The organism is Symploca atlantica LB2515 (genome assembly GCF_052546295.1).
In genome coordinates this window covers 4,644,597-4,875,282 of sequence record NZ_JBQWMT010000001.1, presented here as the reverse complement: position 1 = coordinate 4,875,282, position 230,686 = coordinate 4,644,597, and the positions used below count along the sequence as shown (strand labels likewise).

Sequence of the window (230,686 nt, the reverse complement as noted above, 5' to 3'; positions counted from 1 at the left end):
AGTTAGATGGTACTCTACTCAATACTTTGTCAGGCCATGGTTCTATGGTTTACGGATTGTCTTTGAGCCCTGTTAATCAGACGATTGCCACGGCTAGTGGGGACAACACCGTCAAACTCTGGAAACCTAATACTCCCTTACGCAAAAAAATCCTCTCAGGTCATAGCGATCGTATCGCCAGCTTAGATTTTAGTCCTGATGGTGAGACAATTGCCACGGCCAGTTTCGATGGCACAGTTAAACTTTGGAGTAAAGATGGTAGGCTCAAAGGCACCCTTGAGGGTCATGAATCTATAGTTAGTCAAGCGGAGTTTAGCCCGAATGGTCAAATGATTGCTTCAGCAAGTTTCGACAAAACGGTCAAACTCTGGAGCACAGATGGTCAGTTACTCCATACCCTTGAAGGACACAAAAATGAGGTTTACGCCGTTGCTTTTAGCCCAGATAGTGAGATGATTGCCTCGGCTTCTTGGGACAAGACGGTTAAACTCTGGAGGCGTGACGGTAGTCTCTTTAAAACTCTATCAAAGCATCGTGACCGAGTTTATGGAGTTGCTTTTAGCCCAGATGGTGAAATGATTGCCTCGGCTTCTTGGGACAAAACAGTCATTCTCTGGAATCGTGATGGCACCTTTCTCAAAGAACTGGGAGAGGGTACTAATCACAAGCATCGTGATTATGTAATCGGGGTGTCTTTCAGTCCTGATGGAGAGATCATTGCCACTATGAGTAAAGATAAGACCGTCAAACTCTGGAATAGGGAAGGTGATCTACTCAACACCCTAGAAGGACATCGAGAGGAAGTTTACCAAGTATCTTTCAGTCCCGACAGCAGAATACTTGCCACCATGAGTAAAGACAAGACGGTCAAACTTTGGAACCGAGAAGGGAACCTCTTAAGAAGTTTATCAAGGTATGGTGATTCTGATTGGAGTGTCAGTTTTAATTCTAATGAACAAATGACGGCCTGGGCAATTGATGAAAAAACAGTGCTTTTATGGAATTTGGATCTCTATGTAGACCTCAATGAGTTATCAAAACTTAGCTGCGACTGGCTGCATGATTATCTCAAGAATAAAAAGGATAACCCTTGCCAGACGCTTCGCTAACATCGTCAAGGGAAAATTGAGAATTAAAAATTGAGCTTTTAACACCAGAATCTGGCTTACAGACACAATTAACAATTAACAATTAACGATCAAAGCAACTTGTGATCAGCCTTGAAACACCAAAATGCTGCCAGAATAACAAGCAACCCAAACTTCTTTAGTTTCTGGATCGTAAGTAATGCCAATTGGGTTAGCATTAACATTGACACTTTGCAGCACTTTCATATCACTAGTGCGAACTTTACTAACTGTATTGGAGTGATAATTCACCACATAGAGAAATTGACCGTCGTCCGAGATGGTCATGCTGCGAGGAGCATTACCTGTAGTAACCTTTTTGAGTACCTTACCCGTAGACAAATCAATCTTTGCGACTTTCCCTTCGCCATTTAAAGTAGTGTAAAGATAGCGATCGGCAGGGTCAATATTCAAATGGCGGGGTGAACTACCAATATTTTTTAGCCATTCTACTGAAAAGTCTTTGAGATTTACTGCCGCAACATCAGAAGAACCCATCACAGCAATATAAGCTTTTTCAGAAGCCGAATTTATGACAATGCCACGGGGATAACGACCCAGTTTAATCTTTTTGACTTGCAGATTTTTTTCTGTATCAACTACACTCAAGTCCCAACTGCACCAGTTGGTAACTAATATAAGGCGGTCATCAGGTGAAGCCGCTACAAATTTAGGAACTGACCCAACTTGGATAACTTTTTCAATATTTAAATTGTCGGTATTGATGCGGTACAAAAAGCTATTATCAGTATTTTGAGCAGGGCTGCATTCGTCATCACCAGGATTATTAAAGCCTGACCCATACATTTTATAGTTAGAAACCCAGGCGTACTTGCCATTATGAGAAAAACTCGCCTCTACCGGAGCACCGTTGTAAGTACTATCAAACTTAGAATATCCGTACTTCGCCAAATTTACAGAATCGGGAATTGTTTTTACTAAGTTATAATCCCGGTCATAAACCGTTATGGTGTGGCTATACATCATGTTTTGGGCAAAAAATAGACCATTACCCGAATGGACTACAGATTTAGGTGAAATTTTGCCAGCAATTGTTTTTTTGAGCGTCATCTGAGTGGGAGAGTTGGCGGACGCTTGTTGATTATCTTGGGGTTTACTCTGTTCTTCTAATAATGTGTTGTTTGGCTTCTCTGGTGATGTGTTATTTGGCTTTTTCGGTAAATTGCTTTGTTCTTGGCGTGAATTATTGGGTTTTTCGATGAAAGGTTCTTGATTAAATTCAGAAACTGGGGCTTCTACTTTCGAGGAGGCTGTTTTTGCAGAACCAGATTCTAAAGCTGAGAGGGTCACAGGGCCAGCAATGCCATCAGGAGTTAGACCCATTTGTGTTTGAAATTTGGTAACAGCCTCTTGAGTCAGAGAGCCATAATATCCTGTAACTGGCCCGTTATAGTAACCAATTATTTGTAAATTTTTCTGTAGGGAAGTAACTAAAGAACTGCGATATCCTCTCCTGAGAATCACATTAGGACGACCGAATGCGGAAGTCTTATCAGTGACAATAGGGGATGATACTACAGGGGGAGGGGTTGCTGGTTGGGAAGGTGTCGGTTTCGCTAACTTAGAAGAGAGTGCGGAACTTGTCTCTGGACCAACAACTCCATCAGGAGTTAGTTCATTAGCTTTCTGAAATTTAAACACAGCCTCTTGAGTCAGAGAACCGTAATATCCTGTAACTGGGCCGTCATAGTAGCCAATCGCTTGCAAATTGTTCTGGAGAGAAGTAATTTCAGAACCACTACTACCTCTTCTTAGAGCCGCCTGGGCTGAGTTAGTCCAGATTAGAGTAAACAGAGCAACACTAAACAACATCAATGACAGCGAGTTGACTTTCAGGCGTTTCACCCGGTCTAGTTCCTGCAAACATAATCTGTAGCAGAGGGTTGTTCCTAGTTCCAGGTTGGTAGGTGCCTCATAGTTGGCAGCCAGATGAAAATAGGCAAGTGTATCCATAGTTACCTTCCGTTCCAAAATTGCAGTATGACTCATTGTCGGATGATTTTGGCTGTCTAATCCGTGATCAAGGGACTACTGCATCAAAATACCCACCACTGATATCACAAGCGCTGTCGGCATCGCAAATTATTGGGGAAATCTTTGCTAAATGGTCGGATTTTAGGGGTAAGTATAGCAATGCAATCATCGACGCCTGGTGAGAACTAGCTATACTTAGCCCCTGGGCGTGCCAATATTTAATAGAACATCGAAAATTGAACTCTCACACTAGAATTTGGCTAATAGCGAATGGCACTGACTGAAGCAGAAAATACTGGTTTGTCGTGAAAAACCCTGCTTGGGGGGACTTCCCCCCAAACCCCCCATTGGGGGACGGAGTGCCTCCCCCAAACCCCCTGCACAAGGATTGGTCGGTTGAGATGAGATGATTTTTCTTAAATCAGTGCCATTCTGCTAATAGTATCTATTTTCCCTTTTCCCTTGGCGACTAATCCTGCGCTTGTCAGGGGGGGAGAAGTCACGTCAGAATTGCCCCATCCATTAACCGCTGATAGCGATACTCTAACTCGGCTTGCATTAAAGGATAACTATCCAGTTTCTCGTCCTGAAGAATCACCTTTTCTGCCGCATCCCGTGCCAAATTTAAGACATCTTGATCTTCGACTAAACTAGCTAGGGCAAAATCTGCCAATCCCGACTGGCGTTTACCCAACACTTCGCCAGGCCCCCGAAAGCGCATATCCATTTCTGAAATGAAAAAGCCATCCTGGGACTGTTCCAACACTCCCAGACGTTGACGGGCTGTATCAGTCTTAGAACCGCTCATGAGTAGGCAGTAAGATTGATGAGAGCCACGACCTACACGACCTCGCAATTGGTGTAGCTGAGATAAGCCAAATCGCTCAGCATTTTCAATCAACATCACTGTCGCATTTGGTACATCTACCCCCACTTCAATCACTGTTGTGGCAACAATAACTTGGGTCTGGTTGTCACGAAAAGCGTTAAGTGCCTCGTCCTTTTCCGTCGAGCTCATGCGACCGTGAAGTAGACCAAGCTGGAATTCTGGGAAGATACTCTCAGAAAGTCTTTGATGCTCTTCTACAGCAGAACGCACGTCTAATTTTTCTGATTCTTCAATCAGGGGCAATACTACATAACATTGACGCCCTTGCACAATTTCCCGACGAATCAGGTCATAGGCATGGTTGCGTTGCTTTCCTGCCATTACTGTAGTCTGAATCTCCTGCCGTCCTGGAGGAAGTTCATCAATCTGACTGACATCCATATCACCGTGTAAAGTCAACGCTAGGGTTCTGGGAATTGGCGTTGCTGTCATGGTTAAAACGTGAGGAGACTGACCTTTTTGCTGCAAACGAGCTCGTTGCTGTACGCCAAAGCGGTGCTGCTCATCAATTACCACTAAACCGAGTCGCTGGAAATTTACTTTGTCTTGAATGAGAGCATGAGTACCCACCAACAGAGGCAATTCCCCAGTTTCTAGCTGGGAATGGATTTCCCGGCGTTTAGCAACTTTTGTCGAACCCGTTAGTAATTCGACTGGTAAATGGAGCAGATTGAACCAACTAACTAACTTACGATAATGCTGTTCTGCTAACACCTCTGTGGGAGCCATCAGCGCTGCTTGGTAGCCGGATTGAATGGCTGCGAGGATGGCAACTACACCCACAACCGTTTTACCCGAACCAACATCTCCTTGCACTAAGCGGTTCATCGGCGTTTCTGATGCCAAGTCATTGAGGATGTCGTTAACTACTCGCTTCTGAGCATTGGTTAATTCAAAGGGTAATAACTGATGGAATTGGTCGATTAGTTGACCAGTAGCGGCGAGGACGGCACTATTCTGAGCTTTCTGTTGCTGTTTGCGGCGCTGCAGAAAACCTAATTGTAAGTAGAAAAACTCATCAAAGACCAATCGCCGTCGGGCATGGCTGAGTAGGTCACTATTTTCGGGAAAATGGATATTAGCGATCGCATCTTTGAGCTTAGCTAAACCGTACTGCTTTCTTAAGGCGGCTGGCAAGGGGTCTTTGAGTTGAGCAGCACTGGGTAAGGCAGCGATTATTGCCTGTCTCACTAAGTCAGCCGGCACACCTTCTGTTAAGGGATACACTGGTAAAACTCGACCAATTTTCATTGAGTCAATGCTGCCACCAAGGCTTTCTAAAACTTCCAGTTCCGGGTTTTCTAAAGTCACGCCGTACTTATTCTTTTTGACTAACCCAGAGGCGGCAATTACTGACCCTACAGGATACTGGCGCTTGAGCCTTTCTTGCCAGCCGCGATTCGAGTAACGAGTACCAGCAAAGAAGCGACTGAGCTTAATTTGCCCAGTGGGATCTTGCAGCATGATCTCGAAAATCGTCAATTTCTTGTTGCGGGGACTCGTAAAACAGCTACAGCGCTTTACTGTTCCCATGATGGTTACTGTCTCACCGACAACTAATTTAGAGATATGGACTTGACGGGCGTAGTCAATGTGGTCACGGGGATAATAATAGAGGAGGTCGCGTACTTTATAAACACCCAGACGTGCCAAATATCCGCTTTTTCTTAGGCCGACTGGTTCAAATTCCGCCAGTGGTAGGTCAAGATTTCTCTTGGGTGTACCTAAGTAAGAGGAAGTAGTTTCTTTGTTGGTTTCTACTAAGGGCGTCGTTCGAGGAGACTTCGATTGAGCAGGCTCTGATTTTGGCTCACCCTCAGTTAAACGGCGCTGAATTTCTTGTTGCACCTGTTGCAAAAATCGACGAGTATCTGCGATTACATGTAGCCGTTCCTCAAAAGTCATCTGAGGATAGTAGGCAAACTTGGTAGCAGCTTCTTGCCATTGACGTCGTTCTGCTAAGCTGAGGTTCTCAGGAGTTTTACCTAAGCTCAGGCAAAGAAACTCGCTAAAGCAGTATTGCTTACCTACCAAGTCAGTACAACCCCTTTCAACTTCCACTGAAAGAGCTTTTTGTAATCGCACCCAATCCGGTGATTCTTGCACCACGACTTCCACCTTCAAAAATTAAAAATTATCTAACATTTTCAATTTTTAGTTACTCCTCGAACCAACTAGAACGCCATGCAGCTTCAGCTTGGGCAACAGCAAGTTCTCGCTGTTTTTTGTGATATTTTTGCCCGAGGGTTTTTGTTTTGCCTGATAGCTGCCGAATTTTGTTACGCAAAGCAGTCAAAGTAGGATCAGCAAATTCGATCTCTGAGAGGCGCAAATTAATGGCAATGATGCGCGTGATTGTCGAGTCTTCTTCTTCCCCCTCAGTTTCTATCTCCATCAACAAGTTCATCAGATTGGGTGAACCAGCCGTCAACTCAGAAGAGGCTTCAACCTTAGCGGCGGCTTCAAAAACTGCCGTTGGCAATTTATCGGGGATTATGCCTCTTTTTTGCAAGATATTATTAATATCTGTAGATATATCTTGAAGGGTTTGTGCGATCGCTTCTTCGAGCTGGTTTTGCCACTGCCGTAACTGCTCTGGTTTGAGCGGCAAATCATCAGAACTATCAGTGGTTTCTAGAGTATCATCATCTTCTTCTTCTGGCTTCTCTAGAGTTCCAGGCAACTCTTCTGGAACGATTGGCGGCACTTGAGCGCTAGCCTCTAGTAATTCAAAGACGGTTTCCTCTTGCTCCGTCTCTTCTTCATCCGCCATCTCAGTTAGATCTTCTGAGTACTCTAGGTGTAAAAGCAACTCCTCTTTAGCCTGTTCACCTAGGTGTCTCACGTTACTCTGCAATTTTTGCCGTTGACTGAAAGGCAACTTTACAAAGGAATCAGGATAACCCTGGGTACAAACCCGATAACTCGCCATAATTAGCTGCTGCCGCACGGCTTGCCCAAGTACCGTCAGATATTTAGAGTAAACACCGTAAATTTCTGTTGCCAAGAGGGCGCTCATTTCTTCTAGATTTGCTAAATCCTGTTCAATTTGCTCAACTGCTCTGACCATAATGTCCGATAACTAACCAGGTTGAGAATACACTAATGCATCCCTCCTACAGGATAGCGACTCGTCTCCTCTTGGGTTCGTCGTCTATATTCCGCAGGTAGACATGCCTATTTGCCTAATTACCATAGCCTAGACTAGATAAGGCTTCTCAGCTTGATCTTTGAGAGACGTTTCCACGGGATTGTAGCACCTAGCGCTAGCCAAATTTCTCTTTTGTGAGCTACGAAAATGTGCTGTGCGGAACACCTCTGCTGCACCGCAAAATATTGTATCTATATAGATAGTCAGGCTAATTTAGCTAGCTTAGGAGTATAAGGGCTAATTGGTAGAGTACAAGTTTGTTTTATAACTGCTTGTATTGCAGTTATATTATTGTAGTTTTCTAGTCCTTTATGGGAGGCTTCATTTATTAGAAGCTATATTATTTCTCCCTTGGTAGACTACGTATAGCTAGATTCCTCATTTTAGGAGGTAAGCACCATGGCTGGAGTTTGCAAACTTGACATCAAAGAAACTATTACAGAACTAAAAAATCTTTTAACTGAACAAAAAACTGCCATTAGCTTTCAAAAAGTTCAAGCTCTGTACCTTTTCAAAACTGGTCAAATTAGAACAGTTAAAGATCTGGCAGTAGCTATTGGTAGGAACCGAGTTACAGTACAGCACTGGTTAAAAAAATACCGTGAGCAAGGTATTTCGGGACTGTTGAAGGTTAAGCACGGTGGTGGACGAAAACCAGTAATCCCTCCAGAAGCACTCGCAGGTTTACAGAAACGTCTTGAGGATCCTCGTCTAATCTTCAAGAGTTACGGAGACATTCACAAATGGTTACAACAGGAGTACGGTATCAATGTTGATTACAAAACAGTCTATGCAACGGTGCGATATAAACTCAAGGCTAAACTGAAATTTCGGCGACGCTCTTAGCAAAACAAAACACAGATATCAAACTTTTTTTAAAAAAGCTGTCTTTCCTCACCAAAATTTGGGTTTCAAGTCTCTATTCAATTTCTCGAATCAGTTCTACAAATAGGACAATCTAGTACTGAGGTATCAAGAAATTTGCTAACCTAGGCTGTTAAAGCAGATTAAGAATTGTTTCGATCGTGAGTTCTAAACATCTGCCGGAAACTACTGCCTACGTCCGGATTACTAAACACTCCTGGCAACAGGGATTTTTAGAAGGGGAGGTTCAAGCCGCAGAGTATGAGTGGCAATTTAAGTGGCGTTTCCATGGGGGTCAGTTATCCGTCAGACCTTCTCTGGGACGCGCCCTGATTGAGGAGCCACTCGGTCGCTTTTTAGAGCGATGTGATTACCAGTTAGAGCCGGGAGGAGATTATGTTTTTACAATAAAAGCTCAACTTTAATGGAAGATGGTTAAATTGTTAAATAGTAAATGGAAAATTGAGGCTATAAACCAAATCATGGTATTAGAAACTCAACTTTCCATTTTCCGTTTTCCATTTTCTATTGGCAACGAACCCCATCTCACCTCAAACGAGGGAGTAGTCAAACCCTGTCGTTCTCAGTCCCTAGGTAGCGTTCAATTAAGAGAATGGCGACCAAATCATCTACGGGTCGAGGGGGTTGTCGCATTCCTTTGGGGATCAAGCGTTCAATCCCTTTGGCAGGGTACATTTGCCAGTAGCGATCGCGTGCTTCTAAACTGCTGTAGCGTTCGTCTACCAAAATAATTGGCAGGGAGGCAGGTAGTTCTTGAGTAAGTTTCTGTTTCCAGTTCTTGGCAGTGGTTTGATTACCCATAACTATTATGTCAACAGCAAACTGTTGGCATAACTGTTTGATGGTCGTCATCACATTTTGTGATTCTACAACCTGATGGTAAAGGAGCTGCCGCTCCCTAGCCATAATTGCTAAGCCACACTTATCCCGTCCGGGATCAAAACCTAAAATCATCTCATGTCCTGAAAACTACCTCACCATTTTGAGTTGCTACCAACTGCATCTTTAAAGGACCAGCAGCATAGGTCTTATTTTGCACGACTGCTCTCACGTCTAACGGTTGTCCGTATTCACTTAGCTGTTCAATAAAGCGAATAATTTTGGTATTGTCGCCATCTGCTACTTCAATTTTACCTAGAACACCAGCGCGACGAGCCCGGAATTCAGATGCTGCTAGCAACTGATCTAGGCGCTGCTGTATTTCCTCGCTGCCCATGACGGAGGAATCGGTAGAAGTGGCAGCTAGGACTTCTCCAGCCTGAAAAATAACTTGATTGAGAGCCGCATCAGCAAAGACTTGTATCGTTTTTTCTCCTACTACATAGTTAGCAGCTGAGAGAATTCGCACTACGTAGTCTTGACCATCTTTAATTTGGTTGATTAGCTGTTCAGCTTGTGTTTGAGTGATTTCTACTACTCTTTGATCAGAATTACCATTACTGGAGAGGGTAATTTCCCTGGCTGTGCGATTTGCTTCCCGCAGCAACTGATTAAACGCCTCCGTGGCGGCTTCCGGCTCAGCAATACGCACTACTCCAGAAGCCAGAACTTGACCACGTAAAATAGCGACATTTCCCGCACGTAAAGTTTGATAATTTCGGTAGTATTGCTCTAGAGTTTCTACTTCTCTTTCTAGAAAAGTGAGCTGTTTTTCTCTTGCTTCTAGCTTTTGGTCTCGGTCAGCGAGCTCAGTTTCTCTTTGGAGCAGTTTTTGTTCAAGTTCTTTAAGAAGAGTTTCTCGTTGGGCAATTGCTTCTTGAAGTTTTTGTTCGAGTTCTGCGAGACGGCCTTCACGCTGCGTAATTATTTCGTCCCGCACGGCAATTTTTTTGTCAAGTTTAGAGATTGCCTCATCTTGCTCGGCAAGTTCTGCATTACGTTCTTCAATGGTTTGATCTCGCTTGATTAGTTCCTGATCTCCTTGAGCAACTCGCGTTTTTAACTGAGTAATTTGTTGATTAAGTTGAGCAATTTGACTGGTGAGTTGCTCTCGTTGCTGCAGGAGTTGCTGACGTTCAATCAGAAGCGACTGAATCTCTTTTCGCAGACCTGTAGCTTGCTGAGATACTTGTTTTAGTTGAGCTTGAGCTTGCTGGAAATTTTTATTAGTAATATCTAGACGTTTCTGAACGTCTGATTGCTTAGCTCTGGTTTTAGCCAACTCATTCTCTACTCGATTTTTTTGAGTATTAATTTCCTCAATATCACGACGAGCATGTCTGAGTTTTTGTAAGATGTTATCCAGCTCAAAAATTCCTTCCCGGAGAGATTCACTCAAGCCAAACAAAATTCCTAGGGTCGAGGCAGAAATTAGACTACCGGTGATAATTGCAACTAACGTAGCCGTCTGGCGGGGACGTAGCTTGAATAAACTCAGCCGCGCTTTTCCTACTCGCGAGCCAATGCGATCGCCTAGTGTGGCGAGCAAGCCTCCCAGCACTAGAATTGCAATAATCAGGATGTAACCGCTGGTCATCGCCTGCCTTTATTCTTTCCAGATACAGCCTATCTCATGCCTATGGTGCGTTACGCTTTTTTCTAGAGAGAATACAATTGGTCAACTTAAATTAGTAACCGAAACTAGTGAGTTAAACAAAACTTCACAAGCAACGCGCCATCCAGATATCTGGACGGCGCAAGATAAATAAATCGTTAGTTGAATTCTCTAACTAAAATTACTGACTTTTTTTTTGATATTATCCTTTGGTAAGTACTAGCTCTTACTCGCTGTTGCTGCGCCCACTATTGCTAAATTTGCGCGCGCTAGGCTAGGAAGAACTATACCGAAAGGATTCTCGGTCATCACTGACGACCTGACAGAGCTTTTGAAGATGCCATCTAGACTAACGATGTTGTGATCATCACTGCCTAAAGCACCTTCAGTACTAGCAATTTGTCCCCCCTGCTAGCACAGCTCTTACGAGCAGCTCTTTTTGTCCCTCAGCCTATGGTCGCTGTAGGTATAGTCTTGTTGCCAGATTAGGTAAATTGCTGACTTAAAACCACCGGATTATGGACGGTAATTTTCTTCTTGTGAATAGAAATCATCCCTTCGGAACGTAGATCCCCCAGCAATCGAGTGACTGTAACACGGGTTGAGCCAATCGCTTCGGCGATCGCTTGATGGGAAAGCTTTAAGTCAATTGTGATACCGTCGGTGCTAGGTATCCCAAAATCTCGACAGAGAATTAACAAAAAACTGACCAATCGAGAACCCATATCACGGTGAGCCAAAGTCTCAATCATCATTTCGGTTTGCAAGATCCGAGATGACAACCCGCGCAGCATCAACATCGATAGCTCTGGGTTGTTATGAAGGGCTTTTTCTACCTGATCAATCTGGGTTGAGAGCAGTTCTACCGGAGTAAAGGCAACTGCGTGGTAAAACCGATCAGAGCGGTGGCCCGTAATCAGTGATAGAACGCCGAAAACACTGTTTTCTCGCAATAGCGCCACAGTGATTTCTTCTCCTGCCTCATAAACCCGAGAGAGTTTAACGGCACCTTTGAGCAAAAAGTAAACCCGTTCCGCTGGATCTCCGGGGAAGAAAATTGTCTTACCCCGCTCAAAGGTTTCTACGACCGGTGGAAATGCCCCACCGCCCATCTGACGGAACACATGTGCTAACGGTCTATCTTGTGTCACGACCATATCTGTTTCTCCTGCACCAATGCCTAGTAGACTTGGTGTCAATTCGTTGCCGGCGAAGCTTTAGGCTCACAAACCGACCTGAGACACCCTGACTTGTATCCAAGCATACTCATCCGAGTCTCAGATAGTTTTTGTAAAATATACTACAAAATAGACAGGGATTTAGATTTATCTTAAATATTTGGCTTGTAATGCTAATTTTGGCAGCATAACCAAAGGCAGGGTTCTGAGGCTAAATCGGTAAGCCCCAAGCAAAAATCAGTTTTTCCCAGTTAACCAATTAACCGACCAGTCAAGTATGAGACTGACCAAAATAAATTGGTCTTATGCACCCGGTTGATGGCAGTTGACAATTTCTGTTGGAGTAATCGCCAAGTAGCCTTACTATATTTACTATTATGCTTAATTTGACTGGAAAAAACGCTCTCGTCACAGGTATTGCTAATAACCGTTCCATCGCCTGGGGCATTGCCCAGCAGCTTCACGCGGCCGGTGCTTCTTTGGGTGTGACTTATCTACCCGATGAAAAGGGTCGATTTGAGAAAAAAGTTAAAGAGGTGGTAGAACCTCTCAAACCCAGCATCTTTCTGCCCTGTAACGTTCAGGATGACGCCCAGATTGATGAAACTTTTGCGGCGATTGCTCAACAGTGGGATAAGCTCGATATTCTGATTCATTGTCTCGCCTTTGCTAATAAGGAAGATTTATCAGGGGACTTTAGTAAAACTTCCCGACAGGGTTTTGCCCAAGCCTTGGATATCAGCACTTACTCCTTGACTAGGCTGGCAGCAGCAGCCAAGCCTTTGATGAAAGAAGGTGGCAGTATTGTCACCCTGACTTACTTGGGCGGGGTTAAGGTCATACCCAATTACAATGTCATGGGGATTGCCAAGGCGGGACTGGAAATGAGCGTCCGTTACTTAGCTGCTGAACTCGGACCAAGCAACATTCGGGTAAACGCGATCTCCGCTGGTCCAATTCGGACTCTAGCATCCTCTGCGGTTGGGGGAATCCTCGATATGATTCATCACGTCGAAGAAATAGCACCTCTGCGCCGTACTGTTACTCAGTTGGAAGTAGGAAACGCGGCGACTTTCTTGGGTAGCGATTTGGCAAGTGGAATTACTGGTCAAGTCTTGTACGTGGACGCCGGATACGAGACGATGGGGATGTAGAGCTGCTCTTCGGCTTGAGGATAGCCGAGTAGACAATAGTAGCAACGGTCGTGTAGGTAAACGGAAGCTTAGATTTTATGCAGATCAGTGACCGTAGTATTCTTAATAGCCAAAGCCAAGAGCAACAGCTAGACGCGAGGAAGGCTTCTGTCAGCCGTACTACGGGAGAGACAGATGTACAAGTCTCGTTAAATTTGGATGGCACAGGGGCTTGTACAGCCGCCACTGGTGTCCCCTTTCTCGATCATATGCTGCACCAGATTGCCTCCCATGGTCTGATTGATTTGGAGGTACGGGCAACGGGTGATTGGGAAATTGATGATCACCACACGAACGAAGATGTGGGGATCACCCTGGGACAAGCTTTGGCGAAGGCGCTAGGTGATCGCAAAGGGATTGTCCGCTTCGGTCATTTTTTGGCTCCTTTAGATGAGGCGTTGGTTCAGGTAGCTCTCGACTTTTCCGGTCGTCCTCACTTAAGCTACGGTTTGGCAATTCCCACACAGCGGGTTGGTACTTATGATACTCAGTTAGTGCGGGAGTTTTTCGTAGCAGTGGTCAATCATAGCCAGATGACGCTGCATATTCGTCAATTGGATGGGATCAACTCGCATCATATTATTGAAGCAACTTTTAAAGCTTTTGCCAGGGCAGTAAGAATGGCAGTGGAAGTTGATCCCCGTCGTGCTGGCACGATCCCCAGTTCCAAGGGTGTATTGTAGGTTGAGCGATCGCTTTTAGGACTTTGAATTGCGAAAAAGCGGAGTCAAGGTATTTTACCGTCATTTATTTGAGTATTCCCCTCGCCACATCCTCGGAATTTGACCGAAAATAATGGGATTCAAGCCTCCCCCCTTCCAGGGGGACTTTGTTTATGATATGTTTTTGATGTAGGTTTTTCCACGTCAAATGATTGTCTTAGAGTTCAAGGCTAAGGGAAAAACAACTCAATACGCTGCTATAGATGAGGCGATTAGAACCGCTCAATTCGTCCGCAACAAAGTTATCCGTCACTGGATGGATAATCGAGGTGTAGGACAAAAAGAGCTGTATCGCTACAACACTAAGCTCAGAGCTGAGTTTCAATTCGTGAAAGCCTTGAACTCTCATGCTTGTCAGGTTGCAGTTGAAAGAGCCTATAGCGCTATTGCTCGGTTCTACAGCAATTGTAAGAAGGCTATTCCAGGGAAGAAAGGCTATCCAACGTTTAAGAAAAATTGTCGATCACTCGAGTACAAAACTTCAGGATGGTCGCTTTCTGCCACCCGAAAACAAATCACTTTCACGGATAAGAAAGGGATTGGCAAGCTTAAACTCAAAGGGACGTGGGATTTAAACTACTACCAGTTAGAACAGATAAAACGAGTTAGGTTAGTGCGTCGTGCCGATGGGTACTATGTTCAGTTCTTGGTAAGTGCCGAGAACAAAGTAGACATTAACCCAACAGGTAAAACTATTGGATTAGATGTTGGACTCAAAGAGTTCTACACCGATAGCAATGGACACACTGAAGCTAATCCTAGGTTTTATCGAACAGGCGAGAAGCGGCTGAGGTTTAGACAACGCCGTGTTTCTCGCAAGAAAAAAGGCTCAGCCAACCGTAAAAAAGCCATTAATCGACTAGGACGAGTACACCTCAGAATAAGTAGGCAACGTGAAGAACACGCCAAAAGACTGGCGCGTTGCGTAATCCAATCTAACGATTTGGTAGCCTATGAAGATTTGAGGATTAGAAACTTAGTTAAAAATCATTGTCTTGCCAAATCTATTAATGATGCAGGTTGGTATCAATTCAGGAAGTGGCTAGAGTATTTCGGGGTTAAGTTTGGCAAGATAACTATTGCGGTTAATCCTTCCTACACTTCGCAAAAATGCTCTAGTTGTGGCACTCTTGTCAAAAAGTCCCTATCGATGAGAACCCATATTTGTCAGTGTGGGTTCGTGTTAGATAGAGACTGGAACGCCGCTATCAACATCCTGAAATCAGCCTTGAGTACCACAGGGCATGTGGGAACTTGGGTCATCAACCCGAACGCTTTGGGAGATTCGACCTCTACTTTGATTGGAGAAATCCTGTTAAAGCAAGTTGGGTCTATGAACAAAGAATCTCCGCACTTATAGGACGGAGAGTGTCAAATAAAAAAATAGCCATATTTAATTGCGATTAAACATGGCTATCTAATACTTGCTTAGCTAATTTATTCCTGTTGAGAGTAGCTGAATAGTTAATACCAATTTCAGCTTACTACCAACCAATTGCCAATAGAATTAAACTGCTGCCAAGTGGAAGGCTGCTCCCAGCCCAGCGGCCATTTCTTCAGGAGAGATTTTGCCGTCCTTATTAATATCAAGAGCATCAAACACGGCATCGGTTCCTGCCCATTCTTCACGGGTAATGAAACCGTCATCATCTAAGTCATAAACCTGGAAAATATCCTTGGCAGCATGACTAACAGTTGTCTCTCCTTCAAGGCGTGCTAGCCTCTCTTCTAGGAGTTTTTCCAGAGCAATCAAAGCTTTCGAGAAGCCACTAATCCCTTCCTCCAGTTTTTGAGATGCCATGGGATCCTCCGCATGCATCCGCTCAAAAGTTGCTTTGTCGATTGAAATTTTTTCAATTTCAGCACTAGCTGCCTTTTTCGGATCTAGCTTACGGGGTAAATCCCCTGTAGTTGATTGCAACTCATCCAGGAGTTTAGGTGAAATAGTTAGCAAATCACAGCCCGCTAACTCGGTAATTTCCCCAATGTTACGGAAGCTAGCCCCCATTACCTCGGTGTTGTAACCAAATTTCTTGTAGTAGTTGTAAATTGTGGTCACTGACAACACACCAGGATCTTCAGCCGGGGGATAGGAATCTCGTCCGGTTTCCTTCTTATACCAGTCCAAAATCCGCCCGACGAAGGGAGAGATTAGTGTTATGCCACCTTCGGCACAAGCAATCGCCTGATGCAAACCAAAAAGTAACGTCAAGTTGCAGTGGATGCCTTCTTTTTCCAGAACTTCGGCGGCGCGAATGCCTTCCCAAGTTGAGGCAATTTTAATCAGCACTCGTTCACGGGATACCCCAACGGCTTCGTATTGGGAAATCAGATCATGAGCCATAGCAATTGTTGCTTCGGTATCGTAGGATAACCTCGCATCTACTTCTGTAGAAACCCGCCCTGGAATGATTTCCAGGATACGACGTCCGAAAGAAACTGCTAGTCGCTGGAATGCCAAGGAAGCCACCTCAGAGGCGGGCGCACTGCTACCAGCATCTTCTCTAGCTTGTTTTAAGGTTTCATCAACAATTTCTTGGTACTGCGGCATTTGAGCAGCCGCCGTAATCAGCGAGGGATTAGTCGTAGCATCTCGCGGTACAAAGGTTTTGATCGCATTGATATCACCAGTGTCGGCAACAACTGTCGTCATTTCACGCAGTTGTTCGAGTAAATTCTTAGCCATTGTCAGTTCCTGTAATTTAGGGTTTTGTTCAAGGTCAACGAAAGTCTAAACTTTCCCCACACCGTGATCTAAGCCAAGGCTAACCGATTTCAGCTTAGGCTAAATGTTGCAGGCTTTACATACACCCTATGCTTCACTTTCTCTGGAAAAGTAGAGAGTGTAAAGTGGGAAAATAATTAAGATTATTGCCTGCTAAGTTTAAGATCTATACTGATGCCAACATTGGCGAGCAATTGCCCAGTCTTCTTCAGTATGCACCACCAACACTGGCACGGTTGAGTCATGACTAGCAACATCAAGATTCACGGGGGATGAAGAGTTTTTCTCTAAATCTAGCTTCACCCCCAGAAACTCAAAAGCTTCACAGGCTTTCTGGCGTACCTCTGGATTATTTTCTCCAATGCCTGCGGTAAACACCAGCGCATCTAAGCCGCCGAGACTGGCAAGCATCGCCCCGATCAATGCTCGCAGTCGGTGGATAAAGATCTCAAGGGCTAATTGAGCGCGTTTGTTGCCTTGAGCGATCGCTTCTTGAATAGTTCGCAGATCGGCGGAAATGCCCGAAACCCCCTTAAAACCAGAAGCTTTATTGAGCATTTCATCCAACTGAGCTGCGTCTAAATCGTATTCTCGCATCCAGTAGATCAAAATTGCTGGGTCAATTGAGCCACTGCGGTTACCCATCATTAACCCTTCCAGCGGCGTGAATCCCATAGTCGTGTCAATGCTGACACCATCTTTAATAGCTGCCAAAGAACAGCCATTACCCAAATGGCAAGTAATTATTTTAAGGGAATCTAAAGGTTTGCCAAGGATTTGAGCACTACGTTCAGCGCAGTATTGATGGCTGATGCCATGAAAGCCATAGCGACGGATGCCTTTCTCAAACCACTCGTAGGGTATAGGATAAACCGCTGCTTCCAGGGGGATTTTACTGTGAAAAGCGGTGTCAAATACTACTAGTTGAGGAATATCCCCTAAAACCTGCTCAATAGCTTCAATTCCCTCTAAGTTTGCGGGGTTATGGGCGGGTGCTAGGGTAGATAAACGAGCGATCGCCTCTTTGACTTCAGGAGTAACTAAAGTCGGCTGAGTATAATCTTGCCCCCCGTGCACCACACGATGACCCACTATGTCAATTTCTGATAGCTGATCTAATACTGGTGTTTCCCCCTGAGTCAGGGTGTCTAGCATCTGCGCCATCCCTTGATGACGGTCATCGGATTCTAGTTTAGTTTCTTGTGTTGCTCCCTGAACTTTAACTTTGAGGACACCACGACCATTGGCGACACTCCAGTCAATGTTAGCTTCCCACAACGGTTTTGGGGATTGCTCCGGCAAAGTCTCGCCGCTTAACTGATATAAGCAACTTTTCTGAGAACTTGAACCCGCATTAAGCACTAAGATTTTCATGGGGTTAAATATAGTTAACTACCCAAATTTTGCCCAAAAAATCAATAGCAGTATTAGACTTCACGCTTCAAACGGCGCAGACGAGTTGAGTAACTTCTAATCACGCCAAGAGCAAACATCGGTGTTTCTTGAACTGCAAACAAAAATCGCTCTTCGTCGAGTGTAGCCAATCGGCAATCAGTTTTAGCAATAGCTGTTGAGGCTCTATCTCCTGTTTCTTGGACTAGTGCGCCTTCGCCAAAAACATCACCATGCTTAATTGTTTCTACAACCTTGCCATCAATGAACAACTCTACCTCTCCTTCGATGATGCCATACATAATATCTCCGGGTTGTCCTTCCTCAAAAATGACTTGGCCCGCCGAAAAGACTTGAGGTTCTGGCTGTTTTTGAAAGATAATTACTGTTTCTGCCGGTGTCAGCATGGCTTGATGATTCCTGTAAATAGGGATTGAGAATTCAAGATATCTCGATCTAGCGGCGCTTAAAAGGGAACAAGTAACGGGCAACACTTAGAGGTAATAAATAATAGGTTTGGGTACAAGACGTATAGACGAGAATGCCCTTGTCTTTACTCACCGGATGGATTCCCAAAAAGGTAGAGTCTATTACTTGTTACTTGTTACCCTTCGCTCCGCTCAAGGGCATGCTTATTACTTGTTACTTGTCCGTCACTAACATACCCTAAAGTTTGACTTAATTAGCGAATATTTTGGCTCAATTGGTACTAATTACCCGGTAGATGGCGTAATTGTTCACTCAGATGAGATCGATCGCCTAATACCTTAAGTAAGGGGCCGCGAGTACCATACTCGACAATGCTGACAGAAGCAACCTGCATACCAATGCGATCGCGAAATCTACCGACATCGATACCTAGTAGCAAGCAGAGCATAATACGGATTGTGGCTTTGTGAGATACCACCAGTACATTACCCGCATCGCAACTGCGTTCAATTTCGTCAATTACAGCAAAACTACGACGGGCAATATCTACACCCTTCTCTCCCCCGGTGGGAGAATTCCAGCCTGGATCATTTAACCAGCGAATATATTCATCATGGAAGTCACGATCCACTTCCTCCGGTGATTTTCCTTCCCACTTACCGTAGGCAATTTCTTTAAGTCCATCCCTGAGTTGCATTTCCATACCCGCAGCCTCACACAAAGGTTTAGCTGTGGCGATGGTGCGACGCATTGGACTAACAAAAACCGCTGTCCAAGGTATGGTTTTATAGGCAGCAGCAAAATCAGACGCCATCTGCCTACCTTCTGGAGTTAATTCCACGTCCAGCGTCCCACAATAACCTCCTTGACGACTGGCGGTTGTTTCCCCATGGCGTAGGAAATATAGCGTTAAACTCATGAATTAGTTCTGCAATAGGGTTGATATTCGGTATGGAAAGATCGGGGGAGCAGAACTTAAAAATTTAAAGCAAAATTATCTTTTTAGTTCTCAATTTCAGAAGCCTTACTCCCCCACTTCTCTTGCTTTTTCTTTATGTAATTACAGTTGGTTGTTCCCTTCCTGTAGAGTCCTTAATCTGAGCTACTTGCTCGGCAATTTCAATTAATGGTGCTAATGCTTTTTGGGTATCTTGGTCATGTTTACTAGCATCCGGTTCGTAGCTTTCTAAATAAACTCTGAGTGTGGCTCCTTTTGTTCCCGTACCAGAAAGGCGAAAAACAATACGAGAACCATCAGTAAAGACAATGCGAATACCTTGTTTATTACTGACGCTACCATCTACTGGGTCAGTGTAGCTAAAATCATCACTGTAATCGACTTCGTAGTTACCCAGTTGCTTACCTTTCATTTCTGGAGTCATCTGACGCAGACGTTCCATCAGTTCCCCAGCTTTTTGAGCGTCTACTTCTTCATAATCGTGGCGGGAATAGAAATTGCGACCATAGGTTTGCCAGTGACTACGAACAATTTGCTCTACTGATTCACCCCGTACTGCCAGGATATTCAGCCAGAATAACACTGCCCAGAGTCCATCTTTTTCCCGGACGTGGTTAGAACCAGTACCAAAGCTTTCTTCACCGCACAGGGTTGCTTTACCAGCATCGAGTAAATTGCCGAAAAACTTCCAACCTGTGGGAGTCTCGTAGCAGTCAATTCCCGCTTGGGCGGCTACTCTGTCTACAGCGCCACTGGTAGGCATTGATCTGGCAACTCCTGCTAGACCTTGACTATAGCCTGGAACCAGGTGAGCGTTGGCAGTTAACACCGCTAAACTATCACTGGGAGTAACAAAGAAATGGCGTCCTAAGATCATATTGCGATCGCCATCTCCATCGGAAGCTGCACCAAAAGCTGGGGCGTCTTCACCGAAGAGGATGTCTACTAGATCGTGAGCATACACCAAGTTAGGGTCGGGGTGACCACCACCAAAATCTTCCAAAGGTGTGCCGTTAACCACTGTCCCGGCTGGTGCTCCTAAGCGATGCTCTAAAATACTATGAGCATAGGGTCCAGTCACAGCGTGCATCGTATCCATGCACATGCGAAATTGTCTGGAAGTTAGTAACTCCTGAATGCGATCAAAATCAAACAGGGACTCCATTAATTGCGTATAGGGCTGCACGGAGTCGAGCACTTCGACTGCCATAGAACCTAATTTAAATTCACCCAGCTTGTCTAGATCAATATCCTCTGCTTCCAGGATTTTATACTGCTCAATCTCTTTAGAACAAGCATAAATTGCCTCAGTTACCTTTTCCGGTGCTGGGCCACCATTGCTGGTGTTGTACTTGATGCCAAAGTCACCCTCTGGGCCACCTGGGTTGTGACTGGCGGAGAGGATAATGCCACCGAATGCTTGGTATTTACGGATTACGCAGGAAGCAGCCGGGGTAGACATAATACCACCACGACCAACTAAAATCCGCCCAAAACCATTGGCTGCTGCCATTTTTAAGATGGTTTGGATAGCTTGGCGATTATAGTAGCGACCGTCGCCACCAAGAACCAACGTCTTACCCTGAGAGCCTTCCAGGCTATCGAAGATTGACTGGACAAAATTTTCTAAGTAATGAGGTTTCTGGAAAACCGTAACCGCCTTGCGTAGCCCTGAAGTTCCGGGCTTTTGGTCGGTAAAGGGTGTAGTTGAGATAGTGGCTATATTCATGAAAATCTCAAAAGAGCTACCTGTAAACTAATTTGACACACTCCCGACGCTGAAGATCATCTTTAGTAGGGGAAGCAAATTAAGCCATGTCTTGATTCGTCTACTGCACAGAAAGTGGGAGATTTCCTTCTCTTTTTGGGGAAGTGGTTTTGTCAAGGAAATTTACACGGGAGATTTCCCCACAGCAGAGAAAATAGAAAATTGAGCTGCATCTGCCAGAATTTGGCTGACATGTGGCCTCAATTTTCCCTTTTCAATTAACTATTTTCCCTTGAGTCAGGCCATTGCCAATCACGAATCTCAGGCATATCTTCACCGTACTTAGTAATGTAGTGCTTGTGTTCAATCAATTTATCGCGCAGATGCTGTTTGACATAAGCCGCTGCGTACCCCAACTTCGGCACTCGATCAATTACGTCTCCTACGAGGTGGAAGCGGTCTAGATCATTGCGTACCACCATGTCAAACGGTGTCGTTGTCGTTCCCTCTTCCTTATAACCCCGGACATGGAGATTTTTGTGATTTGTCCGGCGGTAAGTCAGGCGATGGATCAGCCAAGGGTAGCCGTGATAAGCAAAGATAATCGGCTTGTCTGTAGTGAAGAGAGTATCAAATTCCTTATCCGACAGACCGTGAGGGTGTTCACTTTCCGGTTGAAGCTTCATCAGGTCAACCACGTTAATTACCCGTACCTTGAGCTCATGGAAGTTTTGCCGGATTATGTCAACAGCAGCCAGGGTTTCTAAGGTGGGAACATCTCCCGCACAAGCCATCACCACATCCGGTTCACTACCTTGGTCATTGCTGGCCCACTCCCAAATGCCAATCCCTCCTGTGCAGTGCTTAATCGCTGCTTCCATATCCAGGTATTGCAACTCAGGTTGCTTACCCGCCACGATAACGTTGATATAGTTGCGGCTGTTTAGACAGTGGTCAGTTACAGACAGCAGGGTATTAGCATCAGGGGGTAGGTAAACCCGGATGACATCTCCCTTTTTATTAATCACATGATCAATAAAACCAGGGTCTTGGTGAGAAAAACCATTGTGATCCTGCCGCCAGACGTGGGAAGTTAGTAGGTAATTAAGAGAGGCAATGGGCCGACGCCAAGCAATGTCGTTGCTAGTGGTCTTCAGCCACTTGGCGTGTTGGTTGAACATCGAGTCAATGATGTGGATAAACGCCTCGTAGCAAGAGAAGAAGCCGTGGCGACCAGTAAGTAGATATCCTTCTAGCCAACCTTGGCAAGTATGCTCACTGAGGATTTCCATGACACGACCATCCGCAGCCAAATGGTCGTCTTCTGGAAGGATCTCGGCTGTCCATGTCCGATTAGTTACTTCAAGTAAGCTACCGAGGCGGTTTGATACGGTTTCGTCCGGGCCCATCACTCGGAAATTATTCATATTGAGTTTCATCACATCCCGCAAAAAGCACCCCATAATTTGAGTTGCTTGTGCAATAACAGCACCTGGTTTGGACACTTCAACCGCATAATCCCGGAAATCTGGCATTTTCAGGTTTTTTAGCAAAATGCCACCGTTAGCATGGGGGTTGGCTCCCATACGGCGATTGCCTTGAGGTGCCAACTCTGCTAGTTCGGGAATTAATTGTCCGTTTTCATCGAAGAGTTCTTCCGGCTTGTAGCTTTTCATCCAGTCTTCCAGCATAGTCACGTGTTCTGGATGGGAAGCTAACCCCGATAAAGGGACTTGGTGCGATCGCCAATAATCTTCGGTTTTTTTGCCATCGACTTCTTTCGGGCCTGTCCAACCCTTAGGCGATCGCAAAATAATCACCGGCCACTGGGGACGTTTAGTATACCCGTTAGTACGAGCCTCCTGCTGGATTGCTTTAATCTCTGCAATCACCGTGTCCAAGGTTTGGGCCATCAACTGATGCATGGTTTCTGGTTCAGAACCCTCAACAAAATAGGGTTTGTAGCCGTAACCAATAAATAAGCTTTCCAATTCCTCGTGAGAAATCCGTGCTAACAGTGTCGGATTGGCAATCTTGTAACCGTTGAGGTGTAGAATCGGCAGCACCGCACCGTCGCGCACTGGGTTGAGAAACTTGTTCGAGTGCCAACTAGTTGCCAGAGCACCTGTTTCCGCTTCTCCGTCACCAACCACGCAGGCGACAATTAAGTCGGGGTTATCGAAAGCAGCGCCGTAAGCATGAGATAGTGCATAACCCAGTTCTCCCCCTTCATGAATCGAGCCAGGGGTTTCGGGAGCAACATGGCTAGGGATGCCACCAGGGAAAGAGAATTGTTTGAAGAGCTTCTTCATCCCTTCGGCATCTGGGGAAATGTTGGGGTACACTTCACTGTAGGTGCCTTCTAGGTAAGTATTGGCAACTAGACCAGGACCACCATGACCAGGCCCTGCGATGTAAATAACGTCTAAATCTTGAGCTTTAATGACGCGGTTTAAGTGTGCATAGATGAAGTTCAGCCCCGGAGTCGTGCCCCAGTGACCTAGTAACCTAGGCTTGATGTGTTCTAAGTTTAAGGCTTCTTTGAGTAGTGGGTTGTCATGTAGATATATTTGTCCGACAGAAAGATAGTTAGCTGCACGCCAGTAAGCATGAATCTTGCGCAGTTCTTCTGCGGCAAGGGGACTTTTTTGTTGTGTAGGTCTGGTTGGTGTTACTGTCATTAATTATTCCCCTTAATTCTTATTAAATTTTTACGCTTTACTAGGTTCAGTTTTCATTTTCTTCACGATAACTGACAGAACATAGCTTTTTTATAAAATTTTTACTTTTACCACAATATGATCTGCTTAGCTCAAACTTAAGCTACTTTTATAATCTGTTTTTAACCTATTCTTAAAAATGCTTACCTCAGGCTACTGATAATAGAACTTATCTCACGATATTTGTAATAAAACTTGAAGTATCAAACATCTACCAATAGTTATATAAACATCTTGAGTAACATAGATAATTATCTGCATTAAGTTGTGACAATGCTGGCAAATACATCTCTTGTTCATCTATGATTTTTGCAATAAGTCTAATAGTAAGTCTATGTAATTAAGCACACAAAAATTACCGGGAATTTTAATACAAACCCTTAAAGGTGCCTAGATATTTCTGAAGTTTGTGGCAAGATAATCTTTATTACTCTACTAATAATGGGAAAATAATCTTTATTACTCTACTAATGAACAGTTACCGATGTTGGAACCCAGCCAATCTCAAGTAGAAAATAAAATTTATCAGCCTAATTGGTCTGCATACTATGATGCTGTTGTTGGTCGTCCCCCCCGAGAGACACTCCTGAAAGCATTAGAACTTTTTGATGGAGAAAACTCAGCTGCTGAATCGCCCTTGGCAGTGGATCTTGGTTGTGGGGAAGGACGCGATACAATAGAACTCCTGAAGCGCGGTTGGCGGGTATTGGGAATTGATGCTCAACAAGAGGCAATCTCACGTTTGCTGAGTCGTCCCGATATAACTGCTGAACGCCTAGAAACCAAAGTCAGCGGCTTTGAAGAGGTAAGCTTGCCAGAGTCAGTAGATTTGGTCAATGCTAGTTTTTCACTGCCTTTTTGTCCGCCAGAATATTTTCCCGGTTTATGGCAAAAAATTGTAGCCTCTCTGCGCTCTGGTGGTCGTTTTTGTGGTCAACTATTAGGTGAGCGTGACTCTTGGTCAGTTTATACCTCGATGAATCATCACACCCCTGAACAAGTAGAAGAGTTACTCCAGCCTTTTGAAGTTGAGGCATTTGAGGAAGAAGAGCATCCAGGAAAAACAGCTTTGGGTCAACAAAAACACTGGCATCTTTTTCAGATTGTGGCTCGCAAGCGTTAGAGTTAAGGCAAATGGAAAAAGGATTTTGGATTAAGATCACAACCAGCACCTGAGTTCATCCATAGAGATAATCCAAAATCCAAAACCTGTCCTGAGCGAAGCGGAATGATCCAAAATTGAGTTACTATCCCTGTACAGCATTCTCGCCAATATTTGCAGGATCTAAACCTTGTTTAATCCAAGTTAGACAATCTTCTTCAGATGCAAAAATTCTCGGAGCTGCCACATTTTTTAAACTATCAGGTTTATAGTGATCGTAGAAGCATTTACCTAACTCTTGGTAAACGATAATCAGATTGTGGTTATAGATGTAGCGCCGTCTAAAATAATCACCACTCTTGACCACATCTGAGTTTTCATCAAGAAATTCTTGGGCAATATTGATAATAATGTCGAGTCTATTGGAACAGATGCCAGCGGGATTTTCTACCTTGTGAAACCTACCTTTATTCCCCAATTCAGAGATTAATCTGTAGGAATAGATAGAACGACCATCAATTATGCTAAAAACAAAGGGAATAATTAAATGTCCTTTGTGGGAAACCGATTTTTCGTACAGTAAGCGACTCATCTTAAATACCCTGGTAATTTTTTAGTGTGAGTGTTTATTGCTGGCGTTTTTGCCAGACTTCAAAAAAATTAAACAGTTTCAAAATCACTTATTTTGATCAGTATCAGGAATTAAGTAGAGAGACGATTTGTATAAAACTTGTTCTTGGTGAGTTTCGAGTGTGCAGTCAGACAAGGGATAAGCAACACAGGTTACGGTGTACCCTGCTTCTATTTCCGAAGCTTGTAGAAACTTTTGCTCACTTTGATTAACTTCACCTTTCACGAGTTTGGCAATGCAGGAAGAACAGGTTCCTTCTCGACATCCAGCAGGTAAGCGTGCGCCAGCTTCCTCGGCCATATCCAGAATGTACTGATCATCAGGTACTTCGATAGTGTGGTCGAGGTTATGTGCTAGGTTTACCAGCCGGACTAAATACACTGCCATCTGTTGCTCCTTGAAAATTCGCCTTCCCCCTTATCTAAATAGTGCCAGTCTGGGATCACTCTAGTAACATCTGAGCTAACATTCTGAAATAAAAATTAAAAAATACCCTTTTGTCGCTAAGGTTACTTGACAAAAGGCGCATTTGAAAATGCTGCCCTGTTCTGGGTAGCTATTCTTCATTGATTGACCGAGTGCTGACAAAAACTACTAAGTCTAGGGTTGAAGTTAAACCCTCTGTTTATAGTTTCTCAACCTAGTACTCTACCTCTAAGCTTCGTTGCGGGACAGTTCAACCCAGCGCTGATGCAAGAGTTGCCTCATTTCCTGCATCACTTCCGGCAAATCGAGAAACTGCTGACTCTGCACTTCGATTTCTGGAGCTAAAAGATTCAGAGATGCACAATCTCTACAAAAACGCAACACTTGTCGCCAACCAAATAACCAGTCTTTGCCCTCTTGTTGATGGGTAAGAATCGGTTTAAGCCGTTCTTCTTCCCTTTGAATCGCCTGTGCTTTTTTTCCCCAGGCATCTCTCCAGTGTTCGATTACTTGATGCCACTGCTGAACTATTTCGGTTTCATCGCTATCGTCGTACCAATCTCGCTCAACTAACAAAACTTCCCCAAGTTGTTTGAGACTCACACGGTCGGTACAACTCTCAATAGTAACTAAACCCTGCTCAAACCACAGCGGCAATTGACGGTAACTGACAAATTTGCCACGACCTTCAACAAATTTTACCCAGACCTGATTTTGCCATAACTCTAGGCGCTCGATTTGCTTGAGGGGGACTTTCAACAATACGGAAACTTGAAGGCGTACTTGCTCTAATGGCAGTTGTGTTGTGTCGATTAATCCTGAGGTGATTAGGTTTTGGGACATTGATAGATCACTCTGATTTTAGGGGACGCATAAGCCCAAAATTTAAGCTGCTCCCCGCCGTTTGCCATGGGTTGTCGAGGTGGCTAGAGTGATAACATTTCACTAAGCCTCCAGACTGGGTTTGCAGTTCGGGGGTTAGCCTCTCAGAAGCTTTCCAGGCTTCTGGGCGGCGATCAGATTTTTGGCTTTTTTGTTCTTATAGCCTAGTAGCATCTTTGACTTCGGTGTGGGGGTCAAGGTTTTTGTTATAAATCTTTACACTGTTGTTTTTGCTTAATTTTTACATTATTCAGGTAATAGAGAATCGCTTAAAACTGCCTAAACTAGGATGGGTAAAGTTTCAAAGAAGTTAATTTAAATTGTGCGACAAGAGGCTCCTTTGTTTTTCAGTGTTGTCATTCCTACTTACAATCGCCTACCAATTCTCGAAAAATGTCTGAGGGCTTTGGAAAACCAGCAACTTAGGGCTACTAGCGTCGTCATTGGCTATGAAGTTGTCTTGGTAGATGACGGTTCAACTGATGATACCTTGGGGTGGCTAGCAGCACACAAAGAAGAATTTCCCCATGTGCGATCGCTCTCTCAAGATCACCAAGGACCAGCAGCGGCGAGAAATCTCGGTGTTGAGCAGGCGACTGGTGAGACAATTATTTTTATTGATAGTGATTTAGTAGTTACCGAGCATTTTCTCCAGTCCCACGCTGATGCATTGATACAAGCACAGCAACAATTAGGAAACGATCGCTTTTTTACTTATGGTTGGGTAATTAATACCTGTAACTTCGAGCAACCCACCAGCGAGCCCTACAAAATTACCGATTTCTCGGCTGCTTATTTTGCTACTGGCAATGTGGCGATCGCACGTAAATGGTTAGAAAAAGCAGGACTCTTTGATACTCGTTTTCAACTTTACGGCTGGGAAGATTTAGAGTTAGGCGTTAGGTTGAAAAAGTTGGGTTTGAAATTAATTAAATGCCCTAAAGCTGTCGGTTATCATTGGCATCCTTCCTTTAACTTAGAGCAAGTTCCTTCTATGATTGACCGAGAAATCCAACGGGGACGCATGGGTGTTCTTTTCTACCAAAAGCATCCCACCTGGGAAGTACGGATGATGATTCAGATGACTTTACTGCATCGAATGTTATGGGGTGGGCTTTCTGTTTTTGGGAGGCTTAATGAGCGAACCATGGCACCTTTTTTACAGTGGTTAATTGATCAAGGTAAATCTCAATTGGCACTGGAAATTGCCCGCATTTTTCTTAATTGGTACAACGTCCAAGGAGTTTATGCTGCGTATGCTGAAATGCAACATAAAGGGTAAAACAAAAGAAAGAATCATAATCTAAATCTTCTTCTACTCTTATCAGTTAAGCCAAGCATTTTGGTGCTAAGCTAGTAGGGTTGTCTAAAATTCACACATCCAGGGTTTCGGGTGTTTCTAGTGGCGTCATAGCCGAAGAAATGCGCCTGGGTGGAGGATAAACCCGAACCAGGAGTTAAAAAAGAATGCCAGTTGTATCTTTGGCTCAAATGCTTGAAGCAGGAGTCCATTTTGGTCATCAAACCCGTCGGTGGAACCCCAAAATGTCTCCCTACATTTACACGGCTCGTAACGGTGTCCACATCATAGACTTGGTGCAGACAGCCTATCTCATGGAAGATGCCTACAGCTATGTGCGCAATGCTTCAGAGCAGGGCAAGAAGTTTCTCTTCGTAGGCACCAAGCGACAAGCCGCTGGTATCGTAGCCCAAGAAGCTGCCCGTTGTGGCTCCTACTACGTCAACCAAAGGTGGTTAGGCGGCATGCTCACCAACTGGGAGACCATCAAGACGAGGGTAGAGCGCTTAAAGGATCTGGAGCGTCGGGAAACCAGTGGTGCACTTGACCTACTGCCGAAAAAAGAAGCTTCTGTTCTACGTCGCGAACTAGGCAAACTCCAGAAGTACCTGGGCGGCATCAAATTGATGCGCAAAGTTCCTGATATCGTAGTAATCGTAGATCAGCGACGCGAGTACAATGCGATTCTGGAGTGTGAAAAACTTAATCTGCCTATCGTATCGATGCTGGATACTAATTGCGATCCCGATAGAGTAGATATCCCAATTCCAGCTAATGATGACGCTATCCGCTCGATTAAGCTAATAGTCGGTAAGTTAGCTGATGCAATCTACGAAGGTCATCACGGTCAGCTTGAAACCGATGAGGACTACGAAGAATTTGAAGCATCATTAGATTACGAAGAAGACGAGTATATCGAAGAAGATATCGAATCGGTAGAGGCAATGCAATCGGTAGAGGTGAAGGAAGAAGAATTCTCTGAACCAAAAGCTGAACCAAAAGCTGAACCAAAGGCTGAACCTCAAGCTGAACCAGAAGCTAAATTAGAAGCTGAGCCTCAAGCTGAGCCTCAAGCTGAACCTCAAGCTGAATCAGAAGCTGAACCTCAAGCTGAATCAGAAGCTGAACCTCAAGCCGAACCTCAAGCTGAACCTCAAGCTGAGAATAACGAGGATAGCGAAGAATAATTACCGTGTAATTATGTTCATAGAGTAGGAACAAAAGCAAAATGGCGGAAATTTCTGCAAAACTCGTTAAAGAGCTCCGGGAAAAAACCGGCGCTGGCATGATGGACTGTAAAAAAGCCCTCAAAGAAAACGGAGGGGACTTAACCAAGGCCACAGAATGGCTACGGCAAAAAGGCATCACCTCCGCAGAAAAAAAAGCTGGTCGCGTAGCAGCAGAAGGGATTGTTGAGAGTTACATCCATACTGGAGGTCGCGTAGGTGTACTTGTAGAAGTAAACTGCGAGACAGACTTTGTTGCCCGACGCGAAGAGTTTAAAACTCTGGCAAGAAACATCGCGATGCAAATTGCTGCTTGCCCTAACGTCGAGTATGTCAAGGTAGAAGATATCCCCAAGGAACTTGCTAGCAAAGAAACAGAAATCGAAATGGGGAGGGATGATCTGGGTAAAAAGCCAGATAATATCAAAGAAAAGATTGTTCAGGGTCGAATTGAAAAACGCCTCAAAGAATTATCTTTGATGGATCAGCCCTATATCAAAGACCAAAGCATCTCGGTAGAAGAGTTGGTCAAGCAAACTGTCGCACAGCTTGGTGAAAACATCCAAGTGCGTCGCTTCTCTCGTTTTGTTCTCGGTGAAGGAATTGAGAAGGAAGAAAGCAACTTTGCAGAAGAAGTGGCTGCACAGATGGGCAGTAAATAATAGCTGTAACATCAAGAGCTGATTAATTAACAGGAATGGGTCATCCAACTAGGGTGACCCATCTTGGTTTCAATTGCATAAAAGTTAGAGTATGCCGATTAAGGTAGCCAAAACTCTGGCAAGAAAGCTTTCCATGAATCCCGCGCTACTTGATTAATTGTGCGAGCAAACTGAATATGTGGCTCATCAGCTTCCACTGGTATAATCTTTGCCTCCTTCCCATACCCGAAGCGTTCAATTACCAAATTTGCTGCCTCTAAACCCGTGACATATGCCTTCTCCTGTGACCAAGAACCATGGCGGTTAATTACCCAATCGCCACTCAGAAATACATTTTCTATCCTAGTGTGTGCAGGTAGCAGATACTGATAGCTACCAGGGGCAAAATGAGTCACACCTTGGGGTACTCTAATGACATTAAAGTTGATTACTTTTGCTTCTCGAAAAGCTGGCACGCAGGTAGCTAAATCACGCTGAACTTGCGCCACAATTTGCTCATCACTCATAGTCAGCAGTTGGTTGGCGTGGTAAAAGTCAGCCTCAATCACGCTACCGGGTTCATGGCGATACTCATCGTGCAGTTCATTCAGGTTAAAAAATGTCCAACCAGTGGTAGGTTCAAAGCCGAAGCAGGCATTAGAAGGATGGCGGATATTAATTTTACTCTCAAACCACAGCCGCGTTGCTAGTACGTCAATTCCCCCTAAGTTACTTAAGTCCCGAAATTCTCGGTAATCTTGTAAACAGGCACTGCCACTAACTATTTTTTTGATGCCACTGACGCTGACAGCAAAAATTACAGCATCAGTATCAAAAACTTCATCGCCGCAGACAACGCCTTTTGCCTTGCCATTACTATCAAGAATCAGATCACTTACCCGTTTATTAGTCAGAACCTTACCACCGACTTGCTCAATGCGTTCCACCCAAGGATTAAATATCCTTTCTCCCACCGTTCCACGGCACCAGACGACGTCAAAGTCGGGTTGGTGAGCCAAAATAAAGTAATAAAGCATTCCCAAAGCTGCCGCCGCAGAACACTGCTCTCCTGGTGCAAATAAGCCTACAAGCAACATTGGTTCAAAGGAATCTTTGTAGAGCCGTCCAGAGACACCAAACTGCTTAAATAGTTCACGGGCAGTTACTTTGTCGTAGCGCCACCAAGCCTCATCAGAATTATCGAAATCGACGACGGCGTAAAGCAGTGGCAGGGCAGAAAGTCTGTCAATCAGTGGTAAACGCTTAAACTGTGTATAGAGAAAGGTTCCCAGTGGTGCCGGGAGTCGCAGTTCGTTCTGAAAAATGGGTGATTCGACTTCTAGACCTGCGGGCGAGTATTGTGAGGAACGAGTAAACGGAGTAAAAGGACTGAGTCCTAATTCTCTCACTAGGCTAAAGATGTTTTGGTAAGGATACCAGAAACCGTGGATGCCACCTTCTACCGAACGTCCTGCTGGTGTCTGCCAACCAGCAACTAAACCACCAGGATAGGGACTCGCTTCTAAAAGAGTGACATCGTACCCTTGTTGAGCTAAGTGATAAGTTGCACCCAAACCTGCCCATCCTGCACCAACGACGGTTACCCGTTTTTGTTGTGCTGACATCCTTTACCTCCTAAGTCTATTTTTCAGGATGCCATGATTGACGGGTTACCAGTTATCGTCAGAATAAAGATTAATCGTCAACTGCTCGCAACCGGCTGGGATGGCTGTAATGCAAGCACAAATCGCCTCACCGTTGTCTAGCTCTACCTCGCAGGCATGACAAGAACCCATCAAACAACCAGTGGGAATCAAAACACCTGCCCGCTTAGCCACTATCAGCATTGGCTCCCCTGCCTCAGCTTCAATTGTGACATCGTCTGGTAAGAATCTAATTTTAACACTCATTGGTAGTTGTTAATTGAGACTTAGTGGGCAAAGCCGACCTTAATTACTCACCTTATTACTAATAATAATAATAAGATTAATCTCTTAAGCAATTGCTAGGAAGGTAACACAGCTTCTAAATCTAAATTAGCTTCCACCACATCGGCAAGGGAGTTAAAAAGAGCTTCTCTTTGTTCGCGATAATTGGCAACACCAGTCGGCAGAGAGGGCAGTCCTCTTTGTTGACGTAGGCGATTCAACCAGGCACGTCGCCAGGGACCATTATCGAAAATACCATGGAGATAACTGCCCCAAATTGATTGACCAACATCAACAATACCTAAACTAGAATCATCAAATAGAGGTTTGTAGGAAGAGGCTTCTTCTCCTTGGTCTGACCTGAGCAATTGCGAACGCCCCTGATGGATTTCGTAACCCGCTACCGGCAAGCCAGCTTGGGGATAGTTGGAATTTACCACTCGCTGACGTGCTATTTTGTTGCCAGTAATTAGAGTTGTTAAAGGCAATAAGTCTAAACCTTGATAATTACCCTTATGACCTTCTAAGCCATCAGGATCAGATAGCATTTTGCCTAACATTTGGAAGCCGCCACAGATGCCGAGTACTGTGCCACCTGCCGCTGCATAGTTTTTAATTTCTGCTGCCATGCCGGTTTTGTGTAGCAGCATCAAGTCATTGATAGTGGTCTTAGTGCCAGGGATAATTACAGCATCTGGATATCCCAATGGTTCAGTTGGGCTGAGGTATCTTACTGAAACACTCGGTTCCGCTTCCAGAGGGTCAAAGTCGGTAAAATTAGAGATTCTTGCCAGCCGAATTACCACAATGTTAAGTTCACTATTCGGCTTTTGGTGAAAGTTTCGCTTGAGCAAATCAAGGGAATCTTCAGCAGGGAAAACTTCATCCAGCCAGGGAATAACTCCGACAACCGGAATGCCTGTGCGTTCTTCTAGCCAAGTGATGCCCGATGTCAGAAGCGATCGCTGACCCCGAAATTTATTAATTACAACCCCCTTAATCAAGGCTCTTTCCTCCGGCTCTAGCAGTTCCAGAGTGCCGACAACATGGGCAAAAGCGCCGCCGCGATCAATATCAACTACAAGCAAGGTTGGGGCATCTAAGTGCCGTGCCACTCTCATATTAGTCAAGTCACGGTGCTTGAGGTTAATCTCTGCCGGACTGCCAGCGCCCTCACAAACAATTAAATCAAAGTCGTTTTTAAGACGCTCTAACGACTCTTCAATGGCTTGCCAACCCTGATTAAAATACTGTTCATAGTAATCGGAGGCGCTGACATTACCTACTGGTTTGCCCATGAGAATTACCTGAGAAGTCATATCCCCTTGAGGCTTCAGCAAAATTGGGTTCATTTCCACAGAGGGCGTTATACTAGCTGCCCAGGCTTGTACTGCTTGGGCATGTCCAATTTCTCCCCCCTTTGAGGTCACATAAGCATTAAGCGCCATATTCTGACCCTTGAAGGGTGACACACGCCAACCGCGTCGTGAGAGAATACGACACATCGCAGTTACGATTAAGGATTTTCCTGCATGGGATGTTGTTCCCACAACCATAATGGCTTTCATAATCAACGTTATGGGTTAGAGATTAGGTGATAGATAGAGTAGTAGAATTTACCCTCACATTGTTTTTACTCTCTAAGGCAAGCTGTTTTGCTGACTGTTACTAACACAGCAGCTAGCGCAACACCGGCCAGAGGTAGAGTAAGACAGTGTAATTGACTGTGCTAACTAGGATATTTACAGAGTATCTAAGCTAACAAAGTTAAGGGTCAGCACACCACAAATCGAGATTTTTGCTATTTGCATCTGCGAACCAATTGTTGCTGGTATGGTCATTATGACTAATTACTAGTCTCTCAGAGGTTAGTAGAAAATCGCTGCAGAGCCAATTAAACAGGTAGTCTTAGCCATCGACTCAAGGTGTTCAAGAACCAGTCGAGAAAAGATGGAGGAGGTAGTGTATTTCCTTGGTGCTCCCATTTTTCTACTAGCTGACGCCCTAAAGGTGTCAAGCGAAAGCTGTCAGTGATGCCCTGACCATCAACTTCCCGACGCAAAATACCTACTTGAATCAACCAGATTAAACCGCCTTCTACTGCCAACTCCGACATCTGGCGACTTGTGTAATTTTGCTCAAAGCCCTCTTTTCCGGCGACCAATGGTAGAGGAACACTGGCAGAGCGCATTTCGGCAAATAGGGGTAGTTGGAAAGGTAAACAACGCATTGCCCGCTCTGCACGCTTAACAGTGGGGGCAGGATATTGAATTGAGAGATCCTCCTGAGACGTCATCGAAGTCATTGCAGTGGTTGGTAACGTAACACTAGGCTTACCACTGGTCACGTCCTGCTATTTTAAACTGTTTTAGACCCATTTGACCCGAACCTCAGCCTAATTGGGCTAATGTTCAGGTAAAATTTCAATCCACTGTAGTATTTAGAAGAAAGCTAGTTTTACATAAACAGGAAACAAGATTTATGGCTCTTCAAGTTGGTACACAGGCACCAGCATTTACCGCCAAGGACAACGAAGGTAAAACTGTTTCACTTTCAGACTTTGCAGGTAAAAACGTTGTTTTGTATTTTTATCCCAAAGATGATACTCCTGGCTGCACCAAAGAAGCTCAAAGTTTCCGAGACAACTATGCTGAATATCAAGGCAAAGATATGGTAGTACTCGGAGTCAGTACAGACGACGAGGTCTCCCATAAGAAATTTCAAGAAAAGTACGGTCTGCCTTTCTCATTACTGGCAGATCCTGATGGCACTATTACCAAAGCTTACGATGTTGATGGTGGTGGTTATGCCAAGCGTGTAACCTATGTAATCGACGGCGAGGGAAAAATTGCCCACGTTGATGACAAGGTCAAGACAGATAGCCACGCCAAAGATATTCTGGCAGCAATGGGTTAGCCTCAGAGTAAAAGAGGGGCAAGGTATACCTTGCCCCTGGAACTTTCTTTAGAGTACTGTGACTCAACTAGTTCTGTGTTTCAGTCTGCATAGGAGAGATTTGTTCGGGATTGCCTAAACGCTCAGAGCGTTGACGGCGAAACTCTTCAATGGCGCTGTTATAGTTTTTCTGCTGTTGGCTATTGAATTGTTCTACATCAGGTATCCCTACTTGAGCACGGTGAATCAAGTCGTTGAAATCAAGACCACCGACATCAGTTAAGGGATCCCGGTCATTTTGATTGGTAAAAATCTCTTGGGGATTGTTGCTAGATTCCTGCGCCGTAGCCGGTTGAGTCAGCATGACCCCGAAAATGCCTAACCCCACTACACAAGCGCCGCAGCTCAAGCTGATCTGAGCTATAGGTTTTGAGGCGAATTTTGACACGAACTGGGTACTTATTTTCATAGCAATTCCCGGCATAACTTGCTGTTTGATTATATGTTAAGCAAAACGGCGACGCAGTAGTGGTGCAATGGACAGGAATATCACGGCATCAAATGCTAGCAATACTAGCAAAGCACCCCCGAAGCTGATCGATGCCCAAGGAGTTTGCATGACTACACTGCCTAAAGACCAGCTACTGTGGAGATAAAGATAACGGATTGGCTCAATCGCATAGCTAAGAGGATTGAGAGAGGCGACAACTTGCAACCAACCGGGCATAAAGGAGAGAGGTGCAAGGGCAGTGCTGGCAAACAGCAGTGGCAAGTTAGTCACAAAGATTACTGCCAACAATTCTATGTGACCAGGTAGAGCAAAAGCTAGTCCCAGACTCAAAGCAGTAACACCAGCAACCAAGAGCAAGACAATTAGGGCAATCATTCCTAAGCCCGCTAGATTAGGTAAACCAGTTCCTAAAAAGGCACTAGCTGTGACAATAACTATGGTTTGTAGTAAGCCGAGAGTTACGATGTAAATCGCTGAGGCAGTAACAATGGAAAAGCGAGAGGCTAGAGGTGCCACTAATAAGCGGTTCAAGAAACCAAATTCTCTGTCAAACATGACAGGTAACCCGGAATTCAAGGCACCAGCAAAGGCGGTGAAGACAATAATGCCAGCACCCAAAAATTGTCCATAATTCAAACCATCGCCAAACATGCCCTGAGGAGCATTTTGAAATAGTGCCCCAAACAGAATTAACCACATCAAAGGCTGAATAATCCCGGCGACTAACGAGGAGGGACGTCTTTGCAATTGAATGAATAGCCGCTTAGTGAGAGCCAGCGTTTCTTGAACAAATTCACCGAACCCAGGGGCGTCGCTAATAGGAATCCGATCAGCAGCTTTTGGCAACCAGTTGATTTCAGATTTCTTTGGAGGAGTAACAGTTGTGCTCATGTGTCTTGTTAGGTTAAGGTCGTTCTAAGGATTTCTCTTTAACAGATACAGATGCGATCGCTAAAAGTCTATGGGAAAAACTTGTTCTAGAGACAAACAGCATCTGAACTTATTAGCGTTAGTTGGTATGCATTTACAGTTGCTCAGACTAGATCTATTTGGCTAATAGGCACCTGGAATTTAAGGAAAAATTCCGAGGGGTTATCTATTTTTGATCCGACAAATTTCTGATTAACTTTTTTAACGCATAGCTTGTTTGCGCTCAGCCTTAGGATCGCGACTCCCAGCAGCAGCCAGTTCAGCATCCATCAGGGTTTTACCCGTAGCAGCCAGGTAAACATCATCCAAACTTGGTCTAGACTGAGCCAGCCCAAAAATTGGTAAACCAGCCTCTCGTAATGATTGTTGAACGCAACTTAGACCATCACTTTGGGGTTTTACCACCAAATTTAGAGAGTTACCCTGAGCCCCATTAATAATTACCTCTTGCACAAAAGGCAAAGTTTGCAGCAGTTCCTTGGCTTGCTCAGCTTCTTCAAGAGGGGAGAACTCACGGATACGTAACGTAATGCGATCGCCACCGACTTGGTCTTTTAATTGTGAGGGCGTTCCTTCAGCAATCACCACCCCTTTGTCAATAATTGCTACACGGTCAGCCAAAGCATCAATCTCTTCTAAATAGTGACTAGTAATCACAACCGTAGTTCCTGCCTCTCGTAGCTGGCGTAAGAAATCCCAAACCACAAAGCGGCTTTCAATATCGAGTCCTACAGTCGGTTCGTCGAGTACCAAGACGTCTGGTTGATGAAGTAAGCCTGCCGCTAAGTCCAGACGCTTACGTAGACCACCGGAATAAGTGCCAGTCTTTTTATCTGCATATTCCTGCAATCCGAGAACGCTGAGCATGATGTTGACCCGCTCTTTGGCAAAGGCGCTGGGGAGGTGATAAAGCGCCGCTTGGAGTTGCAACAGTTCTCGGCCAGTGAGTACTTTATCTAGAGCTACTTCCTGAGCTACATAACCCAAGCGTCGCCTCGCAGCCCGAGGATTATCAATTACCGAGATGCCAGAAACTTCGAGCTTGCCAGCATCGGGTGTACTTAAAGTACACAGACAGCGAATCGTTGTTGTTTTCCCAGCTCCATTGGGGCCTAGTAGCCCAAAAATTTCACCGGGTTCAACTTTGAAGGAGATGTCTTTGACGGCTTCGACATCACCATAGCGCTTTTGGAGATTCTGGATGAAAACGGCAGGAGCCATAATTATTTCTGTGCCAGTCCAATTGATACAAATCTAAACAGTTTTCTTTCATTCTAACGGGGTCAGCCAACAGAAGAAGTAAAATCAAGTTACAGTTACCCTCGCCAGCAAAGAAAGATCACTCTCAAACAAGAAAAGCCAAACCCGTGGAGCTTCTACAAGGCATATTCTTGTGATGATTAGCGTTTTGTTTAGGGTAACCAAACAAACTGCGATCAGTTGAGATTTAGACGATGGAATGAGAAGGCAGCTAGCTTACGCAATCTTCATTAAGAGCTTCTCACCTCCTAAGGTTAAGGTATTTTTTAGACTGTCCCACAATATTTATACAACTTGGTTTTTGCTACACTAGCATTAGTTAAGCAATCTACTGGTGCCTCATTAAGCCTGATAAATTAAATATTACCGAGATGGGAAAAGCAGTTGTTGATCTTACCGCGAGGCTCTCATCAGAGTAAGATGTTAATACTCCGTCGAGTGAAAGTAACTTAAGAGGGTTATTGACTGTAGTTTACGAGAAAAGTACTATTGCTAAACTGCACAGAAAAACAGCACGTCAAAGTCAAAAGCAAACCTCTCAGCGGATTGGCTTCCTTCTCACCTAGAAGGTCGAATTTTCTTATTTAAGACTAGCCGACCCTTAAATTTTGGGGAGTGAAAACCGCAGCTACTTATCTAATGTTGAACACTAGGGTTTTGTATTTTTTGTAGTCTGTAAATTTTTCGCAAGATGCAAATTTCTCATCGACAAAAAGGAGAAAAACCCAACAAAAAGTAACAATGTCACTACCTAATTTAGGCTAGGCTTCGAGTAGATAACTGTAGCAAGTTTGACATTAGTTAGATTGTTTGTTTATTCAATTAATTATTTAGAGAATTTGCGGTAATTAACCGCTATGAGAATTTTACTGGTTGATGATGACGAAACGGTTGTACAAGGTCTGATTCAAGTCCTCACTGACCAACACCATGTCATTGATATTGCCGCAGACGGTCAAGCAGGTTGGGAGTTAGTCGAGGCTTTTACTTACGATCTGATCCTATTAGATGTAATGCTGCCCAAGATTGATGGTATGACACTTTGTCGGCAGTTACGATCACAAGGGATACGAACGCCAATTATCCTGTTAACTTCTCAAGATGCCAGCACCAATAAAGTTAGGGGATTAGATGCGGGAGCCGATGATTATGTGACTAAGCCCTTTGATATACAAGAGTTATCGGCTCGTATCAGGGCTTTGTTGCGTCGGGGAAGTGCCGCCTCCTCTCCGATGTTGGAGTGGGGAAAGCTACGTCTTGACCCCAGTACCTGCGAAGTCACCTATGACTACGAAGCTCTACATTTGACTCCCAAGGAATACGGTTTATTAGAACTTTTCCTACGCAATCGCCAGCGAGTCTTTAGCCGTAGCGCAATTCTCGAACACCTTTGGTCGTTTGAAGAAATTCCTGGAGAAGAAACAGTTACAGCTCACATTAAAGGATTACGGCGCAAACTTAAAGAAGCAGGAGTTTCTGAAGATCCGATTAAGACAGTTTATGGCATTGGTTATTGCCTCAAATCCCTAGAAAAACAAGAGGCAAAAAACAATGGACAAGCTTTCAAGAAAGACCAGACGCTCTGGTTGAATTTAGAGCAGCAGCCACTACTGGCAGGAGTCACAGGGGTTTGGGAGCGGGTCAAGGAAAAATTCGCTAACCGTATCGTCGTAATTGAGCAAGCTACTACCGCCATACTCAATAATGCCCTGAAGGAAGAACTGCGGCAACAGGCAGAACAAGAGGCTCACAAACTAGCTGGTTCACTAGGTATGTTTGATCTTGATGAAGGCTCACGCCTAGCGCGAGAAATAGAACGCCTGTTCCAAGCAGAAAAAGCTCTCAATCATCACCAAAAGCAGTACCTCTCTGAAATAGTGGTATTGCTACGCCAAGAGCTGCAAAAAGCAATTAGTGGAAAGAGCCTTGAGTTAACCTCCAGGGATAAGAAGCACTTACTCTGGATAGTGAGCAGTGATCACTCACTTGCAGAGGAATGGCTCCTAGAAGCTCTCAGAAGCGGCATCAGAGTAAGGGTAGTAGAACCTGCTCTAGCCAAAGAGTGGCTCTGTCAAGAGCGCCCTGATGTCGTGTTACTGGATTGTCCATTAACTACTAGTACTAGCAGCGAAATTGCTGTGGCGCTCCTAGAACAGTTAAGTAGTTGTACACCTCCCATACCTGCGCTAGTTATTACTGACCAGGACAGTTTGCTTGACCGGGTAAAAGTAGTTCGCTTAGGTGGATGTGCTTTTTTACAAAAGCCATTGCCTCCAGCTCAAGTGTTAGAGAGTGTAACTCAAATATTGCAGAAGTCTTGTCTCACCCAGGCTAAGATACTGGCTGTAGACGGAGATCTCCAGGCAGGGAAAGCTTTACAAAACTTGCTAGAACCCTGGGGAATTAAGGTTTGTACTCTCAACAATCCCCTACAATTTTGGGAGACTTTAGAAGAAACCTCACCAGATTTGCTGGTGCTAGATGTGGAGATGCCTCACATCAGTGGGATTGAATTATGCAAAGTTGTACGCAATGACCCGTATTGGAACTGCCTACCAGTGGTGTTTCTCGCAGCCCACACTGACACCGAGACAATGCAGAGAGCCTTTGCCGCAGGTGCCGATGACTATGTACAAAAGCCTGCCGTTGCTTCAGAAATGGTTACCCGTATCCTCAACCGACTAGAGCGCTCGCGGTTACGACAGAATATTCCTCAAGCAAATGCCGGGACTGGAGTCGCCAATTATCGCCAGTCAACCCAACAGTTAACTCAGTTTCTCAGCTTAGGTTCTTCCCAAAATCAGACTCTCTGCTTTGCTCTTTTGAATCTGGATTACCTTAAGGAAATCAACGACCAGTATGGTCACAACTTCGCAGAGCAAGTACTGTCACGGCTGGGCAAACTGTTGCGAGAAACTTTTCCAGGAGATGAAGTAGTGGCTAGTTGGGGTGGTGCCGAGTTGGTAGTGGGAATGCCTGGGATGACCCGCAGCGATGGCACACTCAAGATATTAGAAGTCTTCAACAGCCTGCATCAAGAAGAGTTTACAGCGCCGGACGGTAGCAAGTGTCAAGTGACCTTTAGCGCTGGCATTGTCGAGTATCCCCAAGATGGTGCTGATTTACAGGCGCTGTATCGAGCGGCTGCTGCTTGGGTGCGTCAAGTAAAAGCAGTTGGTGGCGATCGCATTTTGCCCACGAACTCAGAAGCGACAATCTGTGGATACTTGAACCGGAAACAATACGAATGAATTCTATTTTTAATAAACTTTTTAATAATCACAGTATTGAATACCTAACACTAGATCAAAATTTGATCATTCTCGAAAAGTCTTCTGGTGTGCAATTGCTTGCCGATCGCCCTGAAAAAGTAATCCAAGGCAAAGATGTCAGGTTGAGCTTTCCAGAACTAATAGGAGTAGAAGATATTCTTGTAGCGGTGCTTCAAAGACGGCGAGCTAGCTTCGAGTTAAAAGGCATTAATCGCTCTTTAGATGATTGTTCTCCCCTTTATATTGACCTCTACGTCATTGAGCAACTCAGCGAAAAAAACCTAGAAAGTAGACTAGTTGTTTTCGTGAAAGATGTCACGGAATTGATGGTTTCTCAGCAACAGTTAGTACAAAGAGCCAGTGAATCTGAACTTTTATTGAATGCCTTAGCAGCATCTCAAGGTTATCTCAATAAAATTATTAGCTCAATGGCAGAGGTTCTCTTAGTAGTCACAGTATCAGGAATTATCAAAAAAGTTAATCAAGCTGCTCAAAATCTATTGGGGTATTTTGAATTTGAATTAATCAACCAACCCCTTTCTTTAATTATTACTGACAATAATTGGCGTCACTCAATAACTGAACCTGGTCTTAGGTCTCAGGGAGAATTTTTACAGCGTACAGAAGTAATTTGTAGAACTAAAACTGGAGAAGAGATTACCGTCGAATTTTCCTGCTCAGTCATCGATACGGAAATAACCAACCCGCCAGAATTTGTCTATATCGGCAGGGATATCAGCGAACGCAAACAGGTAGCTGAAGCACTACGACAAAGCGAGGAGCGCTTTCAAGAAGCTTTTGAATCAGCAGCAATTGGCATGGCTTTGGTGTCATTAGATGGTCGCTGGTTACAGGTCAATCTAGCCTTGTGTGAGATGCTGGGCTACGACGAGCCAGAATTGTTGGCCACTACCCTTGAGGCGCTAACTTATCCAGATGACCTAGAAACTAACATCACCTATAGGCAGCAAGTGCTCTCTGGTGAGATTCGCACCTACCAAATACAAAAACGATACTTTCACAAACTAGGTCATTTAGTCTGGGTAAGTTTGTCTGTCTCGCTAGTGCGCAATACCCAGGGTCAACCGTTGTATTTTATCGTGCAGATTCAAGATCTTACAGACCGCAAGCGAGCAGAAGAGGAGCTAGAGCGTTTCTTCAATCTCTCAATCGATATGCTTTGTGTGGCAGGAACAGATGGTTATTTTAAACGTTTAAATCCAGCATTTACAGAAACACTAGGTTACACAACAGAGGAATTATTAGCACAACCCTTCCTCGATTTTATTCATCCTGATGACCGAGCAAAGACTCTGGTAGAAATGAAAAAATTGGCTGTAGGCACACCTACTATCCAATTCCAAAATCGCTATCTTGGCAAAGATGGTGTCTATAGATGGCTTTCTTGGACAGTCTTCCCTGTCGTCGAACTCGGTTTTTTGTACGCAGTTGCCCGCAACATTACAGAAAACAAGCAGGTAGAAAACGAGCGCATCCAACTCCTCGAACGAGAGCAGGTAGCACTTGCAGAAAGTGAAGCAGTGCGAAACAAAATTACGAATATTTTGGAAAGTATTACGGATGGATTTTTTGCCCTAGATAGTGACTGGCGATTTACCTACCTAAACCAACAATCAGAACCACTTTTACAAAGAAAACCAGAAGGACTTTTAGGCAAAAACGTCTGGGACGAGTTTCCGGAGGCAGTAGTTTCTAAGTTTTATGATGAATATCATCGGGCGGTAACCCAGCAGATTAGTGTTGAATTTGAAGAGTTCTATCCACCCTTAAATAGTTGGTTTGAGGTACATGCTTATCCGACGGCGGATGGTCTATCGGTTTATTTTCAGGACATCACCGCTCGCAAACAGGCAGAGGACACATTACGGCGAAATGCTCAAGTGCTGGAAAATTTCAGTGCCAATCTCAAGCATCTGCATCGAATTAGTACTACTAATTACGAAGATTTTGAAGCTCTGTTTGTTGACTATCTAGAGACAGGATGCGAAATCCTCGGCATGCAAACTGGCATCATCAATCAAGTTAACGACCAATCTTGCACGATTATTGCTGTCAGGTCTAATTTTGACAAATTATCACCGGGATTAGAACTTCCCGTCGGAAACACTTACTGTGCTCAAGTTTTTCAAGAAAAAAGAACAATTACCTACGTTCATGTCGGCTCGATAACCGCAATGCAAGCTCACCCAATATATCAAGAGCTCAGGTTAGAGTCTTACATTGGCACTCCTATCTGGGTCAACAGTGAAGTCTACGGCACCCTCAATTTTTCTTCAACACAGATCAGAAACAGCGATTTCCCGCCTCAGGAACAGGAAATTGTTGAGTTGATGGCCCAGAGCATTGGTAGATTTATTGCAGCTCATCAAACGGCAATTTCGCGCCAGCAGGTGGTAGAAGAATTACGGCGTCAGAACCAGAAATCGCAGTTGTTTGCGGAATTAACTCTCAAGATTCGCCAGTCTTTGCAACTAGAGGAAATTCTCCAAACCACCGTTACAGAGGTGCAAAGTTTTCTGGAAGCTGATCGAGTTGTGATTTTCAGGCTTTGGTCAGACAAGCCAGGAAAAGTAGTAAGTGAAGCCGTGGTTGCTGGCTGGCCTGTGATACTAGGACAGAACATTGACGATCCTTGTTTTCGAGAACAGTACCAAGAAAAATACCGTCAGGGGCGAATTAGTACGATTACCGATATAGACAAGGCTCAGATCGCCGCTTGCCATGCAGAACTGCTGTCTTCATTTGGCGTCAAGGCTAACCTGGTGATACCAATTTTTCAGAGATCAGAACTTTGGGGACTGCTGATTGCTCATCAATGCGCTCAAGCTCGTCAGTGGTCTAGCTTTGAAACAGAACTCTTACAGCAAATAGCTGACCAAGTGGGCATTGCCCTAGCTCAAAGTCAGCTTTTAGAAGCTGTGCGAGAAAGTGAGCAACGGTTTCGCACAATGGCAGATAGTGCTCCTGTCTTGTTGTGGATGTCTGGCCAAGATGGGTTATGTACCTTCTTTAATCAGAACTGGTTAATCTTCACTGGGCGAGATCTCGATCAAGAAAGAGGCAACGGCTGGAGTGAAGGGGTTCATCCCGAAGATTTGCAGCAATGCATGGAAACTCATCGAACTGCCTTTAATACCAGAAAGGACTTCCAAATGGAGTATCGGCGGCGGCGTGCCGATGGAGAATATCGCTGGATTTTAGACAAAGGAACACCAAGATTTACGCCAGATGGTAGTTTTGCTGGCTACATTGGCTGCTGTATTGATATTAGCGATCGCCGGGAAATTGAACAGCTTAAGGATGAGTTTATCTCGGTGGTTAGTCATGAGTTGCGCACACCCCTGACTTCAATTCTGGGAGCCTTGGATTTGCTAGCTTCTGGTGTACTACGCAGCCAACCCGAACAAGGCCAACGGATGCTCGACATTGCTGCCAATAACGCGGATCGGTTAGTGCGTCTGATTAACGATATTTTGGATATCGAACGCATTGAGTCAGGCAAAGTCATGATGACCAAGCAAGTCTGTGATGGAGCCAACTTGATGAACATCTCGACAGAACTGATGCGGAATATGGCTCAGAAAGCTGGAGTCAATTTATCCGCTGTCCCTAAATCAGTGAGGCTTTGGGCTGATCCAGACCGAATCATTCAGGTATTTACTAACTTGTTGAGCAATGCGATCAAATTTTCACCCCCTGATTCTACGGTTTGGCTCAGAGCTCAGTTACAAGAAGAGTCAGAAGTAACAACTGATGACTCTGGGCTTTCCGTGGAGGCAAGACAGATTGTATTTCAAGTCCAGGATCAGGGGCGAGGTATCCCGGCGGATAAGCTGGAGACGATCTTTGGACGCTTTCAGCAGGTTGATGCCTCAGACTCCCGAACGAAAGGAGGTACAGGCTTGGGTTTAGCGATCTGCCGCAGCATCATACAACACCACGGTGGTCAGATTTGGGCCGAGAGTACTTTAGGAGAGGGCAGCACGTTTTACTTTACTCTGCCAGTATTACAAGAGGAGCGAGAGGCTCTTGCCCTGGATCCTACCAAGCCAACGGTGCTGGTGTGTGATGATGATGCTTCAGTACGTGCTGTAGTGCAAACCATGCTTAAACAACAGGGCTACCAGGTGATTGCAGTAACATCAGGGGAGGAAGCTGTAGAGCATGCAGAACAAGACATGCCAGATGTAATTCTTCTCAATTTGATGATGCCTAGTATGCATGGCTGGGAAACTCTAGAAGCTTTGAAGGCAAATCTGGAAACTAAAAATATTCCTGTGATTATTCTGAGCGGATTAATGCCGGATGCCAGAGAGTCGCCGCATCCGGGGGTGAGTGATTGGCTGATTAAACCACCAGATGAGAGGTTACTCTTCCAAGCTCTAGAGCGGGCTTTAACTAAGCCAAATCATCAAGTAAAAGTCCTGATCATTGAAGATGATTTAGATTTAGCACAAGTACTCGTTACTTTGTTTGAAGGTTACGGTATTGAGACTTATCACGCCCAGACAGGACCGGAAGCTATCGAGTTAAGTCAACGTGTGATCCCTGATTTACTAGTACTTGACTTGATACTGCCGGAGTGTGATGGTTTTGCCGTGGTAGGCTGGCTTCGACAGCATAATCGCCTGCGTCGGGTGCCTTTAGTGGTTTATACAGCTGAAGACTTAGATCAATCAGAGCGAGAACTGCTAAAGCTGGGACAAACTCTATTCCTGACTAAAAGCCGGATTACACCAGAGGAATTCGAGCAGCGAGTAATTAGCTTACTCAACAGCATTGTTCAAGGCAGGGAAGGAGAGAGTAATCATGAAAGCCAGACACATTCTGATTATTGATGATGAAGAGGATATCCGGGCAGTGGCTCAACTTGCTCTAGAAGCAGTAGGTGGTTGGCAAGTATCCACTGCTAGTTCAGGTAGTGAAGGACTCAACCAAGCCTACCTCAAGAATCCAGATGCCATTCTTTTGGATGTGATGATGCCTGACATGGACGGAATTGCTACCTTTAAAGCCTTGCAATTAAATGTTTTAACCCAGCAGATTCCTGTGATTTTGCTGACAGCTAAGGTGTTCTCCGCTGATCAGCGTCGGTTCGCTGAACTAGGTGTCACTGGAGTAATTGCTAAACCTTTCAAGACAATGAATCTAGCTGACCAAGTAGCAGATATCTTGGGCTGGGACAACTAATATCAAGTAGGCTTGAGTCTTATCTCCTTCTACCCAAGCTTTTCCTTAATTTGAAGAACGGTACTAAGAAGGTTCTCTTCATTCCCGTAGTTTAAAACTAAGCAGATATATTGCGTAATAAGTTTCTACGGTTTCCCTAAAAATTCTCTTACCCTTCAGAGGTTCTTCATTTTTTAACTTTAACTTAAAGGTAGAGACAGCTTAGCAATGAATTCGGCTGAAGTTACTCGGCTTCAGATGGCTCAAACGCTCTTTTCTAGAGACCTATCACTAAACAATATCTAGAAGTTAACAAATTTTAACAAGATTGCTCGGAAAAGGGTTACCACCAAATCGACGGAGATACTTATCCTTCTTCGGGAGAAACAAGCCTTAAGAAGCATTCTTTTTTAGTCCATCCTTACCATTCTTTCCCTAGTTCGGGGTGTGACAATCTTGCTCCATATCTCTGGCAATAGTAGTTTTTTGGCTGTAAGTAGTTTCTCTAGTTAAGACACCTAAATTACAATGATCATACAACAACTTCAATGGATTCCCATAATTTCCAGCCTCGGTATAGGTGTTGGTTTCATCTTTTTGGGTTACTTATTTGCTGTTTAGCTCAAATAGTGTGAGATGATTTGGCTAGAAGATGTAATACATCAAGTAACTTTCTAGACTGTAGCGAATATCTGGGCTTCTTATGAGGGAAACTAATAGAAAGACAAGGTGATAGAAGTTATACCTTAAGTATTGTCAATAATTAATCACTAACTTTTAGTTAACTATTTTCAGGGTGCTTGAGGAGAATAATTACTCAGCCAGAGGAGGATATTGATTGTGTCTCACGTCCACCATACAGAGGAATTCCAATCAAGCATCGAGTTGTTTGTTGATGCTCTACAGCTTCAGGACAAACAGATAGCGACATCTTGCGAAAAAGCTCTTGCAGTTTTGTATAGCCCTGAGTACGCAGCCGATGTGATTAAGGCAGCAGTGCTTCACCTAGCTAAAACCGATTTCGAGACTTTTCAGTGGATTTTACAAAATTCCCACACTTTAGAGTTTGGCTTGAACTGGCTAAAAGAGTTTATTCTGTCTCTCGTCCAAAAGTTAATCAGCCAAGGATTTATTCTCGGGCAAGACTTCAGTGCTACTCACACTGGTAAACTATGGATTAATAAAAAGGCTCAGGCGGCTTTAATGGAAAATGTTTCACCTGTAGAGTTCTTATTCCTTGAAGAAATCTTGCAAATTCCGAAGGAAGAGCCTTAACTAATTAATTTGTGTAATTAAGTATAGACTGATATCCTACGCCTAACAAAGTTTTTTAGCTTGGGATTAAGGAGACTGTATAGCTAATCCTCAGGAAGTAGTCAGATAGCAGAGTACTTAACTTAGCGTCAAGGTTTATCGGAAGTATTAAGATTAATCACCGCTAGGTCGTAACTATATCGCAATTGAGCAACAATTAGGTGATATCTTTTAACCGTGTTTTAGGTATAATTAGAAGCTGCTAAGTAGAATCAGAAATAAAAATGAACATGGTGAGGGTTAGAGGAGAAGAGTCATGCTTAGCTGGGGTAGTAGCCAGACAAACCTCCTCATCTAGAAAACTGATATTCATAAGGTGATAAATTAATGCATACTTCTAAACTGCCTATTAACCAACACCTAGATCTCATAGAAAAAAACAAGCAAACCACTATAGCAAGTCAGGCTCAGAAAAATATCAAATTTACAGATGTCGATAAAAATACTTCTCTTATCAATAATTTAAATCGCGGTCGAGTTGCTGTTTTCATTGATGGCTCTAATCTATTATATGCAGCTTTACAACTAGGAATTGAGATCGACTACGCTAAACTGCTTTACCGTTTAGTCGCTGGTGCTCGACTGTTTCGCCCTTTTTTCTATACAGGAGTTGATCCCAAAAACGAGAAACAACAAAGTTTCCTGCTGTGGATGCGTCATCATGGCTATCGAGTAATCACTAAAGACCTAGTGGAGTTTCCCGACGGATCTAAAAAAGCAGATCTGGATGTAGAAATTGCTGTAGATATGATGACTTTAGCCGGTTTATACAACACCGCTATTTTAGTTAGTGGTGATGGTGATTTGGCTTACGCGGCTAATGCCGTTAGTTATCAGGGAGCGCGACTTGAAATAGTTAGTTTGCGCTCGATGACCAGTGATAGCTTAATCAATATTGCTGACTGTTACCTTGACCTTGATGAGATTAAACAAGATATTCAAAAAACAACTAGAAGCGTTTAGAACAAGCCTTTAAGATTGCGCTGAGTTCAGCTATGAATCCAGGCAGTGAGCAAGCTGCTCACAACAGGATCTCGGTGCCAATCATACTTAGATTCAGCAATGCCATTATTCATTGCTATCAGCAAGTTTGCTAGTCAACTCTAAAACCTATCATCCTAGTTAAGATATCCGCTTTCTCTTTTTAGACCTTGGAAGACAGTTAATTTGTGGTAAGCTACGAGCAATTACTACCAAGAGATCTCCAGATAGCAAGGGCGTATCTTGAGAAGGGTTAACCAGTGTCTCCTTACTCCTATACTTCTGCCGTTCTATGGCAATTAAAATAGTATCAAAGCTATCCTTGAGCCGCTCAGCACTTTCCCAAAAAGAAATACCAACCCACGACTCTGGTAGAGCGATTTTGTAGAATTGGTTACCAATCTGCACGGTGAGTAATTCTGACAGTACGTCCACAGAACCAAGATTTCGAGCTGAGGTGGCAATTAAGTGACTTGCCACTTCATCGGCAACTATCACATCCTCAACTCCGGCGACTTTGAGTTGCAGATTATTTTTTCGGTCAAGGAGTTGCGCACAGGTGTAGATGCCGGGATGAAGCTTTTCAATCGTCAAGGCAGCTAAGACTGTCCGTGCATCCCTATCTTGGTCACTACGGGGTCAGGTAGCGTCGGCAAGTAGAATTGCTCTTGAGGCGTGATAAATGCCCACACTTTCTGGTACGTCAATAATCGTGTAGTCGCCAACGTAGAAATAAAGCTGGGAAGGATAAACTCCCCTAAATTCCGGCTCTGGAGTCTCGACAAACTCTGCCACAATTACAATTGAACAACGCCTCATTTCAGGATCTGCTTGAAGTTCTTCAATCAGCAAGTGCGCACTACGATTCCAACCGCAGATCACAATGTGATTTCGCAATTCGTCTAGTTCCCAGTGTTTGACCTCCATCACTGTTTTCAACCTTTGCATGATCACGGCAGAGACAACTCCGGTAAATACCGCAAACATCGTCAAGCCCCCAATAATCACCATTAATGCAACCATACGACCCGCATTAGTTTGAGGTTAGCCGCCAATTGGTTCTCCTGATACTAAGGTAAAGAAACTCCACCAGAGAGAATCACTAAGTGTTGAGAATGCCTGATTTTCCTTCCTCTCTAAAATCTTGAACAGCGATAAGATTAACCCTTGGCTTGTTACTGCAGCAGGATAAGTCCCCAAGTTTTTCCTGGCAGTCGTCGATACACGATAAGAACTATCTATTTGATCTCTGCGTATTTTTTGTACATCTGTAGTTAACTTTTCTGATCAATCCTTGAGAAGTGCTATACGATTACGCTGATAAATACTAAAATCCCCCCCCAGTTAAATACCTTGGCTCTGGCTGAGGGAGGATTTAGAAAATTGATAAAAGGTTTTAATTTGACTTAGTTTCTTGAGCCCAGTCAAAGATTTTACTGACTTGTCAACTACAACTGAAAATGGCACTAATCAGAGGCTGTAAACTTTCTGTCAAGGCAGTTGTTAGCTGATGTGTCATCGGCAAGCTGTCGATTACCATACCAGTACACAAAAGCATCATGTAGAGAATTGAGTACTTAAACATTGACTTCGCCAGGGGTTTATCGGCGGGATTTTGCAACAGTAACCAAGCTTTTTGCAGAAAAATGCCTCCTAGCAGTAAAGCAATAACTCCGTAAACGAGGCCGGATGCCCCTAGGGGATAAATTAGCAACAAGGAGACTGGTACTACTAAGAGTGTATAAATCCAAATTTGACGGGTTGTGGACTCTTCACCAGCAACTACTGGCAACATCGGAATTCCTACTTGAGCATAGTCATCGCGAATCATTAAGGCTAGTGCCCAGAAGTGGGGAGGTGTCCACAGGAAAATAATCGTAAACAGCAACCAAGGTGTCCAACCTAAGTCACCGGTGACAGCAGCCCAACCTACTAGGGGGGGAATTGCCCCAGCAGCACCACCAATCACGATATTTTGGGCAGTGTGGCGCTTTAGTAAGTGGGTATAGATGACCATATAAAAGACAACGCCAGACATAGCTAGCAGGGCGCTCAGTAGGTTAGCGAATACGGCTAATAGTGTGAAAGAAAGAAGCGCTAGCACAACGGCGAATAGCAGAGCATGACGAGGTTGGACTCGCCCCGAAGGAATTGGCCGCTTCCTTGTACGGATCATCTCGTAGTCAATATCGCGATCGTAAATGCAGTTAAGCGTCTGAGCAGAGGCTGCTGCCAAAGTGCCACCTAAGAGAGTTACTAATAGCAAGAAAGGGTCTACTTTGCCGTTCGAGGCAATCCACATCCCTGCTGCTGTCGTAATCAACAGCAAGGGAATAATCCGAGGTTTAGTTAACTGATAGTAACTTTGAATAACTTGCAGGAAGTTCTCATTTTGGCGGCAGACAGTGGTTCCGAACATTAGTAATCAACCTATTCCTTTTTTGCAACAATATGGGTAGTGCTTAGAATCATCAGTAACGTTGGTTACTTCAGGGTAAATTTAAGCAGCAAAAACATCTGTATTTGAAGTATTGCGAGCTTTAGCAGCAGCATTATCACGGAAGGCAAATACCGTAAATGCTACCAATGCCCCCAGTAAAGCAGCTCCTATTGCTTGGTGGGCAACTGTCAAAGGCTCAACTTGTAGGTGTAAGCGGAAAGTAGCAACACCCAAGAGTATTTGCAGAACCACTAATCCACCAGCAAGATTGGCCAACTGCCGTAGGGTGGTATGTAGTGCAGGTCTTCGCCATGCCATAACTACAACCACTAATGTCGCCAAGGTAGCCGGTACAACACCAGCAATATGACTATTCATCACGGTGCACAGTTGAGAGCCTCCAAAGCATTGACGTAAAGCCCACTGAGAAGCAACCAATCCACCCAACAGACTTTGTAAATAAACTAGAATGGCAGCAGTTAAACCTACCCAAGGCAGACTACCAGCAACACCTGTACCCTTATAGGGTGTCAGGGTTATACCAATGGCGAGCAGGGTAACAAAAAATAGTAGCGCTGTTCCTAGGTGGGCAGTGACAATATCAAACCTGAGCATTTCTGTGACGGTCAGTCCGCCCAGGACACCTTGGAAAACAATTAGACCTAAAGCAAAGGTACTTGCCCAAGGTAGCCAGCTAGGCAGAAGTTTCCGGTTCCACCATGCTAAACTTGTCAGCGCGATTGCACTAACGCCAATTAAGGCAGCATCCAATCGGTGAAACCACTCCAGGAAGACCTGAAGGTTCATCTGCTGAGTGGGTACTAACTGACCATAGCACAGCGGCCAATCAGGACAAGCTAGCCCAGCATTCATTACCCGTGTAGCACTACCTACTGCCATCAATAACAAAGTGGCGATCGCAATCTTCCAGACTAGGCGGCGGATGCGATCCTGGGGTTGCGAGACATCTTTTGGAGTAGAAATATTCTGAGTAAAGACCGATTCAGCCATAATAATTGCAAATCAAACTTCTAGATTTTATGATGGTCAGCTCATCAGAAATTCACTGATTCTATTGACCACTCTAACGATCCTTTACCCGCAGTTCGATAACTTTAGATATTTTTCAGATTGTGAGTAGCTTTAGAAAAATTTAATCTTCTAAGATAAAGAGAGAAATAATTACGAATAGTTTAAATTTCTTAATTTTGTAGAGGAACAGTATTTAAATGCATGTGGAGACATTTATTTCTGTTTCCCGACGACTCATTCATCGACGACTGGTTATACTCTCAAAGAGAGTTAAGCAAAATTATGATTTAAAGGTTTAGGTGTATCTAGGAAAAAAACTAAAAAAATATAAGAGGAACTAATAACTCTTTCTTAAGACCTAACTGACGAACATTTTGCTAAAAATAGAAGAAAAGCATCCAATTAGTTAACCTTAACCACTGTGAATATTCCAGCACCCATTGCAACTCTTATTGCCGGTATTGCCATTACCTTGATCAGCCTTTGGGTAGGTCAAAATCATGGCCTTATGCCGGTAGCAGCCTCTGAGGAAGCAAGTGAGGTAGATGGTCTGTTTAGTATGATGATGACCATTGCTACTGCACTATTTATCCTGATTGAAGGGGCTTTGATCATCTCAGTCTTCAAGTTTGGCAGGCGCAAAGGTGACGAAACAGACGGACCACCAACTCACGGCAATGTACCCTTGGAGATTGTCTGGACAGCGATCCCTGTTGTAATTGTTCTAGTCCTCTCCATCTACAGCTTTGAAGTCTATAACAGAATGGGCGGACTTGACCCCATGGCATCTCACGGTCATTCTCGCTCAGCAACGGCCCAATCTTACGAGATGTCCCCTTCTGGCATTGATACTGACTCAAGTCTGATTGCGATGGCTCCGAGTAGAGGGCAAGTAGCTCTAGGTCTTGGTGCTACTCCAGAAAGGCAAGGCCAAAGTCCAGGCGTTAATGTCAATGTCATGGGCTTACAATATGCCTGGATTTTTACCTATCCTGACACAGGTATTGTCTCTGGGGAATTGCACATCCCAATTGGACAAGAAGCTCAGCTGAATCTCTCTGCCTCTGACGTTATACACTCCTTCTGGCTGCCAGAGTTCCGCATCAAGCAAGATACTATTCCTGGTCAAGAAACCCAGATGCGATTCACACCAACCAGAATTGGTGAGTATCCGATTGTTTGCGCTGAGCTGTGTGGATCCTACCACGGTTCGATGAGATCTCAACTCTACGTCCAAACTCCAGAAGATTATCAGCAATGGCTTCAAGAGCAGCAGCAAGTCGCTAGTTCAGACAGTTGGAACGAAGCAGTAGCAGTCAATCCGGCCCAACTCTCAGAAAGCGAATTTCTAGCTCCCTATGCCGAAGAAATAGGTATAGAGTCCCTCAACCTAGAGTCTCTCAGTTTCTCTCACAATCCTGCTGCTCAACTGTAGTCGTTAAAAATTAGCTGGTGGCGACTTAGCTCAAGGTTGAGTAGTCTCAGAAGATTCTTCAGGCTAGAAGTTGGAAAGTTAGAGGGTTGGTTAGTGCAGCCTTCCCCAGAAAAGTAGCTCAGAAGGTTGACAGGTTATGGGCGCACCAAGCATAGGTGGCAAAGATAACCCTCTTAACCTGCAATCGGCTTTTACTTCAAGCAAAACTACGGCAAATTACATCAACGCATTTGTTAAGATAATGTCCTATGACGACGCAACTAGAAAAACCAGAATCTGTAAAAGAGAAGGGTCACGGTCATCAAGAACATGAAAGACGTTGGCCAGATTACTTCACTTTCAATACAGACCACAAAGTAATTGGTATTCAATACCTAGTAACCTCATTTCTGTTCAGCTTTGTCGGTGGCGCGATGGCTACGGCAATGCGAACCGAATTAGCAACACCCAGTTCAGATTTTGTCAGTCCCCTACTGTATAACCGACTGATGACAATGCACGGGACGATTATGATCTTCCTGTGGATTGTTCCGGCTGGCGCAGCCTTTGCCAACTACCTGATCCCTCTAATGATCGGGGCAAAAGACATGGCATTTCCTAAACTGAATGCTGTCGCCTTTTGGCTAACGCCTCCAGGCGGTCTGTTGCTTTTAGCTAGCTTTTTCGTGGGCGCACCTGAGTCCGGTTGGACTTCTTACCCTCCTTTGAGCTTAGTTAGTTCCCAGGTAGGTGAGGGAATTTGGATTCTCAGCATTCTGCTGATCGGGACATCTTCAATTCTTGGTGCGATTAACTTTGTTACCACCCTGTTGAAGATGCGCATACCCAGCATGGATCTTCATCAGATGCCACTGTTTTGCTGGGCAATGCTAGCGGTTTCGGCACTAATCCTCAGTTCCACCGCCGTTTTGGCCGGGGCTTTGGTTCTCCTTTCCTTTGATCTAATTGCAGGGACAAGCTTTTATAACCCCACAGGAGGAGGAGATCCAGTTGTCTATCAGCATTTGTTCTGGTTTTACTCCCACCCGGCAGTTTACATCATGGTACTGCCCTTCTTTGGACTAATCTCGGACGTCTTACCAGTACATGCTCGCAAACCAATTTTCGGTTATCGAGCGATCGCTTACTCCAGTTTGCTGATTAGCTTCTTGGGTCTGATTGTCTGGGCACACCACATGTTCACTAGTGGAACTCCTGGCTGGTTACGGGTGTTCTTCATGGCCGCTACAATGCTCATTGCTGTACCAACCGGAATTAAAGTCTTTGGTTGGTGTGCCACAATTTGGGGAGGCAAAATCAGCTTCAATACCGCCATGCTATTCGGGATAGGCTTTATTGCTCTATTTTTAATCGGCGGTTTAAGCGGTGTCATGCTAGCCTCGGTTACCTTTGACCTTCATGTTCACGACACCTACTTCGTAGTTGGTCACTTCCACTACGTACTGTTTGGCGGTTCAGTTTTCGGTCTATATGCTGCGTTCTACCACTGGTTCCCCAAGATGACGGGGCGCATGATCAATGAAACTCTGGGACAAATGCACTTTGCTCTAGCTTTCCTGGGCATGAACCTGACCTTTTTGCCCATGCACGAGTTAGGTTTGTTGGGGATGAATCGACGGATTGCGATGTACGATCCGCAATTTACAGGCCTCAACGTCCTTTGTACAGCAGGTGCTTATTTGACCGCTGTTTCTACCATACCCTTCGTGATTAACGTTCTCTGGAGTGTCAATCGTGGTGAGAAAGCCGGGAACAATCCCTGGAGAGCCTTAACTTTAGAATGGCAGACCACTTCTCCTCCTGCAATCGAGAACTTCGATGAGGAACCGATTTTATGGGCAGGCCCTTACGACTACGGCATAGATTCACACAACGCTGAAGCCTCTCAAACAGTTGAGGAATTATTGGCTGAAGTCGGTGCTGAATCTCGGTAATCAAGTTGTACTTTTGAAGGTTATAGGTTGCAGGTTGTCCCTGACTGGGTAGTCTTTACAATGAAACAAATAACCTGTAACCTTCCTCCACATTAAAATCAGTAATTTTTGCAGAATGTCGTGTTGAAAGTCATCTAAAGGAATTTATGCAAGGTTCAACCCTAGACCAGTCTAAAACTGTTCTTAATTATCATCAAGAAGTTGAGGCAACTGCTCACCACGAGGAACATCCCGATTATCGGATGTTTGGGATATATATGTTCCTAATTGCCGATACAATGATGTTTGCCAGTCTATTTGTGGCTTTTTCGCTTTACAAAGCAAACGCACCCTTTTGGCCACCAGAAGGCCCAGAACTAGAACTATTGCTGCCGGCAATCAACACCATCATCCTGGTTTCTAGCAGTTTCGTTATGCATAAAGGTCAAAGTGCGCTGAAAAAGAATAATCTCTCCGGTTTGCAGCTTTGGTTTGGGATTACAGCTTTAATGGGTGCTTTGTTCTTAGCAGGACAAGCTTATGAGTATAGCCATCTAGAATTTGGTTTAACAACCAATGTTTTTTCTAGTTATTTTTACGTCTTGACTGGCTTTCATGGCCTCCACGTTGCCTGTGGTTTAGGGCTAATTTTGAGCGTGCTGTGGCGGTCTCGCAAGGAAAATCACTACACCAGTGAAAAGCACTTCGGTGTGGAAGCAGCGGAGATTTATTGGCACTTCGTTGACGTTATCTGGATTGTTCTGTTTACGCTAGTGTACCTACTCTACTAGTCTATTGGCACTGCAACTTTCTACAACATAACCCCCGACTGGGGGTTTTTTCATGTCTCATGTGCAAACAGACGATTCAGTTTCGTGTACTTGTACTCTGCCAAAATTATTGCTGGGTCGGCTACCATGCAAAAAGCTAGCCTTACATCTACCGGAAAGCTCAAACTAACTGGAATATCAGTAGCTTTTTGATACTTATCGGTATTAGAGCATAGTCAAAATTAATTAACTGCATAGGCGTCCTAGCAATGACAAGCCATATTTTAGTCATAGAAGATGAAGCCAAACTGGCACAGTTCATTGAGCTAGAACTGAAATACGAAGGTTATCAAGTTAGCGTGGCTGCTGATGGACTAGCTGGATTGTCAGCAGTGCGGGAATCTCATCCAGATTTGGTAATTCTCGATTGGATGTTACCGGGAATATCAGGAATAGAAATTTGTAAGCGCCTACGCACTACTGGAGATAAAGTTCCTATAATCTTATTAACAGCTAAAGATGAAGTAAGCGATCGCGTCGCTGGTTTAGATGCTGGAGCCGATGATTATGTGGTCAAACCCTTCAGCGTTGAAGAATTATTAGCCAGAGTTCGTGCACAGTTACGGCGCAATCAAGAAGAAAACCCTGATATCTTACATTTCGAGGACTTGAGTCTCAACCGTAGCAGCCGTGAAGTCCATCGAGGCAATCGTTTAATTGAACTGACTGCCAAAGAGTTTGATTTACTAGAATACCTCCTGGCTCACCCTCGGCAAGTTTTAACCCGCGACCAAATCTTGGAACGAGTCTGGGGCTATGACTTTATGGGTGATTCCAATATCATTGAAGTTTACGTTCGCTATTTGCGACGCAAGCTGGAAGCTAATGAAGAAAAACGCTTGGTGCAAACTGTCCGAGGCGTTGGCTACGTACTGCGTGACTAATTTCAAAAACTGAACCGTATGTGGATGCGAGGGTTAAGCTTGGCTTCTACCGGTTTGCCCCCCTTGAGATGTTCTTCGACAATTACTGGGACATCACTCGGTTTGACTCGGTAATACCATGTCTCTTCTGGAACAATCCGCACCGTTGGGCCAATGCTGCACTGTCCCTGACACCCTGTACCTTTTACCTGAAAATTTTCCACCTCAGCATTATTAAAGGCTTCAAGCACCTCTGCTGAACCAGCGGCTAAACAAGACCGATACTGGCAGACTAAAATACAAGACTCCTGAGGTTGTGAAACGTTTTTTTGGCAGTTATTTTCCACTGTAATCGAGGTAAATATTACAAATTGTTGTAAATTAAATCATAACCAGAGGAACTAGAGGATGCTACTTCATGCACTTTAGTAAACCCCCTTATCTCTGGAAGCTGTTTCAATAATCTGCTGTGTTCTTGTCCCCTACCCCCGGATAGGAAATTATTTGAGAACAACGGAGCGCTTTTAATTCTTTCTCTGAGCAGTTGCATCTTGAATCTTAACTAAGTAGGCGTTTAAAATCAAAGAGAAGTATCAAATAAGTTTGATGGCAAAAGTATCCACGATGGCAACCGAGGCGAGCGCTAAAAGGGAGGAAAGCGCGTCTACCGCTTCAGACTTTCATGCCCTCTCTGACCCACTGCGCATTCAGATTTTAGAATTATTACGGGAGCAAGAATTATGTGTTTGTGAACTTTGCGAAAAACTTGAGGTTAGTCAGTCTAAGCTATCTTTTCATCTCAAAACCCTGAAACAAGCTTCCCTGATTCGTGGTCGTCAAGACGGCCGCTGGATCTACTATAGTCTTCATTTGCCGCAATTTTCAGTATTGCAGAATTACCTAGCAGGTTACACTAACTTGCATGATATTCCTTCAGCCTCTCGCTGTTGCGATTAATTCTATCTCAGGTCTTGCATTATCTTTTAAAACAAAGCCTTTTGCCCCGGAACTGATGCTATTTGAAAATTTTTTACTCAAGTTGCATTGGTTGTCGGGCTAGCACTCAATTTCTTAAAACCTGCCTTGAAAATCCGCTTGTAGGTTAGAACTCGTGAGTTGCTACTTTTAGTAGTTTCTTGGCAAATTGGATGGCTTGGAAACAAAACGACAAAGAGACAAATTAACATCCTCCGCCACTAATCCTTTGGATATGGAGGCGCATTAGCAAAATTACTCAAAGACTAAAATCTCTTTTGATTAGGCGCTTAGCCTTTCTTTCTCGAATAGGCTGAGTTTTGCTGGCAAGGCACATTGTCTAATATATTTACCGTGTTCCTTGATAGACCAATTTTTTTTGAAATATTGTAATATGCCAGTATCCCTACTTTAGATTATAAGGGTTGGACCCATGGAAGCAACAAAAAAGCGAAATCCATTTATGCTGACCAGGTTTGCTCTGATTGCAGGTGCAACTGTTTTCCCCAACTCCTACAGTAGTCAGGTGGTGGTGAATCCCCAAAATAACAGGGCTTCTGAGATCACCCTGGCGGAGTTAAAAAAGATCTGGGAGCCAGCAGCTCCAACAAAAATCACTAAATGGAATCAGATTCGCCCTTCTTGGTCAGACAAACCCCTTAATCTCTATGAACCGGGAACCGATTCAGGCACCTTTGACTACTTCACAGAAGCAGTAGACAGTGGTCAAGGTTCCGTACTATCTTCCCGTGAAACCGTTGAACGAGCTGAATATCAACCCTTTCTCGACCACTGTTTATCTACGTTAACCTGGCTGCGGCTCAGAATAACCCAGCAGTCAGAGAGTTTGTCTACTATTACCTAGAAAGAGCTCCAGAAACCGTTAGTTTTGCGGGTTATGTACCTTTACCCACAGAAGGGTAACACTTGACCAAAGTACATTACAACCGAGGCAAGGTAGGCACAGTCTTTGAAGGCAAATCCCAGTTCAACCTCACCATTGGCGAGTTGTTGCGCCAGCAAGCCAAGTACTAACTATAGGCTACCAACTTTTCCTTAACCAGAATCATCTACATGAGTACCAATAATTCTCAAGCCACGGCATCACCTCCTCAAGTCGGTGGTCAACTCAGTTTTTTTGAAAGATATCTGACTCTTTGGGTATTCTTGTGCATTCTGGCTGGCATCGCTTTGGGCAGAACATTTCCCTATATAGCGGTTGCTCTTGATAACATGAGCCTCTATGAGGTCTCAATCCCCATCGCCATTTGCCTGTTTTTCATGATGTATCCCATCATGGTGAAGATTGACTTTACCCAGGCAACAAATGCCCTTAGGGCACCTAAACCCGTGATTCTTACCCTCGTGGTGAACTGGCTAATTAAGCCCTTTACGATGGTGGCGTTTGCTCAATTTTTCTTAGGTTGGCTATTTCAACCCCTGCTAGCGAGTACAGAGTTAATTCGCGGCACCCAAGTGTCCCTAGCTTCCTCCTATATTGCTGGTGCGATTTTATTAGGAATTGCCCCTTGTACAGCAATGGTCTTGATGTGGGGATATCTCTCCTATAGCAATCAAGGACACACCCTAGTCATGGTGGCAGTAAACTCGCTGATGATGTTGCTGGTATATGCCCCACTAGGAAAATGGCTGCTGGCGGCAAATCATTTAACAGTACCCTGGCAAACAATTGTTTTGTCGGTACTAGTTTACGTAGGTTTGCCACTAGCCGCAGGGATGTACAGCCGTTACTGGATTTTTAAACACAAAGGTAAAGAATGGTTTGAGAGGAGATTTCTCCAATATCTCAGTCCAATTTCTATTGCAGCCCTCTTAATTACCTTGGTATTGCTGTTTGCTTTCAAAGGAGAGCTTATTGTTAATAACCCCCTGCACATTTTGCTGATTGCTGTACCACTGTTCATCCAAACTAACTTTATTTTTCTGATTACTTATGTAGCGGCATTGAAGCTGAATATGTCCTACGAAGATGCAGCACCAGCCGCCTTAATTGGAGCAAGTAATCATTTTGAGGTGGCGATTGCCACAGCGGTAACACTGTTTGGCTTAAATTCTGGTGCAGCCTTGGCAACAGTGGTTGGCGTCTTAATCGAAGTACCAGTAATGCTGATGCTGGTGGAAGTGTGTAAACGCACGGCAGTCTGGTTTCCTAGAGAGCCAGAAAAGGCGACGCTACGTGATCCCCGCTGCCTTACTTCTGTGGGCTAAATCAGTCTGTATTATATTGCTTACTCATACTCGTTGATGACAACCTTCACTCACAAACCACGAATTCTATTTTTATACGGTTCCCTGCGCAAGCGTTCCTATAGTCGCCTGGTAGCTGAAGAAGCCGCCCGCATTATTGAGGGATTTGGTGCAGAAACTCGATTTTTTGACCCCCGTGATTTACCGCTTAAGGGTAGTGTTGAGGAGACACACCCTAAAGTTCAAGAATTGCGGGAGTTGAGTCAATGGTCTGAAGGGCAAGTTTGGTCATCTCCAGAGATGCACGGCAATATTACGGGCGTTCTCAAAAACCAAATTGATTGGATTCCTCTCACTATCGGTTCAGTTAGACCAACTCAGGGGAAAACTTTAGCTGTGATGCAAGTTTCTGGGGGGTCGCAATCTTTCAACGCCGTTAATACACTGCGGATTTTAGGGCGCTGGATGCGCATGTTTACTATTCCTAACCAATCTTCAGTTGCTAAAGCTTATCAAGAGTTTAACGAAGACGGGACAATGAAAGATTCTGCTTACCGCGATCGCGTTATTGATGTGATGGAAGAGCTTTATAAATTCACCATACTGTTGCGCAATCAGGCTGATTATCTCACAGACCGCCATAGCGAACGCAAAGCAAAAGCTACTCAGCCGTAAAGCAGTTTGTCCAAACTGATACTTACTAACAACTACAAACTACTAAAGCCATGAAACGAGTCATGTTTGTTTGCAAGAAAAACTCCTGCCGCTCCCAGATGGCAGAAGGGTTTGCTCGCACCCTAGGAGAAGGCAAGATTGCCGTGGTCAGTTCCGGATTAGAGGCTTCTGCTGTTAATCCTACGGCAATCAAAGTGATGTCTGAAATTGGCATTGATATCAGTGACCAAACCTCTGACCCCTTAAGGGATTTTCAGCCTGAAGACTATGATGCTGTGATTTCGCTGTGCGGCTGTGGTGTCAATTTACCTGAAGCTTGGGTACTGCGGGAAGTATTTGAGGATTGGCAATTGGATGACCCGGCAGATCAACCCTTAGAAACCTTTCACCGAGTGCGAGACGAAATCAAAGAACGAGTCGAAAAATTAGTGGAATCACTTGCTCCCTCCAAAACTGCTTAAATCAAGGTAAATCGCGCTTATTTAAGGGCATAGTGGTAAAGCATTTCTATTGGGGAGGCAAATCCCAAGACAAATGCTTTGCCCCTAATTCTCTTGTTCTCAGGGAAAATTCATTTATGAATAGTTAAATGACACTTCTGAGCGAACAGAGAATTTAGATGAGCTATCTCGAAACCACAGCAGAATTTTACGCAGAAGCAGCACAAACACCGCAAGTCGGTTTGTGTTGTGTCCAAAGCAGTCCCCTACAACTACCAGGGCTAAAGATTTCTGAACAGATGCAGGAGATGAACTACGGTTGTGGCACCACTGTTCACCCCGCTGAACTATCTAACGAGCCGACGGTACTATATGTCGGTATTGGCGGTGGCTTGGAAGCCTTGCAGTTTGCCTATTTTTCCCGACGCGTCGGAGGTGTGGTTGCCGTTGATCCCGTCAGCGCGATGCGTGAAGCTGCGGCCCGTAACCTAAAACTCGCTGCTCAAGAAAATCCCTGGTTTGATCCCTCTTTCGTGGAAATTCGTCAGGGAGATGCCTTTGCTTTACCAGTAGCGGACGCTTCTGTAGATGTCGTTGCCCAAAACTGCCTATTTAATATCTTTGAACCTGCTGACTTGTCTAAAGCACTGCAAGAAGCTTTTCGTGTTCTTAAGCCAGGTGGACGTCTGATTATGAGTGATCCGATCGCTACTCGTCCTATACCACTGCATCTACAGCAAGATGAGCGGTTACGGGCGATGTGTCTATCAGGTGCTCTTACTTACGAGGAGTATATTCAGCAACTAGTGGACGCTGGTTTTGGTCAGGTGGAAATCCGGGCACGGCGTCCTTACCGACTTTTGGATTGCCAAAGTTACCATATCGATCAACCTCTGCTTTTAGAAAGTCTAGATTCCGTGTCCTTCAAAGTAGAGATTCCAGCAGATGGTCCGTGTATTTTTACTGGCAAAACGGCAATTTACATGGGTGTCGAAACCTTCTTTGATGACAATGCTGGACATATTCTCCAGCGTGGTGTCCCAGCAGCAGTATGTGATAAGACAGCGCGTAAGTTGGCAATGTCTAATCCAGGGGATATCTTAACTACCAATGCCACTTGGCACTACACAGGTGGTGGCTGTTGTTAGTACTGAAGGTCAATTCACGAACCCTAGGCTACTTCGTTGAGCCTAGGGATTGCAAGAGATAACCTTGCCTGAAATCGTGAATACGGCTGACACTTCGGCTCCGCTCAGTGTCAGCGCTGAGGGAAGTGGAAGCGCTGAGTTAGCACAAGATAAACACTACCGAATTCTTCCCTGGTTCGGGCTATTTGTAAGAGTCTGGAATCTCAGGCAATAGGGTAAATCCTAGACACAGTTGTGCTAATGCCGTAAGGGACTTTTAAACTCAACACGAGAGGATTGTCTCCATGATTCGTGTACCAGTAGTAAGTCAAGATGCTAAACCTCTTATGCCCACAAAAAGCTCAAGAGCGAGAAGATGGGTAAAAGAAGGCAAGGCAGTTGGCAAATGGTCAGATGTTGGCATTTATTATGTTCAACTTCTTGTGCCAAAGGGTGAGGAAACTCAACCTGTTGTAGTAGGACTAGACCCAGGTAAAAGTTACGCTGGAATAGGTGTGCAATCTGCCCAGTTTACCCTAGCAAGATTTCATTTAATTTTGCCCTTTGGACGAGTAAAGCAACGAATGGAACAGCGTAGAATGCTTAGGCGTTCTCGGCGTTCCAGAAGGATTAACCGGAAAGTTTCCTTCAAGTTGAGAAACCATCGCCAAGTTAGGTTCAATAATCGCAAACAGTCCAAAGTTCCTCCATCAATCAAAGCCTCTAGGCAGCTAGAGCTAAGGGTTGTTAGGGAACTATCTAAGATATTCCCCCTAACAGCCATTGTCTACGAGCGAGTTAAGGCTGACGTGGATAGAACTAAAAGAAAGTCAGCCAAATCTGGAAAGGGTTTCTCTCCTGTGATGAGCGGTCAAAATTGGGCAATTGCTCAGATGGAAACGATTGCCCCTGTCCTTGTCCGCGAGGGCTGGCAGAAAAATGGCAATGGGACTTCTCAAATCAGGAAGCATCTAGGACTTGTTAAGGACAAAGAAAACAAAGGTGAAGCCAAGCCAGAAACTCATGCCGTTGACGGTGTGGCTTTAGCTTGTGGTTTCTTTGTTCAATATAGCCGCCACATCACCTCAAATACGCAGGGATATCTCTGGAGAGGTAATGTGCAGATCACTGATTCGGTGTTCAGAATCGTCACTCGTCTAGGCGCAGTAAAACGAGGGAAAGAATACGGTTTCTTTCGTCGTCAATTACACTTTCTAGTTCCAGATAAGTCCGGAATTAGAAAACGTAAAGGCGGAACTGTTACACCGTTCGGATTCAGGGTTGGTGATTTAGTTAAAGCTACGAAAAAAGAGCAACAATTCGTTGGGTACATTGGAGGCTTCACCTGTACTGATAAGTCCAAAAATGTATCAATCTACGACTACTCATGGAAGCGAATTGGTCAATTTACGCCCAGCAAAGTGAAGTTATTAAGGAGAAGTAATAGGTTGTGTCTTGCATAGTTATTTGGATGCCTCCGTCCCTCCGGCATCCCGCTATCCCTCCCCTGGTTGCTTCGCTGAACCAAGGGACTCCCGCGAGTCTGTTGAAAATTGAAACTATCAGCCAGATTCTGGTGTGTATAGCTCAATTAACTATTTTCTATGTGCCATTTTAAACGGACTCCGTAGTTGCTCTAAACTAGGATGCTCAGCATCGTAGGCAAGAGGTTCCCAAGAGTTAAGGACAGTACGAATGGGAATTACTTCAATCACACTATTGGTGTAGGCAATTACTTCAAATTTCTCCACCAATTTAGTATCCCATGCTACTTCCTTAACTTCTAAACCCTGCTTATTGAGCCAAATAATTAGCTGGGAGCGCACTACTCCCGGCAAAATTCCTGCAATCAAAGGCGGTGTCCACCAACAATCCCCTTGCCATCCCCAGAGGTTACCAGTGCTAGTTTCTAACCAATTACCCGTAGCACCAACCAAAATTGCTTCCGCCGCTCCCATCTGCCGGGACGCTTGTAGGGCCAGCCAAGCTGATAGATAGTTACCAGTTTTATGAGCAGTAAGTGAGCGGCGATATGCAGGAGCATCTGCTAACCAAGCCGTAATACCCTGTTGTTGGCGTTGTGTTAAGTCAGTTGGCAAAAATCGCCCAGTTATCCACTCTCGCCCGTCCGGAAAAATAGTGATTCTTAGGACAGGATAGGCTTTACTTAAAGCCTGAGCGCCATGACGCACCTGCTGCCAATTAGGTAACTGCCAGCCAAAGCTTTGTAAGCTCAATTCTAGGCGCTGGCAATGAAGATGCCAATTGCTTAGCGAACTATCTAATGATTGTTGATAAACCCGCAAGGTTGTAAACACCGTTGCACCGTAAAGCAACCCTGGCTCATCAATCGCCAGTTCCAGAGTATCAGTTTGCTTGAGTTGGCCGTTGTACCAGAACAAATATTTTCCTAAATTGGCTCAAAATATCAGCAATAACTTCTTCAAATTTAATCAATTTCTCAGAATTAATCGTTAATCTAAAAATTAATATAGTGTAGACATTGGTGATTAGCCTATCCGATGAAATTTCCCAGTTGGTTGCCAACAAAACTTAGTCTACTTCAACAGAAAATCGATCCGTTTTCCCTGCAGTTTCGCTTAACGGTAGGGACTGTTGCTGTTTCCACTCTAGTACTAAGCAGTGCTGCCATCTTAACAAGTTGGAAGATGCAGCAAATTCTCGTCACCTCTCAAAAGCATCATATCAAGTACGTCGCTGAGCGTTTTCCCCAAGACTTGGCAATTTACAATGATATGGTGCCCTTAGAAAATGCTCTACAAAGGGCAGTCGATAATCTAACCACTGGCGATATTCTTCTCTGGGTGCGTAACTCTGATGGCTCTATTGTCTCCCAATCGGAAGCTTTGCAGGTTAACAGATACAGTTCCTTATTAACTACCCAGAAGCAGCTAATACCCCGCGTCTATGAAATGAAAAGACGTTATTGGGTAATCTGTGGGACTCCCTTGTTGGTGAAAGGTAAAATGCTGGGCAAGGTTTACGTCGCTAAGGATATTACTAGCGAGCAAACCATGTTGATCAGCTTAATGCGGACTCTGGGTTTCACCAGTTTCTTTTCAATCTTGGCAATTACTATAGTACTGGCAATCTATATTGAGCGATCGCTTCAGCCTTTATGCCGCATTTCTCAACTGACAAAAACAATTTCTGCCGATGATTTAGGCCAAGCGCGGATACACCTAGACCACGCTCCATCTGAAGTGAGAGAATTGGCACAAACCGTTGATAAAATGCTAGTTCGTCTTTTTGATGCTTGGGAACAACAGCGGCAATTTGTTAGTAATGTCTCCCATGAGTTAAGAACTCCTTTAACCATTGTCTCTGGTTACCTGCAAAGCACGCTGCGGCGCGGGAATAATTTGACAGGTTTGCAGCGAGAAGCCCTCTTAACTGCTAGCTCAGAAGCTGACCGTACTATCCAATTGTTACAGGATTTACTTGACCTAGCACGAGCAGATAATGGTCAGATGCATTTTAATCTGGAACCTTTGGTACTCAATGAACTCGTAGCAGAAGTAGTCTCCATGGCAGAGCAATACAGTCAGCGAGAGATTAAACTTGAAGAAGCAACCAGCTTAATTGAGATGAAAGCAGACCGTGACCGCCTGAAGCAAGTGTTGCTCAATTTGATCGACAACGCGGTAAAATACTCCCATCCTGGTACGGCAATTACTGTAAAGTTGAGCCAGTTGGATGAGCAGGTAACTATTCAAGTGTGTGACCAAGGAAGCGGCATTCCTTTGCAACAACAATCCCGGATCTTCGAGCGTTTTTACCGAGTCGATGAGGCACGCGCCCGTTCTAGTGGCGGTACTGGCTTGGGCTTATCAATTGTGAAAACGCTAGTGGAGGGCATGGGTGGTTATATTACGGTGCGCTCTAAGTTAGACGAAGGTAGTGTCTTCACGGTAGCTTTGCCTGCTCTATCATCTAATAATTTGCAATTACTGCCATTATCGACTAAATAATTCAGCGTGACTGTAGAAGATATAAAGACTTTGACAATTCAACATCGGAAACTTGTGCAGCGTCAATGTCTTGAATTGGCGTTTCAAAGTAGCTAAGCCAATTACTTCCTGCCTCTTCTTGGTCATAGATGGCATTAATTGCTGTTTGCTGCTGCGGCGTTAGCTCTTGGTAGACCTGCATAATTTCTACATATGTGTAGTCTACGATCAAAGCGTGCATTTGACCCGTCGTCCGAACAGCTAGTATTGCTTCTTTGAGTTGGGCAGTAGCTTCGCTATTTGTTGTCATACTTATCAAGGCTGAGGACTGATTATACTTTTGGCAGTATTAATTATCTACGATTTTTCTTGAAATAAATTAGGTAATATTGGCAGTGATTGAGCCAAGTTACTGATTTGAGTTGCTATAAGCTCCAGCTGTTTGACTGATAAGACTATTCAGGGGTAATTTAACTGTAAAAGTAGTTCCTACTCCCATGGCACTTTCTACGGCAATTGTGCCGTTATGAAATCCCACGCATTTTTTGACAATTGCTAGTCCTAGCCCAGTTCCAGAAATAGTACCGACATTACTGCTGCGGTGGAAAGCTGTGAACAACTGTGCTTGCTCTGGTAGGGGAATTCCGATACCCTGGTCTCGGACGCAGAAAATTACAGTGTTATCCTCACACGCAACCTGTAACTCAATATTGCCTCCCTTAGGTGAATACTTGATCGCATTCGAGAGCAAATTGCTGAGTATTTGCCGTAGTAGTTTTTCATCCATGCAAGCCTTAAGAGATAAACATTTGCTCTCAAAGCTGATTTGGTGATGAGTTTTGGCTGTCAGTCGTGATTCTTCCGCTATTTCACGGCAGAAAGCTACTAAGTCTAGTGGTGCGGGGCTAAACTCTAGTTTCTCTGCCTCAGCTTTATTGATCAACAGTACATCATTAACTAGTCCAGTCAGATGAGCAACGGTGCTGTAAATCCTTTGAAAATGACGCTGTTTTTTCTCCTCTGGCCATTGATGAGAGTAGTTTTCCAGTAATTCTGTAGAAGAGAGAATTGTAGTTAATGGGGTGCGATACTCATGAGAAATCATTGCGATAATATTCGATTTGAGTTGACTAAGTTCTTGTTCTTTAAAGAGAGTTTTACGAAGTTCCTCTTCTAAGCGCTGGCGTTCTTGAATTTCTCTTCGCAGGGACTGATTTTTTTGCCTTAACTCATCTGTTTGCTCTGCAACCCGGTGTTCTAGTTCTTCGTTGAGCCTTTGCAACTGCTCCTCACTTTGGCGCAACTTCTTTCGGGTTTGTGCTCTTTCTATAGCATGGCGAATGGCACGTGGCAGCAAATTACAATCAATCTTGTCCTTAACTAGATAGTCCTGCGCACCCCTGCGTAAAGCTTCTAGAGCAATGACTTGATCATTAAGACCAGTCAGCACTACAATCGGCAAATTTGGTGCTGCTTGGTGAATTTGGTCTACCATCGACAAACCCTGTTTATCAGGTAAAGAAAGGTCGAGGAGTACCACATCAACTGAGTTTTTACTCAGAAAAGAAAGAGCTTGCTTGAAAAATTCTACATGCACTAATGACCAGTTAGTCTCTCTAGCTTCACTAATAAGTTCACCGAAAAAATCAGCATCAGCCTGGTTATCTTCCACCAGCAATATCTTAATAGGAACACTGTACATGTTGTCACTCCAAAGGTATTTTAGCTGTGAGCAGCCAAAACTCTTCAATCACCCTCATCACAGAGAAAAACTGCTCGAGGTCAATCGGTTTGGCAATATAGCAGTTGGCATTCAATTGGTAAGTATTAAGGATATCTCGCTGTGCTGCCGAGGTAGTGAGAACAATTACAGGAATGATTTTTAGACTAGAGTCTGCTTTAATTTGAGCTAAAACTTCGCGACCATCTTTTTTGGGCAAGTTGAGGTCAAGTAAAATCAAATGAGGACGAGGTGCTTCGGTATATTTTCCCTGCTTGCGTAGAAAAGCTAGGGCTTCTACACCATCTTTAACCAAGTGTAAGTTATTGGACACCTTACCTTCACTCAAAGCTTCTGCGGCTAGATCCGCATCACTGGGAGAATCTTCTACCAGGAGAATTTCAATAGGTTTAATTCTTGCGTAAACATTCATTTTGTGTTGCTTGTTTGAGAACTGAAATCATAATTTGTGCATTATGAAAGTGGAATAGTAAAGTAAAAACTTGTGCCTACTCCTAGTTTTGACTCTACCCAGATATGTCCCCCATGACGCTCTACAATTTTTTTACAAATTGCCAAACCAATACCTGTGCCAGGATACTCTCGGCGCGAATGTAGGCGCTGAAAGATAATAAAAATACGCTCTAAGTAATCTGGCTCGATACCAATACCATGATCACGGACTTCAAAAACCCATTCCTGTTGTTTTAAGACTGCCGAAATCTGTACCAAAGGCGGCTCCTCTTCGTGAAATTTAATGGCATTACTGATCAAATTTTGAAATAATTGAATAAGTTGTGTTTGATCTCCCATTACCGTTGGCAGAGGTTCATGGGTTACTATTGCTGAACTCTGAGTAATCGCCATCTTCAAATTATGTAAAGCCTGACTCAGCACCACCTCGCTCTCGATTGGTTCCAGGTTTTTGCCATGAGTCCCCACCCGTGAAAACTCCAGCAAATCGTTAATTAACTGCTGCATGCGGGCAGCTCCTTCAACGATATAGTTAATGTACTTATCACCCCGGGCATCAAAGTTACCCTGGTATTTCTTTGCCAAAAGTTGGGCATAGCTGTTGACTGTCCTTAGTGGCTCTTGCAAATCATGAGAAGCCACGTAGGCAAACTGCTCCAACTCTTGGTTAGAGCGCACTAGATGGGCTGTCCTTTCCTCTACACGCTTTTCTAATTCTTCCTTGCTGTGGCGCAGTGCTTCTTGAGTCTCGACCAGCTCAGTAATATCGGTATCAGCACCAACCATGCGGATGACTTGGCCTTGGGCGTTTTTGATATGAGTGGCTCGTGAGAGGATATGGATAGTCGAGCCGTTTTTGTGATGGAAGCGCTGCGTTGCTGAGAAACGGGTAACTTTGCCAGAATTGTAGTCTTCAAGGAGTTTTAATGCCGCCATGCGATCCTCGGCAAAGATCACTTTTTCCCACGTAGTTAGTTCATGAGCCAGTTCGCCGTCAGAGTAGCCAATCATATTCTTCCAGCGAGGGGAGAAGTAAACCTCACCTGTTAGCAAATTCCAGTCCCAAAAGCCGTCGTTGGCAGCGTGGATCACTAATTCATAGCGTTCTCTAGCTTCTTGTCGTTGGCGATCAATCACACTGAGGAATTCGGCATTCCGCAAAATCAGGTTGGCAAAGACAAAAACACTAGAAATACTAAACAACGTGATCGCCAATTCGGATGAGTATTTTTGATTTCTATAGCCGAATAAAATAAGCCAACCCAGCAGTGGCGGGATACCAATCACCATCAAAGACAGACGCCGAGACACAATACCACCGGCATCGAGTCTAGTAATGACACTCATCGAGCCTCTCTCTAGACAACAAAATAAGCTGCCTACAGACAATAAAAGCAGACCAAGAGACGTATGCAATGCCATGCCTGTGTAGAAGCCAAAACTGTAGAGTAATTTAATTTGGTAAATATGACCTAATAGCCCCCAAAAAGCCAGAAAAAAAACGGTAAGACTAAAAAATTGAGCTGGGTGATACACCCTCTGACTCAACAGCAACAGAGTTGAGCCAAACAGAATAAAAGCCAAGGCTGTATCGGGAGCCATCCGCCCTGGCGCTACTTCTCCTGATGTCAAGTCAGGGAAGAAAAACTCATCAATACCCAGGTTCCAGCCAGCAAGATACTGACTCAGAGTGAGCCAACTCATTAGTAGCAGCAAGCTCGCCAGGATAGTAGATAAGCAATGAAGACTAGTTCTCAGCAACTTAAGTCTGGGTAATTTACTACTCCGGGCAAAGTGCCACAACCCCAGAGAACTACCTCCCAAAATTAAGCTCAAGGCAGTATTAAATTTCATGGTTACTGCTCCCGGAAAGACACTCTTGAGGATAGAGATGTCTAAAATCCAACCGAGGACAACCACAGAGCCAATGAAAATAACCACTAAGCTAGCTACTTGAGAAAGCAATTGCAGTGAACCAATTAAGTTGTGAGGTCTCGGTGTTTCTTTCTTCATCGAAAAAACTCGCGTGAGACTCCGACCTCAGCATTAGCGCAGCGAGCCGAAGGCTAGCGGGTCGGAGAGGGATAGCGGTCAAAGTTAATTACGTTGAGTAGTTAGCTTTGACAATCCAGTTGAAGGTAGGACAATTAAACCCGTACTTTGCTGCAACAACTGGACTTTCTTGGCAGTGAACTGCCCCATGCGTTTCCAATGGCCATCGGAAACTGAAACTTGAGTCTTGGTGTCTCCTGAAACCCAACCTTTGTAGGTAATGCCTGACTTTTCGGCAAGCACAAGGTCACCTTTCCTAAAACCATGACGGGTAACAGTACCGCCATACTTGCGTCTTTTCCCACCCTTGGTGGGGAGACAAAGATGCAACTGTCTACGGCTAAGGGGAGGTCTCCGAATTACGGCAAATGGTGCCAGAGTTATCTCAACAGTTCCTTGCCAGTTACCATGTTTGGCGTTAGCTGTGTTCCATTCCTTCCACTCAACAAACTCAAAAGCTGCCAGGGTAACGCCGTCAACAGCATGAGTGGCTGGTGTTTGATTGGACTTGTTTTTCTTGTCTTTTGCTAGCCCTAACCAGTTTCGTAATTGACTGGTTCCGTTACCGTCTTTTTGCCAGCCTTGATGAGTCTTGACAGGGGTTAACTCAGACAACCATTTAAGCATTTGTCTTTGTCCCACCATTACTGGTGAGAAACCTTTGCCAGATTTCGCATTTTTGCGCCCGCTAGTCCTATCCACGTCAGCCATCACTAATTCGTAATGAATGGCACTGATAGGAAATAGTTTGAGTAATTCCTTAACCACCCTTAACTCTAGCTGTTTGTTGGCTCGGATTGAGGGAGGCAACTTCCCTTGACGACGGTGTTGACCTAAGCCGGATGGTCGCCCATCTGACTCGGCTTCAGAACCGTACATGACGGTTTCCCAGTCATACGGCTCCTCAGAAATACAGTGCTTGTCATGCATACCTTTCATTACGAATTAACTCCAGGTCATTTCTTGTTTTCTCGTCATGACAGTGCCTGTGGAGCAGTTGTAGGTTTTCGTACCCGCCCTTTCCTCCTAAAGCACGAGGAATTTTATGGTCTTTTTCCCATAAATCTCCATCTCTGAAGTACAGTCCGCAGTGTGGGCATTTGCCCTTTTGCTTTTTCAGTAGTGAGGCTACTGTTTTAGAGCATTGTGGGTGTTTACCCATTCTGCTGCTCCAATAAACTAATTCTCCGTCGAACGGGCTTTTCTCACCTTTGACTTTGACGTATTCGGTCTGTTTGATTTGAGTCTCTTGGTGTTTGACTAGGATAATTGGGTCATCGCTTTCTAGTTTTGTAGCGAATCTCCAACAGTCATTGCCTATCCTTTTCCAGTATTTTTGAGCTTTCCAGCTAGCACTTTTTGTTGGGTGCCGCCGATTAACCCATGCCCTTAACTTTTGCCATAGCAAGTTGTCAAGGTCATTGTAAGTCTCTTTACTGTTTACTACGGAGAAGTAGTTAGCCCATCCCTTTATGACCGGATTGAGTTTCTGTATTAACTCTGATTGTGTTCCGGCTTTGCACCCATTAATAATTTTGGTTAGGGCTTCCCAGTGGGCTTTGATATTGTCCCTGCTGGGTCTGATGAGTGTTTTGAAGCCTAGTAATTTAGAGCGTTTTCCCCCAGTTTTACCTGAGTGGTGTTTACCTACTCGAAATTGCCTAATGTTGAAGCCAAGAAAGTTAAATCCTGCTTGTTCTCCATTAAACTCTTCCAGCGTGTGAGCTAATCTCGTTTTACTTGGCTTCAGTTCCAGCCCTATTTCTGCCAGCCATTTAGCAATTTTCTCCTGACATTCCTGCACTACTTTTAACTCCGGGTGTATCACCACAAAGTCATCAGCGTATCTAATAACTGCCAGAGTTTTTCGCTTTTGCTCTTTGCTTATGACTCGCCCTCCAGACCTGAGAGGAACAGTTTCGATGTATTGATTTAACATCTCTTCCATGCCGTGGAGGGCGATGTTTGCCAATAGTGGAGAAATCACCCCACCCTGCGGCGTTCCTTCCTCGGTTTCACTGAATTGGGTGTTTTCCATTACCCCAGCCTTGAGCCATGCTTTAATTTGCCGTCGTAGCTTGGGAAATGTATTTACCTTTTTTAGCAGAACCGAGTGATTGATTTTGTCAAAGCACTTGGCTATATCAGCATCTAGGACATATTTGGGTTTGTGTACCACATTGTCCCAAGTAGCTTTTATGGCATCATGGGCTGAACGTCCAGGGCGAAACCCATACGAATTGGGTTCAAATTGCGCTTCCCATTCTGGCTCCAATGCCAGTTTGACCAACGCTTGCACGGCTCGGTCGTACATTGTGGGTATTCCTAATGGGCGTTTTTCCTCCTTTCCGGGTTTGGGTATCCAAATCCTTCTAGTTGGTCTGGCTTTGTTGCCTAACTTCAATTGCCCTACTAGCTCAATACGTGCTTCTGGGGATAATGCCTTGACACCATCCACTCCTGCCGTCTTTTTGCCAGTATTCTCTTGTGTGACCCTACGAACCGCTAAGCATTTTGCCGCCCAGGATTTCATCAGCAGTTTTTGGAGCTTATGAACTGTTCTGTTATCTCCGCGTTGTGAGGCTCGGTAAATCTGTTTTTGCAGCTTAAACACCCTCCGCTCCAGCTTTCGCCAGGGGATTTGGTTCCATTCATACGTAGTCGTTAACTCGCTCATGCTTTATTCGCTGCTATTAGTAGCTTTACCTTCTGTATTTCCGTGAGCTTGTCAGCTTATCCCTCTCATTACGACAGGGCATTTGCTTCTAGCCCAATCCCTCCGCTCCATAGCATCCGGTTGGCACCTACTCGAAAATTGCTCTCCGAGAGCGTATGGAGGGTTAACTCGTTCCTTACCAACTTTAGTTTCTGACTTTAGGAACCTCTCTATCCGCCGGGTTCTAATGAGTGTTTCCAAGACCTCAACAACGCTCTTGGCATCTGGTGAACCTTGGTCGTATTTCGACCCCTGCGTGTCAGCCCTTTCGCAAGTAAAACGTGACGACGGTTGAGCAAGAGTTCGCTTTCGCTGTCCATAGTCAGTTGCTAGAAGGTCACCGATATGGGCTATCAGTGTTGCCCCCGTTTCACCCCGCTTCAGGCGTTGATGACCAGTCGCAAACCTGGGGGTGATGCTTTCAACCCAGCACCTGGGCGATTGGACTTGGGATTTTCTCCCGCACCAATAAGTTGGTAGAGTTGTCATGACTTTCGTCATGCTGCCAATCCCTCACTTAGCGTGATTTCTGGCAAACGAGTCGCACTGTTAAAGCGTTTTTGGCGATGTGCTCTTTGGTTAAAGGCAATTTTACGGTTGATTCTTCTGCCACGTCTGGCACGTCGCATAATACGCCTTAATTCCATCCGTTCTGTAATAGTTTGGAACGGTAGAACCAAGTGAGCCATCCAAATGGTAGACTTGCTGGACTGAACGCCTATGCCTGAATACATCTTCCCTGGGTCGATACCGAGAGCAATAGGTTGAGTTTCTTGACTTGTATCAACCGTTAATCGAACAGCGAAAACACCTAAATCGTTGTGATAGACTTTTGCCTTACCTTCTTTTAACCATCGTCTAGCACGACTAGGTTTAGTTGGCATTAAGGGTTCGCCTGATTTAGATAAAACGGTTACTCGTAACATGGAGATAATCCTAACGAGGTTAGTTTTTGGTCTCTTCCCGCATCTCAGCTAAGATGTCCTAACTCAATAGCGACTCAACAAAAAGCCTTAGAGGTAATTCGGACTAGAGAAGAATCCGAAAGTCTGTACCAAGCTGAGACTCAACGCGGTATTCAACCGTTTAAATCGCCGTTTGTTCGGCAATCCCTAATCTCAGCTTTTAGCGGATTAGGGTTGTTGAACTTCCTTTCAAGTTTTCGGCAACACTACATCACCACTGGCGGGCATTTCATCTTCCTTCTAGCAAAACAAATTCTGCATCATCTCTGAATAAGCAAATGCTGGCACTTCGATCACTTCACCGGCGGGAGAGTAAAGTAAAACGTCCTTCCCATTCCTAGTGTTGACTCCACCCAGATACGCCCACCATAAAGCTCGACAATCTTCTGACAAACTGCTAGACCAATCCCCGTACCTTCGTACTCGCGGTGAGGATGCAAAGGCTGGAAAACAATGAGAATTGGCTCAAAGACTCGGCTTCAGTTAGCTCCAAATCTTTACCAGGAGTTCCCACGTCGGGAAAATCCAGCAAGTCGTTAATCAGCCGTGGGACCCAGGTTGCCCTGATATTTTCTTGTCAGGAGTTGGGTATAGCTGTTTACTGCTCGCAGTAGCTCTTGCAAATCATGGGAGGTAAGATAAGCAAACTGCTCTAAGTAACGATTTGATTGTTGTAACTTCTCACTGATTTGTTTTAGCTCTTCTTGGGCTTGCTTGCTCTCTGTAATCACCTCAGCATTGATGATGATGCCACTAACTCGATCAGTACTGTCCTCCTGCTTCCAGCCAAAGATTTTTTCTGTCTGCTTTGACCAACTCAAAAGTCCCGTCAGTATTAATCATGCAGAAGAGGTCTGGTGAATAGTGGAAAAATGCTGCTTCTGCTGGAACTTCTCCCGAACTGACTTGTTTGTGCTGCACAGTATTACCCATCACAACTCTGAGTGATTATAAATCGGCTCTCTTATTCTCATCCCTTTGACTGAAGACTGTTGACCGGATAATCACTGAATTGTCAGTAATTTTAGGTAAAGCATTGACCGTGAAATTACTAGGAGAGCGTACCCTTGAGAAAGAAGGTAATTCTTGACTCCCATCTCCCTAGCGCTGTTACCTTTAGAAGGTATAAAGCTTAAACTGCCTTTAGCAATAACATTTGCAGTAGCTAGTCATGGCAAACCTTCGGTTAGATAACATTAGTCGCCAATTTGAAGATGTTACAGCAATTGAAAACATTACCTTTGAGGTGCCAGATGGTCAGTTTTGGGTTCTAGTGGGGCCATCAGGTTGTGGTAAATCGACAATCCTCAGAACAATTGCTGGCCTCGAATTAATCACAGAGGGGAATCTTTATATTGGAGATGTTTTAGTCAATAGTGTCCCAGCACGACAACGGGACGTGGCGATGGTATTTCAAAACTATGCTCTCTACCCTCACATGACCGTAGCTCAGAACCTCTCTTTTGGTCTACGGATGCGGAAAGCTCACAGGGCAACAATTGAGCAAAAAGTGGAGATGGTGGCGCGATCACTCGATATTTACCATTTGTTAGAGCGCAAACCTAAACAGCTTTCTGGTGGGCAACAGCAACGAGTAGCACTAGGGAGAGCGATCGTTCGTGAACCTAAGGTTTTCTTGCTCGATGAACCCCTCTCCAATCTTGATGCTCAGTTACGGGATGACACCAGAGCGGAATTAAAGGAATTGCACCAACGGGTTGGCATTACTACCATTTACGTTACCCATGACCAGGTAGAGGCGATGACTTTAGCTGATCAAATTGTCGTGCTAGAGCATGGTTGCATTCAACAAATTGGTGCTCCCCAAGACATCTATGCCAAACCAGCCAACCGCATGGTTGCCTCTTTTTTGGGTAGTCCGCCGATGAATGTTTTTTTGGCAACTTACACTAATGAAGTGTTTGAGGTAGGTAGTCAATTTTTTTCTTGTCCTAGTACACTTCAAGAAAAACTTCAACTAGTTTCCGGGCAAACTGTGGATTTGGGGATTCGCCCGGAACATCTAAAAATTATCGATTTAATTAACTCAGAAAGTTCAAAACAAGTTTCGCTTCAAAACCAACTAACGATGCTGGTAAAAGTGGTAGAGCCATTGGGAAGAGAAACTTTGGTTCGAGGCATTTTACCGAAATCAGATGTACTTTTAAATCTTCAGGCACCCTCAAATTGGCGTGGTTGTCCGGGCGATCTTATTGGTGTTCAAGTCGATTTAGAGAAGTTATTTGTCTTTGACTCTACTAGTGGTAAGGCATTGTATCCAATAAGTAATAAGTAATAAGCATGCCCTTGAGCGGAGCGAAGGGTAATAAGTAATGAGTAATAAGTAATGAGTAATAACTCTAGCCTTTCTCATAGTTATGAGGTGCACGTAGTAACAATGAGCGAACCAGTTAGGAATATTTGACTGAGTTACCTTAAGCATGGCGTTGGCAATGCCATCGACTAAATCTTTGTAAGTTCTGGTGACTGTCTTTCTCAAGATAGATTTAACTTTTGACCAAAAATTTTCAATGGGGGAGAATTTGGGAGAGTAAGGAGATAAATAAATTGGTTTGCCTCCAGCATTTTCTCCGAGTCGAGGAATTAACTTCCTAACCAGGAAAGCTTCAAAAGTAACGCTACCTACCCTACCGCCCCATAAATATTGACAGATGCCACCACTTCTCGAATTGATAAAGCTGCAATCAACGAAATGTTTTTGACTCTTTTTTGAGGCTTTCTTCCTCTATTTCTTTTCCCTTTTAAAGCTCTGGCATAAAGCCGAACTATTGCTAGGTTAACTCCTGAATTATCCAGAAAAATCAAGCTCTATTGGTAGTAGAAGAAGGATTAATTTAAGCAATTATGATGGTACATAATCAGGAGATTATTACAGTCTAGGTTTTACGAGTAGTAGAAAGCCTTCTTTATTTGGTTTTAAGATTGGAAATGTATTTTTAACCCTTTACGACCGTCCACGGATCTTGCCCTTGAACGAAGTGAAGGGTTGCGCTTAGAAGGACACCTTCGAGTTTAAAAACACGCCCTAGCGGTTAACGATGTATTGAGAAGCTCCGGCATTACTAGAGAGCGGTTCTAAATCACCTCTGTATACCAACCCTTGATAAATAATTGCTGCTGCTGCTCCCCGGTTAAGAGACTGTTGTGGGTTGAGAATATTTGGTTGCGGGTAGTTAACTACCATGTTGGCTTGTGTTGCTGCTGCCACATTGTCAATGGCATATTCAGGGATCATTTCTGCGTCCTTGTAGTAAGACTGGAGATACTCTAAAGCCGAAGGAGCAGATGCTTCGCTAGTACTCTGAGTTACTGCTGGCACAGCAGCCGTCGCTCGCTGAATATTAGTAGTTGATGATGTCTTTAATATCGGCTGCATCAAGACAGTAGCTGCCAAGGGAAACATCAAACGGTTCTTAGTAACACGCTGTTTCTTAGCTCTCTCAGTAGTACCAGGTGTTGTGGTGCCTTGAGTAGTAGTTGAAGTTGTAGGATTGTAAGTCAAATTGAGACCATTAGTTAAGGCAACTAATGCCTGAACCTTAGAAACTTCCTCTTGTGGTCGAAATAAATTCTCTGAAAAACCTCTCATGAAGCCCGTCTCGTAAGCTTCTTCAATGGGAGGAGCCGCCCAGTAATTCTGAGGAACGTCTTTAAAAACGCTCCCACTCGGAATTTTCTTCACTTGCTCCCGCTCAAAGGCTTGCCGGATCATGGCAGCAAACTCATCCCGATCTAAAGATTGCTCTGGTCTAAATGTTCCATCAGGATAGCCAGCAACAATATCTTGTCCAGCTAATGTTTGAATAAAGGGACTTGCCCAATAATCAGCCTCTACATCAGGAAAGGTTTCTTGTGCGGAAACTTTAGTTCCTATGCTTAAATAAGCTGCCGCTCCCATAGTGCTAACCAGAGCTAGCAAGGCAGGGCTTAGCGATGACCAAATGAACCGATGAATCATCAAAATCTCCTTTTTTCTGATTGTGGTTAGTAGCTAAAAAAGTGTAACTGCCGTCAGTCCCAAGACAAAGTTTTTCCTCAAGACTGCCGACAATTCAAGCTGAAAAAGCCTGTCATTTATGTTAATTAAATGCGGTCATGGGTACGCCGATTAACTCGCTTGGTAGTTGTGTTGTCGCCAGTTTCCACCTCTAATTCTTCGCGACGCACTTTCTCTGTTGCCTCAACCGTATCCCGCTCGACTTCTTTCCTAACGTCAACTTCTTCACGCACAAAGGCTTGCTTGCCGATGCTCGCGTTCTCTTCGTAAACTTCCATGCGAGCCACTTCACCTTCTCGGAATTGAGCTTCACCTGGAGCAACTGCAGTTCTATGGTTTTCAGGAGTTTGCCGCTCAACGATAACTCGCTCTTTTTCTACAGGCACTGAAACTCTTGCTGTTTCTGTTTCAACTCGCTTGCCCACCGCTACTTCACCAGTTTGGCGACGAGTTTTACTGGCAACGAGCTGTTCTTCATACAATTTGAATGTCTGATGATTCTGCTCGTCGAGTCCGTAAAGTGAAGGCTCTTGGTCGTATCTGTAGGTATCGCGATTGTAAGTAGCAGGAGGAGGTGTTTGTTTGTGGGTGCTGGCTTGGTAAGTGGCAGGAGTTGGGCTAGGAACAGGGCGTTGTCTAGCCTGTCGTGCAGTTACAGCCTCAGTACCCGACGCCTCTACGGGTGGTGACATCTCTACAGGCACTGATGCTTCTACTGAGGGAGTGCGGTAAACGCCTCGCACCCGCTCTTCGTAGTCATAGTCAACCGTCATGCTCTCATCGTACTCAGGTAATGTTTCCACCTGATGCTTGTCCGTCATACCCAGGGCGTAGATGCGCCGCGCTTTGGCATCGACTTGGCAGCGACCGACTGGAAGCAGAACTTTTTTGCCAAAAATCCAGAAGCCAGTGTCGATGACTAGATATCGGAAACGCCCTGTATCATCAACTAGCACATCGTCAATTGAGCCAATCTTGTCGTTTGTTCTTCCGGCGTAGACATCTAGTCCTTTAACGTCCTCACCACTAAACGCTTCTTCGCGGTAATTTGGATTGAAATCCCTGATTTTAAAAAGAGGCATGTTGTCTTCTCCGGAGTCATTTATCTCAAAGTACGCACATGCTAGAGATTTTCAGCATCCGATTCCTCTTTCTTACGAGATAAAAGTTTGACTAAATATCTTTCAAACTTTTTTTATCTCTTTTGGGGTATTGACTTTGGACAAATTATTGGGAGACAGACTGCATTTTCCCTCTGACTAAGCTGGATATAATTCTTATGTTGGCTGTCAAGATAACACAGAACTAATTAAATATTAAATTTAGTATTTAATTATTTGCTTTAGTAAAAATTCTTAACAAGAATATCAATTTTTGCTCTATCCTCAGGCAGATATGTTAATCAGAAAATACTCAATAAAATGAGTTCTCAACTTCATTTAACTTCGTTAGTAGAAAGACAACGTCACTAATGGAGAAACTAGCCAGAAGGGAGTCAATTCAATGTCATACACCAATCAAACGGGAAATTTGGTAAATGAACCCGTGGTAGTCAATCCGGTGGTTGACTACCATGATCGTGTACGGTGGGGTCCAATTTTGGCAGGAATTGTCGTTGCCATAGCCCTTCAACTAGTGTTGAGTGCCTTGGGTAGTGCAATTGGACTGAGTGCTGGTGCAGCAGGCTCTGATGCTAATGCCGTGGGTATCGGCGTGGGTATTTGGTCAATTATCAGTTTGCTAATTGCTTTATTCGCAGGTGGTTGGGTAACGGCTAGTACCTGCGGACCGATGAACAAGAAAACAGCACTCTTGCATGGGCTGATCCTCTGGGCAACCACCTTAGCCATTAGTTCTTGGCTACTTGCGACTGGAGTGTCAGGTGCTTTTGGTGTGGTGGCATCCAATGCAGGTGAAGTCATTAACCAGGCACAACAACCAGGAGGCGTTGACCTACCGACCAACCCACCTAACGTAGACCCTAACCAGATTGCAGCCAATGCGGCCAAGGCAGCTTGGTCGTTTCTCTTCGGTTCCCTACTGGGTTTAATCGCCTCTCTAATTGGGGCCTCTGTGGGAGCTCGGAAACCGAGAGTAACTCAAGCTATTAGGTGATTGTCTTACCTAATAGCCAATGGGAACGAACTAAGATTTGTTGTCTTCTTCAACTTAAATAGTATTAGATCAACGGCGAGCCTCCGCATCCTACCACTGCTGAATCAAAACCACTCTTAACAGCACTTTGTAAGAAAGCGCCAGTACCTGGATCAAAAGTAAACTCTAAAGTGTCAGCCGATTCGTTCAGTAAGTAGGTTAGAAACACATCACCGATAATTGTAGGCACAACGACTGAACCACCATTGGAATTGCCAGAAGCAGGAAGATAGTTAACTGTTGTCCCTGGTCTGAGACCTGATATTGCTCCTTGACCTGCATTTTGTGAGCAGGCTAAGACTTCCGGCGTAACACCTGAATAGGTAAATGATGATTGCGCCTTAGCAGGAGATATTGTTCCCAAAGTTAAGACGCTAGTTGTTGCAGCGAGTATACCCAGGAAGCGAATTTTACTTGCCTTTAGAAAAGTCATATTGAGAATGCACCCTGTCGTATTTGTGTCTTTAATACACATTAATACTGGTGTATTTAATCTAATTCAGTAACAAGCTTATCGGTTAGGGCCTGAGTGTTTTACTGTTGTTAGTTGGTTTATCTCTTAGTGAGTCTTCGCTATTGGCTGAAGAACAAAGCTTTTGTGTGTTCAACAAAGACAGACAACAATTCTTCTACCGTAATAGGCGGTTGGCCTAATGCTTACGTTAAGAAAATCTTTAGTTTGAATGAGATGTAGTCGCGCCTTGATCTTTAAATAGAATGAGGGGTGACGACCTCCCCTCAGTCCTTAACCTGTCGGAATCAGTTAAATTTTACGTGGAGTGGATCTTTTTGTCCCCTGCCAGAATTAACGAGCCCTGGTCTTTGGTCGGGGCTTTTTTATTTTCTCTTGATGGACTTTGATAGAGCCACCAAACTTGATCTTAGCTTTTACTCTATGGGATTTTTAAGATCAAAGTAGACAAACTTCAAAGGTGGTCGAGATGTCCCCCAAACAAAAAAGTAGTAGAACTGTAACCCAACCTGGCGACTGGTCAATTGAGCAGTTACCTGGATTGAGTGATCAGGAGCAATCCCAACTAAAAGAACATGGCATTACGACTACTAGACAACTGCTAAGGAAAGCCAGCACCCCCCAATTAAGGCAGACACTGGCGAATCAACTGCACATCAAGTCTCATTACGTTGATAAATGGGTTGCTCTGGCAGATTTGGCACGTATCCCAACTGTCGGTTGTCAATATTGTGGGTTGTTACTACACGCTGGCATCGCCTCAGTAAGACAGCTCGCTCAGACTCCTGCTCATCGTTTGCATCAACAAGTTTTGCGACTACAGGTGGCAACTATGCAGCGTCGAGATCTTTGCCCTCCTGTAGAGGAAGTTACTGGATGGATCAAACAAGCGAAAGAGCTACTCCTTCGCTAGTACTCCCTGGAGGAAAATATCAGCAATTCCTTCAGCCATTTCTTGCATAGCCTGGGGTGAAGAGTCTGGCTCCATGATGGTCTTATCGCTAAAACCAGCCACAGCAAACATGCCCAAAAATACCTTGGCGACTATTTTGGGGTTCATACGTCGATAGATACCTCGCTCCATTGCCGTTTCAAAGAAAGCTTCAGCAACATCGGTCATTTTCATGATCACTTCTGACTGAATACGCTCACGCAAATCCGGGTGAAACTGTACTTCCATAAAGCAAACTCGCATCATATCGGAATTCTCACGCATTCGCATCAGCCGCCGTTGCATGACCTGCGCTACGGCTTTATAGCTGCCCATTTCGCTAAGTTCTGTTAGCAAGTCCGTGAGAATCTCCACCCAGCCTTGAGTTGCTACCTCAATGAGAATTGCCTTTTTATTCTCGAAATGGCGAAATAGTGTGCCTTCTGCCACGCCAGCTTTACTAGCTAAATCACGGGTTGTTGTACCGTCATACCCCCGACGGGCGAACAACCCCTGTGCCGCCTTGAGGATGCGGCGCTTTGTCTCCGTCTCTGACTGAGGATGCCGATTCAAAATTCGCATTGTGAAGTAATAACAAAAGCTGTAGCGCTATTGTCCAACAGGTTGTCTAATAATCAGCAAAAGTGTCATAGTTCATCACAAATTTCTGATCTGGCCCTTGGCTCTATTGAAGAAATTTGTGATGAACTTAGTGCTTTTTCTTGAGAAGCAGAGATTTGTTTTTATACTACGTAGGTCAAACGCGCTATGTTTAGTGGCAACAATAGATTTCTTCTCCTGAGTCTGGTTAAAAGACTGCGGTGGCAAAACACAGGGCTGATCAGGCTTCGAGCTAGCAATCTTATCCCAATGACTCTGATTTTGCTATTAGGCCCAGCAGCTTTGGTTGCTCTCGCGCAAGGTTCTGAACCAGATTCATCCTATAACTTACAGGATGTGTTCTTTGCCTTTATCATACTTGGCTTTCTAATTCTGCTGGGGAGATGGCTGCGACAGCGCGTAGCCATTTTACAGTCTCTGTTTATTCCTAGTTCAATTGTAGCGGGAATAATTGCCTTGTTGCTGGGGCCAGGGACTTTAGGTGCAATTTCCACCACTGTTTTTGGCGAGGAATTCTTTCTGGCAGGTGGTCTTTTTCCTCAAGCAATACGGGACGTTTGGTCAGAAACACCAGGCGTCTTAATCAACATAGTCTTTGCAGCAATTTTCTTGGGTGAGTTTATCCCCTCCCCCCGAGACATTTGGCGCAAAGCAGCACCTCAGGTAGCATTTGGTCAAAGCCTTGCTTGGGGACAATACGTTGTTGGACTGCTACTCGCTTTGACTGTGTTGACGCCCCTATTTGGGCTGCCCCCGCTTTCTGGAGCTTTAATTGAGATTGCCTTTGAAGGGGGACATGGAACAGCAGCAGGGATGTCTCAGACACTGAGAGATTTAGGTTTTGAGGCAGGGCCTGATCTTGCCCTTGCCTTAGCCACAATCGGAATTGTTACCGGAATTATCGCAGGAGTTATTCTCGCCGACTGGGGACGTAAGCAAGGATATTTAGCGGCAACCCAGACTGAGGAACAAGAACTAGAGAGTTCCACAGTATTCCACTCCGAAACCCCGGAATTTAAGGCAAAAAGAGCTAGACACATTCGTAGCTTGCTCATTGATCCTTTATCAGTTCATTTTGGCTTTGTAGGAGCAGCCGTTGGTCTTGGTTGGATAATTCTGCAAGCTCTTAGCTGGATTGAATCGGTAACTTGGAACCAAGGTGGCGAAGGTATAGCAATTTTATCAGGGGTACCTCTGTTTCCTTTGACTCTGATTGGTGGGATTATCGTACAGTTGATCTTGGAGCGTTTAGGGCGCAGTTATCTGATTGACCGCCAGTTGATCAACCGCATCGGCGGCACAGCCTTAGATTTCACAATTGTGGCAGCACTAGCTTCTATCTCTTTAGCGGTACTAGGCACTAACTTAGGCCCCCTGCTGATTTTGGCAGTAGCTGGCATTGCCTGGAATGTCTTGAGCTTTATTTATCTTGCACCCAGGATTATCCCCACCTACTGGTTTGAACGTGGCATTGGTGACATGGGGCAATCAATGGGAGTCACTGCAACCGGATTGTTGTTAATGCGGATGGTGGATCCAGATAATCGTTCTGGTGCTTTCGAGAGTTTTGGCTACAAACAACTCTTCTTTGAACCAATTGTTGGAGGTGGTTTATTTACTGCTGCTGCACCGCCTTTGATTGCCCAGTTTGGTCTAATTCCAGTCTTGTTACTTACGAGCAGTATCTTTGTCTGCTGGCTAATCTTCGGTTTCTGGAACTATCGGCAATTAACTAAACCAGTGATTAGCATTAGTGAATAAGTCATAAGGTTTTGCACAATTAGCAGATGGATAGGGGCAAAGAGACGAAGGAAAACAAAGGGTACAGGAGAGACAAGAATTGACAAAAGTCCCGAATCATCCCGTAACTGCAACTAGGCAAAGCCACTCATCAGCTAATCAGCGAGCAATTCTGACCGATGGCACTATCTATAATTAATTGAGGTATGATTAGCAATCTGATCTTCTGATTTATAGATATAGATAAAGCTAAGCCTGCTAAAAAGTAATAATGCAAGTTGCTGTTGGGTAACCTGTCAATCTTTGCCAGCCACAAGAACTATAGGACTGGTAATGGTTGACCTTTTTTTACCAGGACATACCAGAATACCAACAAATTCTTATGCTAGAAACATCGCCAATTTCTATCGTCTTATGAATCAGCTGAATCAACTTCTGCTAATCTTCAAGCTGTTTACCGGCTGGTTGAGACAACGCCAGTGGCAAGCAGTAATTGTCGCTTTCCTTGTGTCTTTCCTACTGGGGTGGGGAATAGTGTTTCCTTCTCTGGCTTGGGCTGACCTACAGGCACCAGCAACTAGCAGCATCCAGCCTTACTTAGAGAACGTTATCGAGCGAGTAACTGAATTTCGCCTTGATAACGGCATGAAGTTTATTGTCTTAGAAAACCACCGGGCTCCGGTGATTTCTTTTTACACTTACGCTGATGTTGGAGGTGCCAACGAACCCGACGGAAAAACTGGTGCTGCTCACTTTTTAGAGCATTTAGCCTTCAAAGGCACCCAGAAGATTGGAACCACTAACTATGAGGCAGAAGAGAAACTCTTAGGTCAGTTGGATGAATTATTTACACAAATTCAAGCTGCCAAAACAGCCAATAAAGAGGCTCAAGTAGAAACATTACAGGCTCAGTTCAACAAAGTTGAGTCCGAAGCCTCCAAATATATCAAGCAAAACGAGTTTGGCCAGATTGTCGAACAGGCTGGAGGCGTTGGCTTGAATGCGGCAACCTCTACAGATTCGACAGCATACTTCTACAGCTTCCCATCTAACAAGCTAGAGCTGTGGATGTCCCTGGAGTCGGAGCGCTTTCTGGAACCAGTTTTTCGGGAATTTTACAAAGAAAAAGAAGTCATTCTAGAAGAGCGTCGCTTGCGAACTGATAACTCTCCTATTGGCAAGATGATCGAGAGTTTTCTTGATACTGCCTTCAAAGTCCATCCCTACCGACGTCCGGTGATTGGCTATGACGAAGACATCCGTAATTTGACCAGAGAAGACATCCAGAAGTTTTTTGATACCTACTATGCTCCCAGTAACTTGACCATAGCAGTTGTGGGAGACGTTGACCCGGCAGCCGTGGAACGGTTGGCTCAAATTTACTTTGGGCGCTACAAAGCTAAACCAGCGCCGCCGAAAGTAACGGCTGTGGAGCCACCACAAGAGGAAACGCGGGAAGTAACACTGCAACTGTCGTCTCAACCCTGGTACATCGAAGGATACCATAGGCCAGCAATCAACCATCCTGACCACGTAGTTTATGAAATTATCGGACGTCTGCTCAGTGATGGTCGCACCTCTCGCCTCTACAAGTCTCTAGTGGAAGAGAAACAATTAGCTCTGACTGCTGAAGGCTTTAGTGGTTTTCCTGGAGAAAAGTATCCCAATTTGATGTTGCTATATGCTCTGACGGCTCCAAATCATACGGTGGATGAGGTGGCAAAGGCACTGCGCAGTGAAATTGAACGACTCAAGACAGAACCAGTTTCAGAGAAGGAGTTGGAGCGCGTCAAGACACAGGCTCGCGCTCAGCTATTGCGGTCACTCGATTCTAATACGGGTATGGCGCAGTACCTAGTGAATTACCAAGTTAAAACTGGTTCTTGGCGCAATTTATTCGAGGAATTAGATGAAATTGCGGCTGTTACCCCGGCTGACATTCAGCGAGTGGCTAAGGCGACTTTCACACCAGAAAATCGTACTATTGGACGCCTTTTGTCCTCTAAATAAACCTGAGATTTTTTAGTTGTTAGTCATTAATCCTCCGTTAGCTGATTAATAACTAATGACTAAACAACATCAATAAACAACTGAACAATGACCCATGACCCCTCAACAATCAAACATCAAAAAGCAAAAATCTTGGCGCTGGTTAGGGCTATTAGTAATGACCATGTTACTAGTGGTTTTGTCACGTTTACCCGCAGTTGCTGCCAGTGCACGGCACTATACTGAGTTAAAATCCCCCCCCCTGCCGGAAATTCAACTGCCGGAGTATACGCGATATCAGCTAGATAATGGAATGGTCGTGTATCTAGTCGAAGATCACGAATTACCCCTGGTTAGCGGTACGGCACTGGTAAACACTGGTGATCGCCTTGAACCTCAAGAAAAGGTTGGCTTAGCCTCGCTAATGGGACAAGTGATGCGTACTGGCGGTACAACTAGGCACTCAGGCGACGAACTTAACCAGCTATTAGAACAACGAGCAGCTTCTGTGGAAACTAGCGTTAATCAGTCTTCCGGGAGTGCCAGTTTCAGTGCATTGAGCGAAGACTTGAATACAGTTTTCGATTTGTTTGCTGAGGTAATGCAAAAGCCTATCTTTACCCAAGACAAACTAGAATTAGCTAAGAGGCAACAGACAGGGCAAATTGCTCGTCGCAATGATGACCCCGATGATATTGCAGGGCGTGAAATTCAGAAACTGATCTACGGTGAAAACAGTCCCTACGCCCGAACTGTGGAGTATGCCACACTCAACAATATCTCTCGCGAAGATTTGGTAGCGTTCTACCAAAAGTATTTTCATCCCGAAAATATGATTCTCGGTATCGTTGGGGATTTTGATTCTGCCAAGATGCGATCGCTAATTGAAGAGAAATTTGGTGATTGGCAACCCAGCTCAAAAGCACCCAAACCAACTGTACCATCGGCATCCCAGTCAAAGCAGGGAGGCATTTTTTTCGTCAATCAGCCCCAACTAACCCAAAGTTATGTGCAGATGGGTCATTTGGGTGGTCAATTGAACAATCCTGACTATGCTGCCCTTGATGTGTTGAACGAGGTGATGAATGGTTTTGGGGGGCGTTTATTTAACGAAGTGCGATCGCGTCAAGGCCTTGCTTACTCTGTCTATGGTTACTGGAGTCCCCGCTATGACTATCCAGGGATGTTCATTGCTGGGGGACAGACTCGTTCAGACGCAACGGTGCCTTTTATTCAAGCAGTCCTTTCCGAAATCAAGGAAATTAGAGCTAAACCCATAGCCAAAGAGGAACTGACCAAAGCCAAAGAGGCATTAATGAATTCCTTTGTCTTCAACTTCCAAGACCCCAGCCAGACCCTATCACGGCTGATGCGCTACGAGTACTATGGTTACCCAGAAGATTTCATCTTCCGCTATCTGGAGGGCGTCAAAGCGACTACTGTGGAGGATATCCAGCGTGTTGCCCAAAAATACCTCAAGCCAGATCAGATCGTTACTCTGGTAGTAGGTAATGCTGGGGCGATTAACCCACCACTGACAAGTCTGGCGGCGGAAGTAACATCACTAGATGTCACCATTCCCGATCCCAAAACATAGTTAATTAATCCCTTCACTGACTAGCTGCTCAATTGCCTCAATTTCAGTTGGCAAAGCAGCTGTCAGTACTTCCTGACTTTCTGGTGTTACTAAAACATCGTCCTCAATACGAATGCCCCGAACATCACCAAACTGGGCAAGACGCTGCCAATTGACAACATTTTGATACTTTGAGCGCAATTCAGGATCCTGTAAAATCGCCGGGACTTGGTAAAACCCCGGTTCAATCGTGACCAGCATACCCGTTTGCAAGGGTCGATTAAGCCGCAAGAAACCTAAGCCAAAGCGATCGCTTCTGGTTCTGCCCTCCTCATAACCTGCTAAATCGCCAAAATCTTCCATGTCGTGGACATCCAACCCCAACAGATGACCGATACCGTGGGGAAAGAAGAGGGCATGAGCATCCATTTCTACCAAATCTGACGCCTGTCCCCGCAGAATGCCTAAATCTACCAATCCTTGAGCAATTATAGTTGCCGCTAGCAGATGAATTTCGCGGTACTCAACTCCTGGACGTACTTTCTCAATACAAGCATCATGGGCGGCCAATACCACCTCATAGAGGTCGCGCTGAGTGGTAGAGAACTTGCCAGTTACCGGCCAAGTGCGGGTAACATCTGCGGCCCATCCCATCGAGGTTTCAGCACCAACGTCTGCTAGAAGCAAATCACCCGCTTCTAGGGGGTGGTGATACTCTTCGTTATGCAGTACTTCGCCGTGAACAGTGACAATGCCACCGTAGGCATCAGTCATATTGTGGGCAATAATTACAGCCTCCATTGCCCCACGTATTTCTGCTTCCAACTTAGCGCTCTTTGTTGCCCTGATACCCGCCTGATGGGCTGCGACAGTAACCGCAGCAGCTTTGCGCAACTCTGATAATGCTCCGTGATCATGGCAGATTCGTAGAGAAGCGATCGCTTTAGCCAAATCCCGGTCAATTCCTTCGGGAGCATTTGCTGGAGTCACTGGTCGCCTGAGGAGCTGCGCTTGTTGCCAGTAAGTTGTGGTATCTTGAACAGCAACTGTCGCTGCGCCACTGGCCCGCGATGGTAACTCAGATAGAGGAAAAGCCTGATCTGCCCCAATTATTTGCGCTATTGCCTCGCGTTTTGGGATCTCACCATGCCATAAAGCACTGCTAGGAGAGGCTTCGTCCAGATATAATTCCAGTTTGCCACTATCGAGGCGAATTGCCATATTACTTAGCGGTAGACCTGCAAAGTATAGAAAATGACTACTGGCACGAAATGGGAAAGGATTTGCCGGAAAATTGCGCGGACTCGGACGACCAGACCAAAGAATAACTGGAAAATCAACTAGTTGTTCTAGGCGTTTTCGTCGTTCATACAATACCTTCCCTAGGGAAGAGGAATTACTATAAGTCTCGATAATTGAGGAGACTATCACGAGAGAATCAATGCTAAACAGCAATTATTCAGGATCATCGTCATCTGTTGTATCTTGTCCTTGCTGTTTATACTTTAACTCTTCCGGGGAAAGAGGTGTTGCGGCAGGTGAACTTTCTACCTCCTGCTGAGTTTCCTGTTCAATGGATTGACTCTCTTGTTCTGAGTTTTGGCAGGCAGTAATTATTAAGCCGCTAGTACATAACAGTAATACCAAAACAGGGAATTTTATCCAAGTCGTTTGTTGAGATTTACCATTTTTTGCTGACATCAGCCGCCTTCGAGTCTGGAAATTCATTTCTTAGCTTGATAAACTAACAACAAAGAGATGACCTCCCTGAGGTAAATAAAACCTTGACTAGTCGGTCTCAGCTGGTATTTAGCAAATAATCTGCTTGAGACTCACTTTGGCTAACTCCATCTTAGTTAGTTGTTTACCCTCTTGTCGCTAGAGTATTGGAAAGTTTCTGTAAAAATTCTTTGGTCAACTCAACAAAGGCTTTAGCACCAGCGGCTTTGGGTTCTGTAAGTACAACAGGCTTAAATTCATCAACTGCTTTGGCTACAGCCACATTTAAAGGTATTTCCGTGTTGAAAATTTTTTCTTCACCAAAATCAGCAGTTACTCTCTTTTTGACTCGTGGAGCCAAATTAGTAGCATGACCGATAGAAGAAAAGACAAGGCCAATCAGAGTTATATTAGAGCGTTTGCTCTCTTTGAGCTTTTTGATATGACCTTCCAGGATGCCAATACCGATCACTGATAGGGGTTCTGGTTTAGCAGGAATTAAATAAAAATCACTAGCGATGATACCGCTACGCGTTAGTAGATAATCGCCTGGGGGAAAATCTAACAGAATAAAATCATAATCATTGGTCACTGAGACGAGAATATTTTGCAGTAAGCAATCTTCTAGAATATTCCAGTTTCTTTCAAAGTCTTGCTGATTTTTATTAGATTGAGCATAAAGAGTAGCCGCCAATAAAAAATCGTTATATTGCTCAATATCACCAGGTAATAAATCGAGACCTTTGACTTTGCATATATCTTTAACAATTATGTTTTTAGCAGGAATTTTTGGCTCACTATTTGACTGAATTAGCTGATGTATTAATTGTTTTAAGGTATGGTTTTCTTTCTTCAAAGCAGCAAATTGAAGTGGTGGCATCAGGCTAAGAGTTGCATTAATTTGCGTATCTAAATCCACGATCAGCACTCGCATGCCATGATCTTTGGCGAGACTTGTGGCTAGGTTGACGGTGATCGTTGTTTTCCCGACGCCGCCCTTCATATTGACTACTGAAATAACGTATCCCATCAACTCTGCTATTTGAAGAAGACGCTATTGATCATAGTCTGGTAACGAAACAGATATTGCAAATTGCCAATACCTAAGGGTTGGCAGTGGCAAAGCACTTTTGGGGTTGTTGAGATTTACTCCTAAATCTTGAGGAAAGAGCGACCGCTCTTTTGAAAATTAGCCTCAATTCATCAGAAGATGTAGTATGTTGGCCCGTTAATCACCCAATGACCCTGAAGATCCCTCTAAATTCCCAGAACATTAACCATCTAAATCTGTCTCCTGCTCAGACAGTGATTGAAAAACTCCTGCAACAAGGCAAAATTGCCTCCCACGAGCAGCAGCTACAATTAGACATCGACTATCCCCGCGAACCTGATGATCCCAGGGAACTCTCAGAGATACCGGAGATACGGCTGTGGTTTATCCGCCTTGATGCCCAGTATCCCTGGCTGCCCTTTTTGCTAGATTGGAAAAGCGGAGAATTCGTTCGCTACACTGCCATGTTAGTGCCGCACCAATTCAACCGTACAGAAGGCATCCAGTATAATCCAGAAGCCTTAGAAATCTTTGTCATGCAGAAAGTATTTGTCCTCAAAAACTGGTTGCAGCAGCAGGATATGCCCAGCAAATCTCGTATCCAATCGATGGCTAGACTGCTGGGGTATGAACTTGATGATGGTTTTTTTGACTTAATTTCTTGAAATTATCGCCGTTAGCCAGATAGAGATAACTCTTTTTTTTAGTGGAGGAAGAATGACGGCTCTTCACCGCTGAAAATGGTTAACTGAGTTGTACATCCTATTCTGGCTACTAGGCTTAATTTGCCCTGTTTTCTTGGCGACGAATCCCCCGTCACCTCAAGCGGGGGATTAGTCAAACCTCATTGAGGGTTGCTATAGTTGAAAATAGCGTTGTTTAGCCCCGCCAAATTTGCTCTAACACCTCTTCCGGCTTAATGTCAGCAATCCAACGGGTTGGGGATTGAATGCCAATATATTGATCAGCAGGGGGCAGGAGTTTTTTCGCTTCTGTAGGACCAAACAAGGCGATAGTATAAGTTCCCACAGCAATAGCTAGATGCATCGGCGCACCATCGGTGCAAAGCATTAAATTAGCCCCAGCAATGATTGCTGCTGACTTGCCGAGATCTCTGGGTGCTGTAACCTTGAGTTGAGGATTAGACTCCCTCATAGCAGAGATCCATTCTGTATCCTCTGGCACTTGAAGCATCACAATAGGTAGATCGGGCTGTTTTTGCTGAATATCTTCAATGATTTGCTGCCATTTTTGAACTGGGTAAATGTTATCAATTCCTTTCGACTGAGTCAGTTGGCTAGAACCTCCATCAAGGAGAATATAACCACTATCTGAAATTTCTAGCCGTTTCTGTTCGCCTTCTGCCCAATCAATGTCTTGTTTGGGCAGACTAAGTTCTGCTTGTGGACAAGGAGAAGTGATCCCAAAGCCTTGTAGCAAGTCGTGGTACATGTAAGCAGCATACTGCTCAGTTTTCAGAGGCACGGTGTTGCTGAAAAACCACTTTCCGGCATTGGCTTGGTAGCCAACGCGGATTGGGATGCCACTCATCCAGAGTAATAGCCCAATTGACCATCCGCGTCCCACTGCTATGGCAGCATCGTACTCGCGATCGCGAATGGTTCCTAGCAGGTTGCCAAAATCCGCTAGACCGTTGCGGTCTCTAAAATCAAAGGTCAAAACCTCGTTTACCGACCGCGAAACCCGATACGCACCCTTGGCTCGCGGTTCTACAATGACATCAATCTCGGCGTTAGGGTAAGACCGCTTTAGGTCATCCAGGGTAGGAAAAAACTGAATTTGGTCGCCGATTCCACCAGGGACAAGGGCTAGTGTTCTCATCTAAATTAGTTGAGCCTCATATACCAGCTTAATTTTGACATTCTACCTACGCTAAATCAAAGTTAAGGCGAGGGCTACCTATACTCACACTTAGCAGTGATCATAGGTAGATTGTAAAATTTTCTAAAAAAGAGGCAGATTGTGTACTTATTAATTCCAGCAGCAGGTATGGGAAAGCGGATGGCGAGCAATCGTAACAAGCTACTGTTGAAATTGCTGGGTAAGCCCTTAATTGCTTGGACTCTCTTGGCAGCCGAAGCAGCCCAAAACATTAGCTGGATTGGGATTATCGGGCAAGTAGCTGACTTTCCCGATTTTAAGGAAATTTTAACTAAGCTGTCTCTAACTACACCAGTAGAACTAATTATTGGTGGAGAAACTCGGCAAGAATCTGTCTATAATGGCTTACAAGCTTTACCGATGGAAGCTAAACGAGTTTTAATTCATGATGGCGCAAGATGTTTAGCCACACCTGAACTGTTTGAAAGTTGTGGGGCAGCTTTGCTTGATTGTCCAGGCTTAGTGGCTGCTGTGCCTGTCAAAGACACGATTAAAGTAGTTAATCAAACAGGTGTAATCCAAGATACACCAGACCGACGGCAGTTATGGGCAGCACAGACACCCCAAGGATTTGAAGTACAGCTATTGAAACAGTGTCATCAACAAGGACGCAGCTTAGGTTGGCAAGTCACCGATGACGCAGCTTTATTTGAGATCTGCCAGTTGCCAGTGAAAGTTGTTGAGGGGGAAGAGACAAATCTCAAGGTGACTACACCAATGGATTTAGCGATCGCTCAATTCATCCTGCATGAGCGTCTAGGTAAATGAAATCCCTGGGCTTTCCGGTAGTAGCCCCTAGCTCCTGACTCGTGTTAGAATCTGCCAAACTGGCAAAAGCTAGAAATTAATCGGAACTGGTCGTAAGTCTCACTAACCAAGACTAAGGTTTGTCAGATATTGTCTACACGAAATTCTTTAAGTCCTTGGAGTTATAAACCTTGGTGGTGTCAGCCTTGGTCAATACTGCTAACGGGTATAATCATTATTGCTAGCAGCTGGATGTTGCTGGATCCGCTTTGGTTAAGAATACTAGTTTCTTGTCCGATTCTGGTTTGGTGGTTTTACTTTTTATTACTATGGCCAGAATTAATGAGACGCAGTGGCGGGTTAATTGGCGATGATCAATCACCGGAAGAGGCTACTCCTCAGGTAAGAAAATCAGAGCTTAATTAGCCTACCTTGGAGTCAGAGAGGCTAAAATCATTAATCAGTAAGCTTGTTTCGGCAACTCAAGAAGGGAAGAATTTCTCTGTCGCGGCAGTGCGACTTGTAGCCAAACCATTACCGGCTGAATGTAGCGAAAAATCTTCATGGAAAATCCTGCGGCAACGCTCCAGTGTCCTAACATTAGCTGTCAGGCTCCTAATCCCCACAGCAACAAGTTTTGCGATAAGTGTCGTACACCCCTGCTCCGGCGTTACCTGTGGGCAGTTGGTTCGGGAATAGAAGATTATAAGTCTGGAGAGGTGATTGCTGGTCGCTATCTACTACTGCATCAGCGGATTCTATTAGATACTAAACCAGCGATACCACCAGAGACACCCCAGGAAATTCCCAAAAATCTGGCAGTATACCTAAGACTTTCCCCTTACGGACTACACTTTCCTCAAGTTTACGGAAGGTTGAAGGCGAAGGAGGGAAGGCGCTCTCAGGAAATCTGGCTCTTGGAAGAAGCACCAATTTCCACTAAGGTTCACCCGGACAAATCTTCACCCAAAAAAGAGGGATCTCAGTTAGAGGTACAGCTGTTGCCAGCACTAATGAACGCCTGGAAACAGGCACCAGCAATACGTCAGCTCAACTGGTTGTGGCAGATAGCCTCTCTATGGCAACCTTTGAACTCTGAAGGTGTTGCTTCCAGCTTACTGATACCAGAACTACTACGAGTAGAAGGCCCGATAGTGCGCTTGTTGGAGTTACAGCTTGATGCTCAAGGAGAACCAACCCTAGGAGATCTCGCTCAGCTATGGTCACAGTTGCTAGATGGTGCATCTCCGGCGGTTGCAGGTTTCCTCCAGCAAATTTTTGACCAGCTCAATCAAGGTCAGATTAAGACATCAGAGCAATTAATCGACTTGCTGGATCAAGGGCTGAAAAACTGTGGACACTCACAATCCCGCAGTTATCAGATTTTTAGCCGTACCGATACTGGCCCGAGTCGTCACCACAATGAAGATGCTTGTTACCCAGCCAACGCAGAGTTAATTCATGGTGCTGGTGTCCTAGCAATCGTTTGTGATGGTATCGGGGGACATGAAGGAGGAGAGGTTGCCTCCCAATCGGCGATTGAGACGCTCAGGGAGCGGTTAGAAAAACTAAGATTAGAGCCTGATGACCTTGATCCTACCGCCCTCACCTTAGAGTTAGAAAACGCTGTCTGTGCTGCCAATGACTCAATTAGCCAGCAAAACGATAGCGAACATCGGTCTGAGCGGCAGCGTATGGGTACAACACTAGTTATGGCAAAAAGTTGTGCTCATGAAATGTACATCACTCATGTTGGAGATAGTCGAGTCTACTGGATAACTCGTAGCAATTGTCACCAAGTAACTCAGGATGACGATTTAGCATCCCGCGAAGTACGACTGGGCTATACCCTTTATCGAAGTGCCATCCAACAACCGACCTCCGGCTCTTTAGTACAGGCTCTGGGTATGGCACCTTCGACAACACTACATCCGACTGTACAGCGTTTTGTCTTAGATGAGGATTGTGTTTTTCTTCTTTGTTCTGACGGTCTCAGTGACTATGATCGAGTAGAGCAAAATTGGCAAACAGAAATTCTGCCAGTTCTGGAAGGTCAAACTGATTTGGCAACAGCAGGAGAGCGACTAGTTGAGATTGCCAATAGGCAAAATGGTCACGATAATGTCACTATTGCTCTAGTCCATTGCCAAGTATCTCCCCTCAAGGAAGCAGGGGAAAGAGAGTCGCTAGTACCACCCCCAGAAGCGCCTCGAACTTCTGCGTCTTTAGAGAAAACTGTGAGTACTGGTGTTACTAGTTCCCGAACAAAAACGCAGTTATTGCCCACGTCCGATCAAGCAAGACTTCCCTGGGGACTATTATTAGGAATTATTTTACTCTTAGGACTAGGCGGAGCGATCGCCTATTTATTATTACCAGGTGTGAGTGGGATGGTTGATCCCCTGATCAGCCGTATGTTGTCTCTGCGGCAAAATCCAGAGGTTACTAGTTCCTCTCCTATTACAGCCAGTTCATCTCCATCCGCTAGTCCAGAAACCAGTCTATCAGAGCAAATTCAGGTTAATGATTGGATTCAACTTAAAGCTGAAGCTGAAAATGTCCCACTTTGGCAAGGGCAAAACGATTCAATACTAGCTCTTGTCCCAGCAGAGAGCGTTTTGCTGGTAACTGCAAAATTGCAGGGGGAAGACCAAGATAACTGGCTAAAACTAAAAGTTTGCTCTTTTTCTAGTGCCAGTAACTTAGAAAATCAACCACAGAAGAAAACAACTCCACCGAGTCCAACTCCGTCAAGCCAAGTGCAAAAATCCCCAGCAGTTTCTGAATCTATAGGCTCAACTGGAGTTACTGCGCGTCAAGCCCAACAGGGAGACGAGGGTTGGATGAGAGAAGCAGATATTGCATCAACCGTTAACCGCAACTTTACCCCAACACCTGAGCAAGCAAGTCAATGTAAAACTCCAAGTACCTCTGGTTCCCCTACTCCAACTCCAACTATATCTCCTCAGTCAAATTCTCCAATTAACACACCTGAAACTCCGGAAGGGAAGCAAGATAACTAAATCTTGGCTGAGAGTTCCTACCTCAGTAATTGGATATCACCAGCTTCCCGAAAGAGCTTCCTCTGTTTAAGGGATAGTGGTTCACAACCTCAAGAAATGTCAGGAGTAGGTAAACTGTATAGTAAAACAGGTATAGTTGCTCTTATTGCAGGCTTTTAATGTCCGCTATCAAGAATCCTTGCCTTAGTTTAGCCGTAACTCGTCTGTCATCGGCTGGGGCAGAAAACCTTGCCATCTGGGTACTCAAAGCCCCCTATCCAGGGGGTATGGTTCATCACGACTGCATCTGGCCAGAAACCTTGACTCAGACTTGGCTAGCATGGCAGGAAATGTTTTCCCTAAGACAGCTGCCCCATGTTCCCCTGATACACCAAGCCGTCCAACCAACTAACATGTTGCCCCCAGATAAGACCATTAGTAGCTCTGGTCAGGCAACTAGCTACAGTAGTGGTTTGATGCAGCGTTTGGGGATTGAACTTTGGAGGTGGCTATTTGATGCTCCAATTCGGAGTACTCTGGCTCAGAGCCAAGGAATCGCTATTGGACAAGATAAACCCCTGCGTCTGCGACTAGAGATTCGCGATCCAGATTTAATCCCACTACCCTGGGAAATCATGCAACCTATAGTAGGGAAACAAGCGATTTCTCTCTCGCAGCAACTGCTGTTTAGTCGCACCACTAGTGATGTAGACTCACTCAAGCTACAGACACCCTCTAACCAGGCATTAAATATTTTACTGGTACTAGGGCAAGATCAACCCAGCGATAGCAGTTCGGCTCCCGGTTTGCAGCTTGAGCAAGAGGCAGATGCTCTGGCTAATGTTCTCAAAGCTGGCGGCAACGCCAGTACTCCCAGCGATAAAGTGGTGGTGTCAGTCCCTTGCCACGTTGAGAAACTCCTACAACCAACACCGGGAGAACTGATCAACGCCCTCGAAAATGGTGCCTACAACATCATGTTCTATGCTGGACATGGTGAACCCGCACCAGACGGTGGTCTACTATTTTTGCGACCGGATGCCAAGATTAACGGTACAGAACTTGCTCAAGTCCTGGTTCGCACTCAGGTAACCTTGGCGGTGTTTAATGCTTGTTGGGGTGCCCAACCCCACCAAATTGGCTCGCAGGCTATTCCCCGTAGTAGTTTAGCCGAGGTATTGATCCATCATGGTGTTCCTGCTGTGTTGGCGATGCGGGATGCTATTGCTGATCATGAAGCCTTGAGTTTTATTCAAACTCTTGCTCAAGCACTTGCCGCACGTATGCCAATTGATCAAGCCGTAACGGTGGCAAGACAGCAACTATTGACACTTTACAAGTTTAATCAACCAGCTTGGACTTTGCCGGTGCTTTATATGCATCCTGAGTTTCAAGGCGAGCTAATTAAACCAATAGAAGATAACATTACCGAATTACCAACTATGTCACCTAGCTGGATCGGAGAAGCCGCTCCAGTAGCATCCTTACGTTCTCTTGGTTCTACCAATCAGGTGTGGCAGATTCGGGGTGGGCTAATGCGGGTAGGACGCAGCCAAGAAAATGACTTGGTAATTCACGAGCAATGGGCTAGCAGCAAGCACGCTGAAATTATCTGCCGTCATACTTTTACTGCTCAAGAAGCCTCTCCAACTTACTTTTTGCGGGACTTCTCTCGCAACGGCACAATGATTTTACGTCCCGAAACAAAAGTAAGAAATGACGATATAAATGGTTGGGAAAGAGTTAACCATGAGGAAGTGCCATTGCAATCGGGTATCCAGTTAAAGTTTGGTAGTTCCCGAGGTCAAATTCTAGAGTTCGTTCTTCAACTACCGGAAACTGAAGAATGACTATTAATTATCAAGGGCAAGTTAATTGTCAACTCGCCCTGTCTTTAGACTGGGGTTTTAAATATCCCTGAAGAATCCTAACTTAAGATGACAGGTCAATACCAGCTGAGAAATTGAGATTAGGGCTAACTTAAACAAGTACTAGCATGATCAATTTTCTCTGCTTCGTACCACATACCGCCCTGTTAACTGGCACACTAGGTATTTAGAACAACAAATGTCGAGTACTAGATTAGTGGACAAGATTTTGACTTTTTTGCCAAGTTAGCATTGAAAATTTAAGTAGGTTTACTTTTACTCATGATTGAGCTTAATAAAAGAATATTTCCTAAAACCGGGTGTACTACCCGGCGATCAAGGTGAAAAACCCCTATTTGCAAACCAAATTCCTTGAGATAAAATTCCAGGGCAGCAGAAGTTTTTCTACCTGCTGTCATAAATTTGATTGGTAAAGAGGTGGTTTTAAACACCCATTGGTCATGACAATTCTCAATGTCGAAAACTTTGAGGGCTCAATTTAGGCTTGTTAGTCTGTGTGCCTCTAAGGGTTATCTTCTAAAACTAACCATGCTTTGCTATTTATCTAGCATTACGGCATAAATAGTAACGCTATTGTATATTTTGTGGCTTATTGCGGAACTCTCTAGTATGCCAATGTAGCTATCCATACCGGGTTTCATCTACTATCAAACACAGGAGGGGCATTATGACGAGCCAACACATTCAATACGAAGACTGTGATCAGGCTTTGAATCAAATACAAGGGGAATTACTAGAGGCACTATTACAACCAGAGGAGGATTTTTATCCTTGGAATCCAGCCGAACCAGAAACAGAAGCTTATTTTTCTGAAATCGAACGAGGATTTTTGAGGGAAAACTGGCAAGCAGAACAGGAAACAACTAGCGCTTCGCAAGCTTTTTTCAAACAGCTGCACAAGTGTTGGCAACCCTCGGCTTCATCAGGATCTGATACTTTGAAGAGAGCTTTATCAGAGCGGTTTGCTAGCTCCGTACCCCAGGCATGGATCGAGGCGATCGCTAATCAAGCTCAACAAGTCTTCCTCAGTAAATCATCTTTGGATAATTTTGCTCAACAGTTAGTGCGCTGTGTAGAGGAATTATTACCAAACTGGGCAGAAGAAGATCTTCAAGTTATTGCTCGCCCGATAGCATATCAAATGCGTAATCTTCAAGATGAAGTTAGGGATGAGGCTCTCAAACCAGTAGACTGGAGTTCTTTATCTGAGATTGAACACATTCGCTGGAGTCTCACGGTTGCTTGTTCGGCTCTTGTTCAACTCCGAGAGGAATTGGATTACTGAATTGGGATTCTGATTAAACGAGGCCGCCCTGTCACCAGCGTGGCCTCGTTTAATTACAAAAATACTGGTAATAAAGGCAGTAAAAGGGTTACAAAATAGTAAACCAGAGGACCAGTAAAAACGTAACTGTCGGTGCGGTCTAAAATGCCGCCGTGACCAGGAATTAATTGCCCTGAGTCCTTCACACCAGCATCTCTTTTCATCATCGACTCGGTTAAGTCTCCCAGAAGGCTAGCAATACCGACTAACGTTCCCAAAATCACCCCACTTAACTGCCAGCTATGCCAGTTGAGGCACCAAGCACCGGCTGTTGCCACACCGATACTGCCAGCAACGCCAAATATTGCCCCTTCTACAGTCTTTTTGGGACTAATACTAGAAAGCCGAGTGCGGCCAAAGAATTTACCAAAAAAGTAAGCACCAATATCTGCTGCCCAAATACAGGCAAAGGCTAGGAGGGTAGCAGTCAAGGCTTGAGGTAGGGCGCTTAAGTGCATCCAGAACGGTGACAAGTATCCGTTAACAGGTAGGTCACTCGTGGTTATGGGCATACTGCTAGCGGCAGCCACAGCATCAGAGGGTAATGAGGATGCGTGAGTCAAGCCAACTCGCAGCCGCACCCAATAACTGGGTAAATAGCCCCCATACAGTAGCCCCAAGATGGAAGAAGCAATATCAGCAATTGTCGCCATCTTGGGCTGGAATAGCAGATAGAAACAGATTAAGGTTCCTGCCAGAGGAAATACGGCATCTGTTAAAGTTGGTGAAAGAGCAGCGGTAACTAGCAAAACTTGACTGACCACAAGGGTGGTTTTGGCTGCTGGTTCAATACCTTTAGCCTGAACCAGTTGGAAATATTCCAATTGACCCAGAAAAACAATTACACAAAATCCTAGGGTAAAGTACCATCCCCCAAAAATAATCATCCCTAGAGCAAGGGCGATGGCAATGATTCCACTAAAAATCCGAGACCAGGGCATAAGACACTTTTTGTATAAAGACAGTCGGAGCTAACTGTCCAGATGAGAGTGGTAAGTTAAATAGGTTAAAAAAACCTTATAAAAAGGTAATCATTTACTTTTGCTTACTTTAACGGATTTGGAGAAAACTGCCATCCTTCTCGGTAAGGAAGAACGCCCATACTGCCTGATGGTATTCAAATCGAGCCGATGGATCCACTAAGTCTAATCCAGCTTCTCGCCACTAAGGATAAAAATGGGACTAACTGCAGCCAGAGTTTGATGGATTCCCCGCTTTTCTAGGCGATTAACTCCAGACTGAACCACCTCAATATTGCGGGCATGTAATTCGGCAAAACCTTCGGACACAGCGTAGAGTACTTCTAGGTTACTAGCGGTGGCGACGACTCGCCCATAAGGTTGCAAGTATTGCCAGACCTCTTTGAGTATGTCTTTAATGGGTTTTCCTCCCTCAATACAGACTCTTTGAGGATGCTGAGGTAAGTCTTTCAGGCATTCTGGCGCGCTACCTTGAATTACTTCTACATTGTGGACGTCGAAGCGATCGCAGTTGCGCCGAATCAGCTTTGCCACGTCCTCATCCCTTTCTAGGGCAATAATTTGACCCTGAGGACAGAGCAATCCTGTTTCTACAGGAATTGTACCTGTACCAGCGCCGATATCCCATAACAAGGAATCTGCTTGCAGTCGTAGGGCAGAGATTATCAATAATCTCACTTCTCTTTTGCTTAGAGGAATACCGGGTAATCGCTCAAATAATTCATCCGGGATACCAGGAGTGATGTAAGGCCAGATTGGGGAAGGCATTTAGAAAGACTAAGGCAGAGTTTTTTCCAGATTAAACTAGACCTTACTCGAAATATTTATCTTTATTGTCGAATAACTCTTAAACTCTTGAGGCTGGGGTCACTGCAGCCTGATAGCTTACCACCTAAACTCAGGGTTTGTTGCAGGTATTCAATGGCAGCGGGGTTAATTACCTCTCCAGGCATTAAAGCGGGAATACCTGGTGGATAGGGACAGACTAATTCAGCACTGATCCGGTCTAGAGTTTGCTCTATTGGCAGGGTGTCTATCGCCGAAAAGAAAGCCTCACGGGGCGAAAGTGATGGGTAAAGGGTAAAAGTTGAAGGATGAATGAACATAAATTCGGCTTTCCACTGCTCAAATACATTCCCTAAGCTGTTTGTTGATTGGGGAGAGTTATTATCTTGGACAATTGTCCTGAAGGCTTGCACTAATCCCTCAATATCTGCTTTTGTATTACCTAAACTGATAATAAACGTCAGATGCTGAAGGGTCGGTAACTCTGCCGTAACACCTAGTTTTTCATGCAAAATTGCATCGACTTCAAATCCGCTTAAGCCTAGCTGACTAACTCGCACCGTCAGCCTGGTGCGGTCGAGGGCAAAAAAACCTGGTGTTTTCATCGGTTCCAGGATAGATAATCGAGGAATTTGGCTAATTTTAGAGATAGCATCATCCGCTAACTGCAAAGTCTGGGTGATTAACTGTTGCCCCTGTAGTGCCACTTGTTGTCGTGCAGCATCTAAAGAAGCTAGGAGCAAATAGCTAGGACTAGTAGATTGCAATAACTGTAAAGCTTTGCTCAACCGCTGAGCATCTACCCTTTGACCCACCAGGTGCAGCATTGATGCCTGAGTCATTGCCCCCAAAACCTTATGAGTAGACTGCACAGCGATGTCCGCACCAACGGATAAAGCGGAGGGTGGCAAGTCTGGATGAAAGGCAAAATGAGGTCCATGGGCTTCATCTACCAGCAAGGGAATGTTATGTTGATGAGCTAATTTGGCGATCGCTTCCACATTGCCACAAACACCATGATAAGTTGGAGAAACCATCATTACCGCTTTGCTATCGGGATGTTGCTCCAAAGCTACTGAAACTGCTGCTGGTGTGATGCTGTGAATCAGGTCAGTGAATGGGTCATATTCTGGATTAATAAATACTGGTAAAGCACCAGAGAGAATCAAACCTGCGATCGCTGACTGGTGAATATTCCGAGGCATAATAATTTTGTCCCCAGTGCCACAGGTGGCTAAGATAGCCGCCATTACCCCGGTAGTGGAACCATTAACCAGAAACCAAGTTTGCTCAGCCCCAAAGGCTGCTGCTGCGAGTTCTTGAGCCTCACGAATCACACCCTCTGGGGCAAATAAGTTGTCTAACTCTGGCAATTCAGGCAAATCAGCGAGAAACACAGACATCCCCAATAAATCTGCCAGTGCTGGAGGTATCCCCTGTCCTCGTTTGTGTCCTGGTGCATAAAAGGGAGCATTCGGTTGATGAGCAGACGTGCGCAGAGCATCCAATAGAGGCGTTCTCGCTTGAGACTGATTAGCAAAATTGGAGGGTAAGGACATCAGACAGTTAGGAATAACTTGAGATCATCGTAAATTGTGACAAGCATAGCCATTTAGACAGATGAAAGGTTAGTGATTTATTTTTAGGTTGGTTAGGTCTAATGATTGAATGGAGTTACTATGATTTATCCTGCTCCTCAGCCCAATCCAGGGCCACAAATTCCTAATCCAGGACCAGAACCATTACCTTCACCAATTCCCCAACCTCAGCCAGGGCCAACACCAGAGCCAGTACCTGGACCAATGCCCCAGCCTGTTCCGAGTCCAATGCCCCAGCCTGCCGTACCAGAGACAGTTCCAGAGGTAGTCCCAGCCCCGATTCCTCAGCCAGTGCCGGGATCTACTCCCCAAACAGTGCCACAACCGCAATAAAATTTAATCAAGACCAGATTTTCAATTAACACCTAACACAACTCATCTTCAAACTGCCATGCTCAGAGCCGGAATTGTCGGACTGCCCAATGTTGGCAAATCCACCTTATTTAACGCCCTAGTTGCCAACGCTAAGGCTGACGCTGCCAACTTCCCCTTCTGTACGATTGAGCCGAATGTAGGCGTTGTTGCCGTCCCAGACGAGCGCCTGGAAGCTTTAGCCAAGATTTCTAACTCAGAGCAGATTGTACCTACTCGCGTGGAGTTTGTAGATATTGCCGGTTTGGTCAAGGGTGCCAGCAAAGGGGAAGGCTTAGGTAATCAATTTTTAGCTAATATCCGAGAAGTTGATGCCATTGTTCATGTGGTGCGTTGCTTTGATGACGATGACATTATCCATGTCTCTGGTTCGGTTGATCCAGTCCGAGACATTGAAGTGATTAATCTGGAACTAGCTTTGTCAGATTTAGCACAAGTTGATCGTCGCATGGAGCGCACCCGCAAACAGGCTCGTACTAGTAAAGATGCACAGCTAGAGCTAGGAGCGCTAGAAAAGTTGAGCGCTGGTTTAAATGAGGGTAAATCAGCCCGACAGATTAATTTAACCGAAGAAGAAGCTGAGTCGGTTACCGTTTTGGGGCTATTGAGCAGTAAACCAATCATTTACGCAGCTAATGTCTCCGAGAACGACTTAGCCAGCGGCAACGAGTGGGTAGAGCAAGTGCGGCAAGTTGCCTCGGCTGAAAATGCCCAAGTTGTGGTTGTTTCTGCTCAGGTTGAGTCAGAACTAGTCGAGTTATCCCAGGAGGAACGAGCTGATTTCCTAGAGTCTCTTGGCGTTAAAGAGGGTGGCTTAAAATCTTTAATTAGCGCCACCTATCAACTTTTGGGCTTGCGAACTTTCTTGACCACTGGCCCTAAAGAAACTCGCGCCTGGACAATTCACACTGGTATGACAGCACCTCAGGCAGCAGGAACAATTCATTCCGATTTTGAGCGGGGATTTATCCGGGCAGAAACAGTAGCCTACAATGCCCTGGTGGAAAACGGCTCGATGAATGCTGCCAAAGAGAAAGGTTTAGTGCGTTCTGAAGGTAAAGATTATGTTGTGCAAGAAGGAGATGTCATGCTTTTCCGGTTTAATGTTTAGGTAGTGGTGTTCCGGAGTTACATAAATGGATCTGGTAAGTCTTTTCCTCGCCTGGATCGTAACCTCTGTAAGCTTGTTTATTATTTCCAAACTGCCGACCGGTGTCGAAATTAACAGTTTTGGAAAAGCGATGTGGTCGGCAGTAGTCTTTGGACTTTTGAATGCTTTCTTAAGGCCAGTTCTAGGATTTTTAGCTTTTCCTATTACTTTGCTGACCTTTGGCTTATTTTCTATTGTCCTCAACGCAGTTATTTTTGGTCTAGCCGCTTGGCTAGTTAGAGGATTCCGCTTGCGCTGGGGATTTTGGAGTGCTTTAATTGGAGCGATTGCTCTAGGTATCATCAACTCCCTAATTTATCAGTTGCTCGGAGCTATTAGCTGACTTCTGGGCAATTCACTAACACTAGCGCAGTGTCAACAATCATCCCTGCCTCAATCTTTAATTAAGGCAGTTATGGCGTTTAGGCTATAAAGAGAACCATAATAGAGCGGTGCACCTACCGACTGTGTTTTAGGCATCGATTAAGCTAAAATCTGCGAAAATTGTGCTCTGCGCTTTGTTGGTATTGAGGAGTTGGGAAAATGCGGCGTCTTATTAGTTCATTTTCAGCTGTAGGAACTGTTTTATTAGTTAATCTTGCCAGTATTACTGGTTTTGCCCTCACTAGTGAACCAGCTTCTGCCCAAGCAGCTTACGGTAGTTATGTCGGTGCTGGTGTTACTGTCGGGGTTGGCGAGGATAATCAGGGAGATGGCCAGCAAGCTGGAGGGGTAATTGCAGTACGCTACAAATTGTTGGAAGCCCCCCTATCCTTACGGGCACAGGCTCTGATTGGAGACAATATTGCTGTAGTGCCCAGCATCTCCTATGACATTCCTCTTTCCTGGCAAACTGATTTCTATGTGGGATTAGGTGTTGCTCTTGCTAACGGCGATGACCCTTCGCCAGTCGGGGATAAGACCAGCTTTGCTATACAACCAGGTCTGGATCACGTTATCCCCAATTCTAATACTGTAATTTTCGGCAATGCCATTATTGCTTTTGACGCCTATCGTGATGGGGGTGGAACAGCTGTTTCCGTCCAAGGCGGCGTTGGTTTGAAGTTCTAGGGGCGCTGCCATCATTAGAGGAGATTATTGAGGGGATCTTCGGTAACCCCCTCGCCTGCTGATTCAGTTGGCTGCAAACCAACGGCAAAAAGAGGTCAATTAGAGGGCTTAGTGGCGGCTGGGGAACCCTCAACAACTGGCAAACGTTGAATAACTGTTGTTATGCCATCTCGTCGGATCAACACCGCAGAAACCCAGCGGCCACCCTCCGTCATCGGAGCCTTACCCATTTTAAAAATTCCACCAGCTGGCAGTAACTCTAAATCAAAATTAGCCGGTTTACTATAACCCTCGGTGCCAACCGGTTCTTCTAGAGCAGTTCCTAACAATAAATCATTTCCCAGAGGTTCTTCAACGATGACATCGAAGTTGTATTTTTGACCAATACCTACTTGCTCTGGTAACTGAACTTCTACAGTAGGAGGATTCTCTCCTGAGCTTAGCTGAGTACGTTCTGCCAGAATTTTCTGTTCAACAATTTTTTGGTCTTCAAAGCGCTGGCGCGATCGCAAAGTAGATTCGAGTTTCATCTCTGGGGAGTCACCGGAGGGGTTACTGGTGATGTAAGTCACCGTTTCTGTAACGATACCGTTGCCCTCTTGCTCCCAGCTTGTCAGTTCTGTGCGGTAATTCAACTGGGGGTAGCGCTTCCAGAGTTGAGTCAAAGCTTGCTCCATCGAGGTAGGAGTTAAGCCATCGCTATTGCGGAAATTAGTACCATAGAAATCCATAACTTCCTCAAGATCTTGCTTATTTGCTGCTGCATCGATTTGCGTCAAGATATCTTTAATCTGAGGAGGTGCGGTTTCAGGGCTTTCTGCTTGTGCTTTGATTACCCATCCCCCTGTTAAACCTAAGGTGATGACAAAAAACACTGACAAGTCTAGGGAGCAAGACTTGGCAACAGAAGCAAAGGACTGGCAGAGTCGTTGCAGTGAAGTTACTCGATTGCGCATTAGGGAATTAGGTTGGATAGTTTATATAGAAGGAATTAGTCTCTCAATGCTTGCAGAAATGCTAAATTTGTCTATTTGCAACTGACTTATCAATTAACTAATCACCAATCTTAACTGAAATTTCGATTAGCCCCACTTTATCCCTGCTAGGTCACTAGGGAAGAAGACGTTACTGAAAATTAAAGCTACCTCGAGGAGAAAGATTAACTTTGTCTAACACACCGATTCGCTTGCTGATTGCTGCTAGTGGTACTGGTGGACATCTATTTCCTGCGATCGCTTTAGCCCAACAACTGCCAGATTACCAAATTGAGTGGCTGGGCGTCCCTAATCGTGTTGAAAAAGAGCTGATACCAGATCAGTATCCTTTCCACACTATCGTCGTTGAAGGCTTTCAACAGAGCTTTGGTCTGGGAACTGTAAAAATTTTCGGACGCTTAACTGTAGCAATTGCTCAGGTAAGACGACTGCTAAAAGCGCGTAAATTTGATGGCGTCTTTACCACTGGCGGCTATATTGCTTGGCCAGCAATTGTGGCTGCACGCTTACTGGGTTTACCCGTAATTATTCACGAGTCCAACGCCATCCCCGGTAAAGTAACTCGCTGGTTAAGTCCTCTGTGCAGTAAAGCTGCTATTGGTTTTGAAGCAGCTTCCCAGTATTTACCCAAGGGTAAAACAATCTGTGTCGGTACACCAGTGCGCTCCAGTTTTCAAGAATCCCAGAAGCTTGAGTTAGCAATTCCTGACGATGTACCTTTGATTGTCGTGGTTGGAGGTTCTCAAGGCGCAGTTGCGGTGAATCAATTAGTACGTCAGTGCGCCCCGACTTGGTTTGAGGCTGGTGCTTGGATTGTTCATTTGACAGGTCAAAATGACCCAGATACTGCTACCTTGGAGCACCCTCAATATATACATCTGCCTTTTTATCACAATATGGCGGGGCTACTGCAAAGAGCGAATTTAGCTATCAGTCGTGCAGGCGCGGGAACTTTGACCGAACTTGCGATCACTAAGACGCCAGCTATCTTAATTCCCTATCCTTTTGCTGCCGAAGACCACCAAGCCTATAATGCTGCTAGCTTCGTTGAGGCTGGGGCTGCTTTAGTTTTCCCTCAAGTGGAACTAACACCCCAACTGCTGGAAACTGAGGTGCTAAATTTACTCAACTCACCCCAGCAATTGCAGGCAATGACTCAAAAAGCAGGAACTCTGGCAGTGACAGACAGTGCTCAACGTTTGGCTGCTTTAGTGCGTCAGCAACTAGAAGCCAAAAATTGACTTTATTGGCACTAAATACGCTCAGAAATAGCATTACTAGCTAGTTACGTACTACAACCATCGTACCTAGGGATGCCCATTCGTATAACTGATTCGCATTATCTACTGTCAAATTAATGCAGCCATGAGTCACACGCGAACCAAAATTGCTATGCCAATAGGCACCATGTAAGGCGTAGTTACCAGAGTAGTACATAGCGTAGGGAACGTCGGGTATATTGTAACCTGAGCCGCGCATCCGTGTAGAGCGGTGCTTAGATTGGATAGTAAAGCTGCCGGTTGGGGTTGGTGTAGAGTCTTTGCCGGTAGAAACAGGGAATGTATAGCGAGCCATATTGCCCTCCCAAGCTACTAACTGCTGTTCGGACAAATCAACTTCAACCCAGCGTCTTACATTAGTTTCAGGGAAGAAGGGTGTTTGAGTTTTAACTGGGGGTTGTAATTCTAGGTATAAAGTACCCGCTGAAACTTCAAAAGAACATGACCCTAACGTTATCAGGGTGCTAATTACACCGAAGAGGTAGGCGGTTCTTGAGGATACCCTTGCCAATGCAGACCAATAGCCTTTTGTTGTTGCACCCATCGCTAAAGAAAAATTGATTGATATAGAGGAAGCCTTTGGCGATAAAAATGTTGTGGCTAACTAGTTGTGCATTAAAGCATAAAAATCCTCAATAATGCCTTTCCCTTCAAATGTTTACAGATTTACTCGACCGATATCCGTGAGCAATTTGCCGATAGTGAGACAGTAACAAGGCGAGGATCATCGACGGCAGTGCTTGTGCTATCGTTCCTAACTAACCCAACCTTCTTTATCTTCTTCTTCTTGATCCTGATTGTAAATTGGTGTTTCCAGAAGATCTTCTAGATCTTCTTTTACCTCATCGTTATGGGATTTATCTGCCTCATTCAATTTGAATCTACCTGTACTTTCAATCCAATCGTAAAGAGATTCATTTTTTCTAGGGAGAATAATTTGTATTGGCTTATCCCAAGCTTCTTCCTGGAGTGCGGGATTGTTGTAAAGCTTAGCCATATTGGCTTACCTCTTGAAACTTTGTATACCTTGCCTCTGTCGTTTAGAGACTGATGATCCAACGAAATTTTTAACTAAAGGCAGAACTAAAGCTACTTACCTGGCAATCCATCGTGCCTTTTGGGATCTTTCTTTTCCTTTTTGTTCCCCTCTGATTGTCCTTTTGGCTTTTTGGATTCTCTGTTACCTTTTTTTTCTTTCGACATAATGACTCCTAAATTTAATGCTTATCTCAATTGCTGAGGTTGGTTTAAATTCACAAAACCTAGCTGTTAAGACATTTCGGGGTATGGGATTTACTCTGTTTGATGCAAATGCAGATTTTCAACTACACCTAGAAACTCAGTGTCATAGCAAAGAACAGGAGAAATCATACTCCTAAGAAGATGCAGTGCTTTACCTCTAAGCCAATACACCCCTTCTCTTACCAAGGGGAGGGGGCGCAATAGCGCGGGTAGGATCTTCTTTACTTCACTAACTGGCAATCTGCTGTATCGTGCCACTGCTGTTTTGATGAAGGAAATTCTGCCGAGCGCATATCACGCTCAATTGCTTAGTTATTGACGAATCCTTCATCGTCTAGGGTATATCCAGTTGCCAGAGGTGCATGAGTCAATTAACTGTCATCCTGACAGATATTCAGCTCGTACCTCAGCTAATATCAGTTACCTGTAATCGCTACAAAGATGTTTCTTGAGGTTGAGGGTTTTCCCTTTTGTTCTGGTGTAGCGCCTGGGTAACCTCTGTATAGACCTTATACACAATATTATACCCTATTTAAACAATATACGTACTGCTAGATTAAGTTATAAATCACTCAAATCTCTACATGCTGTAAATTGCAGTTGTTGGCATAAAAAAATGAGTGATGGGATAAGAAAATCGTATTTTTTAGATAAAACTTATGTTACGGGCAATGCAGTATTACTCATAAGATTTTTAAAAAAAATGAGCAATATTTATTCCTTTTAGTTCTTCTAGGTAATCCTTAAAAGAATCAATTTAGCGATGTAAGTAGTACTTTTTCTGGCAAGAAAACTACTATTTTTTTTACTACAATTTCAATAATGTACGATAACACTAGAGGTTGTTAATCAAGAGATTAATTCCTTAAAACAAGATCAAAATCATTCTCGTAATTAGGGTCTTGAGTGCCAAACAATTTATCCCAAAATGTGAAGTACAACCCGTAGTGGACTGTATACCTACGATGATGAATGGCGTGGTGTGTTGGGCCAATAAGCCATCTTCCGAGCCAGTGGCGGGAAAACGACGAGGGAAATATCTCAAATCCTAGATGATTCCATACGGCCCAGATGGTCATTGTCAGTAGCACGGCGAGCAGGGTGATGAAATGGATGGGGATAATAAAGACTACACCGATAAAAAAGACCGCCTGTATAAATGCCTCTGGTGGGTCGAAGGCAAAAGATGTCCATGGTGTTGAATCTCCTGAGCGATGGTGACCATAGTGCATCCATTTATAGAACAACCGGTTGTGAAACAACCGATGGATCAAGTAAAAATAGGCATCCTGTAGAAGCAGCACTGCTATGAAGCTGACCCCCAAATACCACAGTCCATATTGGTACGGGTCAAGGTACAACAGGGTTAACCCCCCATGGTATCCTGACATGATCAGCGCGGCACAAAAGGCAAAAACTACTGCCGAGAGCAGCGATAATTTGATATCCCTTTGAATCGACTGACCCAACGGGGGCGATTTATGCAAGCTCCGTTTGACCAGGAGTTTCCCTAGAGCCGAATAGCAGAACCAGTAAGCTCCCCCAGCGATGAAAAAGTATCTGGCAAGAATCACCCCGAAGAAGACGAACCAATAAAACCAAAATGAGTGATTCGTCAATTCATTCGTCAATTCAGCGTTTCCTTTTTGGATTGAGATGTTAAATTAGCTCAACGATCATACCAGAATCTCAAGCTCAAAGATGTCCTCCGAAGGGTAAGCTTTCGATGAAGTCACATGGTTCTGTGGGTACATCAAAGATAATTTCAAAGTGCAGGTGGGGTATCATGCGTCGCAACAGTTGTAGGTGCCCTTGGTGCATCACTGCGACTGCGAAAGCGTCCAACTATGCGGGTGTGCATTCCTGACCGAGGGTTGATGATGCACCAAGGGAAAAGTTTGTCTTTCTCTAATTACATCCAACGTGCTGGTCTTTCTACATAGTCTGGCAGAATAGTTGTGCTATCTCCGTATGCCGACAAAATTTCCTGTGAATTGAGGTTTTTGGCATTCGTAAGGTCTGCTCCTTCCAGGTTTGCGTTCAAGAGGCTTGCTCCTAAGAAGTCAGCTTGTCTGATGTCTGCCCCTTGTAATTTGGCCTTACAAAGGCGTGTACTTTGCATCTTAGCTAATTTAAGGAATGACTTTTGCAAGTCGGCGTAACTAAGCTGTACTCCTTTGAGATTAGCTGCCAGAAGGTTCGTCTGTTGCAGGTTGCTTTTATTTAGGAATGCACCTTCCAGATTAGCTTCTGTGAGAATTGCTCCTTGGAGATCTGCTTCAATAATGCATGCCTGTTTTAGGTTGGCATTTCCAAGATCTGTCCCCTGTAGTTGGGCTTTTGTGAGGTCTGCCCCTTGCAGGTTAGCTTGATATAAATTTGCACCTTGTAAATTGGCTAAATCAAACTTTACACTTTGCAGGTTAGCTTCCCTAAAAATTGCCCCTTGCAGGTTAGCTTCCCTAAAAATTGCCCCTTGCAGGTTAGCTTCTCTGAGGTTTGCACCTGCAATATCTACCTTATTTAAATTAAGTCTCTGATTTTCGGGATCTTTCTCTATATCACGCCGTCCAATAACGGTAAGTGCTGCTTGAATGTCAGTGCGAGGTTTTTTTTGCTGCTGTTCACCCTCATCCTCTAAATCGTCCTTCAAAGGAGCATTTTCTCGCACAAAAGCTGATAAAACTTCCATAACTGTCCAGTAGTATTTTTCCGACCATTCACCATTTTGGGAATATTCAGCAATACTTTCTAGAGCATAAATTCCACCTAAACGGATTGATATATTATCAGAACCAAGTTGTTCAATCGCCTTAGTAAAACGTTCTGTGATTTGTCCCTGTTCTGCTACCTCAGCATTTTTGGTGGCAGCGATCGCATTTTCTGTCGCTGCAATCGCATTCTTCTCAAAAGCTTTAGCTCGTTTAGCTCCATAGTAGACATTGAACAGAATAGCTATGCCACCAAAAACTGTGGCAAGAATTTGAATAGATGTAGTAACTAAGTTAATTGCCTGATGCTTAAGCTCGAAAAAATCTTTTACGTTGAGGATTGCTTCTTGCTCTTGAATGGGAGTAACATTCAGCCACCAAAGAAAAGGCAAAACTACTAATAATCCCACAGCACTAAATCCAGCTACCAGGCGCTTTAACCAGAGTCTCAGTTCTGTAAGATCATCTGTTTCATTAACACTCATGATTTCTCATCTATCAGAAATAAGTGCAATCAATTCTAGTCAAGGGAATTGTAGGCAGTCCAACTATAAACAAGCTACGCCATTAATTTTGATCAAGCCCAATAAAAAAAACAATTTGTGTCAATTTTCAATGTGTTTCTTGACTTAAGCACAAATCTCTGACCTAACTATTAACCAAAAGCGAGCAAGATGCTCGCACTATTTTAGATGCGATCGCATTTATCCTAAACTTACTCAAAAAATGCCGCAGGCGAGGTATGAAAAAACTCAGCAAGCTTACGAATATGACTGACTGTAAGCTGTCGTTGACCATTCAGCACTGCCGAAACAATAGATTCGGTTTTGAAAATAGGAACTAAATCTTTTTGCCGCAAACCAAATTCATCGAGCAGAGCTTTGAGCAATTCTACCCCCTGAATATCCGGTATAGACTCGCGTTTCTGTTCGTACTCGTAGACTAAAGAACCTAAAACATTAAGATAATCTTTCTCGTCTGGCGTTAACGTGCCGCAATCAATAAGCGAATCGATGACCTTTTGGGTTGCCAGAAATTCTTCCTCAGAGTTGATTGGACGAGGAGGAAAGGCTTTAAGTAATTCTATATAGGCACTAGAACTACGCGAGCCACTTGTCATTTTTCCAGTTTTGTTTGTCATATTCCGCGTGAGTTAGCACATGGCGGATAAAGACTTTTTGATACTCGTAATCTACCAAACCAATAAGCCGATATTTGTTGCCGCCAATGTTAAATACTGTGAGATTACCAACTAAGTCGGCTGAAGGGAAAACTTGACGTAACTCTACAAAATTCTGCCACTTAGCTAGAGAGGTGAGTTTGTACCATAAGCACAAACTAGTTTCTGCATCAGGGTGCTTTCCCCAGAAATGGGTGAGTCTGGAACGAGTAATAATATGCATAAATTTTTAATATTTTATCTATTTTCATACTGACCACCGTGTCTACCCTTGAGTTTGCTTGCTTATACTAACTTAGCAAATTGCGAATTCAAATGAAACAGATAGCCCAAATAAAAGGGACTTAATCATTGGAGAATTCCTAGTAGACTTCGGCTTTAATCTGCCAACCATTGGTAGTGTGAGCGTCTCGCTCACGCGGGCAAGACTCCCGCACTCAATCATTGGATAATTCCTTGTAGAACTCACGCGGGCAAGATTCCCGCACGATAGTTGCTAAACTCCCGCCATCCTGTACCAGGCAATGCTGACCTTTAGATTACTTTGAGCAATAGTATTTAGTCGCCAAATCCTTAGCCAGTCTCTAATAGCCACGAGAGAGAAATTTGAGGAATACCGAACCTCATCCACCCCACTGATGCCAACCGGGGCTTCTGACAAATTCGCTACACTAAAAAAACACAAGAATAGCCAATCCAACTCGATATTCTGCAAACACAGGAAGCTCTATATGCCGCCTACCCTACTTCTGTCTAGAGAATTGCCTACCTTAAAATACAGCTCCACACAGAATTGCTTTGATCAAACCTGGGAAGCTCCCCTCTCGACTCTCCTTGGATTAGGACGTGCAGCAGGTGCTGATTTTATTGAATTTTTCTTAGAGCGAGTCAACTACATTAGCTGTCTTGCAGAAGATGACACCATTACCAGTATTTCACCGCGACTCTCAACTGGGGCTGGTGTCAGGGTATTTCGCGGTAAAGCTGACTGCTACGTCAGTACCAATGATTTGTCCTTTAATGGGCTCAAAACCGCCCTGGAAAAGGGTTTATCTATCCTGGGACTAGAACTGCCAAACCCCAACTCTTATGTCCCAGAAATTAACCTAGAACTGCTGCGAGACTACGCCACAGCTAAAGGCAAAGAAGCCTGGTTACCTGAATGTAGCTCAATGCAGGAAATGGGAGAAGTGCTGCTGGATGCTAACGCCAAGCTGAATCTCAAAGCTGATCATGTACAATCCAGACGAGCCACTTATTTCCGGGATTGGCAAGAAGTTCTAGTCGCAGCCAGTGACGGCACCTTTGCTAGAGATATTCGCTTAACTCAGTCGGTAGGTTACAATCTGCTGTGCGCTGATGGTGCCAATCGTTCTTCCATCAATCAGCGTCTTGGTAGCACCAGTGATCCTAGTTTCCTACGGAATTGGCAGTATCAAGCGACGGCTGAAGCAGTCGCAGAATCAGCAGGAAGAATGCTCTATGCCGAATATGTGGAGTCGGGGACTTACCCGATTATCATGGCAAATGAATTTGGCGGCGTCATCTTCCACGAAGCCTGCGGACATTTGCTAGAAACCACTCAAATTGAACAAAAAACTACTCCTTTCCTCGACAAGAAAGGCGAAAAAATTGCTCACGAAAGCCTAACCGCTTGGGATGAAGGACTATCAGAAAACGCCTTCGGCACCATTGATATGGACGACGAAGGTATGCCAGCACAGAGAACATTGTTAATTGAAAAAGGAATTCTCAAGAATTTCTTAGCGGATCGTACAGGTTCTTTGCGTACTGGACACCCCAGAACAGGAAGCGGACGTCGCCAAGGTTATACCTTTGCCGCAGCTAGTAGGATGCGCAATACTTATATTGCCCCCGGAGACTACTCCGTAGAAGACTTATTTGCCTCGATTGATAAAGGTATTTACTGTAAAAAGATGGGAGGCGGTAGCGTTGGCGCTACAGGTGAGTTCAACTTTGGTGTGGAAGAAGCCTATCTCATCGAAAATGGCAAAATCACCAAACCCCTCAAAGGAGCAATTCTCATCGGTGAAGCTAAGGAAATTATGAATAAAATTTCCATGTGTTCTCAAGATATAGGCTTAGCTTCTGGTTTCTGTGGCTCTGTCAGTGGCAGCATATATGTCACCGTAGGACAGCCTCATATTAAAGTAGATTCCATCACCGTAGGTGGACGCTAGGTAACCCGTAAATTCAGACTATAAACACAACACACCGAGGCTTGCCACGGGAGCATGCCAAGTTGGCAAAAAATTGCTAGTGGGAGCAGCTTGCTCCCTAAAATTACACAAAGCGGGGAAGATGCCCGCACTACGATGGTTAATTTTGACCAATAAAAACGATCATGCCCAACACCAAAGAAATTGCCTCCTACGCGGAAACCAGCGCCCGTCAACTTAAGATCAAAAAATACGACATCTACGGCTCAGCAGTTGACGAAACCAGCGTAAAAGTTGACCAGGGAGAACCTAAGCAAGTCAAAGCTTCCAATCGCTCTAGTGTTATTGTGCGAGTTTGGAACGAAGACAATACTATGGGAGTTACTTCAACCACGAGTGTTGACCCCAATGGCATTGAATTAGCTCTCAAAACTGCCTACGAAGCAAGTTTTTTTGGAGTAAAGGAAAACACACCTGACTTTAGCCCGGAATCTGGTGCCCCTACTGCCGATATCCCTAACGACAAGGCACCCCAAGCGCCAGTTTCCCAGCTCATCGAAAAACTAATTGTTACCGAAAAAGAGCTAATTGCGGCTCATCCAGCAATCAAAGGAGTGCCCTATAACGGTTTATCTCAAAGAGATATTGACCGCTTCTATCTGAATAGCGAGGGTGCACTCAGAGATGAAGCTCGTTCTTATGCCTCAATCTATCTCTACAGCAAAACTGAGGAAGAAGGCAAAAAACCGCGCAGTGCTGGTGCTTTCAAAATTAGCCGAGATTTAGAACATTTAGACATTGATGGCTGTCTCCAAGAAGCAGCCGAAAAAACCATCAGCCATCTAAACTACCAGAAAATCAAGACTGGTAAGTATCGGGTAGTATTTTCGGCAGAAGCCTTCCTCAGCTTGCTGGGAGCCTTTTCTAACTTGTTCAATGCCCAGAGTATTCTGGATAAGCAAAGCCTTTCTACCCCCGAATCTCTCGGCGAGCAAATTGCCTCTCCCCTAATTTCGGTCTATGATGATGCACTACATCCAGATAACATTTCAGCAGAGACTTTTGATGGCGAAGGTACACCGACTCGACGTGTCCCTCTAATTACTGATGGAGTTTTGACCAGTTTCCTGCACAGTTCTGGTACAGCCAAACGGCTCAATACTCAACCCACAGGTAATGCTAATATTGGGGCCAAAGTGACGGTTAGTCCTAACTTTTACCATGTGATAAGTGGCACGTCGGCGGAGCAATCCTACAGCCTTGATGATGCTGATAAGGTAATTCTAGTTGATGAGCTTACTGCTCTCCATGCGGGAGTTAATGCTTTGCAAGGTTCTTTTTCTTTACCATTCGATGGTTGGTTGGTGGAAAAGGGCAAGAAAACTAGCATTGACTCTGCAACTATTGCTGGAGATTTTCTGGAGGTTTTAAAGTCGATCATTTTTGTGGAACAAGAAGCTGAGTTAACTCCCGGTGGCGTTTGTCCCAGAGTCTGGGTTGAGGGACTCTCAGTGACTGGAGAGTGAGTTTTGGTGGCTAAAAACTGGTTTTGTACAGCTCAAACAACTCTCCCTCTGATTGTTTGATTACCTTAGCCCCAGATTCTTTGAGTACTTTGTCCCAGTTTACTAGTGGCTCAAAAAACACTTCCGCCCCTAGATAGGTTTCTAAAACAGCCCAGTCTTCCGCTAGGGGCTTTTCCGGGTTGAGGATGTCAAAAACAAAGACACCTTCTGGCTTGAGTACCCGCTTGACCTCCTGCATAACTTTTAGCCAGTAATCTGGGGGATAATAGCAGCTCCAGCCAGTAGCAATTACCAAGTCAAACTGGGCATCATCATACTGTATCTCTTGAGCTGAGCCAAATTTGACACCGTTAAACAGCTTGGAGTTGAGTTGAGGAGCACGAGTATTTAAAGCCTGCTGCGCCACTGTACTAATTTCTTGACCGTAAAAAAATGCTCCCCAATCTCGCCAAAGATAGACCAAAAAGCTTACACCACAACCAATGTCTAAACAGTGTTGGTTCTTTTTTGGCTGCTGCATTTCCCAGAAGGGAGAAACCAGTAAATCTGTGAGTTTATCTGTTACCCAGTCTTGGAAAATGGGCATAGCTTCCACTTCTGCTGGCAATTCAAAGGCTTCGCCCCGGTAATGCTGGTTAAAGCGAGAAGCAATGAGCTGTTCCTGTGGGGTTAATTGATTGATAATTGCTGGCTCCTGGAATGCTGGCAAATCCTTCCTTGGGATAAGCCCCAGTATAACAACCCAGGCAGTAATCATGTTGCTGATTAGGGAGAAGCTAGCTCAGGCAAAAAAATAATTGACATGTCTAGATTTAAAATGGTCAACTCCTCTAAAATCTAAAATCTTCGAGCTAAGATTGCCCATGCCTCGTTTAGCAACCCAGATAGAAGCAATTCTCTACCTGAAAGGAGAAACTCTCTCGATTGCAGAAATTGCCGAATATGCCGGATGCGATCGCGAGTATGCCGAAGACGCCCTGATTGAACTGATGGCAGATTATGCTCATCGGGATAGCGCTCTAGAAGTAGTAGAGACGCCTGCTGGTTATAGCTTGCAGTTACGTTCCTCTTTTCATCCTTTAATGAAAGACTTAGTTCCCCCTGAATTGGGAACAGGTGCTTTGAGAACTTTAGCCGCGATCGCACTCAAAAACCCTATTGCTCAAGCTGATTTGATCAACCTGCGGGGTAGTGGTGCTTATCAACATATCCAGGAACTTGTTGAGTTGGGATTTGTCAAGAAACGTCGACAAACTGAGGGGCGTTCCTACTGGTTACAAGTCACCGATAAATTCCATCGACATTTTGAAGTTGACCAATTACTCCCACCGCTTGAACCCTATTCTCACTCCTGAGAGCAACTTCATAGTTTCTTTACAAAAGCTTCTGTGCCTGAAATTTACGCCTATAGGACTACAATTAATTAGGAAAAGTGCAGGTTGGCTGACATCACAATCGTTTAGAGTAGAGACTAAGTAAGTCAAATCTCAGACTCCATAATGGTATTTAACGCTGACTTCCTCAATTCCCAACCCGAAGATGACGCCGATCAAACTAACCAACTGCTGAATTATCTCCAGCACCAATCACCCGATGTATTATCTAGGGTTGCTAAATCCGCAAGCCCGGAAATTCAACAGATAATTTCTCAAAATGTTCAGGGACTGGTAGGTATGCTTCCCTCGGAACATTTCAACGTACAAATCACAACTGATCGAGAAAACTTAGCTGGATTGCTGGCTTCAGCGATGATGACTGGCTATTTCCTGCGTCAAATGGAACAACGTATGGAACTCGAAGAAACTATGTACGACTCAGTTACCTTGCGACAAAAACCGCATCACGGTAAAAAGCCCAATGATTCCTCTAAGCGAACTGAGCAATAGACGTCCTGACGTCGTGCTGTTGGACACAAGTAAGCTCCCCCGTAACACCTAGTAGGTTATAGGGGAGTTTTGCTGTGATGAGGAACCCTCATACTTGGTCACTACCCCTGCGTTTTTCTCTGAGAAACCATTTACCCAGATCGTCTTAGCGCTATTTGGGAGTGTAATTGACCAAATCATCCGCCTGCGGCAAAAGTCCCCATGATGATTACTGACAGTAAAATACCAGGGCTTAGTAGCAAAAACAACATTAACACTTCATGAGCGGTCATAGCTGCAAATTTCCTAACTCTTCGTCTTTTAAGCTAACTTGCGATAGGGGTACTTGCCTGAAAATGAACAATTTATTTTAAATTACTACTGGAGCCATGGTACTGTTTCCTGTACCTCTAGAATTTGAAGTAAGTTAATAGTGGGACTTAGACAGATTTCAAGCCCAAACAAAGCCCAAAGCAGCTTTGTGAGCAAAGAATACGTCCCGATTGTGGTTCAACCACTCCATAAAACGGAAAGACATCGCTGTCCGAAACGCCTCTAATGCTTCAGTAAAGGTGTTTAAAGGTTTCGATGCCCAACGCCGTCTTAATCCTCCGGTTAAAGTGTGCCATAAAATAAATGTATAGGCACAAAACACAAGCATGAAATGTCTTATCAGGCTTCTATAATCTCTGACTTGATATTCAGATAAACCCAACCAGCCTTTGGCTTCCCGATAGAAAACTTCTACCCAATTTCTTTGAGAGTAGGTAGTTACTATCCAATCGGCTGTGGCTTTTGTTGATTCAACATTGGTAATAAAATAGTCAACATCACTAGCTTGGTCGAAGGTTGAGGCATTCATGACGATAGCAATTGTTCTCTTTCCTTCAAGCTGTGAGAGTTCAACTTCTACAGGAGCCACCCAAACGGTTTTCAGTTTATCTAGATTGATTTGAACAGGGGTAAAATCTTTTGGCGACAAGGATTCGGCTAACTTATCTAGGCGAATCTCTTCTCGTTGACTTATCCCTATTTCAATTATCACCTTACGGTTTTTGGCTAATCCTCCTATATACTTGAGTTTCCTTTTTTCCAGTTCCAGCAAAAACGTTGTGTTATTTCCATACCCAGCATCAATTAATACGATACCCGGTCGATATCCTCTGTTCATGCTGCGGTCAATTAATGCTAAGCCTAACTCCGGCTTTTTCTGGAATTCAATATCTTTTTTTCCTTCAGCTAAAGAACTAGCGTGTTGAGATAACTCTATATCTAACGGTAGGCTTTTTTTCCCATCATATAGATGAGTTGTTACCACTACTATTCCGTTGTCTGTCTTCCCGATTTCTCCAATGTACTGTCGTCCTACTCCCGCCGTGAAATTGCCACTTTTCCTATGTCCTGAGTCATCTACAATTAACGTGAATCCTCTACTTATTCGGGTTGGGCTACACTGATTCATCACCAGTAGACGCCGCTCATTTACCTGTTGAGCATTCCAGGGGGCTTCCGTTAAAAAATGATGTAATCGGTGGTAAGTCACTCCCACCGCGTTATCCGCCATTTGAGACAGGTTTTTTCCTTCACTTTCCCCTAATAATCCCCCAATATAGTTCCTAAACTCCCTTTTTTGCGCTTGATGTCTCCAGACATCATCAAAGCGTTTGCACCATCTATCGAAGCAAGGAGGCATGGCGGCGGGGGTTGTCTCTTTCATGTCTTACACTCTAATGTCAAATGGCTGCCATGCCTAAATTATACCTTTATTAACTCTTTATTTTCGTTTAAGTCCCGATAGGGTGAAATACCGCAAGCTAAGCTGATGCTTGAGGCAAAAAACATTATAAAGTTTAAAAAATAAAGCTAGTTACAGAGTCGTCAAATCCCTTTGGGAAATTAGTAAATTCTTACCAGACAATGGTCTATTCGACCACTTTAATCAAGCCAGAGTGCAAGCCTTGATACACTTGCTCAACTAAAATTTTTTCTTCCGATGATAGTAATTTTTTAGATAGCAGAGCAGTCATAAAAAGTTGTTGGTCAAGGCGAGAAATTTTGCGAAGGGAAATAATACGACCAGCGACTTGACGAACTGGGAATTTAGGGAAGCAGACTTCAGTGTGTCTCATAAATTTACCGAGTAACTCTGTATTTCTACTATCAGCGAAATAACGAAAATACTAGGTGATCGATAGAGACAACTTATAGTGATTAAGGATAGTAAACAAATGTGACAGAATTATCGCGCTTAGGTGATTTGAATCACTAGCTGTTAGGAAGCGCGTCCTTTTCCGCTGCCTTCTCCGGCGGTGCAGAATCTTGCAACTTCGGTTTTATTGTCATTATTGGTAGCAATAAGTGAAGCTCAATGGCGCTTTGATACTCGCCCAGTCTTACTTCAAGTGGTGCCTAGGGTATGGGAAAGTTTTAACCTAGTTTTGTAGAGTAGCAACTACCTATACCTTACCCCGAAATTGGCGCAATTGCTGATTATCGTTAGAGCAATGATTGAGACTTAAAAACCTGATTGACCAATAAAAATGAAGTATATAGAGTCAGATAGCTATATATATATATTGAATGGTACTGGCTGAAGTAGGAAATAGCCGTTTGTCGCTAAAAATCCCCATGGGGGAGTTGGAGGGGAAAACCCCCCATTGGGGAGGACAGGACTGCACGACCTGCACGCGTAGCTTGAACTGTCCGTCGGACAGAGTGCCTAGTAAGAAACCCCCTAGACAAGGATTGATCGGTTGAGATGAATTTTCTTAAATCAGTGCCATTCATCCATATATCCAACTTAACAGACAGATTCTATAGGAGAGCTAAAGGAGAGCTAATGACCGGTCATCACTCAAGTCAAACACGTCGTCCTCAACCACTAATATTAATCCGTGGGTTTGGCGGTCTTAATCCTGAAGGAGAGAAAAAACTTGCTTATCAAGGATTTGAGCAAGGTAGCGTTTACCATCACAAAAAGGGAGAAAACTATATCTATGAGGGATTAGTTCTACGCTTTCTCAAGTCAAACTGGCGGTATCAAGATGCGACTAATGTTGTCGGTTATTACAGCAAAGAAATTAATGATGACCTAGCTCTTCCCAAGAAACTTGAGTATTTGGAGCAGATGAGTGCCAATGGCTCCATTTTGCCAGAGAAGCTACAGAGATTAGCAGATAAAGGCGTTATTAATAAATTCAAACACCTCAAAGAGCAGGGTTTTTTTGCGGGAAACAAGATTGTCATTGACCCAGGAATGGCGCTTTATCTGATTGAGTCTACAGAAGATCTCTGCCGCTCTCTTTGGGTATTTCGCTACTATGACCTTAATGATCGAAGATTTGAAGCCTACGGCGAAGCGCTTGTCCGACTGATCGAGCTAATTCAAGAACTAACCGCCATGCAGGATGGTGTTAAGCCAAAGGTGAATATCCTAGCTCATTCTATGGGTGGGTTGCTGGTTCGTCAGGCGGTTCAAGTTGCCTATCCCAAGAAAGGTCTGAAAGCTGAGGACTATATCAATAAAATTGTCACCTTGGGGACTCCCCACCAAGGCGTTAGCTTTCAAATCGTGCAAAATTGGCCGGAAATTGATGCGGCCCAGGAACTAGAAAATTTCAATCCTGACTTTCAAAATAAGCCAGAAAACCCAGCTTCCTACCGTAATTTTCAGAATCACTTTCCTCCAGAACGCTTGCTCGCAGTAGTTGGCACTAACTATCAGTCTTATAATTCTCAAGCTAGTGCTTTGCTAAACCGCTTCTTTTCCGTTTCCGGCGAGTACGGATCTAACTACAATCGCTCTGATGGGCTAGTTAAGCAAGCCTCTGCTCAAATTCCCGGAGTCCCCCGAACATTTGTTCACAAATCCCACGGTGGTTTTGACTCACTGCTTACCTCTCGCGAGTCTTTTGAGATCGCGACACGCTTTTTTTTGGGCAATGTGCGATCGCGCCTTCGTCTAGTCAAAGCTGAAGTTACCCGTGGGAAAGATTGGTTTGGCAAAAGTGAGTTTTTCTTTGGCGTTTCCATTAAACCGCGTGGTGTGGACTTCGAGCTTTTTCACCAGAGTGAGGAAGCGGAAAACTGCTATGGTCCCTTTAATAAAGAGGATTTGAGCGACGAAAACCCTGCTTTTAATTGGGCGGATGAGCGAAAACTGATTTGGGAAGGCCACCTCGATACCATGTCAATTCTGGAAGATGACAGTATTGAACCCAAAGACATGGTGCTCAGGCTAGATTTTTATGTGGGTGAGCGCGATCTTCTTGGTATTGGTTTCTCTGACAACCTAATTTTCCGCAAACATTATTACGTGCGTGCTCTGGTCACTAAAAAGCCACTAGAAATCTACCTCCACACTAACGAGCGATTTTCTCAACCAGGTTTTGAGCCGCAACCGGAAGATAAGATGAGAAAAGTCAACGATGGCTGGCATTTTGATGTGAAAGGAACCGGCTTTAAAGGCACTTTCTGCATTGAAATTGACCGGATTCCTGAAGATGGACAACCACAACCATTGAGTTGACCAGTAAGTTAACTAGAGACACGGCATGGTTATGGAGTAGTTTTTCGCTGCCATTCTAAGTTAAGCAGGCAATACTTTAATCTCTGGGGTATTGCCCCGATAAAGGTAAAATAGTCTGATGCAGCAGTAGCTAGCTGATTCAGAAAATATTGGGTGAGTATTGGGATTTGCTAATATCGTCATCACTCCAGCTTGGTTTTTGTATTGCATTTCACCTCCTTTGTTAGTGAAATGCAATACAAAAACTGTCTGACTTAACTCTGCAATACTCATGTTCAACATATCGGATCAAACCTTGAGGTTTAAAAAGTTACTCCAACCTATAGATCGCGTGGCGTTGGCGGTAATGTTAGTGCTGAGCCTATTAATTGGGATATTGCTGTTGAGTGGCGATCACAGTAGACCCCGCGTACGCAACTTTAGTTGGGATAACAAACAGGTAGGCGCTCAGGATACTGCCTTTATCCTAACTTTTAACCGCCCGATGAATCATGCCAGTGTGGAAGAAAATCTGCAAATAAGTCCACCTGTTCCAGGAAAATTTAGTTGGGCGGGTCGTCGCATGGCTTATACCCCCCTTTCTCCCGTACCCTATGGCAATCAATATGAAGTGCAACTCGATGGGGCAAAAGATCAGTTTTCTCAGGGCAGCAATGGGATATCAATAGAGTCTTTTGAGGCTTCTTTTCGCACACGAGATCGCGCTTTTGCCTATGTGGGCGTTGAGGGAGAAGAACGGGGAAGGTTAATTCTCTATAACCTTACTCAGAGTCAAAAAACTATCCTGACTCCCCAAGATTTAGTAGTCAAGGAGTTTAAATCTTACCCAGAGGGTGAGCAAATTTTATTTTCTGCCAGTATTCTTGGAAGTCAAGATCAAGGTTTGCTTGCCCAACAACTTTATACCGTGACTACGGGATTATCTTTTCAATCCTCGGCTGAGAAGTTAGTCTCCTCGAAAACGGCTGGCAAAATTAAATTAGTTTTGGATAGTGAAGAATACAACAATCTGAAATTTGACTTGTCTGCTGATGGTCAAACGATTATTGTCCAAAGAGTTAATAAGCAAAATGCTGGTGATTTTGGTATTTGGATAATACAGGCTGATGGTAATCTACGACCATTGCAAAATCAGCCGGGGGGTGAATTTTTGATTGCTCCTGACAGCGCCTCTGTAGCAGTTGCTCAAGGTCAAGGTGTGGCAATTCTGCCCTTGAAGTCTTCTACTGAACCGTTAGATTTTTTACCTAAGTTTGGTAGAGTTCTCAGTTTTGCTAATGATGGTTCAGCAGCAGCAATGGTAAAGTTTAACAATGATTACACTCGCTCGCTCTTTTTGGTCACCAATCAGGGTTTTCAGCAGGAACTACTGCGCACAACTGGTTCAGTTATTAGCTGCCAGTTTGCTCCTGCAAAGACTCATCTTTACTGTCTACTAACTCAACTAATTGAAGGGGAAGAGTATCGAGAACAACCCTTCTTGGCAGCAATTGATCTCAAGAAAACTGACGACAATACTACCTCTTTTGTCAAGCCTTTAGTTGTCTTACCAGAGCAACGAGATATTCAAATGGATTTGTCCCCAGATGGCTTAGCTTTGCTCTTTGATCAGAAAGTTACCCAAGCCCCTTCAGCCAAGGATAGTTTAAGAACTGATGAAGGACAAGCGATCGCGAGTGGTCTTCTTTGGCTATTGCCTTTAGTGGATACTACACTATCAGAACCCCCGACAAAGTTAAAACCTGAACAGCTTTTACCAGGATTTCATCCCCAGTGGTTGCCTTAATTAAGGCTGAGGTCTCTTTAAATAGGTGATATTAGAATTAGTTTTACAATGATCAAATATCTGTATAATGGATTTTTTAGGATTGGTGCAATCAGGCTTTTTTGAACGCATATTTGTTAAATAAATATTTGATGATCAAAGTCGTATTGTTAACAGCATACTTCTTAAGTTAAATTAGCACTTTGTAACTGGGAAAAGCGTAAATTCTTTCTGGATTTTTACCTGCTTAAAAACAAGGCAATTTTTGATCAATAAAGAAGGAGAGATTCAACAGTAAATCACATTTTGTTTATTGATCTTTCCCTGCTTTACAGAATCTTTACTTAAATTTTAAACTACCTTTATACTTTTTGTTGCAAAATAAGAGGTGGGAATCACAGATTGATGTAAGTAGAAAGTTAAGTAATTGCTGAGATTGATTTTACTCGAATAAATTGAATTATTCAGTAAATTGACTAATAGTTACTTCCCTAGACAATTACTTAACTTTTTGTGTAGTACTTACGCTGAAATTCCCCAAACCCTTGCACAGAGATCAGCAAAAAAAGTGAGCTGGGGTTTTAAATACCTAAATTTTTTTACAGGTTCTGTGTAAAGACACATAATCCTGTTTTTGAGATTGGTTGCAAGACTTAAAAACGCCTTATCAGTCAACTAAAGCAATCTTTTTGGAGCATCAAAAATGACATATATCTGGGACGAGGCTACTTGGCTACAAGTTGCCATGGCAGAAACCGCACAAGCCATTGGTGCCGGAGGCGAGAACAATTTTGCTGTAGCTAACGAACTCTACGACCCCATTACTCTAATAAATTATGGCAATCCTCTGTTGACTGAAACAGAGGATGTTTTCTCAAATCCCAAGCAAGCTGAATCAGCAGAGATTCTGACCACCGAGGGAACACCTAACCAAGAGACAACTCCTCTACTAGAAAACAATTACGAGACGGTTGCTCCCATTACACCGCCAGATATCAATAATATCGACCCCATCTTCTGGGAAACTGAAGAGATACTCCCAAACCCTAACCCAATTGAGTCAACGCCTACTCCAGCTTCCGAGGAGGAAATCAGCCAAATTATGACCCCGGAGGCAATACCCACAGCAGAAACTCCTCTCATCTTAGAAGAGACTTACGAAGCGGTTGACCCCATTACTCCGTTAAAGAGTAGCCTACCAGTCCTTATTGAAGCTGAGGACATGATCTTGAGCAACTATCAAGTAGAGGCAACACCAGGCCTCGCTTCAGGAGATCAAGTAATCAAGATTCTCGGTGATCAGGGAACCCAAGGCGTAGCCATAACTCAATTCACCGGTAACTCTGATACTTATAAGGTGATTGTAAACTACTTCGATGAGAACGATGGAAAGTCTGCTGTGGCGGTAAAGATTGCAGGCAATGAGTCTGCCTTTACTTTAGATGAAGACCTAGGTCACAGTAGCCTCAGCAACCAGAATCGGGTACAACAGACGATTTTCGCTGAACTGAAAGTCAACACCGGAGACTTCATACAAATCAGCGCTATCAGCAATGGTAACGAGTTTGCCCGCATTGACTCTCTCCAGTTCCTTCCTGTGGGAGATGGCACTAGTTTAACTTTAGCTTTCGAGGATGCTGACGATACTCTTTGGGGAGATGGACAGAACAACGCCATCAATGGTTCTCAAGAAAACGAAATCTTCAACGGTGGTGCAGGCGATGACACCATTAAAGCGGCTGCAGGCGATGACCTCATAATTGCAGGTGCTGGCAATAATACCTTTAACGGTGGCAAAGGTATTGATACAGTTAGTTATGCTCAGGCGACTGGTGGCATTATTGCAGACTTGAGTGCAGGTGTTGTTACTAGAACATTTGCACCTTCATCTGACATACCTCTGAAGATTATGCCCTTGGGTGACTCCGTTACTTACGGAGTGATTAATAGTCGGGATAGCACTCTCCCACTTAATACAGAGAGTGGCGGCTACCGCAAGCTTTTGTGGGACAAATTTGTCGCCACTGGTGTCAGTAGTGCCATAGATTTTGTGGGTTCCCTCAACAATGGTCCGAACGCTATTGATGGAGATCATGAAGGACATCGTGGATTTACCATCGAGCAAATTGCTAATGATATTGACCTCAATCAGAAGCTAGCTAGCTACCAGCCGGACATAGTACTGCTAATGGCTGGTACTAATAATGCCAAGTTTGGCGATGCTGAGGCGGCTGATGAAAATCTCAGTGCCTTAATTGATCAAATTACCACTGAGTTACCTAATACTCATCTATTAGTTTCTTCGATTCCACCGATCGAGGATAGTCTAACCAAGAATGAAAATGCTATAGCGTTCAATCAATATCTGCCGGATACAGTATCTGACAAAATTGCTCAAGGCAAAAAAGTTACTTTTGTCGATAATTTCCGTTCACTAACCACGGCTGACATCTACGATGGTATGCATCCCTCCGCAGAGGGTTACGCAAAAATAGCCGATAATTGGTATAGCTGGCTCAGCAGTAGTCAAGACAGCCTCAGCAATCTTGAAAACCTGATCGGTACAGCCTATGATGACCAACTGACAGGGAATGCTGGTGTCAACATCATCAAAGGTGGTGCTGGTGACGATATAATCGCAGGTGGTGGTGCCGATGACCGACTCGAAGGCAATGCTGGCAAAGACATATTTGTCTTAGCACCAACCACTGGAACTGATATGATCCTTGACTTTGAAGTTGGTACAGATTTGCTAGGACTATCTGGCGGTTTGACGTTGGAGAATCTGGCAGTTTTCCAGGGCGATGGTAGTTCCCAGAATGATAGCCTGATTCAAGTAATCGACAGTAATGAAATTTTGGCTTTGCTCAAGGATGTGCCAGCTAGCTTGATCACGCCTGATAGTTTCATGGTTGTTTAACTAGCAGAGGTTTGCCGTCAAAGTATTCAGGAATTGGGACTCCCATTAACTCCAAAATTGTTGGTGCTAGATTGACGGCATGACTCTCTAGGAAAGTAGAACCAGCCTCAATTCCCGGTCCATTTACGCTCACAAATCCTCGTGGACGGTGGCTACCAGTGCGTCGGTAGGGGACTGGGCCAATACGTCCGTAGTTAGGATGATCAATCACCTCCGCAGGCGGCTCTTGCCACATTACCACTAAATCAGCATCTGGTAGTTTAGCCTGGTGCTCATCCCCTGACTGGCGCGTCCGCATCACTTGTTTTACCACCGCTTCCCCTGTGCGAGCGTTCCTAAGTTGATAGAGGTGCTGTGTCAACTCTTCACACAGAGTGTCATACTCAGCAGTTGATACAATGCCATTAGGCTCGCGTCCTTTGAGGTTAATGCGGATATAGCCTTCGGAAAAGCTGGGTAGGGCAAAAGCCTTCATCTTCGGCCACAAGGGACGATACCACATCGTCGGCTGCCAAAATAACGGATGTCCTTGCTTCTGCAACTGCATAGGAGAGAGCAAATCTTCTGGGTAAGTGCCCAAAAATTGATCCAAATATTGGTGAAACTTACTGGGTAAGAAGTGTCTGAGTGTCCTTTTAATTAGATTTGGCTCATACTTGCGCTCCCAGACTTCCCCTGTCCAAGTTTTCCGCCTAGGAGAGGTGACTATTGGCGGCGGGGAACTTCCTGGCTTGCCTTGAGCAATCATTGCCTTACCTGGGAAACTGAACCGATAGAGAAACTCAGGCAACAGTAACATACTACCGACATCAGTGGTGTTGTGACCACTGCCGTGGGTGGAAAATACTACCGTGTAGGTGTCATCTGGCACCTCAGCTATAATTTCTCCTAGTGCCCGGTCTACAGCTTCAAAAACTGCTAGTAGGGGATCTTCACAGTAACCACCTCCCGGCTTATGCTGATAGAGGGGATGACCTGATTGACTTAGATACCACAAGTCATGAGCTGCTGAGTGGGTTTCACTAAAAACCGTCAAAAAGAGATCCCATTTTTCCTGGCGCAGTAGGTTTCGACAAATAGCAATGCGCCGTTCAATACCCGTAAGCAAGGCTTTTTGGAGACGGTTGAGATAAGCTTTATCCCACCAATCTCCGTGATCTTTTTGAAGTGCTGGATGTCGGCCATAGTGGCGGTTTAATTCCTGCCATAACTGCGGCGGTTGAGAATGACTCGGTGTTTGGGGTGAGTGTGCTCCCCAAGCTAAAACTTGTAAGCCGTTGACTTGATTCGAGAGTGTGGACTGAGGTAAGTCAAATGCGGCTACCCGATAGTCATCTCCTAAGGCATAAAAAGGTGGATATTCAATAAAATCATAGGCTTCAATTACTGCAACATCGTAGCTGCCTTCTTGTAATTTTAACGGTGTCCAATAGCCTATTTTTTGTGGTAGGCAACCCGTCAAAAAAGTTGTCCAGGGTGTTTCAGCTTGGTAATAATTAAGGTTAGTTAACCTACCATAGGCTCCCTGTTCCCGTATTTGCTGGAGATTTTTCAGGTATCCCTGAGACATCCAAGTTTCGAGCAAAACTGGATCGGCTGCGTCTAGTCCGATGGCAACCACTGGTTTCTTCATATAGCAATCCTAGATGGATTGGGAGAAACGCCTATTCTATCTATAGTGAGTCTCTTGTACATCTGCGGTTAATTTTTCTTATCGATCATTGAAGTTGTTGATGGTTTTTAGAGTTTAATTAGAAACTATCAGTAACTTCAATAGTTTTGTTTTGTAGACTTTTTCTTAAAAAATAAAAAGGACTCAAAGAAACACTTAATAAAAATTCTCTTTCGCAAGCCAATACCAGATTATCTGCTACTGGCCAACGGTGCTTAATTAGATGCCTTAATAATCGTTGCCAACCCCCTAGCATGACTTTGAGCATAATTACTGGCTTTTTCCAAGTTGGGATATTCACTAAGCGTAGATGGCAAGTGCATAAACCACAGCCACGAACTAGAGGGATTAAATAATCTTTTTCTAATCTTTGGTGTGGTATTTGATGATAGGAATGCATGGCAGGGTTATACCAAATTTCCCAGCCTGCACTATGTATATGTAGTAACGCTTCGTAGTCCTCCCCCGCGATCATTTCTCCTTTCACTCTTCCTGTAAGGCTAAGGCGGCGAGGTACATTTTCACACCAAGCTTGTTTGCGCACAACTAAGCCGCATCCAGGGGGCAAAATTAATTTTTGGGGTTCGTACAAATGTGCTGTCGAACCGCGCTCTCTAATTGCTAAAAAAGATTGTATGCGACTAAAATTTTCCGGTGGTGGTATTGCAAAATCACCGTGTATTTGACCACCGTAGGCTCCAGCTTGCGGATGTTTTTGAGCAAAAAAATAGGCAGATGCTAACCAGTCGCTAGCTGGGAGGAGGTCATCATCCAGGAAAGCAATGAAGGTTCCTTGCGCTTCATCGACTGCCCTTTGACGAGCAAAAGCTAGCCCCTGTTTAGCTTCAAAACAGTACTTCAAAGGGTAAGCTTCTTGCCAGATGTTTTGATATTCTTGAACCACTTTTGCAGTGTTGTCTTGGCTGTTATTATCAATAACAATAATTTCCCCAGAAATCTTTTTTGCTTCAACCGTTTCTTGGGCAATATATGTACAGCACTCTCGCAGTTTTTCAAAAACTCTAGGCAAACGGCTTTCACCGTTGTAGGTAGGTATGGCTATAGTGAAGTCAACAATATTTCTCCTATTTTTTGTATCGTACTGGTAATGCTTCATCCCTTGGTTGATCATTGACTTAATGACCAATTTAGTTTGCATAGCTGTTCTAATGATCTACCACCTACTGCTCAACCAAAAATTATAGTTTTAATCAAAATTAGAGCTTAGGTGACTTTTGATTAATAATCAGTAACCAAAAGACTTTTTAATTGCTGGGAAAAATCTTTTGTTTTTTCTTGGCTTTACCCAATCTTGATACCTCTTTTTACCTAAGAAAAATGGACTGAGTAAGATACTTAATAGTAGTTGGCGTTCGCAAGCTACCACAATCTCAGATTTGCTTATTTTGGGTCTTACCAGCAAATGTTGTAGCAGTTTGCGGAAATCATTGAGCAGGTAAACAGGAGTAGCAAGTGGCCTTTGCCAACTGGCAAGTCTCAGCATGCGAATGTGGTGCCTACTTAAACCCACGCAACGCATCAGAGAAACTAAGTAATCTTTTTCCAATCGCCAAGCTGGAATTTGATGAACAATTTGCATTTGGGGGTTATACCAGACGTCCCAACCAGCTTTTTGGATGTAGATAACTACTTCTAAATCTTCACTAGCTAAACCGGCTTCTCGTCCCTGATAATTCAAAAAAAGACGCTGGGGAACCGCCTCTTGCCAAGCTTGCTTGCGGATGACTAAGCCAGCTCCAGGTGGTAATATTCTCTGATGGGGTTCATATTTACTAGCTGTTAGTCCACGATCAATAATGGCTAAATAATAAGCCAGACTCTTGAGATACCGGGGTGGCTTGACTGCAAAATCACCACTGATTTTGCTGCCGTAAGCCCCTGCTTGAGGATGAGTTTGACCAAAAGCATAAGCAGCAGCTACCCAATCTGCTTGGGGCAGGTTATCGTCATCCAAAAAACCGATTAGTTTTCCTCTTGCTCGTTCAACCGCATGCTGTCGAGCAAAAGCTGTTCCTTGTTGAGCTTCAAAGCAATAGTTGAGGGAACAATTTGCCTGCCAATGTGCTTGATAGTGTTCCACAACTGTAGTTGTATCATCAGTGCTGTTGTTGTCAACAACAATAATTTCCCAAGCTAAATTTTCTGTATTGGTTTGTGCCTGTAGTTTTTTTAAAACCTCAAACAAACGATGGGCGCCATTGTAGGTGGGGATAGCAACAGTTAAGTCAATCATGGTGGCCTCTACCCTGTAAAAGAGTTAACCCCAAGAAATTCTTAGATCTTAGCAAAGTATTATCAGCTTAAGCATCCCTTAAAAAAGTTTTAGCTGTAAGGTCTTAAGTCTTAGGCTTTTGGAAAACTTACCACCTAATACCTCACAGCTAATCACTTCTTCCCTCCCCTACCTCATCCCTTTAACCAGCGTTGATTAAGTAGATGTGACAGGAATTGCGACGGTACAGCCTAAGCGTTAACGGCTGACAACAACTTGACGTTAGAGAAGATAAATTCCTGCACGGTAGGTTCTCCTGCCGTCTCGGTGCTGATCATTCGACGTGTCAGAATGAAGTAATTACCAATTTTTTCGTAATTATCTTCAAACTCGCTCTTTCCACCTTTTTGTTCCCCTGTTTTGGGGTCATGGTATACAGAGTCATAGCGGTGAGACAAATAGCCTTCTCCAGTGTCGTGAATACTAAAAGTGTTGATAGTAACAACAACACCGTGAATATGGCGATGGACAAAGCACACTTCATTGTTGCGGACTTTGTAGCGATCGCCTTTGCCACCTAAAAGAATTTCGACGGCACCATTATCCTCGGTACTACCAAAGCTAAACGAGTTTTTGCCATGAGTTTCCTCAAAGCTACGACGTATGCGGTGAATCGCCACCTCAAACAACTGACCATGAATTGCTTGCTTCGCTTGCTCGTCAGCTACCTCAAACACTTCGGCCTTGAGATCTGGATTGACGCAAACTGTGCCTGTAAATACCTCAGCATCCTGCTTCAGGGTAACATCTGCGGCATATCCAGGAAAGTTTTTATCCCAAGTATAGCGGTTTTCGTAAGCAGCCCGGAAGAGTTCCTGAGCAGATGAGCGTATTCCTACCATGTGCTTGTCTTATCCTCTGGTTGGTGATTTGTTTCACTATTGCTGTACTAGCATAAAACTCACCATCAAGTCTGCACGGTACTCAAGTAGAGCTGCTAACAAGGCTAACAAAGACCTGGGGTTCGTAATCCAGAAATTGAGTACTCAGCAAATCTTCGTATTTTAGCTATGTTTTCAGTACTCACCCATCAGAGCCAATTCCCTACTAAAACAAAAGGTGACCAATAGTAGGGATGCTGGTACTGGGATGAGTTTAACAAAGATAATTGCGCCTGACGCAATGCCTCGGCTTTAGTCACTCCCGGTTGAGTTAAGAGGTGGTAAAACTCGGCCATCAATTGAGAAGTTGACTGATCCTGGATTGCCCAAAGGGTTGCTAGAGTGCTTCTTGCTCCAGAACGTACAGCCATTCCGGCTAGTCCTAAAGCAGCTTGTTTGTCACCTCTAGCCGTCTGACAGGCACTAAGAACTAATAGTTCAATTGATTCACGCTCGTCTCGGTCTTCTAGTAGTTGGTCTAAATTTTTGACATTAATGCGGTCATCCCAAGTTAAGAGAAAAGTATCTTCTGCTTTAGAGCTAAATTGACCATGGGTAGCTAGGTGAACCACAGAAAACGGCATCTCCTCAGCTCGCTGTTGGAAACTAGAGCGAGTGAAGTCTTGATTAAGCAGAACTTGCACCGGGATACTAGCGGCAATTTGCTCAATCTCTTGTCCTACACCAGGTAAAGCAGGAAAGCCCTGACGCGCTTCTGCCAAGCCTCCAACTAAAGCATTGACACTTTCAACAGCAAAAGGCTGAGACTCCAGTAATTGCAATCCTGGGCTAAGGACAATATTGTAGCGCTCTAGCAAATATTGCTTGCCATCGTGGAGAACTGACATCGGCAAATTGCGTAAAAAACCATCGAGGACGAATACTAAAGTTTTAATCCCTTGGCGCTCTAAATCGGCAGCAGCCGGACGCAGTAACCAGTCGTAAAGCTGTTGAGCAGCAGGCAAAATCTCAGATGTCGAGAAAAAAGGGTGTAAAGACTTGAGCAAATCCTCGAATACTGTTGTTCTTGCTTGTGGTGAGAGGTCAATTCCGTAATGTTGTAAAGGCTGTCCGGGTAGAGAGAGTATCACCTCTAAACGTTGGTCAAGAATAATCGGATAAATCACTGCTGCGGTTGAATCAATTTCATCAATAGAGCGGCGTTTGTAGCTCAAGCAGGCCTCTCGAAAGAAGTTCTCTAACTCCGCTACTTGCAGCCCCTCTACTACTTCCCTAGAGCGTCGTAAGTGTTGTTGTCTGGTGGCTTCAGGTAGGCTGTCTACATCTTGCAACAGCAATTGCACTAACTGGCGATACACCGGCTCAACTTGCTCTCGAAAAGAAAACTGCGCCTCAGGATTCACGGCAACCAAGTCTTGACCCAGAGATTCTAAGGTACTGACCGCCATGTCATAAGCAGCGATCGCTGCACCAATGTGGTAGTCTACTCCTGTTACCTCCCCTTGGACTTTAAGAATTCTTCCCTGCTGCCAGTACCAATTTGCCGTAATATCAGCGGCCCGCATTCCCTGGGACAGCTCGATTGCCCGTTGGGTTAACTCTAGGGCTTCTGACCATTGCTGGTTCTGTTCGTACAGATGCCCCAGTTGTCCCAAGGCATAAGATTCTGCTCTAGAATCTTTCAATTCCCTTGCCTGTTGCACTGCTCTGGTCAAGAGTTGAGCAATTCCTGGGCTATCGGACTGGAAATTTTGACTCCCCAACCTCATTAAACTTTCTGCCAAATTCACCTGAGCATAAACCAGTGCACGGCTGGGAGGAAGAGTTGCCAGATTCCCTTTGATTTGAGGAATAAGTCCCGCTGCTGCTTCTGATTGTTGGGTTTCAATCAACAGTCTCAGTTGATTAAGTTGAGCTTTGAGGCGAGTTTGGGGGTTTGTCGCTTGGTCTATCGCTTGTTGATAGAGGGCTAATGCTGGCTCAAAATTCTGCCTTGCCATGGCAGTATTCCCTAACCGAAATCGGGCTTCTACAAGATCAGGAATCGAATTAAGCCGTTTGGCAATAGCTAAACTCTCGGACAAAACTAGTTGGGAACGTTCTAAATCTCCCACGACTCGCAAGGTAACACCCAAGCTAGCCAAACCCCTAGCCTTAAGCAAAGATTCAGGTAAAGCTGCAAGGTCTTGATTAACTTGCTCTAGTTTAGTACGTGATCGTCGATAGAGTCCCAAGGTTTGCAGAGCCTGAGCTTGGTTGATTTGGCTTAAAACTATTCCAGTTAAATCCTTAAGGGAACGATAGATAGTTTCTGAGTGTTGCCAAGTTTCAAGAGCGGCTTCTGCCTGACCCATTTTGAGCTGTAAGCTGCCTTGAGTATTAAGTATTTGAGCGTAAAGGAAAGGGCCGTCCCTGGTTTGCCGAAGGTTACTTTCTGGTGCATCAAGCAAAGCGATTGCTAAAGCAATTGTTTCCTGGGCAGCTTCCCACTGTCCCAAATCTTGGTAAACAATAGCGAGATAGTTGTAGCTGATGGCTTGATTGTGTAACTTTTCCCCTTGTTGTGAAGCTTCAGCCGCCTGTTTCCAGAGTTGTGCCGCAGCGGCAAACTGTCCGGCGTCATAAAGTCGCTTTCCTTGTTCCAGTAGAGTAACTGGGGATTGGTAACTAGGAATTAAACTGAGTTGGTAAGAGGAAACAGAATATCTGGCTGTTGCCGGTAAAACTGTGGTTACCAGTGAAAAAGTTAGTAAAGCCAGAATCAATTTACGAGAGACGCTCACGTCTTTATTTGCTCACAAAATTGCCACACTTTGGTAGTTTTTAATTTGGTTTCTTTACTTAACACTCAATTTTTTTGTCAAGCATTTTTCACACTACCTATAAGTTTAAGCGAATTCAACAAATAGTTAACGTGGCAAGGCACCACAATTCATCTGATTATCCCAAGCATTACGACTGATTAAAGAAGAATTTCCTACCAATTCTACTTTCCCTTGCTCATTAAAAATCCATCCCTGAGCTGGTACAGTTGCTGATTTATCATTTGTACTATTGTTACTCCCGTCCCTGCGCCCGATTATCTCCCTGATGAGACTTTCTTTCTGCCTACTCGGCTCAGGGGCGACTCGAAAATCTTGCCAAACAACTTGACCACGCAGTGCTTGTCGGGGGTCTTCTGGTAAACCACCTCTGCCTGTAACAACAAACTGATGACTATTATCGGCGGCACAACCTGCCGCAATTTGACTAGAAGGATCGGTTAAAGCAGAGGGCAATTCAGTTAATTCTTTAAGCGGGTCGGTATTGGGCGTGTTGAGGTTGACTGTACCATCAATGCCCAGTTGTGAACTAGCAGAAATATCACTTTTTGGTGTTAATTGGTCTGTCACCTGTAACCCAAAAATACTCTGGGCAGTCAGGTTAATATTGCCACCTTTTCCTTCAAAAGCATTGGCAGTAATGTCACTGTTTTCTGCTGAAATAGCCACAATCAATTGGGAATCAATGCTCAGATTGCCGCCATTACCACCGCCACCATCTTGAGTTCCCGCACGAGTAGAAATCTGAGAGTTATTGCGTAAAATCAGGTTGTCAGCCACCTGTAGATTAACGTTGCCTCCTTCTCCAGAGGTACTGGTGGCTGTGATGGAACCTTGATCGAGGAAGATAGAACGGGCATCAACGTTAACATCACCTGCGTTGCCTTCACCTTCAGCACTGACGGAAACAGTGGCACCCTCGCGGATATTTAACTCGCCAGTGGGAATATTAATGTTGACGTCTCCACCATTTCCGGAGGCGGTTTGAGCCGAAGAGGCAAACAAGCCAGAACTCAGCAGAATACCCTGGTTGTTAGGATTGATCAGCTCAATCGAGTCAGATACATTGACTGTTAAATCTCCTGCTTGCCCTGAGCCAAAAGTGGTGGTCAAGACCTGTGCCCCTCCTCGCGCTATGAGTTGGCGGGCATTTAAGGTAACATTACCAGATGGAGCATCGGTAAATGTGCCAGTACCCAACACAGAGTTGTCTAACTCTAAGATATTGCTAGTATTGATGGTAATATCTCCCCCCTCTTTTCCCGCCAGAGTGGAAGTTGCAATCAATCCTCCATCACGGGCAAGGAAGTTGGGGGTTTCAATAAAAACGTTTCCTGCTGCCCCCTCACCCCCGGTAGCTGTGACGATACCGTCCTGAAAATTTTCGAGCTTGAGTGTATCCTCGAAGGCAGGTATGATAATCTGTTGTTGCAGGTCATCAAACCCCGCGCCTCTGATTTCCACAGCTTCTGAAGCTCGGATTGTAATATCGCCTCCGTTACCGGAACCCGCTGTCGAGGTGTTAATCCGACCATTATCTAACTGAAGTGTGCGAGCATTGATCGCCAGTGTTCCCCCTTGCCCGATACCAACGGTAGCTGTAGCAATCTCTCCTCCTTGTCGGACTACCAATCGATCAGTCGTAATGGTCAATGACCCAGCATCGCCAGTTTCCGGTGTATAGGCATTGGTTGTTATACCACTGCGGGCACTACCGTCTGCCGAAACACCAACTACTTCTATCAGGTCGGAAGCTTCAATGAGCGTCGTTCCACCATTTCCTTGTCCTAGTGTCGATGACCCAACCAGAGAACCATCATAGATGCTCAGACGACCAACTGATAGGGTCAACTTCCCAGCATTGCCACTACCAAACACACCAAACGTAGTAGCGCCAAGAGTTGCGCCATGGGTAATAGTTAATTGATCAGCGCTGATTGTCAAATCCCCAGCGTCATCACCTAGGGTTAACGTCCCGATGGTTGCCTTACCTTGCAGCAAGATTTCTCTGGCATTAACCGTTAAATCTCCTCCCTTACCTAGGATCGGAAACGTAGTAATTCCGCTTCCATCACGAATCAATAAGCGCCCACTATTAACCACCACATTCCCCGAATCCCCATCCCCCAAGGCAGATGTGATGATCCCCGTGTTATTTTCTAGTTCTTGAAGCAGCGTGTTAGCTAGTTGGTCGGGAATTGGATTAAATGCTCCAGGCTGATCGCCAATAATCTCAATAGATTCAGAGGCGTTGATGGTGATGTCTCCTCCGTTACCACTGCTCAATGGACTAGTTGTTGTACCAATACCAGTGGCACTTCTAAAGGGGCTAGCCTCTATGCCAATGCCCGTCGGCAGAGGTACCATCGACTCAGGTACTTTGATGATGCTCAATCTACGGGCATTCAGGGTGAAGTTCCCAGAATCGCCACTGTTGGTAGCGGCAAGAGTGCCTGTATTACTATTTCGCAGTATCACCTCTTCTGCCACGTTGTACTCTACATCACCTCCAGTACCATCACTCTGCGTGATAGCATTAACCACAGAACCTTCTAGAATGACTGACCCAGCGTTGATAGCGACCCCTTTTGGAGAACTAGAACTGAGGTTATTGTTGGCATTGCTAATTCGACCAGATGTGATGTTGGCTTCTTGAGTAGATAAAATACCGCCACTGGTGAGAGTAATTCCTCCTGCGGTTGCTCCAAAGGAGGTAATATCACCATTGATGCTGAGGTTACCTACAGCATTAATAGAAATATCTCCCGCTTCTAGCTGGGAATCAGCTACCAGAGAGTTAGTAGTAATAACTTCTGCACCAGCGCTGCTAATAGTAATATCACCAGCGCTAGAACTACCCCTGCTATCTAACAGTCCAGTCGAAATGTTACCGAGGGCAAACAGGTTAATTTGACCACCGTTACCTGAAATACTACCAGTGTTGATATTGCCCTGGACGGTATTGATTTCACTTGTTTCAGCAAAGGTTCCCGATGCAATTGTGACATCCCCGCCATTGCTTAAAATCTGGGAGCCTACGTTGCTTACAAACTGAGCAACTCCCGCATCTCTTTCTGATGCTAAGGCATTTTCGTCATTAATAATGGCGCTAAAATTACCGCCATTCAGAGAGATGGTACGATTGGGTGCAATAATAAGCGATCGGCCTGCCTGTAAGCTAAGACTATTCTCTGCTACCCCCAAAATCAAAATATCATCGTCAATCGTAATATCGTTATTAGCTTGTAAAATAACATCATTTACTGTAAGAGCTTGACTAACAGCTTGACCACTGAGAGTGCCATCTGGTTGAATCGTCAGATCTTTGGGGTCAAGCAACAGAGTACCCACAGTTCCATTGGGGGCGCTAGTATCTACAGTTCCGGCAAATTGCAGGCTTTCTTTGCCAGAAACTTCGACTAAGCCACCGTGGGAGGCAGTAGGGGAGGCAAGGCTAGCACCACGAGCGGTTATTGTGCCATAAAAGCTGACTGCTTGATCACCCCAAACAATTACTCTCCCTCCATTACCACTCTCTGCTGGAAACTGTGACGGTAGAGCATCAGCTTTTATGGTGACGTCAGAACCAATATAGGTGTTTTCAGCCAGGGGAATTTCACCTTTACCCTGAAAGTCTCCCCCAATCAAGACGTTACCGCCTCCGGCTTCGGAGGATACATCAACGCTGGCGTTATGCAACAAGCTTACTTGGGAACCTAAAACTTGAATTGTTCCACCTGGTGCGATTAGTGAACCTGTCTGATTAACTGTTCCGCCAAAAAAGGTGAGGTTTTGTCCTTGATTTACCGATAAAATACCTTGATTGTTAATTGTCCTGGATGGCGGATTGCTGCCATACCGCAATCCCGGTGTTATCTTAATAGTCAACAGGGGTGGTGCTTCCGGTTGGGTAGCGCTGAATTGATAGTTATCCAACCAGATGCTATCAGCAGTGGTAGCAGTAAAGGAACCGGCAACATCTAAACGAGAATTGGCACCAAAAACAATACCACGAGGATTAATTAAAAATAGATTGGCACTGCCATCAACTCCCAATGTCCCGAGGATACGAGAGATATTGCTTCCCGTTACCCGCGTCAGAATATTAGCAATGCCTTCTGGGCTAGCAAAATATACTTGCCCTCCCTGATTAACATTAAATTCGAGGAAACTATGAAAGAGGTTAGCGTCACGAATTGCCCCCCCTTGTATTAAATCTCGTGCCTCTTGGGGAGTAACAACGGAGCTTTCTATACCTAGGGTATTATCGGGGATGAGCTGAGCGTGGGTTACACTCTGACCAAGGTTCAGTACACTGCTAAAAAGTAATAGAAGTACCAGTCTTAACTGCCAAGACAATTTTTGTACAATTTGATTGCTTTTTAACATTTGAGGTTGTTGATGACAAGTGTTATCTTTCGGGGTATTTAGCAAAATTGAGTTTCTTACGAAGAAACACCTGCTTCTTATTTTACTGTCTTCTTCCCTCATTAGATTAAGCTTAGTTAAACAAGGGCTGCCATAAAAATTACTGGTACGAGCTTTTCAATATTGAGCACTTTGACTTTTTTGTTTTTAGCCCCTCCAATCAACAAAACGGACGTAGAGATAAGCGATTGTTTCGGAAATAATTGACCGTACTCCTGCACTAGAAACCCACCAACGTTTGGGGTTATATATGAGTGGTTCTAGGACAATTACACCTAGTTTAATTTCAGGAGAAAGAGTTTGCTTGAAAATCAGCCAACTCCTGCGGGAATGGGCATCGAAGGTATAAAGATTGATTGATTTTATGTTCAATCCTGAATCCATTATCCATTGACGCAGAGTAGCGGCAGAAGCATTAGTACGATTTCTGATAACATCTGGTGTGGGAACGGCGACCAGTTTATCTGGAGCAAAACCTAGTGCCATTAAATTTGCTGCTCCCAGTTCGGCAAAATTTTTATATTGAGCCAGATAGTATCCTGTTGACAAAGACGGTCCGATGGTAATTAGTTTCTGATAACTGCCTCTTTCAAATTCCTGGATTACCTCTTTTATTGCATAGTCTTGCACCCACCCTTCGACAACCAAAATGTCCGCCTCAATTGGAGAATTGAAAGCCAAAAAAGTGTAGATCTGAGTTAGTAGAAACAGTATTGCTGTGATAACGCAAACGATAGTGATTAGCCATCCTTGAACTGTTAAAACCCATATCTCTTGCTGGTGGATCAAATGCATTTTTGAGAGTTTTATGGATAATAATTTTAGTCAAGCACCAATATATCTCGTGTTGATCATTTAGAGAAGCCTAGCACAAAATTATTCTTTATTTCTAAGCTCCGGTAAAGAAAATATGTGTGATTTAATTAATATATTAAGTATTGTAACACAAGCTATTTAGTACCAAATATTTTTTTGTGGCTAGAGAATAAATACCAAATGTTTTTTTGTGTTTTTTAGTCTATACTTATATTGTTTGCTTAGTAAAAGCTATTAAACCTGCATAATTGATTACTTTTTTTTGTTAGTGGCATCTCTGGAAAAATCTTGCTAAAACTGTAGCCGAGTAGTCATAACTAAATTAATTAGTACGCGTAAGGACTTATAACAGCAGTCTTCAATTATTGGGCATTCAGCAGAAAATTTTAGAATTTTTTTCCTGAATAAGTTGCCTGATGATTGCAAGATGATCTTGGAATAAACGTAAGACACCTTCAGAATATTTATGGAGATATTAGTCCTGGTAACGGCAAAATTGGTAAAGTGGCTGACATGGAGGTTTAAACAAATTGCCTCACTACCTTCGCAAATGGCTTGGAACTTATCGAAACCTCTTTTTATAGAGAAGAATATCTTCTACCCGCGATATCAGAAATACCTCGAAGAACATTACAGTAAATTGCCAGTTCTCAACTCGATGGAGGCACAAATTGTCGAAGAGTTAGAGGAAAAGGGAATTTGCATCACCTCTCTAGAAAAGCTAGATATTCCCAATACTGCAGAATTTTTAGAAGCAACCAAAAAGTTATCTCAAGAACTCACAGAGGTTTCTTTACTACCTGCAAATCAAAGTAAATATGAGATTCACGCCACTTCTGCTCAGCTAATAAAATACAAGGATATTTTTCAGTGGGGACTCAACGACCGACTTTTGAAGATTGCTGAAAGATATCTCGGCCTTCCAGTAGCCTATGATGGTTTGTTGTTCATTTTGAGCATTGCCGATGGAAAAGAAATTGGACCGAGAGCTTGGCACAGAGACAGAGAAGATCGACGTATGATTAAAGTTGGCATTTATCTCAATGATGTCAATGAAGACGGTGGTCCTTTCCAGTATATGCAGTCGGAAGCTAACTTATTAGTGTGCAATTCAGTAAAAGAAAGATACAAATCCGTATTCGATAAAGACCTAAAAGAAATTTTTGCTACCACCGCCTCAGAGGGAATAACAACATGCACCGGTCTAGCAGGTACTGTTATTTTTGTAGATGCAGCCCGACATTATCATCGCGGTATGCCGCCAACCAAGTTAAATCGTTCTGCGCTATTTTTTAGCTATTTTAGTCGCAGACCTTGGCATCCATTTTTTTGTCAAAGGTCTCCTTTATCCAAGAAAGATCTCGATTTCTTCACTGCAGGAATGTCTTCAGAGCAACGTGCTTGTGTTAACTGGAAAGATGAGCTTCCCAGAATAGTTAGATGGCTACCCAAAAGTCTAATTTAGGCAAAGCTAAAACTTGATCAAAAACTTTGAGTGAGAGGATTTTTTTATTGCCAACTATTGAGAATTACCAGTATCTTGGAGAAGATAGACTTAAGCTTTGAGTGTCAACTATGATAATCAGCTTTTCCACCCTAAAAAATACCATTCTGTACAGTATCTTTACCCCTTTATTAGTAATGTTGGCTAGAGGGCAAGCGACAGCCCAACTAGTTCCTCAGCCTTGGGTATCCGTTGGTGGTCGCGATGGCGAGACAACATTTTCTGTAGGAGCAAGAGCCTTTAATCTAGGGGCAGAATTGGGCAGAGGAACAGACGATTCCATAGGAGTTGATGCACTAGCATTCATTAATCTGCCACTGCTGAGTCAAATTTCCCCCTATGTGGGAATAGGCTTTTATTCTGAAGACCAGGGCGTCGCTTTTTCTGGAGGTGTTCAACTTAACCCCACTAATAATTTGATAGTCGGCGTCGGCTACCATTCTGTACGGGGACTCAATGGGCAGTTGGGATTCAAATTTTAGATTGTTCCAGAGTACAGCAAGGAACAATATTTTTTTGCCCAAGATGTCCTAGCTCAACATCTCCCAAAAGCTTTGCCCAATCGGCAGCCAGAGTTTCATTCTCTGGATCATTAGCGCGCAGTTGAGCTAAGAGAGTTAAAGCATCATTCCAAAAGCCATTTTTGGCATAAATTATAACTTTTTTCCTCGATAGTGGTTCTAAGGAAATTGGTATAGCAGTTTCTAGTTCTTCTCGTTCAATCCAACCGTTGATATCAACGGATACGTAACGGGAATTGCAATTAACAGGAATTGACACATACCAATGGTAGTTCCTTGTTCTCTCTAATTTGACAGTAGAAGGTAGGCGCAGACTAATTACTCCAGGAGTGTTGTTTAAGGTGAAAGTGCCCTGGTAAATTTTCTGATGATTGCGGGAATTCTCGTCAGTTTCGTCCCAGAGTATTAACTCTCCAACTTGGACTTCTGTCGGTTCGTAAGGTGCATAAAACCAGAAATTTGGAGATGCCGCCGTTGTTAATCCCCAGACATTTTCTAAACTCTCTGGTGTTTTATAGCGAGGTACTAAAGCAGTGAAGGCTTCTTCTCGTTCTAGAGCCGGACATTGAGACCCATTGCGGCTTCCTCCTTGTTCTCTATTGCCTGGTGCTCCTCTATTTGACAAATTTGGTCGATTGAATTGTACTGTCGAAAGTTTTGAGTTGGTAGACTGTGCCTCTACTTCTAGAGGGTTGCTTATTAAACTAATAAATACAGCAATCCCACAGATTAATTTCATTCCCCAAAAAGTACTTTTGCAAATCATAATTCATACTCCCGAAATTCAGACTTATTGCTAAGCCGAGAAACTAATACTGGTTAACTGACAGATCTAGTTTTTGTGATAAGTTAACCTTGGACAATAAATCAATTGATTAATAGTTAAGTAGATGGTCTTTTAATCCCCAGGTTACTACTAGAGCTAGTACTGATGGTACAAGGGGCAGACAAATACCCACAAGCAAAAAGCCGAAGCAAAAACTATAGAGGATGACAATGGCAACACCTACTGCTAACCTCTGATTTAATGAAGCTCGGAAGCACCAAACTATTAACCCTCCTGCTACAGACCAACTCCCAATCCAAAGAGCGTCTACCCATTGCGGCAAAAAACCAAGCAATGCTCTTTCTTGTTTAGCCACATCAACCATGTGACTCACCATTTGTGCATGAACAAATACTCCTGACATTTTGTTCTCAAGAGTTGTGCCATAAGGAGTCGCAAAATAATCCTTAACGCTGGGGGCAGTGACGCCAATTAAAACAATGCGGTTCCTGACCAAATCGGGATTAAAATCATTGTTGAGAACTTCTGTGAGGGTGACTTCTTGGGCAACTTTGGAGGAGGAGCGGTAATTGAGTAGTACTTGGTGTCCGCGATCATCTAGGTAGTGATAGAAGCCCGTATGTTTTTCCAATGGACGCAAAACAGTTTTGCCGAACTTCAAGTAACCTTCCGAAGTTGCTGATGTTTTGATCCCCTCTGTTTCTAGGTAACGAGATGCTAATTCGGCACTGAAAGCATATCTCACCTGGCAAGCAGATTTGGGGTCGGGAATCAAATAAAATAGATGGCGACGCACAACACCATCGGGGTCAACAGCAATATCACTAAAGCTTCTATTCTCTTGGGGGCTATCAGGAGGAGGTGGAACACCTACTTGATCAGGATTGTTAGCTTCTGGCTTTCCGGCAAAGCAAATGGTGACAAGACGCTGATTACGCTGCAAATGAGCCGCTAAATCAGCATGACCAGGTGCTACTGGCAAATCTCGATAGATATCCAAACCAATGACTCGTGGTTGATGCTGCTGTAGTTTTTTGAGCAGCTGTTCCATAGTGCGATCGCTTAAGGGATACTGAGACTGTTTTTGGATATCTTGTTCAGTGACTTTGACCACTAAAAGGCGGCTATCAAGACCTGGATCTGGTCGCAGCCGCATTAACTGGTCAAAAGCCCATAACTCCGCTGGCTGCAATCCCCCCAACAAGCGTATCCCCATCACCAAGCCAGTGATCAAGATACTCCCGACGAGAAGGTTTTGCCAGCGTCTACCCTTTTGGTCTAGCTGGCTTTGTCTGCTCTCTGGCTGATCTTCTGGGGAGGGTGTAACTTTGGGGGAAGCTGGTAACTGTGGCCATCTTAGGGGTATGGCTGCCGGATTCTGGCAAATCACTGGCAACCAACTGGCACAGGGAAATTTATCTTCTAAGCCTTGTAGTCGCTTCCGTGCTTCCTGGACTGCCCAATAGAGATGTTTACTAGTAGAAAATGCCTGCAAAAAATATTTCAAAAAGGCATGTGCTACCAAATCTGCTACTGGCTCCCGCATCACAATCATTTGCGGAATGTGCAGTTTTTCTAGCTCACGCGCTAATCCTAGACCGTCACAGGAGTTAAAAATTGCTAACTGTAAGCCGCTTGCTACTGCTTGTTTGAGGGCATGTTTGAGTTGATCAAGAGTTAAACTATCTTTTTGATTGATGTAAATTCGACCCCTTTCGCCCTCAGTGTTACTATGACCAGCGAAGAACAAAATATCCCAGTTTTGCTCCCAAAGTTGATCGTTTAATTCCTGACGTTGCGGTTCTACGAGAAAAGTTACTTCTGCATTGGGCAGTTTTTCTAGTAGATGTCGGTCTTGTTCAACGTTAATTTTGTAGCTATTACCCAAAATTGCCAGAATTCTGACCCGATCTTGACAAGGGGGTGCCAAGACTCCTGGGGGTCTTTCGTACTCCAGAGTACTTAGTCCAATTTCCGCCTTGCTGTAACGCTCCAAAAAATCCCACTGTTGCCAGGGGAGTTGCCATAGTTGGTGGTTTTCGGCGCTAATAATGATCCGCACTTCCTCGGAAGTTCTGACCTTCTCCAGCCACTTCTCTCGAATTGAGAAAAAAGAATCAGCTCTCAGCCAGGTATTAAAGCGATCGCATAGTTCATTGGCTCTGTTGTGACACTCCTGTTGGTTCTTTTGCAAAGAACCGTCAATTTTGATAGCTTTCGGCTTGATAATTCGACTGCTCTTGCCGAGACTGCGATAGGTAGACTGCCAGCCGTAATATTGTTGAGTGAGTTCTGTAGCAGGAGGCAACCAGCCTTTGATTTCCGTTTCCGGGTGTACTGCGTAAGCAGCATTGTCAGTATCGCTTTCTGATCCAATCTCCAGCGTTACTCGAAAGCCCTGATTGAAATCACCATCTAGCTTGAGGCTAATTAACTTGCCCATTCCCGACTCCTAGGTCGTATCTGCGAACCGACTGCACTGTTGGTTTTGAGCGGCTACCTATTTCTCCGAGTCAGTCCCATGCTTTTACGGTTTTTTTAACAAATCTTGACATAATTTGCCACAACTTCGCTGCCAAGAGAAGCCTTTATACATTTTACGTAGGAAGGGACAATAGAGAATTGAACTGTACACATCAAGTATCTAGCTTATAGCTTCAATTTACTATTAGCAGGCACAGCAGTAATTAAACATTTACCATTTTCTATTTACAATATATTTAAACTACAAAATTTTCGGTTACGCTAACCTCATCCAAGGTAACTTTTACGCTAAAACTATCGCCCGGTTCGCCAGTTAACTCCAATTGAATATTCTGATTTGCGCTTTTTGCTCGAGCATCCATGACAACTTGACCAGCCTCATCTAGCACCATCAAAAGTAGATTTTCAGGAAGATAAGTTTGACCTTTGGTTGGCTGTACTTTAATACTAATATCCATTTCCTGTTCAGCGTTTCGGATCAGCCCGACAATTAAAGCTACTGATTGAACAGGTTTAACCAACTCAATCAGCTTGCATCGCTCTACGCCAGTTTTTTGACCAAGCCTAAATTGGTAAGCTAACTCAGTTGGTTGTCTATCAAAAACGGTTTCAATACTCTGCCAACCTGTCTCGAACACATCTTCAAACCATTGACTCAAATTAGCTAATGGTCTAAAGGAAGTGATGTATTTGGGCAAATCTTCCAGAGACTGTAAGTGGTTCAGAGGCAATTCTGCCATTGTCACTTTTGTGGTAAATCCTAACAATGTTGCTTCCTCTAACGATTCATTGATCTGCACTGCAATATAGCCAATGCGTTCTGCATGAACCTCTTCTAGAAAGTAAACGACTTCTGCATCAGGCAATACGGGTCTACACTCCAGCTTGCCATAATTTTTTACTACCAAATCAGCAACATTGAGGAAATTCTGCATTATTGAATCCCAGCTATCGCTCGCTTTCCAGTCTGTTTCAAACCCCAAACATTGCAAATAATAATTAACCGCGTATACTGCCAGTGTGTTAAGGTAAATCTGTTCTGCTTTTTGAAGATTTGATTGAGGCTGACAGAATTTAGCTGCTAGCTGATGGGCTGCTTGGGCTAGCGTAACCGTAAAATCTAAAGTCTCTTTGGCGTGAATTGTCATTGCTTTTTCCCGTTGTTAGCTAAACTATTCCTGCAAGTGTTTTTTGATTGCTGGTGCCAATTCCCTCAGACGACGTTGGAAAAAACTATTGAGGGCTGGAATTCCAATGTTGAAAGATGCGGACATCTCTTTCCAGGTTTGCCCATCAAAACGAGCTAACGCTATAGCCTGAAAAGTTGCTTGAGGATGCTCCCTAATGTGCTTTTGGAATAGCCTGTCTGGATCCTCTTGAATATATTGCCTAATTTTTTCAGACAACAGAGGCTTTACTTCGAGTTGCGGTATTTCCTCTAAGGTTGTTGAGTCAAGCTTGATGTCATACAAACCTAATGATACAGGTAAGGTTTCTTTTGCCAGCTCGAATAATAATGAATCTCCCACTGTGGGATTAGTTACTACTAACTGAGATAACACAAACAATACGGTCAAAATTGATATCACTTCCATAGCTACATTGGCATCAGATATCAATCCTCTTAATACTAAATTTATCCAAGCTTGTAGATCCCCCAGTTTGACTTTTTTTACTAAGAGGGCTAGCTGATACTTGATTCTAATAATTTTGCCATTTACTGCTTTAACAAATGGATCTTTTAGCTCTTGTTTAGTTTCCCGCAGAGACATATCCAATCGGTAATTTACCCATGCCATAAATCTCCCTTTACTAGGTTCATACTTATTGACGTTTTGGCAAACAAATAATAGAGTTTGATTGACTGCATCTGCATAGACATCAGCAGTAACTTGGCGCGAATAGAGGCGGGAAAGCCTTCCTGATAAGCGAATTGCATAAAGCAATTCTCTCAAAGCATACTGCCATTCTGGAGTTTTGGGTTTGTATTGCTGAGCTGCTAAGGCTAGTTGTTGAAGATGAGCTTCGCTTAGTACTTTTTTAAAAGCACCATCCTGCTGCTCTTTAACCCAGTTTCTAACAGTATTAACTTGTGGTTTATATCTATCGATATTTTGGTTAATATTGCAGTGTAATTGACGTTTTGCTGCTTGCAGAATATCTAGATAAATACCCGATAGAGATTTGTCCCGACGCGGACGACAAATTGGGCGCGATCGCAGTATTTGCTCAACTAGCTCACTTAAAGCTTGCTGCCGCTTCTGGATATTATCTGGGTGCTGTTGCACCTGACACACTAACTGTTTTAGTTGCTCTTCCATGGAAATCAATTTAGAATCTCCGCTCTTTAATCTGCCCAATTAGCTTAATTTTATACGTCTCTTTACAAAAGTTATTTTTTGGTTGTTTGCATAAAACTTTTGCCTGGGGAGTGATTAACAAGTAGAGGGAAGTAAAGGAAGCTTCAATTTTATTGCCTTACTTCACTCTGGTTAATTCAGGGAAATAGAGTGCATCTATCACCAAAGAAAAATTTGCGAATAACAAAAACATTGCACTCTAAAAGGAGTAACCTACATGGGAACTTACAACGGCACTAATGGCAACGATGTCTTTAAAGCTTATAAAGAAGGTTGGTGGCTGTTCAAGACATGGAAGTCTTGGAAAATTGACGGTAAAGGAGGCAATGATAACCTCACAGGCGGCCCTAAAAATGATAGCCTCTATGGCGGCGATGGCAACGACACTATGTATGGTGAGGCTGGAAATGATTACCTAGATGGCTGGAAGAATGACGACATTCTGTACGGCGGCGATGGTAACGACACCATGTATGGTTATACAGGCAATGATAGCCTCTATGGCGGCAATGACAATGACGTCATGTATGGTGAGTCAGGAAATGATTACCTAGATGGCTGGCAGGGCGACGACAAGATGTATGGCGGCACTGGCAATGACACGCTGCTAGGTTACACAGGCAACGATAAACTGGTTGGTAACTCTGGCAATGACAAGCTTTACGGCGAAGCAGGCAATGATACTCTCGTCGGCGGTGCTGGTAAAGACACCCTCTATGGCGGTGCTGGTGCTGACAACTTTGGCTTTAATTACCTCTCGGAAGGAATTGATATCATCAAAGACTTCCAGTGGACAGAGGGCGATAATATCCTCGTTTATGGCTCTGGATTTGGTGCAACCTCCAATAGCCAATTTACCTACAACAACACCACTGGTGATCTGTTCTTCAATGGGACACAATTTGCCACTATTGAGAACAAGCCGGCAGCATTTTCCACCTTCCTTGACATTGATATTGTCAACAGCTTCATTGCCTAAGACACAGGCATTTGCACAATACCTCTACCTCTTACTACCTTTATATCAAGTTGCACTCCTTTTTAGCAAATTAAAAACTTTCAACAGAGGAATTAGGAGCATAAGTTTAATAGCAACTTGATATTAATTGAAGAGGAAAGGAAAATAACTAAGTCCTTCTTGCAACTGTATAATTATCTGCCTAGGGTTAAAAACTTGGGCAGATAATTGTGTTTGTCTGTGCCACAGATCAATAAAAAAAGTCTGGTTGTTTACATGCGACTGGGCTTTTATTTAGTTAGGCTAAGATTTGCACCAATCTAATCTGTGCAAACTGGTAGTCAAACCTAGTAGATTAAGTGAGTTCCCTAAATTTCCGCAATCAAGCCTACCAAGCCACCAAGCTTTTTTGGCAAGGTACACAACGCACTGCTTCTCCCAAAGAAACCTGGGAAAAAATTCGTCCCTACTTTAAATCTATTGGTTTAACCCGCATTGCCAATATTACAGGTTTAGATCGGATTGGCATTCCGGTGACTATTGCTTATCGCCCCAATAGCTACAGTATTGTTACTTCTTCTGGCAAAGGAACCACTCTAGAGGCAGCAATGGTTTCGGGGGCAATGGAGTCTATAGAACTTTATTGTGCTGAAACTATTGTGTTGCCAGAAATTAACTTATCCTATGCTCAATTGGCACAAAATTATCAGGTTATTCCTAGAGAAAATTTACTCCTACGAGAGAATTCCTTCTTTAATTTACATCGACTAGAACAATGGTGTCTAGGTTGGGATATTCTTAATCAACATGAGGTGGCTGTTCCGGTTCAGGCAGTTTCAATGAACTACCATAAATTCTGGTATAAAGACTTTACTAGTCTCGGCTCATTTGAGATGGGTTCAAATGGTTTAGCTTCGGGAAATCACTTTTTAGAAGCCCTTAGTTCTGCTTTATTAGAACTACTTGAACGGGACGCTATTTCTTGTCAACTTGAAGCTTGCTTGCAAGGATATGGTATACCTGAAGGATACCAAATGCCGAGAGTATGTCTTGAAACAATTGAGTACCCTGTAGTACAAGAATTGTTAGCAAAATTGGCAGCAGCACAGGTAATTCCTGTCTTATTTGACTGCACTGTTGACACTGAGGTGCCTGTATATCGAGCCTATATTTATGACCCCAGTGGAGTTGAACCCAGCAGCCACGGCTATGGGGCGCACCTTGACCCAGAAGTGGCAATGGTGAGAGCTTTGAGTGAAGCAGCTCAAACTCGTCTAATCGTGATTTCTGGAGCTAGAGATGATATCTATCATCAATACTATACAGCTTTAAGACTCAAAAATAATAGCAGCTTTGGAGGAGGCAAACTGGAGTCCCATATCCCGACGATAGATGCCAGAGTGCGTCAGTCACAAGCTTGTCCTACCTTTGAGGAAGATATTGCTATTATTTTGGAAAAACTTAAGCAAGTAGGACTCCATCAGGTGATTGTTTTTGATTTAACTCCGCCAGGATGGGATATTTCTATAGTGAGAGTGATCGTACCAGGGTTAGAAGCATCTTTTCACAGAAGTTATCAACCAAAACAAAGAGCGATCGCTTTTGCTGAAAGTCAGCATTTAGTTACAGTTACTTCAAAAACTGAGGGTTTACGTGAAGTTGATACTCATCGTCCTGCCGGAGGAGTATTTTAATCTTAGATATGAAAAAAATTATCATATTCTTGGGGCCGTCACTCCCCGTTGTCGAAGCAAGAAAAATTTTAGATGCTATCTATTTGCCACCAGCTAAGCAAGCCGATTTAATCAGTGCAATAGCTATCTACAAACCAGATATTATTGGCTTGATTGACGGCGTCTTTTTGAGCTGTCCTTCTGTATGGCACAAGGAAATATTATATGCTCTGGAACAGGGAATTTCAGTGTACGGAGCGAGTAGTATGGGGGCTTTACGGGCAGTTGAAACAGAGGCTTTCGGCATGGTTGGAGTTGGAGAGGTTTACCGTATGTACGCGAGCGGAGAGCTAATTGATGATGACGAAGTTGCTCTGGTTTATGGCCCAGAGGATACCGGATATCGTCCTCTGTCAGAACCGATGCTTAATATCCGTTACACTTTCCGGCGCGCTCAGGAAGAGGGAGTTATTAGCAATGATTTGTGTGAGCAACTGTTAGAGATCGCTAAGTCTATTTATTTCCCTGAGCGGACTTTTTTTACTGTTTTTCGTCAAGCTATGGCAGCAGGAATTGCAGCAGAAGAAATAGCAAGTTTGAGAATTTTTAGCAAGGATAAATATCTAGACATCAAGCAACAAGATACTGTTTTGCTGCTGCAAACTCTGCGGGACTTACCTGAAACCTCATCTCAGTTCAAGCCAGATTTTAAACTAGTACGCAACCAATTTTTTGCAACACTCTATGACAGAGATAGAACAGTATTACGGCAAGGTACGACTATACCTTTAGGAGATATTGCTGGATATGCTGCTTTGCATCTCTCTGATTTTAATGAAACTAATTTACATGCCGCTAATCGAGCTTTAGTGCAAATTTTAGCTGAAATTATGGGGGTGAATATTTCTCAATCAGAGATAGATAAGGAGAATCGACGCTTTCGTTTACAACACAATCTTTTTGAAGAGACAGCTTTCACAAACTGGCTAGGTGAAAATGATCTGACATCGGAGGAATTTCAGCAATTAATGTCTGAGGTAGCTTGTTGCCGAAAACTACAGAGTTGGTTATTTGTCAGAAAAGCTTATGAAAAAAACACTAAAATTTTTCTGGATGAATTGCGCTTACAAAATCGTTACCAAGAGTCTGCTAATGCCGCTGCTGAACTAGAAAATTTTATTCAGCAACAGTATCCTCATTTTCCTGAAGATAATTATGATGATTTAACGGTGTTGCAGTTAGTAATTGAACACAGACGCTCTAATAAGTGCCAGGTAATTCCCCAGGAAGAATGGCTCAAAGAAGCGGGTTTTTTGAGTCCAGAATTACTGAAGTTGGCACTACTGCGATCGCATTTAGCAAGGCAAGTAACACCCAGTCAGGATGAAGATTCAGCAGGATAAGTTTGGTAGGTATATTCTAATTAATTATTTTTTTGGCTTAATCAGAATTGATCATTTAGAACTACAGATACACACAGATAGATTTGGATATTTTTTAAGCATAAATTACTCGTACACTAAAAGCTATGCCAGACAAAATAGGGACAGATTTAAATTATGTTCTGGAATCTGACGCCAAGCAAATTCCGGGAATGACTTATATTACTCGTTACCTAAATCCTGAGCAACAAAGGCAGTTACTGGAAATTGTTGACGAGCAAGTGTGGTCAAGAGAATTACAAAGAAGGGTCCAACAGTACGGCTATAGTTATGAACATCAAGACGGTTCGATTTTTGCCTCGGAATACTTAGGAGTTTTGCCAGATTGGGCAAACAATATGGCGAGAAAACTAGCGAAGGATTTTTCAACAAAAATAGTTGCCGATCAATTACTTGTCAACGAATACCAACCCGGACAAGGTACTAAGAGCCATATTGACTGTATTCCTTGCTTTGGTAATACAATTTTTTTGCTGAGCCTAGGTAGTTCTTGTGTGATGGATTTTACTAATTCTCAAGCAACAGAATCAGCATCAATTTTGTTGTTACCTGGAAGTTTGGCAATTTTACAGCAAGCCGCTAGATACCGTTGGTTACACGGCATTGCTGCCCGCAAAATAGATATGTATCAAGGCAAAGAATATACCAGAACCAGAAGAGTCTCTCTAACTTTTAGGGAAGTTTTATTTCCTCACAAATGACTGGTTTAATTAGCAATAGAGTTTATCTTATTTCAGCTATGGCACCGCATTCCCCAGTTCCCGGTTCACCTCAAAGCGAAGACGTAAGGGAATCTTTTCCAGCTTCACAGTTTTACACCTGGCGGAATTACCGTTGCGCTTACGAACTATATACCCCAACTGAGGCAACAACTGACCAAGATATTCCTCTGTTGCTACTACATCCCATCGGTGTTGGTTTATCCCGCCGTTTCTGGCATCGCTTTTGCCAAGAGTGGCGTCAAAGAGGTTATGGTAACCCAATTTATAACCCGGATTTGCTCGGATGTGGTGAGAGTGACATGCCTCGTATTGCTTATCAGCCTGTAGACTGGGCAGAGCAATTGCACTACTTTTTGCACACAGTCGTTAAAAAACCTGTAGTTTTGCTCTCCCAAGGTGCTGAGTTACCAGTGGCACTTGCTCTAGTACAAAAGCAAACTGAGCCTAATTATCTCAAAAAACTGGTACTATCGGGACCTCCAACGTGGAGATTAATTACTCAAGATACTCCTTCTTGGCAACACAAATTAACCTGGAATGTATTAGACTCTCCTGTAGGTAGCGCCTTCTATCGTTATGCCCGCCGCCGTCAATTTTTGCAATCTTTTTCAGAACGCCAATTGTTTGCCGATAAGTCAGCCGTTGACGCGGAATGGTTAGATACTCTGGAGGAGGGTGCTAGTAATCCGGCTAGTTGCCATGCTGTTTTTTCCTTCCTGGCGGGTTTTTGGCGGCAAAACTATCAAGAAGCGATCGCAACTACTTTTCAACCAACTCTGGTAGTATTGGGCGAGGAAGCATCGAGTATTAGCCGTAATGGGAAATCAGAGACGCCAGAGACCAGAATGAGGGAATATATCCGGCATTTACCTCAAGGCGAGGCTTGTCAAATTCCCGGTCGTAATGTTTTACCTTACGAATCAACGGCTGAATTTGTTGCTGTTGTGGCAAAATTTTTGGCTTCTACGCCGCCTTTAAAGCCGTGAAGAAGTCGCCAATAGAAAATCTCGCTGAGCAGGAAAATGGTTAATTGATGCTACAAGTCAGATACTGATGTGTACAGTTCAATTTTCAATTTTCCCTTTTGGTAACTCCCTGATTTAATTGCTGTAAAATCTTTTCAAGTTCCTGTTGATATTGACCATAATTAGCCCAATTGCCTTCCCGTAAAGCTTGCTGCGCCTTGCGGAAGGCATTTAAGGCTGATTGAGACAAACTTGAGGGAACCTCAGTTCTCGGCACAGGTGCTGGCTTCTGGGGTTGTTTCTCCCCGAAAATTGCCGCCAGGGATTGTTCCAGTGACTCTTCCATCACCACTTCTTCACCATAGGCAACAATCACCCGCTTAAGTTCTGGCAACTCGCCTTGTTCGGCCCGCAGATAAACTGGTTCTACATAGAGTAAAGACTCTTGAATGGGAATAACTAATAAATCACCACGAATTACTCTTGAGCCTTGCTGACTCCACAAAGTCAACTGCTCAGAAATTCCAGTACTCTGGTCAACACGAGCTTCTACTTGCTTCGGACCATAGACCAGTTGTTGCTTGGGAAACTCATATAGGAGTAATTTACCATAATTTTCGCCATTCGAGCGTGCCGCCATCCAGGCAACCATATTGTCTTTCGTGCCTGGGGTAAAGGGCAAAATGAGAATAAATTCTTCACTTTCGCCCTGGGGCAAACGCATCACCATGTAGTACGGTTCAACTACTTGCTCATTACCCTCGTAAATCTCAGTAGGAAAGCGCCATAAGTCTTCCTGATTGTAAAATACCTCTGGATCACTCATATGATAGGCAAGGTACATCTGGGACTGGAACTTAAACAAATCGACTGGATAACGAAAATGAGTTCTAACTTTAGGGGGAATACTTTGGCTTGAGACGAATAACTCCGGAAAAATCTTGCGGTAAGTTGCTAGTAGAGGGTCATTTTCATCTACTACAAAAAACTGCATTGTGCCATCGTAAGCATCAACTAATACCTTAACTGAGTTGCGGATGTAATTGAACTGATTACTGTCTCCAATTGGTTCGGAATAAGGATAGTAATTGCTTACCGTATAGGCATCAATAATCCACTGGAGTTTGCCGTCAATTAGAGTAATGTAAGGGTCACTATCCAAACGCAGGAACGGCGCAACATGACTCACCCGTTCTTTAATCTGTCGATAGTAATGAATGCGTGACTCGTTAGTAAAGTAGTTTGAGATTAAAATTTTGAGACTACCCAAGTCGTAAGCATAAGCTAGCCTACGCCAGAAAGAACCCATCGGCACGCCACCTGTACCGTCGTATTTAGTAAAAGCATTCTCATCACCACGGGGATAGTCAAATTCTTCGGTACTAGCACCAGTAAAGATATAAGTATCGGTTTCTTCACCATAATAAATCCCCGGTTTATTTACTGGTAAATTTACCTGGGATTCAGGTGGAATGTCTTTAATAAAAAATTCTGGTAAGCCTTGGGGTGTAACTTGGTTAACCGGACTCATCACTAAACCATAGCCATGAGTATACTTGAGGCGCTGATTAACCCAGGTGCGTGCTCTTTGGGGTACTTGTGAGTAGGATAATTCCCTCGGCGAGAGCATTACCTGGCGATAGTTTCCTGCAATGGTGTAGCGGTCAATATCAACATCACTAAATCTATAGTAGAGACGGATTTCCTGGAGTTGGCGGTAAGTACTTAGTAAAGGCCGATAGTCCCAAAGGCGAATATTGTCAATTGTCCCCTGATTTGCCTGCAAAATTTGGCTATTTAGTTGTGTCTTTGCTGGATACTCTTGCCTCTGTACCGTGTCTAGACCATAAGCCTGTCTGGTAAGTTTGATACTACTCGCTATATAAGGCTTTTCTTTAGCTAGTTCGTTAGGTTCAACGATAAATTGTTGCTCAAACCAGGGATAGACTCCTCTCGAAAGAACTAAAGCCGCAATAAAAATTCCAATTCCATAGACGGGTAAAGTAGTGTTATTTTGCCCGATGGAAATAATCAACACAACTGCCAAAATCAACGCCAAAAAGCTCATAATCCATAAAGATACAAGCTCAGCATGAACGTCGGTATAACCGGCCCCGAAGACTACCCCTTCCTCAGAATAGAGTAGCTGATAACGGTTAAGCCAGAAGCCAACGGCAATTAATACAGCTATGGCGGCTAAAAGCAGACTCAAATGAGTTTTTGCTGAACCGGATATCAGGTTTTGCCAAGTGCGTGCTGTATTGATACTGCCTTTGAGAAGATAGACAGGAACAGAGACTACTAGCGCACAAATCAACAGCGCCAGTAACCAGTTTCTTAGGCCTTCGTAGAATGGTAATTGGAAAATATAAAAGCCAATATCACGCTGATAGATTGGTTCTACACTGCCGAAATCGCTAGCATTTAAGTACTTTAAAATAGTCTCCCAGGAACCAATAGTAGCTCCTGCTGCAACCAGAGAAATCAGAAAAATTGCTACTAGCGCGATGTAGTTCGGGAGACTTCTGGCATAAATCTCTAAGTTACTGTCTTCTAACCAACGAAGAGAGCGATATTTCGAGGAACGACCCCTGAGAACCCGTACCTGTCCGTTTGAGGGTGCTAACCGCATAGCAAGGCGGTAGTTTACCCAAAGAAAGACACCAAAGACAATAAAAGTTCCTAGCCAAACTAGCAATCGCCAAGTCAGCAGAGTCCAAAAAATACCAGAAAAACCTGCTGCATCGAACCACCAAGCCTCAGTAAGCAAATGCACAAGGGTACTAGAGGACAGCAGAATAACGGCAGCAATAACAAGGAGTGGGATAATAATGCTTGAGCGGTGGTTGGCATTTTTCTGGTGCCTGGATCTGATCACCTGATAGCTCCGAGCAAACAATAACTGTTTTCTCTAATGCTAGAACAGATGAGCTTTGCCGAAGATATGTAATTAATTAAGACTTGTAATTCTGGTTTGTGGGGAAGCACCCCAACCCCCGCCATAGTCAGAATGGTAGGGGTATAATAAATTTTCGGAACGAAATGCCCCAGGAACTGCTAATCTTGCCCCAGAACCTTGCAAATTGGACTGTATGAGCAAACTGCGGGCATTAATCTTTGACGTTGATGGTACGATAGCCGATACTGAACGAGATGGTCATCGAGTCGCCTTCAATCGTGCCTTTGCTGAAGCAGGACTAGATTGGCAGTGGTCAATTCCTCTGTACGGGGAATTACTCGAAGTCGCGGGTGGTAAGGAACGCATTCGCTACTACTTGCAAAAATACCGCCCCGATTTCCAGCCACCTGCTGATTTAGATAGCTTGATTGCCAGTCTGCATGGGACTAAAACTAAGTATTTTCAACAAATGGTAGCCGAGGGTGCTGTCCCCTTGCGTCCAGGGGTCAAGAGATTACTAAAAGAAGCGCGATCGCAAAAGATGCGCTTAGCGATCGCCACTACTGCTGCTTTACCTAATGTCACTGCTTTATTGCAACATCACCTTGGCCCAGATAGCCTCTCCTGGTTTGAGATTATCGCCGCAGGTGATATCGTACCTGCCAAAAAGCCTGCCCCGGATATCTATCATTATGTGTTGCAGGCAATGAGCATACCAGCTTCAGATTGCCTTGCCGTTGAAGATTCATACCACGGACTCACGGCAGCCCTGCAAGCAGGCTTAAAAACAGTTATTACTGTCAACGATTACACTAGGGAGCAAAACTTTTCTGGTGCAAGGCTAGTACTCAATCACCTGGGAGAACCAGATCAGCCCTTTACAGTACTAGCTGGTAATACCGGAGAGGCAACTTACCTAGATCTCACCCTAGTGCATCACCTTGATCAAGATAGATCCTCTAGTTATATCTAGAGCAAATTGATCAAAATTGCTTCGATTCGGCGCTAGTGGATTGTCTTGTCATCGCTTCCTGATAAATTCCCAGCATGATGTCTACTTTCACTTCCCAATCAAAGTGGTCGAGTACGCGCTGATAGCCAGCCCTGCCCATTGCTCGACGCAGTTCTGGGTTTTGTGCTGTTTTAAGCATGGCGGTTGCAATGCCATTAATCAAAGACTCTCGTGACTCAGGGTTAACCAAAATACCGCAAGATTCGTCAAGGTAGTCAGCCGGGCCGCCCCAATTGCTAGCAATGACAGGTAAGCCCATTGCCATGGCTTCGAGTACCACAGCACCACCACACTCGAGCAAGCTAGGAAGCACAAATACATCAGCTTGCTGGAGTCTTTGGGCGCACTCAGCCTGAGAAAGCCAGCCAGTAAAGTAAACTGTTGCTCCTTCTTTAAGTTGGCTTGTGGAGTCTTGAGCCGTTTGTTGGTTGTGGGGTTGACTAAAACCAAGCTCCTTTGCCTGTGCCTCAAGGACTGCCCGCAAAGGACCATCGCCGATGATTTCTAATTCGGCGGGTATCTGCTTTGATACCTGCTTAAACGCAGCAATCAGCAAATCTACTGCTTTCCAGTCAACTAGTCTACCGACGAAAATGAACTTGGTTGGCTGAGGAAATTCTGGTTTTGAGTACTGAGTTACAGTTCCTTTACCTGAGTTCTTCTCTAAACTTTGACTCTTGTGTTGGCAACGCCATACTGAGAAATCTACACCATTTTCTACCAATTCAATTACCTTGCCATGGATGCCCTTTGGTAGAGCCTCTCTAGTGCGTTGATTAGCAACTAGCAAGGTTGTTGCTTGACGCTTGCCGGGGATCAGAGTATTGAATAAGTTGGCAAAAAGACGACCGAGTCTTAAACTAAAACCAACGAATCGGCTTTGCATCTTTTTGAAGGTCGGGGGGTAGTCCATCCCTCCGTTCATTGGTCCGATGACTACTGGCGCACCCAAACCGAAAATCATTGATGGTTCTTTGGGAGAGACAGGAATCGGTTGATGAATAACATTAATCTTTTGTTCCCGCACAATTTCTTTGATGAGGCGATGCTGAACTACCTGAGTCATTAGCCTCAAAATTAAGCCAAAAGTGAAATAGGAAACTCTACTTGGCAAAAGTTTACTACACTGCCACACGATAAGGTGCCACATCGTATCTGGCACAAAATAAATACGGTCAATTTCTTCTGGAAATAACAATTTTAGTTCGTCACGAGTTCGTTCGTGAACTACCAGCCAAGTTTCGATGCTACGACTGCGAAGTACTCTAAAATAGTGGAGAGGCAAAGCTGCTTCGCCGCCAAATTGTAAAGATGCATGTTCTGCTGTGATCAGTACTTTAATATTATTTGCAAACATGTTGTATTATCCAGAGTGCAAGTTGGTAGTTGATAGTTACTTGCACTAAAAAATACTTCTATTGGCTCATAGCTTTTCCGGATTATTTAGGATTATTTACAAGTTGTTTTGTGATGTATGCAACACTATCTATTTTTCTTTTTTAAGACATTTTCCTATTACGGCATGCTCAAATATCTTTCAAAAAAAATGATCTCTATTTTGGGTAATTTAGCTAATTTCTATAACTAATTTATGCTTGCCATGTAGTCGCCAAATGATTATTTAGAAAGGAAAAGATCTACTAAAACCCTAGGACATGTCTGCCTGTCTCAAAATCACCCCACAATAGTGATGGTTATTCCCTTGTAGAGATGAGTAAATCTGTCGTAAATAGCCCCTTCCTTAAAGAGGCGCAGTGGTTCCTGGGCTTTTTCTTAGCTGCCTTTTTTCTCTGGGGCATTGCTCTCGGAGATGTCCCCTTACGAGACTGGGATGAAGGAACACGTGCTCTGATTGCCAGAGAAATTTATCGCACCGGCAACTGGCTTTACCCAACGATGCACGGAGAACCATATCTTCTCAAGCCGCCGTTGATGGATTGGCTAATTGCCCTCAGCTACAAGCTAGGTGGCGTGACAGAGTTAACCACTCGCCTACCGGGAGCAATATTAACCGCTTGCGGAGTGCCGCTAATGTACTTAGTAGGAAGAGAACTCTTTTGCCAACGCTTATCAGCCGTTTTTGCTGGTGGCGTTTACTTAACCTTCTTACCAGTGGTGCGCCACGGGCGGCTAGCTATGTTAGATGGTGCCGTGAATTCTGCTTTTCTGTTGTTATTGTTGTGTCTACTAAAGGCGCGCCAAAATCAGCGTTGGGCGATTGGTATCGGCTTGTGCCTGGGACTGATCAGTTTCACCAAAGGTCTATTGATGATACCTTTAGGAGCGATCGCTTTAGTCTTTCTGGTGGTAAATCAACAACTAAGATTACTGAAGAGCCCCTATTTTTGGCTGGGTATACTTTTCGGAAATCTACCAATATTTGCCTGGTATGCGGCTCAGGGACACCATTACGGCGCTACCTTTTGGCAAGTTCATTTTCAGGATCAAGGCTTACAGCGCATTTCTGGGGCAGTTGAAGGGCATAGCGGCCCTTTTTGGTATTATCTTTTGGAATTACTCAAATATAGCTGGCCTTGGTTAATGTTCTGGCCTGGAGGATTATGCTTAGCTTGGCAAAAACGCCATACTAGCTGGGGGTGTTTAGTGCTGATTGGCACGATTGGCTATTTGGGCATTATTTCTCTGATGAAAACCAAGCTGCCCTGGTACATCATGCCGTTTTATCCCTTTTTTACCCTTGCCGTTGCCGCTCAACTTGCTAGATTTTGGCCAAAGCATAAACATTATCCCCGCATCCTAGCAGGTATTCTGGGCTTGCTCGCAGTTGCCGCTTTGGGGGGCTGTGTTTACTTTGTCTTGGCAGATCCCCAGCCAGTTTTGATCATGATGGGTGTTGTCTTGGCGCTAACTATGGCTGGTGCTGCTTGGCAAATGACACGTCATCACAGAAGTTTTATCCCCATCTTGTTGCTGGGAACTTACTTAACTTTGGCGCTATTGATGACTTCTCAATCCTGGCTTTGGGAGTTAAATGAAGCTTTTCCTGTCAAGCCAGTTGCTGCTTTAATTAGAAATCATACCAATCCCGGAACAGTAGTTTATACATCTTTTCCCTATGGGCGTCCCAGTTTAGATTTCTATAGCGATCGCCAAGTGATTCCTCAAGATGGAGATGATTGGCAACGGTTGTGGTCAGATCAATCTTACTTGCTTTTAGATCAATCAACCCTGGAGTCTTTAGAGTTAAGGAATAAAGTAATCATCGGCACAGCTGAAGGATTTACTCTTGTTACTCCAAAGCAATAAATTACTAGCTTTACCGTTATGAGGAAGATCACACAATTGTCATAGGATTGTTACTCAAATGTCATATTGGCTAACTAAACTTTTCCTAGACCGTAGGTAAACTACCCGCCGCTAATTCGGAGTACCGAATCTAGCGGGGGCTTTGAAGAAAAGCCTAAAGTTTACCCGACTAAGTACCTTGTGTACTCCGTTTTAGAAGCCATCACACCTACGGATACGTAGCCAGTCTGTAGCTCTGTGGTCAACGATTAAGTGCGATTCGTTCTCTCGAAATCCAGCAATGGAGAGATGAGAGGCAAGGAAAAGAAAGGGGCAACCCAAACAGAACCTTGACAACTTGATAGCCATGCAGGTGAGAGCAAGTACCCTAGAAAACTCAAGTCCTGCTCCCCCAGGTGTAGGGGTAAAAGCATCATCCCCAGGTTTGCGACTAGCCATCAAAGCCTGAAGCGGGATGAAAAGACGGGTAGACTGACAGCCTAAGTTGGTTCCCGACGAGCAAGAATCCATGAGTAACGAAAGTGAAGATGTATCAGAACCATCGTAATGACCAACCAGCGAAATAAGGCTTTTTACGCTGGAGCCAAAAGGCAAAGGATAAGGGGTTGGCGATTTTAATCTCGACCAATAACACTCCCAATATAAACCCGGTGGATAGCATCGCTCTAAAGGTTCCAAATAATGGCTATCAGGAACGAAGTAACCTCTCGTATGCTCTCAGGGTGGTCGATTCTCTGAGCAGGTGCTAACCGGATGCTGCGAGTAGGCGGGATTGAGTCAGAAGCGAACGCCTCACTGTAATGGCGAGGATATGCTAACAGACTCACGGTGATAGGGAATGTGGAGTCCCAGTAGCAATGAATATGTCTAAAACGAGTGTAAAAACTACGGTGGAATGGAAGACTATCCCTTGGCAAAAGCTTGAGCGAAAAGTCTATAAGTTGCAAAAAAGAATCTACAAAGCCTCTAGTCGTGGTGATGTCAAAGCAGTACGCAGACTCCAGAAGATGCTAATGAAGTCTTGGTCAGCAAAGTGTTTAGCGGTTAGACGGGTTACACAAGACAACATGGGGAAGAAGACGGCGGGTGTAGATGGGGTCAAATCCCTAACTCCAAAGCAACGTCTCACTCTGGTTGCCGAATTAAAATTAGGCTCAAAAGTCGCTCCTACCAGGCGTGTATGGATACCAAAACCTGGAAAGGATGAGAAGCGACCGTTGGGCATCCCGACAATGAATGACCGCGCTTTGCAAGCCTTAGTCAAACTGGCTCTTGAGCCAGAATGGGAGGCTAAATTTGAACCTAATTCATACGGGTTCCGACCAGGACGCTCATGCCAAGATGCAATAGAAGCAATTTTTAAAGCAATCAACGCCAAAGCCAAATATGTGCTGGATGCCGATATTGCCAAGTGCTTCGATTGCATTGACCATAAAGCGCTGCTCATAAAATTAAATACATTCCCCACCATACGCCGACAAGTTCGAGCATGGTTTAAAGCGGGAGTAATGGATGATAAGCAGCTATTTCCAACATCTGAGGGTACACCACAGGGAGGGGTCATCTCTCCGCTACTAGCAAATATTGCCCTCCACGGTATGGAAAATCGGATAAAACAGACTTTTCCTGAGAAGTCAGTAAAAGGGGTTTACTTTTCCTCCCCTCAGCTTATCCGTTACGCCGACGACTTTGTGATTCTCCACAAAGAAGAATCTGTTGTCCAAAGATGCAAGGAGATAATCTCCGAATGGTTAAAAGGCATGGGTTTGGAATTGAAGCCTAGTAAAACCCAGATGCTTCATACTCTAAACGAGTATGAAGGCAAAAACCCAGGATTCGATTTCCTTGGGTTCAATATCAGACAGTACCGAGTGTCTAAACATCATTCGGGAAAAGACACAAAGGGTGAACTGCTAGGATTCAAGCCAATCATTACCCCAAGCAAAGAGAAACAAAAGGTACATTACAACCGAGTATGTAGTGTCATCAACGCCCATAAGTCAGCGCCACAAACGGCGTTAATTGCAAATCTAAATTCAATCATAAGAGGATGGGCAAACTACTACTCAAGCGTGTGTAGCAAAGAAACTTACACACAATTAGATAACCATGTGTACCAAAAACTCCGAGCCTGGGCAAAACGCCGCCACCCTAACAAGTCGGGGGAATGGATAGCCAAAAAATACTGGCAAACTATTGGCGGTGACAATTGGGTATTCGCAACCAAGCAAGAGGGTAAAAACCCGAAGCGGTTACTAAAATATGCTGCAACTCCTATAGTCCGGCACAACAAGGTTAAAGGCGATGCCAGCCCATACGATGGCAACCTAATTTACTGGAGTACAAGAATGGGTAACCACCCTGAAGCAACAACTAGAGTGGCAACACTCCTGAAGAAGCAAAAAGGGAAATGTACCTACTGTGGAATGTATTTCAAAGATGGAGACGTATTAGAAATAGACCATAAAATCCCCAAATCGAAAGGTGGAAAGGATGAATACAAAAATCTACAAATGCTCCATCGACACTGCCACGATTTGAAAACAGCTAAGGATGATAAAGCTGTAGGTCTGCAATTGGATAAGCACCATACCACTGAGGAGCCGGATGAAAAGAAATTTTCACGTCCGGTTCTGAAGCCGAGTCGCCCTGGTGACGGGGCGGCTTAGGTTAACACAGGCATATCGGGTCGAAGCCAGTGTCGTTGACGCCACAAACTTCTAAAACATTGTCAAGGCTAACATTACCCGCAAGGAGACTCATTCGTGAGTAAAGTTTTTGTTTTAGGCACTAACAAGCAGCCTCTTAATCCTATCCATCCAGGTAGAGCAAGAATGCTGTTATCTCAAGGCAAAGCTGCAATTTTCCGGCAGTATCCCTTCACTCTGATACTAAAAAAGGAGGTGTTAACCCCAAAAATTGATCCACTTCGAGTCAAGATTGACCCAGGGGCGAAAAGCACTGGACTTGCAATAGTCAACGACAGTACTGGTGAGGTTGTTTGGGTAGCAGAATTACAGCATCGTGGGTTTCAAATTAGAGATGCTTTAACATCCCGTCGTCAGTTAAGAGGCTCACGCCGTAATCGCAAAACTCGTTACCGCAAGCCGAGGTTCTTGAATCGGACTCGCCCCAAAGGATGGCTACCACCATCTCTAAATAGCAGAGTTGCCAACATTCTGACTTGGGTTAGGCGGTTGTCGGACTTGTGCCAAGTTACTGCCATTTCTCAAGAGTTGGTTAGATTTGACACTCAGCAAATAGAAGACTCAGAAATTAGCGGAGTCGGCTATCAGCAGGGAACTTTGGCGGGTTACGAAATCCGTGAGTTTTTGCTCGAAAAGTGGAAGAGAACCTGTGCCTACTGTGGGGCAAAAAACAGCAAACTTGAGATTGAGCATATTAAACCTCGCTCAAAAGGGGGTTCTAACCGTGTCAGCAACCTTTGTTTAGCCTGTGTTCCCTGTAATCAGAAAAAGGGGAATCAAGACATTGAGGATTTTCTCAAAGGTAAACCTGATCTGCTCAAACGGATCTTGGCACAAACCAAAAGACCTTTGGCTGATGCAGCCGCCGTCAATGCAACCCGATGGAACCTGTACGAGAACCTCAAAAAAACAGGTTTGCCTGTGGAAGTTAGCACGGGTGGTCGCACCAAGTACAACCGCACTATCCGATGTTTAGACAAAACTCATTACTGGGATGCTGCCTGTGTTGGAGCTTCAACCCCAGAGCAGTTAATCACATCAGGCGTTAAACCTCTATTGATTGCTGCCAAAGGTCATGGAACCCGCCAACAGTGCCGTACTGACAAGTTTGGGTTTCCTAGTCGTTATTGCTCCAGAACAAAATTTCACAAAGGCTTTCAGACTGGTGACATCGTTAAAGCTGTCGTCACTTCTGGCAAAAAGATTGGAACTTACGTTGGGCGTGTAGCCACTCGCGCCACAGGTAGCTTCAATATCTCGGCAAAAGAAGGACTGGTTCAAGGAATTAGTCACAAATACTGCAAACACATTCACAAAAAGGACGGTTATTCATATGCACAGTGATTTGGATATTTTAGGGGTATTGAACCCCGTAAAATATCCCTCGTTTCCTCCCGCCGCTAAAACTTTGGCGGCACTCGCTTTGCTTCGATATATCCGCCTCGTTTCTATCGGGGGTCTCCACGAGGAAAAAAGATGAATGACTCTATCACTCCTTCAATATGACCGAACACCTTCTTGATGCAGACAAGAGGGCGTTTTTTTTGTAAAGCTAGAGGTCATTGCAATAGCTTTGAGCTCTGCTAAATCTATCTAAAGAAGTCCTCAAGGTAAGTAATGTAGTGTTACTCTATGATTTGATCTCCTCGCATTAAAGTAAAGCCATTGTGATTTATCTTGACTCGGCCTTAGTTGGTGAAGCCCAAGCGGCAGAGAAACTGGGATGGGTTAAAGGCATCACCACCAATCCAACGCTGTTAGCAAAAAGCGATCTATCACCAGAGACAACGCTAAAACAGTTGGCTCAAATCAGTCCAGGTGAGCTTTATTATCAACTGATGGCGTCTGATTTCGATGGTATGCTGACCGAAGGGCGGGCGGCCTATAAAATTATTGGTGAGAAAACTGTACTCAAAGTGCCAGCAACTACAATCGGCTTCCAAGCGGTAGCTTGCCTGTCACGAGAAATTCCCTGTGCCGTAACAGCAATTTATAGTGGGGCTCAGGCTGCTGTCTCGCGAGAAGCCGGAGCAAAATATGCGATCGCCTATGTCAATCGTGCCACCAGGCTTTTGGGTGACGGTTTAGCTTTAGTAAGAGACATGGCAAGTGTACTCAGGGGTAGTAATACAGAGATTTTGGCAGCAAGTCTCAAATCACCCGAGGAAGCAGCGGCAGCACTGAAAGCAGGAGCGCATCATCTCACGGTGCCTTTGAGTTTGTTGCAGGCAATGACTACCCATGAGTTATCCGAAGACACGGTTAATGATTTTGCCCAAAATGGGTGTGGAATTTTAGGCTGAGATAGAGATCAAAGCCAAATTTACAAAAAGCTCCATTCTCCAAAAAGACTCTTACTAGTATCTCTAAGTTCTGAGAGTTTGGCATCGGGCTGACTATTGTGAAGCTCAGCGATTTTACGTGCCATTGCTGAGGCTCTCTGGGCAATTTCTACTGCCATGTTCAGTACGACAATTGAGGAGGCAGAGTCACCATTTTGTAGATTCTGGCGTAATACTTTAAACGGCATTAGTAAAGCACGCACCTCAGTCAGAGCCGTTACAGTGGCAGAATTGTACTCACCACTGAAAAAACTCATTTCTCCCAGCACCGTTGGCGCTGCAAGCTTAGCTAATTCCTGTTCTCCAGTTGTGGTGTCGAGGAAGACACGAACCTCTCCCTCCAAGACAAAAAAGATTTTCTCTCCACGGGAGTTCTGTTGCACTAGACGGTGACCCAAAGGAATTTTTACCCGCTGACAATCCTCGATAAAGCTTTTTGTCTGGGTCTTATCGAGATTCTTAAATGCTTGAAACTGTTTGTAGTCTATTTTCATGATACTAGAAAGTAGGGAAAACCTAGAAGAGGAAAGGAGAGCCAGGTTACCAGTTTTATGCATAGATAATTTGCTTATTCATGATAACTATTTAAGTTAGGCGACTAGAACTCCCTTACCTAGCAAAACTGCCAAATTTTCCTAGTTCTTCAAGTTTCAAGGCATGAGATGCTCAACTAACGGAGTTCTGCTAGAGCGATTTCCTCTACCTAGATTTAGTCAATGCCAATAACTCCAACAATGTCACTTCCCAGACAAGTCTTGGTTGGACGTAGCTGAGGAGATACTTTCGAGCTTTCTCTAGCTGCAAAATGATACCTGAGTGATGCTGAGAGAGCCAGTAACTGTGCTGTAGATAATCCACTAACCATAGTTGGGTCTCTAGATCTAAGGTTTTGTCGATTTCCTTGGCTAGTTCTAGAGCCTGACGTGGCGTCTGGGGAAACCTGAGTAAACTATCTCTTAACTTGGGGGAAATTGCTTGTAGTTGAGCCAAAGATGAAATGGCTTCTCCAGGACTGCCTTGAGCGATTGCCAAGACTGACGCCTCTTGGAGAATTTCTTGATGACCTGTTTCTTGCAACACTGCTGCCATTTCTTGTTGCCCTAGTCGATAAAAAGGAATCCGCTGGCAGCGAGAAACTAATGTTGGCAACAAAGACTCGGCACTGGGTGCAATTAAAATCAATGTTGCTTGTCCCGGTTCTTCGAGAGTCTTGAGCAGACCATTTGCTGCCGCCTCTGCCATGGTTTCTGCTTGTTCTAGCACAACCATTTGCCGCTCGGCGATAAGAGGAGAACGACTGAGAAACTGACCAATTTCTCTAATTTGTTCTAAGCGAATTTGGGGAGGTGCTTTGCGCTGAAGACCTTTTTGAGCTGCTTGGCTAGCTGACAAACGTATCCCGTTGTGGAGGTAAGTTGGCTCCACCCAGAGCAGATCTGGATGGTTGCCCTGCTGTAGGCGTCTACGTAGCAAGGGCTGCTCGTCCTCAGGAATATCCTGAGAAAACAACAGTTCGATGAAAGCGCGTGCCGCCAGAGTCCTACCTACACCAGGACAACCGACAAACAGATAGGCAGGAGCAACGCGACTAGTAGCGACTGCCCCTTCTAAGAGCGCGATCGCTTGCTCCTGACCTACTACGCCCGCGAAAGCTGCTGAAACCATAGACTCAAACGTTGGCGCAAAATTTCTTGAATTGAGGCATGTACCTCTGACTGAGAGCAGTTAGCATTAACTTGCACAATTCGCTGGGGATGTTGTTGATGCAAAGCTCTAAAACCTTGCTGTACTCGCTGGTGAAATTCCCAGGAAGCTTCTTCAATACGGTCAGTCTTACCTCGTTGCTGCGCCCGCTTTAATCCCACTTCAACATCAACATCCAGCCAGATAGTGAGGTCACTTTCCAAGCCATCCGTGGCAATTTGGTTAACGGTACGAATTAAACCGAGATCAAGACCTCGCCCATATCCCTGGTAGGCAATTGTAGAATCGGTGTAGCGATCGCACAAAATAATTGCACCCTGACGCAGATGAGGCTTAATAAATTCTTCAACATGCTGCGCTCGGTCGGCACCGTAAAGTAAAAGTTCTGTCCGGTCTTGCAGAGGCGCGGTTGGAGAGTTGGTATCTGCTTGAGCGCTCCCTTCAACTAGCAAAAGCTGACGCAACCCTTGACCTAAAGACGTTCCGCCCGGTTCTCTTGTGACTACCACGGAAATTTTTTCGCCTTTTTTCCCCAAAGATTCCAGCAAACCACTAGTTTGAAGCCATTCCCCACATTGCCGCAGTTGGGTGGTTTTGCCACCGCCTTCTACTCCTTCAAATACAATCAGCCTACCGTGCATACCCAGCCCTCATCAGTGCCGCTCAAAAAAACCTTTACAGTTCTACTAAGCCAGATTAGCATTGCACTAGCAAGTTGCTCGTCCCAAGTCAGTAACTTGTGTCAACTAGGCTAAAACAGCCGCTTAGAAGCTCATCAAAGGTTTATTTACCAGATGTGTAAGGTACAATTGAGCAGACCAATAAACACCCTTTATTGTCTGTCAAAGAGAAAATACCACATCACCCTTTAAACCGCTAAAATACCCCTAGCCGATAACAGTCAAGCATCGGTTTGTCCTCTGGCGCTCCTGATCACTACCCTAAATAGAGGTTCGATATGATAGGAGAGTCTAGCTATCTGAAGCCCTTAGTTATATATGGCTCGCTATACTTGTTCTTTTACTGTTGCGGTTTCCCTCGATTATCTTCAGCAGTCACTATTTGAAGTTTTGCAATCCTGCAACTTCGACATTATTTATGACACCGGGGATTACCTGATGGCACGGGAAATTCCCGGTCATGTTTCTTTTGCCAAACTAGTGACTGTGGAAGTCTTAATCGACAAGTCAACAGTCACAGCCGATGAAGTGCGCCTGAATTTCGTCATCAAAAATGAAGAGCTACCTCTTCAAATTGATAACCACTGTCGCCAGATGTTTGAACTGGTTCAAGAAGCAGTAACCGAAAATCGTCATTGGCAATTAGTAGAAAGCGTCGCCGGATGATCTCCGGCTTGCCTTGAAGCTATCTCTTTGCAGCTTTTAATTTCCCTGACTTGATTCTTCTGGGTTCTCAAACATCATGTTGGGGCTAATCAGGGTAATATCGAACTCATCTGGTGGTGGCCCAGTGGGAACAACATCGCGTTTAAGCAAGTAATATTTGGCACTCACTTGAGGACCGAAGATAATCTCATCTTCATCTTCGAGGTCATGAGATTGGCATTTGCGCCCGTTAATCAACAGTCCATTGGAACTGTGCTTACCCTTGAGATTGCCATCGACAATTCGGTAATAATAATGACCGTCCTGCCTCTCTCTGAGTACTAGAGTTGCATGTCGGCGAGAGACAAACTGCGAATACAGGCGGATATCAGAACTAGGATCTCTGCCGATGGAATAAACGGGTTCTCCTAAGGCAAATTCTTTACGACCATTGTCATCTTCAATGATTAACAAATGGTTTTGATAGGGTTGTGCAGGCATCGCAAAACAGTTATAGAGAATTCAGTTAGTTTAGAGAAATACTCTTTCTTACTCACATTGACACAGTTCTCCACCAGCTTTCCTAAACTTCCGGGAAAGGCACCCTGATTATCGACCGTAAATCGGGTGTCCCCTTAATAGATAATCATAGACACTTGTTGAGCTGATCGGATAGACTCCCCATGGACAAGTCCCCTGAATTCAAAGAAAGGCAAAAACTCTGAATTTACCCTGGTTGGCACCGAGTTGTGAGAATTTGTCACCCTCTATTTTGACACATTAGCTCTGTGATCAGTAGCGTAGAAAGGGGTCGAGAAACAATCAGAAACTTACCTTTAGTTATAGTTTTAATTGCCATCTATGGCGCAGTAACAGAGAGTTGGTGACCACACTCACAGAACTTAAAGCCATTAAAGCCCCAGCGGCAGAAGGACTCAGGACAAAACCAAAAGCCGGGAGTAAAACGCCTGCAGCTGCGGGGATTGCCAAGGAATTATAACCAAATGCCCAAAAAAGATTCTGACGAATTTTATTAAAACTGGCCTTTGAAAGCTTAATTGACTCAACTACATCTAGTAAGCGATCGCGCATGAGAATAATTCCCGCTGTTTCCACAGCTACATCGGTTCCTGCATGCAAAGAAATGCCGACATCTGCTTGCGCCAAAGCAGGACCATCATTGATACCATCTCCTACCATAGCTACCCTACATCCAGTGGCTTGCAACTGAGCGATTGCCGATGCCTTGCCTTCGGGACGAACCCCAGCAATTACATCAGTCGGCTCCATCGAGACTTTCTTGCCTACACTGGCGGCAGCATCGGGCTGATCACCAGTGAGCAACATCACTCGGAAGCCCATTTCTTTTAGGCACTCTACTGTTTCTTGAGCATCGTCTCGGGGAACATCCCACACCCCGATCACTCCCGCCAACACGCTATCGATTGCTACGTAAACCACGGTTTTACCCGCATCTACCAGTGCTTGCACCTCAAGCAGTGCTGCATTACTAATAGTCACTCCCTGCTTGATCAACCAGTCGGCATTACCCAGCAACACGCGGCGTTTTTCTACTAGAGCCGATACTCCTAATCCCGGTTCTGTGTAAAAATCTTGAGCAGCTAACATTTTTAGCTGCCGTTGCTTAGCCTCGGTACAAATTGCAGCAGCCAGGGGATGAGAGGTTCCACTTTCGACAGCGGCTGCTAATTGTAGAAGTTCGGCGCACTCTAATTGCCCCACTTCTCCAATCAGTAAACAATCAGTGACAGAAGGGAAACCGCTAGTCAGAGTACCTGTTTTGTCAAAAACGACTGTATCCAGTTGTTGAACCCTTTCTAAGATGTCGCCACCTTTAATTAATAATCCCCGCTCTGCGCCAAGGCTAGTACCTACCAGAATCGCTGTTGGTGTCGCCAACCCCAGAGCACAGGGGCAGGAAATTACCAAAACTGCGATCGCTAGTTTCAAGGAAAGCAGCAAAGGAGAAGTTGGCATTGCCATACTGTGACCCACCATTTGGGTCATTGGGGATAATACCTCAGGCCAAATTTGGGTTCCGACCAGATACCAGAAAAGGAACGTCAACAAGGCGATTACCATCACTCCGTAGGCAAAATAACCAGCTACCGTATCCGCCAACTGTTGTATCGGAGCTTTACGAGTTTGAGCTTCCTCAACCAATGCTACAATTTGCGCCAGCGTCGTCTCCTCTCCCGTATGGGTTGCCTTGACGAGGATTACTCCTGACTGATTCAAAGTGCCTGCCGTAACAGCAGTTCCTGCTTCCTTGAATACTGGCATGGGTTCCCCTGTCAGCATCGATTCGTCAACTGCTGAACTACCCTTAAGCACTTCGCCATCTACCGGAATCTTTTCTCCTGGTAAGACTCGTAACCACTCACCGACACGAACTTGCTCAACGGGAATTTCGATTCCTGATTGTTCTAAATCGCCGTTACCTTCCTGAGAGGCAGTTGCTGGGGTTGATTTACCAATTAAGCGCGCCACTTGGGGTTGTAAAGCCAACAGTGACTCTAGCGAAGCTGAAGCCCGATGCCTAGCCCTTTGCTCTAAGGTACGACCTAGTAAGATGAAACCCAACATCATTACTGGTTCGTCAAAAAAGCATTCCCATCCTAGTTCGGGGAAGAGCAATGCTACACAACTAGTGATGTACGCTGTCAGTGTGCCTAACCCAACCAAGGTATTCATGTTGGGTATCCCGTGCTGCAAACCTCGCCAGCCATCCACGATAATTGAACGCCCGGGCCCCAGCAAAGCCACGGTTGCCAGCCCCCAGTGTAGCCAAATATTGCTTAACAACGGCAGCATTGGTCCGCCAAACCAATGACTAATATGTCCTACTGTTGAGAGGACAACCAGTGAGCCAGCAATGACCAATCGCCGGAATTGTTCTTGAGCTTGTTCTTTATGCTTTTGCGCTGGTGTCAGGCGATCTTGATCATTAGTCGTCTTGCTGCTTTGAGCAGAACGAGGTTGAGAAGGAAACCCTTTAGCAGTTAATTTTTCAGCTAGTGCTGTCGGGCTAACTGTGCCAGCTTCACATTCAACAACTGCCACCTCTGTCACAAGATTGACACGGGCTGAAACTACGCCGGGATGACCTTGTAACTGCCTTTCTACTGCACTAGCGCAGCCGGCACATTTCATGCCTGTGACATCTAAAGCAATTGTCTTAATGGGCATCTCAGCCGTTGTTTGTGGAGTATCTAGAGAAACTTGCATATTTAAGATTCTGAATAATAACTAGGAGGATTCAAAGCTGGAAAGCAGAGGCTTTTCCCCTTCGATGCTAGGCGACAGCCACGGCAATTAACCTAAAATCGTTTATTTTTTTAATCCCGTGCTTTTAAACATCCCTCCAGGGATAGAGATTTAAGGTGTTTAATATTATTTAAATTGAAAATAATAAAATAAAAAAACATCCTTGAGATTATTCTTGATCAGAGCAGCTGAGCAACCAATTTTGTGTTTGGCAATTTGTAATGAAGCCTAACTGCTCTTGGCAACCGTACCGAGATTTTGATTAATTAGAGATTGCAGGCAACTGTCTAATTAAATACTATTTTAGTTGACTAATTCCAGTAAAAAACTTTACTAGCTTGTCAATAAGGCGGTTAATTAAACAGAACCACTACCTAAGATAAATAGGCTAAGCAAGGTGCCACTATTCCATAAACCGTGCAGCAACATAGGTGCTAGAAGATTGCGCGATCGCGTATAGACGAAACCCAAGACAATTCCTAAGGTTGCTAGCGGGAGTACTTCAGAGAGACTAAGGTGAGCGATGGCAAACAGTAAAGCACTAGCAATAATTGCTCCCCAAACTGACAGATAACGAGTTAACGAAGGTAACAAAAACCCTCGGAAAATCATCTCCTCAAACACTGGTGCCGCCACGGATGCAGTGAGGAAAAATATCAACAGCGCTAGATTATCTTTTCCTTCCAGAGCTAGCGTCAACAGAGGATTACTGCCTCCCTGTCCTTGCCATAGCTTTTGGTTGATTAGTGACACCACCACCACTAAGGGCAGTGCTACTAAGTATCCTCCTACTCCCCAGAGAATCCAGTTACTTTTCCACTTAAAGCTAAACCAATCTTGAGACAGAGGAAAAAATGCCTTGATCGACAAGTAAAGCACTAATAGACCACCTGCTGCCATGAGCAGGTAGCTACACAGTACGTAGAATGCTTTCATGCGCACACTGTACTCAATAGGATTAACCCCCAACAGGCCAAACAATAGTGGTAGCAACATTTGACCAATGAAGAAAAATCCCACAATCAGCACTTGCCAAACAATTTCCCAATCCCAAGGCGTCTCCCAAGACTGATCACCGTTGCTAGCTAATAGCGAAGATTTACCTTGAAGTAGCCGCTGGATGACTAAAAATAGTAAAAGTGCTACACCTAATAGACCACTAAACCCTGGTATTCCCGCAATCAGCCCTAACTTTAAGGTTGCTTGCTTAGCAATTTCTTGTTCTTTGGCTTGTAGAGATAATAGGTCATCTTGGCGCTTTTGGACTTCGTACAGCCTGCTCAAAGAGCGATAGCGGAACCAGCTTTCCAAGTTTTTTTCAATAGTTGTCCCTGTATCCGGTAGCAAGAGGGGTGGATCACTCCATAAACCAATTAAAACCGCAGCAGTCTTTGCTAGTGATGCCTCAGTTGCCGAGGTGTTATCACTGCTTTGTTGAGCAATTAACTCGCTCCAAGTTTTAGTTGCAGCCTCTGTGTTGCCTTGTTGAACTTGGAGAATGCCCAGATTTAGCTCTAACTCATCGATTATCTGTTGTGCCTGAGCCAACGACTCTCGTAACTGCTGCCGTTGCGCAGTCGCAGGGGAATCGTCAATCGGAGCAAATTGCAAGTTAGGTTCAGCAGCATCACTAGGTTGAGCTACCTCTTGCGCAGCAAGTTCTCGCAGTTGAGCGACGATTTTCGACTGATTTGTCCGAGCTTCTTGTCGTGCTTCTTGATACTGCTGTTGCGCATTTTCAAAAGGTTCAGCACCAATCAAAGCCTCTCGAAAAGTAGTCAAATCTGGCTGTGATTCCTCTGGTGTTGCCTTGTCGATACGGTTGTCCTGCAACTCGGCGGCATGGAGTAGCAGGTTAGTTTGGTACAGTTCCAAGCGACTTTGAATCTGAGGCTGATTCCAGCTTGCCACTAAAGAAAGACTGACTTTGACGATCGCCAAAATCGTCAGCAGAACCAAAATCACCCTCTTAATTGTCATTGAACCCTCTCACCAGCTACCTTGTTGAATCTCACTGCAATTATCGCATTGCTCGCTCCAGCCCATCCCTTGATCAGGTTAACACCTGCGCCCAAAGACGATTAACTTGCTCTCCCCATCTCCTTGCCCAATCAATTAAACTCGTGAAGCCACTCACGAAGAGGCGGATGTTCTAGTGACAAGTTAAAATGAGCCTGTCATTGGCAGATACTCAAAGGATGCTAACGCTCTTTGGGTGAAAACTGGGAACAATTTCACTAAATACTTGGCAACGGAGGATCGGAAGATTGGCTACTCGCGTTATTATCGTGCGTCACGGTCAAAGTACCTACAACACCCAGCAAAGAGTTCAAGGGCGCTTGGATGAGTCAGTTTTAACAGAAAAAGGTAATGCTGATGCTCACCAAGTCGGTGCGGCTCTCAGTAGCCTTAAGTTTGATGCCGTTTACTGCTCTCCCTTACAGCGAGCCAAGGCTACAGCGGAGATTATTCTATCCAGTCTGCCAGATGCTCCCAATTTGCAGGTAGTAGACCAGTTAATGGAAATTGATCTACCACTTTGGGAGAGGCTGCAAAAATCCGAAGTAATCGAAAAATTCCCAGAGGACTACCGCTGCTGGAAAGAACGCCCTCACGAGTTTTGCATGACAATCTCTACACCAGAGGGAGCCAAGGAACATTTCCCTGTGCTGACACTTTATCAACAAGCGCAGCAATTTTGGCAAGAAATTCTTGCCCGTCACCAGGGAGGTTCACTCCTGATCGTCGCCCATAACGGCATCAATCGCTGTTTGCTTAGCTCTGCTCTCGGTATTTCTCCAGAGGGTTACCATTCCATCCAGCAATCCAACTGTTGCATTAACGTCCTCAATTTTACTGGTGGTTGGGGTGATGGTGTGCAGTTAGAGTCCCTCAATCAAACCTCTCACTTGGGGGAAGCTTTGCCGAAACCGCGAGGAGGTAATCGGGGTGTACGTTTGTTGCTGGTGCGCCACGGTGAAACGGAATGGAACCGAGTTTCTCGCTTTCAGGGGGGAATTGATGTGCCGCTCAACGATAATGGCCGTCAACAAGGGCAAATGGTGGCTGAGTTCCTCAAGGATACGCCGATTGATTTTGCCGTCACCAGCCCTATGCTACGTCCCAAAGAAACGGCGGAAATAGCACTAAAATTTCATCCTAATATCAAGCTTGAACTACAACCTCCGCTCCAAGAAATTAATCACGGCCTGTGGGAAGGAAAATTAGAGTCAGAAATTAACCAAGAGTACGGGGATTTACTACTTCAGTGGAAAGAGGCACCTGCAACAGTACAGATGCCAGAGGGAGAAAATCTACAGCAAGTTTGGGATAGAGCCATTGCTTGTTGGCAGGATATTGTTAAATCAGTGCCAGTATCTGATAGTGAACTTAAAACGGTCTTGGTAGTAGCTCATGACGCCATCAACAAAGTGATTCTCTGCTATATCTTGGGTCTGAGTCCAGAATCTTTCTGGTGTATTAAACAAGGTAATGGTGCAGTGAGCGTAATTGACTATCCCCAAGGTTTAGAGAAAGGGCCAGTTTTGCAAGCGATGAATATAACTACACATCTATCTGGGGGCGTTTTGGATAAGACAGCGGCTGGTGCATTGTGAGGTTCTTTCATCAGTCATAGGAGAAAGCCATGATCAACAATCAGCCAATATCTGTTGGTCTATTTGCCGGAGCTTTTGGTCTAGATCTTGGCTTAGAAAAGGCAGGCTTCCACACCGTAAGCGTGGTAGAAATCGATCCTGATGCGACGAAAACCATCGCTCTCAACCGAGAACACCTTAAAGCAAGCGCTGTGCCTAGGGACATACAGCAGGTTAGTCCCCACACTCTTCTAGAAGAAGGAGGACGTATCTTAGGTCTGGGCAGACCCCTGCGTCCTGGTGAGGTCGATTTGGTTACTGGTGGCCCTCCTTGTCAGCCTTTTAGTACAGCAGGCAAACGGATGTCTGTTGGCGACCCTCGCGGAAGCCTATTCAAGGAATTTATACGGATTGTTGAAGTAATTCAGCCACGGTTCTTCGTAATGGAGAATGTTAGAGGGCTCCTTTCTTCACCAATCCGCCATAGACCTCACTCTCAGCGAGGTAAAGATTATCCTTGTCTAGAAGCAGATGAGATGCCTGGTTCTGCACTTCAAGTAGTAATCGCCGAAATGAATAGTCTGGGATACAGTGTTAGCACGCCCAGCCTTCTACAAGCAGCTGACTATGGTGTTCCTCAGACTAGGGAACGAGTTATATTCATTGCCTCGAGAGAGGGTTTACCAGTTACTCTTCCCATGCCTACTTATGGAAAGGACGGTGTTGGTGGTCTTCCTCCGTGGCGTACCCTCAAAGATGCTCTTACAGGTTTCGTCGATCCTCAGTCAGAGTACATTCCTTATCCAGAGAGTCGTCTCAAGTACTTGAGACTTCTAAAAGAGGGTCAGAATTGGAGATACTTACCCGATGAACTCAAGAAGGAAGCGATGGGAGGTGCTTACCAGTCTGGAGGAGGCAAAGTTGGCTTCTACCGTCGGCTGTCTTGGGACAAACCTTCCCCCACTGTCACGACTAGTCCGCACCAGAAGGCTACAGACATGTGTCATCCAGAAGAACTGCGCCCTCTAAGCCTCAGAGAATGTGCCAGGATTCAAACATTTCCCGACGACTGGGTTTTTTATGGCTCGATTGCTTCAAAATATCGACAAATCGGCAACGCCGTACCAGTGCTACTGGGAAAAGCGATTGGAGAGCATATTTATAAAATGATTAAGGGAGAGAAAGTTAGGGGAAAAGAGGAGTTTTATCAGCTCTCGCTCTTTGCCTAAAAGTAAAATAATATTTAATTGTTTGTTGAATTTTTCCAGATATTACCAATTTCAATATAAACGGCGTCAGGATTATTCGTGATGACTTTTCTAACAAACAAAGAAAAATCAGACTCGGAAAGTTCTCTACATCCCACTAATGAATTCAATTTATCCCAATAACAAGACCCAGTGATGGCATTAACCCTATGCCATTTTTTGATTTGAGTTCCTTGCCGTACCTTACTGCTTGAACTGTTTTCAGAATTGCTGCGGTTCTTAATCTGCAACAAATCATAGTTTTTGGTGCAAAAGTCAATACTTTTCATCGTTCCACCCCAACAGCAATACCAGCCATAAGGCAATAACTTCTCTGCAAGATATTCTTCTAAGAGTAGTCCGAGAATATTCTCTGCTGACATTGAGAGGCGATGAGCAAAATTGATTGCAGTAATTTCCTGCTGATCCAAGGAGGGTAGGCGAGTCGAAATGATCAGGTTGATGATTTCATCAGGAACAGTACCAATCTTTTTACTAACTCGCTTTGATGGTCTTTGATCGTATCCTTGGAAGTATTTATTTAACCACTTAGTTAAATATTCCTCCGAGAAAAGCTCAGTTTTTCCCAAATTTGGACATAGCTCAGGCAATCTACAACATACATATAATACCGTTTGTATAGCCGTGTCCCAGCGCCTGCTGGAGTTAGCTTTCACAATTCTTTCTGCACGAGAGATTATCTGAGTAGGCTCGAATTTAGGTACTTGTTTACTCATGAGGCTCTAATGACTCTCATTACTCTAACTCAGTCTCAAACTCATCCTTTGGCGGTCTAAATTCATCGGGTAACTCTTCAATATTTTTACCCAATGCCTTAGGGTTACTCCCTTGAGACGTCTGCTGCTTCCCTAGTGTCTTACATAAAGATGTTTCCACACCCCAACCTCATAGTTGACTTCTCCCCCGCTTAAAAGAGATACTCTCCTGCTATACTGAGTCTTTGGCAACAACTTTTGGCAAAACGCCAAGAAGAAATTAGCAACTTTGAAAAAGCGAGTGGTGCGGCTGTCGATTAATGTGGTAATTTGGGCCAATCCCTAAACCGCATGAATAGTGAACTACTTAAACAAGTCCGGGTTTTAGACCCAATTTCTGAGACTGACCAACTGGCGGATGTTCTGATTACTGAAGGCATCATTAAAGCAGTTGAAACCAAAATTTCTGAAATACCCGCCCAAACAACAGTGCGGGATTGCCAAGGCTTAATTTTAGGGCCAGGTCTAGTAGACCTTTACAGCCACTCTGGAGAACCGGGATACGAAGAACGAGAAACTTGGTCGTCACTCCTGGAAGCTGCTGCCAATGGAGGCTTTACCAGACTAGCAATCTTGCCGGATATTAAACCACCGCTAGACAACCCCAGTGGATTAGACGGCCTGCGTCAGCACACCTTAAGGCAACAAGGAAAAGTCTTGCCTCAGATTTATTGCTGGGGGGCAATTACTTTGGGTGCCAAGGGGCAGCAAATGACCGAACTTGCCGAGTTGTCAGCAGCTGGTGTGGTGGGTTTTGCAGATGGACGTCCACTCTCGAATCTAGGACTGCTGCGGCGAGTTTTAGAATATCTACAACCTCTAGGTAAATCAGTAGCACTCATGCCTTGTGATCCTCTGTTGACTGGCAACGGGGTGATGCGAGAAGGCATACAGTCAATTCGTTTAGGTTTACCGGGGAATCCTGCGATCGCAGAATCAGCCGCCATCGCCGCCATTTTGGAACTCGTAGCAGTATTTGGCACGCCAGTACACCTGATGCGTGTCTCCACTAGTCGAGGTGTTGAGCTAATTGGGGAAGCCAAGGCAAAAGGATTGCCCGTAACAGCTAGTACCACTTGGATGCATTTATTGCTCAACACCGGAGACTTGGAGAGTTACAGCCCTCATTTACGTTTAGAACCTCCCTTAGGGAACCCCGCTGACCAAGCCGGATTAATTCAGGGTCTTCAGGAGGGAATTCTGGATGCGATCGCCATTGACCATACGCCTTACACCTACGAAGAAAAAACCGTTGCTTTTGCTGAAGCTCCAGCAGGTGCTATCGGTCTAGAACTAGCTTTATCCCTGCTTTGGCACCATTTAGTAGAGAAAGGCGACTGGTCAGCTATCCAATTGTGGCAGCGGCTTAGTAGCAGTCCAGCAGTTTGTCTACAACAAACCCCAGCAGAACTGGCTCCTGGACAACCGGCGGAGCTAGTTCTTTTTAACCCTATGCAAACTTGGAAAGTAGAGAGGCATACATTGAAATCTCGCTCTACTAATACACCCTGGCTGGGGCAACATTTAACAGGTAGCGTTGTGCAAATCTGGTGTCCTTGGGGCAAAGGAAATCAAGGGAAAAGGGAGTAAATGAAATGGCTAAATGTTGGCGACAGAAGCGCTCAGCCGAACGCAGCAAGGGGCAAATGATTTGTAGCGTTGTTTTTTCTATTTCAATAAGGGTTAGTTGCTCCACTTAAGTTTAAGTTGGCTAAGTTGGTGCAACTCGAATTTTTCCTCTCTTGCTCTCCTCACTAAAAGGTTGCGCAATAAACCGAGTTCTGATCCAATTTGCCAACCCGATTTAGTCTTTTATTACTTCTGCGATGTTTTATCTGCGGGATAAACAGGACTTTTGTCCAGTGCACCAATCCGATTTAGGGGCCAGAAGCGCACGATTGCCTTACCGATAATGTTTTGACGGGGAACATAGCCCCAGTAATGACCATCGCAACTATTGTTGCGGTTATCACCTAAAACTAGGTAAGAGTTATCTGGCACAGTAACAGGTCCATAATCGTAGTCGGTAAGCTCGCTAATGTACTTTTCCTGAAGCGGTTTCCCATTGATGTAAACCTTTTCTCCTTTAACCTTTACCGTCTCTCCTGGTAGCCCGATGATGCGCTTGATAAAAGCTTCCTTGGGGGCTACTGGCTTTTTTGACTGAGGGTTTAGACAAAGACCTGCTTGATCAGGTGGCATAAACACTACCACATCTCCTCGCTGTGGGTCGGTGAAGCGATAACTTAACTTGTCAATAATCAGCCGGTCATTAATTTGTAGAGTTGGCACCATTGATTCTGAGGGAATGTAGCGTGCTTCCGCAACTAAGCTACGAATCCCTAGGGCGAGAATGCCGCTTAGGGCAACTGTTTTTATTCCTTCTATCCAGGGATTTTCACGATGAGTCATAGTTGTTTACTTGTCAAGTAAAAAAAGGCAGATTATTAACTAATGCCATCAAAGCTAAAGAATGATTACTTATCTCTAGTCTGTACGAACTTAAATCCAAGTTTTCAAAGACAGTAACTTTGAGCATTTTTGTGTTTATGGACTCACTCCTTCGGGAGAATTGGCAGGATAAATTGGACTCTTGTCTAATCCTCCAATGGTATTAAGAGGCCAGAAGCGTATTACTGCTCGACCGATGATTCTATCACGGGGTACAACACCCCAGCAGCGGCTATCGTAGCTACTTTGACGATTATCGCCTAAAACTAAGTAGGAATTGGGTGGTACAGTGATCGGCTTTTCCAGATAGTGAGGTTGAGGGGCAGAGAAGCAAACATCAATAACCGTCTGCTGATGATCGTTAATATAATTTTCTACTAATGGTTGCTCATTGATGTAAACTTTGCCATCCTTAAGTTGTACCTGATCTCCAGGCAGCCCGACTACACGTTTGATAAAGGCATCTTTGAAATTTTGCTCCATGAGAGTTTCGGTTGGGTTAAACACCACAACATCACCTCTTTTGGGGTCTGTGAAGCGATAGCTTAACTTGTCAATAATCAAACGGTCATTAATCTGTAGAGTTGGCAGCATCGAACCTGAAGGAATGTAGCGTGCTTCTGCCACCAAGCTGCGAATTCCCAGGGCAAGAATGAGGCTCAAACTAACTGTCTTAAATCCTTCTATCCAGGAATTTTCTCGCTGAGTCATAACAGTGCAATTACTAGGGAGTCACAAAGAAAAAAATTGATAATTGGCAAATTAGGTCAAAAATTTAAACAAATAGTTGATTAGATTTAACTGCACAAAGCTCTAGATATAAGTTAATTAAAGAACTACCGTCGAATTTTAGCACCTCAATATGTCCTCTGAACGCTGCCTGTTACTCCGCCATGCTCGTATTCTCTTGCCCAATGGAGAGTTTTTCTTGGGAGATGTCCAAATTACTGGTCGAAAGATTGTTCAAGTTGCTCCAGAAATCTCAGCATCCTCAGAGATCTCTGGGGATAGGGAAATAGACGCAGCCGGTTTAACTTTGTTGCCGGGGGTTATTGACCCACAGGTACATTTTCGGGAACCTGGACTGGAACATAAAGAAGACCTCTTTACTGCCAGTTGTGCTTGTGCTAAAGGCGGAGTAACCTCTTTTCTAGAGATGCCCAACACGCGCCCCCTGACGATTACTCAAGAGACGCTTGATGACAAGCTACGGCGGGCAGCAGATAAGTGCCTGGTCAATTATGGCTTTTTTATTGGAGCAACACCAGAAAACCTGCCAGATCTCCGCAACGCCCAGCCTACCTGCGGCATCAAGATTTTTATGGGATCAGCCCACGGTCATCTTTTAGTTGATCATCAGGCAATACTGGAGCCAATTTTTGCTCAAGGCGATCGCTTAATTGCTGTTCACGCTGAAGACCAAGCCCGGATTAACCAGCGGCGTCAGGAATTTGTTGGCATTACTGACCCAGCAATTCACTCTCAAATTCAGGATAATCAAGCAGCGCTCAATGCTACTAAATTAGCACTCTTGCTGTCTAAAAAATATCAGCGACGCCTACATATTCTTCACCTTTCCACTGCCGAAGAAGCCGACTTATTAAGGCAGGATAAGCCTAGTTGGGTAACAGCAGAAGTAACACCGCAGCATTTGTTACTCAATACTAGCGCTTACGACAAAATTGGCACTCTCGCTCAGATGAATCCCCCTTTGCGATCGCCTCACGACAATGAAGTTCTCTGGCAGGCACTTTGGGATGGTGTTATTGATTTTATCGCTACAGACCATGCTCCCCACACCTTAGAGGAAAAAGCTAAAGGCTACCCCAACTCTCCTTCAGGAATGCCAGGAGTAGAGACATCTTTGCCGCTGATGCTAACTCAGGCAAGGCAGGGGCGCTGTACGATTGCTCAAGTATCTCACTGGATGTCTACGGCAGTTGCCGAGGCTTATCAGATCCCCAAAAAAGGTGCGATCACTCCTGGCTATGATGCCGATTTGGTACTGGTGGATTTAGATAATTACCGCCCAGTTTTGCGGGAGGAACTCTTAACTAAATGTGGCTGGAGTCCTTTTGAAGGCTGGAGTCTAACCGGTTGGCCGGTGATGACAATTGTTGGGGGTCAAGTTGTTTACGAAAGAGGGAAGCTGAATACAGAAGTTCGGGGTGAGGCTTTAAAGTTTGGTATTGCTTGACACACCTCTCCAATTCAGGATATGTAAGCCTATTGTAATTTCACCACGATAATAACAGTGCTGTTCAAGCCAAGCGCCAAATTGTCTAACAGGAGACAAATTGCTAACCAAACCTTCGCCTAAGTTAGTAACTAAGTGTAAGGAGGCAGGAGAAAAGAAAGCTTGTACGGTAAGCTTTTTAATTTTTTTCAACTGGATAGTTATTTTCGTCAAATTGCCCTAAGTAAGTAGGCACAAATAAGCCAAGGCATCTCCGCAGATGTTAAGAGCGTCAAATCCTGTTAGCTTCTGCCCTCTGGCTCGCCTCAATGACAAATATTAATGCCAACCTGCTTACTAGTTTTATTGGTGCGGACTGCGGCAAGCCAATTAAAAATTCCAACGCGGCATCTAGATTCCTACCTCATGTTAGGTGCGCCAATTTTACTCCCTCCACATCACTGAAATTTTCACCCTGTTATGGGTAAATGAGATTAGAGAAAAATAGACAAGTCTATCTCAAGGCGTAAGCAGGAAATTTGTCTAGAGCCTCTTGAGCTAGAGATTTTTTCCTATTTTTAGAGATAAGCGTTAAGACAAAGCGGTCATTTAGTAGTAGGCATTTTCAACTTGATTGACCAAGATTAAACTAAGACAACAACATGGTTTTACCTACTTACTGGAATATTTACTGGCTCAATGGGGTGAGGTTTATTAACTGTAAATAGTTATACCTTTACTGGAAAATAAAATTTAATCCTCTTAATTTTGTGATCAATTTTACCGCTATTTTCCCAAAGAAGGAATAATAATACTTCCAAGGTTACTGTTTTTACTATCTATTCCTATCAGACGCTTAAGGACATGATAACTAAACAAATACAATGAATTCCTCTTTTTTCTAGTGCTGTTAGTGGTGTTAGGTTAATCCTTATTGCTCATCACTTAGCGGTATAGTTAACCTGCAAAATTTTTCTTTTTTTGACTGAAGGAATTACCTATGATTAAACAAATGTGCTGGCTGTCTCTAAGAGGAACTGAGGGTAATAAAGTCTTGCACTTACGTGTTCAGCTTGGTCAACCATGGCAACCTTACACAGCCTTTCCACAATATGCTGCACCGGACTACCCGATAGCTAATGGCTCCAAAGGATACGCAACTTTTCATAAGTTAAGATGCGCTGGTTGGACACTATTACCTAGTGGGCAGGTAGAGCAGGGGAGCTGGGAACAACAAAGAAAAAGTGCCTAAACTCATCAAGTTTCGAGTAACCAGCAATGGTAAGTTACTTTACATCTAAATTGCTGTCCATCACCTGATTAAAAGGAGTTAATTATGAATCAACCAATGCAATTATCTCTAGAGCAACAATTCCAACTAAGAAGTTTTGCTGACCAAACAAAACTATTATCTCGTGAACAAGCACAAGAGCTTTTGATCAAATTACACCAGCAAATGCTCCATAAGGAAAACTTCTACAAGCACTTCCTCAAACATCAGTGGGGACTGGATTCAAACCCCTCTTCAGCCTAAGACATATTTTGCTAAACTGCTTAGGTTCATGATCGCTTTAAAGACCTATATAATTAGGCTTATAGCTCCTCTTATTTTTTGAGTAAATACTCAATCTGAGGAGCTATTTAATAGCTTCTTGCTAGGAAATTACTCCCCGTGCTGCTAAAGGTTTGATCATTGCCCCTTTCGTAAGTGGAGTCACACCATGGACAGTTTATTCCTATCGTCTGAGTACCAGCCTCAGAAGAGTCACTATTCTTAGCTTTAGACACTATATCGCTATCAATCAATAGATTCAGATCTACACAGAACTCATTTATTGGTGGTTCCTTCAAGATTTTTCTGAACTTCAGGCTGTCCCCCCATGGGGGATGTTACGCTAGATAATAACTGGGGTGCATCTGACAAAAATGCTAAGAAGCCCCAGTCAATTAAGTTCAATCTATTCGTAGGAACGCAAAGTGGTTGCCACTCCTGAAAAACTACAAGAAGCAAGCTCTTCTACCAGTAGCGATAATAATCGCGTTGCTGTCTTACTCATGGGCTACGGCGAAGTCGAAAGCTACGAAGACTTTGCTAACTACAACGAACAAGCTTTAAACTTACTCACTGCCAAGTTTGCGCCCGTACCCACTTGGATCTATCCTCCACTAGCGAAGCTTTTGGCAATCTTTGATTTCCATGAATGGGGACACCAACACAACAATTTTATCTCACCTCATAATAAAATTTTTGAGGAGCAACGAGCAGGTATAGAAAAACGCCTACAAGAAAAGTGGGGCGATCGCGTCCAAGTCTTTAAGGCTTTCAACTTCTGCGCTCCCTTTCTGCCGGAGCAAGTACTCGAAGAAGTTAAAGCTCAAAACTTTGACAAACTATTGATTTATCCCCTCCTAGTTGTCGATTCCATTTTTACTAGCGGTATTGCCGTTGAGCAAGTAAACAAGGCTTTAGTTAACCTGACTGATGCCGATACCAGTGAGCACTGGGTTAATGGATTGCGCTATATCCCTTCCTTCTACGATGAACCAGAATACATTAATCTGACTGCTCAACTAGTTGAAGAAAAGATCGCTAGAGATTTAGCAGTAGCACACCTTCCTTCACAGATTGGCATCGTCTTGATGAACCATGGCTGTCCCCACGAGGCAAAAGGATTTGTCTCTGGCATAGCTGAGAGTCAAGCACTTTACGAGCGAGTCAGGGAGAAGCTAATGTACAAGTATCCCCTAATTTCAGTGGGTTGGCTCAACCACCAAACACCTTTAATTAAGTGGACTCAGCCTAACGCTGAATTAGCAGCTAAGAACCTAATTGATTTGGGTGCAACAGCAATAGTCTTTATGCCTATTGGCTTTGCTACAGAAAATCATGAAACTCTGCTGGATGTCCATCACATCATCCATGCTCTAGAGCACCGGAGTCCCCATGTCACCTATGTTCAGATGGCTTGTGTCAACGATCACCCAGACTTCTTAAGAATGGCAGGTGATTGGGCAAATCCTCAAATTGAAGCACTGTTAGCAGAAACGGCAACATCAGTTGATCCCCAGTTAAGCTCAGTACAAGCATCTCATCACGAACATCATCATGATCATGCTCACCATCATCACTAATCAGGTATCCGAAAAATATTTTCGGCGGTAACTTTTTCTAAGTTGTTATCTACCTAAAGGCGCATTAGGGTACATTGTTATTACTATTGGTTGAAAAATCAACCTATGTGTACACCTAACGCGCCATTTATTTTAGTTATTTTAATATTAAGTTTTCTTCACCCTACAACTAAGCAGAATAGGGTAGAAATATAGTACTTTTTAATAAAATTGGTAAGCAGGTGGGCTTAATTAAGCCCACCTACTTATTACTCGATAATTAGATAAATTCGTAGCTAAAAATTATTAAGACTAGTTATCTAAAACCAAAATATAAGCTTTAAAAAAATCTAGGTAATAGCAAAATTGAGGAGGGTGACATAGAGCATAAATTATTGATCAGTCAATATACGGTTAAAGGAGATAATCTAGTCGATGCCGCCAATACCTCGACAAATCAAGCACCTATCGACAGTAAGTTAACAGCTTTAAAGGGATAAACTTTACGACTACGCTATTTTTGCACAACCTATTTAGGATTGTCATAGTAATATTATCTAACCCCAAAATCTCTAGATTGTGGGGTGTTTTCGTATTATTGTTAGGGTCTAAATTTCAAGATCAGAAATTGCCCTATCTCCTTGAGGTTGGATAGCAACAGTATCAGCAACTCGCAGCGAGGCTAGATCGATATATATCTTCCGACAGAAGTAACTTTTATCAGCAAACCCGTATTATGTCATTTAGCTCGATCTGAGTTTCTTAGAGATTCAGAGATGATTTTAGATATTGTCGAGTCCAATAGGAAAAAATAAGGAGATTAGAATGCAACAGTTTTTTTCGGTAATCAAACAAGTTTTTCACAAAAGCATTTTAGTTATAAGTTTAACCAGTTTGCTGAGCTTATCGGGTTTATTGGTTTTTACCAATCAAGCAGCTTTAGCCTTACCGGATACAAATTTGAATACCCTGTCACAGACTAAATTAACTGATACTGAGCTAGGAGTAAAAGATCCAGAAGCTGTTTACGAGGAAGAAACTAAGGAAATTAGGCAAAACCCTAAGGGAGCTACAGAAGAAATGTATGAAGAGGAATATAAAGAATACAAAAAATCTCAACCGAATCAGGGCTTAGTAGAAAATGCCAAAGAACTAGTAGAAGATGTCACTGGCAAGAAATAAATTCAATAGCTAAACCGTGGCTGTTTTTTGTTCTCATCCTCTAAAAAAATAGTTCTTTGACTCTAGAAAATTTATCTCTACTAGGGCTGAGAAGCTCAGAGATTGTACCCGCCTGAATGCAAAACTCAGACGGGGATTTTTATTTTTAACACAAGTAGTTGGGCATACTAGAAAACAAACAAAACAGTCTTTCTTGTACTTCTTACCACCCTTGTCTCTTTGTCCTCTCTCCGTGTCGTGTGTGCAACATTCTACTGGTATCCTGCCGCCTGGATTGAGAACAATCGAGCATAGCGTCCTCCCAGCTGTAGCAACTCCTCGTGAGTTCCCTGCTCAATAATTTCTCCTGCCGCCATCACCACAATTTTGTCTGCCATCCGTACAGTTGAGAAGCGATGAGAAATTAACACCACCATTTGCTCCTCAGTAATTGTGCGGAAATGCTCGAATATCTTTGCCTCAGCTTCCGCATCCATTGCCGCCGTTGGCTCATCTAGCACCAAAATATCAGCCTCACTGCGCATAAAAGCTCGCGAGAGGGCAATTTTCTGCCACTGACCGCCAGAGAGTTCCTGTCCCGCCTTGAACCAGCGTCCTAGCTGGGTTTCAAAACCCTCTGGCATTGATTCAATAAAGGGTTTAGCCATTCCTTTAGCAGAGGCAACTTGCCAACGCTGCTTGTCTTCAAAATGGTCTACATCCCCTACACCAACATTTTCCCCCACACTGAACTGGTAGCGAACGAAGTTCTGAAAGATAACGCTAATCCGTCTGCGCAGGACATCAATATCCCACTCCCGCAAATCTAGACCATCGAGAAGAATGCGCCCCGAATCAGGATTATACAGCCTAGTTAGCAGCTTAATTAGCGTGGTTTTTCCCGAACCATTCTCACCAACAATTGCCAGTTTATCTCCTGGCTTGAGGTGCAGAGAAATGCCTTTAAGAGCGGGTTGCCAACTTCCTGGATAGGTAAAGTGGACATTCTCTAAACGAATACCATCTCCTGGGATCACGGCTTCAGTAGCCTTTCCCATGGGTTGAGGGACATTTTGTTCTAAAAATTCGTAGAGATTAGACAGGTAGAGATTATCTTCATACATGCCGCCAATGGAACTGAGCACACCAGAAAAGGTAGACTGTCCTTGCCGAAAGACAACCAGGTACATGGTCATATCTCCCAGGGAAATATTACCAGCAATAGTTTCTACCACAATCCAAAGATAGATAGCGTAGAATGCGGTGGTACTCAGCAAACCTAGTAAGTAGCCCCAAAATCCTCGACGTATGGTCAAATCGCGGTCTTCGCGGTAAAGTTGGCGAAAGATGTTACGGTAGCGTTGCAGCATCATTGGACCAAGTTGGTATAGCTTAACCTCCTTGGCGTAGTCTTCCCTGGCCAGCAAAGTTTCTAGATAAAACTGTTGCCTGGTTTCAGGTGAGCGCCATCGGAAGAGGCGGAAGGCTTCCCCGGCGAAGCGAGTCTCGGCGATAAAGGAAGGAATGGCAGCTACGACCAACACCATCACGGCCCAGATGGAAAAATCTAGCAGTAGTCCTCCGTAAGTTATCAGCGAAAGGGCATCTCTAATTAGTCCAAAAGTTCGCGTAACCAATGAAAGGGGACGACTAGATGCTTCTCGGCGTGCTTGAGTCATCTTGTCATAAAACTCTGAGTCCTCGAAGTGAGCCAAATCTAGTGTTAGCGCCTTCTCTAGAATTAAGACATTTACCCTTTGACCCAGCAGCACCCGTAGCAGTGATTGGCAGATACTCTGACCTCGTTGGGTGCCGACTAGCAGGATTACTGCGATCGCTTCTAGTCCCACGTAACCGAGGGCCATTCCACGGTCAATTGCTAGTCCTGACTGGGAAGCCGCAACTACACTGTCCACAATTAGCTTGCCAAGGTAAGCTACTACTGCGGGTAACAAACCTGCCACCAGAGTAAGGATTGCCAGCACCAATGTTAGGGTATGGTTGGTAGTCCAGACTAAGTCCAAGGCTCGTCTGCTGTAGCGAAACACTGATAGGGATTGGCGCAGCACCCGTAGAGCAAATCTCAATTTTCGATATTTGCGTTTCTTTTGTCTAGTCATCTTCTCTGCCAGGAGATTTTTTCAAAAAAAGCTGTTAGCGGTTAACACTCAACCTCAAAACTTGACCTCAAAAGCTGCCTACTAAGCAGACACAGAATAGGTTAGCTGAAGGATAATTTGTTAGTTTGAATGCTGGAGAGCTAACTGAATCTTGATTTTATTGAGTCTACACTTAAAAAATAAATTGCTTCAAGGAGATATTATGATACTCAATTTTAAATAAGCACTATCCAAGCTTTGAAATTAATATATGGTTCGAGTTTGGCTTTATTAGTAGAGAATTTAGTTGATATTTTATTCGGCAAAAACAAGTTATTTTTTTTAATGACTGCATTTTAATAAATATTGAGGGGTTGGACTAAATGAAAGATATTTTACGTACAAAATGAGTATAAATAGTTTTATAATTGTAAGTTTAGAAACTAAATTATAGAAGTAAAATCTATGAATATTCCAGAAGAAGTAACCTTTGAGGACGCAATTTCCTTCGCCCAATCCCTGGTAAACCAAATGGCAGCAGGTGACATATCACAGCCTGAAGCAGCCGAAGCGATCGCTTCTTTAGTCAAGAGCAAGGAAAGTGCGAGAGGCTTTTTTGCCACTTACCTCACCTCTGAGGGCACTTTAGCCGATCATCCCTCGCCAGAAATTATCCAAGCACTACAGTCTTCCCCCGAAACTGTCGCTGGGTTGTTGGTGAAAAACTTGGCAATGTCAGCCGCAATGGCAGTGGCTCACCGCCGTGATAATAATGAAGAGATGGCTCAAGGTTCTGACAGAGTGCGACTACGCACCACTCACCTAATTGAAAAGGTTGAACTTCCTCAGCTACGTGAACAGGCTGAGCAGTTAAGGGAAAGTGCGGTGACAGGGGAAGGCAACTACAAAGCATTCCTCCAGCGTTGGGAATACGATGCCCAGCAACGGGAAGTTATTTGCCAAGCATTAGATAGGGTAATCTTTGCCACTAATGGTGAAAATCAGCAAGACAAGACACAAGAGCAATGATTAAAATTCTTCACCTGTCTGATATCCATATGGGCAGTGGTTTCTCTCACGGGCGCATCAACCCAGCCACTGGCGTGAACACAAGATTAGAGGATTTCGTTAATACACTCACTAAATGTATTGACCGAGCGATCGCAGAACCTGTAGATCTTGTCCTGTTTGGGGGAGATGCCTTTCCCGACGCCACACCACCACCTTATGTTCAAGAAGCCTTTGCCAGCCAGTTTCGCCGCTTAGTAGATGCCCAAATTCCTACGGTTTTGCTTGTAGGCAATCACGACCAGCACTCACAAGGTCATGGAGGTGCTAGCTTATGTATTTATCGTACCTTAGGAGTGCCTGGTTTTGTCGTTGGTGACCGCATCGAAACTCATTTTATTGCCACCCGCAGCGGCAAAATACAGATAATTACCTTGCCCTGGCTGACTAACTCTGCCCTGCTGACTCGCCCGGAAACGGAAGGTTTAAGTCTTGCTGAGGTCAATGAGTTACTCACCCAACGACTTAACCCGGTATTAGAAGGCGAAATCCGGCGTCTTGATCCAGAAGTACCGACTGTTTTGTTGGCCCACTTGATGGCAGACCATGCCACACTAGGAGCAGAACGTTTCCTGGCGGTAGGCAAAGGCTTCACTATTCCCGTCTCCATGTTGACACGACCCTGTTTTGATTACGTGGCACTAGGACATGTCCACCGACACCAGAATCTTAACCAATCTAATAACCCACCTATTATCTACCCTGGCAGCATTGAGCGAGTAGATTTTAGTGAAGAAAAAGAAGACAAGGGTTATGTACTAGTTGAGTTAGAAAAAGGTCGTGCTGAGTGGGGATTTTGTCCCTTGCCAGTACGATCTTTTGCTACTATTGAAGTTAATCTTTCTGAAGCAGTTGATCCACAAGATACGTTACTAAAAACTATCAGCAAAAAAGATATTAAAAATGCCGTGGTACGGCTAATTTACAAACTGCGTTCTGAACAATTAGATCTGATCGATAATGCCACTGTACACCAATCTTTGAGTGAGGCTCACAGTTACACTATTCGCCCCGAATTGATTTCTCAGTTGGCGCGTCCCCGATTACCAGAACTGGGTGTGGGCAGCACTATTAATCCGATGGATGCTCTTAACACTTATCTAGATAATCGGGAAGATTTAAGAGACATTGCTGGTGAGATGATGGAAGCGGCAAAACGCCTCCTTGATGGTTATGAAGAGAAGTGGTTAGAGTTAGCTGGTACTGAGGAAGAGTCGGGAGAAGAGAAGCAGCAATCAGGTAAAATGGCAGAAGCGAATAGCAAAGCCAATGGTCAACTGCATCTTTTAGATAATTTTTAACATCTACCAATTTTCAATGATTGAATAGAAAAATCTACCACAGATCGACAAAGGTAGAAAAGAGATGAAACATGCAGTTTTGCCAATTAATTAATTAATTAAGGATTGTTATAGTCAGAATCTGGTAAAGAGGATAGAAAATATTGCTCAGTATAGCAATCTTCAATGAGATGCTAATACCTCTCCCTTGTCTTTCTTGTCCCTCTTGCTTGAAAATCTAATAATATTGTTATAGGTTTCAGAGTTGGGATTGGCAATTGTGATCAACTCTGATATCTTAGGCAAAACAAAAGGGTGATAAGCAATGAAATCCTCAGAATTACCTAAAGAGTTGCCTAATCCAGTAAAGTCTGGAGTACTTCATTTTAAAGAATCAGGACGAATTAACCAAGATGGTTTTTTACCTACTGAAATTTACAGCCTAGCGCTAGATTACTTGGTGATTACTTGTGTGGATGTTGTTTTCACCTTTGAAAAGCAGGTTTTGTTAGGTAAAAGAAACCAATATCCTAACAAAGGTTGGTGGGTTATTGGTGGTAGAATGTTTGCTGGTGAAAACCCCCAAGATGCAGTCAAAAGGAAAGCTTTTCAGGAAGCTAGTCTCAATCTTGAGGTAGAGCGGTTTGAGTATGTTAATGTTTACTCTACTTGCTTTGCAAGACGCTCTCAGGAACCTCAAGAACGGGGTTTGCATAGTGTTAATTTAACTTACAAAGCAGAACTAAATAAGCAAGAAAAAGAGCAACTACAACTAGTAAACTCTGAATATGATAGCTGGCAGTGGGTTGAGTTGAGTGCAGTTGCTCAGGTGTTAGATCCGAATCATGAAATAGAGAGTTTATTGTTGAGTATCTTGCAAGATATTTAATGATTAATCATTAATTTTAATAACTTTGCTAATTTAGCGATCGCACTAGTAAAAGGCTCTTGCAACAGAAAAGCGATCGCTTCAATAGTAAAGCAATTCTAATTTAGTTTATCAGGCATAGTACACTCCTGCCCTAAATTTACATCTAATTACATGTGTTTCCACATCTACTAATTTCAGCCCAAACCTCAGTAACAGGTGGTGTAGAATTTTTGTCTAGGAAAGTCTCTACTTTGCGAATAATAATCTTCTCACCAGACTTTAGTTTACCTAAAAATTCCTGTTCTTTAGCATTAAAGTTAGGTTTTTGAGGCATATTTTTCCTCAATTCTACATTCTGTGTAACAGTAACTTCAGTCTCTACGTTGGGAATAAAAGGCACGTTAATATTACTGGAGCCACTTACTAAAGGCTCTTCAAAGTAAATAGGAGGCGAGGATTTGTTGACAATACCTAGAAAAATCCAGCCTTCATCATTTGTGCTTGGTATTAGAATTAGATTTGCTATTTTATTAAATTTGGCTGTGTTGATTCCTGGTTGTTGCTTATTTGGGCTAGCTATGAGTAATCTACTTACTAATCCAACTAGAGAAAGGAAAACAACTACAACACTAACAATCAAAATACTTTGCCTTTTTCCTAAAGAAATACTGTATCTTGCTCTTAAAAATTTTTCTAAAAATGAAATAAGATACTGCTTGTATTTCTGTGAACTTTGCCGGAACTCTTCTTCGATTAAGTCTGTATCCCTATCTTTGAGATTATTGGTGAGCTTAAAATTATTTAACCATTCGCGATCATATTCGCTCAAAGGGTACTCTCGCTGAATTGCTTCATGAAAATATTGCTCATATTGCTGAAGTTTTTTCCTATAATCTTTCAGGTTTTTAACAATTTCTCCAATACCTTGAGAAATTGCCACATACGCTTCATCGGAGTTTGCCCAAAACCTTGTTTCATTTACAGCTTTGCCATTAATAGGCAAGGGAGCAAGATCTCCCAAAGTACTCTGCCAATTATCAACTTGACGAAGAAGAACAGGTATATGGGGGACTTCTGGCTGTTCATTCTTTTCTTTTGCTAGCTGAATCGGAGCCTTCCAATAAGGTTCATTCCGACTAAATTCATGCATAAAGCTTGGACTAACCAGCAGTATAATTAAGTTAGTTGTATCTAAGTATCTAACAAGCTCATTTTGACTTTCATTTTGGTAGTTATACCATTTAGTCTCTACGCCAAGTGCGCTCAAATGATATAGGTGTTCTTCTAAGTCTTGCCGCATTCTTTCATCTTTTGCAGAGTAAGCAAAGAAAATTTTAACGTTTTTGCTATATATCGTTGAGAAAGTCATAGGTAGAGTTTCTTAATGAAGTCAAGAGTTAAATATGGTGATTAAAAAGTTTAATTTCCTCTCACAGCACGGCTGAGCAAGTACTGCAAAGCTTTGGTTACTATTGCTTCAATATTTGCTTATCTACTAGTTATTTCATCAACTATTTCACCAAATTCCTCGGCAATGGTGTAAAAAGCTTCATCCTGATTTGACCAACCTCCACCACTTATAGGTTTGCCATTCCTTGGTAAATGCTGGAATTCGCTGAACCATTGCCTGTCATAGAAAGCCACTTTACTGAGAAGTATAGGAATAACCATAGCTTCTCCAGCTTCTTCTTTTTTCCTTGCCTGATTACGCTGAGATTCAAGACTAGGATCAGCAATAAAACGCGGACTAACAAGTAGTAGAATTATACGAGCTGAGTTTAGATTTTCGTTAATTTCATCTGACGGACGTTGCCCTCCTTTAATGTCGCCTTTATGCCAAATTCTAACTAAACCTTGTTTCTCGAAAGTACTAAAGTTTGTGTCTAGCTTAGTTAGCTGTTTTTTGTCTTTTTCAGAGTAACAGATGAAAACATTGATAGCTTGATTGTTTGGTGATAGCGCTGGTGTCAAAGTATCAGTTACTCCATAATTATTTTGATACTTCTTGGCTGTGACAGAATTTTGGTTAACGCCAGTGTTGAAATTCTGCTGTGTTATTGGTTCACCAGGAAACTGAACTGGATTAGGCACTGCTCGTTCTTCAGTAGAGATTACACTACCCGGAAATGTCGGCTTTGTCGTCGGCTTAGCACGTTCCTGAAAAGCGGCTAATAATGTAGTCTCCGCTTCTTCCGGAGACAAGTTCACTAAATCTACGTACACTGTCGTCTTAAGTAATCCCTGCGGTTGACATTCTCCTACTCGCAAAGGAATGAGTGTTCGTTCTCTACCCTGCGGATCTCGTGCAAATGCGTCTGCCCACTCCGACTGTGTGTACTTAGCTCTAAGATAATTTTCCGACAATACTGCAATCGTCTGTTTTGTCCCAGTCATTGCTTTTTGCATATCTAATGCAAAGTTGCCACCAGGTCGAAAATCCCATGCTTGAAGGATAACAGTACACCCTGCTTCTTCTAGAGTCCAGGCAATCCACTCAGCCCATTGTTTATCGTGGCTGTTATAGCTGATAAAAAAGTCTTTCATTTAACCTTTAACCTTTGATGCGGAGGCACGAACTTCTTTGTCCCAGAAGATGAGGTTTGGCAGCTCTAAATTCGCAACTTTAGTATAGCTTTTGGAAAAATTAAAACTCTCCACTACCGCGCCCGGAGATTAAGACAAGAGGCAAACTGTTGTCTGCCCCAAAATGCCGTTCCTTCAGTTGAAAAATGGTGTAGCTGCAATCTTAGCTGCTGATTCCAGAATGATGCTTAAGCTGTACTAATTAATCATAAAAGAAATTTATATCCCAAACCTTATCAAATAAGGCTAGGTTATAAACATACAGCTAGTAACACATCAGACATCGGGAATTAAACCATGTACAGCTTCAATACCGAACAACTGAACAACAACTACTCCTTTGACAATCAGACATCTCAAACTGAATATCTCTCAGCTAATCTCAAACCATTGAGGTTGAATTTTGACTTACTCAACCCCATACGTCAGTGGCTGGATAATATTGAAATTAACCACCCAAAAGTAGCCAGCAGCATCGCCAAATTGATTCCGGGACAATGCCCCTTTGCTAGAGATATCTGTATCTTTGGTAGAAAAATTGCCCAGATTCCGCCTTTATGTAAGTTGAATCCTTTCTACGAGCAATTAGTTTGTCTACGTTTTCGCGCCCTTTGTTACCTAGCAGAGCAAGGTGTAGAAGATATTAGCTCCTACTGTTAAGATGCTAAAAGTCAACTCTTTACAGCTGAGGAATAAAACCTTTTTCTCTAAGGCAGTTCTGGAACTGAATTTCCGCCTCACTTAGCTTGGGATTGTCTTTGGTATTAAAAACTCGCTCTAGCTGATCATTACCCATTTCATTCAAAGCTTGCTTGAATCGTTCCTTAAAATCCTGGTCACTGGTATTTCCCAGTTGTTTAGGCAAACAAGCTAAAACTGCCTCAAAGCGATCGCTTTTTGCTTCTGCAACCACCCGAGGAAAATTGTTAGAGGATTGGAAATCAACATAACTTGCACTAGTAGCAGGTGATCTGATCAAAAAGACTACACCAACCAACATAATCGCCAGAATAGAGCTTAATAGTAACAGTAACCCTTTGTTTTGCTTATTCATAGAAGCTTCTCTCTTTTAGGTTTTTCTTGTTGTATATCACTCAGAGATCCAGATTTTTACAACCGCAGATCAACCTAGATATATTTGATAATTATCGGTGTTAACTGGCTTTTTTCAAACCTAATCACATCATATTCAGTGGGTCTACATCAATAGCAAAGCTAATACCCTTGGGACAAACTGCTCGTAACTGCTCCAAGTTCGGTAACTCCACAGGCACATGGGGAGGATACTTAAGCAAAATCTGCCAGCGATAGCGACGGGCCACTCGCATCACACTGGCCGGTGCTGGTCCCAAGATTTCATAATCTGACTGAGCAACGGCCAACATATCTGCTAAGTTGTCGGCTACATTCTCAACTTCAGCAGAATCCAGACCACTTAGCTGTAATAAAACCAAATGTCCATAGGGAGGATAGTCCAATTCTGCGCGTTGTGACAGTTCCGTCTCAGTAAAAGACTGATAATCGTGACGCTGCACAGCTTGAATGATGGGATGTTCTGGGGAGTAAGTTTGAATAATTACCTGACCAGGGTCATCACCACGACCAGCGCGACCGGCCACTTGAGTTAGTGTTTGAAAGGCTCGTTCTGCGGCCCGATAATCACCCATATGCAATAGTCCATCGGCTGCTACTACGCCAACTAGAGTCACCTCAGCTAAATCTAACCCCTTAGTCAGCATTTGCGTGCCCACCAACAAGTCAGCTTCGCCGCTGGCAAATCTTGTTAACAGTGTGCGGTGTGCTCCTTTGGTACGGGTGGTATCACTATCAAAGCGAATTACACGCAACTCAGGAAACTGCTCTGTTAACTCATTGGTAACGCGCTGAGTACCACTACCGAAAAATTTGAGGTAGGGAGAACCACAACTAGGACAAGTCTTAGGATGCACTTGTGTATAGTTGCAATAGTGGCACCGCAAGGATTGAGTGGCCCCTGCGTGAGTGTAGTGATAAGAGAGCGAGACATCACAATAAGGGCATTCCAAAACATTCCCACAACTGCGACAAGAGACAAAAGTACTATGTCCCCGGCGCTGGATAAATAAAATGCCTTGTTTCCCCTGCTGTTTCATTTGCTGCAAGGCTTCTTGAAGCGTGCGGCTAAAAATTGACCGATTTCCTCGGTGTAACTCGCGCCTCATATCAACAATTTCTACCGGAGGCATTGGCCGTGCTTGAATACGTTCCGGTAAAGAGAGGTAATAGGAAGTAGCAAGTTGCGTTTTGTTTTCCCCATCTACCTTCAATTCTTTCCATGTTTCCAAAGAAGGGGTTGCCGAACCAAGAATCAGGGGACAATTTTCTAATTCTGCACGCCATTGAGCTACGGTACGGGCGTGGTAGGTAGGAGATATTTGGGTTTGCTTGAAGCTGGAGTCGTGTTCTTCATCCAAGATAATTAAACCTAGATGGGGTAGGGGAGCAAAAATAGCCGAGCGAGTACCAATTACTACCTGTGGTTCACCTGTAAGCATCTGCCGCCAAGTATCATAGCGTTCGCCGTGGGAGAGGCCACTGTGATAAACGCTGACTTTGCTGGTAAAACGGGCGCGGAAACGGTCAGTTAGTTGGGGAGTTAGACCAATTTCTGGCACCAAGACGAGGGCAGACTTTCCCTGTTCCAAAATAGGTGCGATCGCTTGCAAATATACCTCAGTCTTCCCAGAACCTGTAACCCCATGCAATAGTACTGGAGCGAAGCCATCAAGGGCTGTGATTACCTGCAATGCCTCAGCCTGTGCTGCGGTTAATTCTTTGGGCGTATCTCCTGCTACTGCGGGTTCTGTTGTCTGCCGCAAGACTTCTCTTGCTTGAAGAACAACATAGCCTTTTTGTTCTAAGGTTTTGATGGTTGAAGAAGTGGTATGGCAAATTTGCAAGAGTTCTTTAAGCCATAAGTCACCACCGCGACGCTTGAGTATTTCCAAGATTTCCCTTTGCCGCTCAGTGAGATCGGCTCTAGAAATATCTGCAACCAGTGTCACGGCTTTTTGTAGCTTAGGGCGTGAGGGTTTGGGGTGCTCGAGATAACTTTCTACCCAGCCGCGTTTGAGTAACTCCTGCAAACCTCTAGCTGCACCTCGAACCTGTCGTTGGAGGTAAGAAAAACTATAGTCTCCTTCGCTTTGAGATACCAGCAGTTGCAACAACTGACGAGCCGTCGGACTGATAAAGGCTTCACTACCTTCGGGGATCACTGAAGGTTGGAGTCTAATTCGCCGTTGTGATCGCCTCAGTAAACCGGGCGGTAATGCCCCTCTAATTACGGTAATTAAGGGTGTATAATAGTAGCGGGATATTACTTTCAGTAAATGCCAGTAGGAAGCTGGAAAAAAGCCGGCACTGATCACATCCTCAACTTCCCTGACTTTATCGGGGGTTAACTCTAGTGGTGGTGAATTTACTATCTCAATGGCGATTGCCCCCAGTTGTTGAGTCCCAAACGGCACACTGAGAACATCTCCAGGGTTGGCTGACATGTCTGGCGGTAGTCGGTAGGTAAATAGCCCCTGGATTCCCGGGCAATCAACGAGTACTTTAACCCACTGTTTTTGCTCAGAATCAGAGCAATAAGGCGCTCCAGGCTCAGCCAGTACTAGACCCAAGGGGTAATCAGACATATAGCGAACAACACTCACCAAAAATTATTACGATGTCGTCGGCAACGGCGCATCGGAACTAGCTAATTTTAGCTAACTCAAGTATCAAGTATAGAGAAAACTCATAGCCTGTTATTGCCAATCCTTTTCTTGTCTTGGAGTAATTCCCTCGCTTCCTCTGAGAATCTACCATGTCGGTAGTATCCTTATTTTCCCACTATCGATAGAGACCAAACCTTGACAATTTATGAGACTCTACTTTAGTAGCCCAAATTAATTAGAACAATCAGTTTCAAAAAAATTAATCAGGAGTTATGGAGCCTACAGGTCAGGTTATTTGTTGAGATTTTTGTATTTTCATTACGCTCCATTTTTCTTGGAGAATCCCAGGGGCTATCTAACTAAGCGTCGCTCTGACTTTTTCTAATTTGTCCTTATTTTTTCTTTACGGATACACCACTCTCGTTCAGTTTTCTGTGATTAGGGTAACAACTAGCCAAATTTGTTATATAGCCTTAGAATCAGTATTTTCCAAAGTTGTGCAACAAACTTTTGAGGATTGGGAGAAAACTCCCCAGCTCAAGCAACCTCTTGACACTTTTGATATTCTCTAAAAACAACCACTTTTGTCACTCAAAACTCAAATCAAGAAAAGCAGATTTTTGGCTACTGATGCGGTGCCAGCCTAATCAAGGCAACTTTCTCAAAATTCCTTTTACACTCCCAAGTCAAAGCTAGCTATGAATATTGTCGAATTAAACCCAGCAGATAATCTCCAGTCTACAGAAGATACGGATTTTTCTAACCTTGAAAGTGTAGAGACAGAAGAAAATGACCTACATCTTGTGCAAGTAGAATTTTCTGGTTCTGACGAGGATTTAGCAGCAAGTAGTTCATCTGGATACCGCAAAACTAACTCTGATGATACTGTGGGTGCTTTCTTTAAAGAAATGGCACGCTACCCACTATTGAAACCAGAAGAAGAAGTGGAATTAGCTAATTGCGTCCAGTTCTTAGTAGTAACCAATGAACTGCAAGAAAACTTGGGGCAGGAGTTAGGTCATACTCCGACAAAAATAGAAATTGCCGATGCCTTAAATCTAACGCCACGGGAGTTAGAAACTCGCCTGTATCGTGCCCGTGTAGCCAAGCGAAAGATGATTCGCTCCAATTTGCGCTTAGTCGTCTCAATTGCCAAAAGGTATCTTAACCGAGGCGTTCCTTTCCTGGATTTAATTCAAGAAGGAGCCCTAGGATTAAACCGCGCCGCTGAGAAATTTGATCCCGACAAAGGCTATAAATTTTCTACCTATGCCTATTGGTGGATTCGCCAAGCAATTACCCGTACAATTGCTAACGATGCTCGAACAATTCGCTTACCAATCCACATAGTCGAAAAACTCAATAAGCTTAAAAAAGCCCAACGCGACCTTAAGCAAACACTAAAGCGTAATCCTAACGAAGAGGAATTGGCTGAAGCACTAGAAATTTCTCCGAGTAATCTACGTCAGTTATTACAACTGCGTCGCCGCTCACTCTCTCTCAACCATCGAGTGGGCAAAGGAGAAGATACGGAACTACTGGATTTACTGGAAGACAACGATTTGCGCTTGCCTGAAGCTCAGATGAGTGAATCCATGATGCGCCAAGAGATTTGGGATGTTTTGAGCGACGTTCTGACTGAGCGAGAAAAAGATGTGATTTCTCTACGCTACGGTTTGGCTAGTAGCGAACCCTATACCCTGGAAGAAGTCGGCGGCATGTTCAATCTGTCTCGTGAACGCGTGCGTCAGATTCAGAGCAAAGCGATGCGTAAGCTGCGCCGTCCTCAGGTTGCTCGACGCTTGAAAGGTTGGTTGAACTAGGCAAGTTATCGGCAGTGAGCTACTTAATTAACCTTGGTAGGTTAAAGGCAAAGGGTCAAAAGGTAAGAATCTGTTACTTTTCCCTTTTCCTTTAACGCGCAACGCGACAAAAGAAACTATTTCAAGACTAAATGACTTTCAAAAAAGCCAGCAAAAGAGCTTAAGATGACCCAGTTCATTTTAAGACCAGCAAGACCTACAGACGTAGCAATCATTTTCGAGTTAATTCAAGCGTTAGCAGAGTACGAAAATCTCTCCCACGCAGTTACAGGTAGTACCGCAGCTCTAGAAAAGCATTTATTCGGTTCCTCAGCTTATGCAGAGGTGATTATTAGCGAATCTGGCGGTCAAGCTGTGGGCTTTGCTCTATTTTTTCCCAAATATGGGGCTTTTCTCAGTGAGCCAGGAATTTATCTAGAAGACTTATTCGTTCTCCCAGAATTTAGGCTCAAAGGTATTGGTAAAGCCTTCTTGGGATACCTAGCTCAGTTAGCGCTTCAGCGTGGAGGTCGAGTTTTAGAATGGAGTGTTTTAGATTGGAACGAACCTGCGATCGCTTTTTATCACCGCATGGGAGCTTCAATTTCGCAGGAAGCACGAATCTGTCGCCTCACTGGTAATTCACTAATTCAGTTGACCGGTGGTGGATGTTTGTGGCAGCTACGTACAGCAGTAGCAAAAGATTTGCCAGTTCTCTGGCAATTCATGCAAAGCCTAGCTGAGTTTACCCAGCAACCTCAAGCTTTCCCTGTAACTATGCAAGCACTCCAGGAGCATTTATTTGGTGACTCAGCTCATGCTGAAGCTGTACTGGCAGAACAAGCAGGAGAAATTGTAGGATTTGCAACCTTTTTGTACAACTATTCAACGTTTTTGACGAAACCAGGACTTTATCTTAATGACTTATGTGTTTCGCCAAAATTTCAGCGTCGTGGTCTTAGTCAAGCACTCTTAGTCTACTTGGCTAAGTTAGCAGTTATGCGGGGCTGTGGGCGGTTAGAGTTGCAGGTAAGCAAGGAAAACTCACTAGCAACTTCTTTTTATCCTAAAATAGGAGCATCAGTGTTACCGGATTGGCGAATTTGCCAACTTAGAGGTGATGCTCTTGCCCAACTAGCAGCCCTCAACTTTACTAATTAACCTGTTGGAGAGATGGGTTTAAGATGGCTAGAGTGTTGCGAATTTTGATCAATCGTCAATAAGTATGTCTTTTCTCTTGCATTAGGTCAGCCCAGCGTTTTAAAAAGTAATTAAGTCTGGCAATCCTCAATGATTGAGTAGAGAAATTAATCACAGATGGAACAGAGATAGAATATGTAGTTCTCGCAATTCATCTAGGATTGCTATATAGAAAATGTCTCGGCGTTGATGTGTCTCAGGTTGAGAGGGAGGGATGTATGACAATTTGGGTGAATGAGCAAATCGATCCTTCAGGTTTGATCTATTCCTGCATTGCCTGTTGCAATGAAGACCAAGCAAAGGATTGCCACAAGTCTTTTGAAAGTAATTTGACTGACGTACAAAAGTCAACTGGCTGGGTGGCGCGTCTGAGGACTGTGAGTTCTTGGGATGAAGTACCGGTAAACTCTTTGAAACTGGACTAGAGAAAATCTCTTTAAATCTGCTCCAGATAGCCCTCAAACCGTTCCCGTAATTGTTCAACCGTCAGCTTCTGAGTCCAGTACTCGACTAGAGCATGGCCAAAAGCCCAAGCGTTGCGATCCGGTGAGGCGGGGTTTTCTAGCAGTAATGACCAGAGGGAGAGCAGGTCGAAGTTACGCAGGTTAGCATTGTCTGGACTTAGAAGTGAAAACAAATCATAGGCCATCTGGAGCTTGCCAATAACTACTGGCAACTGTTCTAGGGGAATTTGTTCGGCCAGCACATAGGCCAGACCCGGCGATCCAGTGGACAAAGTGGACAGGAACTGAAGAATCGGACTTTTGAGTAGTGCAGCTAGCCCCTGAGTTGTCGCCATTTGGAAGGTGTAGTGGTCAATAATTTTGGCAGCAGCGACGGTGCGAGCTTCTAGATCCCGCAGAAAGCGGGCAAGGCGAAGTTGCTTGGCAGGAGCGATCGCTTCTACTAGTGCCATTGATAGGGCATCCACACCCCAAGCAACCCGACCAGTTTTCAGCTCAGCAGTTACAACGGGCAACACCTGGGCACAGAAGTTATCCAGACGCTCAGCACGATACTTGATCGCTTCCCGAATAGCAATTTCCTTGGCTCGCTCACCAAATTGCCAGTCATAGGGCGGTTCCCACTCACGGATAGGACGTAGGCGATCCACTTGAGTGACGAGGGCGATCGCAGGTAGATCCGTAACTTCCGCCTTCAGATCGTTGAGGAAGTCTGCATCCATTTGCAGGGCAGGATCGAGGGCTGGGGTGACCAGTAGCAGTAGATCGGCGTTTTTGGCGTAGTCAAGCACAACTTCCCGTAACTCTGGGTGATTGACTTGTTCATAACCTGGCGTGTCCCACAGTGTAAGTGTTTCTCCAGTTTGCTTCTGCCAATGGTAATTTTGAATGCGATCGGTACTGGGCAACACATCTACTTCGGCTTTGTCTGTTTGAAATAGTGTATTAATCAGACTACTTTTTCCGGCTCCAGTTCGCCCTATCAGCAAAATATTGACTGGTTTCTGTTCAACCGCCTCGATGGGTTCTGCTTGAGCTAAGATATCTCGCAGGGTTTGGCTCTTTGCCTGGGGGAGTTTTGGTGTGGCAGTGGAAAATTCTGCAATAGGCAGTGTGCTGCCACCGTAGAGAGCAACTGCCTGCCGACACAGGTTTCTTAGGGCTGCTTCCCGGAGCAATTGGCTCAAATTCACCAGCAGTTGCTGATTTGCTCGGTCAGTAGAACGCTGGCTAGTGAGGTTTGCCACTGCCACAGCGGGATTGAGAAGCCACTGTGCCCAGTTCCAGACTTGCCACAGTTTACGAGCAGATGGTTCCAGCTTACGATAAACTTCATAGCCTTGGTATGCCTGACCAACCGTGAGCTGATTTAGAGCAGGGGATAACTTCTGCATCCACTGATCCATGTCATCTACTGTTCCCCTAATTAGCCCGTAAGCTTGGGGAATATAGATATTGAGCAGGGGGTACTTTACTTCAGGGTGGTAAACTTTTGCGATCGCTACCACCAGACTCTGGCATCGCTGCCAAAAGGCTTGCCAGTCTTCCCAAATAGGTAAATCATTCCGTGCTTTTTCCAGAATCTCCCGGAGTGCAGTTTCTACCTGTTTTGTGGGATCATTCTCGACCCTCAACTCTACGGCTTCCTCTGTTGAAGATTCCAGTTCTTCGCTGACTTGTGCCATAACGGCTTCTATCTGCTCTACCGTAGTTCGAGTCCATTGGACAAGCAGCCAACGCCAACCTACGAGTAGAAGGATAAATACACCCCAGATCCAGCTAATACCCCACGTCTGGATCTGTAATCCTGCTGATATTAGCAAGAAAATGACGATAGTAGCGATTGGAGTTGCTAATACAGCCCACTGCCATGATTTTAGTCGAACCATTGTCTTCTACCCATCTAAATTAAGCTTCTTTGTCAAAAATCTCATGAATTCCCTCAAGTTAAGTAGGTAGGCACAAATAAACCAAGGTGTATTGACAAATATTAAGAGGGTTAAATCCTCTTCCCTTCTACCTCTTGCCTTACCTCTACGACAAATATTAATGTTAATCTACTTAGTCTTGGTAATTTTATAGCTTCTCTCCTCAAGAGAGAAACCAAGTTTATATACGTAGATAGAGTTCGTATTGAGGGAATATGATATCCAAACTCATTAACTTTTAAATTACCATCTAAGTCATCAATTTTTAGGAGAAATCAAGAAAAAATAACTTGATTTCTGAAATAGCTTTTTTGTAAACTAGGGTTTAATAACTGAATAATTTAACTACTTTTTGTTACAAAAATAATAGGCTTCTTGGAGTACGCAACTCATGAAAAACATCAAATTGGGTCTGTTAGCTGTGCCGTTAGCAATGGGTGTTACCGCTCTTCCTGCGATCGCACAAGAGACAATACAAAAGACAATCGTGACCTATCAATGCAGTGATGGGCAAATCTTCCAGGCAGAGTTCTTACCAGAGCGCGTAGAAATCACCTTGAGCGAAGACAAAACACTCGTGCTATCTCAAACCGAATCTGGTTCAGGAACTCGCTACTCCGATGGCGATACTACTTTTGCAATCCAAGGTAATGAGGCATTCATTGAGGTTAACGACGAAATTGTCTACAGCGATTGTGTTCCCCAAAGAGTCTCTAGTTCATCAGAGGCAACACAGGTAAGCAGGACAGAACAAACCACTACTACACAGTCAGTTCTAGAAAAAACACCTTCGGCTACTTCGGTTCGAGCGCTCTAGTAAATCACATCCCACGAGTTTATCAGTTGGGTTGCTGACATTAATTTAACCTTGTTTTGACCACTACCAATAGAATTGCTAAGCGTCTATTTTTAAAATTATTTCGAGGTTAAAAAGGGATAGATAGTGCCAAATAAATCACGCTTACTGCAAATACTTTTCCTTCAGCTTACCTAGCATCCTGTATACAAGTAGTTTAGTGATTCTACCTTTCGTCAAACTCGGAATATTGGGTATATGATCTTGCTTGTGGTCAAAAAAGTCATTAATTTCTTCTAGGATAAGCTGCAAACGTTTCAGAATATTTTCTGAGCGGTATTCTGCTAATACTTGTTCTGGTAAAGTAACAGAACTTAAACCGTCAACCACTTTAAGAATACGCTGAACATCATACTCTTGAGAATATCCAGCAATTTTATAGCAATTAAATCCTGGATCTAAATAATCAGAAAGCCCACCATTGACACTAGAAAAAACCTGACAACCACAGGCAAGAGCCTCCAAAGGTTGCAGACCAAATCCTTCAGTAACCCTCCGTTGTGCCCAGTATTCAGCAGAGTCATATAAATACACCTTGGCTCGATTAAAAAGACCGGGCAAGTCTTCTACATAAGAATTCACTAGATGAACTTGACACTTCTTCTGCAAAGTTGGCACTAATTTTTGCATTAAATATTCAGAAGATTTCCTCGATTGGACTAGAACATCGATATCTCGCTCCCTGTGCAAATTTTTAAATTCGTCACTAATTTGGTTAGGTAAATAATATATAAGGGAATTAGCTGCTTGCTGTCCCCAGTATCCCAGAGTATTTTTACTAACAGTAATAATGGGAATGGAAGGGGGAAGCTTAAATTGATACCCTGCACTATGGGCATGATAAATAACATTAAGATGTTTGAGTTTCTTAGCTAATTGAGGAATGTCAAATCCCCAATTGATCACAAAAATGGTACTATCTAAATCATTTTGCTGAAGTAAGTTATCTAAAAAAAGAGTATCTTTTTCTTGTTGACGATAGGTAACAATTTCAGCAGAACAAACCTGTTGAGCAAGTTTCAATGTTTTTAATTCTGCCCAAAGACCGCCACAGGCAAACTTTCCTCCGGTTCCAGGCAGCAAGAAATACAATTTTCTCATTTTCTCATCATAAAAACTTCTCCGCGTCCCCGTGTCCCCCTTGTCCCCCAACCCTTAATCGGGAAATGCAAGTCCGGTTCGAGGATCCCGGATATACAAGCCAAGAACTAACGATTCCATCACTGTGTCCCAGACGGGAATCAGGCGTTCTGCATCGTCTGCCCAGTAGTCAAAAGTAATCAGACATTGAACTCCAGAACCTAGCCCTATACAGATTCGGGAATAAGCTTCACGGTTTTCTTGGGGGTCAATAAATTTGATTTGAGTCCAAACGACGCGGGCTGTTTGGCGCTTGAATTGAACAATTTCCCCAGACTCAATGATATTGCGTGTATCGGCTCGAACTGTCTTCTTGAGTAACGGAACTAACGGAAACTCCGCCCAATTGCCGGGGGGTAGTAAATTAAAAGAAGCTTCTAAGCGGCAATCATCGTTTGGTGGCTTGTTGTCTAGAAAACGGAATGACTTTGTGTCTGGTTCAAAATGCCAATCTTCGGGGACATCGAAGCGCAACGCCCCTCGTCCTGCCACAAAGATTCGAGTTCCTGGCTTTGATGTCCAGTTGTGGTCTTCTTTGAGCTCTAGAGTTTCCTTGAGCCATTGGAGATTGTGCTTTTTGCGCTTAGCCATAGCCACTCCAGGTGTTGACTGACGTCTTTCTTATTTTGCCGTAGGTTGGGCTGTTACTGAACCTCTGGTCAAAGTCGAAATTTTTGAGGAATAACACCGACTGAAGCAGAAAATAGTCGTTCGTAGCGCAAAACCTTGCTTGGGGGGACTTCCCCCCAAACCCCCCATTGAGGGACGGAGTGCCTCCCCCACCCCAATGATTATCATTATTGAGAACGAATCTTAGACTGTTCATTTCATTCTCAAGCTTACCTGTCAATAGTCTCTCATCTTTTCGCCGATTAAGGGGGTAGAACGCTTTATACATCAAGCTTTTAGCTGGCTCGTCACCCCTTCAGGTGCTCGCATCTTAGCCGCCTTGCGCGTCGGTCAACAGTCACCCGTTTACAAGCGAGTAGCCAAGATATTGGTCGATATTTACGGCAAACCTTGGCAGTAAAAAATAGCAAAAAAAAAAAGACTCCTTAGCGCAATTTTGCACTAAGGAGTCTTTGTATCTAGCAATGAATGAAAAAGACGCTAACGACTAGGATTTTTCTACTGGAACTGCACCATACATCTGCACTGAACATCCTTCAAAAAACTCGGTTAGGTGTAGCCCGAAGTACTGAATGGGAAGCGAAGCTGAATAGAAAATGCTGTTTTACTTTTCTGACTGAACAATCATCAGAGGCTCCCGATATAATAATACAGTGAACCAAGCTGTTGAACCGCACCAAGTGCCAACACTGATAAAACCGATCTTGCCACCCATGCTTTCTACCAACTTGGCGGAATTCTTCAGTCCTAAACCAGTCCCCACATATCTATAAGTGGTGGAACCGTCAACCTCGGTAAATGATTGAAACAACTGAAATTGTTTTTCGAGATCCATTCCAATACCAGTATCCTTTACTTTAACTTGGACGAACCCAGGAAATTCTTGGTCTTTAAACTTGACATGTTTCTTTTGTAGACTAGCACTAATCGTCACTCCACCTTCAGGAGTAAATTTGATAGCGTTGTCTACCAACTTTAACAGTATCTGCAACAGCTGTTGGTAGTTTCCAAACACCACTATTCCATCTCCAGTGGCAGGTAGTTCAAAATTGAGGCTCAAGTTCTTTTGTTGCAGCTGATTTCTGGTACATTTCTCGACAGCACTCATTACCTCATCTAGCCTAACTGGTTCAAAAGAAAGTTCCATAAGAATCTCTAGTAAAAGCAGGTCTATTTCCAAAAGAATGCTTACATTCTTTCTTTATTGAAGCAAAGTAAAACGATTCAGAGCCAGTAGACGAAGCTAAAATCTATGTGCAGTCATCTCTCTACACTTTTCAGAAGAATTTTCTGGTGATTTCCCAAGAAGGGGCAAAACTAGCGAAACTGTTGTGGGGTGCAATCTGAATAATTTTGCAGCTTTCAGTATGGAGACAAACCACTGTATAGCCTAGCTGGGTAAGGATGCGCTCTAGTGCTACCACATCGTTAACGCAAAACTTTAAACTACCAAAGTTAGGGTCTGTATAGCGATTAACCCCAACTAGGAATGCCCAGCGTTGTTTCATCTCTGTTTTACTAAATAGTTTCCTGACCCTAGGACTTTCTTAACAGATGACCTTCGGTATTCACCAATCTAGCCTTTTTGACTTTGCTATACCATGTTCGTACCTGGCAATCTTAAAAAGACATCTACTCAAGAAAAAACATGCAGACTAGCCGAGAACTCTCCTTGCCCCAAATGGGCTGCGGGACTTGGGCATGGGGGAACCGAGTGCTCTGGGGATACGACGAAAGCATGGATGACGAATTGCAAGCAGTCTTTAACCTTTGCGTAAGTAAGGGTGTAACCTTATTTGACACAGGCGATTCTTATGGCACAGGAAAACTCAAAGGCAGAAGTGAACTACTGCTGGGAAAATTTGACCGAGAATACCTCGGCCCAGGAAAGGAAAATATTTGTCTAGCAACCAAGCTGGCTGCTTACCCCTGGAGATTAACGCGCCAGTCGATTGTGTCGGCTTGCCAGTCTTCTGCCAAACGCCTGGGGAGAAATGTGGATTTGGCACAGATGCATTGGTCTACAGCCAACTATGCTCCCTGGCAAGAGTGGCCGCTTTTAGATGGTCTTGCTGATCTCTATGAGCAAGGACTAGTCAAGGGAGTGGGCTTATCCAATTATGGGCCATCACGGCTGAAACGCGTGCATCAAAAATTTGCTGAGCGAGGAGTTCCCATTGCTACCCTGCAAGTTCAGTATTCACTGCTGTCTACCTATCCTGTCACCCAATTGGAACTCAAAAGTGTTTGTGATGAGCTAGGGATCAAACTGATTGCCTACAGTCCTCTGGCTTTGGGGTTATTAACAGGAAAGTACTCAGAAAATGGCCCTTTTCCTCAAGGTATCCGAGGCTTATTCTTCAGGTGGCTATTGCCAGGAATTAGCCCCCTTTTAGCCTGCCTACAAGAGGTAGCAGAATCAAGAAATAAAACCATGTCGCAGGTAGCGATTAACTGGTGTATTAGTAAAGGAACCATTCCCATTCCCGGAGCCAAAAGCTTGGATCAGGCACAACAGAATATAGGTGCTTTAGATTGGCAATTAGATACGGGTGAAATTGCCGAACTTGATCAAGCTGCTGCCAGTGTGGATAGAAAGATGGTTCAGAATATATTTCAGACGAAGTGAAACATCAATTGGCGCTACACGTGCCAACGGTTACGCTACGCGTGCCAACGGAAAATAGAAAATGGTTAATTGAGCTGTGGACACCAGAATCTGGCCTATAGTCTCAATTTTCCATTTTCAATTTTCCATTTCCAATTTTCAATTTTCACTCCATAATACTTTGGAAGAAATCAATAGTTTCCTTCAGCGCTGCAATAAAAGCGTCAATTTCTTCCCGCGTATTATAAAAATACAAACTAGCTCGTGCTGTACCTGATGCCCCTAAAATTCGGTGCAAAGGTTGTGTACAGTGATGACCAGAACGGATTGCCACTCCCTCTTGATCCAACAGAGTGGAAACATCGCTGGAGTCAAGTCCTTCAACTGTAAAAGCTGCTAACGCTGCCCTACCTTTGCCATCTGCTGTCGGTTGTGGCCCGTACAGTTTCAGTTGAGGAATTTGCCTGAGTTGCTCGAAGAGATAGGCTGTCAATTCTTCTTCATAAGCATGGATTTTATCCATACCTAGCTCAGTTAAATAGTCTACTGCTGCTCCCAATGCGATCGCTTCGGCAATGGCTGGTGTCCCGGCTTCAAATTTGTGAGGTAACTCCCCGTAAGTCGAGTGATCGAGAAAAACTTCTGCAATCATCTCGCCGCCACCAAGGAAAGGAGGCATTGCTTCTAGCAGGTCAAGTTTCCCATACAGAAAGCCAATCCCCGTAGGGGCGCACATTTTGTGACCCGATGCTACTAACCAATCACAATCCATTGCCTGGACATCAATGGGCATGTGAGGCACACTCTGACAAGCGTCAATCAGTACCTTAGCACCGTGTTGGTGAGCGATCGCAATCATCTCTTCTACTGGGTTAATACAACCCAAGGTATTGGAGACATGCACCACACTTACCAATTTTGTCTTATCTGAAATCAGAGACTTATACTGTTCTAGGTCAAACTCATCAGTCTCTGTTAGTCCCACGTACTTGAGTACTGCACCAGTTTTCTGAGCAATGAGCTGCCAAGGTACGATGTTGCTATGGTGTTCCATCACCGAGAGGATAATCTCATCCCCCGGCTGCAAGGTATTTAAGCCCCAGCTGTAGGCTACTAGATTAACCGCTTCTGAAGCATTGCGGGTAAAGACAATCTCTTGCCATGAGGTAGCATTGACAAAACTCGCAACCTTATTTCTCGCTCCCTCGTAGGCGTCTGTGGCTCTCGCGCTGAGAGTATGAGCACCTCGGTGGACGTTAGCATTATCATGCTCATAGTAGTGGCGTAGGGCATCAAGTACCGCTACTGGTTTCTGGGAGGTGGCGGCATTGTCAAGGTAAATCAAGGGTTTGCCGTTGACTTCCTGATGCAAAATGGGGAAGTCGGAGCGCACCTTAGCAGCAATGGTTCTTTCCTGAGTGATAGTCATAGGAGGAGATACGTCCCGTATCTTAGCAGAGAGAGTTTTTTCCAGAGCAATGGTCATGGAACTTTAGTCATTTTATTGGTCGTTAGTTCCTAAGTCTCTAGCGCCTAACTAATGACTAAGAAGCTTTACAGGCAACGCACTGAGCCAGTCTTTGGCGCAGGGAAGCTAGAGGGATGCAATCCAGGATTTCCGCCGCAAAAGCATCAATCAACAGGTTACGGGCTTCGGCTTCACTAATGCCACGGCTTTGCAAATAGAATACTTGTTCGGTGTCAAGTTGACCGACGGTGGCACCGTGGGTGCATTTCACGTTATCAGCAGTAATTTCTAGCTGAGGTTTAGTATCTATGCGGGCTTTAGGTGATAGTAATAAGTTGCGATTAAGCTGGCCAGCATTAGTTAACTGGGCTGCTTGAGGAACTAATACTTTACCGTTAAATACTGCGTGGGCAGCGTTGTCTACAATACACTTATGCCGCTGGTCACTGTTACCGTTGGGATGATTAAGAGCCAGTGTGCTATGAGTATCTGCCAACTGCTCTTTACCAATCATCGTCAGACCATTAAGGTAAGTTTCGGTTGCCTCACCTGTCTGGAATACCTCTAAATTATGCCGGGATAGTTTAGCCCCAAAAGTAAGGGCGTTGCAAGTATAACGGCTGTAGCGGGCTTGAGCGATCGCACTTTTGCCAATATGAAAGGCATCACCATTTTCCCGCTGATACCGGGTATGGTTAACTTGAGCGTTTTCCTCTAGCCAAATCTCCGTTACCTGGTTGGTGAAATAAGGTTCTTTCCGACTGTCTGGGCAACCTTGGGCTTCTGTCTCGTAATGCTCAATCAAACTAAGTTGGGAGCCAACTTCAGCTACTACTAGACAGCGAGACTGACAAATAACGGGGGCTTCTTGGGTGGTACAAATAAACAGTAGATGGATCGGCGTTTCTACTGCTATGTTTTTAGCAACCCAAATGATTGCCGTATCAGTTAATCCAGCCGTGTTGAGGGCAGTGAATACTTCTGAAGCACCCTGTTGTTGACCTAAGTAATTTTGAATACGACTTTGATACTGCGCTGGTAGGGCGGCTAAATTGCCAACAAATACTCCCTCTGGTATTGCACTAACTGATGAGAGTTGCGGTGCATAAGTGCCGTTAACAAATACTAATCTGCTATTAACAGCTTCAGGCAAAGTTAACGGAGTGATATCTAATCCGAGGGAAGCAATATCGAGAGTCTTTTGAGTGCTGGCGACTTGAAATTTCAGCTGCGATAAAGGCGACAAGTCAGTAAAGCGCCATTCCTCATCCTTCTTGCTGGGAAGAACCGCTTCTTGAATAGTCGCTGCTGCTTTTTGGCGCAACTTTTGTAACCAATCAGCTTTTAATGGTTCTGCTTGGCGACATTGTTCCAACAAGTCAGATAGGTAAGAAACCTCTGGTTTTACAGAAACTGGAATCATTTTGCTCCTACCTCAACTGCCTCTTCCACAACCCAGTCATAACCACGATCTTCTAGTTGCAGCGCTAGTTCTTTAGTTCCTGTTTTCAGGATGCGTCCCTTGCTCATCACATGGACATAATCTGGCTCAATGTAATTGAGTAAGCGCTGGTAGTGGGTAATCAAAATCGTGGCGTTTTCTGGACTTGCCAATTGGTTAACACCATCGGCAACAATTTTGAGAGAGTCGATATCCAAGCCAGAATCCGTCTCATCCAAGATTCCCATAGTTGGCTCTAGCACTGCCATCTGGAGGATTTCATTCCGCTTTTTTTCACCTCCGGAAAAGCCTTCATTGAGACTGCGCTCCAAAAAGCTAGGATTCATTTTCACGATTTCTAGCTTTTCTTGCACTAAATCTTCAAAATCAAAGGTATCAATTTCCTCTAATCCCTGATGCTTACGGCGGGAATTGTAAGCTACTCGCAAGAAATCTAAATTGCTGACTCCAGGAATTTCCATAGGATACTGAAAGGCGAGGAAAATTCCTGTAACTGCTCTTTCTTCCGGCTCCATTTCTAACAGGTTTTGCCCCTTAAAAATCACCTCACCACCAGTGACTTTGTAAGCAGGATGACCAGCTAAAACCTTAGAAAAAGTACTTTTTCCGGAACCATTGGGGCCCATGATTGCATGAACTTCCCCTGCCTTAACCTCTAGATTAAGTCCTTTTAAAATTTGATTACCATCGACATCTGCTGTTAAGTCGCGGACTGATAGTATAACTTCGCTATTGTCAATAATCATGTCTAGTAACTTTACTTGTTGCCCCAATTAATCTCAAACTTCTAACCACAGATGAACACAGCTTAATCCGTGTTCATCTAGTGTGAATCTGTGGTTCATTACCCCACCGCACCTTCAAGCTTTAGGCTCAATAGCTTATCAGCTTCTGCGGCAAACTCCATAGGTAGCTTATTAAACACATCTTTACAGAAGCCGCTGACCATCATAGAGACGGCATCCTCTTCAGAAATACCCCGTTGAGTGAAGTAAAATAGCTGATCTTCCCCGATTTTCGAGGTTGAAGCTTCGTGCTCCACTTGGGCAGTGTTATTTTGCACTTGGATGTAGGGAAAAGTATTCGCCTCAGCCGTATTACCAATCAGCATTGAGTCGCACTGAGAGTAGTTCCGTGCTCCTTGAGCCTTAGGATTAACCTTGACCAGACCCCGATAGCTATTTTGGGAGCGTCCAGCGGAAATACCCTTAGAAATGATAGTACTGCGGGTATTTTTGCCAATATGCACCATCTTGGTGCCAGTATCGGCTTGCTGCATATTATTAGTCAAGGCCACAGAGTAAAACTCGCCGACGGAGTTGTCGCCTACTAAAAGACAGCTGGGGTACTTCCAGGTGATGGCAGAACCTGTTTCTACCTGCGTCCAAGAAATCTTGGAGTTGACTCCCTTACACAAACCCCGCTTGGTGACAAAATTGTAGATACCGCCTTTACCGTCTTCGTTCCCGGCATACCAATTCTGGACGGTGGAGTATTTAATCTCCGCGTTGTCGAGGGCAACTAGTTCTACTACAGCAGCGTGCAGTTGGTTGCTGTCGTACATTGGCGCGGTGCAGCCTTCCAGATAGCTCACAGAGCTGCCTTCTTCGGCAACAATTAGGGTACGCTCAAACTGTCCGGTGTCACCGTCGTTAATCCGGAAGTAGGTAGAGAGTTCCATGGGGCAGATGACGCCTTTGGGAATGTAGACAAAGGAACCATCAGTAAAGACGGCGGAGTTAAGGGCGGCAAAGTAGTTATCTGCTGTGGGGACAACGCTACCGATGTATTTTTTCACTAACTCCGGGTGTTCTTGTAGCGCTTCGGAGATTGAGCAGAAAATAACTCCTTGTTCGGCAAGCTTGTCCTTGAAGGTGGTTGCCACGGAAACGCTGTCAAAGATGGCGTCTACAGCAACATTAACGTTAGCTAGCCGCTTCTGCTCAGAAAGAGAAATCCCTAGCTTCTCAAAAGTTTCCAGTAGTGCCGGATCAACTTCCTCTAGGCTGTTAAGTTTTTCCTTTTTTTTCTTGGGAGCTGAGTAGTAGACGATATCCTGGTAGTTGATTGGTGGATAATGAACGTGAGGCCAGTTGGGTTCTGTCATGTTCAGCCATTGCCGGTAAGCCTTGAGACGAAATTCCAGCATGAACTCTGGTTCATTCTTTTTGGCTGAAATCAAGCGGACTACGTCTTCGCTGAGACCGCGAGGAATTGTATCCTTTTCAATATCGGTGATGAAACCGTACTTATAAGGCTGGTTAACTAGTGTCTTAACGGTGGCAGTCATGGGTTGTGTACTCTTGTCGTGTTCTCAATCGTTTACGCTGAATCTCTCTGAATCGGCGGCGGCAAAGGACATACAGATGGGATTTATCTCATCCGTTCACTGGCTTCGGTTATTAAAACAACAATTTTGTTGTTTAACTGTATCGTAAGCTATATTAGCAACAAAGATCTTGTTAAAGTCAAATTAAATTTTCTACAGTTGCCTTTAAACACAGATTTCACCCAAAGCCAATGAACACTACTGAGCCAACTTCCACTAAGCAAGATATCTTGCAGCATCTACTGAAACATGATCAAGCAAAGGCGCAAGACTTAGCCGAAGTCTTGGAGATTAGTCCGCAAGCAATTCGGCGTCATCTCAAGGATTTAGAAGCTCAAGAGTTGATTGAGCATAAATCAGTACAAATTGGCATGGGACGTCCCCAACACCTATATCAGCTTAGCCGTAAAGGACGCGATCGCCTGCCGAATCGTTACGGCGAATTTGCGGTTTCTTTGCTCGATACCCTTGCTGAAACCGTAGGTTCCGAACAAATGAGTACTGTGCTACAAAAGCAATGGCAGCGTAAAGCCAAAGAGTATCGTGAGCGTTTAGGGAGTGGTTCTCTAAAAGAGCGAGTGGCTCATTTAGTGGAACTGCGCCGAGCAGAAGGCTATATGGCAGAGTGGTATGCTCTAAAATCAGAAGATCCAGACCCCCAGAACCATACTGGGTTTATCGTTACTGAACACAACTGTGCCATTTCCCATATTGCAGAATCTTTCCCCAGCGTTTGTGGTCACGAGTTAGAGATGTTTGCTGCGGCTTTACAGCATTGCTCGGTAGAACGTACCCACTGGATTAACAAAGGAGAACATCAATGTGGCTACCTGATTCGGGAAAGTCTCGAAAAAGCTGCTGGGTGAGTTAGGCATAATTAACCCCTGGGCAGGATGTCTTGAGATTACACTCTTTAGCCTGCTGAGTTTATGCTGTCTAAGCTTCATCAATTTATTTTAACAAGTGCCAGTTGCGATCGCACTCAATACTAAGAAAGATATGTGTCGTTATTAAGTCGTTATTAATTAGCTTTCATGACGGAACAACCTCCAGAGCAATTTCTCACCCCTGATGAGTCGGCTGATGTTGATCAGGCGCTGCTCCCTTCCCACGAAAAATTTTTGACTAGGCTAACAATTTCCTCTTTAAGACTATTGAAGCACATTGCTAAGGATGCGGGTGTCACGGTAGAAAAACTAACGCACCAGCAAGTGATTGACTTCTTCGAGAAGGATAGCAAAATTCGCCGAGAACAAGGTGCAGATGCCGCATTTTTAAAGTGGTAAAATTTTTCAGGCTCCCAGAAGTAAGTTAGGTCTATTTTACTGGGCGACAAAAGGCTATAAACTCAATTTTGTTGAGGTTGCTTAGTACTCCGGGAGCGTTCGCAGATGATTCCTACTGTTTCTACTATCGAGATTCAGCAACTTGCTTCAGGCGACTGCCTCTCAATACAAGTTTATCAATTCCTCGGTACTCAACCAGGGAAAAAGGCATATCTACAAGCCAATCTCCACGGAGCAGAAATTGTCGGTAATGCCGTTATTTATCAGTTAATTGAGTTCTTGATGACTCTTGAGGAAAGCCAACTTGTAGGAGAAATTTGGCTAGTTCCTGTTTGCAATCCCCTCGGCACCAATCAACGCACTCATTTCTTTGCCACAGGCAGATTCAATGCCTATGATGGCAAAGACTGGAACCGCATTTTTTGGGACTATGAGAAAGAGTGTGATGATTTAACCTCATTTGCTCAATCTCAGCTTAATTTAAAAACAGCAGATATTAGAAATAATTATTTACAAAGAATTCAGTCTAGTTTACAAAAACAAGCAAAAAAACTTAATGCTTCTAGTGGATTATCTTTTAGCGATCGCTACCGTTATCAATTGCAATCTTTATGCATAGACGCCGATTATGTAATTGATATCCACAGTTCCACTAACCAAGCAATTGACTATTTGTACTGTTTTCAAAGTAGAGAAGCAAGTGCTAAAGCTTTTCTTCTCGATTGGGGCATCTTGATGAATGAGTACGATGGCGATGCTTTTGATGAAGCTTTCCTGAAACCTTGGTTAGCCCTGGAAAAGAAATTGGCAGAATTAGGACAAAATATTAAATTCGATATAGATTCCTGGACATTAGAATTGGGTTCGGGGATGGAAATGAATCGAGATTCCGTGAATAAAGGCATCCTGGGAATTAAAAACTACCTAGCGCAAAAAGAGATTTTGCAAATACCAGGTTTTCCCTTGAAAGAAACAGCATCTCATACCCTCAATCTCACACCAAAAAGCCAACTAAAGTTATACTATGCAACGACTGGTGGCATGATTCAATCGAGAGTGTAATTGGGGAGTTCAGTTAAAACTGGCCAGTTACTATATAAATTGCTGAGTTTCGATAAAAAAGGAGAGTTACCGAGATTAATTGATGTTTGTGCTGAAGCAGATGGTTTAGTTTATAACGTCGCGACCAACCATGCTGTTAATCAAGGAGAGTATGTTCTCTCTCTTATGTAGTAAAAATATCTCAAGAAGAAGTTAAGAAATTACATAACAGGTTTAATGGCTAGGGGCATTTTAGGTAGGCTTTCTAGCGTTTTTTAAAATTACTTATCAGTTAACGACAAAAGGTAAATAAAAGAAAAGATGACAAAACAAATACAAAAACCTCCCTCAGAACTAACAGCCGAAGAAAAAGCAAAGATAGCCAGGTGTCTTCCCGATGGAGTTGATGCAGAGACAATGGCACACTTTCTCTATTTTGTCTCCCGAAACTTTAGAGTAATTCAAGAAACTTACGGAAAAGTCAAGCCTTGGGGAACTGATGCCGAAGACATTAAGTGGTTCCTTACCTTCTTTTCTGAAGGAGAATATATTGAGCGAAACCAACAAGAGTTAATACCAGTTAACAGAATCTTTTCCAAACCTTGGAACGAATGGCGTCTAGCACTGGCATTAGCTCACCGTAAACTAGGTCAAAAAGCTCCTCCCATCCGTGTTCATGCTTATTGCCTGGAAGATCAGAATTACTGGTATACAGTAGATGACGGCATGCACAGAACGACGGCAGCCAAAATGGCTAATCAGCCAACAATTGAGGCAATAGTCATAGCAGAAAGAGCCATGCCAACAAAGCACTATTACTTAGATAACGGGTATTTATTTAAACTCACTAATCAAGGTTCTGTAATCATCAATCAATACTTACCCAAAGGCTACTATAACTATCTGGAAGACCTTTTTTGTATCCCAAGACGTCCCCAAAATTTGATGGAATTCTTGGAGATCATTATCAAGAAACTTAGTTAAAACAGATAGTAAGACTGAAACGATACGATAATCTTTGCGCTTGGGAGCGCTATTCTGATGAAAGATAACAACATGACAGACATCTACTTAGAGCAAAACCTGACAGAACTTCGAGAAGGGTCAATGATCCCCCCAGCACCACCAGGATTTAAGTCTGGTTTTGTCGGCATTGTGGGACGCCCCAACGTGGGTAAATCGACCCTGATGAATCAACTAGTGGGGCAAAAAATTGCGATCACTTCGCCAATAGCCCAGACAACACGTAATCGGCTGCAAGGCATTTTGACGACCCCAGAAGCACAGCTAATTTTTGTGGATACGCCAGGGATTCACAAACCCCATCATCAACTAGGTAAAGTGCTGCTACAAAATGCACAAATTGCTATTGGGTCAGTAGACGTAGTGCTATTTTTAGTAGATGGATCGGTGCCATCAGGCGGAGGCGATCGCTTTATTGTTGATCTCCTCACCCCGATAAAAACACCAGTCATTCTATGCATTAATAAATCTGATCAACAGCCAGCAGACTACCAGGTATTAGATGAAAATTACGCTCAACTAGCAGCACCTCATAACTGGAAATCGACAAAATTTTCTGCTCTAACTGGTCAAAATCTCGAAGTATTGCTGCAACTATTAATTACTCAACTTGAACCAGGCCCTTACTACTATCCCCCAGACTTAGTAACTGACCAACCAGAAAGATTCATTATGGGGGAATTAATTCGAGAGCAAATTTTGTTCCTGACTCGCGAGGAAGTACCTCACTCGGTAGCAATCACCATTGATTTAGTCAAAGAAGAAGCGAAGATTACTCGTATTTTCGCGACGATCCACGTTGAGCGCGATTCTCAAAAAGGAATTTTAATTGGCAAAAGAGGCAGTATGCTCAAAAGCATTGGTTCCGCAGCCAGGGAACAAATCCAGAAATTAATTGCAGGTAAAGTTTACTTGGAACTTTTTGTTAAAGTGCAACCTAAATGGCGACAATCTCGTCTTCGTTTGGCAGAGTTGGGCTATCGCATAGAAGGTTAATTTGCTGAGTTAATCCTTGACTGGTACAGCCTCTAAGCCTTCAAGAAAAATTCTTTGTTGAACAACAATCAAATCAACAATGACCATCAAGATTAATCTCATAGTTTCTCAATAATTTCCAGAATGGGAGCGCCCCCCATTGAAGAAACTTAGGAAAGCTATCTAAAACCGAACTCACTAACAATAGGGATTAGTCTCAAATTATTCCTTTGTCTGCCATATCGGCCTGTTCGCCCCCATATCGACCCATGGCTTCCCTTAAACAAATGCCCTTTTTAGCCCTTAGCGCAGCGCATCGACGGTTCTGGCGTAGATACCAAGGAAGTTATGGTCGGTCATCAAGGATATTAAGCTGGCTGTCGCACCTGGGGCAAAACTATGGGAAGGTGTTATTGCTCGCTGTACTGACGCTGCTGCTAACCCTAGTTTCAGTTCCTAGCACAGCGCAAACTACGGCAACAAACGGCACTCAGAAATCTCCTGTAGTGATTGATGGTCAGGTTCTATTTGAAGTAGGAAATTCCGGCAAATTTACTGCTGCTGATCGAGCCGAGATGATCAACGAAACCCTCAAGGAAGAGGTGCGATCTCCCGAACCCGTACAAATTGAAGTTGACCAAGAAGAACAGTTACCGACTCTTCGCCTCGGGAAAAAGTTTCTATTGGCAGTAACTCCAGAGGATGTCATTCCTGGTACTAATCCTTCAGAACAAGTATTAACCTGGAAAAGCTCGATTGAAACTGCACTAAAACAGGGCAAACTAGAACGAACTCCAGGTTACTATTTTAAGGCACTTAGTATCAGTATTGGAGTGCTGCTGGCGGCACTGACTATTCAAGTTAGTCTAGAATTCCTGAGACGTTTGGTATTGCGTCAACAGGGGCACTCGCCAAGTGAACTGACTGTTCCTTTTTTAAGCCAAGAACCACCGGTAAGATTATTTCTGCGCTTAGGAATACTGGGGTTGCGAGTAGTTTTTTGGATTGCCATTAGCTTCTACCTAACTAACCTCTTCCCTCAAACTAGGCGCTGGCGCTATTACCTGTTAAACAGACTCATTACCTTCCTCACTTCCAAAATATTCACTCTGGGTGAAAGAGGCTATTCAGTTATTGACCTGGTGTTGCTGCTAGTTTTCACAGTGGGACTTTGGTTAGCTGTCAGAAGCATCACGCAACTCTTTAACTCCCGCATTATTAGCACAACTGTTGCTAATCGAGGCTTGCAGAATTTATTTTCCACCCTGACACAGTACGTCCTCATGTTCTTGGGGCTGATTGTACTAATGCAAATCTGGGGATTGGATGTGAGTTCCTTGGCAATCTTCGCTAGTGTCTTGGGCGTGGGAATTGGCTTCGGCGTGCAAAACATCACCAATAACTTCATCAGCGGCTTGATCATCACCATAGAACGCTCAATTCAGGTGGGAGATTTGATCAAAGTAGGTGACTTGATTGGAACTGTAGAACGCTTAGGTTCCCGCAGAACAGAGATTAAAACCCTCGACAACATAACAGTAATTGTACCCAACACCAACCTCTTGGAGAGTCAGGTAAGTAACTGGAGTCATGGAGAACCCGTTTTTCGGATACAGTTACCAGTGGTGGTTGCCGACAACTCTAGGGTGGATTTGGTCAGAAAAGCCCTTTTAGAAGCTGCTCAGGCTCACCAACAGCTTCTGAGTGAACCGCAGCCAAAGGTTTGGTTTGAGGGATTTGATGACGGAGCTCTTAACTTTAGTCTGCTAGTTTGGATCCGGGAACCGAAGGAGCAGTTTCACATCAAGAGCGACCTTTACTACAACATTGAGGCAAATCTGCGTCGCTATGGTGTGGAAATCAATTTTGAGGACGACTTACTAGTCAAGTCACCCCAACTACAGCAATTTATTAATACTTGGCTTGAGCAGCAGAGACCGCAAACGGCGCAAAACCAGCTCTATTTGCACCACAGGGATAAGTTAGACACTCGCCCCCAGCCTCCACCAGAGGGAACCTTAAGAGAACCGTTCTCTGAGAATGAGAAGTCTCTGCTAGGAACTCCTGGAACAGAGAACCTGGCAACAGTGGATCTTGCAGCCTTAGTAAAAGCAATGAGGGAACCCGGTGGCTTGGAAATCAAAGATCGTCAATATCGAATGAACCTCTATCCCGCTTCATTTGTCGGCTCAGAAGCTGTGGAATGGCTAGTGCATCACCAAAATTGTACACGGCAAGAAGCGATCGCCTTGGGGCAAATACTCCTTGCTCGTGGAATTATTCATCATGTTCTTGATGAATATCCTTTCCGGGATGATTACCTGTTCTACCGTTTCTCTGTTGACGAAACGTCACAAATTGAAAATTGAACTGCATACACCAGAGTCTGGCTTATAGCCTCAATTAACCATTAACCATTAACGTCCTATTTGTTCCCTGGCTTTCTGACGCAGTTTGAGCGCTTCTGGATTGTCAGGTTGAATTTGGAGTGCCTTGTCTAAAGAGGCAATTCCTTCATCAAAACGTCCCAGGTTGACAAGGGCTTCACCTTTAATGCTCCAAGCTTTTACCGAATCGCGCTTGAGTGCGATCCCTTTATCCAAAGCCCTAATTGCCTCAACCGAGCGACCAAAACCCTGAAGTGCTGCTCCATAGTCAACCCAGGCTTCAGCAAAATCTGGCTTAAGCTTAGTTGCTTTCTCGTAAAGCCATAGCGCTTCTAGAGGTTGCTCTTGTAGATCTAAGGCTTTAGCTTTGCCCCAGATTGCTTCTGGATAGTCAGGTTTTAGATCAAGAGCATCATTGCAGGCAACAGTTGCCTCTGCTGGCTTTTGTAGTTGGTTGAGGCTGTAGCAGCGACCCAAATAGGCTGTTGCTATCTCCGATTTAAATTCAGTAGCGCTTTGCTCACTGGCGAAGCCAATCAATTTATCATAGGTGGCGATCGCTTCTTGATACTGTTGAGCTTCCTGTAGGCGATCAGCTTGACTCATAAGTTCCGGCACCTGCTGCTTTGGTTCCAGAGGAGTGGGGCTTGTTGTCGGACTTTCTACAGGGACTTCCTCAACTTTAGCAGTTTGACTGGAGATAACAGTTTTAGTTATCAAGAAAGCTGCACCCAAAGCCCCTAAGACAGCAACAATCAGCCCAACCGCCACAAATTTCTTCTGGTTTAACCCTGATGGAGAAGTTGTTGACGCCGAGATTTCGGTCGTTTGTAGGGAAGGATGAGGTGTACTCGCTAGTTCTGTTTCTGTCATGTCAGTAGCTAGCTGAGTCTTGTCTGGGGATTCTTTGGGCAGCCAAAGGTTGGTAGATGATGGCTCCTTCTCAGACTCAGTAGTTTCGTTCCCGTTAGAGTGAGATGGCGGGGAAAAACTAGTCTCTGCTTGCGTGGTATGGCTAGGGGTTTCTGGCGCATACTTAAGTAACGGCATAGACTCCGTAGGTTCGCTGTGCAGGCTTTGTACCGCCTGTAAAGCTTCAACTGCGCTTGGGTAGCGGGAACGGAAGTCGTAGCGCACCATACAGTCCAGAATGTCGGCTAGTTCTGGACTAACGTGCTTGGCTTTTTCACGCCAGCTAAGCTCACCCAGGGAGTCGTCCCCTAGGTGCTTGGGGTGAAGTCCCGTCAACGCCTGAATAGCAATTAAGCCCACAGCGTAGACATCGCTGCTAAAGCGGGGCTTGCCTGCCAACTGTTCATTAGGCACGTAGCCTTGGGTGCCAATGGAAACCGTTAAATTTGTCTGCCCCGTATCAGGATCAATCGGCTGGCTGGCTTGCTTGACTGCACCAAAGTCAATCAGTACAATTCTCTCATCATGTTTACGGCGAATTAAGTTGGGAGGTTTAAGATCCCGGTGGATCACCTGTTGCTCATGAACAAAAGCCAGCACTCGCAAGATATCTTCCAACATGGCAATCACCCCAGTCTCTGGCCAAAGCTGACCCTTGACCAGTTCCTTCGTCAGTTGCTCTCCTCTGATTAACTCTTGGGCAAGGTAAAACTCCTCACTATCCTCAAAGTGAGCCAACAAGCGAGGGATTTGGTCATGGTTGCCCAGCTTGTAGAGAACTTGCGCTTCTGTATCAAACAGGCGTCTAGCAGTTTGCAGGCTCTCGGCATCACTAACCTGAGGCTTGAGTTGTTTGATCACGCATTGCGGGTTACCCGGCAAGTGCATGTCCTCCGCCAGGAAAGTTTTACCAAAGCCGCCTGCTCCTAGCTGGCTGATCACTTTGTATCGTCCACCCAGTGGTTTTCCGAGGTCTATTGGTTGTAAGCTGCTCATCTTTTCATTGGCATACTTGCAGTCCTTCAAAACCTAGCCACACAAGCTTTTCCAATAACATATTCTCTAGGTTAGATGCACAGCAGCTTAGATTTGGAAGGTTCAACACATCGCTTGATTTTCACCCCGTGTCTTCAGTCTATCAATGTCTATACTACCTGTGTGGGTAGTGCTAGAAAGGAAGGCTAGAGAAATTTTTTGCCCAATAATAATAAACAACACCCCTAGCAGCAAACCACAAATCACTTTATCGGCTTCTAAAAATCGATAATTCCTGATTGATTAGAGAGGAATAGTGTATACCCAGTCTCTGTAGTTAGGTTCTCTATTTTCTGTGATTGCTATCAGTTTATCTCTGAGTTTTTCAGTCATTGGTTTGTTGGCTGGCAAATGAGTATTTTCAATTCTTTTAACTGGAGTTATTTTTGCTGCTGTGCCGCTGAGAAATACCTCATCAGCAATAAAAAGTTCGGATTTATCAACTGGTCTTTGAACAGTTTGAATACCTAAGTTTCTGGCAATTATCAAAATACTCTCTCTGGTAATACCTTCTAGAATATCTTGTTCAAATCCAGGCGTGATTAGCTGACCATTCCTCACGATAAAAATATTCATCCCTGAAGCCTCACTAACCTTGCCTTGAGAGTTCATTAAGATTGCCTCATCAAAACCAGACTCTACGGCTTCAGTTTTAGCTAGAGAAGAGGTAATATAAGCTCCACTAATTTTCCCTCTCAAGGGTAGGCTGCGGTCTTCTTGTCGATACCAAGAACTAATGCGGCAGCTAACTCCTTCCGGAGATAAATAGTCTCCAAGCTCTAAACCATAGACAAAAAAATCTTTCTCAATTTCATGTAGCCTAGGAGCAATTCCCAAATCGGATGTATAAACAAAGGGTCGGATATAAAAAGACTTATTAATCTGATTTTTTTTGATAAATTCAACTATGATTTGCTGGATTTTATCAGCTGGTAAATCATGATTTAGTAACTTGGCACTGTTGCTCAATCTTTGACAATGACGGTCTAATCTAAACAGTAAAACTTGCTGGTCGTTTTCAGGATCGGGAATGCAACGCAACCCCGCAAAAGCTCCAGTGCCGTAATGTAATGCGTGGGTGGCAATAGAAATTTTTGCCTCTCCAAAAGGAACAAAGTTTTGCTGAAAGTAAGCAATTGGCAAAAAATTAGGCATTGTCTAAGGCTACAAATAAATCTCCAGAGGTAACGATGAATTATAACTCAAAAGCTTGATCTATAATAATCACAGGTCTGCAACCACCGGGTCAGTTCAACTGAATCTACGGTCTCTTCGGCACCATATTCAGCTAAAAAACTCCACAGGGAATCGTTACCGAGAATTTTCTTTAACTCCCATCCTAGGCTCATCTGAGTTTTTTCTGCATCTGTTTGCGCAAGTTCTTTGCAGCTTTGTTATTAGGCTCGATTTGCAAGGCTCTGTCAATGGACTCAAGCGCCTCATCAAAGCGCTGGATAGCCCAAAGAGCAGCACCTCGGTTCGCCCAAGCATCAGCAAAATCTGGCTGAAGAGTAGTTGCCTTCTCAAAAGCCGTAATTGCTTCTTGAGGATCGCCTCTGAGATTCAGGAGTGCCACTCCTCGGTTATTCCAAGCTTGGGCATACTGGGGGTTGATTTGAAGAGCTTGGTCATACAGTGTTAAAGCTTCCTGGTATTTTTGCTGAGAGTCGAGGGCAGAACCTTTACTCCAGAGCGCCTCTGGGTAGTTAGGTTTAAGGGCAAGAGCGTTGTCGCAGGCACTAATCCCCTCTGAAACACGTCCTAGGGAGTTCAAGCTGTAGCAACGGCCCCAATGAGCTTCGGGAATATCTGGTTGGAGAGCGATCGCTTGATCATAGATTTTCAGAGCTTGCTGATAGTTTCCAGCTTCTCGTTGGCTATCTGCTTCACTCAAAAGTTGTGCCGCCTGCTGTTCTTCAGGAGGGGAAACAGGTGTAGCAGTAGGAGTGACGGTAGCGGAGGCATTATCGGTTTCAACGACTGGACTAGCAGCCGCCTCTGTTGCAGGCTGTTCATTGTAGCTAGAAGTAGGACTCTCAGTAGATGAATTTGTCTTGGCCGGTTCCGGGGACTCTTGGAGAGATTTATCCACGGGTTTAACACCGCTACTTTCTTGGGCGAGTTCAGTGCCTTGATCGGGGTTTGTAGTCTCAGATTGGGGCAAAAGAAAGCTCTTGGCAATCCACAAACTGCCGCCCACAGTTACTAAAGTTACCAGAACCAATCCAGGATTGAGCAAAGGTTTTCGGCTTGTCCCTGTCCCTGATGCAGCAACGGTTGTACCCTGACTAGCAGGATGGTGGGGGTTACCTACAGCACCAACGGTTGCTGGCGGGACACCTGAGTGAGGCTTGGACTCAACCACAGGAAAAGTCTTCCCCGTAGCCGTGGCGGACACTGGTGGCTGGTACTGCGGACTCACTGGCGGTAGCGGCGGTAATGCTGCTAGTGACTCCCGCAACGCTGCTGGTAAATTCCCGATAGCTGCCAATGCCTCCACCGCCGTCCCATAGCGGGCGCGGAAGTCATAGCGCACCATCTTCTCCAGTACCTCAGCTAACTCTGGAGTCACGCTCTCTAGACGCTCTTGCCAACGAACCTCTCCTGTCTGGGGGTCTTCTGCCAATAACCTGGGGTGGGTGCCCGTCAGAGCCTGAATGCCAATCATACCCACCGCATAGACATCACTACTAAAGCGAGGAGAACCCCCTAACTGTTCCTTGGGCATATAGCCCTGAGTACCAATGGAAATCGTCAAGTTAGTCTGACCACTCTGGGGAGAGAACATCTGAGTGCTGACTTGCTTGACTGCTCCAAAGTCAATCAAGACAATTCTGCCATCCCCTTGGCGACGCATCAGATTTGAGGGTTTAATATCGCGATGGATCACCTGCTGCTGGTGGACAAAAGCCAGTACACAGAGAATGTCTTGTAACAGGGCAACTACTTGAGACTCTGACCAAGCTTGACCTGCGACTAGTTCTGTGGCGAGTGGTTCCCCTTCAATCAGTTCTTGGGCGAGGTAAAACTCTTGCTGTTCTTCAAAGTGGGCCAGTAGACGGGGGATTTGCTCGTGGTCACCTAGTTTGTAGAGGACTTGGGCTTCGGTGTCAAACAGGCGTCTAGCGGTTTGCAGACTGGCGGCGTCACTGACTTGGGGTTTGAGTTGTTTGACGACGCACTGGGGATGTCCTGGCAAGTGTAGGTCATAGGCTTTGAAGGTTTGACCGAACCCTCCGGCGGCTAGCTGGCTGATAACTTGGTAGCGTCCGCCTAGGGGTTTTTCTGGGTTTGTCGGTTGAAATAGACTTTTGAGGTTGAATCCCATACCTACCCCTTACGTTTAAAGCGCTTTTTGTAGAGCTACGATATTATTTCCCATTTAAAGTTACTGCCGTCCGGATTGTTTTGCTCACTTTGGGGAGTAGGCTAATTCCTGCTTGGCTAACGGTAATCAGACCGACCATAATGGAAAGGTTTAAGTTTAATGTTTCAAGGTATCAAGAGCCGAGATTTTCCTGAAAGCTCTCAATTTTTTCTGAAGAATAACGCTAATAAAGTTTGCTATGTCTGCTGATCCTATGTATGTTCAACTGACCTGGGAAGATCCGGAGACTCACGAGTCCCAGCAAAAAATTTTGATTGCACCGATCGCCATAGGTCGAGAAAAAGATAGAATGCCCGAGCAAGTAGGAGAACAATCCATCGAGCGTCTCGAATTACCCAGTAAAGAAATATCGCGGTTTCACGCGCTTATTACTGTGGCTAACCAACATTTGTATATCACTGACCAGAGTGCTAATGGAACATTTTTGAATGGGCGAAGAATTCCCCAATCTCCTCAAGGTTTTTCTACTGAAGATACATTACGAATTGGGCCCTATAAAATTACTGCGACCTTAATGAGGGAAAATGACCTCAATGCCACTGCCCAAAGTGCCGAAAGAACTGGTATACGAGGTTCAGCAAAATCTGCTCAAGATAACAACTTGATGATTTTGTTAATTGGTGGAGTTGTATTGCTGTTGATGGGTGTAGGAGCCTGGTTGTTAGTCAGTAACTTGTTAAAAAACTCTCGCCCAGAGGTTGATACAATCCCAGAACCAGCTAGTAGTGTCCCCTTGCTAAAACCAGTAGCATCAGTTCCTCCGGCAAACTACAGCTAGTAGCCATCATTTTGACTAACTCTAATTAACAATTAAAAATTGACAGGGTGCTTGGATGATAGCTGCTTCCCTTGACTAAAGCTAATAACAACTGCCAACATTTTCCTGATTCAATTCTTGCGCTTTAGATAAAGGGATCTAGTTTTTAATGTTTAATTGCGAAGCGCTGACTGGATCAGCCGAATTATTTATCCCCTCTCTAATATTGACCAATGCCTTCCGCCAAGCAAGCGTCTTTTACCCTATTCACTCTGGCTTTCCTGGCAATTCGTCGGTTCTGGCGTCAAGTTTGCTGTGTTGTTGCTTTACAATCAGCTATCTTTAAGCGATCGCAACGCCTTTTGCCACGACGCTTGCCAATAGTATTGCTCGGTGTGTTGACTCTGCTGCTGACCATCTTGCCTATGCCAAGTTCAGCGCAGATTGCCCTAACAACTAGAACTGATAAAGCTCCCGTAGTGGTAGATGGTAAAGTCTTATTTGAAGTAAGAAGTTTAGGCGATAACTATACTGCTGCTGAGCGCGCCGAACTGATTAACGAGGCTCTTGTCGAGGAACTGAACTCCTCTGAAGAAGTAGAGATTGAAGTTATCCAAGAAGACCAACAAACTATTATTCGTTCTAGAGGAAATCAGACAAACTCACGTCATCTTTTGACTGTAACCAAGGAAGATGTAATTTCCGGCGCTAGCCCTTTTAGTCAAGCACTTATCTGGCAGGATAAGCTGGAACATGCTCTCTTTCAGGGTAAGCAAGAGCGCACCCCAGCCTATTTCAATCAGGCACTGATTTACGCTGTGGTAGTGCTTTTGGTAATGCTCTTTCTTCAGGTTGGTCTACTTTTCCTAGGGAAATTGGCATCCCACTTACTACTGCGCTGGCTACCTCCCTCCCCTTTTCCCCAATCGCGACGACAACATCCCGCTCAATTATTTCTGCGCGTTGCACTACTGGGTTTGCAGCTTGGTCTCTGGGGTGCTGTTGCTTTCTATCTTACCGACATCTTTCCCCACGCTAGAACCTGGCGCTATAAAGTTTTCCATGCCATTACCTCCCCAGCAATTAGTCTGGGTGAGAGTAAACAACGCCTTTCCATCGTTGAATTGCTGCTGTTGTTAGCTCTGACTGTCGGTTTGTGGTTTGCCGTTAGTGCTTTTACCCGCTTCTTCCAAGCCAAAGTCCTCAGTCAAACTGCGGCTAATCCGGGGATGCAGCAGGTAATTTCGACCCTGAGTCAGTATCTCCTTACCTTTCTAGGACTTTTGGTGCTGTTGCAAAGCTGGGGTCTAGATGTCGGATCTTTGGCAATTTTTGCCAGTGTCCTAGGTGTCGGGATTGCTTTCGGTGTCCAGAATATTGCCAATAACTTTATTAGTGGCTTGATCATCACTCTAGAGCGACCAATTCAAATAGGGGATTTTGTTAAGGTAGGTGATTTCTTAGGAGTTGTGCAATCTATTGGTGCCCGTAGTACAGTAATTCAAACTCTTGACCAGGTAGCAATTATTGTACCTAATTCCCGCTTTTTAGAGAGTGAAGTGATTAACTGGAGCCATGGTGATCCTGTTTCTCGCCTACGGATTCCTGTGGGAGTTGCTTATGGCTCTAATGTCGGAAAAGTAAAAAAGGCACTGCTTGAAGCAGCCAAGAGCCATCCTGAGGTACTCAATAGACCAAAACCCCAGGTTTGGTTTCAGGAATTCGCTGAGAGTTCCCTCAACTTTGATCTCCTAGTTTGGACAGGAGTTCCCAAGAAGCAGTTTCTCGTCAAAAGTGACCTCAACTACCGCATTGAGGCGTCTTTGCGCCGCTACGATATTGAAGTACCATTTCCCCAGCGAGACTTGCATTTGCGATCGCCCCAGTTAGAGGAATTCGTCACCTCTTGGCTCAAGAAGAATGCCGAAACGCCATCAGAGAAGCAACTTGGTTCCGTAAATGGGAGTAAGCCAACCGTTGACCTAGATGATGACACAGCTATCGGCTCGGTAGAAGCTTTACCTGAAACTACTCTAGCGACTACAAACTCTGTAGATAGCACCACAGAGATCGATATCGAGGAATTAGTTAAGGCGATGCGAGGATCTGATGGACTAGACATCAAGGAGCGCTATTATCGACTCAACCTCTATCCAGCCTGTTTTGCAGGGTCAGAAGCTGTTATCTGGCTGATGCAGGCGCAAGATTGCACAACTGAAGAAGCAATTGAGCTAGGACAAATGCTCATTGATCAGGAAATCATTCATCATGTCACTGATGAACATCCTTTTAAAGATGAGTATTTATTTTACCGTTTCTACTGCGATGAGAGTTGATATTAAATTAACTCTGCATTTGCTGCAAAACCTGCCTAATCACATCTGCTGGCACTTGATCTGTCACCGTGACTTCACCAATCTGGGTAGGCAGAACAAATCGCACCTTACCATCTTTGACTTTTTTATCCGTTTGCAATGCATCAATAATTGCTTCAATATCTAATCCACTGGGCAGTTGAGTAGGCAATCCCGTCTTCTCAATCAGAGCGTCTTGGCGCTGTGCTTCCTCTGAAGACCACATCTGGAGTTTTACTGCAATTTGACCAGCAGCTACCATACCAATTGCCACGGCTTCCCCATGATTAACTAACTTGTAGCCCGTCAAACTTTCTACTGCATGACCAATAGTATGGCCGTAGTTGAGAATTGCTCTTAAACCAGCTTCTTTCTCGTCCTGGCTAACTACATCAGCTTTAGACTGACAGGAGGCAGAGAGAATAAGAGACAAAAGCTTCTCATCTAGGTAGCGCATTTGGTCAAGACGCCGTGACTCTTCTAGCTTGGCAAATAACTGAGCATCCCAAATAATACCGTACTTGATTACTTCTGCCATTCCTGCCCGGAACTCTCGTGCTGGCAAAGTTTTTAATACCGAGGGGTCAATCAACACAAATCGCGGCTGATGAAAGGCACCAATCAAGTTTTTGCCTTGGGGATGATTAACCCCAGTTTTACCACCAATAGAAGCATCAACCATCGCCAACAAAGATGTCGGCACTTGTACAAAATTAATCCCCCTTAGCCAGGTAGCGGCAGCAAAACCAGTCATATCGCCAATAACTCCACCCCCCAAAGCAACCATGGTAGAGGAGCGTTCTAAGCGGTTTTGCAAAGCAGCATCGTAGATTTTTTGTAAAGATTTAAGAGTTTTATAGCGTTCACCAGCAGGAAGGGTGCGGCTAGATACATCGTATCCCACCAACTTCAAAGCAGCGATCGCTCGTTCCCCGTATCTGCGGAAAATCGCCGGATTAGAAACTAAGAGAACTTTCTTACCCAGTTTCAGACGACTCATCCAAACGCCCAAATCATCTAAGCCGCTAGCTGTGAGAGAAGTTTGACTATCCCGGTGTGCGATCGCAATCTCGTAAGATTGCTGCGGTACTTCAACACGAATAACAAACTGCATCGCCAAGCTCCTTTTTCCCAAGCAACTGTGGGCTGTATTCTATCCCACTAGATGGTTCAATGTACTTATGCGAGTTCTTGTGGAGAAATGTACATGTCTGGAGTAGTAGCTTACTTTTTAATCCTTGGTGGCGCAACAGGGGTTGCTCTGGGGCTGTTTTTTGGGCTGAAGGCTGTCAAGTTAATTTAACACTAATGCCGCCAGCAGTACTAATCTTAAATGCTGTTGGCGGTCTTCGTCTAAATTCAGATTAGGATTTTCAGTTCATTATTTTTTTGCAGAATCAAGCTATTTTTCTGGATTACCCTAATTTAGGCATTGTCCATATTAGCTTCTTGCAGATTTTTTTCTCGCCGCAAATCAAAATATCCACGAATTCTGCCCATTGTTTCTGGCAA

The 230,686-nt window shown here is 44.2% G+C and carries 194 protein-coding genes and 7 pseudogenes (2 of these 201 only partly in view); 93 read left to right on the top strand and 108 right to left on the bottom strand.

The genetic code is table 11. From position 1 onward, the window contains the following. On the top strand, positions 1-1,109 hold the 3' end of the coding sequence (locus tag ACT7WV_RS20240; RefSeq protein ID WP_445104617.1) for an nSTAND1 domain-containing NTPase. 3,925 nt of this gene lie to the left of the window's left edge; 1,109 of the gene's 5,034 nt are visible here — the last part of the coding sequence; its start codon lies beyond the left edge, outside the window; the stop codon is at positions 1,107-1,109. Positions 1,110-1,214: 105 nt separating this feature from the next. Here ACT7WV_RS20240 and ACT7WV_RS20235 read toward each other — a convergent pair whose 3' ends face one another. The 3 genes from ACT7WV_RS20235 to ACT7WV_RS20225 all read right to left on the bottom strand — a co-directional run bounded on the left by ACT7WV_RS20235 (position 1,215) and on the right by ACT7WV_RS20225 (position 7,081). Next, positions 1,215-3,101, bottom strand: coding sequence for a peptidoglycan-binding protein (locus tag ACT7WV_RS20235; protein WP_445104616.1), 1,887 nt, complete (start codon positions 3,099-3,101; stop codon positions 1,215-1,217). A gap of 520 nt (positions 3,102-3,621) precedes the next feature. Further along, positions 3,622-6,120, bottom strand: coding sequence for an ATP-dependent DNA helicase RecG (gene recG, locus ACT7WV_RS20230; protein WP_445104615.1), 2,499 nt, complete (start codon positions 6,118-6,120; stop codon positions 3,622-3,624). A 49-nt stretch (positions 6,121-6,169) separates the two neighbouring features. Next, positions 6,170-7,081, bottom strand: a complete 912-nt coding sequence (locus tag ACT7WV_RS20225) for a hypothetical protein (protein WP_445104614.1) — start codon at positions 7,079-7,081, stop codon at positions 6,170-6,172. 480 nt (positions 7,082-7,561) lie between these two features. On the opposite strand from ACT7WV_RS20225, the gene ACT7WV_RS20220 reads away from it, so the two are divergent. Together ACT7WV_RS20220 and ACT7WV_RS20215 are read left to right on the top strand one after the other, a co-directional pair. After that, on the top strand, positions 7,562-8,008 hold the full coding sequence (locus ACT7WV_RS20220) for a helix-turn-helix domain-containing protein (protein ID WP_445104613.1): 447 nt from the start codon (positions 7,562-7,564) through the stop codon (positions 8,006-8,008). 179 nt (positions 8,009-8,187) lie between these two features. Then, positions 8,188-8,451 (top strand): DUF3146 family protein, encoded by a 264-nt coding sequence (locus ACT7WV_RS20215; RefSeq protein WP_445104612.1) that lies wholly within the window; start codon positions 8,188-8,190, stop codon positions 8,449-8,451. Between the two features lie 142 nt (positions 8,452-8,593). Here ACT7WV_RS20215 and ACT7WV_RS20210 read toward each other — a convergent pair whose 3' ends face one another. The 3 genes from ACT7WV_RS20210 to ntcA all read right to left on the bottom strand — a co-directional run bounded on the left by ACT7WV_RS20210 (position 8,594) and on the right by ntcA (position 11,698). Further along, the gene (locus tag ACT7WV_RS20210) at positions 8,594-9,001 is read right to left on the bottom strand and encodes a pre-16S rRNA-processing nuclease YqgF (RefSeq protein ID WP_445104611.1); all 408 of its coding nucleotides are present in this window, start codon (positions 8,999-9,001) and stop codon (positions 8,594-8,596) included. A 1-nt stretch (position 9,002) separates the two neighbouring features. Next, positions 9,003-10,523, bottom strand: a complete 1,521-nt coding sequence (locus ACT7WV_RS20205) for a DUF3084 domain-containing protein (RefSeq protein ID WP_445104610.1) — start codon at positions 10,521-10,523, stop codon at positions 9,003-9,005. 503 nt (positions 10,524-11,026) lie between these two features. Continuing rightward, a complete protein-coding gene (gene ntcA / locus ACT7WV_RS20200; protein WP_463424282.1) occupies positions 11,027-11,698 on the bottom strand; it encodes a global nitrogen regulator NtcA in 672 nt (223 codons plus the stop codon). A gap of 398 nt (positions 11,699-12,096) precedes the next feature. Here ntcA and fabI point away from each other — a divergent pair, with 398 nt between their 5' ends. The 3 genes from fabI (at position 12,097) to ACT7WV_RS20185 (ending at position 14,994) form a co-directional block, all read left to right on the top strand. Beyond that, on the top strand, positions 12,097-12,873 hold the full coding sequence (fabI, locus tag ACT7WV_RS20195; RefSeq protein WP_445104609.1) for an enoyl-ACP reductase FabI: 777 nt from the start codon (positions 12,097-12,099) through the stop codon (positions 12,871-12,873). Positions 12,874-12,950: 77 nt separating this feature from the next. Next, on the top strand, positions 12,951-13,595 hold the full coding sequence (gene hisB, locus ACT7WV_RS20190; protein WP_445104608.1) for an imidazoleglycerol-phosphate dehydratase HisB: 645 nt from the start codon (positions 12,951-12,953) through the stop codon (positions 13,593-13,595). A 187-nt stretch (positions 13,596-13,782) separates the two neighbouring features. Beyond that, positions 13,783-14,994, top strand: coding sequence for an RNA-guided endonuclease InsQ/TnpB family protein (locus ACT7WV_RS20185; protein ID WP_445101400.1), 1,212 nt, complete (start codon positions 13,783-13,785; stop codon positions 14,992-14,994). 147 nt (positions 14,995-15,141) lie between these two features. Here ACT7WV_RS20185 and ACT7WV_RS20180 read toward each other — a convergent pair whose 3' ends face one another. The 6 genes from ACT7WV_RS20180 to ACT7WV_RS20155 all read right to left on the bottom strand — a co-directional run bounded on the left by ACT7WV_RS20180 (position 15,142) and on the right by ACT7WV_RS20155 (position 23,527). After that, positions 15,142-16,320, bottom strand: coding sequence for a transaldolase (locus ACT7WV_RS20180; protein ID WP_445104607.1), 1,179 nt, complete (start codon positions 16,318-16,320; stop codon positions 15,142-15,144). A 198-nt stretch (positions 16,321-16,518) separates the two neighbouring features. Next, positions 16,519-17,733 (bottom strand): acetate kinase, encoded by a 1,215-nt coding sequence (locus tag ACT7WV_RS20175; protein WP_445104606.1) that lies wholly within the window; start codon positions 17,731-17,733, stop codon positions 16,519-16,521. Positions 17,734-17,786: 53 nt separating this feature from the next. Then, positions 17,787-18,158 (bottom strand): cyclic nucleotide-binding domain-containing protein, encoded by a 372-nt coding sequence (locus ACT7WV_RS20170; RefSeq protein WP_445104605.1) that lies wholly within the window; start codon positions 18,156-18,158, stop codon positions 17,787-17,789. 302 nt (positions 18,159-18,460) lie between these two features. Next, positions 18,461-19,099: a histidine phosphatase family protein gene (locus tag ACT7WV_RS20165; RefSeq protein WP_445104604.1), complete on the bottom strand. Its 639-nt coding sequence runs from the start codon at positions 19,097-19,099 to the stop codon at positions 18,461-18,463. A 133-nt stretch (positions 19,100-19,232) separates the two neighbouring features. Then, positions 19,233-20,867 (bottom strand): alpha-D-glucose phosphate-specific phosphoglucomutase, encoded by a 1,635-nt coding sequence (locus ACT7WV_RS20160; protein ID WP_445104603.1) that lies wholly within the window; start codon positions 20,865-20,867, stop codon positions 19,233-19,235. Positions 20,868-21,124: 257 nt separating this feature from the next. Then, on the bottom strand, positions 21,125-23,527 hold the full coding sequence (locus ACT7WV_RS20155) for a phosphoketolase family protein (RefSeq protein ID WP_445104602.1): 2,403 nt from the start codon (positions 23,525-23,527) through the stop codon (positions 21,125-21,127). A gap of 523 nt (positions 23,528-24,050) precedes the next feature. On the opposite strand from ACT7WV_RS20155, the gene ACT7WV_RS20150 reads away from it, so the two are divergent. Beyond that, positions 24,051-24,689, top strand: a complete 639-nt coding sequence (locus ACT7WV_RS20150; RefSeq protein ID WP_445104601.1) for a class I SAM-dependent methyltransferase — start codon at positions 24,051-24,053, stop codon at positions 24,687-24,689. Positions 24,690-24,813: 124 nt separating this feature from the next. On the opposite strand, the gene ACT7WV_RS20145 is transcribed toward ACT7WV_RS20150, so the two are convergent. From ACT7WV_RS20145 to ACT7WV_RS20135, 3 genes are all read right to left on the bottom strand, one after another. Continuing rightward, positions 24,814-25,260 carry a hypothetical protein gene (locus tag ACT7WV_RS20145; RefSeq protein WP_445104600.1) on the bottom strand — a complete coding sequence of 149 codons (447 nt, stop codon included), beginning with the start codon at positions 25,258-25,260 and terminating at the stop codon, positions 24,814-24,816. 84 nt (positions 25,261-25,344) lie between these two features. Further along, on the bottom strand, positions 25,345-25,686 hold the full coding sequence (locus ACT7WV_RS20140; RefSeq protein ID WP_445104599.1) for a 2Fe-2S iron-sulfur cluster-binding protein: 342 nt from the start codon (positions 25,684-25,686) through the stop codon (positions 25,345-25,347). A 267-nt stretch (positions 25,687-25,953) separates the two neighbouring features. After that, positions 25,954-26,568, bottom strand: a complete 615-nt coding sequence (locus tag ACT7WV_RS20135; protein WP_445104598.1) for a hypothetical protein — start codon at positions 26,566-26,568, stop codon at positions 25,954-25,956. Positions 26,569-26,947: 379 nt separating this feature from the next. On the opposite strand from ACT7WV_RS20135, the gene ACT7WV_RS20130 reads away from it, so the two are divergent. The 3 genes from ACT7WV_RS20130 to tsf all read left to right on the top strand — a co-directional run bounded on the left by ACT7WV_RS20130 (position 26,948) and on the right by tsf (position 29,795). After that, positions 26,948-27,889, top strand: coding sequence for a glycosyltransferase family 2 protein (locus tag ACT7WV_RS20130; RefSeq protein WP_445105697.1), 942 nt, complete (start codon positions 26,948-26,950; stop codon positions 27,887-27,889). A gap of 185 nt (positions 27,890-28,074) precedes the next feature. Continuing rightward, a complete protein-coding gene (gene rpsB / locus ACT7WV_RS20125; RefSeq protein WP_463424189.1) occupies positions 28,075-29,094 on the top strand; it encodes a 30S ribosomal protein S2 in 1,020 nt (339 codons plus the stop codon). Positions 29,095-29,135: 41 nt separating this feature from the next. After that, positions 29,136-29,795 carry a translation elongation factor Ts gene (gene tsf, locus ACT7WV_RS20120; RefSeq protein ID WP_445104597.1) on the top strand — a complete coding sequence of 220 codons (660 nt, stop codon included), beginning with the start codon at positions 29,136-29,138 and terminating at the stop codon, positions 29,793-29,795. A 98-nt stretch (positions 29,796-29,893) separates the two neighbouring features. Here tsf and ACT7WV_RS20115 read toward each other — a convergent pair whose 3' ends face one another. From ACT7WV_RS20115 to ACT7WV_RS20100, 4 genes are all read right to left on the bottom strand, one after another. Then, positions 29,894-31,399: a hydroxysqualene dehydroxylase gene (locus ACT7WV_RS20115; protein WP_445104596.1), complete on the bottom strand. Its 1,506-nt coding sequence runs from the start codon at positions 31,397-31,399 to the stop codon at positions 29,894-29,896. Positions 31,400-31,444: 45 nt separating this feature from the next. Further along, a complete protein-coding gene (locus tag ACT7WV_RS20110) occupies positions 31,445-31,684 on the bottom strand; it encodes a 2Fe-2S iron-sulfur cluster-binding protein (protein ID WP_445104595.1) in 240 nt (79 codons plus the stop codon). Positions 31,685-31,779: 95 nt separating this feature from the next. Beyond that, on the bottom strand, positions 31,780-33,270 hold the full coding sequence (cobQ, locus tag ACT7WV_RS20105; protein WP_445104594.1) for a cobyric acid synthase CobQ: 1,491 nt from the start codon (positions 33,268-33,270) through the stop codon (positions 31,780-31,782). Positions 33,271-33,596: 326 nt separating this feature from the next. Continuing rightward, on the bottom strand, positions 33,597-34,007 hold the full coding sequence (locus ACT7WV_RS20100; RefSeq protein ID WP_445104593.1) for an Npun_F0494 family protein: 411 nt from the start codon (positions 34,005-34,007) through the stop codon (positions 33,597-33,599). A 176-nt stretch (positions 34,008-34,183) separates the two neighbouring features. Here ACT7WV_RS20100 and ACT7WV_RS20095 point away from each other — a divergent pair, with 176 nt between their 5' ends. Beyond that, positions 34,184-34,618 (top strand): peroxiredoxin, encoded by a 435-nt coding sequence (locus tag ACT7WV_RS20095; protein WP_445104592.1) that lies wholly within the window; start codon positions 34,184-34,186, stop codon positions 34,616-34,618. A 67-nt stretch (positions 34,619-34,685) separates the two neighbouring features. Here the strand turns inward: ACT7WV_RS20095 and ACT7WV_RS20090 are convergent, their stop codons facing one another. From ACT7WV_RS20090 to ACT7WV_RS20080, 3 genes are all read right to left on the bottom strand, one after another. Continuing rightward, positions 34,686-35,066, bottom strand: coding sequence for a hypothetical protein (locus ACT7WV_RS20090; protein ID WP_445104591.1), 381 nt, complete (start codon positions 35,064-35,066; stop codon positions 34,686-34,688). A 36-nt stretch (positions 35,067-35,102) separates the two neighbouring features. Continuing rightward, the gene (locus ACT7WV_RS20085; RefSeq protein ID WP_445104590.1) at positions 35,103-35,999 is read right to left on the bottom strand and encodes an ABC transporter permease; all 897 of its coding nucleotides are present in this window, start codon (positions 35,997-35,999) and stop codon (positions 35,103-35,105) included. 240 nt (positions 36,000-36,239) lie between these two features. After that, a complete protein-coding gene (locus tag ACT7WV_RS20080) occupies positions 36,240-37,259 on the bottom strand; it encodes an ABC transporter ATP-binding protein (protein WP_445104589.1) in 1,020 nt (339 codons plus the stop codon). A gap of 896 nt (positions 37,260-38,155) precedes the next feature. Between ACT7WV_RS20080 and ACT7WV_RS20075 the strand changes: the two genes are divergently transcribed. The 6 genes and pseudogenes from ACT7WV_RS20075 (at position 38,156) to ACT7WV_RS20055 (ending at position 48,037) form a co-directional block, all read left to right on the top strand. Beyond that, positions 38,156-40,549: a response regulator gene (locus ACT7WV_RS20075; RefSeq protein WP_445104588.1), complete on the top strand. Its 2,394-nt coding sequence runs from the start codon at positions 38,156-38,158 to the stop codon at positions 40,547-40,549. Further along, positions 40,546-42,381 (top strand): annotated as a pseudogene (locus tag ACT7WV_RS25910) (PAS domain S-box protein); the annotation flags it as partial. The gene ACT7WV_RS20075 and the pseudogene ACT7WV_RS25910, both read left to right, overlap by 4 nt. A 90-nt stretch (positions 42,382-42,471) precedes the next feature. Next, a complete protein-coding gene (locus ACT7WV_RS25905) occupies positions 42,472-45,429 on the top strand; it encodes a response regulator (protein WP_463424281.1) in 2,958 nt (985 codons plus the stop codon). Continuing rightward, entirely contained in the window at positions 45,401-45,781 is a 381-nt protein-coding gene (locus ACT7WV_RS20065) for a response regulator (RefSeq protein ID WP_445104586.1), read from the top strand. The genes ACT7WV_RS25905 and ACT7WV_RS20065 overlap by 29 nt, the downstream gene beginning before the upstream one ends. Positions 45,782-46,600: 819 nt before the next feature. Then, positions 46,601-47,035: a hypothetical protein gene (locus tag ACT7WV_RS20060; protein WP_445104585.1), complete on the top strand. Its 435-nt coding sequence runs from the start codon at positions 46,601-46,603 to the stop codon at positions 47,033-47,035. 366 nt (positions 47,036-47,401) lie between these two features. Further along, complete coding sequence (locus ACT7WV_RS20055; protein WP_445104584.1) at positions 47,402-48,037, top strand: LabA-like NYN domain-containing protein; 636 nt, start codon at positions 47,402-47,404, stop codon at positions 48,035-48,037. Between the two features lie 159 nt (positions 48,038-48,196). Here ACT7WV_RS20055 and ACT7WV_RS20050 read toward each other — a convergent pair whose 3' ends face one another. The 4 genes from ACT7WV_RS20050 to ACT7WV_RS20035 all read right to left on the bottom strand — a co-directional run bounded on the left by ACT7WV_RS20050 (position 48,197) and on the right by ACT7WV_RS20035 (position 51,506). Further along, positions 48,197-48,649, bottom strand: coding sequence for a potassium channel family protein (locus tag ACT7WV_RS20050; protein ID WP_445104583.1), 453 nt, complete (start codon positions 48,647-48,649; stop codon positions 48,197-48,199). Positions 48,650-48,694: 45 nt separating this feature from the next. After that, positions 48,695-49,078, bottom strand: a complete 384-nt coding sequence (locus tag ACT7WV_RS20045; RefSeq protein ID WP_445104582.1) for a potassium channel family protein — start codon at positions 49,076-49,078, stop codon at positions 48,695-48,697. A gap of 421 nt (positions 49,079-49,499) precedes the next feature. After that, entirely contained in the window at positions 49,500-50,474 is a 975-nt protein-coding gene (locus ACT7WV_RS20040) for a heme o synthase (RefSeq protein ID WP_445104581.1), read from the bottom strand. A gap of 81 nt (positions 50,475-50,555) precedes the next feature. Continuing rightward, the gene (locus ACT7WV_RS20035; RefSeq protein WP_445104580.1) at positions 50,556-51,506 is read right to left on the bottom strand and encodes a COX15/CtaA family protein; all 951 of its coding nucleotides are present in this window, start codon (positions 51,504-51,506) and stop codon (positions 50,556-50,558) included. A 442-nt stretch (positions 51,507-51,948) separates the two neighbouring features. Here ACT7WV_RS20035 and ACT7WV_RS20030 point away from each other — a divergent pair, with 442 nt between their 5' ends. From ACT7WV_RS20030 to ACT7WV_RS20015, 4 genes are all read left to right on the top strand, one after another. Continuing rightward, complete coding sequence (locus ACT7WV_RS20030) at positions 51,949-52,962, top strand: cytochrome c oxidase subunit II (RefSeq protein ID WP_445104579.1); 1,014 nt, start codon at positions 51,949-51,951, stop codon at positions 52,960-52,962. A gap of 248 nt (positions 52,963-53,210) precedes the next feature. Further along, positions 53,211-54,896, top strand: coding sequence for a cytochrome c oxidase subunit I (gene ctaD / locus ACT7WV_RS20025; RefSeq protein WP_445104578.1), 1,686 nt, complete (start codon positions 53,211-53,213; stop codon positions 54,894-54,896). Between the two features lie 146 nt (positions 54,897-55,042). Next, the gene (locus ACT7WV_RS20020; RefSeq protein WP_445104577.1) at positions 55,043-55,666 is read left to right on the top strand and encodes a cytochrome c oxidase subunit 3; all 624 of its coding nucleotides are present in this window, start codon (positions 55,043-55,045) and stop codon (positions 55,664-55,666) included. A 248-nt stretch (positions 55,667-55,914) separates the two neighbouring features. After that, entirely contained in the window at positions 55,915-56,589 is a 675-nt protein-coding gene (locus ACT7WV_RS20015; protein WP_445104576.1) for a response regulator, read from the top strand. 2 nt (positions 56,590-56,591) lie between these two features. Here ACT7WV_RS20015 and ACT7WV_RS20010 read toward each other — a convergent pair whose 3' ends face one another. Further along, positions 56,592-56,915: a (2Fe-2S) ferredoxin domain-containing protein gene (locus ACT7WV_RS20010; protein ID WP_445104575.1), complete on the bottom strand. Its 324-nt coding sequence runs from the start codon at positions 56,913-56,915 to the stop codon at positions 56,592-56,594. A gap of 277 nt (positions 56,916-57,192) precedes the next feature. On the opposite strand from ACT7WV_RS20010, the gene ACT7WV_RS20005 reads away from it, so the two are divergent. From ACT7WV_RS20005 to ACT7WV_RS19975, 7 genes and pseudogenes are all read left to right on the top strand, one after another. Then, positions 57,193-57,525, top strand: a complete 333-nt coding sequence (locus ACT7WV_RS20005; protein WP_445105696.1) for an ArsR/SmtB family transcription factor — start codon at positions 57,193-57,195, stop codon at positions 57,523-57,525. Between the two features lie 544 nt (positions 57,526-58,069). Beyond that, a pseudogene (locus tag ACT7WV_RS20000) lies at positions 58,070-58,578 on the top strand (substrate-binding domain-containing protein); the annotation flags it as partial. Between the two features lie 39 nt (positions 58,579-58,617). After that, a complete protein-coding gene (arsB, locus tag ACT7WV_RS19995; RefSeq protein ID WP_445104573.1) occupies positions 58,618-59,772 on the top strand; it encodes an ACR3 family arsenite efflux transporter in 1,155 nt (384 codons plus the stop codon). A gap of 36 nt (positions 59,773-59,808) precedes the next feature. After that, positions 59,809-60,426, top strand: a complete 618-nt coding sequence (gene arsH, locus ACT7WV_RS19990; protein WP_445104572.1) for an arsenical resistance protein ArsH — start codon at positions 59,809-59,811, stop codon at positions 60,424-60,426. Between the two features lie 50 nt (positions 60,427-60,476). Further along, positions 60,477-60,887: an arsenate reductase, glutathione/glutaredoxin type gene (gene arsC / locus ACT7WV_RS19985; RefSeq protein ID WP_445104571.1), complete on the top strand. Its 411-nt coding sequence runs from the start codon at positions 60,477-60,479 to the stop codon at positions 60,885-60,887. Between the two features lie 158 nt (positions 60,888-61,045). Next, positions 61,046-62,014 carry an arsenosugar biosynthesis arsenite methyltransferase ArsM gene (gene arsM, locus ACT7WV_RS19980; protein WP_445104570.1) on the top strand — a complete coding sequence of 323 codons (969 nt, stop codon included), beginning with the start codon at positions 61,046-61,048 and terminating at the stop codon, positions 62,012-62,014. A gap of 284 nt (positions 62,015-62,298) precedes the next feature. After that, positions 62,299-63,456 (top strand): RRXRR domain-containing protein, encoded by a 1,158-nt coding sequence (locus ACT7WV_RS19975; protein ID WP_445101667.1) that lies wholly within the window; start codon positions 62,299-62,301, stop codon positions 63,454-63,456. 132 nt (positions 63,457-63,588) lie between these two features. On the opposite strand, the gene ACT7WV_RS19970 is transcribed toward ACT7WV_RS19975, so the two are convergent. After that, entirely contained in the window at positions 63,589-64,395 is an 807-nt protein-coding gene (locus ACT7WV_RS19970; protein WP_445104569.1) for an aminotransferase class IV, read from the bottom strand. A gap of 120 nt (positions 64,396-64,515) precedes the next feature. Here ACT7WV_RS19970 and ACT7WV_RS19965 point away from each other — a divergent pair, with 120 nt between their 5' ends. Next, positions 64,516-65,985, top strand: coding sequence for a sensor histidine kinase (locus ACT7WV_RS19965; RefSeq protein ID WP_445104568.1), 1,470 nt, complete (start codon positions 64,516-64,518; stop codon positions 65,983-65,985). A gap of 1 nt (position 65,986) precedes the next feature. Here the strand turns inward: ACT7WV_RS19965 and ACT7WV_RS19960 are convergent, their stop codons facing one another. The 11 genes and pseudogenes from ACT7WV_RS19960 to ACT7WV_RS19910 form a co-directional block, all read right to left on the bottom strand. Continuing rightward, positions 65,987-66,274, bottom strand: a complete 288-nt coding sequence (locus tag ACT7WV_RS19960; protein WP_445104567.1) for a hypothetical protein — start codon at positions 66,272-66,274, stop codon at positions 65,987-65,989. A 99-nt stretch (positions 66,275-66,373) separates the two neighbouring features. Continuing rightward, entirely contained in the window at positions 66,374-67,666 is a 1,293-nt protein-coding gene (locus ACT7WV_RS19955; RefSeq protein ID WP_445104566.1) for a sensor histidine kinase, read from the bottom strand. Between the two features lie 4 nt (positions 67,667-67,670). After that, a complete protein-coding gene (locus ACT7WV_RS19950; RefSeq protein ID WP_445104565.1) occupies positions 67,671-68,117 on the bottom strand; it encodes a response regulator in 447 nt (148 codons plus the stop codon). Between the two features lie 41 nt (positions 68,118-68,158). Continuing rightward, positions 68,159-70,171: a sensor histidine kinase gene (locus tag ACT7WV_RS19945; protein ID WP_445104564.1), complete on the bottom strand. Its 2,013-nt coding sequence runs from the start codon at positions 70,169-70,171 to the stop codon at positions 68,159-68,161. Between the two features lie 84 nt (positions 70,172-70,255). Continuing rightward, the gene (locus tag ACT7WV_RS19940) at positions 70,256-71,149 is read right to left on the bottom strand and encodes an RRXRR domain-containing protein (protein ID WP_445103166.1); all 894 of its coding nucleotides are present in this window, start codon (positions 71,147-71,149) and stop codon (positions 70,256-70,258) included. Beyond that, positions 71,133-72,887: a group II intron reverse transcriptase/maturase gene (gene ltrA / locus ACT7WV_RS19935; protein WP_445103165.1), complete on the bottom strand. Its 1,755-nt coding sequence runs from the start codon at positions 72,885-72,887 to the stop codon at positions 71,133-71,135. The genes ACT7WV_RS19940 and ltrA (ACT7WV_RS19935) overlap by 17 nt, the downstream gene beginning before the upstream one ends. A gap of 51 nt (positions 72,888-72,938) precedes the next feature. Continuing rightward, on the bottom strand, positions 72,939-73,427 hold the full coding sequence (locus ACT7WV_RS19930) for a hypothetical protein (protein WP_445103164.1): 489 nt from the start codon (positions 73,425-73,427) through the stop codon (positions 72,939-72,941). Positions 73,428-73,471: 44 nt separating this feature from the next. Continuing rightward, positions 73,472-73,852: pseudogene (locus tag ACT7WV_RS19925) on the bottom strand (RRXRR domain-containing protein); the annotation flags it as partial. Between the two features lie 332 nt (positions 73,853-74,184). Continuing rightward, positions 74,185-74,331: an ATP-binding protein gene (locus tag ACT7WV_RS19920; protein WP_445104562.1), complete on the bottom strand. Its 147-nt coding sequence runs from the start codon at positions 74,329-74,331 to the stop codon at positions 74,185-74,187. Between the two features lie 96 nt (positions 74,332-74,427). Continuing rightward, positions 74,428-74,712 (bottom strand): hypothetical protein, encoded by a 285-nt coding sequence (locus tag ACT7WV_RS19915; RefSeq protein ID WP_445104561.1) that lies wholly within the window; start codon positions 74,710-74,712, stop codon positions 74,428-74,430. Continuing rightward, positions 74,654-74,824, bottom strand: coding sequence for a hypothetical protein (locus tag ACT7WV_RS19910; RefSeq protein WP_445104560.1), 171 nt, complete (start codon positions 74,822-74,824; stop codon positions 74,654-74,656). The genes ACT7WV_RS19915 and ACT7WV_RS19910 overlap by 59 nt, the downstream gene beginning before the upstream one ends. Positions 74,825-75,062: 238 nt before the next feature. Between ACT7WV_RS19910 and ACT7WV_RS19905 the strand changes: the two genes are divergently transcribed. Continuing rightward, a complete protein-coding gene (locus ACT7WV_RS19905) occupies positions 75,063-76,187 on the top strand; it encodes an ABC transporter ATP-binding protein (protein WP_445104559.1) in 1,125 nt (374 codons plus the stop codon). A gap of 93 nt (positions 76,188-76,280) precedes the next feature. Here the strand turns inward: ACT7WV_RS19905 and ACT7WV_RS19900 are convergent. From ACT7WV_RS19900 to ACT7WV_RS19885, 4 genes and pseudogenes are all read right to left on the bottom strand, one after another. Continuing rightward, positions 76,281-76,463 (bottom strand): annotated as a pseudogene (locus ACT7WV_RS19900) (IS630-like element ISMae26 family transposase); the annotation flags it as partial. A 47-nt stretch (positions 76,464-76,510) separates the two neighbouring features. Beyond that, positions 76,511-76,717, bottom strand: a pseudogene (locus ACT7WV_RS19895) (transposase); the annotation flags it as partial. Positions 76,718-76,937: 220 nt separating this feature from the next. After that, positions 76,938-77,870: an S-layer homology domain-containing protein gene (locus ACT7WV_RS19890; protein WP_445104558.1), complete on the bottom strand. Its 933-nt coding sequence runs from the start codon at positions 77,868-77,870 to the stop codon at positions 76,938-76,940. A 125-nt stretch (positions 77,871-77,995) separates the two neighbouring features. Then, entirely contained in the window at positions 77,996-78,991 is a 996-nt protein-coding gene (locus ACT7WV_RS19885) for a DUF2382 domain-containing protein (protein WP_445104557.1), read from the bottom strand. Positions 78,992-79,412: 421 nt separating this feature from the next. Here ACT7WV_RS19885 and ACT7WV_RS19880 point away from each other — a divergent pair, with 421 nt between their 5' ends. Next, positions 79,413-80,024 carry a hypothetical protein gene (locus tag ACT7WV_RS19880; RefSeq protein ID WP_445104556.1) on the top strand — a complete coding sequence of 204 codons (612 nt, stop codon included), beginning with the start codon at positions 79,413-79,415 and terminating at the stop codon, positions 80,022-80,024. 64 nt (positions 80,025-80,088) lie between these two features. On the opposite strand, the gene ACT7WV_RS19875 is transcribed toward ACT7WV_RS19880, so the two are convergent. Continuing rightward, positions 80,089-80,496, bottom strand: coding sequence for a hypothetical protein (locus tag ACT7WV_RS19875; RefSeq protein ID WP_445104555.1), 408 nt, complete (start codon positions 80,494-80,496; stop codon positions 80,089-80,091). Positions 80,497-81,004: 508 nt separating this feature from the next. Here ACT7WV_RS19875 and ACT7WV_RS19870 point away from each other — a divergent pair. Then, positions 81,005-81,448, top strand: a complete 444-nt coding sequence (locus tag ACT7WV_RS19870; RefSeq protein WP_445104554.1) for a DUF4332 domain-containing protein — start codon at positions 81,005-81,007, stop codon at positions 81,446-81,448. Here ACT7WV_RS19870 and ACT7WV_RS19865 read toward each other — a convergent pair. Then, positions 81,434-82,048: a TetR/AcrR family transcriptional regulator gene (locus ACT7WV_RS19865; protein WP_445104553.1), complete on the bottom strand. Its 615-nt coding sequence runs from the start codon at positions 82,046-82,048 to the stop codon at positions 81,434-81,436. The genes ACT7WV_RS19870 and ACT7WV_RS19865 overlap by 15 nt on opposite strands. Positions 82,049-82,336: 288 nt before the next feature. Here ACT7WV_RS19865 and ACT7WV_RS19860 point away from each other — a divergent pair, with 288 nt between their 5' ends. The 3 genes from ACT7WV_RS19860 to ACT7WV_RS19850 all read left to right on the top strand — a co-directional run bounded on the left by ACT7WV_RS19860 (position 82,337) and on the right by ACT7WV_RS19850 (position 87,413). Beyond that, complete coding sequence (locus tag ACT7WV_RS19860; protein ID WP_445104552.1) at positions 82,337-83,848, top strand: sodium/glutamate symporter; 1,512 nt, start codon at positions 82,337-82,339, stop codon at positions 83,846-83,848. 393 nt (positions 83,849-84,241) lie between these two features. Further along, positions 84,242-85,837 carry a M16 family metallopeptidase gene (locus ACT7WV_RS19855; RefSeq protein ID WP_445104551.1) on the top strand — a complete coding sequence of 532 codons (1,596 nt, stop codon included), beginning with the start codon at positions 84,242-84,244 and terminating at the stop codon, positions 85,835-85,837. Between the two features lie 94 nt (positions 85,838-85,931). Continuing rightward, on the top strand, positions 85,932-87,413 hold the full coding sequence (locus ACT7WV_RS19850) for a M16 family metallopeptidase (protein WP_445104550.1): 1,482 nt from the start codon (positions 85,932-85,934) through the stop codon (positions 87,411-87,413). Here ACT7WV_RS19850 and ACT7WV_RS19845 read toward each other — a convergent pair whose 3' ends face one another. From ACT7WV_RS19845 to ACT7WV_RS19835, 3 genes are all read right to left on the bottom strand, one after another. Then, positions 87,414-88,805, bottom strand: coding sequence for an aminopeptidase P family protein (locus tag ACT7WV_RS19845; protein ID WP_463424280.1), 1,392 nt, complete (start codon positions 88,803-88,805; stop codon positions 87,414-87,416). It lies immediately after the preceding gene. Positions 88,806-88,847: 42 nt separating this feature from the next. Next, the gene (locus ACT7WV_RS19840) at positions 88,848-89,093 is read right to left on the bottom strand and encodes a hypothetical protein (protein WP_445104548.1); all 246 of its coding nucleotides are present in this window, start codon (positions 89,091-89,093) and stop codon (positions 88,848-88,850) included. Positions 89,094-89,256: 163 nt separating this feature from the next. Further along, positions 89,257-90,141: a ParA family protein gene (locus tag ACT7WV_RS19835; RefSeq protein WP_445104547.1), complete on the bottom strand. Its 885-nt coding sequence runs from the start codon at positions 90,139-90,141 to the stop codon at positions 89,257-89,259. Positions 90,142-90,350: 209 nt separating this feature from the next. On the opposite strand from ACT7WV_RS19835, the gene ACT7WV_RS19830 reads away from it, so the two are divergent. Then, positions 90,351-90,827 (top strand): CRR6 family NdhI maturation factor, encoded by a 477-nt coding sequence (locus ACT7WV_RS19830; RefSeq protein ID WP_445104546.1) that lies wholly within the window; start codon positions 90,351-90,353, stop codon positions 90,825-90,827. Between the two features lie 214 nt (positions 90,828-91,041). On the opposite strand, the gene ACT7WV_RS19825 is transcribed toward ACT7WV_RS19830, so the two are convergent. Beyond that, positions 91,042-92,004 (bottom strand): glycosyltransferase family 9 protein, encoded by a 963-nt coding sequence (locus tag ACT7WV_RS19825; protein WP_445104545.1) that lies wholly within the window; start codon positions 92,002-92,004, stop codon positions 91,042-91,044. 141 nt (positions 92,005-92,145) lie between these two features. Here ACT7WV_RS19825 and ispD point away from each other — a divergent pair, with 141 nt between their 5' ends. The 5 genes from ispD (at position 92,146) to ACT7WV_RS19800 (ending at position 98,987) form a co-directional block, all read left to right on the top strand. Continuing rightward, on the top strand, positions 92,146-92,832 hold the full coding sequence (gene ispD / locus ACT7WV_RS19820; protein ID WP_445104544.1) for a 2-C-methyl-D-erythritol 4-phosphate cytidylyltransferase: 687 nt from the start codon (positions 92,146-92,148) through the stop codon (positions 92,830-92,832). A gap of 129 nt (positions 92,833-92,961) precedes the next feature. After that, positions 92,962-93,237 (top strand): DUF6737 family protein, encoded by a 276-nt coding sequence (locus ACT7WV_RS19815; protein WP_445104543.1) that lies wholly within the window; start codon positions 92,962-92,964, stop codon positions 93,235-93,237. 137 nt (positions 93,238-93,374) lie between these two features. Next, entirely contained in the window at positions 93,375-95,834 is a 2,460-nt protein-coding gene (locus tag ACT7WV_RS19810; RefSeq protein WP_445104542.1) for a PP2C family serine/threonine-protein phosphatase, read from the top strand. A 158-nt stretch (positions 95,835-95,992) separates the two neighbouring features. Continuing rightward, entirely contained in the window at positions 95,993-97,663 is a 1,671-nt protein-coding gene (locus ACT7WV_RS19805) for a CHAT domain-containing protein (RefSeq protein ID WP_445104541.1), read from the top strand. Between the two features lie 706 nt (positions 97,664-98,369). Next, positions 98,370-98,987 carry a hypothetical protein gene (locus tag ACT7WV_RS19800; protein ID WP_445104540.1) on the top strand — a complete coding sequence of 206 codons (618 nt, stop codon included), beginning with the start codon at positions 98,370-98,372 and terminating at the stop codon, positions 98,985-98,987. Between the two features lie 53 nt (positions 98,988-99,040). Here the strand turns inward: ACT7WV_RS19800 and ACT7WV_RS19795 are convergent, their stop codons facing one another. The 3 genes from ACT7WV_RS19795 to ACT7WV_RS19785 all read right to left on the bottom strand — a co-directional run bounded on the left by ACT7WV_RS19795 (position 99,041) and on the right by ACT7WV_RS19785 (position 102,351). Beyond that, the gene (locus ACT7WV_RS19795; RefSeq protein ID WP_445104539.1) at positions 99,041-99,967 is read right to left on the bottom strand and encodes a phosphatidate cytidylyltransferase; all 927 of its coding nucleotides are present in this window, start codon (positions 99,965-99,967) and stop codon (positions 99,041-99,043) included. A gap of 204 nt (positions 99,968-100,171) precedes the next feature. Further along, entirely contained in the window at positions 100,172-100,774 is a 603-nt protein-coding gene (gene cbiT / locus ACT7WV_RS19790) for a precorrin-6Y C5,15-methyltransferase subunit CbiT (RefSeq protein ID WP_445104538.1), read from the bottom strand. A gap of 62 nt (positions 100,775-100,836) precedes the next feature. Further along, positions 100,837-102,351 (bottom strand): aminotransferase class I/II-fold pyridoxal phosphate-dependent enzyme, encoded by a 1,515-nt coding sequence (locus ACT7WV_RS19785; RefSeq protein ID WP_445104537.1) that lies wholly within the window; start codon positions 102,349-102,351, stop codon positions 100,837-100,839. 120 nt (positions 102,352-102,471) lie between these two features. Here ACT7WV_RS19785 and ACT7WV_RS19780 point away from each other — a divergent pair, with 120 nt between their 5' ends. The 4 genes from ACT7WV_RS19780 (at position 102,472) to ACT7WV_RS19765 (ending at position 104,983) form a co-directional block, all read left to right on the top strand. Further along, positions 102,472-102,723: a gamma-aminobutyric acid A receptor, epsilon-like protein gene (locus tag ACT7WV_RS19780; RefSeq protein ID WP_445104536.1), complete on the top strand. Its 252-nt coding sequence runs from the start codon at positions 102,472-102,474 to the stop codon at positions 102,721-102,723. 58 nt (positions 102,724-102,781) lie between these two features. Beyond that, complete coding sequence (ychF, locus tag ACT7WV_RS19775; RefSeq protein ID WP_445104535.1) at positions 102,782-103,873, top strand: redox-regulated ATPase YchF; 1,092 nt, start codon at positions 102,782-102,784, stop codon at positions 103,871-103,873. A 25-nt stretch (positions 103,874-103,898) separates the two neighbouring features. Continuing rightward, positions 103,899-104,255 (top strand): phage holin family protein, encoded by a 357-nt coding sequence (locus tag ACT7WV_RS19770; RefSeq protein WP_445104534.1) that lies wholly within the window; start codon positions 103,899-103,901, stop codon positions 104,253-104,255. A gap of 200 nt (positions 104,256-104,455) precedes the next feature. Continuing rightward, positions 104,456-104,983 carry a hypothetical protein gene (locus ACT7WV_RS19765; RefSeq protein ID WP_445104533.1) on the top strand — a complete coding sequence of 176 codons (528 nt, stop codon included), beginning with the start codon at positions 104,456-104,458 and terminating at the stop codon, positions 104,981-104,983. Between the two features lie 95 nt (positions 104,984-105,078). Here the strand turns inward: ACT7WV_RS19765 and ACT7WV_RS19760 are convergent, their stop codons facing one another. Then, positions 105,079-105,939, bottom strand: a complete 861-nt coding sequence (locus ACT7WV_RS19760; protein ID WP_445104532.1) for a nuclear transport factor 2 family protein — start codon at positions 105,937-105,939, stop codon at positions 105,079-105,081. A gap of 209 nt (positions 105,940-106,148) precedes the next feature. On the opposite strand from ACT7WV_RS19760, the gene murG reads away from it, so the two are divergent. Then, a complete protein-coding gene (murG, locus tag ACT7WV_RS19755) occupies positions 106,149-107,219 on the top strand; it encodes an undecaprenyldiphospho-muramoylpentapeptide beta-N-acetylglucosaminyltransferase (protein ID WP_445104531.1) in 1,071 nt (356 codons plus the stop codon). 40 nt (positions 107,220-107,259) lie between these two features. On the opposite strand, the gene ACT7WV_RS19750 is transcribed toward murG, so the two are convergent. The 7 genes from ACT7WV_RS19750 to ACT7WV_RS19720 all read right to left on the bottom strand — a co-directional run bounded on the left by ACT7WV_RS19750 (position 107,260) and on the right by ACT7WV_RS19720 (position 112,614). Next, positions 107,260-107,802 carry a L,D-transpeptidase gene (locus tag ACT7WV_RS19750; protein ID WP_445104530.1) on the bottom strand — a complete coding sequence of 181 codons (543 nt, stop codon included), beginning with the start codon at positions 107,800-107,802 and terminating at the stop codon, positions 107,260-107,262. Between the two features lie 210 nt (positions 107,803-108,012). After that, positions 108,013-108,255 (bottom strand): DUF3134 family protein, encoded by a 243-nt coding sequence (locus ACT7WV_RS19745; RefSeq protein WP_445104529.1) that lies wholly within the window; start codon positions 108,253-108,255, stop codon positions 108,013-108,015. Between the two features lie 1,102 nt (positions 108,256-109,357). Beyond that, positions 109,358-110,119 carry a sterol desaturase family protein gene (locus ACT7WV_RS19740; protein ID WP_463424279.1) on the bottom strand — a complete coding sequence of 254 codons (762 nt, stop codon included), beginning with the start codon at positions 110,117-110,119 and terminating at the stop codon, positions 109,358-109,360. A 76-nt stretch (positions 110,120-110,195) separates the two neighbouring features. Further along, entirely contained in the window at positions 110,196-110,321 is a 126-nt protein-coding gene (locus ACT7WV_RS19735) for a hypothetical protein (RefSeq protein ID WP_445104528.1), read from the bottom strand. 91 nt (positions 110,322-110,412) lie between these two features. After that, complete coding sequence (locus ACT7WV_RS19730; protein ID WP_445104527.1) at positions 110,413-111,696, bottom strand: pentapeptide repeat-containing protein; 1,284 nt, start codon at positions 111,694-111,696, stop codon at positions 110,413-110,415. A 230-nt stretch (positions 111,697-111,926) separates the two neighbouring features. Then, positions 111,927-112,331 (bottom strand): helix-turn-helix domain-containing protein, encoded by a 405-nt coding sequence (locus tag ACT7WV_RS19725; RefSeq protein ID WP_445104526.1) that lies wholly within the window; start codon positions 112,329-112,331, stop codon positions 111,927-111,929. Further along, positions 112,312-112,614 carry a type II toxin-antitoxin system HigB family toxin gene (locus ACT7WV_RS19720; RefSeq protein ID WP_445104525.1) on the bottom strand — a complete coding sequence of 101 codons (303 nt, stop codon included), beginning with the start codon at positions 112,612-112,614 and terminating at the stop codon, positions 112,312-112,314. The genes ACT7WV_RS19725 and ACT7WV_RS19720 overlap by 20 nt, the downstream gene beginning before the upstream one ends. A gap of 508 nt (positions 112,615-113,122) precedes the next feature. Here ACT7WV_RS19720 and ACT7WV_RS19715 point away from each other — a divergent pair. Beyond that, a complete protein-coding gene (locus ACT7WV_RS19715) occupies positions 113,123-114,592 on the top strand; it encodes a TldD/PmbA family protein (protein ID WP_445104524.1) in 1,470 nt (489 codons plus the stop codon). A gap of 164 nt (positions 114,593-114,756) precedes the next feature. Next, positions 114,757-116,097 (top strand): TldD/PmbA family protein, encoded by a 1,341-nt coding sequence (locus ACT7WV_RS19710; RefSeq protein WP_445104523.1) that lies wholly within the window; start codon positions 114,757-114,759, stop codon positions 116,095-116,097. Positions 116,098-116,107: 10 nt separating this feature from the next. Here ACT7WV_RS19710 and ACT7WV_RS19705 read toward each other — a convergent pair whose 3' ends face one another. Beyond that, positions 116,108-116,854 (bottom strand): class I SAM-dependent methyltransferase, encoded by a 747-nt coding sequence (locus ACT7WV_RS19705; RefSeq protein WP_445104522.1) that lies wholly within the window; start codon positions 116,852-116,854, stop codon positions 116,108-116,110. 106 nt (positions 116,855-116,960) lie between these two features. On the opposite strand from ACT7WV_RS19705, the gene scpB reads away from it, so the two are divergent. After that, on the top strand, positions 116,961-117,452 hold the full coding sequence (gene scpB, locus ACT7WV_RS19700) for an SMC-Scp complex subunit ScpB (RefSeq protein WP_445104521.1): 492 nt from the start codon (positions 116,961-116,963) through the stop codon (positions 117,450-117,452). 144 nt (positions 117,453-117,596) lie between these two features. After that, positions 117,597-117,983 carry a DUF760 domain-containing protein gene (locus ACT7WV_RS19695; RefSeq protein WP_445104520.1) on the top strand — a complete coding sequence of 129 codons (387 nt, stop codon included), beginning with the start codon at positions 117,597-117,599 and terminating at the stop codon, positions 117,981-117,983. A gap of 430 nt (positions 117,984-118,413) precedes the next feature. On the opposite strand, the gene ACT7WV_RS19690 is transcribed toward ACT7WV_RS19695, so the two are convergent. Both ACT7WV_RS19690 and ACT7WV_RS19685 read right to left on the bottom strand, forming a co-directional pair. Next, on the bottom strand, positions 118,414-119,679 hold the full coding sequence (locus tag ACT7WV_RS19690; protein ID WP_445101297.1) for an IS701 family transposase: 1,266 nt from the start codon (positions 119,677-119,679) through the stop codon (positions 118,414-118,416). 205 nt (positions 119,680-119,884) lie between these two features. Next, entirely contained in the window at positions 119,885-120,091 is a 207-nt protein-coding gene (locus ACT7WV_RS19685; protein ID WP_445104519.1) for a hypothetical protein, read from the bottom strand. 710 nt (positions 120,092-120,801) lie between these two features. On the opposite strand from ACT7WV_RS19685, the gene ACT7WV_RS19680 reads away from it, so the two are divergent. Beyond that, positions 120,802-122,490 (top strand): PGAP1-like alpha/beta domain-containing protein, encoded by a 1,689-nt coding sequence (locus ACT7WV_RS19680; RefSeq protein WP_445104518.1) that lies wholly within the window; start codon positions 120,802-120,804, stop codon positions 122,488-122,490. 60 nt (positions 122,491-122,550) lie between these two features. On the opposite strand, the gene ACT7WV_RS19675 is transcribed toward ACT7WV_RS19680, so the two are convergent. Further along, positions 122,551-122,700, bottom strand: coding sequence for a hypothetical protein (locus tag ACT7WV_RS19675; RefSeq protein ID WP_445104517.1), 150 nt, complete (start codon positions 122,698-122,700; stop codon positions 122,551-122,553). 61 nt (positions 122,701-122,761) lie between these two features. On the opposite strand from ACT7WV_RS19675, the gene ACT7WV_RS19670 reads away from it, so the two are divergent. Next, positions 122,762-124,276: an Ig-like domain-containing domain gene (locus ACT7WV_RS19670; protein ID WP_445104516.1), complete on the top strand. Its 1,515-nt coding sequence runs from the start codon at positions 122,762-122,764 to the stop codon at positions 124,274-124,276. Between the two features lie 682 nt (positions 124,277-124,958). Then, positions 124,959-127,175: a GDSL-type esterase/lipase family protein gene (locus ACT7WV_RS19665; protein ID WP_445104515.1), complete on the top strand. Its 2,217-nt coding sequence runs from the start codon at positions 124,959-124,961 to the stop codon at positions 127,173-127,175. Here the strand turns inward: ACT7WV_RS19665 and ACT7WV_RS19660 are convergent. From ACT7WV_RS19660 to ACT7WV_RS19630, 7 genes are all read right to left on the bottom strand, one after another. After that, positions 127,162-128,808 carry an alkaline phosphatase family protein gene (locus ACT7WV_RS19660; RefSeq protein ID WP_445104514.1) on the bottom strand — a complete coding sequence of 549 codons (1,647 nt, stop codon included), beginning with the start codon at positions 128,806-128,808 and terminating at the stop codon, positions 127,162-127,164. The two genes, ACT7WV_RS19665 and ACT7WV_RS19660, sit on opposite strands and share 14 nt — an antisense overlap. A gap of 118 nt (positions 128,809-128,926) precedes the next feature. Next, complete coding sequence (hpsE, locus tag ACT7WV_RS19655; RefSeq protein ID WP_445104513.1) at positions 128,927-130,006, bottom strand: hormogonium polysaccharide biosynthesis glycosyltransferase HpsE; 1,080 nt, start codon at positions 130,004-130,006, stop codon at positions 128,927-128,929. 87 nt (positions 130,007-130,093) lie between these two features. After that, the gene (gene hpsE / locus ACT7WV_RS19650; protein ID WP_445104512.1) at positions 130,094-131,101 is read right to left on the bottom strand and encodes a hormogonium polysaccharide biosynthesis glycosyltransferase HpsE; all 1,008 of its coding nucleotides are present in this window, start codon (positions 131,099-131,101) and stop codon (positions 130,094-130,096) included. 230 nt (positions 131,102-131,331) lie between these two features. Continuing rightward, on the bottom strand, positions 131,332-131,982 hold the full coding sequence (locus tag ACT7WV_RS19645; protein ID WP_445104511.1) for a DUF3386 domain-containing protein: 651 nt from the start codon (positions 131,980-131,982) through the stop codon (positions 131,332-131,334). 188 nt (positions 131,983-132,170) lie between these two features. Then, complete coding sequence (locus ACT7WV_RS19640) at positions 132,171-134,765, bottom strand: CHAT domain-containing protein (protein ID WP_445104510.1); 2,595 nt, start codon at positions 134,763-134,765, stop codon at positions 132,171-132,173. Between the two features lie 126 nt (positions 134,766-134,891). Then, a complete protein-coding gene (locus ACT7WV_RS19635) occupies positions 134,892-139,193 on the bottom strand; it encodes a two-partner secretion domain-containing protein (RefSeq protein WP_445104509.1) in 4,302 nt (1,433 codons plus the stop codon). Between the two features lie 186 nt (positions 139,194-139,379). Further along, a complete protein-coding gene (locus tag ACT7WV_RS19630; RefSeq protein WP_445104508.1) occupies positions 139,380-140,027 on the bottom strand; it encodes a YdcF family protein in 648 nt (215 codons plus the stop codon). A gap of 487 nt (positions 140,028-140,514) precedes the next feature. Between ACT7WV_RS19630 and ACT7WV_RS19625 the strand changes: the two genes are divergently transcribed. Further along, entirely contained in the window at positions 140,515-141,513 is a 999-nt protein-coding gene (locus tag ACT7WV_RS19625; protein ID WP_445104507.1) for a hypothetical protein, read from the top strand. 110 nt (positions 141,514-141,623) lie between these two features. Beyond that, on the top strand, positions 141,624-142,034 hold the full coding sequence (locus ACT7WV_RS19620; RefSeq protein ID WP_445104506.1) for a hypothetical protein: 411 nt from the start codon (positions 141,624-141,626) through the stop codon (positions 142,032-142,034). On the opposite strand, the gene ACT7WV_RS19615 is transcribed toward ACT7WV_RS19620, so the two are convergent. The 4 genes from ACT7WV_RS19615 to ACT7WV_RS19600 all read right to left on the bottom strand — a co-directional run bounded on the left by ACT7WV_RS19615 (position 142,024) and on the right by ACT7WV_RS19600 (position 147,665). Further along, positions 142,024-142,839 carry a DUF928 domain-containing protein gene (locus tag ACT7WV_RS19615; protein ID WP_445104505.1) on the bottom strand — a complete coding sequence of 272 codons (816 nt, stop codon included), beginning with the start codon at positions 142,837-142,839 and terminating at the stop codon, positions 142,024-142,026. The genes ACT7WV_RS19620 and ACT7WV_RS19615 overlap by 11 nt on opposite strands. 109 nt (positions 142,840-142,948) lie before the next feature. Further along, positions 142,949-145,303, bottom strand: coding sequence for a CHASE2 domain-containing protein (locus ACT7WV_RS19610; protein ID WP_445104504.1), 2,355 nt, complete (start codon positions 145,301-145,303; stop codon positions 142,949-142,951). Between the two features lie 277 nt (positions 145,304-145,580). Then, entirely contained in the window at positions 145,581-146,492 is a 912-nt protein-coding gene (locus ACT7WV_RS19605; RefSeq protein WP_445104503.1) for a DUF1822 family protein, read from the bottom strand. A 24-nt stretch (positions 146,493-146,516) separates the two neighbouring features. Beyond that, complete coding sequence (locus tag ACT7WV_RS19600) at positions 146,517-147,665, bottom strand: hypothetical protein (protein ID WP_445104502.1); 1,149 nt, start codon at positions 147,663-147,665, stop codon at positions 146,517-146,519. A 256-nt stretch (positions 147,666-147,921) separates the two neighbouring features. Here ACT7WV_RS19600 and ACT7WV_RS19595 point away from each other — a divergent pair, with 256 nt between their 5' ends. From ACT7WV_RS19595 to ACT7WV_RS19575, 5 genes are all read left to right on the top strand, one after another. Next, positions 147,922-148,683, top strand: a complete 762-nt coding sequence (locus ACT7WV_RS19595; RefSeq protein WP_445104501.1) for a calcium-binding protein — start codon at positions 147,922-147,924, stop codon at positions 148,681-148,683. A 338-nt stretch (positions 148,684-149,021) separates the two neighbouring features. Next, on the top strand, positions 149,022-150,356 hold the full coding sequence (locus tag ACT7WV_RS19590; protein WP_445104500.1) for a YcaO-like family protein: 1,335 nt from the start codon (positions 149,022-149,024) through the stop codon (positions 150,354-150,356). Positions 150,357-150,364: 8 nt separating this feature from the next. Beyond that, a complete protein-coding gene (locus ACT7WV_RS19585) occupies positions 150,365-151,738 on the top strand; it encodes a TfuA-related McrA-glycine thioamidation protein (protein ID WP_445104499.1) in 1,374 nt (457 codons plus the stop codon). Positions 151,739-151,863: 125 nt separating this feature from the next. Continuing rightward, positions 151,864-152,478, top strand: coding sequence for an alpha-ketoglutarate-dependent dioxygenase AlkB (locus tag ACT7WV_RS19580; RefSeq protein WP_445104498.1), 615 nt, complete (start codon positions 151,864-151,866; stop codon positions 152,476-152,478). A gap of 38 nt (positions 152,479-152,516) precedes the next feature. Next, entirely contained in the window at positions 152,517-153,485 is a 969-nt protein-coding gene (locus ACT7WV_RS19575) for an alpha/beta fold hydrolase (RefSeq protein WP_445104497.1), read from the top strand. Between the two features lie 85 nt (positions 153,486-153,570). Here the strand turns inward: ACT7WV_RS19575 and ACT7WV_RS19570 are convergent, their stop codons facing one another. Further along, positions 153,571-156,342: a UPF0182 family membrane protein gene (locus tag ACT7WV_RS19570; protein WP_445104496.1), complete on the bottom strand. Its 2,772-nt coding sequence runs from the start codon at positions 156,340-156,342 to the stop codon at positions 153,571-153,573. Between the two features lie 214 nt (positions 156,343-156,556). Here ACT7WV_RS19570 and ACT7WV_RS19565 point away from each other — a divergent pair, with 214 nt between their 5' ends. After that, positions 156,557-157,336: an HAD family hydrolase gene (locus ACT7WV_RS19565; RefSeq protein WP_445104495.1), complete on the top strand. Its 780-nt coding sequence runs from the start codon at positions 156,557-156,559 to the stop codon at positions 157,334-157,336. A gap of 10 nt (positions 157,337-157,346) precedes the next feature. Here the strand turns inward: ACT7WV_RS19565 and ACT7WV_RS19560 are convergent, their stop codons facing one another. After that, positions 157,347-158,732, bottom strand: coding sequence for a glycosyltransferase family 4 protein (locus ACT7WV_RS19560; RefSeq protein WP_445104494.1), 1,386 nt, complete (start codon positions 158,730-158,732; stop codon positions 157,347-157,349). A gap of 353 nt (positions 158,733-159,085) precedes the next feature. Between ACT7WV_RS19560 and ACT7WV_RS19555 the strand changes: the two genes are divergently transcribed. After that, positions 159,086-160,642, top strand: a complete 1,557-nt coding sequence (locus ACT7WV_RS19555) for an ArnT family glycosyltransferase (RefSeq protein ID WP_445104493.1) — start codon at positions 159,086-159,088, stop codon at positions 160,640-160,642. Between the two features lie 192 nt (positions 160,643-160,834). On the opposite strand, the gene ACT7WV_RS19550 is transcribed toward ACT7WV_RS19555, so the two are convergent. Next, positions 160,835-161,152: a hypothetical protein gene (locus ACT7WV_RS19550; RefSeq protein WP_445103097.1), complete on the bottom strand. Its 318-nt coding sequence runs from the start codon at positions 161,150-161,152 to the stop codon at positions 160,835-160,837. A 353-nt stretch (positions 161,153-161,505) separates the two neighbouring features. Here ACT7WV_RS19550 and ltrA (ACT7WV_RS19545) point away from each other — a divergent pair, with 353 nt between their 5' ends. The 3 genes from ltrA (ACT7WV_RS19545) to ACT7WV_RS19535 all read left to right on the top strand — a co-directional run bounded on the left by ltrA (ACT7WV_RS19545) (position 161,506) and on the right by ACT7WV_RS19535 (position 165,653). After that, positions 161,506-163,311 carry a group II intron reverse transcriptase/maturase gene (ltrA, locus tag ACT7WV_RS19545; RefSeq protein ID WP_445105584.1) on the top strand — a complete coding sequence of 602 codons (1,806 nt, stop codon included), beginning with the start codon at positions 161,506-161,508 and terminating at the stop codon, positions 163,309-163,311. Positions 163,312-163,407: 96 nt separating this feature from the next. Further along, positions 163,408-164,694: an RNA-guided endonuclease IscB gene (gene iscB / locus ACT7WV_RS19540; RefSeq protein WP_445103098.1), complete on the top strand. Its 1,287-nt coding sequence runs from the start codon at positions 163,408-163,410 to the stop codon at positions 164,692-164,694. 323 nt (positions 164,695-165,017) lie between these two features. Beyond that, positions 165,018-165,653, top strand: a complete 636-nt coding sequence (locus ACT7WV_RS19535) for a transaldolase family protein (RefSeq protein ID WP_463424188.1) — start codon at positions 165,018-165,020, stop codon at positions 165,651-165,653. A gap of 20 nt (positions 165,654-165,673) precedes the next feature. Here the strand turns inward: ACT7WV_RS19535 and ACT7WV_RS19530 are convergent, their stop codons facing one another. The 3 genes from ACT7WV_RS19530 to tmk all read right to left on the bottom strand — a co-directional run bounded on the left by ACT7WV_RS19530 (position 165,674) and on the right by tmk (position 168,037). Then, positions 165,674-166,186: a Crp/Fnr family transcriptional regulator gene (locus ACT7WV_RS19530; RefSeq protein ID WP_445104492.1), complete on the bottom strand. Its 513-nt coding sequence runs from the start codon at positions 166,184-166,186 to the stop codon at positions 165,674-165,676. A 205-nt stretch (positions 166,187-166,391) separates the two neighbouring features. Next, positions 166,392-167,357, bottom strand: a complete 966-nt coding sequence (locus ACT7WV_RS19525; protein WP_445104491.1) for a DNA polymerase III subunit delta' — start codon at positions 167,355-167,357, stop codon at positions 166,392-166,394. After that, a complete protein-coding gene (gene tmk / locus ACT7WV_RS19520; RefSeq protein ID WP_445104490.1) occupies positions 167,330-168,037 on the bottom strand; it encodes a dTMP kinase in 708 nt (235 codons plus the stop codon). Before tmk ends, ACT7WV_RS19525 begins: the two co-directional genes overlap by 28 nt. A gap of 357 nt (positions 168,038-168,394) precedes the next feature. Between tmk and ACT7WV_RS19515 the strand changes: the two genes are divergently transcribed. Further along, complete coding sequence (locus tag ACT7WV_RS19515; RefSeq protein WP_445104489.1) at positions 168,395-168,742, top strand: hypothetical protein; 348 nt, start codon at positions 168,395-168,397, stop codon at positions 168,740-168,742. Positions 168,743-168,778: 36 nt separating this feature from the next. Here the strand turns inward: ACT7WV_RS19515 and ACT7WV_RS19510 are convergent, their stop codons facing one another. The 3 genes from ACT7WV_RS19510 to ACT7WV_RS19500 all read right to left on the bottom strand — a co-directional run bounded on the left by ACT7WV_RS19510 (position 168,779) and on the right by ACT7WV_RS19500 (position 173,989). Further along, positions 168,779-169,222: an FHA domain-containing protein gene (locus ACT7WV_RS19510; protein ID WP_445104488.1), complete on the bottom strand. Its 444-nt coding sequence runs from the start codon at positions 169,220-169,222 to the stop codon at positions 168,779-168,781. A 339-nt stretch (positions 169,223-169,561) separates the two neighbouring features. Further along, a complete protein-coding gene (locus ACT7WV_RS19505) occupies positions 169,562-171,970 on the bottom strand; it encodes a heavy metal translocating P-type ATPase (RefSeq protein WP_445104487.1) in 2,409 nt (802 codons plus the stop codon). A gap of 396 nt (positions 171,971-172,366) precedes the next feature. After that, a complete protein-coding gene (locus ACT7WV_RS19500; RefSeq protein WP_445104486.1) occupies positions 172,367-173,989 on the bottom strand; it encodes a CPBP family glutamic-type intramembrane protease in 1,623 nt (540 codons plus the stop codon). 287 nt (positions 173,990-174,276) lie between these two features. On the opposite strand from ACT7WV_RS19500, the gene ACT7WV_RS19495 reads away from it, so the two are divergent. Then, entirely contained in the window at positions 174,277-175,626 is a 1,350-nt protein-coding gene (locus ACT7WV_RS19495) for a histidine phosphatase family protein (RefSeq protein ID WP_445104485.1), read from the top strand. A 29-nt stretch (positions 175,627-175,655) separates the two neighbouring features. After that, entirely contained in the window at positions 175,656-176,834 is a 1,179-nt protein-coding gene (locus tag ACT7WV_RS19490; RefSeq protein WP_445104484.1) for a DNA cytosine methyltransferase, read from the top strand. Between the two features lie 14 nt (positions 176,835-176,848). On the opposite strand, the gene ACT7WV_RS19485 is transcribed toward ACT7WV_RS19490, so the two are convergent. Continuing rightward, the gene (locus tag ACT7WV_RS19485) at positions 176,849-177,589 is read right to left on the bottom strand and encodes a SinI family restriction endonuclease (protein ID WP_445104483.1); all 741 of its coding nucleotides are present in this window, start codon (positions 177,587-177,589) and stop codon (positions 176,849-176,851) included. A 19-nt stretch (positions 177,590-177,608) separates the two neighbouring features. Further along, positions 177,609-177,749 (bottom strand): hypothetical protein, encoded by a 141-nt coding sequence (locus tag ACT7WV_RS19480; protein ID WP_445104482.1) that lies wholly within the window; start codon positions 177,747-177,749, stop codon positions 177,609-177,611. 170 nt (positions 177,750-177,919) lie between these two features. Here ACT7WV_RS19480 and ACT7WV_RS19475 point away from each other — a divergent pair, with 170 nt between their 5' ends. Then, positions 177,920-179,218, top strand: a complete 1,299-nt coding sequence (locus ACT7WV_RS19475; protein ID WP_445104481.1) for a dihydroorotase — start codon at positions 177,920-177,922, stop codon at positions 179,216-179,218. 225 nt (positions 179,219-179,443) lie between these two features. Here ACT7WV_RS19475 and lepB (ACT7WV_RS19470) read toward each other — a convergent pair whose 3' ends face one another. Further along, the gene (lepB, locus tag ACT7WV_RS19470; protein WP_445104480.1) at positions 179,444-180,040 is read right to left on the bottom strand and encodes a signal peptidase I; all 597 of its coding nucleotides are present in this window, start codon (positions 180,038-180,040) and stop codon (positions 179,444-179,446) included. Between the two features lie 135 nt (positions 180,041-180,175). Next, a complete protein-coding gene (gene lepB, locus ACT7WV_RS19465) occupies positions 180,176-180,790 on the bottom strand; it encodes a signal peptidase I (protein ID WP_445104479.1) in 615 nt (204 codons plus the stop codon). Positions 180,791-180,941: 151 nt separating this feature from the next. Here lepB (ACT7WV_RS19465) and ACT7WV_RS19460 point away from each other — a divergent pair, with 151 nt between their 5' ends. The 5 genes from ACT7WV_RS19460 (at position 180,942) to ACT7WV_RS19440 (ending at position 186,548) form a co-directional block, all read left to right on the top strand. After that, the gene (locus ACT7WV_RS19460; protein ID WP_445104478.1) at positions 180,942-182,276 is read left to right on the top strand and encodes a dihydroorotase; all 1,335 of its coding nucleotides are present in this window, start codon (positions 180,942-180,944) and stop codon (positions 182,274-182,276) included. Between the two features lie 979 nt (positions 182,277-183,255). Next, complete coding sequence (locus ACT7WV_RS19455; protein ID WP_445104477.1) at positions 183,256-183,507, top strand: hypothetical protein; 252 nt, start codon at positions 183,256-183,258, stop codon at positions 183,505-183,507. Positions 183,508-183,591: 84 nt separating this feature from the next. Then, complete coding sequence (locus ACT7WV_RS19450) at positions 183,592-183,789, top strand: NblA/ycf18 family protein (RefSeq protein ID WP_445104476.1); 198 nt, start codon at positions 183,592-183,594, stop codon at positions 183,787-183,789. Between the two features lie 443 nt (positions 183,790-184,232). Beyond that, entirely contained in the window at positions 184,233-185,387 is a 1,155-nt protein-coding gene (locus tag ACT7WV_RS19445) for a ferrochelatase (protein WP_445104475.1), read from the top strand. An 804-nt stretch (positions 185,388-186,191) separates the two neighbouring features. Continuing rightward, positions 186,192-186,548: a hypothetical protein gene (locus ACT7WV_RS19440; protein WP_445104474.1), complete on the top strand. Its 357-nt coding sequence runs from the start codon at positions 186,192-186,194 to the stop codon at positions 186,546-186,548. Between the two features lie 251 nt (positions 186,549-186,799). On the opposite strand, the gene ACT7WV_RS19435 is transcribed toward ACT7WV_RS19440, so the two are convergent. Then, positions 186,800-188,647: an ABC transporter ATP-binding protein gene (locus tag ACT7WV_RS19435; RefSeq protein ID WP_445104473.1), complete on the bottom strand. Its 1,848-nt coding sequence runs from the start codon at positions 188,645-188,647 to the stop codon at positions 186,800-186,802. Positions 188,648-189,091: 444 nt separating this feature from the next. On the opposite strand from ACT7WV_RS19435, the gene ACT7WV_RS19430 reads away from it, so the two are divergent. From ACT7WV_RS19430 to ACT7WV_RS19420, 3 genes are all read left to right on the top strand, one after another. Beyond that, entirely contained in the window at positions 189,092-189,655 is a 564-nt protein-coding gene (locus ACT7WV_RS19430) for a hypothetical protein (protein WP_445104472.1), read from the top strand. Continuing rightward, positions 189,652-190,995, top strand: a complete 1,344-nt coding sequence (sbcD, locus tag ACT7WV_RS19425) for an exonuclease subunit SbcD (protein WP_445104471.1) — start codon at positions 189,652-189,654, stop codon at positions 190,993-190,995. The genes ACT7WV_RS19430 and sbcD overlap by 4 nt, the downstream gene beginning before the upstream one ends. Positions 190,996-191,299: 304 nt before the next feature. Beyond that, a complete protein-coding gene (locus tag ACT7WV_RS19420) occupies positions 191,300-191,863 on the top strand; it encodes an NUDIX domain-containing protein (protein WP_445104470.1) in 564 nt (187 codons plus the stop codon). A 145-nt stretch (positions 191,864-192,008) separates the two neighbouring features. On the opposite strand, the gene ACT7WV_RS19415 is transcribed toward ACT7WV_RS19420, so the two are convergent. Next, positions 192,009-193,214 (bottom strand): hypothetical protein, encoded by a 1,206-nt coding sequence (locus tag ACT7WV_RS19415; RefSeq protein WP_445104469.1) that lies wholly within the window; start codon positions 193,212-193,214, stop codon positions 192,009-192,011. Between the two features lie 119 nt (positions 193,215-193,333). Beyond that, complete coding sequence (locus ACT7WV_RS19410) at positions 193,334-194,389, bottom strand: toll/interleukin-1 receptor domain-containing protein (RefSeq protein ID WP_445104468.1); 1,056 nt, start codon at positions 194,387-194,389, stop codon at positions 193,334-193,336. 336 nt (positions 194,390-194,725) lie between these two features. Between ACT7WV_RS19410 and ACT7WV_RS19405 the strand changes: the two genes are divergently transcribed. Then, positions 194,726-195,088 (top strand): Mo-dependent nitrogenase C-terminal domain-containing protein, encoded by a 363-nt coding sequence (locus ACT7WV_RS19405; protein WP_445104467.1) that lies wholly within the window; start codon positions 194,726-194,728, stop codon positions 195,086-195,088. Between the two features lie 19 nt (positions 195,089-195,107). Here the strand turns inward: ACT7WV_RS19405 and ACT7WV_RS19400 are convergent, their stop codons facing one another. Then, a complete protein-coding gene (locus tag ACT7WV_RS19400; protein WP_445104466.1) occupies positions 195,108-195,482 on the bottom strand; it encodes a hypothetical protein in 375 nt (124 codons plus the stop codon). 124 nt (positions 195,483-195,606) lie between these two features. Then, entirely contained in the window at positions 195,607-198,108 is a 2,502-nt protein-coding gene (gene priA, locus ACT7WV_RS19395; protein WP_445105693.1) for a primosomal protein N', read from the bottom strand. A 719-nt stretch (positions 198,109-198,827) separates the two neighbouring features. Here priA and ACT7WV_RS19390 point away from each other — a divergent pair. The 4 genes and pseudogenes from ACT7WV_RS19390 to ACT7WV_RS19380 all read left to right on the top strand — a co-directional run bounded on the left by ACT7WV_RS19390 (position 198,828) and on the right by ACT7WV_RS19380 (position 201,556). Beyond that, the gene (locus ACT7WV_RS19390; protein ID WP_445104465.1) at positions 198,828-199,952 is read left to right on the top strand and encodes an RNA polymerase sigma factor, RpoD/SigA family; all 1,125 of its coding nucleotides are present in this window, start codon (positions 198,828-198,830) and stop codon (positions 199,950-199,952) included. 165 nt (positions 199,953-200,117) lie between these two features. Beyond that, positions 200,118-200,597, top strand: a pseudogene (locus tag ACT7WV_RS25900) (N-acetyltransferase family protein); the annotation flags it as partial. 60 nt (positions 200,598-200,657) lie between these two features. Further along, complete coding sequence (locus ACT7WV_RS25895) at positions 200,658-201,092, top strand: N-acetyltransferase family protein (RefSeq protein WP_463424278.1); 435 nt, start codon at positions 200,658-200,660, stop codon at positions 201,090-201,092. A 257-nt stretch (positions 201,093-201,349) separates the two neighbouring features. Continuing rightward, entirely contained in the window at positions 201,350-201,556 is a 207-nt protein-coding gene (locus ACT7WV_RS19380; protein WP_445104463.1) for a glycogen debranching protein, read from the top strand. 11 nt (positions 201,557-201,567) lie between these two features. On the opposite strand, the gene ACT7WV_RS19375 is transcribed toward ACT7WV_RS19380, so the two are convergent. Beyond that, positions 201,568-203,484, bottom strand: coding sequence for a GTPase family protein (locus ACT7WV_RS19375; RefSeq protein WP_445104462.1), 1,917 nt, complete (start codon positions 203,482-203,484; stop codon positions 201,568-201,570). A gap of 430 nt (positions 203,485-203,914) precedes the next feature. Here ACT7WV_RS19375 and ACT7WV_RS19370 point away from each other — a divergent pair, with 430 nt between their 5' ends. Continuing rightward, positions 203,915-204,340, top strand: a complete 426-nt coding sequence (locus ACT7WV_RS19370) for an MliC family protein (RefSeq protein ID WP_445104461.1) — start codon at positions 203,915-203,917, stop codon at positions 204,338-204,340. 144 nt (positions 204,341-204,484) lie between these two features. On the opposite strand, the gene ACT7WV_RS19365 is transcribed toward ACT7WV_RS19370, so the two are convergent. The 5 genes from ACT7WV_RS19365 to ACT7WV_RS19345 form a co-directional block, all read right to left on the bottom strand. Continuing rightward, positions 204,485-205,480 (bottom strand): glycosyltransferase, encoded by a 996-nt coding sequence (locus ACT7WV_RS19365; RefSeq protein WP_445104460.1) that lies wholly within the window; start codon positions 205,478-205,480, stop codon positions 204,485-204,487. Between the two features lie 54 nt (positions 205,481-205,534). Continuing rightward, positions 205,535-206,110 (bottom strand): hypothetical protein, encoded by a 576-nt coding sequence (locus ACT7WV_RS19360; protein WP_445104459.1) that lies wholly within the window; start codon positions 206,108-206,110, stop codon positions 205,535-205,537. Then, the gene (locus tag ACT7WV_RS19355) at positions 206,103-206,345 is read right to left on the bottom strand and encodes a hypothetical protein (protein WP_445104458.1); all 243 of its coding nucleotides are present in this window, start codon (positions 206,343-206,345) and stop codon (positions 206,103-206,105) included. Before ACT7WV_RS19355 ends, ACT7WV_RS19360 begins: the two co-directional genes overlap by 8 nt. Positions 206,346-206,753: 408 nt before the next feature. Beyond that, the gene (locus ACT7WV_RS19350) at positions 206,754-207,296 is read right to left on the bottom strand and encodes an ATP-binding protein (RefSeq protein WP_445104457.1); all 543 of its coding nucleotides are present in this window, start codon (positions 207,294-207,296) and stop codon (positions 206,754-206,756) included. A gap of 130 nt (positions 207,297-207,426) precedes the next feature. Next, positions 207,427-207,657 carry a caspase family protein gene (locus tag ACT7WV_RS19345; protein WP_445104456.1) on the bottom strand — a complete coding sequence of 77 codons (231 nt, stop codon included), beginning with the start codon at positions 207,655-207,657 and terminating at the stop codon, positions 207,427-207,429. Positions 207,658-207,797: 140 nt separating this feature from the next. On the opposite strand from ACT7WV_RS19345, the gene ACT7WV_RS19340 reads away from it, so the two are divergent. After that, on the top strand, positions 207,798-208,778 hold the full coding sequence (locus ACT7WV_RS19340; RefSeq protein WP_445104455.1) for an aldo/keto reductase: 981 nt from the start codon (positions 207,798-207,800) through the stop codon (positions 208,776-208,778). 145 nt (positions 208,779-208,923) lie between these two features. On the opposite strand, the gene ACT7WV_RS19335 is transcribed toward ACT7WV_RS19340, so the two are convergent. From ACT7WV_RS19335 to sufB, 4 genes are all read right to left on the bottom strand, one after another. After that, positions 208,924-210,186, bottom strand: a complete 1,263-nt coding sequence (locus ACT7WV_RS19335) for a cysteine desulfurase (RefSeq protein ID WP_445105692.1) — start codon at positions 210,184-210,186, stop codon at positions 208,924-208,926. A gap of 115 nt (positions 210,187-210,301) precedes the next feature. Further along, a complete protein-coding gene (sufD, locus tag ACT7WV_RS19330) occupies positions 210,302-211,648 on the bottom strand; it encodes a Fe-S cluster assembly protein SufD (RefSeq protein WP_445104454.1) in 1,347 nt (448 codons plus the stop codon). Next, the gene (sufC, locus tag ACT7WV_RS19325; RefSeq protein WP_445104453.1) at positions 211,645-212,433 is read right to left on the bottom strand and encodes a Fe-S cluster assembly ATPase SufC; all 789 of its coding nucleotides are present in this window, start codon (positions 212,431-212,433) and stop codon (positions 211,645-211,647) included. Before sufC ends, sufD begins: the two co-directional genes overlap by 4 nt. 98 nt (positions 212,434-212,531) lie before the next feature. Continuing rightward, on the bottom strand, positions 212,532-213,977 hold the full coding sequence (gene sufB, locus ACT7WV_RS19320) for a Fe-S cluster assembly protein SufB (RefSeq protein WP_445104452.1): 1,446 nt from the start codon (positions 213,975-213,977) through the stop codon (positions 212,532-212,534). A gap of 230 nt (positions 213,978-214,207) precedes the next feature. On the opposite strand from sufB, the gene sufR reads away from it, so the two are divergent. The 6 genes and pseudogenes from sufR to ACT7WV_RS19290 all read left to right on the top strand — a co-directional run bounded on the left by sufR (position 214,208) and on the right by ACT7WV_RS19290 (position 220,710). Next, entirely contained in the window at positions 214,208-214,882 is a 675-nt protein-coding gene (sufR, locus tag ACT7WV_RS19315; protein ID WP_445104451.1) for an iron-sulfur cluster biosynthesis transcriptional regulator SufR, read from the top strand. 168 nt (positions 214,883-215,050) lie between these two features. Continuing rightward, the gene (locus tag ACT7WV_RS19310; RefSeq protein ID WP_445104450.1) at positions 215,051-215,302 is read left to right on the top strand and encodes a hypothetical protein; all 252 of its coding nucleotides are present in this window, start codon (positions 215,051-215,053) and stop codon (positions 215,300-215,302) included. A gap of 105 nt (positions 215,303-215,407) precedes the next feature. Beyond that, positions 215,408-216,535 (top strand): annotated as a pseudogene (locus tag ACT7WV_RS19305) (succinylglutamate desuccinylase/aspartoacylase family protein). A gap of 129 nt (positions 216,536-216,664) precedes the next feature. Next, positions 216,665-217,327: a hypothetical protein gene (locus ACT7WV_RS19300; RefSeq protein ID WP_445104448.1), complete on the top strand. Its 663-nt coding sequence runs from the start codon at positions 216,665-216,667 to the stop codon at positions 217,325-217,327. Positions 217,328-217,399: 72 nt separating this feature from the next. Continuing rightward, the gene (era, locus tag ACT7WV_RS19295; protein ID WP_463424277.1) at positions 217,400-218,362 is read left to right on the top strand and encodes a GTPase Era; all 963 of its coding nucleotides are present in this window, start codon (positions 217,400-217,402) and stop codon (positions 218,360-218,362) included. Between the two features lie 248 nt (positions 218,363-218,610). Continuing rightward, complete coding sequence (locus tag ACT7WV_RS19290) at positions 218,611-220,710, top strand: mechanosensitive ion channel domain-containing protein (RefSeq protein ID WP_445104447.1); 2,100 nt, start codon at positions 218,611-218,613, stop codon at positions 220,708-220,710. A gap of 48 nt (positions 220,711-220,758) precedes the next feature. On the opposite strand, the gene ACT7WV_RS19285 is transcribed toward ACT7WV_RS19290, so the two are convergent. The 3 genes from ACT7WV_RS19285 to ACT7WV_RS19275 form a co-directional block, all read right to left on the bottom strand. Beyond that, a complete protein-coding gene (locus ACT7WV_RS19285; protein ID WP_445104446.1) occupies positions 220,759-222,636 on the bottom strand; it encodes a protein kinase domain-containing protein in 1,878 nt (625 codons plus the stop codon). 282 nt (positions 222,637-222,918) lie between these two features. Beyond that, positions 222,919-223,830: a branched-chain amino acid transaminase gene (locus tag ACT7WV_RS19280; RefSeq protein WP_445104445.1), complete on the bottom strand. Its 912-nt coding sequence runs from the start codon at positions 223,828-223,830 to the stop codon at positions 222,919-222,921. A gap of 190 nt (positions 223,831-224,020) precedes the next feature. After that, the gene (locus ACT7WV_RS19275; protein WP_445104444.1) at positions 224,021-226,003 is read right to left on the bottom strand and encodes a protein kinase domain-containing protein; all 1,983 of its coding nucleotides are present in this window, start codon (positions 226,001-226,003) and stop codon (positions 224,021-224,023) included. A gap of 238 nt (positions 226,004-226,241) precedes the next feature. On the opposite strand from ACT7WV_RS19275, the gene ACT7WV_RS19270 reads away from it, so the two are divergent. Both ACT7WV_RS19270 and ACT7WV_RS19265 read left to right on the top strand, forming a co-directional pair. Next, on the top strand, positions 226,242-226,841 hold the full coding sequence (locus ACT7WV_RS19270) for an FHA domain-containing protein (protein ID WP_445104443.1): 600 nt from the start codon (positions 226,242-226,244) through the stop codon (positions 226,839-226,841). A gap of 212 nt (positions 226,842-227,053) precedes the next feature. Then, positions 227,054-229,156, top strand: coding sequence for a mechanosensitive ion channel domain-containing protein (locus ACT7WV_RS19265; RefSeq protein ID WP_445104442.1), 2,103 nt, complete (start codon positions 227,054-227,056; stop codon positions 229,154-229,156). A gap of 7 nt (positions 229,157-229,163) precedes the next feature. On the opposite strand, the gene aroB is transcribed toward ACT7WV_RS19265, so the two are convergent. Next, positions 229,164-230,288: a 3-dehydroquinate synthase gene (aroB, locus tag ACT7WV_RS19260; RefSeq protein WP_445104441.1), complete on the bottom strand. Its 1,125-nt coding sequence runs from the start codon at positions 230,286-230,288 to the stop codon at positions 229,164-229,166. A gap of 93 nt (positions 230,289-230,381) precedes the next feature. Between aroB and petL the strand changes: the two genes are divergently transcribed. Beyond that, positions 230,382-230,477, top strand: coding sequence for a cytochrome b6-f complex subunit PetL (gene petL / locus ACT7WV_RS19255; protein WP_463424187.1), 96 nt, complete (start codon positions 230,382-230,384; stop codon positions 230,475-230,477). A gap of 122 nt (positions 230,478-230,599) precedes the next feature. Here petL and ACT7WV_RS19250 read toward each other — a convergent pair whose 3' ends face one another. After that, on the bottom strand, positions 230,600-230,686 hold the final stretch of the coding sequence (locus ACT7WV_RS19250) for a hypothetical protein (RefSeq protein ID WP_445104439.1). The gene runs 417 nt beyond the window's last position; the window shows 87 of its 504 coding nt (coding positions 418-504); its start codon lies off the right edge, out of view; its stop codon occupies positions 230,600-230,602.

Excerpts from the sequence above, each read along its gene's own strand:
- ACT7WV_RS20235 (WP_445104616.1), bottom strand. The coding sequence starts at position 3,101 with ATGGATACACTTGCCTATTTTCATCTGGCTGCCAACTATGAGGCACCT.
- ACT7WV_RS20225 (WP_445104614.1), bottom strand. The coding sequence starts at position 7,081 with ATGGTCAGAGCAGTTGAGCAAATTGAACAGGATTTAGCAAATCTAGAA.
- ACT7WV_RS20220 (WP_445104613.1), top strand. The coding sequence starts at position 7,562 with ATGGCTGGAGTTTGCAAACTTGACATCAAAGAAACTATTACAGAACTA.
- ACT7WV_RS20210 (WP_445104611.1), bottom strand. The coding sequence starts at position 9,001 with ATGATTTTAGGTTTTGATCCCGGACGGGATAAGTGTGGCTTAGCAATT.
- ACT7WV_RS20205 (WP_445104610.1), bottom strand. The coding sequence starts at position 10,523 with ATGACCAGCGGTTACATCCTGATTATTGCAATTCTAGTGCTGGGAGGC.
- ntcA (WP_463424282.1), bottom strand. The coding sequence starts at position 11,698 with ATGGTCGTGACACAAGATAGACCGTTAGCACATGTGTTCCGTCAGATG.
- fabI (WP_445104609.1), top strand. The coding sequence starts at position 12,097 with ATGCTTAATTTGACTGGAAAAAACGCTCTCGTCACAGGTATTGCTAAT.
- hisB (WP_445104608.1), top strand. The coding sequence starts at position 12,951 with ATGCAGATCAGTGACCGTAGTATTCTTAATAGCCAAAGCCAAGAGCAA.
- ACT7WV_RS20185 (WP_445101400.1), top strand. The coding sequence starts at position 13,783 with ATGATTGTCTTAGAGTTCAAGGCTAAGGGAAAAACAACTCAATACGCT.
- ACT7WV_RS20180 (WP_445104607.1), bottom strand. The coding sequence starts at position 16,320 with ATGGCTAAGAATTTACTCGAACAACTGCGTGAAATGACGACAGTTGTT.
- ACT7WV_RS20175 (WP_445104606.1), bottom strand. The coding sequence starts at position 17,733 with ATGAAAATCTTAGTGCTTAATGCGGGTTCAAGTTCTCAGAAAAGTTGC.
- ACT7WV_RS20170 (WP_445104605.1), bottom strand. The coding sequence starts at position 18,158 with ATGCTGACACCGGCAGAAACAGTAATTATCTTTCAAAAACAGCCAGAA.
- ACT7WV_RS20165 (WP_445104604.1), bottom strand. The coding sequence starts at position 19,099 with ATGAGTTTAACGCTATATTTCCTACGCCATGGGGAAACAACCGCCAGT.
- ACT7WV_RS20160 (WP_445104603.1), bottom strand. The coding sequence starts at position 20,867 with ATGAATATAGCCACTATCTCAACTACACCCTTTACCGACCAAAAGCCC.
- ACT7WV_RS20155 (WP_445104602.1), bottom strand. The coding sequence starts at position 23,527 with ATGACAGTAACACCAACCAGACCTACACAACAAAAAAGTCCCCTTGCC.
- ACT7WV_RS20150 (WP_445104601.1), top strand. The coding sequence starts at position 24,051 with ATGTTGGAACCCAGCCAATCTCAAGTAGAAAATAAAATTTATCAGCCT.
- ACT7WV_RS20145 (WP_445104600.1), bottom strand. The coding sequence starts at position 25,260 with ATGAGTCGCTTACTGTACGAAAAATCGGTTTCCCACAAAGGACATTTA.
- ACT7WV_RS20140 (WP_445104599.1), bottom strand. The coding sequence starts at position 25,686 with ATGGCAGTGTATTTAGTCCGGCTGGTAAACCTAGCACATAACCTCGAC.
- ACT7WV_RS20135 (WP_445104598.1), bottom strand. The coding sequence starts at position 26,568 with ATGTCCCAAAACCTAATCACCTCAGGATTAATCGACACAACACAACTG.
- rpsB (WP_463424189.1), top strand. The coding sequence starts at position 28,075 with ATGCCAGTTGTATCTTTGGCTCAAATGCTTGAAGCAGGAGTCCATTTT.
- tsf (WP_445104597.1), top strand. The coding sequence starts at position 29,136 with ATGGCGGAAATTTCTGCAAAACTCGTTAAAGAGCTCCGGGAAAAAACC.
- ACT7WV_RS20115 (WP_445104596.1), bottom strand. The coding sequence starts at position 31,399 with ATGTCAGCACAACAAAAACGGGTAACCGTCGTTGGTGCAGGATGGGCA.
- ACT7WV_RS20110 (WP_445104595.1), bottom strand. The coding sequence starts at position 31,684 with ATGAGTGTTAAAATTAGATTCTTACCAGACGATGTCACAATTGAAGCT.
- cobQ (WP_445104594.1), bottom strand. The coding sequence starts at position 33,270 with ATGAAAGCCATTATGGTTGTGGGAACAACATCCCATGCAGGAAAATCC.
- ACT7WV_RS20100 (WP_445104593.1), bottom strand. The coding sequence starts at position 34,007 with ATGACTTCGATGACGTCTCAGGAGGATCTCTCAATTCAATATCCTGCC.
- ACT7WV_RS20095 (WP_445104592.1), top strand. The coding sequence starts at position 34,184 with ATGGCTCTTCAAGTTGGTACACAGGCACCAGCATTTACCGCCAAGGAC.
- ACT7WV_RS20090 (WP_445104591.1), bottom strand. The coding sequence starts at position 35,066 with ATGAAAATAAGTACCCAGTTCGTGTCAAAATTCGCCTCAAAACCTATA.
- ACT7WV_RS20085 (WP_445104590.1), bottom strand. The coding sequence starts at position 35,999 with ATGAGCACAACTGTTACTCCTCCAAAGAAATCTGAAATCAACTGGTTG.
- ACT7WV_RS20080 (WP_445104589.1), bottom strand. The coding sequence starts at position 37,259 with ATGGCTCCTGCCGTTTTCATCCAGAATCTCCAAAAGCGCTATGGTGAT.
- ACT7WV_RS20075 (WP_445104588.1), top strand. The coding sequence starts at position 38,156 with ATGAGAATTTTACTGGTTGATGATGACGAAACGGTTGTACAAGGTCTG.
- ACT7WV_RS20065 (WP_445104586.1), top strand. The coding sequence starts at position 45,401 with ATGAAAGCCAGACACATTCTGATTATTGATGATGAAGAGGATATCCGG.
- ACT7WV_RS20055 (WP_445104584.1), top strand. The coding sequence starts at position 47,402 with ATGCATACTTCTAAACTGCCTATTAACCAACACCTAGATCTCATAGAA.
- ACT7WV_RS20045 (WP_445104582.1), bottom strand. The coding sequence starts at position 49,078 with ATGGTTGCATTAATGGTGATTATTGGGGGCTTGACGATGTTTGCGGTA.
- ACT7WV_RS20040 (WP_445104581.1), bottom strand. The coding sequence starts at position 50,474 with ATGTTCGGAACCACTGTCTGCCGCCAAAATGAGAACTTCCTGCAAGTT.
- ACT7WV_RS20035 (WP_445104580.1), bottom strand. The coding sequence starts at position 51,506 with ATGGCTGAATCGGTCTTTACTCAGAATATTTCTACTCCAAAAGATGTC.
- ctaD (WP_445104578.1), top strand. The coding sequence starts at position 53,211 with ATGACGACGCAACTAGAAAAACCAGAATCTGTAAAAGAGAAGGGTCAC.
- ACT7WV_RS20020 (WP_445104577.1), top strand. The coding sequence starts at position 55,043 with ATGCAAGGTTCAACCCTAGACCAGTCTAAAACTGTTCTTAATTATCAT.
- ACT7WV_RS20015 (WP_445104576.1), top strand. The coding sequence starts at position 55,915 with ATGACAAGCCATATTTTAGTCATAGAAGATGAAGCCAAACTGGCACAG.
- ACT7WV_RS20005 (WP_445105696.1), top strand. The coding sequence starts at position 57,193 with ATGGCAACCGAGGCGAGCGCTAAAAGGGAGGAAAGCGCGTCTACCGCT.
- arsB (WP_445104573.1), top strand. The coding sequence starts at position 58,618 with ATGAGTACCAATAATTCTCAAGCCACGGCATCACCTCCTCAAGTCGGT.
- arsH (WP_445104572.1), top strand. The coding sequence starts at position 59,809 with ATGACAACCTTCACTCACAAACCACGAATTCTATTTTTATACGGTTCC.
- arsC (WP_445104571.1), top strand. The coding sequence starts at position 60,477 with ATGAAACGAGTCATGTTTGTTTGCAAGAAAAACTCCTGCCGCTCCCAG.
- arsM (WP_445104570.1), top strand. The coding sequence starts at position 61,046 with ATGAGCTATCTCGAAACCACAGCAGAATTTTACGCAGAAGCAGCACAA.
- ACT7WV_RS19975 (WP_445101667.1), top strand. The coding sequence starts at position 62,299 with ATGATTCGTGTACCAGTAGTAAGTCAAGATGCTAAACCTCTTATGCCC.
- ACT7WV_RS19965 (WP_445104568.1), top strand. The coding sequence starts at position 64,516 with ATGAAATTTCCCAGTTGGTTGCCAACAAAACTTAGTCTACTTCAACAG.
- ACT7WV_RS19960 (WP_445104567.1), bottom strand. The coding sequence starts at position 66,274 with ATGACAACAAATAGCGAAGCTACTGCCCAACTCAAAGAAGCAATACTA.
- ACT7WV_RS19955 (WP_445104566.1), bottom strand. The coding sequence starts at position 67,666 with ATGTACAGTGTTCCTATTAAGATATTGCTGGTGGAAGATAACCAGGCT.
- ACT7WV_RS19950 (WP_445104565.1), bottom strand. The coding sequence starts at position 68,117 with ATGAATGTTTACGCAAGAATTAAACCTATTGAAATTCTCCTGGTAGAA.
- ACT7WV_RS19945 (WP_445104564.1), bottom strand. The coding sequence starts at position 70,171 with ATGAAGAAAGAAACACCGAGACCTCACAACTTAATTGGTTCACTGCAA.
- ACT7WV_RS19940 (WP_445103166.1), bottom strand. The coding sequence starts at position 71,149 with ATGAAAGGTATGCATGACAAGCACTGTATTTCTGAGGAGCCGTATGAC.
- ltrA (WP_445103165.1), bottom strand. The coding sequence starts at position 72,887 with ATGAGCGAGTTAACGACTACGTATGAATGGAACCAAATCCCCTGGCGA.
- ACT7WV_RS19930 (WP_445103164.1), bottom strand. The coding sequence starts at position 73,427 with ATGACGAAAGTCATGACAACTCTACCAACTTATTGGTGCGGGAGAAAA.
- ACT7WV_RS19910 (WP_445104560.1), bottom strand. The coding sequence starts at position 74,824 with ATGGGTAATACTGTGCAGCACAAACAAGTCAGTTCGGGAGAAGTTCCA.
- ACT7WV_RS19905 (WP_445104559.1), top strand. The coding sequence starts at position 75,063 with ATGGCAAACCTTCGGTTAGATAACATTAGTCGCCAATTTGAAGATGTT.
- ACT7WV_RS19890 (WP_445104558.1), bottom strand. The coding sequence starts at position 77,870 with ATGATTCATCGGTTCATTTGGTCATCGCTAAGCCCTGCCTTGCTAGCT.
- ACT7WV_RS19885 (WP_445104557.1), bottom strand. The coding sequence starts at position 78,991 with ATGCCTCTTTTTAAAATCAGGGATTTCAATCCAAATTACCGCGAAGAA.
- ACT7WV_RS19880 (WP_445104556.1), top strand. The coding sequence starts at position 79,413 with ATGTCATACACCAATCAAACGGGAAATTTGGTAAATGAACCCGTGGTA.
- ACT7WV_RS19875 (WP_445104555.1), bottom strand. The coding sequence starts at position 80,496 with ATGACTTTTCTAAAGGCAAGTAAAATTCGCTTCCTGGGTATACTCGCT.
- ACT7WV_RS19870 (WP_445104554.1), top strand. The coding sequence starts at position 81,005 with ATGTCCCCCAAACAAAAAAGTAGTAGAACTGTAACCCAACCTGGCGAC.
- ACT7WV_RS19865 (WP_445104553.1), bottom strand. The coding sequence starts at position 82,048 with ATGCGAATTTTGAATCGGCATCCTCAGTCAGAGACGGAGACAAAGCGC.
- ACT7WV_RS19860 (WP_445104552.1), top strand. The coding sequence starts at position 82,337 with ATGACTCTGATTTTGCTATTAGGCCCAGCAGCTTTGGTTGCTCTCGCG.
- ACT7WV_RS19855 (WP_445104551.1), top strand. The coding sequence starts at position 84,242 with ATGAATCAGCTGAATCAACTTCTGCTAATCTTCAAGCTGTTTACCGGC.
- ACT7WV_RS19850 (WP_445104550.1), top strand. The coding sequence starts at position 85,932 with ATGACCCCTCAACAATCAAACATCAAAAAGCAAAAATCTTGGCGCTGG.
- ACT7WV_RS19840 (WP_445104548.1), bottom strand. The coding sequence starts at position 89,093 with ATGTCAGCAAAAAATGGTAAATCTCAACAAACGACTTGGATAAAATTC.
- ACT7WV_RS19835 (WP_445104547.1), bottom strand. The coding sequence starts at position 90,141 with ATGGGATACGTTATTTCAGTAGTCAATATGAAGGGCGGCGTCGGGAAA.
- ACT7WV_RS19830 (WP_445104546.1), top strand. The coding sequence starts at position 90,351 with ATGACCCTGAAGATCCCTCTAAATTCCCAGAACATTAACCATCTAAAT.
- ACT7WV_RS19825 (WP_445104545.1), bottom strand. The coding sequence starts at position 92,004 with ATGAGAACACTAGCCCTTGTCCCTGGTGGAATCGGCGACCAAATTCAG.
- ACT7WV_RS19810 (WP_445104542.1), top strand. The coding sequence starts at position 93,375 with ATGGAAAATCCTGCGGCAACGCTCCAGTGTCCTAACATTAGCTGTCAG.
- ACT7WV_RS19805 (WP_445104541.1), top strand. The coding sequence starts at position 95,993 with ATGTCCGCTATCAAGAATCCTTGCCTTAGTTTAGCCGTAACTCGTCTG.
- ACT7WV_RS19800 (WP_445104540.1), top strand. The coding sequence starts at position 98,370 with ATGACGAGCCAACACATTCAATACGAAGACTGTGATCAGGCTTTGAAT.
- ACT7WV_RS19795 (WP_445104539.1), bottom strand. The coding sequence starts at position 99,967 with ATGCCCTGGTCTCGGATTTTTAGTGGAATCATTGCCATCGCCCTTGCT.
- cbiT (WP_445104538.1), bottom strand. The coding sequence starts at position 100,774 with ATGCCTTCCCCAATCTGGCCTTACATCACTCCTGGTATCCCGGATGAA.
- ACT7WV_RS19785 (WP_445104537.1), bottom strand. The coding sequence starts at position 102,351 with ATGTCCTTACCCTCCAATTTTGCTAATCAGTCTCAAGCGAGAACGCCT.
- ACT7WV_RS19780 (WP_445104536.1), top strand. The coding sequence starts at position 102,472 with ATGATTTATCCTGCTCCTCAGCCCAATCCAGGGCCACAAATTCCTAAT.
- ychF (WP_445104535.1), top strand. The coding sequence starts at position 102,782 with ATGCTCAGAGCCGGAATTGTCGGACTGCCCAATGTTGGCAAATCCACC.
- ACT7WV_RS19770 (WP_445104534.1), top strand. The coding sequence starts at position 103,899 with ATGGATCTGGTAAGTCTTTTCCTCGCCTGGATCGTAACCTCTGTAAGC.
- ACT7WV_RS19765 (WP_445104533.1), top strand. The coding sequence starts at position 104,456 with ATGCGGCGTCTTATTAGTTCATTTTCAGCTGTAGGAACTGTTTTATTA.
- ACT7WV_RS19760 (WP_445104532.1), bottom strand. The coding sequence starts at position 105,939 with ATGCGCAATCGAGTAACTTCACTGCAACGACTCTGCCAGTCCTTTGCT.
- ACT7WV_RS19750 (WP_445104530.1), bottom strand. The coding sequence starts at position 107,802 with ATGGGTGCAACAACAAAAGGCTATTGGTCTGCATTGGCAAGGGTATCC.
- ACT7WV_RS19745 (WP_445104529.1), bottom strand. The coding sequence starts at position 108,255 with ATGGCTAAGCTTTACAACAATCCCGCACTCCAGGAAGAAGCTTGGGAT.
- ACT7WV_RS19735 (WP_445104528.1), bottom strand. The coding sequence starts at position 110,321 with ATGCACCAAGGGCACCTACAACTGTTGCGACGCATGATACCCCACCTG.
- ACT7WV_RS19730 (WP_445104527.1), bottom strand. The coding sequence starts at position 111,696 with ATGAGTGTTAATGAAACAGATGATCTTACAGAACTGAGACTCTGGTTA.
- ACT7WV_RS19725 (WP_445104526.1), bottom strand. The coding sequence starts at position 112,331 with ATGACAAGTGGCTCGCGTAGTTCTAGTGCCTATATAGAATTACTTAAA.
- ACT7WV_RS19720 (WP_445104525.1), bottom strand. The coding sequence starts at position 112,614 with ATGCATATTATTACTCGTTCCAGACTCACCCATTTCTGGGGAAAGCAC.
- ACT7WV_RS19715 (WP_445104524.1), top strand. The coding sequence starts at position 113,123 with ATGCCGCCTACCCTACTTCTGTCTAGAGAATTGCCTACCTTAAAATAC.
- ACT7WV_RS19710 (WP_445104523.1), top strand. The coding sequence starts at position 114,757 with ATGCCCAACACCAAAGAAATTGCCTCCTACGCGGAAACCAGCGCCCGT.
- ACT7WV_RS19705 (WP_445104522.1), bottom strand. The coding sequence starts at position 116,854 with ATGATTACTGCCTGGGTTGTTATACTGGGGCTTATCCCAAGGAAGGAT.
- scpB (WP_445104521.1), top strand. The coding sequence starts at position 116,961 with ATGCCTCGTTTAGCAACCCAGATAGAAGCAATTCTCTACCTGAAAGGA.
- ACT7WV_RS19695 (WP_445104520.1), top strand. The coding sequence starts at position 117,597 with ATGGTATTTAACGCTGACTTCCTCAATTCCCAACCCGAAGATGACGCC.
- ACT7WV_RS19690 (WP_445101297.1), bottom strand. The coding sequence starts at position 119,679 with ATGAAAGAGACAACCCCCGCCGCCATGCCTCCTTGCTTCGATAGATGG.
- ACT7WV_RS19685 (WP_445104519.1), bottom strand. The coding sequence starts at position 120,091 with ATGAGACACACTGAAGTCTGCTTCCCTAAATTCCCAGTTCGTCAAGTC.
- ACT7WV_RS19680 (WP_445104518.1), top strand. The coding sequence starts at position 120,802 with ATGACCGGTCATCACTCAAGTCAAACACGTCGTCCTCAACCACTAATA.
- ACT7WV_RS19675 (WP_445104517.1), bottom strand. The coding sequence starts at position 122,700 with ATGCAATACAAAAACCAAGCTGGAGTGATGACGATATTAGCAAATCCC.
- ACT7WV_RS19670 (WP_445104516.1), top strand. The coding sequence starts at position 122,762 with ATGTTCAACATATCGGATCAAACCTTGAGGTTTAAAAAGTTACTCCAA.
- ACT7WV_RS19665 (WP_445104515.1), top strand. The coding sequence starts at position 124,959 with ATGACATATATCTGGGACGAGGCTACTTGGCTACAAGTTGCCATGGCA.
- ACT7WV_RS19660 (WP_445104514.1), bottom strand. The coding sequence starts at position 128,808 with ATGAAGAAACCAGTGGTTGCCATCGGACTAGACGCAGCCGATCCAGTT.
- hpsE (WP_445104513.1), bottom strand. The coding sequence starts at position 130,006 with ATGCAAACTAAATTGGTCATTAAGTCAATGATCAACCAAGGGATGAAG.
- hpsE (WP_445104512.1), bottom strand. The coding sequence starts at position 131,101 with ATGATTGACTTAACTGTTGCTATCCCCACCTACAATGGCGCCCATCGT.
- ACT7WV_RS19645 (WP_445104511.1), bottom strand. The coding sequence starts at position 131,982 with ATGGTAGGAATACGCTCATCTGCTCAGGAACTCTTCCGGGCTGCTTAC.
- ACT7WV_RS19635 (WP_445104509.1), bottom strand. The coding sequence starts at position 139,193 with ATGTTAAAAAGCAATCAAATTGTACAAAAATTGTCTTGGCAGTTAAGA.
- ACT7WV_RS19630 (WP_445104508.1), bottom strand. The coding sequence starts at position 140,027 with ATGCATTTGATCCACCAGCAAGAGATATGGGTTTTAACAGTTCAAGGA.
- ACT7WV_RS19625 (WP_445104507.1), top strand. The coding sequence starts at position 140,515 with ATGGAGATATTAGTCCTGGTAACGGCAAAATTGGTAAAGTGGCTGACA.
- ACT7WV_RS19620 (WP_445104506.1), top strand. The coding sequence starts at position 141,624 with ATGATAATCAGCTTTTCCACCCTAAAAAATACCATTCTGTACAGTATC.
- ACT7WV_RS19615 (WP_445104505.1), bottom strand. The coding sequence starts at position 142,839 with ATGATTTGCAAAAGTACTTTTTGGGGAATGAAATTAATCTGTGGGATT.
- ACT7WV_RS19610 (WP_445104504.1), bottom strand. The coding sequence starts at position 145,303 with ATGGGCAAGTTAATTAGCCTCAAGCTAGATGGTGATTTCAATCAGGGC.
- ACT7WV_RS19605 (WP_445104503.1), bottom strand. The coding sequence starts at position 146,492 with ATGACAATTCACGCCAAAGAGACTTTAGATTTTACGGTTACGCTAGCC.
- ACT7WV_RS19600 (WP_445104502.1), bottom strand. The coding sequence starts at position 147,665 with ATGGAAGAGCAACTAAAACAGTTAGTGTGTCAGGTGCAACAGCACCCA.
- ACT7WV_RS19595 (WP_445104501.1), top strand. The coding sequence starts at position 147,922 with ATGGGAACTTACAACGGCACTAATGGCAACGATGTCTTTAAAGCTTAT.
- ACT7WV_RS19585 (WP_445104499.1), top strand. The coding sequence starts at position 150,365 with ATGAAAAAAATTATCATATTCTTGGGGCCGTCACTCCCCGTTGTCGAA.
- ACT7WV_RS19580 (WP_445104498.1), top strand. The coding sequence starts at position 151,864 with ATGCCAGACAAAATAGGGACAGATTTAAATTATGTTCTGGAATCTGAC.
- ACT7WV_RS19575 (WP_445104497.1), top strand. The coding sequence starts at position 152,517 with ATGGCACCGCATTCCCCAGTTCCCGGTTCACCTCAAAGCGAAGACGTA.
- ACT7WV_RS19565 (WP_445104495.1), top strand. The coding sequence starts at position 156,557 with ATGAGCAAACTGCGGGCATTAATCTTTGACGTTGATGGTACGATAGCC.
- ACT7WV_RS19560 (WP_445104494.1), bottom strand. The coding sequence starts at position 158,732 with ATGTTTGCAAATAATATTAAAGTACTGATCACAGCAGAACATGCATCT.
- ACT7WV_RS19555 (WP_445104493.1), top strand. The coding sequence starts at position 159,086 with ATGAGTAAATCTGTCGTAAATAGCCCCTTCCTTAAAGAGGCGCAGTGG.
- ACT7WV_RS19550 (WP_445103097.1), bottom strand. The coding sequence starts at position 161,152 with ATGGATTCTTGCTCGTCGGGAACCAACTTAGGCTGTCAGTCTACCCGT.
- ltrA (WP_445105584.1), top strand. The coding sequence starts at position 161,506 with ATGTCTAAAACGAGTGTAAAAACTACGGTGGAATGGAAGACTATCCCT.
- ACT7WV_RS19530 (WP_445104492.1), bottom strand. The coding sequence starts at position 166,186 with ATGAAAATAGACTACAAACAGTTTCAAGCATTTAAGAATCTCGATAAG.
- ACT7WV_RS19525 (WP_445104491.1), bottom strand. The coding sequence starts at position 167,357 with ATGGTTTCAGCAGCTTTCGCGGGCGTAGTAGGTCAGGAGCAAGCGATC.
- tmk (WP_445104490.1), bottom strand. The coding sequence starts at position 168,037 with ATGCACGGTAGGCTGATTGTATTTGAAGGAGTAGAAGGCGGTGGCAAA.
- ACT7WV_RS19515 (WP_445104489.1), top strand. The coding sequence starts at position 168,395 with ATGGCTCGCTATACTTGTTCTTTTACTGTTGCGGTTTCCCTCGATTAT.
- ACT7WV_RS19510 (WP_445104488.1), bottom strand. The coding sequence starts at position 169,222 with ATGCCTGCACAACCCTATCAAAACCATTTGTTAATCATTGAAGATGAC.
- ACT7WV_RS19505 (WP_445104487.1), bottom strand. The coding sequence starts at position 171,970 with ATGCAAGTTTCTCTAGATACTCCACAAACAACGGCTGAGATGCCCATT.
- ACT7WV_RS19500 (WP_445104486.1), bottom strand. The coding sequence starts at position 173,989 with ATGACAATTAAGAGGGTGATTTTGGTTCTGCTGACGATTTTGGCGATC.
- ACT7WV_RS19490 (WP_445104484.1), top strand. The coding sequence starts at position 175,656 with ATGATCAACAATCAGCCAATATCTGTTGGTCTATTTGCCGGAGCTTTT.
- ACT7WV_RS19485 (WP_445104483.1), bottom strand. The coding sequence starts at position 177,589 with ATGAGTAAACAAGTACCTAAATTCGAGCCTACTCAGATAATCTCTCGT.
- ACT7WV_RS19475 (WP_445104481.1), top strand. The coding sequence starts at position 177,920 with ATGAATAGTGAACTACTTAAACAAGTCCGGGTTTTAGACCCAATTTCT.
- lepB (WP_445104480.1), bottom strand. The coding sequence starts at position 180,040 with ATGACTCATCGTGAAAATCCCTGGATAGAAGGAATAAAAACAGTTGCC.
- lepB (WP_445104479.1), bottom strand. The coding sequence starts at position 180,790 with ATGACTCAGCGAGAAAATTCCTGGATAGAAGGATTTAAGACAGTTAGT.
- ACT7WV_RS19460 (WP_445104478.1), top strand. The coding sequence starts at position 180,942 with ATGTCCTCTGAACGCTGCCTGTTACTCCGCCATGCTCGTATTCTCTTG.
- ACT7WV_RS19455 (WP_445104477.1), top strand. The coding sequence starts at position 183,256 with ATGATTAAACAAATGTGCTGGCTGTCTCTAAGAGGAACTGAGGGTAAT.
- ACT7WV_RS19450 (WP_445104476.1), top strand. The coding sequence starts at position 183,592 with ATGAATCAACCAATGCAATTATCTCTAGAGCAACAATTCCAACTAAGA.
- ACT7WV_RS19440 (WP_445104474.1), top strand. The coding sequence starts at position 186,192 with ATGCAACAGTTTTTTTCGGTAATCAAACAAGTTTTTCACAAAAGCATT.
- ACT7WV_RS19435 (WP_445104473.1), bottom strand. The coding sequence starts at position 188,647 with ATGACTAGACAAAAGAAACGCAAATATCGAAAATTGAGATTTGCTCTA.
- ACT7WV_RS19430 (WP_445104472.1), top strand. The coding sequence starts at position 189,092 with ATGAATATTCCAGAAGAAGTAACCTTTGAGGACGCAATTTCCTTCGCC.
- sbcD (WP_445104471.1), top strand. The coding sequence starts at position 189,652 with ATGATTAAAATTCTTCACCTGTCTGATATCCATATGGGCAGTGGTTTC.
- ACT7WV_RS19420 (WP_445104470.1), top strand. The coding sequence starts at position 191,300 with ATGAAATCCTCAGAATTACCTAAAGAGTTGCCTAATCCAGTAAAGTCT.
- ACT7WV_RS19415 (WP_445104469.1), bottom strand. The coding sequence starts at position 193,214 with ATGACTTTCTCAACGATATATAGCAAAAACGTTAAAATTTTCTTTGCT.
- ACT7WV_RS19410 (WP_445104468.1), bottom strand. The coding sequence starts at position 194,389 with ATGAAAGACTTTTTTATCAGCTATAACAGCCACGATAAACAATGGGCT.
- ACT7WV_RS19405 (WP_445104467.1), top strand. The coding sequence starts at position 194,726 with ATGTACAGCTTCAATACCGAACAACTGAACAACAACTACTCCTTTGAC.
- ACT7WV_RS19400 (WP_445104466.1), bottom strand. The coding sequence starts at position 195,482 with ATGAATAAGCAAAACAAAGGGTTACTGTTACTATTAAGCTCTATTCTG.
- priA (WP_445105693.1), bottom strand. The coding sequence starts at position 198,108 with ATGTCTGATTACCCCTTGGGTCTAGTACTGGCTGAGCCTGGAGCGCCT.
- ACT7WV_RS19390 (WP_445104465.1), top strand. The coding sequence starts at position 198,828 with ATGAATATTGTCGAATTAAACCCAGCAGATAATCTCCAGTCTACAGAA.
- ACT7WV_RS25895 (WP_463424278.1), top strand. The coding sequence starts at position 200,658 with ATGCAAAGCCTAGCTGAGTTTACCCAGCAACCTCAAGCTTTCCCTGTA.
- ACT7WV_RS19380 (WP_445104463.1), top strand. The coding sequence starts at position 201,350 with ATGACAATTTGGGTGAATGAGCAAATCGATCCTTCAGGTTTGATCTAT.
- ACT7WV_RS19375 (WP_445104462.1), bottom strand. The coding sequence starts at position 203,484 with ATGGTTCGACTAAAATCATGGCAGTGGGCTGTATTAGCAACTCCAATC.
- ACT7WV_RS19370 (WP_445104461.1), top strand. The coding sequence starts at position 203,915 with ATGAAAAACATCAAATTGGGTCTGTTAGCTGTGCCGTTAGCAATGGGT.
- ACT7WV_RS19365 (WP_445104460.1), bottom strand. The coding sequence starts at position 205,480 with ATGAGAAAATTGTATTTCTTGCTGCCTGGAACCGGAGGAAAGTTTGCC.
- ACT7WV_RS19360 (WP_445104459.1), bottom strand. The coding sequence starts at position 206,110 with ATGGCTAAGCGCAAAAAGCACAATCTCCAATGGCTCAAGGAAACTCTA.
- ACT7WV_RS19355 (WP_445104458.1), bottom strand. The coding sequence starts at position 206,345 with ATGAACAGTCTAAGATTCGTTCTCAATAATGATAATCATTGGGGTGGG.
- ACT7WV_RS19350 (WP_445104457.1), bottom strand. The coding sequence starts at position 207,296 with ATGGAACTTTCTTTTGAACCAGTTAGGCTAGATGAGGTAATGAGTGCT.
- ACT7WV_RS19345 (WP_445104456.1), bottom strand. The coding sequence starts at position 207,657 with ATGAAACAACGCTGGGCATTCCTAGTTGGGGTTAATCGCTATACAGAC.
- ACT7WV_RS19340 (WP_445104455.1), top strand. The coding sequence starts at position 207,798 with ATGCAGACTAGCCGAGAACTCTCCTTGCCCCAAATGGGCTGCGGGACT.
- ACT7WV_RS19335 (WP_445105692.1), bottom strand. The coding sequence starts at position 210,186 with ATGACTATCACTCAGGAAAGAACCATTGCTGCTAAGGTGCGCTCCGAC.
- sufD (WP_445104454.1), bottom strand. The coding sequence starts at position 211,648 with ATGATTCCAGTTTCTGTAAAACCAGAGGTTTCTTACCTATCTGACTTG.
- sufC (WP_445104453.1), bottom strand. The coding sequence starts at position 212,433 with ATGATTATTGACAATAGCGAAGTTATACTATCAGTCCGCGACTTAACA.
- sufB (WP_445104452.1), bottom strand. The coding sequence starts at position 213,977 with ATGACTGCCACCGTTAAGACACTAGTTAACCAGCCTTATAAGTACGGT.
- sufR (WP_445104451.1), top strand. The coding sequence starts at position 214,208 with ATGAACACTACTGAGCCAACTTCCACTAAGCAAGATATCTTGCAGCAT.
- ACT7WV_RS19310 (WP_445104450.1), top strand. The coding sequence starts at position 215,051 with ATGACGGAACAACCTCCAGAGCAATTTCTCACCCCTGATGAGTCGGCT.
- ACT7WV_RS19300 (WP_445104448.1), top strand. The coding sequence starts at position 216,665 with ATGACAAAACAAATACAAAAACCTCCCTCAGAACTAACAGCCGAAGAA.
- era (WP_463424277.1), top strand. The coding sequence starts at position 217,400 with ATGACAGACATCTACTTAGAGCAAAACCTGACAGAACTTCGAGAAGGG.
- ACT7WV_RS19290 (WP_445104447.1), top strand. The coding sequence starts at position 218,611 with ATGGCTTCCCTTAAACAAATGCCCTTTTTAGCCCTTAGCGCAGCGCAT.
- ACT7WV_RS19285 (WP_445104446.1), bottom strand. The coding sequence starts at position 222,636 with ATGAGCAGCTTACAACCAATAGACCTCGGAAAACCACTGGGTGGACGA.
- ACT7WV_RS19280 (WP_445104445.1), bottom strand. The coding sequence starts at position 223,830 with ATGCCTAATTTTTTGCCAATTGCTTACTTTCAGCAAAACTTTGTTCCT.
- ACT7WV_RS19275 (WP_445104444.1), bottom strand. The coding sequence starts at position 226,003 with ATGGGATTCAACCTCAAAAGTCTATTTCAACCGACAAACCCAGAAAAA.
- ACT7WV_RS19270 (WP_445104443.1), top strand. The coding sequence starts at position 226,242 with ATGTCTGCTGATCCTATGTATGTTCAACTGACCTGGGAAGATCCGGAG.
- ACT7WV_RS19265 (WP_445104442.1), top strand. The coding sequence starts at position 227,054 with ATGCCTTCCGCCAAGCAAGCGTCTTTTACCCTATTCACTCTGGCTTTC.
- aroB (WP_445104441.1), bottom strand. The coding sequence starts at position 230,288 with ATGCAGTTTGTTATTCGTGTTGAAGTACCGCAGCAATCTTACGAGATT.
- petL (WP_463424187.1), top strand. The coding sequence starts at position 230,382 with ATGTCTGGAGTAGTAGCTTACTTTTTAATCCTTGGTGGCGCAACAGGG.